Annotated in this window: 186 protein-coding genes, 3 tRNA genes and 2 pseudogenes (2 of these 191 only partly in view); 74 read left to right on the forward strand and 117 right to left on the reverse strand. The window is 41.6% G+C overall.

What is annotated here, in order from left to right; genetic code table 11:
• A protein-coding gene (locus BM176_RS06995; protein ID WP_090100965.1) for a SusD/RagB family nutrient-binding outer membrane lipoprotein crosses the window boundary here: on the forward strand, positions 1-1,064 show its 3' portion. It extends 328 nt beyond the left edge of the window; 1,064 of the gene's 1,392 nt are visible here — the last part of the coding sequence; its start codon lies off the left edge, out of view; the stop codon is at positions 1,062-1,064.
• A 101-nt stretch (positions 1,065-1,165) separates the two neighbouring features.
• On the opposite strand, the gene BM176_RS07000 is transcribed toward BM176_RS06995, so the two are convergent.
• Together BM176_RS07000 and mfd are read right to left on the reverse strand one after the other, a co-directional pair.
• Entirely contained in the window at positions 1,166-1,885 is a 720-nt protein-coding gene (locus BM176_RS07000) for an SIMPL domain-containing protein (RefSeq protein ID WP_090100967.1), read from the reverse strand.
• A gap of 280 nt (positions 1,886-2,165) precedes the next feature.
• A complete protein-coding gene (gene mfd, locus BM176_RS07005; protein WP_090100969.1) occupies positions 2,166-5,540 on the reverse strand; it encodes a transcription-repair coupling factor in 3,375 nt (1,124 codons plus the stop codon).
• Between the two features lie 73 nt (positions 5,541-5,613).
• On the opposite strand from mfd, the gene BM176_RS07010 reads away from it, so the two are divergent.
• A complete protein-coding gene (locus tag BM176_RS07010; RefSeq protein ID WP_090100971.1) occupies positions 5,614-6,339 on the forward strand; it encodes a ferredoxin--NADP reductase in 726 nt (241 codons plus the stop codon).
• A 390-nt stretch (positions 6,340-6,729) separates the two neighbouring features.
• Here BM176_RS07010 and BM176_RS07015 read toward each other — a convergent pair whose 3' ends face one another.
• The 5 genes from BM176_RS07015 to BM176_RS07035 are packed head-to-tail and all read right to left on the reverse strand — an operon-like array spanning position 6,730 to position 11,251.
• A complete protein-coding gene (locus tag BM176_RS07015; RefSeq protein WP_090100975.1) occupies positions 6,730-8,157 on the reverse strand; it encodes a glycine--tRNA ligase in 1,428 nt (475 codons plus the stop codon).
• Positions 8,158-8,200: 43 nt separating this feature from the next.
• Positions 8,201-9,151: a YihY/virulence factor BrkB family protein gene (locus tag BM176_RS07020; protein ID WP_090100977.1), complete on the reverse strand. Its 951-nt coding sequence runs from the start codon at positions 9,149-9,151 to the stop codon at positions 8,201-8,203.
• 29 nt (positions 9,152-9,180) lie between these two features.
• Entirely contained in the window at positions 9,181-9,507 is a 327-nt protein-coding gene (locus BM176_RS07025) for a nucleotide pyrophosphohydrolase (RefSeq protein ID WP_090100978.1), read from the reverse strand.
• Positions 9,504-9,956 (reverse strand): D-aminoacyl-tRNA deacylase, encoded by a 453-nt coding sequence (gene dtd, locus BM176_RS07030; protein ID WP_090100980.1) that lies wholly within the window; start codon positions 9,954-9,956, stop codon positions 9,504-9,506. Before dtd ends, BM176_RS07025 begins: the two co-directional genes overlap by 4 nt.
• 2 nt (positions 9,957-9,958) lie before the next feature.
• Positions 9,959-11,251 (reverse strand): hypothetical protein, encoded by a 1,293-nt coding sequence (locus BM176_RS07035; RefSeq protein ID WP_090100982.1) that lies wholly within the window; start codon positions 11,249-11,251, stop codon positions 9,959-9,961.
• An 80-nt stretch (positions 11,252-11,331) separates the two neighbouring features.
• Between BM176_RS07035 and arfB the strand changes: the two are divergent.
• From arfB to BM176_RS07050, 3 genes and pseudogenes are all read left to right on the forward strand, one after another.
• Positions 11,332-11,730 (forward strand): annotated as a pseudogene (arfB, locus tag BM176_RS07040) (alternative ribosome rescue aminoacyl-tRNA hydrolase ArfB); the annotation flags it as partial.
• 25 nt (positions 11,731-11,755) lie between these two features.
• On the forward strand, positions 11,756-13,291 hold the full coding sequence (locus BM176_RS07045) for a lipopolysaccharide biosynthesis protein (RefSeq protein WP_090100986.1): 1,536 nt from the start codon (positions 11,756-11,758) through the stop codon (positions 13,289-13,291).
• A 23-nt stretch (positions 13,292-13,314) separates the two neighbouring features.
• Positions 13,315-13,518, forward strand: a complete 204-nt coding sequence (locus tag BM176_RS07050; protein ID WP_090100988.1) for a DUF2281 domain-containing protein — start codon at positions 13,315-13,317, stop codon at positions 13,516-13,518.
• A 9-nt stretch (positions 13,519-13,527) separates the two neighbouring features.
• On the opposite strand, the gene BM176_RS07055 is transcribed toward BM176_RS07050, so the two are convergent.
• Positions 13,528-14,166, reverse strand: coding sequence for an MBL fold metallo-hydrolase (locus BM176_RS07055; RefSeq protein WP_090100990.1), 639 nt, complete (start codon positions 14,164-14,166; stop codon positions 13,528-13,530).
• Positions 14,167-14,222: 56 nt separating this feature from the next.
• Between BM176_RS07055 and BM176_RS07060 the strand changes: the two genes are divergently transcribed.
• Positions 14,223-17,603 (forward strand): TolB-like translocation protein, encoded by a 3,381-nt coding sequence (locus BM176_RS07060; RefSeq protein WP_090100992.1) that lies wholly within the window; start codon positions 14,223-14,225, stop codon positions 17,601-17,603.
• Positions 17,604-17,710: 107 nt separating this feature from the next.
• On the opposite strand, the gene BM176_RS07065 is transcribed toward BM176_RS07060, so the two are convergent.
• The 5 genes from BM176_RS07065 to BM176_RS07085 form a co-directional block, all read right to left on the reverse strand.
• The gene (locus tag BM176_RS07065) at positions 17,711-18,070 is read right to left on the reverse strand and encodes a diacylglycerol kinase family protein (RefSeq protein ID WP_255373454.1); all 360 of its coding nucleotides are present in this window, start codon (positions 18,068-18,070) and stop codon (positions 17,711-17,713) included.
• 18 nt (positions 18,071-18,088) lie between these two features.
• On the reverse strand, positions 18,089-19,447 hold the full coding sequence (creD, locus tag BM176_RS07070) for a cell envelope integrity protein CreD (protein WP_255373455.1): 1,359 nt from the start codon (positions 19,445-19,447) through the stop codon (positions 18,089-18,091).
• Positions 19,448-19,488: 41 nt separating this feature from the next.
• A complete protein-coding gene (locus tag BM176_RS07075; RefSeq protein ID WP_090100996.1) occupies positions 19,489-19,788 on the reverse strand; it encodes a winged helix-turn-helix domain-containing protein in 300 nt (99 codons plus the stop codon).
• A 26-nt stretch (positions 19,789-19,814) separates the two neighbouring features.
• A complete protein-coding gene (locus BM176_RS07080; RefSeq protein WP_090100999.1) occupies positions 19,815-20,459 on the reverse strand; it encodes a hypothetical protein in 645 nt (214 codons plus the stop codon).
• Between the two features lie 371 nt (positions 20,460-20,830).
• Positions 20,831-22,012, reverse strand: a complete 1,182-nt coding sequence (locus tag BM176_RS07085) for an aspartate aminotransferase family protein (protein ID WP_090101001.1) — start codon at positions 22,010-22,012, stop codon at positions 20,831-20,833.
• A gap of 74 nt (positions 22,013-22,086) precedes the next feature.
• Here BM176_RS07085 and BM176_RS07090 point away from each other — a divergent pair, with 74 nt between their 5' ends.
• The 3 genes from BM176_RS07090 to BM176_RS32405 are packed head-to-tail and all read left to right on the forward strand — an operon-like array spanning position 22,087 to position 22,975.
• Positions 22,087-22,605, forward strand: a complete 519-nt coding sequence (locus BM176_RS07090) for a gamma carbonic anhydrase family protein (RefSeq protein WP_090101002.1) — start codon at positions 22,087-22,089, stop codon at positions 22,603-22,605.
• 41 nt (positions 22,606-22,646) lie between these two features.
• Positions 22,647-22,802: a hypothetical protein gene (locus BM176_RS32400; RefSeq protein ID WP_177230319.1), complete on the forward strand. Its 156-nt coding sequence runs from the start codon at positions 22,647-22,649 to the stop codon at positions 22,800-22,802.
• Positions 22,803-22,822: 20 nt separating this feature from the next.
• Positions 22,823-22,975 (forward strand): hypothetical protein, encoded by a 153-nt coding sequence (locus BM176_RS32405; RefSeq protein WP_177230320.1) that lies wholly within the window; start codon positions 22,823-22,825, stop codon positions 22,973-22,975.
• Here BM176_RS32405 and rsgA read toward each other — a convergent pair.
• The 5 genes from rsgA to BM176_RS07115 all read right to left on the reverse strand — a co-directional run bounded on the left by rsgA (position 22,972) and on the right by BM176_RS07115 (position 28,060).
• Positions 22,972-23,907 (reverse strand): ribosome small subunit-dependent GTPase A, encoded by a 936-nt coding sequence (gene rsgA / locus BM176_RS07095; protein WP_090101004.1) that lies wholly within the window; start codon positions 23,905-23,907, stop codon positions 22,972-22,974. The two genes, BM176_RS32405 and rsgA, sit on opposite strands and share 4 nt — an antisense overlap.
• 201 nt (positions 23,908-24,108) lie before the next feature.
• Positions 24,109-25,119, reverse strand: a complete 1,011-nt coding sequence (locus tag BM176_RS07100; RefSeq protein WP_090101006.1) for a vWA domain-containing protein — start codon at positions 25,117-25,119, stop codon at positions 24,109-24,111.
• Between the two features lie 17 nt (positions 25,120-25,136).
• A complete protein-coding gene (locus BM176_RS07105) occupies positions 25,137-26,135 on the reverse strand; it encodes a hypothetical protein (protein ID WP_090101007.1) in 999 nt (332 codons plus the stop codon).
• 23 nt (positions 26,136-26,158) lie between these two features.
• Entirely contained in the window at positions 26,159-27,025 is an 867-nt protein-coding gene (locus BM176_RS07110; RefSeq protein WP_090101009.1) for a DUF58 domain-containing protein, read from the reverse strand.
• A gap of 33 nt (positions 27,026-27,058) precedes the next feature.
• Positions 27,059-28,060 (reverse strand): AAA family ATPase, encoded by a 1,002-nt coding sequence (locus BM176_RS07115; RefSeq protein WP_090101011.1) that lies wholly within the window; start codon positions 28,058-28,060, stop codon positions 27,059-27,061.
• 294 nt (positions 28,061-28,354) lie between these two features.
• Here BM176_RS07115 and BM176_RS07120 point away from each other — a divergent pair, with 294 nt between their 5' ends.
• From BM176_RS07120 to BM176_RS07135, 4 genes are all read left to right on the forward strand, one after another.
• A complete protein-coding gene (locus BM176_RS07120) occupies positions 28,355-28,696 on the forward strand; it encodes a hypothetical protein (protein ID WP_090101013.1) in 342 nt (113 codons plus the stop codon).
• Between the two features lie 25 nt (positions 28,697-28,721).
• Positions 28,722-29,378, forward strand: a complete 657-nt coding sequence (locus tag BM176_RS07125; protein WP_090101730.1) for a peptidylprolyl isomerase — start codon at positions 28,722-28,724, stop codon at positions 29,376-29,378.
• Between the two features lie 56 nt (positions 29,379-29,434).
• Positions 29,435-29,815, forward strand: coding sequence for a glycine cleavage system protein GcvH (gene gcvH, locus BM176_RS07130; protein ID WP_090101015.1), 381 nt, complete (start codon positions 29,435-29,437; stop codon positions 29,813-29,815).
• Positions 29,816-29,935: 120 nt separating this feature from the next.
• Complete coding sequence (locus tag BM176_RS07135) at positions 29,936-30,328, forward strand: VanZ family protein (protein ID WP_090101017.1); 393 nt, start codon at positions 29,936-29,938, stop codon at positions 30,326-30,328.
• Positions 30,329-30,633: 305 nt separating this feature from the next.
• Here BM176_RS07135 and BM176_RS07140 read toward each other — a convergent pair whose 3' ends face one another.
• Together BM176_RS07140 and prfA are read right to left on the reverse strand one after the other, a co-directional pair.
• Complete coding sequence (locus BM176_RS07140) at positions 30,634-31,320, reverse strand: YiaD family glycine zipper/OmpA-like lipoprotein (protein ID WP_090101019.1); 687 nt, start codon at positions 31,318-31,320, stop codon at positions 30,634-30,636.
• A 79-nt stretch (positions 31,321-31,399) separates the two neighbouring features.
• Positions 31,400-32,464 carry a peptide chain release factor 1 gene (gene prfA, locus BM176_RS07145; protein ID WP_090101021.1) on the reverse strand — a complete coding sequence of 355 codons (1,065 nt, stop codon included), beginning with the start codon at positions 32,462-32,464 and terminating at the stop codon, positions 31,400-31,402.
• Between the two features lie 87 nt (positions 32,465-32,551).
• On the opposite strand from prfA, the gene BM176_RS07150 reads away from it, so the two are divergent.
• Positions 32,552-33,697, forward strand: coding sequence for an amidohydrolase family protein (locus BM176_RS07150; RefSeq protein WP_177230321.1), 1,146 nt, complete (start codon positions 32,552-32,554; stop codon positions 33,695-33,697).
• A gap of 27 nt (positions 33,698-33,724) precedes the next feature.
• Complete coding sequence (locus tag BM176_RS07155; protein ID WP_090101025.1) at positions 33,725-34,816, forward strand: mechanosensitive ion channel family protein; 1,092 nt, start codon at positions 33,725-33,727, stop codon at positions 34,814-34,816.
• A gap of 53 nt (positions 34,817-34,869) precedes the next feature.
• Here BM176_RS07155 and BM176_RS07160 read toward each other — a convergent pair whose 3' ends face one another.
• The 3 genes from BM176_RS07160 to BM176_RS07170 all read right to left on the reverse strand — a co-directional run bounded on the left by BM176_RS07160 (position 34,870) and on the right by BM176_RS07170 (position 37,060).
• The gene (locus BM176_RS07160; protein WP_090101034.1) at positions 34,870-35,388 is read right to left on the reverse strand and encodes a thioredoxin family protein; all 519 of its coding nucleotides are present in this window, start codon (positions 35,386-35,388) and stop codon (positions 34,870-34,872) included.
• Positions 35,389-35,397: 9 nt separating this feature from the next.
• Positions 35,398-35,991 carry a MerR family transcriptional regulator gene (locus tag BM176_RS07165; RefSeq protein ID WP_255373456.1) on the reverse strand — a complete coding sequence of 198 codons (594 nt, stop codon included), beginning with the start codon at positions 35,989-35,991 and terminating at the stop codon, positions 35,398-35,400.
• Positions 35,992-36,088: 97 nt separating this feature from the next.
• Entirely contained in the window at positions 36,089-37,060 is a 972-nt protein-coding gene (locus BM176_RS07170; protein WP_090101036.1) for a M23 family metallopeptidase, read from the reverse strand.
• Between the two features lie 283 nt (positions 37,061-37,343).
• On the opposite strand from BM176_RS07170, the gene alaS reads away from it, so the two are divergent.
• Positions 37,344-39,962 (forward strand): alanine--tRNA ligase, encoded by a 2,619-nt coding sequence (gene alaS / locus BM176_RS07175; protein ID WP_090101038.1) that lies wholly within the window; start codon positions 37,344-37,346, stop codon positions 39,960-39,962.
• Between the two features lie 74 nt (positions 39,963-40,036).
• Here alaS and BM176_RS07180 read toward each other — a convergent pair whose 3' ends face one another.
• Positions 40,037-40,372 carry a hypothetical protein gene (locus BM176_RS07180; RefSeq protein WP_143097742.1) on the reverse strand — a complete coding sequence of 112 codons (336 nt, stop codon included), beginning with the start codon at positions 40,370-40,372 and terminating at the stop codon, positions 40,037-40,039.
• Positions 40,373-40,401: 29 nt separating this feature from the next.
• Positions 40,402-40,623: a hypothetical protein gene (locus BM176_RS07185; protein WP_090101042.1), complete on the reverse strand. Its 222-nt coding sequence runs from the start codon at positions 40,621-40,623 to the stop codon at positions 40,402-40,404.
• A 131-nt stretch (positions 40,624-40,754) separates the two neighbouring features.
• On the opposite strand from BM176_RS07185, the gene BM176_RS07190 reads away from it, so the two are divergent.
• Positions 40,755-41,795 (forward strand): PDZ domain-containing protein, encoded by a 1,041-nt coding sequence (locus tag BM176_RS07190; RefSeq protein WP_090101044.1) that lies wholly within the window; start codon positions 40,755-40,757, stop codon positions 41,793-41,795.
• A 123-nt stretch (positions 41,796-41,918) separates the two neighbouring features.
• On the opposite strand, the gene BM176_RS07195 is transcribed toward BM176_RS07190, so the two are convergent.
• The 3 genes from BM176_RS07195 to BM176_RS07205 form a co-directional block, all read right to left on the reverse strand.
• Positions 41,919-43,289 carry an aldehyde dehydrogenase gene (locus BM176_RS07195; RefSeq protein ID WP_090101046.1) on the reverse strand — a complete coding sequence of 457 codons (1,371 nt, stop codon included), beginning with the start codon at positions 43,287-43,289 and terminating at the stop codon, positions 41,919-41,921.
• 88 nt (positions 43,290-43,377) lie between these two features.
• A complete protein-coding gene (locus tag BM176_RS07200) occupies positions 43,378-44,709 on the reverse strand; it encodes a RagB/SusD family nutrient uptake outer membrane protein (protein WP_177230322.1) in 1,332 nt (443 codons plus the stop codon).
• 91 nt (positions 44,710-44,800) lie between these two features.
• Positions 44,801-47,878 carry a SusC/RagA family TonB-linked outer membrane protein gene (locus BM176_RS07205; RefSeq protein ID WP_177230323.1) on the reverse strand — a complete coding sequence of 1,026 codons (3,078 nt, stop codon included), beginning with the start codon at positions 47,876-47,878 and terminating at the stop codon, positions 44,801-44,803.
• 354 nt (positions 47,879-48,232) lie between these two features.
• Between BM176_RS07205 and gatB the strand changes: the two genes are divergently transcribed.
• Positions 48,233-49,687: an Asp-tRNA(Asn)/Glu-tRNA(Gln) amidotransferase subunit GatB gene (gene gatB / locus BM176_RS07210; protein ID WP_177230324.1), complete on the forward strand. Its 1,455-nt coding sequence runs from the start codon at positions 48,233-48,235 to the stop codon at positions 49,685-49,687.
• A gap of 17 nt (positions 49,688-49,704) precedes the next feature.
• Positions 49,705-50,868 carry a TlpA disulfide reductase family protein gene (locus tag BM176_RS07215; protein ID WP_090101054.1) on the forward strand — a complete coding sequence of 388 codons (1,164 nt, stop codon included), beginning with the start codon at positions 49,705-49,707 and terminating at the stop codon, positions 50,866-50,868.
• Positions 50,869-51,258: 390 nt separating this feature from the next.
• On the opposite strand, the gene BM176_RS07220 is transcribed toward BM176_RS07215, so the two are convergent.
• The 8 genes from BM176_RS07220 to BM176_RS07255 all read right to left on the reverse strand — a co-directional run bounded on the left by BM176_RS07220 (position 51,259) and on the right by BM176_RS07255 (position 70,187).
• Entirely contained in the window at positions 51,259-52,695 is a 1,437-nt protein-coding gene (locus BM176_RS07220) for a SusD/RagB family nutrient-binding outer membrane lipoprotein (RefSeq protein WP_255373457.1), read from the reverse strand.
• 18 nt (positions 52,696-52,713) lie between these two features.
• The gene (locus BM176_RS07225) at positions 52,714-55,950 is read right to left on the reverse strand and encodes a SusC/RagA family TonB-linked outer membrane protein (protein ID WP_090101056.1); all 3,237 of its coding nucleotides are present in this window, start codon (positions 55,948-55,950) and stop codon (positions 52,714-52,716) included.
• A 1,019-nt stretch (positions 55,951-56,969) separates the two neighbouring features.
• Positions 56,970-58,370 (reverse strand): SusD/RagB family nutrient-binding outer membrane lipoprotein, encoded by a 1,401-nt coding sequence (locus BM176_RS07230; RefSeq protein ID WP_090101058.1) that lies wholly within the window; start codon positions 58,368-58,370, stop codon positions 56,970-56,972.
• Positions 58,371-58,416: 46 nt separating this feature from the next.
• Positions 58,417-61,497 (reverse strand): SusC/RagA family TonB-linked outer membrane protein, encoded by a 3,081-nt coding sequence (locus BM176_RS07235; protein ID WP_090101060.1) that lies wholly within the window; start codon positions 61,495-61,497, stop codon positions 58,417-58,419.
• Positions 61,498-62,098: 601 nt separating this feature from the next.
• Positions 62,099-63,541, reverse strand: a complete 1,443-nt coding sequence (locus BM176_RS07240; RefSeq protein ID WP_218162157.1) for a RagB/SusD family nutrient uptake outer membrane protein — start codon at positions 63,539-63,541, stop codon at positions 62,099-62,101.
• A 15-nt stretch (positions 63,542-63,556) separates the two neighbouring features.
• A complete protein-coding gene (locus BM176_RS07245; RefSeq protein WP_090101063.1) occupies positions 63,557-66,562 on the reverse strand; it encodes a SusC/RagA family TonB-linked outer membrane protein in 3,006 nt (1,001 codons plus the stop codon).
• Positions 66,563-66,897: 335 nt separating this feature from the next.
• A complete protein-coding gene (locus BM176_RS07250) occupies positions 66,898-67,575 on the reverse strand; it encodes a LuxR C-terminal-related transcriptional regulator (protein WP_090101065.1) in 678 nt (225 codons plus the stop codon).
• 194 nt (positions 67,576-67,769) lie between these two features.
• Complete coding sequence (locus BM176_RS07255; RefSeq protein ID WP_090101066.1) at positions 67,770-70,187, reverse strand: efflux RND transporter permease subunit; 2,418 nt, start codon at positions 70,185-70,187, stop codon at positions 67,770-67,772.
• 118 nt (positions 70,188-70,305) lie between these two features.
• Here BM176_RS07255 and BM176_RS07260 point away from each other — a divergent pair, with 118 nt between their 5' ends.
• The gene (locus BM176_RS07260) at positions 70,306-72,522 is read left to right on the forward strand and encodes a type IX secretion system anionic LPS delivery protein PorZ (protein WP_090101068.1); all 2,217 of its coding nucleotides are present in this window, start codon (positions 70,306-70,308) and stop codon (positions 72,520-72,522) included.
• A 61-nt stretch (positions 72,523-72,583) separates the two neighbouring features.
• Positions 72,584-73,318, forward strand: coding sequence for a DNA repair protein RecO (gene recO / locus BM176_RS07265; RefSeq protein WP_090101081.1), 735 nt, complete (start codon positions 72,584-72,586; stop codon positions 73,316-73,318).
• Here recO and BM176_RS07270 read toward each other — a convergent pair whose 3' ends face one another.
• The 5 genes from BM176_RS07270 to rsfS form a co-directional block, all read right to left on the reverse strand.
• Positions 73,319-74,116, reverse strand: a complete 798-nt coding sequence (locus tag BM176_RS07270) for a UDP-2,3-diacylglucosamine diphosphatase (protein ID WP_255373458.1) — start codon at positions 74,114-74,116, stop codon at positions 73,319-73,321.
• Positions 74,117-74,132: 16 nt separating this feature from the next.
• Positions 74,133-74,567, reverse strand: coding sequence for a hypothetical protein (locus BM176_RS07275; protein WP_090101085.1), 435 nt, complete (start codon positions 74,565-74,567; stop codon positions 74,133-74,135).
• A gap of 86 nt (positions 74,568-74,653) precedes the next feature.
• Complete coding sequence (locus BM176_RS07280) at positions 74,654-75,289, reverse strand: LutC/YkgG family protein (protein WP_090101087.1); 636 nt, start codon at positions 75,287-75,289, stop codon at positions 74,654-74,656.
• A 6-nt stretch (positions 75,290-75,295) separates the two neighbouring features.
• On the reverse strand, positions 75,296-77,320 hold the full coding sequence (gene ftsH, locus BM176_RS07285) for an ATP-dependent zinc metalloprotease FtsH (protein ID WP_090101089.1): 2,025 nt from the start codon (positions 77,318-77,320) through the stop codon (positions 75,296-75,298).
• Between the two features lie 43 nt (positions 77,321-77,363).
• On the reverse strand, positions 77,364-77,723 hold the full coding sequence (gene rsfS / locus BM176_RS07290; protein WP_255373459.1) for a ribosome silencing factor: 360 nt from the start codon (positions 77,721-77,723) through the stop codon (positions 77,364-77,366).
• Positions 77,724-77,978: 255 nt separating this feature from the next.
• Between rsfS and BM176_RS07295 the strand changes: the two genes are divergently transcribed.
• Complete coding sequence (locus tag BM176_RS07295; protein ID WP_255373460.1) at positions 77,979-78,758, forward strand: biotin--[acetyl-CoA-carboxylase] ligase; 780 nt, start codon at positions 77,979-77,981, stop codon at positions 78,756-78,758.
• Between the two features lie 521 nt (positions 78,759-79,279).
• Positions 79,280-80,221 carry a helix-turn-helix domain-containing protein gene (locus tag BM176_RS07300; RefSeq protein ID WP_090101093.1) on the forward strand — a complete coding sequence of 314 codons (942 nt, stop codon included), beginning with the start codon at positions 79,280-79,282 and terminating at the stop codon, positions 80,219-80,221.
• A gap of 271 nt (positions 80,222-80,492) precedes the next feature.
• Here the strand turns inward: BM176_RS07300 and BM176_RS07305 are convergent, their stop codons facing one another.
• The 4 genes from BM176_RS07305 to BM176_RS07320 all read right to left on the reverse strand — a co-directional run bounded on the left by BM176_RS07305 (position 80,493) and on the right by BM176_RS07320 (position 83,133).
• On the reverse strand, positions 80,493-80,825 hold the full coding sequence (locus BM176_RS07305) for a translation initiation factor (protein WP_090101094.1): 333 nt from the start codon (positions 80,823-80,825) through the stop codon (positions 80,493-80,495).
• Positions 80,826-80,835: 10 nt separating this feature from the next.
• A complete protein-coding gene (locus tag BM176_RS07310) occupies positions 80,836-81,720 on the reverse strand; it encodes a diacylglycerol/lipid kinase family protein (protein ID WP_177230325.1) in 885 nt (294 codons plus the stop codon).
• 23 nt (positions 81,721-81,743) lie between these two features.
• Positions 81,744-82,589 (reverse strand): carboxylating nicotinate-nucleotide diphosphorylase, encoded by an 846-nt coding sequence (nadC, locus tag BM176_RS07315; RefSeq protein ID WP_090101098.1) that lies wholly within the window; start codon positions 82,587-82,589, stop codon positions 81,744-81,746.
• 124 nt (positions 82,590-82,713) lie between these two features.
• A complete protein-coding gene (locus BM176_RS07320) occupies positions 82,714-83,133 on the reverse strand; it encodes a DUF4783 domain-containing protein (protein WP_177230326.1) in 420 nt (139 codons plus the stop codon).
• A gap of 281 nt (positions 83,134-83,414) precedes the next feature.
• Here BM176_RS07320 and gpmI point away from each other — a divergent pair, with 281 nt between their 5' ends.
• From gpmI to uvrC, 3 genes are all read left to right on the forward strand, one after another.
• Complete coding sequence (gpmI, locus tag BM176_RS07325; protein ID WP_090101737.1) at positions 83,415-84,938, forward strand: 2,3-bisphosphoglycerate-independent phosphoglycerate mutase; 1,524 nt, start codon at positions 83,415-83,417, stop codon at positions 84,936-84,938.
• A 234-nt stretch (positions 84,939-85,172) separates the two neighbouring features.
• The gene (locus tag BM176_RS07330; protein ID WP_090101102.1) at positions 85,173-85,748 is read left to right on the forward strand and encodes a hypothetical protein; all 576 of its coding nucleotides are present in this window, start codon (positions 85,173-85,175) and stop codon (positions 85,746-85,748) included.
• Between the two features lie 8 nt (positions 85,749-85,756).
• Positions 85,757-87,565: an excinuclease ABC subunit UvrC gene (uvrC, locus tag BM176_RS07335; protein WP_090101103.1), complete on the forward strand. Its 1,809-nt coding sequence runs from the start codon at positions 85,757-85,759 to the stop codon at positions 87,563-87,565.
• Positions 87,566-87,867: 302 nt separating this feature from the next.
• On the opposite strand, the gene gldN is transcribed toward uvrC, so the two are convergent.
• From gldN to BM176_RS07370, 7 genes are all read right to left on the reverse strand, one after another.
• Entirely contained in the window at positions 87,868-88,893 is a 1,026-nt protein-coding gene (gene gldN / locus BM176_RS07340) for a type IX secretion system ring subunit PorN/GldN (RefSeq protein ID WP_090101105.1), read from the reverse strand.
• A gap of 11 nt (positions 88,894-88,904) precedes the next feature.
• Positions 88,905-90,443 carry a type IX secretion system motor protein PorM/GldM gene (gene gldM / locus BM176_RS07345; RefSeq protein WP_090101107.1) on the reverse strand — a complete coding sequence of 513 codons (1,539 nt, stop codon included), beginning with the start codon at positions 90,441-90,443 and terminating at the stop codon, positions 88,905-88,907.
• A 59-nt stretch (positions 90,444-90,502) separates the two neighbouring features.
• Positions 90,503-91,252 carry a type IX secretion system motor protein PorL/GldL gene (gene gldL, locus BM176_RS07350; protein WP_090101109.1) on the reverse strand — a complete coding sequence of 250 codons (750 nt, stop codon included), beginning with the start codon at positions 91,250-91,252 and terminating at the stop codon, positions 90,503-90,505.
• A gap of 249 nt (positions 91,253-91,501) precedes the next feature.
• Positions 91,502-92,782 (reverse strand): T9SS ring complex lipoprotein PorK/GldK, encoded by a 1,281-nt coding sequence (locus tag BM176_RS07355; RefSeq protein WP_090101739.1) that lies wholly within the window; start codon positions 92,780-92,782, stop codon positions 91,502-91,504.
• A gap of 477 nt (positions 92,783-93,259) precedes the next feature.
• The gene (locus tag BM176_RS07360) at positions 93,260-95,302 is read right to left on the reverse strand and encodes a thioredoxin domain-containing protein (RefSeq protein ID WP_090101110.1); all 2,043 of its coding nucleotides are present in this window, start codon (positions 95,300-95,302) and stop codon (positions 93,260-93,262) included.
• A gap of 136 nt (positions 95,303-95,438) precedes the next feature.
• Entirely contained in the window at positions 95,439-96,104 is a 666-nt protein-coding gene (locus tag BM176_RS07365; RefSeq protein WP_255373461.1) for a uroporphyrinogen-III synthase, read from the reverse strand.
• Positions 96,105-96,266: 162 nt separating this feature from the next.
• The gene (locus BM176_RS07370; protein WP_143097743.1) at positions 96,267-97,337 is read right to left on the reverse strand and encodes a DUF4271 domain-containing protein; all 1,071 of its coding nucleotides are present in this window, start codon (positions 97,335-97,337) and stop codon (positions 96,267-96,269) included.
• A gap of 88 nt (positions 97,338-97,425) precedes the next feature.
• Here BM176_RS07370 and hemW point away from each other — a divergent pair, with 88 nt between their 5' ends.
• The gene (hemW, locus tag BM176_RS07375) at positions 97,426-98,550 is read left to right on the forward strand and encodes a radical SAM family heme chaperone HemW (protein WP_090101116.1); all 1,125 of its coding nucleotides are present in this window, start codon (positions 97,426-97,428) and stop codon (positions 98,548-98,550) included.
• 400 nt (positions 98,551-98,950) lie between these two features.
• Here the strand turns inward: hemW and BM176_RS07380 are convergent, their stop codons facing one another.
• From BM176_RS07380 to BM176_RS07390, 3 genes are all read right to left on the reverse strand, one after another.
• Positions 98,951-100,132, reverse strand: a complete 1,182-nt coding sequence (locus tag BM176_RS07380; RefSeq protein ID WP_090101118.1) for an aldose epimerase family protein — start codon at positions 100,130-100,132, stop codon at positions 98,951-98,953.
• A 106-nt stretch (positions 100,133-100,238) separates the two neighbouring features.
• Positions 100,239-101,213, reverse strand: coding sequence for a deoxyhypusine synthase family protein (locus tag BM176_RS07385; RefSeq protein WP_090101120.1), 975 nt, complete (start codon positions 101,211-101,213; stop codon positions 100,239-100,241).
• Between the two features lie 226 nt (positions 101,214-101,439).
• A complete protein-coding gene (locus BM176_RS07390; protein ID WP_143097744.1) occupies positions 101,440-101,976 on the reverse strand; it encodes a hypothetical protein in 537 nt (178 codons plus the stop codon).
• 175 nt (positions 101,977-102,151) lie between these two features.
• Here BM176_RS07390 and BM176_RS07395 point away from each other — a divergent pair, with 175 nt between their 5' ends.
• The 6 genes from BM176_RS07395 to BM176_RS07420 all read left to right on the forward strand — a co-directional run bounded on the left by BM176_RS07395 (position 102,152) and on the right by BM176_RS07420 (position 107,202).
• Positions 102,152-102,739: an acyl carrier protein phosphodiesterase gene (locus BM176_RS07395; RefSeq protein ID WP_090101124.1), complete on the forward strand. Its 588-nt coding sequence runs from the start codon at positions 102,152-102,154 to the stop codon at positions 102,737-102,739.
• 49 nt (positions 102,740-102,788) lie between these two features.
• Complete coding sequence (locus BM176_RS07400) at positions 102,789-103,385, forward strand: DUF2911 domain-containing protein (RefSeq protein ID WP_090101126.1); 597 nt, start codon at positions 102,789-102,791, stop codon at positions 103,383-103,385.
• A gap of 424 nt (positions 103,386-103,809) precedes the next feature.
• Positions 103,810-104,949: a cystathionine gamma-synthase gene (locus BM176_RS07405; protein ID WP_090101128.1), complete on the forward strand. Its 1,140-nt coding sequence runs from the start codon at positions 103,810-103,812 to the stop codon at positions 104,947-104,949.
• Between the two features lie 121 nt (positions 104,950-105,070).
• Entirely contained in the window at positions 105,071-105,844 is a 774-nt protein-coding gene (locus BM176_RS07410) for a TIGR02757 family protein (protein WP_090101130.1), read from the forward strand.
• Positions 105,845-105,859: 15 nt separating this feature from the next.
• On the forward strand, positions 105,860-106,822 hold the full coding sequence (locus BM176_RS07415; RefSeq protein ID WP_143097745.1) for a DUF6263 family protein: 963 nt from the start codon (positions 105,860-105,862) through the stop codon (positions 106,820-106,822).
• Positions 106,823-106,872: 50 nt separating this feature from the next.
• Complete coding sequence (locus BM176_RS07420; RefSeq protein ID WP_090101134.1) at positions 106,873-107,202, forward strand: hypothetical protein; 330 nt, start codon at positions 106,873-106,875, stop codon at positions 107,200-107,202.
• Positions 107,203-107,216: 14 nt separating this feature from the next.
• Here BM176_RS07420 and BM176_RS07425 read toward each other — a convergent pair whose 3' ends face one another.
• The gene (locus tag BM176_RS07425) at positions 107,217-107,879 is read right to left on the reverse strand and encodes a sterol desaturase family protein (RefSeq protein WP_090101136.1); all 663 of its coding nucleotides are present in this window, start codon (positions 107,877-107,879) and stop codon (positions 107,217-107,219) included.
• A gap of 216 nt (positions 107,880-108,095) precedes the next feature.
• On the opposite strand from BM176_RS07425, the gene BM176_RS07430 reads away from it, so the two are divergent.
• Both BM176_RS07430 and BM176_RS07435 read left to right on the forward strand, forming a co-directional pair.
• Positions 108,096-109,103 (forward strand): fumarylacetoacetate hydrolase family protein, encoded by a 1,008-nt coding sequence (locus BM176_RS07430; RefSeq protein ID WP_090101138.1) that lies wholly within the window; start codon positions 108,096-108,098, stop codon positions 109,101-109,103.
• Positions 109,104-109,988 carry a flavin reductase family protein gene (locus tag BM176_RS07435; RefSeq protein ID WP_090101140.1) on the forward strand — a complete coding sequence of 295 codons (885 nt, stop codon included), beginning with the start codon at positions 109,104-109,106 and terminating at the stop codon, positions 109,986-109,988.
• Positions 109,989-110,152: 164 nt separating this feature from the next.
• Here BM176_RS07435 and BM176_RS07440 read toward each other — a convergent pair whose 3' ends face one another.
• Complete coding sequence (locus BM176_RS07440; protein ID WP_090101142.1) at positions 110,153-110,884, reverse strand: DUF4197 domain-containing protein; 732 nt, start codon at positions 110,882-110,884, stop codon at positions 110,153-110,155.
• A 111-nt stretch (positions 110,885-110,995) separates the two neighbouring features.
• Entirely contained in the window at positions 110,996-111,829 is an 834-nt protein-coding gene (locus tag BM176_RS07445; RefSeq protein ID WP_090101144.1) for a universal stress protein, read from the reverse strand.
• Positions 111,830-111,940: 111 nt separating this feature from the next.
• On the opposite strand from BM176_RS07445, the gene lysS reads away from it, so the two are divergent.
• Entirely contained in the window at positions 111,941-113,452 is a 1,512-nt protein-coding gene (gene lysS, locus BM176_RS07450; RefSeq protein WP_090101146.1) for a lysine--tRNA ligase, read from the forward strand.
• Positions 113,453-113,596: 144 nt separating this feature from the next.
• On the forward strand, positions 113,597-115,717 hold the full coding sequence (locus BM176_RS07455; protein WP_090101148.1) for a S9 family peptidase: 2,121 nt from the start codon (positions 113,597-113,599) through the stop codon (positions 115,715-115,717).
• A gap of 800 nt (positions 115,718-116,517) precedes the next feature.
• Here the strand turns inward: BM176_RS07455 and lptC are convergent.
• Positions 116,518-117,072 carry an LPS export ABC transporter periplasmic protein LptC gene (lptC, locus tag BM176_RS07460; RefSeq protein WP_090101150.1) on the reverse strand — a complete coding sequence of 185 codons (555 nt, stop codon included), beginning with the start codon at positions 117,070-117,072 and terminating at the stop codon, positions 116,518-116,520.
• 64 nt (positions 117,073-117,136) lie between these two features.
• On the reverse strand, positions 117,137-117,772 hold the full coding sequence (locus BM176_RS07465) for an LON peptidase substrate-binding domain-containing protein (RefSeq protein ID WP_090101152.1): 636 nt from the start codon (positions 117,770-117,772) through the stop codon (positions 117,137-117,139).
• A 122-nt stretch (positions 117,773-117,894) separates the two neighbouring features.
• Here BM176_RS07465 and BM176_RS07470 point away from each other — a divergent pair, with 122 nt between their 5' ends.
• The 3 genes from BM176_RS07470 to BM176_RS07480 are packed head-to-tail and all read left to right on the forward strand — an operon-like array spanning position 117,895 to position 120,934.
• A complete protein-coding gene (locus tag BM176_RS07470; protein WP_090101154.1) occupies positions 117,895-118,944 on the forward strand; it encodes a glycosyltransferase family 4 protein in 1,050 nt (349 codons plus the stop codon).
• Between the two features lie 26 nt (positions 118,945-118,970).
• Complete coding sequence (locus BM176_RS07475; protein WP_090101156.1) at positions 118,971-120,014, forward strand: glycosyltransferase family 4 protein; 1,044 nt, start codon at positions 118,971-118,973, stop codon at positions 120,012-120,014.
• Positions 120,015-120,022: 8 nt separating this feature from the next.
• Complete coding sequence (locus tag BM176_RS07480; RefSeq protein ID WP_090101158.1) at positions 120,023-120,934, forward strand: glycosyltransferase family 2 protein; 912 nt, start codon at positions 120,023-120,025, stop codon at positions 120,932-120,934.
• A gap of 5 nt (positions 120,935-120,939) precedes the next feature.
• On the opposite strand, the gene BM176_RS07485 is transcribed toward BM176_RS07480, so the two are convergent.
• Positions 120,940-121,815: a glycosyltransferase family protein gene (locus BM176_RS07485; RefSeq protein WP_090101160.1), complete on the reverse strand. Its 876-nt coding sequence runs from the start codon at positions 121,813-121,815 to the stop codon at positions 120,940-120,942.
• A gap of 65 nt (positions 121,816-121,880) precedes the next feature.
• Here BM176_RS07485 and meaB point away from each other — a divergent pair, with 65 nt between their 5' ends.
• On the forward strand, positions 121,881-122,780 hold the full coding sequence (meaB, locus tag BM176_RS07490; protein WP_090101162.1) for a methylmalonyl Co-A mutase-associated GTPase MeaB: 900 nt from the start codon (positions 121,881-121,883) through the stop codon (positions 122,778-122,780).
• Here meaB and BM176_RS07495 read toward each other — a convergent pair.
• Complete coding sequence (locus tag BM176_RS07495; protein WP_090101164.1) at positions 122,773-124,086, reverse strand: chloride channel protein; 1,314 nt, start codon at positions 124,084-124,086, stop codon at positions 122,773-122,775. The genes meaB and BM176_RS07495 overlap by 8 nt on opposite strands.
• Positions 124,087-124,472: 386 nt before the next feature.
• Between BM176_RS07495 and BM176_RS07500 the strand changes: the two genes are divergently transcribed.
• Positions 124,473-124,739: a DUF2024 family protein gene (locus BM176_RS07500; protein WP_255373462.1), complete on the forward strand. Its 267-nt coding sequence runs from the start codon at positions 124,473-124,475 to the stop codon at positions 124,737-124,739.
• 55 nt (positions 124,740-124,794) lie between these two features.
• On the opposite strand, the gene BM176_RS07505 is transcribed toward BM176_RS07500, so the two are convergent.
• The 15 genes from BM176_RS07505 to BM176_RS07575 form a co-directional block, all read right to left on the reverse strand.
• Entirely contained in the window at positions 124,795-125,010 is a 216-nt protein-coding gene (locus tag BM176_RS07505) for a hypothetical protein (protein ID WP_090101165.1), read from the reverse strand.
• An 18-nt stretch (positions 125,011-125,028) separates the two neighbouring features.
• Entirely contained in the window at positions 125,029-125,598 is a 570-nt protein-coding gene (locus tag BM176_RS07510) for a DUF420 domain-containing protein (RefSeq protein WP_090101167.1), read from the reverse strand.
• Between the two features lie 12 nt (positions 125,599-125,610).
• The gene (locus BM176_RS07515) at positions 125,611-126,300 is read right to left on the reverse strand and encodes an SCO family protein (protein ID WP_090101169.1); all 690 of its coding nucleotides are present in this window, start codon (positions 126,298-126,300) and stop codon (positions 125,611-125,613) included.
• A 116-nt stretch (positions 126,301-126,416) separates the two neighbouring features.
• Positions 126,417-126,818, reverse strand: a complete 402-nt coding sequence (locus BM176_RS07520; RefSeq protein ID WP_090101172.1) for a cytochrome C oxidase subunit IV family protein — start codon at positions 126,816-126,818, stop codon at positions 126,417-126,419.
• A 52-nt stretch (positions 126,819-126,870) separates the two neighbouring features.
• Positions 126,871-127,548: a cytochrome c oxidase subunit 3 gene (locus BM176_RS07525; protein ID WP_090101174.1), complete on the reverse strand. Its 678-nt coding sequence runs from the start codon at positions 127,546-127,548 to the stop codon at positions 126,871-126,873.
• A 31-nt stretch (positions 127,549-127,579) separates the two neighbouring features.
• Positions 127,580-128,143, reverse strand: coding sequence for a cytochrome c oxidase subunit 3 (locus BM176_RS07530; protein ID WP_090101176.1), 564 nt, complete (start codon positions 128,141-128,143; stop codon positions 127,580-127,582).
• A 28-nt stretch (positions 128,144-128,171) separates the two neighbouring features.
• Complete coding sequence (gene cyoE, locus BM176_RS07535) at positions 128,172-129,071, reverse strand: heme o synthase (RefSeq protein WP_090101178.1); 900 nt, start codon at positions 129,069-129,071, stop codon at positions 128,172-128,174.
• Between the two features lie 59 nt (positions 129,072-129,130).
• Entirely contained in the window at positions 129,131-130,963 is a 1,833-nt protein-coding gene (locus tag BM176_RS07540; RefSeq protein ID WP_090101180.1) for a cytochrome c oxidase subunit I, read from the reverse strand.
• Between the two features lie 104 nt (positions 130,964-131,067).
• A complete protein-coding gene (locus tag BM176_RS07545; protein ID WP_090101182.1) occupies positions 131,068-132,111 on the reverse strand; it encodes a cytochrome c oxidase subunit II in 1,044 nt (347 codons plus the stop codon).
• Between the two features lie 94 nt (positions 132,112-132,205).
• Positions 132,206-133,414 carry a quinol:cytochrome C oxidoreductase gene (locus tag BM176_RS07550; RefSeq protein WP_090101193.1) on the reverse strand — a complete coding sequence of 403 codons (1,209 nt, stop codon included), beginning with the start codon at positions 133,412-133,414 and terminating at the stop codon, positions 132,206-132,208.
• A 41-nt stretch (positions 133,415-133,455) separates the two neighbouring features.
• Positions 133,456-134,103 (reverse strand): c-type cytochrome, encoded by a 648-nt coding sequence (locus BM176_RS07555; RefSeq protein ID WP_090101195.1) that lies wholly within the window; start codon positions 134,101-134,103, stop codon positions 133,456-133,458.
• Between the two features lie 71 nt (positions 134,104-134,174).
• Positions 134,175-134,771 (reverse strand): DUF3341 domain-containing protein, encoded by a 597-nt coding sequence (locus BM176_RS07560; RefSeq protein ID WP_090101196.1) that lies wholly within the window; start codon positions 134,769-134,771, stop codon positions 134,175-134,177.
• A 69-nt stretch (positions 134,772-134,840) separates the two neighbouring features.
• Positions 134,841-136,319, reverse strand: a complete 1,479-nt coding sequence (gene nrfD, locus BM176_RS07565) for an NrfD/PsrC family molybdoenzyme membrane anchor subunit (protein ID WP_090101197.1) — start codon at positions 136,317-136,319, stop codon at positions 134,841-134,843.
• A gap of 122 nt (positions 136,320-136,441) precedes the next feature.
• Positions 136,442-139,513: a TAT-variant-translocated molybdopterin oxidoreductase gene (locus BM176_RS07570; RefSeq protein WP_090101198.1), complete on the reverse strand. Its 3,072-nt coding sequence runs from the start codon at positions 139,511-139,513 to the stop codon at positions 136,442-136,444.
• Between the two features lie 89 nt (positions 139,514-139,602).
• Positions 139,603-140,880, reverse strand: a complete 1,278-nt coding sequence (locus BM176_RS07575) for a c-type cytochrome (protein ID WP_255373463.1) — start codon at positions 140,878-140,880, stop codon at positions 139,603-139,605.
• Between the two features lie 480 nt (positions 140,881-141,360).
• Here BM176_RS07575 and purN point away from each other — a divergent pair, with 480 nt between their 5' ends.
• Positions 141,361-141,924 carry a phosphoribosylglycinamide formyltransferase gene (gene purN, locus BM176_RS07580; protein WP_090101202.1) on the forward strand — a complete coding sequence of 188 codons (564 nt, stop codon included), beginning with the start codon at positions 141,361-141,363 and terminating at the stop codon, positions 141,922-141,924.
• A gap of 95 nt (positions 141,925-142,019) precedes the next feature.
• Positions 142,020-142,682 carry a hypothetical protein gene (locus tag BM176_RS07585; protein ID WP_090101204.1) on the forward strand — a complete coding sequence of 221 codons (663 nt, stop codon included), beginning with the start codon at positions 142,020-142,022 and terminating at the stop codon, positions 142,680-142,682.
• 47 nt (positions 142,683-142,729) lie between these two features.
• Here BM176_RS07585 and BM176_RS07590 read toward each other — a convergent pair whose 3' ends face one another.
• Positions 142,730-145,228 (reverse strand): TonB-dependent receptor, encoded by a 2,499-nt coding sequence (locus BM176_RS07590; RefSeq protein ID WP_090101206.1) that lies wholly within the window; start codon positions 145,226-145,228, stop codon positions 142,730-142,732.
• Between the two features lie 265 nt (positions 145,229-145,493).
• Here BM176_RS07590 and BM176_RS07595 point away from each other — a divergent pair, with 265 nt between their 5' ends.
• Both BM176_RS07595 and BM176_RS07600 read left to right on the forward strand, forming a co-directional pair.
• Positions 145,494-146,120, forward strand: a complete 627-nt coding sequence (locus BM176_RS07595; protein ID WP_090101743.1) for an SCO family protein — start codon at positions 145,494-145,496, stop codon at positions 146,118-146,120.
• Positions 146,121-146,149: 29 nt separating this feature from the next.
• Positions 146,150-146,578, forward strand: a complete 429-nt coding sequence (locus BM176_RS07600; protein ID WP_090101208.1) for a Fur family transcriptional regulator — start codon at positions 146,150-146,152, stop codon at positions 146,576-146,578.
• Between the two features lie 165 nt (positions 146,579-146,743).
• Here BM176_RS07600 and BM176_RS07605 read toward each other — a convergent pair whose 3' ends face one another.
• The 3 genes from BM176_RS07605 to BM176_RS07615 all read right to left on the reverse strand — a co-directional run bounded on the left by BM176_RS07605 (position 146,744) and on the right by BM176_RS07615 (position 151,555).
• Positions 146,744-148,468 carry a M3 family oligoendopeptidase gene (locus BM176_RS07605; RefSeq protein WP_090101210.1) on the reverse strand — a complete coding sequence of 575 codons (1,725 nt, stop codon included), beginning with the start codon at positions 148,466-148,468 and terminating at the stop codon, positions 146,744-146,746.
• A 445-nt stretch (positions 148,469-148,913) separates the two neighbouring features.
• Positions 148,914-149,555 carry a DUF5606 family protein gene (locus tag BM176_RS07610; RefSeq protein ID WP_090101212.1) on the reverse strand — a complete coding sequence of 214 codons (642 nt, stop codon included), beginning with the start codon at positions 149,553-149,555 and terminating at the stop codon, positions 148,914-148,916.
• Positions 149,556-149,737: 182 nt separating this feature from the next.
• On the reverse strand, positions 149,738-151,555 hold the full coding sequence (locus BM176_RS07615; protein WP_090101214.1) for a lamin tail domain-containing protein: 1,818 nt from the start codon (positions 151,553-151,555) through the stop codon (positions 149,738-149,740).
• A 123-nt stretch (positions 151,556-151,678) separates the two neighbouring features.
• On the opposite strand from BM176_RS07615, the gene BM176_RS07620 reads away from it, so the two are divergent.
• Positions 151,679-152,668: an aspartate-semialdehyde dehydrogenase gene (locus BM176_RS07620; protein ID WP_090101216.1), complete on the forward strand. Its 990-nt coding sequence runs from the start codon at positions 151,679-151,681 to the stop codon at positions 152,666-152,668.
• Between the two features lie 304 nt (positions 152,669-152,972).
• Positions 152,973-153,224 carry a hypothetical protein gene (locus BM176_RS07625; RefSeq protein WP_012788212.1) on the forward strand — a complete coding sequence of 84 codons (252 nt, stop codon included), beginning with the start codon at positions 152,973-152,975 and terminating at the stop codon, positions 153,222-153,224.
• Positions 153,225-153,432: 208 nt separating this feature from the next.
• On the opposite strand, the gene BM176_RS07630 is transcribed toward BM176_RS07625, so the two are convergent.
• The 4 genes from BM176_RS07630 to uvrB form a co-directional block, all read right to left on the reverse strand.
• Entirely contained in the window at positions 153,433-154,101 is a 669-nt protein-coding gene (locus tag BM176_RS07630; protein ID WP_090101218.1) for a DUF2461 domain-containing protein, read from the reverse strand.
• A gap of 44 nt (positions 154,102-154,145) precedes the next feature.
• Positions 154,146-155,225 carry a porin gene (locus tag BM176_RS07635; RefSeq protein WP_090101220.1) on the reverse strand — a complete coding sequence of 360 codons (1,080 nt, stop codon included), beginning with the start codon at positions 155,223-155,225 and terminating at the stop codon, positions 154,146-154,148.
• A gap of 346 nt (positions 155,226-155,571) precedes the next feature.
• Positions 155,572-156,960 carry an ammonium transporter gene (locus BM176_RS07640; RefSeq protein ID WP_090101222.1) on the reverse strand — a complete coding sequence of 463 codons (1,389 nt, stop codon included), beginning with the start codon at positions 156,958-156,960 and terminating at the stop codon, positions 155,572-155,574.
• 440 nt (positions 156,961-157,400) lie between these two features.
• Positions 157,401-159,452 carry an excinuclease ABC subunit UvrB gene (uvrB, locus tag BM176_RS07645; protein WP_090101224.1) on the reverse strand — a complete coding sequence of 684 codons (2,052 nt, stop codon included), beginning with the start codon at positions 159,450-159,452 and terminating at the stop codon, positions 157,401-157,403.
• 161 nt (positions 159,453-159,613) lie between these two features.
• On the opposite strand from uvrB, the gene BM176_RS07650 reads away from it, so the two are divergent.
• Complete coding sequence (locus BM176_RS07650; RefSeq protein WP_090101226.1) at positions 159,614-160,411, forward strand: S1/P1 nuclease; 798 nt, start codon at positions 159,614-159,616, stop codon at positions 160,409-160,411.
• 186 nt (positions 160,412-160,597) lie between these two features.
• Here BM176_RS07650 and BM176_RS07655 read toward each other — a convergent pair whose 3' ends face one another.
• Entirely contained in the window at positions 160,598-161,521 is a 924-nt protein-coding gene (locus BM176_RS07655) for a PfkB family carbohydrate kinase (RefSeq protein WP_090101228.1), read from the reverse strand.
• A 263-nt stretch (positions 161,522-161,784) separates the two neighbouring features.
• On the opposite strand from BM176_RS07655, the gene BM176_RS07660 reads away from it, so the two are divergent.
• The 6 genes from BM176_RS07660 (at position 161,785) to BM176_RS07685 (ending at position 171,041) form a co-directional block, all read left to right on the forward strand.
• Positions 161,785-162,249, forward strand: coding sequence for a hypothetical protein (locus BM176_RS07660; RefSeq protein ID WP_090101230.1), 465 nt, complete (start codon positions 161,785-161,787; stop codon positions 162,247-162,249).
• Positions 162,250-163,131: 882 nt separating this feature from the next.
• Complete coding sequence (locus tag BM176_RS07665) at positions 163,132-165,711, forward strand: NACHT domain-containing protein (protein WP_090101232.1); 2,580 nt, start codon at positions 163,132-163,134, stop codon at positions 165,709-165,711.
• Between the two features lie 81 nt (positions 165,712-165,792).
• Positions 165,793-166,713: a transglutaminase-like domain-containing protein gene (locus tag BM176_RS07670; RefSeq protein WP_255373464.1), complete on the forward strand. Its 921-nt coding sequence runs from the start codon at positions 165,793-165,795 to the stop codon at positions 166,711-166,713.
• 140 nt (positions 166,714-166,853) lie between these two features.
• Positions 166,854-168,590, forward strand: coding sequence for a chloride channel protein (locus BM176_RS07675; protein ID WP_255373465.1), 1,737 nt, complete (start codon positions 166,854-166,856; stop codon positions 168,588-168,590).
• A gap of 21 nt (positions 168,591-168,611) precedes the next feature.
• Positions 168,612-169,157, forward strand: coding sequence for a glutathione-regulated potassium-efflux system oxidoreductase KefF (locus tag BM176_RS07680; RefSeq protein WP_090101238.1), 546 nt, complete (start codon positions 168,612-168,614; stop codon positions 169,155-169,157).
• Between the two features lie 9 nt (positions 169,158-169,166).
• Positions 169,167-171,041: a monovalent cation:proton antiporter-2 (CPA2) family protein gene (locus tag BM176_RS07685; RefSeq protein ID WP_090101240.1), complete on the forward strand. Its 1,875-nt coding sequence runs from the start codon at positions 169,167-169,169 to the stop codon at positions 171,039-171,041.
• Here BM176_RS07685 and BM176_RS07690 read toward each other — a convergent pair whose 3' ends face one another.
• From BM176_RS07690 to BM176_RS07720, 6 genes are all read right to left on the reverse strand, one after another.
• Positions 171,042-171,257, reverse strand: a complete 216-nt coding sequence (locus BM176_RS07690) for a hypothetical protein (RefSeq protein WP_090101242.1) — start codon at positions 171,255-171,257, stop codon at positions 171,042-171,044.
• A 64-nt stretch (positions 171,258-171,321) separates the two neighbouring features.
• Positions 171,322-171,561 carry a hypothetical protein gene (locus tag BM176_RS07695; protein ID WP_090101244.1) on the reverse strand — a complete coding sequence of 80 codons (240 nt, stop codon included), beginning with the start codon at positions 171,559-171,561 and terminating at the stop codon, positions 171,322-171,324.
• A 298-nt stretch (positions 171,562-171,859) separates the two neighbouring features.
• The gene (locus BM176_RS07705; RefSeq protein WP_090101248.1) at positions 171,860-173,443 is read right to left on the reverse strand and encodes a DHA2 family efflux MFS transporter permease subunit; all 1,584 of its coding nucleotides are present in this window, start codon (positions 173,441-173,443) and stop codon (positions 171,860-171,862) included.
• Positions 173,444-173,578: 135 nt separating this feature from the next.
• On the reverse strand, positions 173,579-174,697 hold the full coding sequence (locus BM176_RS07710; RefSeq protein ID WP_090101250.1) for an HlyD family secretion protein: 1,119 nt from the start codon (positions 174,695-174,697) through the stop codon (positions 173,579-173,581).
• Positions 174,698-174,744: 47 nt separating this feature from the next.
• Positions 174,745-176,115 (reverse strand): TolC family protein, encoded by a 1,371-nt coding sequence (locus BM176_RS07715; protein ID WP_090101252.1) that lies wholly within the window; start codon positions 176,113-176,115, stop codon positions 174,745-174,747.
• On the reverse strand, positions 176,105-176,728 hold the full coding sequence (locus BM176_RS07720) for a TetR/AcrR family transcriptional regulator (RefSeq protein ID WP_090101254.1): 624 nt from the start codon (positions 176,726-176,728) through the stop codon (positions 176,105-176,107). The genes BM176_RS07715 and BM176_RS07720 overlap by 11 nt, the downstream gene beginning before the upstream one ends.
• A gap of 1,898 nt (positions 176,729-178,626) precedes the next feature.
• On the opposite strand from BM176_RS07720, the gene BM176_RS07725 reads away from it, so the two are divergent.
• From BM176_RS07725 to BM176_RS07735, 3 genes are all read left to right on the forward strand, one after another.
• On the forward strand, positions 178,627-179,526 hold the full coding sequence (locus tag BM176_RS07725; RefSeq protein WP_090101256.1) for a carbohydrate kinase family protein: 900 nt from the start codon (positions 178,627-178,629) through the stop codon (positions 179,524-179,526).
• 95 nt (positions 179,527-179,621) lie between these two features.
• Positions 179,622-180,722 (forward strand): carbohydrate-binding family 9-like protein, encoded by a 1,101-nt coding sequence (locus BM176_RS07730; protein WP_090101258.1) that lies wholly within the window; start codon positions 179,622-179,624, stop codon positions 180,720-180,722.
• Position 180,723: 1 nt separating this feature from the next.
• Positions 180,724-181,809: a family 10 glycosylhydrolase gene (locus BM176_RS07735; RefSeq protein ID WP_090101260.1), complete on the forward strand. Its 1,086-nt coding sequence runs from the start codon at positions 180,724-180,726 to the stop codon at positions 181,807-181,809.
• 1,448 nt (positions 181,810-183,257) lie between these two features.
• Here the strand turns inward: BM176_RS07735 and BM176_RS07745 are convergent.
• From BM176_RS07745 to BM176_RS07765, 5 genes are all read right to left on the reverse strand, one after another.
• Positions 183,258-185,708: a glycoside hydrolase family 31 protein gene (locus BM176_RS07745; protein ID WP_090101264.1), complete on the reverse strand. Its 2,451-nt coding sequence runs from the start codon at positions 185,706-185,708 to the stop codon at positions 183,258-183,260.
• A gap of 51 nt (positions 185,709-185,759) precedes the next feature.
• Positions 185,760-187,307, reverse strand: a complete 1,548-nt coding sequence (locus BM176_RS07750) for a RagB/SusD family nutrient uptake outer membrane protein (protein ID WP_090101266.1) — start codon at positions 187,305-187,307, stop codon at positions 185,760-185,762.
• Positions 187,308-187,331: 24 nt separating this feature from the next.
• Entirely contained in the window at positions 187,332-190,292 is a 2,961-nt protein-coding gene (locus BM176_RS07755) for a SusC/RagA family TonB-linked outer membrane protein (RefSeq protein WP_090101268.1), read from the reverse strand.
• Between the two features lie 470 nt (positions 190,293-190,762).
• On the reverse strand, positions 190,763-192,367 hold the full coding sequence (locus tag BM176_RS07760; RefSeq protein WP_090101270.1) for a DUF6377 domain-containing protein: 1,605 nt from the start codon (positions 192,365-192,367) through the stop codon (positions 190,763-190,765).
• Positions 192,368-192,393: 26 nt separating this feature from the next.
• Positions 192,394-193,431 (reverse strand): helix-turn-helix transcriptional regulator, encoded by a 1,038-nt coding sequence (locus BM176_RS07765; protein WP_090101272.1) that lies wholly within the window; start codon positions 193,429-193,431, stop codon positions 192,394-192,396.
• Between the two features lie 77 nt (positions 193,432-193,508).
• On the opposite strand from BM176_RS07765, the gene BM176_RS07770 reads away from it, so the two are divergent.
• Complete coding sequence (locus BM176_RS07770; RefSeq protein WP_090101274.1) at positions 193,509-194,117, forward strand: hypothetical protein; 609 nt, start codon at positions 193,509-193,511, stop codon at positions 194,115-194,117.
• Here BM176_RS07770 and BM176_RS07775 read toward each other — a convergent pair whose 3' ends face one another.
• The 3 genes from BM176_RS07775 to BM176_RS07785 form a co-directional block, all read right to left on the reverse strand.
• A complete protein-coding gene (locus BM176_RS07775; RefSeq protein ID WP_090101276.1) occupies positions 194,118-194,828 on the reverse strand; it encodes a phytanoyl-CoA dioxygenase family protein in 711 nt (236 codons plus the stop codon). It abuts the gene before it with no gap.
• 80 nt (positions 194,829-194,908) lie between these two features.
• Positions 194,909-195,973, reverse strand: a complete 1,065-nt coding sequence (locus BM176_RS07780; RefSeq protein WP_090101278.1) for a DNA polymerase beta superfamily protein — start codon at positions 195,971-195,973, stop codon at positions 194,909-194,911.
• Positions 195,963-196,727, reverse strand: coding sequence for a nucleotidyltransferase domain-containing protein (locus tag BM176_RS07785; RefSeq protein WP_090101280.1), 765 nt, complete (start codon positions 196,725-196,727; stop codon positions 195,963-195,965). The genes BM176_RS07780 and BM176_RS07785 overlap by 11 nt, the downstream gene beginning before the upstream one ends.
• Before the next feature lie 481 nt (positions 196,728-197,208).
• Between BM176_RS07785 and BM176_RS07790 the strand changes: the two genes are divergently transcribed.
• From BM176_RS07790 to BM176_RS07810, 6 genes are all read left to right on the forward strand, one after another.
• Positions 197,209-197,281, forward strand: a tRNA-Ile gene (locus BM176_RS07790).
• 55 nt (positions 197,282-197,336) lie between these two features.
• Positions 197,337-197,409: transfer RNA gene (locus BM176_RS07795), tRNA-His, on the forward strand.
• Positions 197,410-197,437: 28 nt separating this feature from the next.
• The gene (locus BM176_RS32125; protein WP_143097746.1) at positions 197,438-197,617 is read left to right on the forward strand and encodes a hypothetical protein; all 180 of its coding nucleotides are present in this window, start codon (positions 197,438-197,440) and stop codon (positions 197,615-197,617) included.
• 46 nt (positions 197,618-197,663) lie between these two features.
• Entirely contained in the window at positions 197,664-198,170 is a 507-nt protein-coding gene (locus BM176_RS07800; RefSeq protein ID WP_143097747.1) for a hypothetical protein, read from the forward strand.
• 30 nt (positions 198,171-198,200) lie between these two features.
• A complete protein-coding gene (locus BM176_RS07805; protein ID WP_090101283.1) occupies positions 198,201-198,911 on the forward strand; it encodes a metallophosphoesterase in 711 nt (236 codons plus the stop codon).
• 133 nt (positions 198,912-199,044) lie between these two features.
• The gene (locus BM176_RS07810; RefSeq protein WP_090101285.1) at positions 199,045-199,245 is read left to right on the forward strand and encodes a hypothetical protein; all 201 of its coding nucleotides are present in this window, start codon (positions 199,045-199,047) and stop codon (positions 199,243-199,245) included.
• Between the two features lie 202 nt (positions 199,246-199,447).
• On the opposite strand, the gene BM176_RS07815 is transcribed toward BM176_RS07810, so the two are convergent.
• The 5 genes from BM176_RS07815 to hflX all read right to left on the reverse strand — a co-directional run bounded on the left by BM176_RS07815 (position 199,448) and on the right by hflX (position 203,388).
• Positions 199,448-199,786 (reverse strand): hypothetical protein, encoded by a 339-nt coding sequence (locus tag BM176_RS07815; RefSeq protein ID WP_090101287.1) that lies wholly within the window; start codon positions 199,784-199,786, stop codon positions 199,448-199,450.
• 232 nt (positions 199,787-200,018) lie between these two features.
• A tRNA-Asn gene (locus BM176_RS07820) sits at positions 200,019-200,092 on the reverse strand.
• A gap of 76 nt (positions 200,093-200,168) precedes the next feature.
• Positions 200,169-201,788 carry an ArnT family glycosyltransferase gene (locus BM176_RS07825; RefSeq protein ID WP_255373466.1) on the reverse strand — a complete coding sequence of 540 codons (1,620 nt, stop codon included), beginning with the start codon at positions 201,786-201,788 and terminating at the stop codon, positions 200,169-200,171.
• A gap of 71 nt (positions 201,789-201,859) precedes the next feature.
• Entirely contained in the window at positions 201,860-202,198 is a 339-nt protein-coding gene (locus tag BM176_RS07830) for a Rieske (2Fe-2S) protein (protein WP_090101289.1), read from the reverse strand.
• Positions 202,198-203,388, reverse strand: a complete 1,191-nt coding sequence (gene hflX, locus BM176_RS07835) for a GTPase HflX (RefSeq protein WP_090101291.1) — start codon at positions 203,386-203,388, stop codon at positions 202,198-202,200. The genes BM176_RS07830 and hflX overlap by 1 nt, the downstream gene beginning before the upstream one ends.
• 84 nt (positions 203,389-203,472) lie before the next feature.
• Between hflX and BM176_RS07840 the strand changes: the two genes are divergently transcribed.
• Complete coding sequence (locus BM176_RS07840; RefSeq protein WP_090101294.1) at positions 203,473-205,497, forward strand: S9 family peptidase; 2,025 nt, start codon at positions 203,473-203,475, stop codon at positions 205,495-205,497.
• Between the two features lie 71 nt (positions 205,498-205,568).
• A complete protein-coding gene (locus tag BM176_RS07845) occupies positions 205,569-206,348 on the forward strand; it encodes an enoyl-CoA hydratase-related protein (protein ID WP_090101296.1) in 780 nt (259 codons plus the stop codon).
• Between the two features lie 155 nt (positions 206,349-206,503).
• Here BM176_RS07845 and BM176_RS07850 read toward each other — a convergent pair whose 3' ends face one another.
• The 5 genes from BM176_RS07850 to gcvT all read right to left on the reverse strand — a co-directional run bounded on the left by BM176_RS07850 (position 206,504) and on the right by gcvT (position 213,818).
• Positions 206,504-207,202 (reverse strand): outer membrane beta-barrel protein, encoded by a 699-nt coding sequence (locus BM176_RS07850; RefSeq protein ID WP_090101298.1) that lies wholly within the window; start codon positions 207,200-207,202, stop codon positions 206,504-206,506.
• A 237-nt stretch (positions 207,203-207,439) separates the two neighbouring features.
• Positions 207,440-211,186 (reverse strand): DEAD/DEAH box helicase, encoded by a 3,747-nt coding sequence (locus tag BM176_RS07855; protein WP_090101300.1) that lies wholly within the window; start codon positions 211,184-211,186, stop codon positions 207,440-207,442.
• Positions 211,187-211,400: 214 nt separating this feature from the next.
• The gene (locus BM176_RS07860) at positions 211,401-212,123 is read right to left on the reverse strand and encodes a 2-phosphosulfolactate phosphatase (protein ID WP_090101302.1); all 723 of its coding nucleotides are present in this window, start codon (positions 212,121-212,123) and stop codon (positions 211,401-211,403) included.
• 69 nt (positions 212,124-212,192) lie between these two features.
• Positions 212,193-212,666, reverse strand: a complete 474-nt coding sequence (locus BM176_RS07865) for an SRPBCC family protein (protein ID WP_090101304.1) — start codon at positions 212,664-212,666, stop codon at positions 212,193-212,195.
• Positions 212,667-212,729: 63 nt separating this feature from the next.
• On the reverse strand, positions 212,730-213,818 hold the full coding sequence (gcvT, locus tag BM176_RS07870; RefSeq protein ID WP_090101306.1) for a glycine cleavage system aminomethyltransferase GcvT: 1,089 nt from the start codon (positions 213,816-213,818) through the stop codon (positions 212,730-212,732).
• A gap of 247 nt (positions 213,819-214,065) precedes the next feature.
• Between gcvT and BM176_RS07875 the strand changes: the two genes are divergently transcribed.
• The 6 genes from BM176_RS07875 (at position 214,066) to BM176_RS07900 (ending at position 221,026) form a co-directional block, all read left to right on the forward strand.
• Positions 214,066-215,685: a M20/M25/M40 family metallo-hydrolase gene (locus tag BM176_RS07875; RefSeq protein WP_143097748.1), complete on the forward strand. Its 1,620-nt coding sequence runs from the start codon at positions 214,066-214,068 to the stop codon at positions 215,683-215,685.
• A gap of 51 nt (positions 215,686-215,736) precedes the next feature.
• A complete protein-coding gene (locus BM176_RS07880; protein WP_090101310.1) occupies positions 215,737-216,132 on the forward strand; it encodes a hypothetical protein in 396 nt (131 codons plus the stop codon).
• A 21-nt stretch (positions 216,133-216,153) separates the two neighbouring features.
• The gene (locus BM176_RS07885) at positions 216,154-216,840 is read left to right on the forward strand and encodes an NUDIX hydrolase (RefSeq protein WP_090101312.1); all 687 of its coding nucleotides are present in this window, start codon (positions 216,154-216,156) and stop codon (positions 216,838-216,840) included.
• 205 nt (positions 216,841-217,045) lie between these two features.
• A complete protein-coding gene (locus BM176_RS07890) occupies positions 217,046-217,957 on the forward strand; it encodes a pantoate--beta-alanine ligase (protein ID WP_090101314.1) in 912 nt (303 codons plus the stop codon).
• An 11-nt stretch (positions 217,958-217,968) separates the two neighbouring features.
• Positions 217,969-219,384, forward strand: a complete 1,416-nt coding sequence (locus BM176_RS07895) for a nicotinate phosphoribosyltransferase (RefSeq protein ID WP_090101316.1) — start codon at positions 217,969-217,971, stop codon at positions 219,382-219,384.
• Between the two features lie 94 nt (positions 219,385-219,478).
• The gene (locus tag BM176_RS07900; RefSeq protein WP_090101318.1) at positions 219,479-221,026 is read left to right on the forward strand and encodes a class I SAM-dependent methyltransferase; all 1,548 of its coding nucleotides are present in this window, start codon (positions 219,479-219,481) and stop codon (positions 221,024-221,026) included.
• 271 nt (positions 221,027-221,297) lie between these two features.
• On the opposite strand, the pseudogene BM176_RS32875 reads toward BM176_RS07900, so the two are convergent.
• The 6 genes and pseudogenes from BM176_RS32875 to BM176_RS07930 all read right to left on the reverse strand — a co-directional run.
• Positions 221,298-221,939: pseudogene (locus tag BM176_RS32875) on the reverse strand (Abi family protein); the annotation flags it as partial.
• Positions 221,940-222,164: 225 nt separating this feature from the next.
• The gene (locus tag BM176_RS07910; RefSeq protein ID WP_090101322.1) at positions 222,165-225,344 is read right to left on the reverse strand and encodes an efflux RND transporter permease subunit; all 3,180 of its coding nucleotides are present in this window, start codon (positions 225,342-225,344) and stop codon (positions 222,165-222,167) included.
• A 6-nt stretch (positions 225,345-225,350) separates the two neighbouring features.
• On the reverse strand, positions 225,351-226,412 hold the full coding sequence (locus BM176_RS07915; RefSeq protein ID WP_090101324.1) for an efflux RND transporter periplasmic adaptor subunit: 1,062 nt from the start codon (positions 226,410-226,412) through the stop codon (positions 225,351-225,353).
• Positions 226,413-226,443: 31 nt separating this feature from the next.
• Positions 226,444-227,796: a TolC family protein gene (locus tag BM176_RS07920; protein WP_090101326.1), complete on the reverse strand. Its 1,353-nt coding sequence runs from the start codon at positions 227,794-227,796 to the stop codon at positions 226,444-226,446.
• A 49-nt stretch (positions 227,797-227,845) separates the two neighbouring features.
• A complete protein-coding gene (locus tag BM176_RS07925) occupies positions 227,846-228,460 on the reverse strand; it encodes a TetR/AcrR family transcriptional regulator (protein ID WP_090101328.1) in 615 nt (204 codons plus the stop codon).
• A 9-nt stretch (positions 228,461-228,469) separates the two neighbouring features.
• Entirely contained in the window at positions 228,470-229,078 is a 609-nt protein-coding gene (locus BM176_RS07930; protein ID WP_090101330.1) for a TetR/AcrR family transcriptional regulator, read from the reverse strand.
• Positions 229,079-229,731: 653 nt separating this feature from the next.
• Here BM176_RS07930 and BM176_RS07935 point away from each other — a divergent pair.
• Entirely contained in the window at positions 229,732-230,250 is a 519-nt protein-coding gene (locus tag BM176_RS07935; protein WP_090101332.1) for a hypothetical protein, read from the forward strand.
• A gap of 63 nt (positions 230,251-230,313) precedes the next feature.
• On the opposite strand, the gene BM176_RS07940 is transcribed toward BM176_RS07935, so the two are convergent.
• A protein-coding gene (locus BM176_RS07940; protein ID WP_090101334.1) for a pyridoxal phosphate-dependent aminotransferase crosses the window boundary here: on the reverse strand, positions 230,314-230,686 show its final stretch. Its footprint extends 887 nt past the window's final position; the window shows 373 of its 1,260 coding nt (coding positions 888-1,260); its start codon lies off the right edge, out of view; the stop codon is at positions 230,314-230,316.

Consider the following 230,686-nt stretch of genomic DNA (forward strand, 5'->3'; position numbering starts at 1 on the left):
CAGCTAATGGCAATGGGAAATATGCAGGCATCTCAAAGATATTAACCGCCTATACGCTGGGAAATGCTACAGACCTGTGGGGTGATATTCCTTACTCAGAAGCCTTTAATGGCACTGATAATACAACTCCTGTATACGACTCACAGGAAAGTATCTACAATACTATCCAGGCCTTACTGGACAGTGCTATTGTAGAAGTAAATGCAGGTACAGGTACCTCTCCTTCTACTGACGATTATTTTTACAGCGGAGATATGACCAAATGGGCGAAGATGGCATACACACTGAAAGCCCGCTATTATATGCATCTTACCAAAGCTCCAGGATATACAGCATCCGCACAGGCAACACTGGCACTGACGGCCTTAAGCAACGGTATGACCAGCAATAGCGATGATTGCTTTTTCCCTTATGCAGGCTCTTCTACCTCTTCAAATCCCTGGTATCTTCACTTTTTCAATACCTCTACTTTAGTATTATCATCACACTATATAGACTCCCTCAAAGCGTTCAGCGATCCACGCTTGCCCTACCTAGTAAGCAAAGCAGAAAATACAGGTTTATATAATGGTAATGATATCGGATCAGGTGCAGGTGATTTACTGGATTATTCTGTTGCAGGTAGTTTTTACGGCGGTATCGGTTCTAATGTATATGTACTGAATGCTGCAGAAGCCTTGTTCCTGAAAGCGGAAGCAACCTATATCACTTCGGGATATGCTGCAGCCCAACCCATTTACAAAGCTGCTGTTGCTGAAAATCTGCTGAAAGTTGGCATAGATACAACTTCTACCGCAGCACGAAATTATTTATCATCACGTGGTACATTAACAGCAGATAATGCAATGCGGCTCATCATAGAAGAAAAGAATGCAGCAAATTTCTTTTCAATGGAGAGTTATGTGGACTGGCGTCGTACCGGTTATCCTTCAATCAAATTGATCACCAACGATAATATAACAGCTATTCCCCGCAGGTTCCTTTATCCTTTAAATGAGATCACAGCAAATCCCCGGGCTATACAAAGCGCGAAACTTACTGATAAAGTATGGTGGGATAATTGATAAAACAAGTGTCTGTTCGTTATAATAAAAAAGAAGGTGCGTCAACGTATGGCGCACCTTCTTTTTTATTTATTATTAAATTATCCTCATCCGGGTTTCATTTATTTAATGAAAAACACCGCTCTTACTTCTGCTCTTACCTTGATCGTTTTAAAGTTAATATCGGGCATTACGTCAGCACCCTCCTGAGCTCTGGAACGGCCCAGGTAAGATGCATTAGCCATCATAGGCTGCACATCTGAATAATTGTCTGTATTGATCTCCTGCACTTCCAGCACACCATCTATCTTATCACCAATAGCATCCAGCATATACGTCGCCTTTGCTTTAGCAGCCTGTAATGCTTTCATCTTTACTTCTTTGCGATACTCCTCCATCTTACTATGGGAATAACTACTGATGTTTGCACTTTCGATTCCTTCGGCATCTACAGCACTGAGTATGCTATTGATTTTATCCAGCTTACTCAGTTTAAGACGGAATTGCTTACGGGCCATAAAATCCTCTACCTTCTTCTTTTTAATCCACCATTGTTCATAGTTATATCCAAATACATTTGTGATAGTAAGATCAGCTGGTGCAATTCCTGCATCCTGTACAGCCTTCTGTAATTGTTTTTCCAATACGCTGATCTCTACCTTTGCTGTTTTATTTTTGTATTCACGCAAAGCGATATCAAAGTATATTTCATCCGGAGTAATCTCCGTCTCTGCAGAACCTGTTACTTCTATTTTCTTTACAGGAGGCTTATTGTCTGTTTGTTGAGCCTGACTAAGCGTAGCTAAAAATAATCCTGTCAGCAGGAACATTACCTTTTTCATATTGATGTGTTTTATGTGTTTTAAATGTTATTATGCTACTATGATGCTGTTTCATTATCAGATTCCATAAATCAGTTAAAAATATTTTTATGGAATGCCAATGCCCAATACTTAATGATTATACAGATATAACGGTTATTCCATGAAACGGATATCTGGCAGTTATGTTACATAGATTTTCTATATAGTGTGTTTGGGGAGAGATTTCAATATTCCTGTTACCATCAAAAAGCCCGGCTCTGATTGAGCCGGGCTTATATTATCAGATTATTTTAAATCATTACTTTCTTGAATCCGTCATTCCTTTCAGGAAATCATACAGATCATTCATCGAACGGATATTATCTACTATCAGCATAAAATTTGTACCTACCTGTTTCAAACGTGCATTATTCACACGCGTCTGAATATAAGTAAGCATATGATTAAACGTAGCTGACTGGAAGAAAGGCGAATCCGGATTATTGATAAAATAACAACGCAGTTTTTCTTCTTTGAGCATCATTTTTATAAAGCCCAGTTGTATTGCCATCCATCGACAACGGATAGTTGTAAGCAGATCTTTTACCAGTTCAGGAACAGGTCCAAACCTATCCTGCAATGCTCTTTCAAAATCCTGCAGTTTACTTTCCAAAGTGATATTATCCAGTTCCTGGTAGAGGTTCAGACGCTCCTGAATACTTTCCACATAACTATCCGGGATCAGTATTTCAAGATCTGTATCGATAGTACAATCGCTTACATAATCTTTCTTCTCTTCCAGTTGCTCCTTGAATAATTCACGGAACTCATTTTGTTTTAATTCACGGATGGCTTCGTCCAGAATTTTCTGGTACATATCAAACCCTATCTCTGCCATAAAACCGCTCTGTTCTCCACCAAGCAGATTACCGGCACCACGTATATCCAGGTCACGCATTGCAATCTGGAAACCACTTCCCAGTTCACTATGTTGTTCCAGGGTTTGCAAACGTTTACGGCTATCTGAAGGAAGTGTATTGATAGGAGGTGCCAGCAGATAACAAAACGCTTTCTTATTACTGCGTCCTACACGTCCGCGCAACTGGTGCAGATCACTCAATCCAAAGTGATGTGCATTGTTGATGATGATGGTATTGGCATTGGGGATATCCACGCCGCTCTCTATGATATTAGTAGATACCAGTACATCATATTTCCGGTCGATAAAGTCCATGATCACTTCTTCCAACTGATGCCCTTCCATTTGTCCGTGCGCAGTAGCAATAGCCAGATCCGGACACAATCCGCGTATCAGGCTGGTCATTTCTCCCAGTCCTTTCACACGATTGTAAACGAAGTATACCTGTCCGCCACGTTCTATTTCATAATAGATCGCATCGCGGATCAGATCATGATCAAACACATGTACTTCTGTTTCTATCGGCTGACGGTTAGGTGGAGGTGTATTAATAACAGACAAGTCACGTGCCCCCATCAGGGAGAACTGTAATGTTCTCGGAATAGGCGTAGCCGTTAGTGTGAGTGTATCAACATTCAGTTTTATGTGCTTCAGTTTTTCTTTGGCAGTTACACCGAATTTCTGTTCCTCATCCACAATCAGCGCACCAAGGTCTTTGAACTTAACATCTTTACCCAGTAAGGCATGTGTGCCAATGATGATATCTATTTTCCCTTCTGCCAGCCGTTGTAAAGTATCTTTTTTCTCTTTAGATGATTTAAAGCGGTTGAGATAATCTACGGTGCAGGGGAAATCTTTTAGTCGTTCAGAGAATGTTTTATAATGCTGGAATGCAAGGATCGTAGTTGGCACCAGTACAGCAGCCTGCTTACCATCCACCAGTGATTTAAACGCAGCACGTACTGCTATTTCTGTTTTACCAAAGCCCACATCGCCACATACCAGCCGGTCCATAGGTGAAGGAGATTCCATATCTCTTTTCACATCTGCCGTAGCCTTGCTTTGATCCGGGGTATCTTCATACAGGAAGGATGCTTCCAGTTCTGTTTGCAGGTAAGTATCCGGAGAATGCGCAAAACCTTCTTCAGCTTTACGGGCAGCATACAGTTTGATAAGATCCTTCGCAATATCTTTTACCTGTGTTTTCGCCTTTTCTTTCAGCTTATCCCAGGCATCACTACCAAGTTTATTCACCTTTGGTTCTACACCTTCTTTACCGGTGTATTTGCTGATCTTATGCAGGGAGTTGATATTTACATATAACAGATCGCTGTTCTTGTAAATAATCCTGATGGCTTCCTGCATTTTACCGCCTACCTCTATCTTCTGCAAACCACTGTAAACGCCCACACCATGATCAATATGTGTTACAAAATCTCCGGCCTGCAGTTCTCTCAGCGTTTTAAGCGTGATCGCCTTATTTTTATTATACGCCTGCTTTACTTTGTATTTGTGATAACGCTGAAAAATCTGATGATCTGTATAACAAACAATTTTCAGCGTATGATCAATAAACCCGTGACTTACCGGTATTGGAATAGGATAAAAAGTAAACTCCGCTTTAAGGTCTTCAAAAATACTACGCAACCTTTCCAGTTGCTTGGCATTTTCAGCAAAAATGAATAGAGAATATTTTTTGTTGTTATGTCCGTCAAGATCTTTGATCAGCATTTCAAACTGCCGGTTAAAAACCGGTTGTTCCTGTGTTTCAAAGTTAATGGGCGTATATGGGCGATTGGTTTCTTCCCACCACTGCCTTTTGCCAAACACAATACAATGCCGCTGTAAAAGTTCGTGCATCAGTGGATGAGCCTTTACGAAGTCATTTTCTGACAGGTCCATCTTTTCATCATCATCAACTTTTACTTTCTGACCGGTTTGTAACCAGGCATCCAGTTTCTCTTCCAGCTGCAGGATCACATCCTGCACATATGCAGGATCTTTCATCCACACCACTGTATTAGCCGGCAAGAACTCCAGCAGGGAAGTTTTCTGATGATCAAGTCCGTGGGTATCCATATTGGCAATCAACGTAACCTGGGTCAGCTTACGTTCACTGAGCTGCGTTTCCGGATCAAACAGGCGGATGGAATCAATATCTTCTCCGAACAATTCAATACGGTAAGGCTTTTCGTTGCCAAAAGAATAAATATCAAGGATCCCCCCACGCAGGGCATACTGTCCTGGTTCATATACGAAGTCGGTGAAATGGAATCCCCAGCCTACCAGTTTCTCCAGCAGGCCATCTACTTTCAATACATCACCCACCTTCAGTTGCACCATGTTGGAGCTGAAAGCTACAGATGCAGATACCTTTTCCCATAATGCTTCGGGGTAAGTCACCAGGATCTTTTTATGAATACTGGAGCCGGAGAACTTCATCAGTGCTTCCGTACGTAACATGCTATGGCTTCCGTTCAGTTCGGTGAACTGCCCGGTTTTCTTAAAGGAATCCGGAAAGTAGAAGATATCCAGAGCCTGACTTAGTTGTTCCAGATCATTATGGAAATAAGCGGCTTCTTCTTTGTCGTTTAAAATAAACAGGTGATTGTAGGAAGCTGCAAGCTCCCATGTCCCTACTGCTGCAAAAGTAGTGGCACTGCCGGTCAAACCTGTTAGTTGGAAATACTGTGGACCAGACAAATTGATCCCTTTAACCAGCTGTTGCAGCCGGATATCACGCTGGTACAGATTTAAGACAGTCTGTATATTCATGAGGGAAGCAAAGGTACGAAGAAATCGAAAGCGGACTATTTTCGTTAAATTTAATGGAGAAATTCCACGCCCCATGCTAGAACAATGGTATAACGGTTACGTAACCCGCATTGTACAGGAGACTCCTAATACAAGACGGTTCTGGATAAAGATTCCGGAGAAAGACTGCTTTGACTTCAAGCCCGGTCAGTTTGTTACCCTCGATCTTCCCATTCATGAGAAGAAAAATAAACGCTGGCGAAGCTATTCCATCGCCTCTCCACCCAATGATACCAACGAAATAGAGCTGGTTATCGTACTCCTGCAGGGAGGTGCAGGCACTACCTATCTCTTTAATGAGGTAAAAGTAGGTAGCATGCTGGTACTAAAAGGGCCACTTGGTGTTTTTCTATTGCCCCAGCCGTTGGACAAGGAACTGTTCCTCATCTGCACAGGTACTGGTATTGCGCCTTTCCGTGCAATGACTCATCATATCCATACACATGGCATCCCGCATCAACCCATTCATCTTATATATGGCTGCCGGCAACAATGTGATTTGCTATATGCAGATGAAATGTGGCAACTGCAGAATCAAATGCCAGATTTTAAGTACTGGCCAACACTATCTCAGGAAGACGATTCCTGGCCACGTCACAAAGGATATGTACACCTCATTTATGAAGAAATACTGGCGTCGAACAGGCCACCAGCAACTTTCTATCTCTGCGGATGGAAAGAGATGATCTCTGAGGCTAAAGAACGGATCCTGGCATTAGGGTATGACAGACATGATATCCACCAGGAATCGTATGGATGATTTTAAAGTCCCTTCTGCAGGCCATTTAGTAGAAATAAAACCTATAATTGTTTAAGTGAATTCGGGGAGACATAATAGTGAGTCTATATATTGAACATACGTTGGACCTACATTGGAAATACATTGGAGAATCTTTGATCACGTATAGCTGTTCAAAGATTGTCCAACGTATGTCCAATGTATGAAGCAAATATCAACTCACTCCGAAGGCACTACTAATTTGTTATGAATAGCTATACACTTTGTATAGAGGCGGGAAAGAAGAGGGAGGCCATACATCCAGGCAGAAACCCAATAGGTAAGTTATTTCAGAAAGTAGCTGCATTACATATACTTTCAGAAAAAAAGCCCGGCTTCGAATGAAACCGGGCTTTCCTGAATAATATACTTTTAGCTGATAGCGTTCAGTACGATCTCCTTCACTTTAGCCAATGGAATTCTTTCCTGTTCCATGCTATCCCTGTGACGGATAGTTACCATGTTATCTTCTTTAGTCTGATGATCGATCGTTACGCAGAAAGGCGTACCGATAGCATCCTGACGGCGGTAACGTTTACCAATGCTATCCTTCTCTTCATAATAACAATGAAAAGATGATTTACATTGATCCATCAGTTCCTTAGCAATTTCCGGTAACCCATCTTTCTTAGTAAGTGGGAAAATAGCCAGTTTAATCGGAGATAACTTTGCAGGGAACTTCAACACAACACGACTATCTGGCTTCTCCGCTGTACTCAGATCCTGTTCTTCATAAGCATTACATACAGTCAGCAGGAACATACGATCCAGACCGATAGATGTTTCTATCACATAAGGAACATAGTTCTGATTGATCTCTGTATCAAAATACTGCAATTTCTTTTTGCTGTATTCCTGGTGCTGTTGCAGGTCAAAGTCGCCACGGGAATGGATACCTTCAACTTCTTTGAAACCGATCGGGAACTCAAATTCGATATCCACAGCAGCCTTTGCATAGTGCGCCAGTTTTACGTGATCGTGGAAGCGGTATTTATCGGAAGAAGTACCCAGGCTCAGGTGCCATTTCATACGTTCTTCTTTCCAGTAGGCATACCATTCATTCTCAGTACCAGGGCGGATAAAGAACTGCATTTCCATCTGCTCAAATTCACGCATACGGAAAATAAACTGCCGGGCTACGATCTCATTACGGAAGGCCTTACCTGTCTGCGCGATACCAAAAGGAATCTTCATGCGACCGGTTTTCTGCACATTCAGGAAGTTTACAAAAATACCCTGGGCGGTTTCCGGACGCAGGTAAATTTCGCTGGCTTCATCTGTAACACTACCCAACTGAGTGGAGAACATCAGGTTAAACTGACGGATTTCCGTCCAGTTCACCGTACCGCTCACCGCACACTTTATCTTATTTTCATCAATTAGCTGTTTCAGGCCGGCATAGTCGGCATCTTTTTCCAGGATCTCCATTTTAGACAACAATGCCGCACCTTCCGCCTCGGGTAATGTTGCAGCATGAGCCTCTATCAGGTGATCTACCCGGTAGCGCTTCTTGCTGTCTTTATTATCTATCATGGGATCGCTGAAACTGTCCACATGGCCGGACGCTTTCCAGGTAGTAGGGTGCATAAAGATGGCAGCATCTATCCCCACAATGTTTTCGTGCATCTGGGTCATGCTCTTCCACCAGTAGTCGCGGATGTTCTTCTTCAACTGTGCCCCGTATTGGCCATAATCATATACCGCACTTAATCCGTCGTAGATCTCACTGGACTGGAAAACGAAGCCATATTCTTTACAATGCGAAATAATCGCCTGGAATTTATTCTGATCTGTTGCCATAATTGCGCAAATATAATAAGCCTTTTCCGAATTAATTGGGCATCTAACTACGCTTATGCTCCGAATATCTTGGATGAAGGGGTTCTGTAGATTCAACCGGTACCTCTTTTACCCAAACAGCATAAGCATTTGGCTGGATTCTGGCGCCATGATATTCCGCATATACCTGGGTAAATTCTGCGCCGAAATAAAGAATAATAGCGGAATAATATACCCATAGTAATATGATTACGATAGAGCCCGCCGCCCCATAGGCAGAGCCTATTTTACTGGCACCCAGATAAAAACCTATGGCAAATTTGCCTATCATAAATAATATTGCCGTTGTAATAGCCCCTACGGTAACATCCTTCCATTTTACTTTGGCATCAGGAAGAACCTTAAATATGATGGCAAATAATAAGGTGATGATAAAAAATGTAAGTCCCAGGTTGATGACATATACCAGCACAAACGTCACGTCAGGAATTAAGTATGTAAGTTGCTTGCCAAATAATTCTATCAGACCATTCAGAACCAGTGACACCAGCAGGATAAATCCCAGGCTGATCACCATAGAAAAAGAAAGCAGGCGGTTAATAAGGATCTTAAGTAACCCATTCTTCGGCTTGGCTTTTAGCTGCCAGATAAAGTTGATGGAATCCTGAATCTCTCCAAATACCCCTGTAGCACCAAAAATCAGAGAAATTATCCCTACTACGGTAGCCCATGTGGAATCCCCGGAAAGGGTAGCATTTTTGATCATTTGCTGAATCTGTAATGCAGCATCATTTCCTACCAGCTTATTGATTTGTCCGTATACGCTTCCCTCTATCGCCTCCTTTCCAAGGAAAACCTGGAAAAGAGTAATAATCACTATCAGCATGGGCGCTATGGAAAAGATGGTATAATAGGATAATGCAGCACTTAGCTTCAATACCTTATCATCCATAAAATCGCTGGCAGTCATTCTCAAAATCTGCCAGTATTTTTTTATTTTACCAGGACGTTGCATATCATTGATTTAGCAAAAAATCTGCCTTTTTATTGCAGCTTCTTATTTTCCTTGTGCCTGGTGGCATCACGGATATTCTTCTTTTCAAAGTTCTTTTCCAACGCCTCTGTCATATCTATCCCTGTTTGATTGGCAATACAAAACAACACCCACAATACATCTGCCAACTCATCTGCCAGCTCTTTTTTCTCATCAGATGCTTTTGACGACTGATCCCCATATTTCCTGGCCATGATACGGGCCACTTCACCTACCTCTTCTGTTAAAATAGCCATATTGGTTAATTCGCTGAAATAACGAACACCGACTGTAGTAATCCAGCCATCTATTTTTTCCTGCGCTTCTTTTATTGTCATTCTTTATTTTTTGTATCAATGATGATGGTTACGGGGCCGTCGTTCAGCAGTTCTACTTTCATATCTGCACCAAAAATCCCCGCAGGAATCTCTTTTCCCATATCCAAACCCACTTGCACTATCATTTGTTCATATAACGGAATTGCTATATCAGGTTTACTGGCACGGATATAAGAAGGACGGTTTCCTTTTTTCGTAGCTGCATATAATGTAAACTGGCTTACCAGTAAAATGTTTCCATCTACCTCTTTTACCGATTGATTCATCACTCCCTGCACATCATTAAAAATGCGCAGGTTAGTGATCTTATTGCTTAACCAGGTAATATCTTCTGTAGTATCCGTATCTTCTATTCCCAGCAATACCAGCAGCCCGGTTTCAATACTGCCGGTAATATTATTATCTACTGTTACGGATGCTCTGGTAACACGTTGTATAACTGCCCGCATATTTATGCTTGATTTTCTTTTAACTGTATCATGTCCTCCATATCCAGTTCAGGATAAAATAACTCTAACAGAAAATAATAATACAGATAAATAAGTGAAAGATAAATAATAAAGTGTTCATTGATGGAATAAGCGATTGTGATAATATTTAATCCAACTACGATGTACACAAATGATTTACCTGAGGGCAACTTTACATACGCCCCTATCTTCAATAAGTACAAACAAGCCAGCACACCTATAGCTAATAATCTCAGGCCGGTAGGCACCACCAGCATATTATAGATATTATAGGCGGTGATAATGATGCCAATGGCAATCATCGCTTTCTTTGCATAATTTCTTTTTACACTGAAATAATCAACCGCATTATCAAAAAATATTTCATGTTTCTCACCGGAAAAAAAACAGATCACTACTGCGATAATATTCACACCGGGAACCAGATGCAGTAATAACATCCAGGGACTGTACTTCCCTATTGTAAGCGCTCTGCCGGTAATGATATTACGTAACAGCTGGGCTCCTGCATAAAGAAAGAAGATAGTAGCCAGCATAAACAGAAGGTTCAACCATGTAGGCTCCCCTGGCATTCTCTCCGCATCAAACAACACGGTTACACGTGTGCTCAGATCTCCGATGCAACCCATGTAGGCAAAATAACTGGCCATCCACATAAACAGGTATTCCCATTTATTGAACACCTGGATTTTGGAAGGGAGTTTTCCAAAAAAGGTGCGCCATTTAAAACCATTCTCTACCAGGAAAACGATCACATAATAACAGATCATTTTAAACCACAACAGGAGCAAAGAAGAAATAAGGAGAAAGAGCTCCTTACCAGCAGGAATAAGGCTACCAGTGAATAAGAAGCCACTGCTGAAAGGGTTTCCTGTTTTAGGCAGAAAATAAAAGATGAGAGCAGCAAGCACACCCGCACTGATCTTATTATCAGTTCCCATCAGGTGGAACCGGGTGATGATTGCCAGCAGATAAGCTGTAAAAACATTCAGATGTGCAAGCAATGCCCAGCTATCCGTGCCTTTTCCCGGTAAATAGACATCCATTAAATATTGTATTCCAAAGGAGAGGATAATCACAATAGCCATAATAGCAGTATCTTTCCATCTCTTCGCTATTATAAATTCCCATGTCAGAAAGCCCGTTAATCCAGCCAGTTTAATTGGCAGATCGAGGTAGTCCGGTAATTTAAGTAAAGTAAGTCCCCAGGTAAAAATGGCTAATATCAGGCTGGTTTTTAGTGCGCGTAACTGTATAGGTGTAAAGAATGTCATAGCCAAAGGGTTTATAGAATGTAGCGAATAATTTACCTTTATTAAATTACGATAATCAATCATAAGGAAAAGTTAATATAATGAGTATAGATCTTTCCCCGGAAATTAGTTTCAAAACCGCCCGCAGTGGCGGTAGCGGGGGGCAGAACGTGAACAAGGTGGAAACGATGGTAGAAGGTTATTTTAATGTGGAGGCATCTGCATTATTGACTGCCGAACAAAAAATCCTGGTACAGGAAAAACTTGCAAACCGTATAAATTCAGAAGGTCTTTTGCAGGTAAGATCTCAGGAAGAGCGTACCCAGCTGGGCAATAAGCAACTGGTAGTAAAAAAAATGAACGATCTTGTGCATAAGGCACTGATAAAACCAAGGAAGCGTATTGCCACCAGGCCATCAAAAGCAGTTAAAGAAAAACGACTTCAATTTAAAAAGCAGCTGTCTGAGAAAAAACAAGGCCGCAGGAAAGGGCTGGAATAATTAATTTTGGTTAAAAATCAGGGAATTGAGTATTAAATCATTAGCAGGTCAGACGGTATACTACGGTTTTAGTAACATAGCAAGTAAACTGCTTAGCTACTTTTTAACCCCCCTTTACCTGGAATTGATGACGCAGGCGGCTTATGGAGAGATGTCTACCGTATATTCCTACGTGCCCTTTATGAGCATCCTGCTCACTTATGGCATGGAAACGGCTTTCTTCCGCTTTGCCAAAAAGGAAAACAGCCAGTCAGTACTCAGCACTTCTACTATTTCGCTGCTTGTTACCACTATTATTATCAGCATATTACTTTTATTCCTGCGGGGGCCTATTATCAATTCCTACCTGGGAGACCTCGGAGGATTGAAAGGACATCCCGGTTTTTATACTTCTATTATTATGTTCATGGCATTTGATGCCCTGACAGCCGTTCCCTTTGCCCAGCTAAGACTGGAAAACAAACCAATGCGTTATGCATTCATCCGGCTTGCCGGTATTTTTGCAACCGTCGGCTTTAATGTCTTTTTCCTGGTACTGGTTCCTAAACTGCATGCCGCAGGATACAGCTGGTTTCCGGCAGTGAATGCAGACGATCAGGTGGGCTATATTTACCTGAGCAATATGCTGGGAAGCGGGGTCACATTCTTACTCTTCCTACCACAGTTACTACATATCAAATGGAACTTTGACAGTAAAATATGGAAGCAGATGATGAATTACGGACTTCCGTTAATCATCTTTGGTATGGCAGGTATGGTGAACGAAACCTTTGACCGTGCATGGTTCCTCCCGCAGTTCCTACCAGGGAATAATATGGAGGTAAAAAAACAACTGATCGGTATTTATGCCGCTAACTATAAACTGGCAATTCTGATCACCATGTTCATACAGGCTTTTAAGTTAGGGGCAGAGCCCTTTTTCTTTAAACAGGCAGAAGGGGTGAATCCTCAGAAAGTGTATGCCCGTATTATGAAGCTGTTTGTGGTGCTGCTTTGCTTGATGTTCCTGTTTGTAAGTCTTTACCTGAATGTGTGGAAAATTTTCCTGCGCAGACCCGTATACTATCCGGGCATGAAGATCGTACCGGTCCTCTTGCTGGCCAATATGTTCTTAGGAATTTATTATAACCTGACAATCTGGTTCAAACTCACAGACCGTACCCGTATGGGTGCTATCATTACCATCATCACTGCTGTAATGGCCTTTTTGCTGAACTGGTGGTGGATTCCCAGGATGGGCTACTTTGGTGCTGCACTGGCAACGATGGTATGTTACTTTATCCAGATGTCAATATGTTATGCACTGGGACAAAAATATTATCCTGTCCCTTACCACCTCCCAAGGATCATCACCTACATTATCACGGCAGTGCTCACTTACTACTGCTTTGATTTCCTGAACCGGAAACTGATTTCGCCGAATGATATCTATGCATTGAAACCACTTTCGCTGATAGTTGCCACCCTGTTTTTCGGAGCCTACATCTGGTTTATGCTGAAAATGGAGAAGAAAGAATTTGCCCGTTTACCGTTTATAGGAAAGTTTGTAAGCTGGATTTAAGTAAATTCGAAAAGGTGCTTTTAATGAATAATAATTTTATTGAAAAAATAAATCAGTTACCCCTTGATAAGCAGCAGGAAGTTGAAGATTTTGTCAACTTCCTCATAAGTAAATATCAAGCAGGTTCAACAAACATCAAAGCGGCTGAAAAACGCAAGTCTAACATGGGCTGGGCCAAGGGTAAAATATGGGTAACTGATGATTTTAATATCCAAAGGATCTGGTAAGAACTGGATCTAGTGCAAAAACGGATTATTCTTTTTCTCAAATCCTATGGTCGTTGATTGCCCATGGCCGGGATATACGATAACTTCATCCGGTAGTACGAACAATTTTTCCCGTATGCTGTTAATTAATGTCTGATGGCTGCCACCGGGCAAGTCTGTACGACCGATACTCTGGTAAAACAGTACATCGCCACCAATAAGAAGCTGCTGGCCGGCACAATAGAAACAAACACTTCCGGGTGAATGTCCTGGCGTTAACAACACTTCCAGTTCATCATCACCCAATTTTATCTTTTCACCGGCTTCCAGATAACGGATTGGCTCTGGGGATGGTTCAAACGGAACATTATACATTTTACCAATTTCAGGAGAACGATCCAATACAATTTTATCTAAAATATGCATTTCCAGCCCTACTCCATATGTTTTTGCAACCAGCCGGTTACCAAAAATATGATCCAGGTGGCAATGAGTATTTAGCAGACGGGTAACATTTAACCCTTCTTTTTCGATATATGTTAGTAATTCTTTTCGTTCTTCTTCAAAATAACAGCCCGGATCTATAATTATACAATCCTTTTTTTCGTTAATGACTAAATAGGTATTTTCCTGAAATGGATTAAAGGTCAAACATTGTATTTCAAGCATTGTTACCGATTTTTGCTAATTTTAATTAAGAACGCAATATTATCAATACTTTCTGTATGAACCGACTTATTACCAGGTTATTATTTACCGGTACCCTATTACTTGGCTCGTATCTTTCCCAGGCGCAGACCAACTCCGTGGAATTTGGACAGAACCGCATACAGCATAAGAACTTTAAATGGCGTTATTATCAAACCAGCCATTTTAATACTTATTTCAGCCAGAATGGGTTAGAGCTCGGTAAGTACGTGGCACAGGTTGCAGAAAAGGAACTACCCCAACTAGAACAGTTCATGGAATTCACATTCCGGCAGAAGGTAAATATTGTGGTCTATAACAGCTTCGGTGAAATGAAGCAATCCAATATTGGTATTGGCATCGATTGGCAGAATACCGGCGGCGTTACCAAGCTGGTGGGGAATAAGTTATTGGTATATTTTGATGGTGATCACGAACATCTGCGGCAACAGATCCGCCAGGGTATTGCCCGCGTAATGCTCGAAAGCCTGATTTTCGGAGAAGATATCGGGGAGTTTGCAGGAAACGCCGTATTAATAGATTTCCCAAAATGGTTCACGGATGGCTTTATTGCCTATGCAGCAGAAAACTGGAACGCCACACTGGATGATGAACTGAAAGATGCCCTGCAGTCTGGCAGATATACCTCTTTTAATTTCCTGGCTTATGAAAAACCACTCCTGGCCGGACACGCCTTCTGGTATTATATAGAAAGTAAATACGGAAAGGACGCAGTGCCTTACCTCATGTATATTTCCCGCATTAACCGCGGACTGAAAAAAGGATTTGAACAGGTATTGAGCCAGAAACCTAAAAATACATTGAAGGATTTCATGGTATACAATACTAAACGTTACCAGGATGATAACCGCAAACGTAAACAGGTTACCCGTGGCCGTACTGTAGTAGCACGTGAAATAAAGAAGTCCAACTTCTATCGTTTCCAGGCAAATCCAAAAGGTAATAACTATGCAGTTGTAGAATTTACCAAAGGTGTTTACAGAGTACAAATCCAGGTAGCTGATAACAAGCCAAAGGTATTACTCCGTAGTGGTGTAAGGATGCAGGAAAGTCAGCTGGACCCGAACTATCCTCTGCTGGCATGGAATCAGAAAGGTAACCGACTTGCTATCATCTACGAACACGAAGGCAAGACAAAACTCATGATCTACGATCTCATATCAAAAACGACCCTCCGTCAGGACCTTAATAAGTTCGACAGGGTAATAGATATGAAATACTTCTTTGAGTTTGATAATTCTCTGCTGCTGTCTGCTGTAAGAAACGGACATACTGATATTTATACTTACAGCATCACAAACAATAAAGTAGATCAGATCACCAATGATGTATACGACGATCTGGATCCCTCTTTCGTTGCCTTCCCTGGCAAAAGCGGAATCATCTACTCTTCCAACAGGCCATCACCTACCGCTAAAGGAAGTGATACCGTACTGCCTGGGGGACATTATAATGTATTCCTGATAGACAACTGGAATAAGAGCGCAGATAAACAGGTTTCACAGTTGACCGATATGAAATATGGTGATGCACGTTCGCCATTACAATATAATAATTCACACTTCACCTTTGTAAGTGACGTTAACGGTATCCGTAACCGTTATGCAGGTTTCTTTAAAACAGAAAGAGCGGGGGTGGATTCTCTCTTCTTTGTAGGATCTGAAATACTGCATAATCCTGAGAAAACTGAGCTGGATTCTGCCCTGGCAGATTATGGTGCAACCGAACCTGATTCAGTAATGGCGGTATCCATTACCAAGGATTCTACTTACACATTCCCGCTTACCAACTATCAATATGGTATTAAGGAATCAAGAGGAGCCGGTGACCAGAGTGAGGTATCACAGGTAATCCAGCAATTTGGTTTTAAACGTCTTTTCAAACTGAAAGTAGATACTGTTGCACTGCGTAAACGTAATGTCAATTCCCGTCCTACTACCTTCAGAGCACGCGAGATGCATGAGGACAGCATCCGTTTGGGATTACCAACTTATCACTCCAAACCTAAAGCAGATACTGCGAAGAAAGCAGATTTCTTCCAGAGTGAATTTGGCAGTGAACCTGTTGATAGTACAAGCAACGCTGCAGGTACCGCTACACAGATACCATTGTTCCAACCGGTTCTTAAATCAGCAAAACTGCTGCCTTATAAATTGAAGTTCTCGTCCGACTATCTTGTTCTTCAACTGGATAACTCCGTATTGATTAACCGCTACCAGCCGTTTACAGGAAGGCCAACAAGCCCGATACAATTGTCGGACCCGCTGAATGGTATGATCCGTATTGGTATCAGTGATCTGATGGAAGATTATAAATTTACCGGAGGATTCCGGGTACCTTCTTCTTTGGATGGTACGGAGTATTTCTTTTCATTCTCTTATCTGAAAAGGCGGTTTGATTATAAATTCACTTACTACCGTAAAGCAAATAAAAACTCCTATCTGGGAACAGATGAAAATGGTAACGTACTCTTTAGTTTACCCACTAAACTAAGGACGAACCTCTATCAACTGGATGTTCGTTATCCATTTGACGAAGCCAGAAGTCTTCGTTTGCAGGTAGGACTCCGTAACGATAAGTATATCTTCTCTTCTGTAGAGGAAACAACGTTAAAGGCACCGGACTTCCATGATACATATGCTTTACTCCGGTTGGAATATGTATATGACAATACAATAAATCCAGCTGTTAATATCTGGCATGGCACCCGCTATAAAATATATGGTGATATGAATTCGCAGATCGATGGTAATATGAATGAGTTATTGGGCACATCTGCGGCTAAAGGGAAGTTCACATATAATATGGGAATAGATATACGCCACTACGAATCTATTTTCCGCAACTTTATATGGGCTACCCGTTTCTCTGCAGATCTCTCCTGGGGCACACAGAAATTAATTTATTACCTGGGCGGTGTTGACAACTGGCTGAATCCTAAGATCAATACCAATACGCCAATAAATCTGAATGAGAGTTATGCATTCCAGACATTGTCAACTCCTTTACGTGGTTACAAACAGAATGCAAAGAATGGTAACAATGTAATGGTATTAAATACTGAATTACGTTTACCCGTATTTGCCACTTTCATGGACAGACCAATTAACTCTTCCATTATCCGGAACTTCCAGCTTACATCTTTTATAGACATAGGTACTGCATGGAATCAGAAACTGAGTTTTAAAGATGCGAACTATAGTTATTACACCGGCAGTGATGGTACAGTAACCGTGAAAATAAAAGAAGGATTCCTTGGGCCGTTTGTAGGGGGGTATGGTTTTGGTGCCCGCACCACACTCGCAGGTTACTTCATGCGTGTAGATGCTGGCTGGCCTGCGGTAGGTTTCTTCCGTGGTAAACCAATCTGGTACTTCGGAATGGGAGTAGACTTCTAAACAAAAAAGATAAAAAAAGAAGAGGCTGTATCAATACGATACAGCCTCTTCTTTTTTGGGGCCCTGGTGAACATTATGTTTCTTTTAAGCTACACCTGCTTCCATCTTCATCCTTTCAGCAAGGGGATAAATATGATACATCCTGTAATCAGGGCAATCAATGCAGCTACTAATACAGCACCTGCTGCTACATCCTTGATCCATTTTACCTGAGGATGATATTCCGGCGATACATGATCCATGATCTTTTCTATCACGGTGTTCAACATCTCTGTAATCCAAACAAGTCCTGTAACCAGCAACACTGCTATCCACTGAGCTCCTGATAATTTACACCAGCAGCCGGCAGCCACCACCACCACGGTAGCTGCCGCATGAATACGGGCATGTGGTTCACTTCGAAGAAAAGCAATAATGCCATCAATTGCAAACTTGAAACTCTTCAATCGTTGCTGCAGGTAATTCATGATCATTACATTTATAAACTACAATTCTCCCCACTTAATCTTACGACTAAAGTACATAACAACTGCCAGTATTATAAACAAACCAAGACTACCCATCAACAATGCCTGATCTTCAGATCTGATAATCACATAAATAAAGCCATACAGGATTAGCAGGATACCACCTATGCCAGCACCGGTGCGATAACTACGGAACACGCTAGCCGTATAAATCGTAACAAGACCCAATGTTAACAATGCAGAGATGCAATAAGCAATGCTAAAATTCAATTGTTCTGCCAGGGCAATCAGCAGGGTATAAAAAATACACAGAGCCAGCCCAATCAGTATATATTGTAATGGATGAACAGTGTAATGTTTTAACAGCTCAATAAAGTAGAATACAAGGAAAGTAAGACCGATAATAAGAATAGCATATTTCACAGCACGGGTAGATTGCTGGTATCCATCTACCGGCATAAATAATTTCACACCAAAATCAGCAGTATGCAGGTCATATTTCTTATCTGTCCAGCTCTGGGGAAAATTACGGTTCAGATGAGACACCTGCCAGGAAGCAGCAAATCCTTTTTTGTGTACGTTGTGCTGGTTGGGTAGGAAAGCTCCATCAAAACTGGGATGTGTCCAGTTTGAATTAAGTTCTACAACAGTAGATTTACCTACCGGAGAGAAGGAAACCTCACCGGAGCCCCTCAAGTCCAGATTAATTGAGAACGTGCCCCCGTTTAAACTGTCGTTCTCAAATGCCAGCGGTATTTTCGTTTGCATACCACTTGGTAAAAGTACATTAGTAACACCCGGATTGAAAATAAGTGTTTGCCCGTTCCATTGTACCTGCGCCTGGTTACCAATACCCCGCATATCAGTTACTCCCACAGCCAGGTAAGCATCTTTCAATAACAGGTTTTCCCTTGGAATATTCAGGCCGGCAACATCCAGTGCAGAGAATGAACCATTTATCTGCAGGTGAGAACTGTAAACTGCCACCTGATAAATACCACGTTTGCGGATTTCCGGAAGTAGTTCCCCGTTAATTTTTAGCTTATCAGGAAGGAACAAAGCAATGGATGTTTCGCCTGGTTTTGTTACATAAGGGATAACAATTACAGGTCCGGTAATGGTTTGTGCATCTCCCCATTTTGCACTTACTTCCCCGGTAGCCTCAGATTGCCGCCGTTCCCGCTCAGAGATTATGCTCATAATCATGGCAGTAGGAATTAGCAGCAGCAGTACAAGTATGCCAATTAAGATCGCTTTGATACCGTATGCATAACGTTTGAAAAATGGTTTATTATCGGTATCTGATGCAGGTTTCTGTGAAAAAGATGATTGTTCTTCCATGTTTTTGTTGCGGTTAGTTGTTTCTATGTTTATCATTTAAAAGTGCTTTGAATTTCAAAGTACAGGGACAAAAAAAATTACTCTATTGAACGGATCATGTTTTCGAGCGCTGCCAGGTGGCCTTTAAACGCTTTCTCACCAGCTTTGGTAATAGAATAGGTGGTATTGGTTTTACGGCCAACAAATCCTTTATGAACTTTCAGGTATCCGTTTTCTTCCAGAGTATTGAGGTGAGAAGCCAGGTTCCCGTCAGTTACTTCAAGCATCTGCTTTAAATCATTAAAACTGATTTCTTCATTCACCATCAGAATGCTCATTACACCCAACCGGATCCGGCTGTCAAATATTTTATTTAAGTTTCCTATGGGATTGTTCACAAGCTCTGCTTTACTTTTTCAATTGTTTACGCTGATGCCAATGATTGTCTTTCATACTTCCACCACATGATTGCACCATAAAAAATATGCAATACGCCAAAACCTACTGCCCAGAAAACAAGTCCCTTGCGCAGATAAAAAAGATTCAGGATACCCAGTATGATTTCCGCTATACCAAGGTAACGAATGTCTGATAAAGTATATTTACTTGCATTCACCAATGCAAGACCATAAAACACCAGGCAAGCCGGTGCTACCATTACTTCCAGATTATTATACAGCAGGCCGGCAATGAAAGCGCCTCCCGCACACATTGGAATCAGTGCATTGATTAATACGTTACGAGAAGTTACATCCCATATGGGCAGATGGTTACGTTTCGCACGACGCCAGGTAAAATAAATACCCCCAACCAACGCAAGTACCATAACGGAGAATCCTAGTACAATCAGCTTGATCCGCAATAAGTTAAACCCTTCCACATCAAAACGTCCGGTTGTATTCCAGTCTATATAGTAATTATGCAACCAGTTGTAGGAGATCCATGCACCGGTTAATGCGGCAACACCGGCAAAGATCCCGCTCAAACCACTAAGGGAGATAAAACGGCTGCTGCGTTCCATCATACGTTTGATATCGCTTAACGTTTCCAGGTGTTGCTGTTCAGTCATACTTAAAGTACTTTGTAAATCAAAGTTAGTGTTTTTACTTATTCTACAAAATAAATTTATTACTCAATTGTTGGCCTTGGCCAAAGGATTGGCAGGAAGTCTCTCTCCGGGCAACAAAAACATGAATCTCAATCTGAAGAAATTACCAGTTCCGGTTTGGCGTATTGAGCAGCTTCAGGTTACAGTTCTGAAAAGAGCCGCTATGAATACAGACTCTTTTCCTTTACTGTCTATTGTATATTATTAGCAGACTAATAAATGTTTACTACTCTACTTTTAAAATGAGTATCTATAGCTTCGAATCTTTAAGGGTTTTGAGATTTTGTGATTAAAGTTCCAGGTTTGTTCTTTTCAAAGAATTGAGTTTATCCCTAAACATTTGAAATAGCTTCCAGAATCAGATCACACGCCTGCTTTATTTCTGCTTCAGTAATAATTAACGGTGGTGCAATACGTAAACATTCAGGTGCAAACAGGAACCAGTCAGTAAGCATACCTTTATCAATACAATAATCTATTACTTTCTTATTCACAGCAAAACTCTCCATTTCTACCGCTATCATCAATCCCAGTGAACGTACTTCTTTAATAGCCGGATGCTGCAGATATTTGAGAAACAGTTGTTCTTTTGCTTTCACATTATTAATCAGATCTCCTTCCAGCAGTACCTTCATACCAGCCATACCCGCCGCACAGATCACTGGATGCCCTCCAAAAGTGGTCATATGTCCAAGTACGGGGTTATTGGTGAGTGTCCACATAATTTCCCGGTTAGCAATAAAAGCGCCCATAGGCATTCCTCCTCCCAAAGCCTTTCCCAGCAATAAGATATCCGGAATGATACCAAACTGCTCAAATGCCCACAGGGTACCATTACGCCCCAGTCCACACTGAATCTCATCCAGGATCAGCAATGTACCAGTAGAAGTACACTTTGCCCTCAATGCCTGCAACCATTCTTTTTGTGGTAAATGCACACCCGCTTCTGCCTGCACCGTTTCTGCCACTACACAGGCAGTCCGGGAGGTAATGCTTTCAATAGCATCAAAGTTGTTGTATTCCAGATGTTGGATATCGGGTAATAAGGGCCTGTAAGCATTTCGCCATGATTCATCTCCCATAATACTCATGGCCCCCTGTGTGGATCCGTGATAGCTGTTATTAAATGCGATAATCTCTGTTTTACCGGTATACCGTTTAGCCACTTTCATAGCACCTTCCACCGCTTCAGAACCTGAATTGGTAAAATATACACAGTCCAATGATGCTGGAAGATGTTGTGTAAGCAAGGTAGCAAATGCTACCTGTGGAGATTGTACCAGCTCCCCGTATACCAGGAGGTGCATATATTGCTCTGCCTGTTCTTTAATAGCCTTTACTACAGCAGGATGACAATGTCCCACATTACATACACTAATACCGGCAATCAGGTCCAGAATCTGTTTACCATCAGCATCCCACATATACATTCCTGAAGCCTTTACTATTTCCAATCCTAAAGGAGCGTCTGATAATTGTGCTACATGCCTTAAGAAAAGTTGTCTGTTATTCATACGTAGCAAAAATACGAAATTGATGTGCTGATGCGTATTATATAGATGTATTACATTTGCTGCAAAACAAATGTATGCCGTACATCTTACCAGTAAAGGGAATTCTGCCAGTAATGGGAAACGACTGTTTCGTTGCCCCTAATGCAACTATCGTAGGTGATGTTGTGATGGGAGATTCCTGTAGCATATGGTTCAATGCAGTAGTAAGAGGAGATGTGAACAGCATCCGGATGGGTAATAAAGTGAACGTGCAGGATGGTGCAGTTATTCACTGTACTTATCAGAAAACGAAAACAATCATTGGAAACAATGTATCCATTGGTCATAATGCCATTGTACACGGTTGTACTGTTGAAGATAATGTGCTGATAGGAATGGGAGCCATTGTAATGGATAATGTACATATAGGCAGTAATACCATTATTGCAGCAGGTGCAGTAGTATTGGAAAATACTCAGGTAGAAGCAGGAGCTATTTATGCCGGCGTACCTGCAAAAAAGGTAAAGAACATTAATGAATCACTGATCAACGGGGAAATTGACCGTATAGCGAACAATTACCTGATGTACTCAGGCTGGTTTAAGGAGGAGTAACATATTTTAATTAACTTGCATTTAAATATATCCTTATCCCTATGAAGAAGTTACTATTACTCATGGTGTCTGCCAGCATCCTTGCTGTAAGCTGTGCCTCTGAGCAAAAAGGTTGCCCCAGCAGCAATTATTACTCGAATAAAAATGTAAAGCAGAACAGGTCTTCCTCCCGGCAGATGAATGGCAGAGTATTTTAATTCTCTAATTATCAATCCCTATGCGTAAATTATTACTACTCTTGTTCGTAGTTGCATTAACAGGTATGGGCGCTTGTCGTGCAAGAAAAACTGGTTGTCCTACCCCTCGCCAGAACTGGGGAGCAGAAAAAGTACTTGATGAAATGGCTGGGAAATCAAGAAGAAAGAATTAATAAGATGTTTCTTCTATCGTTTCCAATATGGTAGCGTAACTGATATATCGCTCCATATTGATATCACCTGCCTCAGTAGCTGCTTTTACAGCACAGCCGGGTTCGTTGATATGCAAACAGTTATTGAATTGACAATCATTTAGATACGGCTGCATTTCAAGGAAATAATGCGACAATTCCGTTTTAGGGATATCTACCACTCCAAACTCACGAACTCCGGGAGTATCTATCAGCTTTCCGCCATTTGGAAGATCCTGCATTTCCGCATAAGTAGTTGTATGCAATCCTTTACCACTCCAACCGCTCACCGCTGTGGTACGAAGATCCAGGCCAGGTAACAGCCTGTTGATCAGAGATGACTTTCCCACACCGGAATGCCCGGACATAAGAGTTGTTTTATTCTCCATCATAGCTGCCAACTCATCCACTCCTTCTCCTGTAGTAGCCGAAACAAGGCATACGGTATACCCGATATCTTCATATACGGCTGCCAGTTCTGCAAACCTGTCTATTTCCTTTTCTTTATAAATATCCTTCTTGTTAAACACCAGTACCACCGGAATGTGATATGCCGCTGCCGTTACCAGGAAACGGTCCATGAACCCGTTGGAAGTACGCGGTTCTTTCAGCGTACAGATCAGCATGGCCTGATCCAGGTTAGACGCTACGATGTGTTTCTGGTTTTTACGGTGAGGAGAACTTCGTACAATATAGTTACGTCTTGCTCCTATTTCCGTGATCATAGCGTTCTTGGCGTTTGCATCGCCCTCTTCCACCACAATCTCTACAATATCACCCACAGCAATAGGATTGGTAGACGTGATATCTCCATCTCTTTTTAAAAGCCCCTTGATACGGGCCTGGAATATTTCCCCGGTTTCGGTTTTTGCTGTATACCAGCTACCGGTTGATCTGTATATAGTTGCTTGCAAATTCTCTTTTTAAAATGTGTGTAAAGGTAGGGAGAAAAAAGATAGTGGTAATCCCAGCTATGATTGTATCAGAATTCCTGTATACTTATATGCTGAAAGGCCTGTTCCTATAAGAATATATCATAGCAGATTTCAGATACTAAAAGGGGACGCATGATGATCATGCGCCCCCTTTTAGTATCTATTTAAACTATAAATATCTTATGGTAAACTTCTGAAAGCGGTATACCTCAACACTACTTCCAGCAGGATAAAGGCCAGCGCCAACATCGCCAATGGGAAGAAATGTTCTGCATAACGTTTATATGAAGTGATCTCTACCTTCGTTCTTTCCAGTTTATCAATTTCAGCATAAATATTTTCAAGGTCTTTATTATTCGTAGCCCTGAAATACTTACCTCCTGTTTCAGAAGAAATCTTTTTCATCAGGGGTTCATCCAGCTGCACATCCTGCATTTGCATTTGTATACTGCCATCCGGCATGGTCATAGGGAAAGGCGCTTTACCAATAGTACCCACACCGATGGTATATACTCTTATCTTGAATGCTTTACTTATTTCCAATGCTGTCAGCGGATCTATCAGTCCTGTATTGTTCACACCATCCGTAAGCAGGATGATCACCTTACTTTTTGCTTTGCTGCTCCGTAAACGGTCTACCGAAGTGGCCAGTCCCATCCCGATGGCAGTACCATCCTGTAACATACCGCTCTTCACAAGGTTGATCTGGTTTTTAAGTACCCCATGATCTGTAGTAATAGGGCATTGAGTAAAGCTCTCTCCGGAAAAGATAACCAGACCAATACGGTCACTGATACGGCGGTCCACAAAATCGATGGCTACATTCTTTGCTGCTTCCAGGCGATTAGGATGCAGGTCTTCTGCCAGCATACTTCCTGAAATGTCAATAGCCAGTGCAATGTCAATACCTTCACTTTCTATACTCTCAGATGTATTGCTGGTTTGTGGTCTTGCCAGTGCAACTACCAGTGCTGCAAAAGCGAGTAACCGTAAAGCAAGCAATACAGGACGTAACCGTACCTTCCAGGAAACGGGTAATCCTTTCAATCCCTGCAATGAAGACATTTCCATAGCCGGCTGTTTCCGCTGTTGCTTTGAGATATACCAGTATATCATCAACGGTATCAGTAACAGTAACCCGAAAAAAGCCGGGTAGGCAAACTCAATATGTTTCCAGATCGAAAAGTCCATCTAAATTTCTCTTTTTCTTAAGGCTGCTTGATTTCTTCTTTTCCTGCTTCCACACTGCCGGCTGCTTTTTCTACCGCCGGTTTAGTCCATTCCACTATTTCAATAGCCTGTTGCATAGCTGCTTCATGCTCATCCGGAGTAGGATGCAACTTCGCAAACTTGGCCAGGTCCGCAACGGTTAACAGGCTACGTAGCTTGTCACGTTGCTGGTTCAATATTGTAACAGGTTTAATATGCTGTAACAGTTCTTCACTGGTTTGTTCCAGCGCAGGAATGTTAAATTGCTGCTCAAAATAAGCACGCAGGATGTCTGTTAACCGGGTATAATACTGTTTAACATCTCCCTGTTGCCATAACTTTTCGCCCCTTAACTGCTGTAGTAGTTGTAATGCAGCATCGTAAGGAGCAATAAGAGGTACTACAGGTTTCACCACCTCTTTCTTAGGCTTACTCCTGAAATATACCCAAAGACCTATTCCGATAATAACTACGCTGATGCCTATGGCAAAGTACAACCAGTAATCCCAGAAATTCCAGCCTACACTTCTTACTGATTTAATCGGCTTAAAAGCTTTGGTAGTATCTACTGAAACCGTATTTACATCTACCCACAAGGTACTGGTGAAAGCAGAATCAGTACCGCCACCGGCATTCTGCACTACATCAAATCTGAATGCAGGGATATCCCAATGACCGGAATCAAAACTTGTAAGTATAATTGTCTGACTGAAGATCTTCGTATTATTATCTCCTGCAGTATCGGGCTTTGAACGGCTTACCACTTCAAAGTGACTGAAAGAATCCGGAACCTGAGGAAATACAACTGTTAATCCTCCCGGTTGTTCTACAGTAGCAGACAAGCGTAATTTTACCTGTTCGCCTATACGTATACTGCCGGAATCAGTGCTGGCAACTACGCGCACACTGGATTGCTGGGCCAGTGATGATATAGGAGATAAAACATATCCCAGCAATGCAAATAAAAAAATACTTTTTACAATAATCTGTTTACTCATGTTAATACTTGCTCAGCTTTAATCTAAACCCTGTTCAGGAAAAAGGTCTGTAATGCTTTTACATAATCTTCATCCGTGCGTATACTAATGAGCTCTGCACCACTTTTCGCAAATGAAGTACGGCAATACTGTACATGTTGCTGAAACTGCCGGGCATAATATTGCTGCACATCTTTATCAGACGAATCTACCCATTGGCGAGTACCTGTTTCAGCATCACTCATCTGGATCAAACCCACCGAAGGCAGTTCTTTATCACGCTGATCATAAATATGTACACCCACCATATCATGCTTCTTGGATGCAATATTCAATGCATCCTGGTAACTGCCTGTCAGGAAGTCACTTAGCAGGAATACGATCGCTTTCTTCTTGGTAGCATTATTGAAAAACCGGAGTGTTTCCCTGATATCAGTACCCTTACGTGTAGGTGTAAACGAAATCAACTCACGAATAATGAACAGGATATGTGATTTACCTTTTTTAGGTGGGATGTATTTCTCTACACCGTTGCTAAAAAAGATTACCCCAACTTTATCATTATTAGTAATAGCAGAAAAAGCGATTACGGCACACAGTTCTGTTATCAGGCTGCGTTTGTTCTGCTTTACGGTACCAAAGATGGAGCTATCGCTCACATCCACCATCAGCATCACCGTTTGTTCGCGTTCCTCCTCAAATACTTTTATAAAAGGATGGTTGAAGCGTGCCGTTACGTTCCAGTCAATATCTCTTACATCATCCCCGAACTGGTATTCCCTCACTTCACTGAATGACATACCACGACCTTTGAAGGCACTGTGATATTCACCAGAGAATATGTGGTTGGAGAGACCCTTAGTTTTGATCTCTATCTGCCGTACCTTTTTAAGTATTTCTGCGGTATCCACCAGTAATAGTTAAATGAGTGATAAATAATGTCTCTATGGTACTTCTACAGCGTTCAGGATCTCACTTAAGATGTTTTCGCTGGTGATGTTTTCAGCCTCTGCTTCATAGGTAAGTCCCACACGATGACGCATTACATCAAAGCAGATGCTGCGTATATCTTCTGGTATTACATATCCGCGACGTTTCATGAAAGCATGTGCTTTAGCAGCCAATGCCAGACTGATACTTGCCCTTGGAGATCCACCATAAGAAATCAATGGTTTCAGTTTCTGCAGTTTATAATCCTCAGGATTACGGGTAGCAAAAACGATATCAAGGATATAACGTTCGATTTTCTCGTCCATATATACTTCCCTTACCAACTTACGTGCTTCGAGAATATCCGCTGGTTTGATAACCGGATTGATCTTCTCCATTTTCTGCGGGTTCAGGTTCTGACGAATGATGTGCAGTTCTTCCTCTTTTGTAGGATAACCGATTACAACTTTCAGCATAAAACGGTCTACCTGGGCTTCAGGCAGGGTATAGGTACCTTCCTGTTCTATCGGGTTCTGGGTAGCCAGTACCAGGAACGGATCGTCCAGTTTAAAAGTAGTATCTCCGATAGTGATTTGTCTTTCCTGCATAGCTTCCAGCAGGGCACTCTGCACTTTGGCCGGGGCACGGTTGATCTCATCCGCCAGAATAAAGTTGGCGAAGATAGGACCGCGGCGTACCACAAACTCATTCTTTTGCTGGTTATAGATCATCGTACCCACCACGTCTGCAGGAAGCAGATCCGGAGTAAACTGGATACGGCTGAATTTACCATCGATGGCAGATGATAAAGATTTGATAGATAACGTCTTAGCCAAACCGGGCACCCCTTCCAGGAGCACGTGGCCCTGTGCCAGCAGGCCAATGAGAAGCCTGTCTACCATGTAGCGCTGGCCTACGATTACCTTACTTAATTCCAGGTTCAACAGATCAACAAATGCGCTGGCCTGGTGGATCTTTTCGTTCAGTTGACGGATATCAGACGATGTATTCTCCATGCTTATATATTATTTTCAAGTTAGCTAAAGTAAACATTCCCCCGGTAAAATCCTGCCTTATTTGGCATTTTTTGCCGTTAAAATGCTGTTAATTATCCAATTACGAATGACAATTTACAAGTTACTATCTGGCTATCAAACATCTGCGTCAATAAATCTTTTTCTTAAAATTCCAGATTTATACAGCCGTCCAAATTAATAAAGCCCTGTCACATTTATATCATCTTTTTTTATAACGTACATTTGCTCTCCTAACTCTTTGATAGGGAACTCATAACTAAAAATCTTCACAAGATGCAGGACGAATTCGCGCAGCAATGGAAGCGTTTGGAGGATATGCTTACTGAACGTTTTGGTAAAAAACCGAATATGGAGGCCATCCTCTTTTTAATAGGGATCCAGGAATTGGCCCATTTGAAAAAGAAATTCACTAAAGAACAAAAGCAGGACCTCATGCACGTGGCTACCTGTACATTATTAAGCCAGAGTGGCTATTATGAACGGGAAGGGTATGATCCCGATGGCTGGCCACACTTCAAAGAAGCTCAACCTGTTCCCAAAATGGGTATGATGGAGCAGGAAAGGTTTTTGCAGGAACATATCATCGCTTATTTTGATGACCTTGAGGGACTTTAACAAAGAACCCCGTAAAAGAATCTTCATGAAAAAACATTTACTCCTTTTACTCCTGCTGCTTACCACTACCATTGCAATGGCTAAACACCGTAAAGTGAAGCTGATCACGCCCTATGGCACCATGGTCATCCTCCTGTACGACCAAACTCCTCAGCATCGGGATAACTTTATCAAACTGGTAAAAGCACATTTTTATGATAGCACCCTGTTTCACCGTGTAATCAACACTTTTATGATCCAGGGCGGTGACCCCACCTCAAAAAATGCCCAACCTGGGACAATGCTGGGCAATGGAGAAAATGGCTATACAGTACCGGCAGAACTCCAGCTGGATCTGTTTCATGTAAAAGGTGTTCTGGCAGCCGCAAGGGATGATAATCCCGCCAAAGCCAGTTCAGGATGCCAGTTCTATATTGTTCAAGGTAAAAAGTGGACAGATGCAGAACTTGACAAACTGGAGAAAAACCGCCTGGGTAGAAAAATCCCTGTTGATCAGCGTAATCTCTACAAAACAGAAGGAGGAACACCCCAACTGGATCAGAATTATACCATTTTCGGTCACGTGATAAAAGGAATAGATGTAATTGATAAGATAGCAGCATTGGAAACAGATCAAAACGATCGTCCGTTAACCAATGTTCCTATGAAAATAAGGTTGATACACAGGTTCCTTTTCTTCTAACTCACAGATTGTAATTTGGAATTTCCTTACTTTTACCGCTCAAAATCAAACTTGCCATGAATTTTCCGTCAAATCTGCGTTACACCAAAGACCATGAATGGGTTTTATTAGAAGGGAACATAGCCACCATTGGTATTACAGAATTCGCACAACGTGAATTAGGAGATATCGTATTTGTAGATATTAATACCGTAGGAAAAGCATTAGACGCAGAAGAAGTATTTGGTACTGTAGAAGCAGTTAAAACAGTTTCTGATCTGTTTTTACCGGTAGCAGGTACCATTAATGAAATTAATCCTGCCCTGGATGGTTCTCCGGAACTGGTAAACCAGGAACCTTATGGTGGAGGATGGATGGTAAAAATGACCGTAAACAATCCTGCAGATGTGGACACATTGCTGGATGCAGCCGCTTACCAGGCATTGATTGGTGAGTAATCGCTACACTGAAAATATTAATAAAAGGTTAAAAAGGGTACTCCCGGTGAGGTTATAAGATTTTCAACAATCTTATAACCTTACCTTTATATATAGAACCAAACAGATGAAGAGCCAGTAATGAGGAATATAAAATTTTACCTGCCAGCCATAATTTGGATATTATTTGTACTTTTTCTTTGTACTATTCCCGGCAATGATTTGCCTACGTCTCCGATCTTTTCAAAGATCCACATGGACAAAATAGTGCATTTTGGTTTATTTGGATGTACGGTATTATTATTATGTATAGGCTTTTACCGCCAGCATGGACATATTTCTAAACTCGCTTATTCCCTCTTTGCTATATCTGCAGCCTTTTACGGCCTGGCAATAGAATATATCCAGAAATATATAGCTATCCAGCGCAGCTTTGATATGAGTGATGTAGCTGCGGATACCCTTGGCGCAGTAGCCGGAATCCTGGCCTTTAAACTGATCAGAAAGTGGTGGTTTAAACCTGAGGGTCAATAAAATCATTTCTTACAGGCTCCTTAATGGAGTCTTTTTTATTTTGCATTCTTATCTTCTTCCATTTTTGCCAATTTCTCATTTATCTTATCCAGGTAGAATATAATATTATTCACCTGGAACACCCAGCGAAAAATAAATACATACAGAGCTAATACGAGTACTATTAAGCCAAGTACACTATTATATTTTTATTTTTTATGTGATTATTGCTGTGTTTACATAATTATACTTATTTGAGGTTACAAATAATAAAGCCCTCTGGCAACAACCAAAGGGCTTTATTATATAAGGTAATTGAGAATTTCTTATTGACCTGATTCCTTCTTAGCATCAGATTTCATCTTGTCATTTGCAAAGATTGCAAACTCAACACGACGGTTCTTCGCTTTATTAGCATCAGAGTTATTTGGAGCTACCGGTTGTTTTGAACCATACCAGTAAGCCTGGATACGGTTAGCAGCAATACCCTGTGCTTTCAGATAGTTAGCTACAGCAGTTGCACGTCTTTCAGACAGTGCATTGTTGTAAGCATCTGTACCAGTAGTATCTGTATGACCTTCTACACGTACATAAGTATTGGTATATTCTGCCTTATTCAGAATTTGTGCAAGCTGCCTGATATTTCCCTGAGCAGTAGGAGTAAGATCAGACTTATCAAAACCGAATAATACACCAGAGTTGAAAGTAACGTTGATACCTTCACCCACACGTTCTACGGTAGCATTCGGTACTTCTGTTTTTATTTCCTGTGCCTGCTTATCCATTTTCTTACCAATGAGTACACCTGCAGTACCACCCACAGCAGCACCAATGATAGCTCCCAAAGCGGTATTACCGGCAGCACGGCCGATGATAGCACCGGTAGCGGCACCACCGCCAACACCTATTGCAGCGCCTTTTTTGGTATTATCCATACTCTGCCATGTCTTACAACTAAATAACATCGTTGCACACAGTACGATGGCTACTATAGGACTAATTCTTCTTTTCATCTTAATCTATTTTTATTAAAGGTCTTAGTTATACGAATTAATGATAATTACTGAGTGAGACAAATATGCTGCCAAGATTTTAGCTTCCCATTTTCATCTTCTCAACATTCTCTGCAAACTGTAATGCCTGGATCATTTCCTGGATCTCTCCATTCATAAATGCATCCAGGTTATAAAGGGTCATACCTATACGATGATCGGTTACCCTACCCTGTGGGTAATTATATGTGCGTATTTTGGCAGAGCGGTCGCCTGTAGATACCAGCGTTTTCCTGTGGGAGGCGATGGCTTCCTCATGTTTACGTACAGCAGCTTCATAAATACGGGAACGCAGCATTTTCATAGCAATATCCCTGTTGGAGTGCTGACTACGTCCTTCCTGGCACTCTACCACCACGCCAGTCGGAATATGCGTTAAACGTACGGCAGACTCCGTTTTATTTACGTGCTGTCCACCCGCACCTGATGAACGGAAGGTATCCATTTTGATATCCGCTTCCCGTACATCCACATCCACCTCATCCGCTTCCGGTAATATCGCAACGGTAGCCGCAGATGTATGCACACGACCCGCAGTTTCAGTTGCCGGCACACGCTGTACACGGTGTACGCCCGATTCAAACTTCATTGTGCCGTACACATCTTCTCCGTTCACTTCCACTACAACTTCCTTATATCCACCTGCACTACCGGGTGTTTCATTCATAATGCTAAAGCTCCATCCTTTGTTCTCAAAGTAACGCAGGTACATACGCAGCAGGTCACCAGCAAAAAGACTGGCCTCATCACCACCAGTACCACCCCTGATTTCCAGCATAGCGTTCTTTTCATCCTGGGGGTCTTTAGGGATCAGCAGGTTGCGGATCGTTTCTTCAATCGCCTCCTTCTGTTGACCCAGTTCCTCAGTTTCTTCTTTGGCAAGATCCCTCATTTCCTCATCACCACTTTCCAGCACTTCCTTATTGAAAGCGATACTGTCAAGCAATTTCATATAGCTATCGTATGCCTTCACGATCTTTTCCAGCTGCCGGTACTCCTTACTCAGCTTGCTGAATTGCTTATTATCCTTTACTATCTCCGGATTGGTCAATGCAAGAGATACCTGCTCAAACCGGCCTTTTATAGCTTCTAGTTTATCTATCATAATTATCTTTGATGGATGTTTAAGCAGTACGGCTACCTAAACAAGTTCGCAAAATTAACACCAATTAACATAATTCGTTACAAGTATATGGTTCAACTTGCTAAATTTAAAGGAACAGCACTGTTTACCGGCAAACAATTATTACCGGAAAGCATGGTACTCATCGTATCTGACAAGGGTGTGGTACTGGATATTGTGCATGAAACAGCTGCGGGAGATGACGTCCAACAAGTAAATGGTATACTTTGTCCGGGTTTCATTAATACACATTGCCACCTGGAATTGTCTCATATGGCAGGTGTGATACCCGAAGGTACTGGCTTACCAGCCTTTCTGACCAGCGTAATGGAGAAAAGGGGGCAGCAGGACCCTGCCGCCCAGGAACTTGCTATGGCCATAGCAGAAAAAGCCATGTGGGAGAGCGGGATCGCCGCCGTAGGTGATATTTGCAACGGTACAGCTTCCCTTCGGCAGAAAAAAGAATCCTCCTTATATTATCACTCATTTATAGAATGTATGGGTTTTGTGCCCACCTTTGCACAAAACCGTTATGAATTCAGCAAAGGGGTGCTGGAGCAGTTTCGCACCACCGGGTTGCCCTGTTCCATTGTTCCCCATGCTCCTTACTCTGTCAGTGCAGACCTTTTTGCTCTTCTGGCGGCTACACCGGATAATACACCTGTCAGCATCCATAACCAAGAATCTGCCGCAGAAAATATGCTTTACAAGGATAAAACAGGCGATTTCCTGCATTTTTACCAGCATTTCGGGATGGATACCTCAGCTTTTCAACCGACAGGAACTAACAGCCTGCCAGCATGGCTCCCCTGGTTCAAACACCTTCCGCTGATTCTTGTGCATAATACCTTTACACAGGAATCTGATCTCCAGTTCACAAAAGATAATGCACTGCAAACCTATTGGTGCCTTTGTCCGCAGGCAAATCTATACATAGAAAACTGCCTGCCCGATATCCCTCTGCTCCGTAGCAAGGGATGTACTATTACACTGGGAACAGACAGTCTGGCTTCCAATCACCAGCTTTCTATATGGCAGGAAATCCAGACCATCCGGAAACATTTTCCCGGCATCCCACTGGAAGAAATATTGCAGTGGGCTACTTTCAACGGCGCACAGGCACTGGGTATTACCGATCTTTACGGCAGCTTTGAAAAAGGGAAACGGCCAGGCGTAATACTAATAGATCATATAGAAAGTAAAAGGATTATATAATTTCGCAGTTCAGAATAACCATAGACAATGAATAATTTCTTAGACCAGATTATCTTTGGCAATCCAATCCAGAGCTATTTTATACTGGCAATCGTATTGCTGTTTGTATCCATGATCAAACGTTACCTTTCTCAGGGGATGGCAAACCTGCTGTTCAAAGAGATAAAACACTTTGCTCCGGATATCCGGCAGGAAGAGTTTTCACATCTCCTGTTAAAGCCACTGGAATATTTCCTGCTGCTGATCGCATTTATGATCACGGCAGATCATCTCAATTTTCCACCGGAACTCAATTTTAAAGTATATAACGGGTACACCTTAAAAAACATTCTTGATACAATCCTTGAGCTGACACTTACTGTATCCATCATCTGGATCATTCTACGGATGATCGATTTTATTTCTTTAATACTCAGCAAAGCAGCAGATATAGCCCACGACATCACAGATAACCAGTTCATCGTATTTTTCCGTGATTTCTTTAAAGCACTGGTATTCATTTTTGGTGCGGTGGCATTTATCCGGATCCTCTTTGGAGCAGTACTGGTGAATAAGATCATTGCGGGGCTTGGAATTGGTGCAGCTGCATTGGCATTGGCAGCAAAAGAGAGTATAGAAAACCTTATCGGGTCATTTATTATCTTCTTCGACAAACCCTTCCGTGTAGGCGACAATGTAAAAGTAGATACCTACCAAGGAAGTGTGGAAAAAATAGGATTACGCAGTACCCGCCTCCGTACAAGAGAAAAAACTTATGTAACTGTTCCGAATAAAAAAATGGTGGATAGTATCCTGGACAACCTTTCCCTGCGTACACAACAACGGGTTGATCTGCGCCTGGAAGTAGCCGGGGATACTCCTGCTGAAAACCTGATGAAGGTATTACAGGATATCAAAGATATTTTGAAAAGAAATGAGAAGATCCTGGAAGACTTTATAGTAAACCTCCACGACTTCACAAAAGACACCTACGTAATCCAGATCATTTACATGACTTATGTGATTGAAGGTGTACAATATAATGCGTTGCGCAGTGAGGTCAATATTGCTTTGGTAAAGGCCCTGGAAAACCGGGGAGCTAAATTATCCAGTACAAAAGTGGAGATCGTTGAGAGATAAAAAAAGCCTGTATCGTATTTTCGATACAGGCCCTTAAATAATTTACAAGTCTTTTAATCTTTGTCTTTCCTGTTTGCCTTCAGCAGAATCTTTGCTAATGCACTTTCCATTGTATCTTCTACATCTGCATTAATCCGGCCTATTTCCTTTCCTTCACGTAATACGATGAAAGTAGGCACCTTTTTAACTTTATAATCCTGTGGAGCATTGGTTTGTAATTTTTCATCTGCACCAAAGGTAGTAATCTGCTCATCGGGGCTACCACCCAATATAATCACTTTATATAAAGCAGGTAATAATTTACGACTGGCATCATCCCAGGTGCTTACTACCGCCACTACATTAAACTTACCACGATTATCCTTTACATAATTCAGCATATTGTCATTAGGCTGATATTTATTCACTCCGGAATAAAACCAGGCAAAGGCACTATCGTTCATCAGTGTCTTCATCTCAATCTTGCCTTTCAGTACTTTCCTTCCATTAGATGCTGTGCTGGTGGTGCTTTGTGCCCATGAGAGGGTAGACAATAAGAGGCCGCCTCCCAGTAATAATGATTTCAAACGCATAACTTTTTTTTATAATTGTTCCTTCAGTTCTGATAAAAACCCCTTCACCTTAAGCAAAGCTTGTACCATTTCGAAATTTCGGGCAGCAAGTTTTCTATCTTCTTTCAATTTCTGCTTGGCGCCTTCAATGGTGTACTTCCTTTCACGCAACAGGTGATAAATAAGTTTTAGATGGTGAATGTCTTCCTGGCGGAACAGACGATCACCCTTTCGGTTTTTTTTGGGCTGCAATATATCAAATTCATTCTCCCAATATCGAATCAGCGATGTATTTACTTTAAACATGGTAGCCACCTCGCTGATGGAATAGTATTGTTTGTCCAATGACACAGCATCCAGGGTCTTAATAAGATCTGGATCATCTGCCACTTCTTTCAGCGACTTACGCCCGCGTTTTTTCTGAGGCGGTTGAGAGGAGGTTACAGAAGTTCCTGTTACTGCAATGGGAGGAAGTGTGTCTGATGGTAATTGCACCTGGATCTTCACCCGCTGTTCTTCTACCACTACTTTAGGCGGTGGAATCACAGGCACCTTTTCTGCTGCCACTTCTGGCGCAGGTTGTGATGGCTCCGATGAAGAAAAAAGATCCAGCTGTTGCATCATAGCATTTATAATATGGCAAATATCAGTTATTTAGTCCTTGGAAAACAAACTATTATCCGCAAACCTGCAACTTTTATGCTACCAAATTACAAAATTTTTAGTCGAAAGACTGGTTACCCGATCGGGCAATTTTCAGCATCCTGTCAAACTCTTCGGGTGACAGGTCATTAAAGAAGAAATATACAGGATCAACCTTTTCCCCATTTTTACTCACTTCATAGTGACAGTGAGGACCCGTAGATTTACCGGTACTACCCACCCATCCAACAACATCTCCACGTTTTACAGTCTGTCCGCCTTTTACCTTAATGCGCAACATATGGCCATAAAGTGTTTTATATCCATACCCATGATTAATTAGTACATGGTTACCATATCCCACATCACTCATGCTGGCATCTTCCACCACACCATCACCGGTGGCATATATCGGAGTACCGCTGGGAGCTGCAAAGTCAAGCCCGGAATGATATTTTACTGTTTTGTAGATAGGATCGATACGATATCCAAATCCAGAAGCAATACGTTTCAGGTCTTTATTTGATACCGGTTGTATAGCAGGAATAGAAGCCAGCATCTTTTGCTTATTCTTAACCAGGTCATCAATTTTCTCATACGATTTTCCCTGCACAGAGATCCTGTGAATCAGTTCCTTTAACAGTACACCAGTACTAGCAATAATCTCACTGCTGGAAAAAGACTGCAACTGCGTCAGCTCTTCCTCTTTTTCATTTTTTCCCGCCCTGGTGCTATCCGGAATCGGAGATGCCTCAAATATTACCCGGTAAATCTCATTGTCACGATGCTCCAACTCAGATAACTGGGATTTCACCTCATTCATCCGGCCCTGCATAGCTTCATATTTCTCGCTCATGATCTCTACTTCCCGTCGCAAAGATTTTTCTTTGGGCGAATCCAGAACGCGATAAGAAATCGACAGGAAGATAAAACCTGTCACAATCGCCGCCGAAATAAACCCTAGAATACGAAGTACTTTTACCCGTAGTGAAACTACGAGTTTCTCATATTTAAGTGTTTGTGTATTATAAAAGTATTTAACCTTCTTCATGTACCGGGCTTATGCATTTAAGCAGAACTTCAACCTAACGTAAGTCCTTGTGTTTTATTTTTTCATAGGGTTAGACACATATGGATGAGGGCATATACACTTTTTCAATATTTTTGCACTCCTTTCCATCAAATGGGGAAGGTTTGCAAACCTAATGGAATTAGATTAAAAGGGCAATCTTTTGAATGTCAATTTTCTAAATACCATAAGTTGGCTTAAAATACAAATTAAAGTCATTTAGTTGACACAAAATTATAATACATATCAATTATTTCAAATATTTATGACTGCACCCGAGATTCGTCAGCAATTCCTGGACTTTTTTACATCCAAAGGTCACCACATCGTACCTTCTGCTCCCATCGTGGTTAAGAACGATCCTACCCTGCTATTCACAAACGCAGGTATGAACCAGTTTAAAGACTACTTCCTGGGAAACAGGGCACCAGCCTGGAAAAGGGTGGCAGATACACAAAAGTGCCTGCGTGTAAGCGGTAAACATAATGATTTGGAAGAAGTAGGGATCGATACCTACCACCATACCATGTTCGAAATGCTGGGTAACTGGAGCTTTGGCGACTATTTCAAAAAAGACGCTATTGCCTGGAGCTGGGAATTATTGACGGATATCTATAAGATCCCCAAAGATCGCCTCTATGTCACTGTATTTGAAGGAGATGCGAATGAAAACCTGCCCAAAGACGAAGAAGCATATAATTTCTGGAAACAACATATTGCAGAAGACAGAATCCTGCTAGGTAATAAAAAGGATAATTTCTGGGAAATGGGAGACACCGGTCCATGCGGTCCATGCTCAGAAATCCATGTAGACTGCCGCCCCGATACCGAAAGGGCACAAGTGGATGGTGCTAAACTGGTAAATGCAGATGATCCCCAGGTGATAGAAATCTGGAACAACGTATTTATGCAGTTCAACCGTCTGAAAGATAAAAGCCTGGAACCTCTCCCGGCTCAACATGTGGATACCGGAATGGGCTTTGAACGCCTGGTGAGGGTGATGCAGGGCAAATCCTCCAACTATGATACTGATGTGTTCTCCGGTACCATTCATAGTACTGAAAAACTGACCGGACATTTATATGGCCGTACAGATAGCAAACAGGATGTGGCTTTCCGCGTAATCGCAGATCATATCCGTGCTATCAGCTTCACCATTGCTGATGGGCAACTGCCTTCAAATACCGGTGCTGGTTATGTAATCCGCCGCATTCTCCGTCGTGCGGTAAGATACTATTTCTCATTTCTGGGCCAGAAAAAGCCCCTCCTTCACGAACTCGTGCCTGTGCTGGCTGAACAGTTTGCAACTGTATTCCCCGAATTGCTCCAACAGGCCGACTTTGTGAAAAAGGTAATATTTGAAGAGGAAAACAACTTCCTGCGTACCCTGGATAGCGGAATTCGCCGCCTGGAAGATATTATGAAAGCCAATGCAGCAAAGAAGACCATAGATGGACCGTCTGCCTTTGAACTGAATGACACTTATGGTTTTCCTTTCGACCTTACACAACTAATAGCAGGAGAAAATGGCTTTAGTGTGGATGAAGAAGGTTTTAAAGTAGCCTTAAAAGAGCAGAAAGATCGCTCCCGTGCAGCAACTGAGCTGGATATGGGCGACTGGACAGTACTCGATGATACTCCTGCAACCAAATTCATAGGATACGACCTGTTTGGAACTGAAACTCATGTTACCAAATACCGTAAAATCAAAGCTAAAGGCAAGGAACAATACCAACTGGTACTCGCCCAGACACCTTTTTATGCCGAAAGCGGCGGACAGGTAGGCGATACCGGTCTGCTCACTTTTAATGGAGAGTCTGTCACTGTAACTGATACAAAAAAAGAAAACGATCTGATCGTTCACTTTGTAGATAAACTACCTACTACCATAACCGGTACTGTCATAGCTGTTATTGACAGAGACAAGCGTCAGCACACTGCACTGAACCACTCAGCTACCCACCTTCTGCATGCCGCTCTGCGTCAGGTATTAGGTACGCACGTAGCACAGAAAGGTTCACTGGTAAATGCGTCCTACCTTCGTTTTGACTTTTCGCACTTCGCCAAAGTGACAGACGAAGAACTGGCTAAAATAGAAGATATCGTAAACGAAAAGATCCGCGCCAACATCCCCGTGATGATCAGGGAGCTTCCTAAAGAAGAAGCGATGAAACTTGGTGCAATGGCATTGTTTGGTGAAAAATATGGAGATGTAGTACGCGTGGTAGTCATGGACCCTGCATACTCTGTAGAGCTCTGCGGTGGTACCCATATTACCGCTACCGGAGAACTTGGTCTTTTCAAATTTACATCTGAGAGTGCTGTAGCAGCAGGTGTTCGCCGCATTGAAGCGGTTACGGGAAATAATGCGCTCTCCTTTGTGAATGATGAATTGCAGCAACTGAAAGAAGTTAAGGCAACACTCAAAAATCCTAAAGAACTGGTTAAAACAATAGAAACACTTTTATCAGATAAAGCTGCTTTAACAAAACAACTGGAACTGATTGAAAAAGATATACTGAAACAATTGTCTGCCAGTCTGAAAGAATATATAGAGCCTATCAATGGAATCAACTTCCTGGGTAAGATTGTAGATGTAAGGAATGCAGATGCGTTGAAACAGCTCTCTGCGAATCTGAAGAATGTAGTTGACAATCATGTATTGCTGTTGTTGGCAAACATTAGTGGTAAGGCTAGCGTTTCACTCATGATCTCAGATAACCTTGTAGCAGAAAAAGGGTTGGATGCCGCTAAAATCATCAAGGAACATGTTGCATCGCTCATCAAAGGCGGAGGAGGAGGTCAGAAATCCTTTGCTTCTGCCAGCGGACAGGAAGCCGGACAACTGGAACAGGTGATCTCTCAGGTGAAAGCAATGTTGTAATAAATCACTAAATAAAAAAGAGAGCGTATCACATATGGTACGCTCTCTTTTTTATTTATGTTGCTTCAGCATTATCATCTCCAGAAGAACCATTTCTTTTTCTTCCTAACTGGTATTGGCTCTGTTATTGTTGATTTGATCTCAGAATATATAGTTGTTACCGCCCCGGTTATATACTCCGGAGTACGTTTTACCGCATAAGCAACGACTTCAATATCTTTACCCAATGCGGAATAGCCAGGTAAAATATCACACTCATAGTTCTCTGGAACAGTACTATCACCTTTAATGACAGGTACTTTTTCTGCTGGTTTGCTGCTATCCTGTTCTATAATGGGCAATTCATTTCCAGCATGTGTTATTTCCGGGGTAGCTGCTATCAGCACTGTACTTATTAATACAGCAGGCAACAGCACATTTGATCGCTCATCCGCCACTACTAAATTCCTCTGTCAAGCTGTTCATTCACAAATCGTCCACATACCTCCTGCTTACTACTTTCTATTACTTCTATGATCTGACGGTCACTCAACAGGGAAAAGTCAATCACCTTCTTTTCACAGCTACTACAAAATCTGCCACCTGTAACAACTGCCATATCATCCCATAACTGCGCGCATGGAGCAGAGATTTGCAAATACATATGTGCTGTTTTTTTCATAGCCTTACTATATTACGATTTTTTCATAACTAACGACCCTTTTTTGTCATTTACTTTCCAGCTTCATCTATTTTAACTTTTCCTTTATATCTACCTCCTCTAAATTTGTATTAAACATAAAAGTACCAGTTATGAGCAAGCTACTGCAAACCCTTACGCTAGCAAGCATTATCTGCTTTGCTGTAAGCACAGCTTCATATGCCCAGGATAAAAAGGGCGATAAGCTGGGCGAATATGATGAAATCATCATTAAACGGAATAATAATAAGGATGGGAAAGTAACCATTGAAATTAAAGATGGGAACGTGCTGGTAGATGGCGAAAAAATGGATGCTTATAAAGATGGCGATATCTCTGTATATCGGCGCCGCATCAGACCTGTAGACGGAAACAACTTCAATTTCGGGCAGCATCACGGATTACAATTCTTTAATAACGACGATGATAATGAATACGATAATGGTGCAGATATGGCAATCGTTCCTGGCAAAGCTATACTGGGCGTTATTACAGAAAAGCTCGAAGCAGCCGGCGCTACAATAAAAGAAGTGGGCAAGGATACTCCGGCAGAAAAAGCAGGTCTCAAAGCAGGAGATATAATCACTCAGATAGATGCAGATAAAATCGCAGAACCAAAAGAATTGTTCGAAAAGATTGGCGCACATGAGCCGGGAGATAAAATAACCGTCACATATCTGCGCAATAAAAAGGAGAATAAAATCACCGTGGCGCTGGACGAACGAAAAGGAGTAGGAGCAATAGAACTCTTCCCTAATAATAACAGCCAGGATGGTCCGGATAACTTCTTCCGGAATATGCCACGTGGCGGTATGAACTTTGGCAATGGTCCTCATGGTTTTAACAATAACAACCGCAGTTTCAATGATGATAATGATGTGAAACTGGGCCTGTCTGTACAGGATACGGAAAATGGAGAAGGAGCACAGGTATTGGCAGTAGCCCAAGGTTCCGCTGCTGACAAAGCCGGTTTTAAAGAAAACGATATCATCACAGAACTAGCAGGAACTTCAGTTAATTCTGCCCGCGATGTTACCAATACCTATCGGGAAAATAAAAGTAAAGGAACATTAAGTGTACAGGTGAAAAGAGACGGCAAACAAAAGACGTTAGAGGTGCAGGTCCCCAGAAAGCTGCATAAAGCAGATCTGTAAATTCGGTCTTTCATATCCATTGAAAAAGCCCCTGCAAGTATTTCGCTTACAGGGGCTTTAGTTTTTTTAATTACACCGAAACCTTCCATTGCATTATTATGATTCCTTTATTGTGGTCGCCCCTTATTTCATCATTATTTTCATTATTGCAAGCTTGTTCTTATATGGAGGATATTTTGCCGGCACATCCAACCATGTCCCGGTTTTTATTATACTCTTAGCATGTGTGAATGTTTCAAAGCTGTACTTCCCATGATACCGTCCCATTCCACTATTTCCTACCCCGCCAAAAGGCAGTTCAGGATTGGTAAAATGTATCAATGTATTGTTAATACATCCTCCTCCAAAATGAAGTTGTTCAAGTAAGATTTTCTCTGTTTTGGTTCTCTTTGTAAACAGATATAAGGAAAGGGGATAGGGCTGTTGTCTGATCAGTCGCACTGCTTCTTCCAGTTTATTAAAGGTTATGATGGGCAATATAGGGCCAAAGATTTCCTCCTGCATAACAGGACTGTTCCAGTCTACATCATCAAGCAAAGCAGGTGCGATAAACAGATCCTTTTCATCCGTAACTCCCCCATGCAATAAACGGCCCTGTTCAAGATAGCTCTTCAGTACATTGAATCTTTTGGTATTGATAATCCTTCCATAATCAGGACTTTGAGCGGTATCTTCTCCCCAGAAACGTATAATAGCTTTCTTCATCGCTGCCACCAGTTTATCTTTTACCTGCTCATGCGCCAGTACATAGTCCGGAGCTATGCAGGTTTGCCCTGCATTCCAGTATTTACCCCAGATAATACGTTTGGCAGCCACACTGATATTCACTTTATCGTCTACAATGCAAGGCGATTTTCCGCCCAATTCCAGGGTAACAGGGGTTAGATGTGGAGCAGCCATTTCCAGGATCTTTTTGCCAACCGCAGTACTTCCTGTAAAGAATACATGATCAAATCGATATTGCATTGCTTCCGGAATCACCACGCTACCCTCTCCCTGTAATACGGCAATATAAGCAGGATCAAAGGTTTCCCGGATCAATGTTTCAATTACAACCGCAGTATGCGGCGCCAGTTCAGACGGTTTTAAAACAGCACAGTTTCCTCCGGCAATAGCACCCGCCAATGGAGCCATCAGCAGCTGAAAAGGATAATTCCACGGTGCAATAATCAGCGTAAGTCCGAGAGGGACACGGTATATTTTACTCTGACTGGGATATTGAGCTAGCGGACTGCTTACAGATTCTGCACGCATCCAGTGCTTCAGCCCACTTAGTATATCAGTTATCTCAGTATATATTAACCCTATCTCACCCGCAAATGCTTCTACAGGAGGCTTATGCAGATCAGCATATAAGGCCGACAGGATACGCTGTTCATACTTCTTAACGGCCTTTTTCAACAATTGGAGTTGCTCCTTACGAAAATCATAAGACAATGTAGCCCCGGAGGCAAAAAAATCCTGCTGTGTTTTGTAGATTTTCTCAATGCTCATATACCCTGAAGTTACTGAAAGTAAAAAGCAAAAAGTCGTCCGGATTGAATCACCGACGACTTTTTGCTTTTTATTTTTACTGTTTAATTTAATATCCATTATTCTGCTCCAGCAGCTTGTTCACATCTGTCTCTCTCTCAGGTATTGGCAGTACAAATTGATCATTATCATAAGCAAGTGAACCGATATTCAGCTTTAGCCGTTTTTTAGTCCAGAATTTATCGCCCTCAAAAGCCAGTTCGCGGTAACGTTCTGTTACAAAATCATCTCCGGTTACTGTTAACAATGTGGATGCACCAGAACGTTCACGTATGGTATTGATATCTTCCAGCGGAGTAGAACTTCCTATTTGTACACCCCCACGCAGGTTAGCCTCTCCACGGGTCAGGTATATTTCTGCAAGCCGCACAATTGGAACAACTTTGTATTTAGTGCTGTATTTAGTGGTATAAATACCCGACTTACCGGCGATACTACTCCCATTATAAAAGAACTTTCCACGTTCATCATCTCCTTCGTACAGATCCAGGTGAGCTACATTAACTTGTGCATCTCCACGTCCATCCGGATAAGCGTTATACATCGTAATGATACCATTATTTGCGACACCGGTATTACTCTGTTCTGTTTGCTGGATAGCAAAAATATCTTCGCTTGAATTGGAGGCATTGTTAAAAGCACCAGCATAGGAAGTAGTGAGTGAATATGGCCCCTTTTCTATAATCTCATTCGCAGCCGTTGCTGCCGCTGTGTATTTGGCCTCAGCCATGTATAACCGTGCAAGATAGGCATAGGCAGTATACTTGTTCGCCCGTGTACCGTTATCTTCAGGCAAACCATCAATCGCAGCTTTCAGGTCTGTTTCTATCTGTGTGTACATATCTTGCACAGTAGCTCTTGCTACATATGCCTTATCAATTTCTCCGGTGCTGATGATAGGATCTACGACAAGTGGTACAGTAAGATTTGTAGTGAGGTTACCATCAGAATAAGGTTTACCATAAAAGCCACTGAGCATGTAATAAATAATAGCACGGATACATTTTGCTTCAGCACCTACAGCAGCCTTATTATCATCAGCAACCAGATCCAGCTTACTCAATACAATATTGATTTTGTTAATAATTTCAAAACCATTTTGCCAGATCCCCTCTGCTATAATGGAAGTACGATTCTGCTGTCTGCTGGTAACAAGCTTGTAGTCTGCAAATGTACCTACAAAGCTTATATCATCTTCATTGGCAATCAGATCGGATATTAATTGATATTGCTCACCATAAGCTCTGTAATACTGCAGGCCGTCATATGTACCAAATAACAAAGCGGTTACATCTGCCTCCGTTTTTACCTGATCCGGAGAAATACTATCCTGGGGTTTTACATCCAGTTTCTTGTTGCAGGATACTAACAGTAACCCCATAAAGACAACTGTTAAAAATCTATATTTAGTGATAACGAATTTCATAATAAATGTTTTTGTGTAATCAATCTGCTGTTCAATTAATCAGTTATTAAAACTTCACATTTAAACCAAAAGTAAAAGTCCTGGCCTGAGGAATGGTATAGAAGTCTATACCACTACCAATGTTACTAATGCTATTGTCATTAGATCCTGTATTCACTTCCGGATCACTTATATATTTGGTTTTAGTCCACAGGTTATAACCTGCAACATACAATCTCGCGCTGCTGATATGTAATGCGCCCGCAATGGACTTAGGCAATGTATAACCTAACGTAACATTCTTCAGACGGATATAAGAACCGTCATACAACCAACGGGAAGATTCAATATTTCCATTACCATAAAAAGCAGATAAACGGGGAACATTCGTAACATCACCCGCTTTCTGCCATCTGCCCAGCAACTCGTGTGTCTGGTTATCAAAGCCGTTACCGAAACCGGATGCCTGGTAAATACCTGCTCTGTTATAAATATCGTTACCACTTACAAACATAAAGAACACATTCAGGTCTATTCCTTTATAGGAAACTGTATTGGTAAAACCACCAGTCCAGTCAGGATTACCCTGCCCTACAGTCGTTCTTGGAGCCGCACTATAATCATTGGTTGTTTTACCATCTGCATCATAATATAATGCATCTCCTGTTGCAGGATCTACACCAGCATATTTTACCAAATAGAAGGTACCAATTGGTTGTCCTTCCACAGCACGTTGCTCACCACCACCACTTTCAAAGATTTGTCCGCGGATATTTTTTACTTTATTCTTGTTATAAGCAAGATTCAGATTTGTTGTCCACACAAAATCTTTTGTACTGATGTTTCGGCTGCTCAGTGTAATTTCCACTCCTTTATTTTCCATATCTCCTGCATTTCTGAACACCTGTGCGAAACCTGAGCTATAGGGAACATTTGCAGCCAGTAACAGATCAGAAGTCTGTTTATTATAATAATCAACTTCACCGCTAATTCTGTTATCTAGTAAGCCGAACTCGATACCAGCATCAAATTGTGTAGTCTTTTCCCATTTCAGTGAGTCATTTCCTAAAACAGGAGGTCTGCTTGATCCATACCCTGGTAAAGTAGGATATTTAGTTACCACAAACTGTGTCAGAAACCTTCCGTTTCCAATTTCCGAGTTACCAGCCATTCCATAGCTGGCTTTTAATTTCAGATAATTCAATGTTTTATTTCCTTTCAGGAAATTTTCTTCGGAGATTAACCAACCGGCAGAAACAGCAGGAAACCAACCGTAATGACTTTGAGAACCAAAACGGGAAGATCCATCTGTACGGATGCTCGCAGACACCAGGTACTTATTATTAAAAGCGTAATTAGCACGCAGGAAATAAGAAAGGAAAGTGTATCGCTCATTGGTAGTTGAACCACCTGTAATAGTAGCCGCACCTGAAAGATCCGGAATAGCATCTGATGGATAGTTTTCTCCCTGAATAAATGCTCCTTTATTATCATTCTGCAGATAACTCATCCCCAATGTAGCTGTCAGTTTATGCAACTCCCCTATGCTAGGTGTAAATGTAAAATAGTTGTTGATGTTCAGGCTTACAGATTGTGCCGTAATAAAAGTTCCGTTGCCAACACCTCCGCCATCAGAACTCAGCTTGCCCAAAAATTCGTCCTCAGATAATGTTAACAGATCAGTCCCGATCTCTGAGCGGAAGGACAACGATGGTAGGAAATTATAATTCACATATGCATTACCGATAGTGTGAAAATTAACTTGTTTATCGAAATTGTATTGTGCATCATACAAGCCATTTGGATAAAGCGTATTATTATTTAGCTTTCCTGTGGAAGAATCAATCAATGGAGAAATAGGTACCTGTGCCACTATTTGTCCCGGAGTGGAAAAAGCATTATCATCAGAAACACGATCCAGCTGAGAGCGGGTGACTGCCATATTAAGTCCCAATGATAAACGGGAACTGGCAGTGTGATCCAGGTTTAACCGGCCACCATATTTTCTGAAACGGTTTACTTTTACAATAGCATCCTGGTCATTGTAAAAACCAGAAACAAAGAAACGCGTTTTATCATTTCCGCCAGTAGCAGAAAGGTTTATCTGCCTGCTTGAAGCATTCTTACGATACATTTCATCTTCCCAGTTAGTATTCACTTTCTGGTTCCGCCAGTCAGTACCCAATGAAAGAGGATCCAGCACATTATTATCAACGTATGCTACATAATCATTAATGGCATCCTGTTCGGTATCATAACCAGTATCCCCATTAGCGAAATCAATTTTCCCATCATTTGTAACTGCTTCATGGAGCAGGTCTACATACTGTTTGGCATTCAGAAATCCACGTTTTTTGGTAGGATTACTGATTCCCCAGCTAATATCCAGTGAGATCTGTGTTTTCTCAGACTGGCGCCCTCTCTTGGTAGTAATCAGGACCACCCCATTGGATGCACGTGCACCATATATAGCAGCTGCAGAAGCATCCTTCAATACTTCTACAGACTCAATATCATTTGGGTTTATATCTGCCAGTGGGTTAGTTGGCTCATTGTTGATATCAGACTGGCTGCCCGATGCCAGCGGTATTCCATCAACAACATACAATGGCTGGCTACTGGCTCCGATAGAAGAGGTACCACGTATACGGATTTTAATGCCCTGTCCCAGTTTACCACTGCCAGACTCGATTACTACGCCCGCTGCTTTACCCTGTAAAGCAGATTCAAAGCTGGGCGCCGGAAAGTTTTCAATTTCAGCAGCAGCAATTTTAGAAATACTTCCGGTCAGTTCCCGTTTAACCTGGGTACCATAACCTACAACTACTACTTCAGAAAGATCTCTATTACCGGAACCTAGAGATATATCAATGTTGGTACGGTTGCCAACAACAACTTCCTGATCTATATACCCAATAAAAGAAAAGACTAATGTATTAGCTCCGTCAGGAAGGGAAAGCTGATAAGTTCCATCGGCGGTAGAAACATTCCCCGTATTAGTTCCTTTAATTTTTACTGTAACGCCTGGTAATGGTGAGTTATCTTTTGCATCCTTAATGGTACCCTTTACAATCCTACCTTGTGAGTAAGAATGGTGGGGTAAAAGCAAAAGCATAATAGTTGCAAAAAGTAAAACTTTTCTCATAAATTTCATTTTGGTTTAATAAAACAATCAGGTAATTGAAAACGCATGACAATCAATGATATCATTACAGGGGATCAACAGTATAAAGCCCATGCTATATAAAATGTACGTTTGATACTACCAGTTAACGATTATTAGTTTACAATGTTTAGGTTCGAATATCTTCCTGTTTTGGATGGTTAACAGGAAATTGCATTTTGTGCCTCTCTACAGAAGAACACTAATTTTTTGTTAAAGTTTAAACCTGTTCGTAAAATTTATTGGATTTTCAATAATAATCAACCGCCAGAAGTAGCCGAATTCCCCTTTCTACCTTCCATTTTATATATTTGCGCTACTTAGCATTAGTATATTATGAGCGCAACCATAGATTTTGACAAATATGAAGTAGTGATAGGCCTGGAGGTGCATGCACAATTGCTTACGGAAAGTAAATTATTCTGTGGTGACAGTGCTGCTTTCGGCGGCGCTCCCAATACTCATATCAGTCCCATTACACTGGGCCATCCGGGGTCATTACCCCGCCTGAACCGCAAAGCAGTAGAATATGCTGTTCGCCTTGGTCTGGCTTGCGGATGTGGCATTGAGAGGAATAATTACTTTGCCCGCAAAAACTATTTTTATCCTGATCTTCCTAAAGGTTATCAGATTTCCCAGCATACAGCCCCCATCTGCATTGGCGGTATTGTTACAATACCCACTCCGGCCGGTGATAGGCAAATTCAACTAAACCGTATCCATTTGGAAGAAGATGCCGGAAAATCTATGCATGACCAGGACCCTTCTAACACAATGGTGGACTATAACCGCGCGGGTGTACCATTGGTAGAGATCGTTACCGAACCGGATCTGCATACCAGTGATGAAGTTTATGCTTTTCTGACCACCCTCCGAAGGTTGGTTCGTTGGCTCGACGTATGTGATGGTAACATGGAAGAAGGTAGTATGCGTTGTGATGCTAATATTTCCATCCGTCTGAAGGGAGAAAAAACGCTGGGGACCAAAGTGGAAGTAAAAAACCTGAACTCTATCCGTAACGTAAAGCGAGCGGTGGAAGGAGAAATAAAACGCCAGATCACCCTGGTAGAAACCGGAGGGGTAATAGTACAGGAAACCCGTAGCTTTGATGCAGGTAATGGTACATCTTTCTCCATGCGTTCAAAGGAAGAAGCCAATGATTATCGCTACTTCCCGGAGCCGGACCTTTCTCCATTCCATCTGAATGAAGAATATCTGGATACTATCCGCCAGGCGCTGCCCGAATTACCGGATGTACTTGTACATCAATATGTTAATAAATACGGTCTTTCAGATTATGATGCCCGTGTGGTTTGTGATGATAAACCTACTGCTGATTACTTCGAACAGGTAGTAAAAATCATCCCTAAACATAAAGCTGTGGCCAATTGGTTGCTGGGGCCGGTAAAGTCTACTCTGAATGAACAGGGCCTGTCCATGACGCAATTCCCCTTACCTCCGACCGCTCTGGCAGAACTGATCCAGCTGGTGGAAGAGGGCAAGGTAAGCTTCTCCATCGCGTCTTCCCGTATTTTCCCGGAATTGCTTCTTCAGCCTGCTACAACTCCACTCGATATTGCTATCCGTTTAAACCTCCTGCAGGACAATGACGCTGGTAGCATTGCACCTATTATTGATGAAGTGCTGGCTAAATACCCGGACAAAGTAGCAGAATTCCGGGCCGGTAAAAAAGGATTGTTGGGATTATTTGTAGGAGAAGTCATGAAACTATCCAAGGGAAAAGCTGACCCGAAAATTACGAACCAGCTCCTGGCAGAAAAATTAAAGTAACATCTAACTCAAATATTATGAAGAAACTGGCATTATACACAGCCATCGGTATTTTACTGGCTGGCTGCTCCCAATCCACCGAAAAAGGGGATTTTGAGATTAAGGCGCATATAGATAATGCCCCGCTGGGCACGGTATACCTGGAAGAACTGACCTTACAGGAAGCGAAGATAGTTGACACCGTCAATTTAAAAGATGCCAGTGGCAAGTTTACCTTGAAAGGTATAGTTCCTGAACAGGCATTATACCGGATCCGGTTTGGAGAGACCAACAAATTCATCCTTTTAGGCCTGGATGCAGGTACAATGGAGATAGAAGCAGATTTTAATCATCTGGAACAGGCGAAGATCCAAAATTCAGAAGCATCTGCAGAAATCCAGGGATTGCTGAATGAAGCAACAGCAAAAAACAAAGCTCTTACAATAGAAATGCAGACACTTGACAGCCTGCACCAGGTAAAAACACCGGATAGCATCCTGCAACCAAAAGTGGAAGCATTGCAGGCTAAAGAAAAAGAACTGGAACAATATTTACTGCATACGATCTCTGCGACCAAGTCTCCCGCAGTAGCTGTATTTGCCATGAGTATGGTGAATACCCAGACACTGCTTACTGATAAACAGGTAATCGAAGATGCGAAAAAACGTTTTCCTTCCAATACACTGGTTACCAGTCTTACCAGCAAGCTGGCAGAGGTTGAACAGAAGGCTGCTACACAACAAGGGGCTGGGGCCGGAGAGGATGAGTCTAATATGACGAATGTTAAAATAGGCCAGGAAGCCCCTGACTTTTCCCTACCAGATCCTTCCGGTAAAAAGATTAGCCTAACCTCTTTACGTGGCAAATATGTTTTGGTAGATTTCTGGGCAAGCTGGTGTAAACCATGCCGCATGGAAAACCCAAATGTTGTGAAAGCATATAACGAGTATAAGAACAAAAATTTCACCGTAATAGGCGTATCACTTGATAAGAAAAAAGAAGCCTGGCTGGATGCTGTAAAAACGGATGGACTTACCTGGAATCATGTAAGCGATTTACAGTTCTGGGAGTCTGCAGTAGTACCTTTATATGGTATCAACTCTATCCCTACTAATTTATTACTGGATCCTCAGGGCAAAGTAGTCGCTATCGGTTTAAGAGGAGAAGCACTGGAAGCAAAGCTGAAAGAATTACTGAAATAATTACTGTTTAAATACATTATAAACGGGCAGAGCAATTATACAGTGCTCTGCCCGTTTTTTTGCTAATGGGATAACATCATTTAGTAACCCTTATTCTGAACCATTTTAAGATTCATATCAATTTCCGTTTTAGGTATTGGCAATCCAACACAATCTAAGCCATATGCCTGTTCGGAAATACTGAAGTTTACAGGAATGCTTTTCCCTATGTATAAAAACTCAGATTTACACTGAGCTTAAAAGCAAATTCTATTGTACGTTCCAACAATACTGCAGCAATCAACTTTTTTTTAATAAGCAAAGCCACATGCAATAAAGCACTTATAATAAAACAAAGAAGGGACTCGTTTTGAACGAGTCCCTTCTTTGTTTTATTATAAGTGTTACTATTTAGTTAACATCCCACCAAACCTTATCTGTAACCAGTTTTGCACCAGGAAAATTAGGATTCCTGGTCAACTCTGTATTAGGATAAAGGAACCGAACAGGGAATGTACCAGCTGGGAGAGAAGATACTACAGGTGTCACAAAGAAAGTTGGATAACCTGTACGACGCCATTCTGTCCATGCTTCAAAACTCTGGTTGCAGCACATTGCAAAGTATTTCTGTACAATAATCGCTTCTATCTGTGCTGCTTTAGTAGCAGGAAATGCTGCTAACTGAGTTGTAATGTAAGTCCCGGGAGTTGCATTATATGCTTGAAAGCTGGCTGTTATACCTTCTTGATATAAAGTTGTGGCATCACCGGTCAACCATCCACGTGCAACCGCTTCAGCCTGCAGGAAATAACTTTCATATGAAGACATAAACTTTACCGGAGCCTGTGCTGATGCAGCAGTTAAAGGATCTGCACCCATTGCAGGAACAGGGGTGGAGGCTCCATTAGGATTTGTATCGTAACTTCCCTGAGGCATAGACTTTATTAGTCCACCGGTTAGCTGAAAATATGCAGTCACACGAGGATCATTCAGCGCGTTCATCTGGCTCACGACGGTTCGACTTGCTCTTAATTGTCTGTATTTGCCTAGTGCAACCAGTTCTGCATACAGTGGATTTTGGTTGCCACCAGTGCTGATATAAACGATGCTTGCATCTTCAGTCAGAAAATCAACGCCTGCCAATGCAGTAATACCTGCCTGTGCTGTCGCAGCATCAACTTCCGATAAACGGAGATAAGCCCTCAGTTTTAATGTATTTGCAAACTGTATCCATTTATCCATATCACCACCAAAGATCAGGTCTTCTGCTCCTGGTAAAAACTCAGATTCAGGATCAATCATTGTTTTTGCATTGTCTATGATAGCAAAAATACTATCGTATACTTCTTTTTGAGAATCATATTTAGGGCTGATATTATCATTCTCCCCTTTCAATGCATCTTTCAATGGAATATCACCAAAAGCATCTGTAAGTAACTGCAGGTCATATGCTTTTAATAACATAGCTATAGCCGCATACTGCTTGTATTTAGTTACATTTCTCTGATTGATGATAATTTGCAGATCTGCCATCGCATCAGCATACAATGTTTGCCATGGTCTGTCAAAATTTGAAGCCTGCAAAATATATTGTTCGATGGATTTAAATTGGGAATTCCCAAAGTTCTGCGTCCAGTATTGACTCCAGATACCGCCATACACCTGGTAATGGTTACCTAATACCAGGGCAATAGACGCCTGTGCAGAAGGAAGCAGGAGTTTAGGTTCTGCCGATTCAGACAAATTTGGATTATCATTTACATCCAGGAAATCTTTACAACCTGTGATTGTGAGAGACAGCACCGTCAGGAGACATATGGCTGACTTAATTATATTTCTTTTTATCATTTTTAAGCTCTTTAATCGTTAGAAAGTCACTCTTACATTGAAACCATAATTCCTTAAAGACGGCTGAGCTGTGAAGTCAAAACCCTGTTCGTTACCAGCACCACCAGAATTTACTTCAGGATCAGCAAACTTATTTGCTTTTGCAGTCCACAATGCCAGGTTATTACCAAACAGTCCTACTGTAAGGTCACCAAATGGAGTTCTGTTCAACAAGTGCTTAGGTAATCTGTAAGAAAGACTTGCCTCACGTAACCTGATATAAGAAGCATCGATAACATGCTGTCCTGAAGGAATACCTGCTGAAAAGTAAACCTGTTTGGAATAAGTAATGTCTGTATTAGGAACTAACTTACCAGTACCATCATCCACAACAGAATTAGGGAATGGGGCATCTGTACGGCCACCTTCAGCAGTTTCTAACGCAGTACCATTGAAGTCCATGATGTCTTTGGTACGGGAGTAAAACTCATTACCTTGTTTAGTATCAAACAATATGTTAAAGCTAAATCCTTTATAGCTTGCATTAGTACCCCATGATGCCTGGTATTTTGGATTGTAAGATCCGAGATAAACAGCATTCGGAGTCAAACTTGGCAATCCGGTATTTGCGTTTATAACCACATGTCCTGCTTCATCACGAAGCAGATCCTGTGCATAGAAAGTACCATAAGGTCTTCCTTTCGCAGCTACAATACTCATACCTCCAACACCACCAATTACCACCTGGTCTACACCACCTGCAATATCAACAACTGTGTTTTTGTTATGCGTGTAAGTACCATATAATTCCAGGGTAAAGCCCGATGCAGTACGAATAGGCATACCTCTGAGGGATAATTCAATACCTTTATTCTCGACAACACCAGTATTCAACACTTTGGCAGTAAAACCGGAAGATGGAGGAATGGGGACATTGAGAATCTGGTCCTTGGATTTATTATGATAATAAGAAAAATCCAATGACAATCTGTTATCCAGGAAACTCAGTTCTGTACCTACTTCAAATGCAGTTGTAATCTCTGGCTTCAAAGCAGCATTTCCAATCAGGTTGCCATAAGTGAAACCTGGAATAGAATTGAAAGGGAAAGTAACACTTCCAAAACCACTGGTAATATCTGTTTTACTAAAATAGGTTCTTAACAGGTAAGGATTTGCATCATTACCTACCTGTGCCCAGCTGGCACGTACTTTACCATAGTTCAGGATATGACTTAATCCTGAATTTTTAGTCAACTCTGTAAATACAAAAGCACCATTTACACTTGGATAGAAGAAAGAGTTACTTCCTGCAGGCAGTGTAGAAGACCAGTCATTTCTGGCAGTAGCTCCTACATATAACATATTCTTATAAGAGAGATTCAAATCAGCATATAAAGCCACCAGGCGACGAATAGTATGCTCATTGAAAGTATTTACAGGACCATCGCTATTATCCAGGTTATACCATCCTGGTATAACAATCCCATTAGCTGTATTAGTCTGAGTTTCTAATGTGTTAAATACACGCTGACGGATATTATTACCAACCATCAGGGATGCTTTGAAATCAGGTGTAAAATCTTTCTTTGCAGTTACCATCAGGTCATGAGTGATTTCACTCAAGTTATACTGGTCTTCTTCGTATTTACCATTCTGAATAACACGGTTATCAGTTGCGTCATACCATTTTCCAGGATCAGTTGCAGGAACATCATCTGCCGGAATAATGTCAAATTTGGGGTACATGTAACGGCGACGGTCAGAATAAACATCTGCTCCTAATCTTTCCAATACATCCAACCATTCAACTGGTTTGTAACCTACTGTAAAGTTTCCGCTCACCCTGTCTACATCATTAAGATTACGATAGTTTTTCAGGATGAAATAAGGACTGGTTGTATAAACACCATAATAACCATAAGTAGGATTACCATTGGCATCAACAGTATTACCATAACTGTTATATGGATTGTTCAGATCTCCCAGTTTGTCAATGGGAATATCACGGGCGGTCTGTAATACATTATCAAACACAGAACCCGGTCCCTGACCACCCTGGATTAAACGACTATTGACCTTATTGTAGTTTACAGATATGCCGGTATAAAACTTATTGCTTAACTGAGCAGTACCATTGAAACGGATACCGTACTTGTTATACTTATCGTAAGAACCTGGCATTACTCCATCAGAGTTCAGACTGTTTACAGATAAATAATAAGTAGTCTTATCTCCAGTACCGGAAAGTGACAGGTTATTATTGATTGCCTTACCTGTTTTAAAGAAGTTCTTAATGTTATCAGGTAACGCAGAATAAGGTTTTTCCTGTCTTACACCATTGATAGACTGACCCCATGGCTGTACCTTTCCGTCAAATTTAGGTCCCCAGCTCCAGTTTTCACGAGGATCATTTGTTTCTCCATCATAGCCCTGACCATAATCATTTTGCAGTTCTGGTAGCTTTACAACATTAGAGAAAGTAACAGCACTTGAGAAAGTAACTTCATTCTTTTTGCTACCCGCCAGCTTCTTACCGCTCTTTGTTGTGATAACCAAAGCTCCATTGGATGCACGTGATCCATACAACGCAGCAGCAGCAGGTCCTTTCAATACAGTTACAGACTCAATATCCTCAGGATTAATATCGTTACCACGGTTACCAAAGTCTATTGAACTACGACTATCTCCACCACCAATGATACTGGAGTTGTCAATTGGCACACCATCTACTACCATAAGCGCCTGGTTATTACCTCCAATAGAAGAACCTCCTCTTAGTACCACTCTGGAAGAACTTCCCGGAGCATTAGCACTTGTCGAGATATTCACACCGGCAACTTTACCTGCAAGTGCATTCAGAGGACTAGAACTCTGACCTTTGGTCAACTCTTCATTTTTTAAAGTTGGAGCTGAATAACCAAGAGAGCTTTTATCACGACGGATCGCGTTTGCAGTTACTACTGTTTCAGTCAGTTTAGTGACATCGGAATATAGTACCACATTATGTTTTGTACCAGTTCCAATCTTAACTTCCTGATCTTTCATACCTACAAACCTGATTACCAGAACAGATGCGTTTTCTGGAACCTGAAGAGTATACTCCCCATTCAAATTAGTCGTCGTACCATTTGAGGTACCTTTGACAACTACTGTAGCACCAATTACCGGACTTCCATCGTCAGACGATGTTACTATCCCTGTTATGGAACGATTTTGCGCAACCACCTGACCCACCAACAATAGAGCGGACAGGAGGAAAAATAGACTTTTCCTCATAAGCGTTTTTTGTTCTGATTTTTTATTACCTATTTAAATTGAATACAATTCTCAGGAGACCGACCACTGGTTCTGAAATCTTGTACTTCTGTTGACATACTTGATAATTTTACACATCCGTTTTCCTAAACGCAATCAACAAATAATGTTTGATTTCTTAAATGTGTACAGAGGTGAGAAGTTACTACAGCTATTTCTCATAAGCATTTCCCCCCTTATCTTGTGATTAACCAATCTCACACTTGAATAAATTTATTAGGAATAATATTCATTACACTACTTAACGTTCTCCACGTATAACGAGCGGTTAATGCCCAGTAGTAACCGTTGTTTTAGGGATTTGTTCTGGCATCACCTACCTCCAACAATAACTTGAGTCCAGGCGGAGTGAGTTATACCAATGGGACTGTAAATAGCAAACCTTTAAATTTTCCCTCAATGGTCTGATGAGCTAACTAGCAGTAGTACAGTTAGTAATAGAACAATCAGATAAAGCAAAAACCATTAACAGATCAATTACATTCTATGTAATTCTGTCAAATCCCAGAAATATAAAGGTTTAGATTAAACATACATCTAATAGATTTAAGCATAGCCATCTTCATTTAAATATTAAGATCAAATGAGCACAATATCTAGTTGTTGAATTAACACTACAACTATTAGATTTTGTTATAGCATATTGACCAATATCTTGAAATTCGGATTTCGATTTGGGTTCTTACTTTTAGATTTTGTCGCTTTTATAAAATTTGTCACCCTTACGTTATTGTTAAATATTCCTTAAAGTAAAGCTAAAATACGATATGTAACAATACATAGATATACAACTAAAGTATCATGATATAAAAATAATCCAAAAATCAATACTGGCGTGTTTTTTCGCGTATTAATTTTTTCAAATAAATATTTTCATAATGCAATAACGGTTATAATTATCGAGTAGGGCGCTCATGCCAGACGCACAAAAAAAGGGCTGCCTTAACCGGACAGCCCTTTCAATAATATCAGGATCAAAATTAGAGATCCCACCAAACCGGTGCAAAGATATCAGTTACGATAATCACGTTAGCAGCGTTATATCTCTTCTCATCCTGTACCGTAGGTAACCTTCTTGGAATAGCAGTTGCATGTTCTGCCACATTAGGCGTCAATGCTGGAATGTTGGTTCTGCGCCAATCAGACCATACTTCAACCTGTGTAAATAATGCCAGATATTTCTGGGTCATTATTTTCTCCAGGGTGATAGTTAATGCTGTTTCACTTGCATAAGCCAGTGTAAATGCAGCTGAAGGAGCAGCACCGGTTACCTTGGTTACACTTGCTGTAACAGCAGAATTGTATGCTGTAGCAGCATCTCCCGTGTTACCAGCTCTGAGGCTTGCTTCTGCTTTAATGAATAAAGCTTCCACATATGTTACCAATGGAACAGGAGCAGTGCTGCTGGCCAGGTAAGGACCTACATTTGAGGCATCAGTATTTTCAGAAGAAGGGATAGCTCCTGTATATGTGCCATCAGTTGCTTTGGTAGCATAGAAAGGCAGACGTGGATCGCTGTTCGTTTTCAGCAGGTTGATGAAGTATGCACCATCTCGCAGGTCATTTTCACGTGCAACAGCAAACGCAGCCCACTGGTTCTGTTCGTTAGTAGCAGTACCATATATAGCATTTGCATCACCCAGGTCTGTTACATGGCTTAAATCCGCCAGTGCCTCAGTAGCAGACCCGCTTGGATTTTTCTTGCTCAGGTGGTTTGCAAAACGAGCCTTCAGCAACCACGCAGTGTTTACCCATTTAGCTCTGATATCAGCTTCTTCAGATCCATCGGAACCAAAGATATAATCATCTTTACCTAAAGTATAAAGGTTCTCACCATCAGTACTATTCAGCGCAGTGATTGCTTCGTCCAATAAAGTCTGGATATAAGCGTATACTTCTTCCTGTGTTTCGTATTTAGGGGTAACATTACCATCGATCAGACCCATACCAGCTTCTTTAGCAGGTACATCACCCCATATATCGGTAGCAAGTCCTAAACCCATTGCTTTGATGATTTTCGCAACACCAGTATAATGTATATTCTTCTCTCCGTAATTAATTATGATGTCGTTTGCAGGCTGAATAACATTATTGTAAATGTTATTCCAGTCATTCGTATTATCACCTTCAAAGATGGAGTATTTATCTACAGCCAGTTGCTGGCTGGCAGTTCCACTCAATTGTTGGGTTAATATACCGGCAGTTCTAGATAATTGTCCTGTGTATGAACTATACAGGCCAAGTTCCGCAGCGGAGAGTACCAGTTGGGGAGTAGCTGTTGACGGGCTATTGGGATCCTTATCATAGCCTTCCACGAATTTACTGCAGCTTGAAGCAAGCAGTACAAAAGGTAATGAGAGTATTATGATTGTTTTCTTCATGACTAGGTCGTTAAAAGTTTTTTGTTATACCATTCTTTCACAGAGATCAGAATCCCAGTTTTACGCCAATTGCATAAGTTTTAGTACCTGGGTTGTTGAAATAATCAAACCCTGTAAGATTAGATCCTGCACCTGTTAAGCTGGTTTCAGGGTCTACACCAGGATAGTCGGTATGCAGCCACAGGTTACGTCCTGTAAAGATCAGCTCTACGAAATTCAGGATCTTGGTGTTTTTCATGTTATAACGATAGCTTAGAGAAACTTCACGTAAACGTACCCACGAACCATCATATACAGCATTCTCAGTAGCAGATCCTTTTCCCTGGTCGCCGTACATATTCTGGAAGTACGTTTTAGCATCTACGGCTTTGGTATTAGTAGTATATTTCCCATCAGTACCCAGTACAACGCCGTCAATCACATAAGTTCTTTCTCTGTCTGCAGTAATAGCAGTTTTACCGATAGAGGTCAGCCTTGAATAAGTACCTCCCCATATCTTACCACCTTGTCTGATATCAAGTAGTGCACCCAGTGTGAACCCTTTATAAGTGAACGTGTTTCTGATACCACCTGTCCAATCCGGGAATGGATTACCAATATTACCACGGGCAGCAGCAATAACAGGAATACCGTCAGCATCCACTACGATTTTACCACTGGCAGGATCTCTCTCCCATTTGGTAGCATATAATGCACCATAAGGCTTCCCAACGATTGCATAAGAACCAATAGAAGTGAATGCACTTTCAATATCAATTTCAGATACGCCATTAGCCAGTTTTAACACCTCATTTTTATTCTTGGAAAAGTTTAATTCAATGTTCCATCCAAACCCTTTTGATTTAATTACATCAGCAGATGCCAGTATTTCTATACCCTTGTTACGCATTTCGCCAGCATTGGCAAGAATTGCCTGGAATCCTGAAGAACCTGCGAGAGGAGTTGATACAAGGATATCTTTTGATAATTTATTATAATAAGTGAACTCTACATTGATGCGGTTCTTCAATAATTTCAAATCTACTCCAATTTCCTTTTCTACACTACGCTCAGGTTTCAATCCATTATTACCTAATATATTATTATAAGTGAATCCATTTCTGCCAAGGAAAGGAAATGAGTTACCATCTGTTGATCCATCAGCAAAAGTAGGTACAGCGTAGTTGGTTACAGTATTATAACGCTCGGGACTCTTACCACCACCTGCTACTGCAGCACGTAATTTACCATAAGAAATCACATCATTCTCTGGCAATACTTCAGTGAACACAAATGATGCACTTACTGAAGGGAAGAAGAAATTATTCTTAGCTGCACCAAAGGTAGAAGACCATTCGTTACGACCTGTTGTAGTCAGGAAAACCATGTTATTATAAGAGATCGATGCATCATAGAAAAATGCAGAAGATCTGTCGATTCCAGTTGATGCGTCTGTATATAGAACAGCTGCATTATTCAGATTATAATAATTAGGAATTGTTAACTGATTACCTCTTGAATACTGTGTCTGACCCTGATTCTGAGTAACGTTGCCACCCAGATTCAGTCTCGCAGAGATTTTATCATTGAAATCCTTATGAGCGCCTAAAATCAGATCAGAATAATAATCTTGATTCTTGATTGTATATTCTTCAATCTGACCCAGTTTATCATCAACAGAATAAGAACCAATTGCAAAAATCTGTTTCCTCGAATCAGTATAATAATCAACGCCTAAACGATAAGACGCATCCAACCATTTGGTAATATTGTAGGTAGCGTTGAAGTTACCGAGAATACGGTCAACATTATCATTGAACGGATTATTATATAATGACCAATAAGGGTTATCATAACCAGCAAAGTTCTTGCTAGAACCATCAGCATTCTGGTAATCGCTTAAGTTATAGTTTGCAGGAGCTCGCATCATTGCCAGCATAGGACCTGACAGGTTACTACCATTCTGTGCTTTCACACCTCTGGTATTTGTGTACTGAGCAGATACACCAACGGTGAATTTGTCAGTTACTTTGGAATCCGCATTGATACGAATAGTCGTTCTCTGTAGGTCTGTAGTACGAATAATCCCTTTCTGATCGGTACGACCCAGAGATAATCTGAAAGTGTTTTTTTCATTACCACCGATAACAGCTACGTTGTGGGTGTAAGTAGTTCCAGTCTGGAAGAAGTCTTTGTAATTATTGTACACTTTATCTCTACCCGTAATAGTACTGATAACAGGCCCCCAGCTGTTAGCAACACCTGTCTGAGAGACAGGCACACCACTTACGATGTTACCCTGTCCATATGTTGTTTGCTCATCAGGCAACTTGCTTACTTTATCGAAAGCGGCATTAAAGTCGTAAGTTACTTTTACTGCACCTGCACGGCCTCTTTTGGTTGTGTAGATGATCGCTCCGGAAGCAGCCCTTGCACCATATAATGCAGCAGCAGAAGGTCCTTTCAGTACAGTAACAGTAGCAATATCATCAGGGTTGATATCCAGTGCGCGATTAGAGTTGTTTACGCCTGACAAACCGGTATTGTAAACTGGATTTCTCTGAGAAGTAGCACTTGTTTCATTATCAATAGGTACTCCATCCACGATGATCAGTGGCTGGTTACTCATTTTGAAGGTAGCATTACCTCTGATAATTACTTTTGTAGAAGCACCAGGAGTACCACCAGAACCAATTACCTGAACACCTGCTACTTTAGAAGCCAGTGCTTCAATAACGTTTGTTTCATTTGATCTGGTCAGTTCATCACCGCCTAAGCTCTGTACACTATACCCCAGGGATTTTTTTTCCCTGGTAATACCCAATGCTGTTACCACTACTTCGCTCAATTGTTTGTTATCTGTAGATAACGTAATAGCAAAACTTGAATTGTTGCCTACTGCACGTTCCTGATTAGTATAACCTATAAAGGAAAATATAAGTGCGTTTTCCGGAGTGGCTTCAATTTTGTAGCTACCATCCGCGCTGGTTACGGTTCCCTTAGAAGTTCCCTTTACAATTACTGAAACTCCTGGCAGCGGAGAGCCATCCTTGGCGTCAGTTACCTTTCCCGTAATTGTTCGTGTTTGAGCATATGTGTGCAACACGCTCATGGCCACGAACAGCCATAGGAGTAAACCTTTCTTCATAAAAGATAATTGATTTGATAAACGATTTTGTTAACAATTGTCATAAGCAAAAAACAAATAAGATAAATATATTCGAACGCTATAAGCAGCGCGAACCATCATAAGCAAGTAGTAAACCAAATCCCGGAATAACTATATCCAATACAATGAAGGATATGTCTTCTCAGCTAGAAAAAAAGTTTTATCAACAGAAATTTATTCTTCGAATAAATAAAGAGTCAGTTAAATAAAACACACTAATAAAATTGTATTAATTAATTTCTCATAATCTTTAAGATCTTACAGAACAGAATATAGAAATGACTTTGGGTTGAGTCTTATTTATAAGACAACAGTCACCTCACTATCCCCCCTACAATATGTAAAAATTAATGATTGTCACCCTGTTAAGTTGCATCTTAGCTCTAAATTCCCTGGCGAGGGTCCTTAATAATAGATTCTGTTATCCAATAGTTTAGATTCCGTCAGTTTAGATTTTGTCGTTCTAAATGTTAAATAATTGTTGTAATTCTTCGCAATTTAATTAATAATACTCTAATCACCACATACAATTTTCATGTGATCTTTTGGAATTAAGTACTTCATTTTCACAAACGTTTAACTAATATCCCGGGTTTTGCTGTCCCTTTAAAGCCGGACTGAGATCAATTTCACGTTGAGGTATCGGTAATATTATCTTATCGGCACCAGCCTTCTTATCAGGATCGCCTGCACGCAAAGAATACCCTCTTCTTAAAAGATCCATTCTGCGATGCCCTTCAAAACAAAGTTCTTTACGCCGCTCATTTAATATAGCAGTAATAAGATCATCTCCACTGGTAAAAGTATTAATATTCCATGCGATCAGACCAGCCCTAACACGCAGGTTATTTATCAGGTCTATAGATTCCTGATTGATGCCATTTAATGAAACTAATGCTTCCGCACGATTAAGTACCATCTCTGTTACCCTTATCAGCGGGCCATTGTCCTTACCTGTTGTTACATTTGGGTATTTCAGACTAAAACGACTCACAACCCCGTTTGCATCCTTCCCAATATCACTCATTGCATAACGCAGATCACCAGGCTCCTGTCCGAATGCCTGAATCAGATCACTAGTAAAAGGACCTTCCCCCTTTCCGGCAATCCCCGCATCTGTTGGTCTGTAATAGCTGGACCAACTGCCTAAATTGGTACCTGTTTGTGCATTATCACTATCTGTGTTTTGAATAGAGAATACATCTTCTTTTGTATTTCCATCATAAAAACTATAATTAGGAGCCAAGGTATAATAAGTGGTTGCATCCAATACAGCTTTGGCATAAGTAGCTGCTTTATCCCATTCTCCACGGTACAGATATAATCTGGACAATAAAGCGTTAGCTGCCCCTTTCGTAGCCCGTCCTCTGGCTAATGCAGGGTCAGTAAATGTATCTGCAAGATCTGGCAATGCTTCCAGCAAATCCTTCTCTATTTGCTTATGTACTTCATTCACTGTTGACCTTCCCGGATATACAATCGTAGATCCGTCAAAAGAAGCAGTTACCAGCTGTACGCCTTGCCTTGCTCCATTTTCTACCTGGTAAGGTTGGCCAAACAGGTTCACCAACTGAAAATACAGGATAGCGCGCATAAACTTAGCCTCTGCTACATACATCCTGCGGTCACTTTCTGCAAAAAGCGGATCAACAATTCCTGGTACACGATCGATAACTGCATTAGCTCCCAGAATAGCATCATAATTAATACGCCATAATTCACTTACCAGATTGTTGCTCGTTGAAGTAGAAAAAGTATTGATCTCTGCCAGCAATGAATTACTGCCGGGATAATTAACATTATCGCTCATAAATTCGGCAATGAGCTGAGGTTGACCGCCAAATACTTCCAGTCGTTGGGAACGGCTGTATACCCCGTACAAAGCACTTAAGGCACTACTGCCAGAAATAAATACATCTCCGGTAGGAATACTCTGCTCCGGTTGCAGATCCAGTCGATCACTGCAGGAAAAAAAAACAGTAACAGTAAGCCCTGCGAGGAGGCATATAAATATATGTTTCATTGTTGTGTGCATGATTTAAAATACAAGGTTTACGCCTACTGTAATCGTTTTGGGCTGCGGAATCGTAAAATAGGATTCTCCTGCAACCAGTCCGAAAGAACCGTACCTGGAAACTTCAGGATCCGCTCCGCGAAACTCTTTTTTAGTAGCAGTCCATAAATTTTGTCCCAATACATATATTCGGGCACTGCTTAATACATGCGTACTGCTTATAAGTTTTTCCGGCAGATGATATCCTAGTGTTAATGTTTTTAAACGGAGATATGATCCATCAAATAGTTGTTCGGTCGATAATCCAGACTGTTTAAATTTACCACTTTGCCAGGATGTACTCGTTGCACTGGGTGCAAATGCCTTATCCCCCGGTTTCTTCCAGTACTGCAGCATATCTTTACTCAGATTTGTAGTACCTGTTATATCATCCAGGATCCGGAATTCTGATAAGAACAATTTATTACCATAAGAGAAGTAAAAATTAACCCCAAGATCAAAGTTTTTATACCGGAATGTGTTATTAAAACCTCCTGTTACTTTAGGGATAGCATTGCCTGCTATTACCCTGTCATTATCTGTAGGAGCAGTTGTTACAGTTCCATCTTTTGCATACCACTCCGGATCTCCTGTGGCAGAATTAATGCCCTTATATCTTATCAGGTAATAACTGTTTAATGAATAACCTTCTACTGCACGTTGTCCATTATTAGAACCAGCTACATAATTGCGACCTTCCTCATCTTTAAAAACAGGAGGCAGGGAGGTTACTTTATTTTTCAGAAATCCTGCAGTTAAAGAGGTGGTCCATTCAAAATTCCTTTTTTGGATAGCAACCCCAGTTATCTGCAGATCTACACCAGAGTTGCGCATTTTACCAACATTTATATTGGCAAACCCAAAGCCGGTTGTAGACGGATACGCTACAGATAGCAACAGGTCTTTTGTATTTTTATTATAATAATCAATGCTCAGTTGTACGCGGTTGCTAAGTACATTGGCCGTAAGACTAATATCCATTTGACTTGTTTCTTCCCAACTCAGATTTGCATTAGGAGCCTGAGTAGGCCTTAATCCTGGCTGACCGGCATAATTAGCACTGGTACCTCCGCTATATAATCCCAGATAAGTATAATTAGGTAGACCATCATTTCCTGTAACACCATAACTCGCTGTTAATTTCAGATAGTCGATAAAAGAGACCTCACGCATAAATTGCTCCTGTGATATTACCCAGCCACCTGAAACAGCCCAGAAATTACCATATCTCTTGTTACTACCAAACCTTGAAGAACCATCCCTGCGCAAGCTAACTTCAGCCAGATATTTATCCTGGTAACGATAGTTACCCCGGAAAATATACGATTCCAATGCCCACTCCTGGCCTGTGGCAGAAGTAGTAGTAGCAACAGCCGCAGATCCGGTATTCACAAGATTATCACTGATAAATCCAGTTCCACCTACTCTAATATCATCATAACGTGATGTTTCAAAACTATGTGCAGCCAGCAATTCCATATGATGATGCTGCGCAAAATTCCTTTCATAATGAAGACTATTCGTATTTACCCATTTATGATCCTGCCATAACGTACGTCCGGCAACACCGCCAGTTGTTACTTTTGTAGAGATCCGGTACCGTTCTTCTGTATTTAGCTGATCAATTCCCCAATCACTCTTTATCGATAGGCCATCAATTATATTTATGGTAGCATAAGCATTTCCTGTATTACGGCGGGTATAATATTTATTTGAGCTCAATCCTATTATTGCCAGAGCATTATTAGAGGGAGTTACATACTGTCCCAGAGAATCATATGCTGGTTTAAAAGGACTATTCATGGCTCCGGCTATATAAGGATTATTTGCATCAGATGTTTCAACAGGAATACGGTTCATATTGGTATAAGCTGTACTGAAATTAACACCAAAATGTACATTCTTATTCATAGTATGATCCAGATTTAGCCTACCGGTCAATTTCTTAAGATCATTCCCGATCACAAAACTTTCCTGGCTTAAATAACTTCCCCCTGCAAAAAACTTTGTTTTATCATTACCCCCACTGGCAGATAGTGAATAGTTACTTGTTTTCCCTGTTCTATTTACAGCATCTGTCCAGTCAAAACCCTTTGCAGGGAAGGCAACAGCCGGCTTGCCTGTAGCTTTGGTGATATAATCATTGTAAAATGTGCGGTATTCTTCCGCATTCATTACATCCAGTGTTTTCGTAGGTTTGATCCAGCCCGTATAATAATCCAGTTGCACCTTTGTTTTGTTAGCTGTTGTTCCACTCTTCGTTTTAATAAGTACCACACCATTAGATCCTCTTGACCCATATATAGCTGCTGCAGCGGCATCCTTTAATATAGTAATGGATTCAATATCGTTAGGGTTAATCTCCAACAGAGGATTCAATCCGGGAGTTACACTACTTCCCCCATGAGGAGTACTATAAGAACCGGAATTCATAGGTACATCATCTATCACAAATAATGGCTGCCCGTCTGCTGAAATTGAAGCAGCACCACGTATACGTAACAGAGCAGAGCCTCCCAACAGCCCGGAAGAATTCGTCATCTGCACACCTGCTGCCTGTCCCTGCAATAACTGCTGCGGGCCAATAGCTGGTATATTCTGAATAACATCTGACTTTAATACAGATACAGCCTCTGTGGTATAGCGCTGCTTCTGCTGTCCATATCCAACGATTACTACTTCAGAGAGTTTTGACTGGTCTACTTTGAGCCGTACATTCAAAGAAGTAACACCTGCTTCTACTTTCACCTGCTTATTAGCATATCCCAGCATGGAAAATACCACTTCCTGAGTACCGGCTACAGAAATGGAAAATGTCCCATCCTCTGTTGTCACAGCACGGGAAGTAGCGCCTTTAATAAATATTGTGACGCCAGGTAACGGAGTTCCGCTGCTATCTGAAGTAACTTTGCCAGTAAGCGTTCTTACCTGAGCTATCAATGGCAACATATAGATAACGGATAACAGATAGAGGAATACACCTTTTTTCATTAACGATTTTTTTATAGCAGGAAGTAGTGGCTTGTGTCTTCTACAATTACAGATAAATGTATTTAGTCATGCGCCTAAATACAAATTTTCCCCCGTGTCTTTATTGTTATTTGATTGATATATTGAAAAATGCAGGCACAATATATAAAAAATATTAAAAAGATATTGATATCATCAATTTTATAACACTGTAAGGAGATTGTCGGAAGAGAACTTTAAAGCGGGAGTTAGGGGTACAAAAAGGCAAGCGGTAGGATTACCGCTTGCGCGCTCATCAACCAAAATCTAAATCCGGGTATCCCAGATCTAAACAAAATTTTATTCAGAGAATAGTACTAAGAAAGGCTCAATGGCTGCGTCTGCAGTAATTCCAGTAGCGTTTCATAGATATCCTCATTCCTGTTGTTATACCGGAATTCGCATTCTTTAAGGTGCAGGTAAACCGTACTACGGTTAAGGCCCTTAAATTTTGCAAGACGATGTTTTGTGAGCCCCCAAAAAGCATCTACATCATCAGCCCTGGCAATGGTTCCTTCATTTTCCAGGTTATAGAGACGATACTGCCCCAGATCAGCCACATTGCTGAAACGGCGCATTCTCTCTGCCGGATGTTGCGTTTCCAGGATCGAACGGCTGCTTCTCACCGCAGAATGGATCATGGAACGGCTTACATCGGGTAATATCTCTGTATGTAACCTGTCAGATGCTCTGTAGATTCCAAATACCACCGGCTTGATATTAGTGCTGACTTCTGTTTTAACAGTAGTGATGGGCGGGTGTTGGATGGATGGGTCTGAGACCTGTGACCGGCTTTTTTGATCTGCGGGCAATAAGGATTCACAATGTCGGGCTATTTGCTGACGGATTTTTTTCAGATAACTATTTACAGTTACCCGACTTACCCCACTAATATTGGCAATCTGCGTGGCGGTAAGATCTTCGGCAAACAGCCGTAGTATCTCCTTAAATTTACGCTCAGATAAGTGAGCGCCCTTTAAGTATTTGTTTTTCATGAACTAATGAACTAAAAGAGGTTAGAATGGCATGATAAACCTCTCACTTTTTAATGGGTATGCAGGACCCTTTTATACAGACGGCGAAAACGGGGTATGAATGCCGCCCACTAGATTATTTGGGATTAATACAGAACGCTCAATACAATAATGTACTGAGCGTTCTACGTTTTATGTTATAATTCATGTGAATATTATTCGTTCTTGTCATCAAGCCCGAGCTTTGATATATCTACATCTTCCTCTTCATCTAATGCATTCCAGAGTTCTTTCTTTTGCGCCTTTTTGATCAATGTTTTTTCCATCCATAATAACATTGCAGGCAATATTGTCAGGTTGGTGATCATTGCCAACACAAGTGTTAGCGAGGTCAGCCATCCTAATGCTTTCGTACCTCCAAACTCCGAAAAGCTGAAGATCATAAATCCGGCAAAGAGAATCATCGAAGTATAAATAATACTGAGCCCTGTTTCATGGATCGTCTGTTTTACTGTGGCAGAAATGTCCAGGTTATTATTAGGTAACTCCTGTTTAAAGTTCACCAGGAACCGGATGGTTACATCTATCGCGATACCAAGCGCAACACTGAATACCAGTACCGTAGACGGCTTCAGTGCAATACCGGCCCACCCCATTACACCTGCTGTCACTGCCAGTGGTATCACATTGGGAATAATTGAGATGATAAGCATGCGCCATGAACGGAACAGGTACAACATACAGAAAATGATCAGTACAAATGCCAGCAGAATACTTTCTGTTAAACCGTTGATGATAAAGCGGCTACCTTCCAGGAAGATAACACTGGTACCGGTAAAAGTCACTTTATATTGTGCGGTGTCAAAGATCGCATTCACCTGAGGCCGTAGTGAATCCAGCAGAATGGGCAACTCACGGGAGCCAACATCCGCCATATTTACACTTACACGAGCCACTTGTCTGGTACTATCCATGAAAGAAGATACCAGCCTGCTGAATGTAGCAGCTTCCTTACTGGCATTGGCATCTCCACCTTTCATACGCAGGTAGGGCGCCAGGAAACCAATATCAAACTGGTTAGGAATACTGTAATTCGAACTGTCTCCATTATAATACGCCTGCTTTGCAAATTTAATCCCCTCTGCTACCGAAAGCGGACGGGCAAAATAAGCCTGTGCAGTGATCAGTTTAGACAATTCATCCAGCTTTTCCAATGTTTTGAGGTTTACTACCCCATTCTTTTTCTTTGTATCCACTGAGATCTCCAAAGGCATTACTCCTTTGAAGTTATGTTCGAAGAACTTCAGATCAGTGTACAGTTTGTCACTTTGGGGAATATCATCTAGCATATAAGCTTCAGACTTAAGACGTAACATCCCTGTTATAGCAACCAGCAATAATATTGCTGTGACAAAATACACCCATTTCCTGTAGGTAAATACCAATGCTGTGAGCCCGTTCAGTAAGGCACGGAAAAGAGGATTATCCAGGTAACTGGTATGTTTCGTCTTTGGCGCTGGCAGATAACTGAGCACCGATGGCAGGAAGATAAAAGAGATGAGGAAGATGAACATAATGTTCAATCCTGCTACCACTCCAAACTCGCGTAAAATAGAACTCTTGGTAAAACAGAATACACCAAAACCAATAGCAGCAGTAAGATTGGTAAACAAGGTAACAATACCCATTTTCTGGATCATATGCACCAGTGCTCGTGTCTTATTGCCATCCTTGGCATATTCTATATGATACTTATTCAGGAAATATACGCAGTTGGGAATACCGATTACAACGATTAATGGTGGGATCAGAGCTGTTAACAACGTGATCTTATATCCTAATAGCACAATCGTGGCAACAGACCATATTACACCGATTGCAACAACAATCATAGACATGAACACCGAACCAAAAGAGCGGAAGAACAGGAACAGGATCAGCGCTGTTAATACAAAAGACAATTTCAGGAACAGTTTTAACTCATCCGCTACCTTGGTTGCCATAATTGTACGTATCAGCGGTAAGCCGCTCATCCTTACAACTGTATGATGCTTTTCTCCAAATGCAGTGCCCAACGCCATGATATTCTTTACCACATTAATACGTTTGGACGTATTCATTACACCCTTGTTGATGTTCACCATCATCATATAAGCCCGGGTATCCTCATTATATAACAACCCCTTATAAAACGGAAGGGTATGAAATATAGCGGACAGACTGTCAAGTTCGGTCTGTTGAAACTGCTCTCCTTTAAAAAGTGGACCGGCAGTAAGCTTATGTGTACTGTCATTCTTTACAAGGTTAATAGCAAAAGGTACGCTTAGCACATTCTCAACATACTCTACCTTTTTCAGGTCTTTGTTCAGCTGTACATAGTCATGGAAAAAATCTGCTTTAAAAAAGTCATCAGTCTGTACACCTATCACCATCAGGTTGCCATCTTCTCCAAACAATTTTTTGAACTGCTGATAATCCTTGTATTTAAGGTTGTCAAGCGGTATAGATTTGTTGGCCTCATAGGATAATTCCACCTTGCTGGCATAATAAGCCATCACGGCAGTTCCGGCAAGCAATACTACCAGTAACGGTAACCGGAATTTTAGTACGAAACCTGCTAGGCGTTGCCACATAAGCATCGTTGTAGTTTAGTAAGGGCGTAAAGGTAATTAAAGTTGTCTAAAAAACAGGGCGGTTTGCTTATAGAACAGTAAGTGTCATAAAGTAATAACATATAACTATTTTTGATGCATGTACCGTTTCCTTACACTACTATTTATCTTTTTATACACTGGCATGCCATCACATGCACAAACGCCCCTGGGTCAGTGGCAGGAATACCTTCCCTGGTTACCAGCAGTAGCAGTTACTCTAAATACCGATAAAGTATTCTGCGCTACATCTGCAGGACTATTTTCCGTCACTACCGGCGAACAACAGGACATTACCCGTTACAGTAAAGTGAACGGACTCCATGATATTGGGATCAGTACAATAGGCAGTAATAATAACAGTGTACTAATTGCTTACCGTAACAGCAATCTCGACCTCTTACAAGGCAATAACATTTATAATATTCCGGACATTCAGCGTAAACAGATATCCGCAGATAAGTCCATCTTCCGGATCCTTTTCAGTAATAATAATGCTTATCTCTGTACAGGATTAGGCATAGTAGTGGTAAATACTTCTAAACCAGAAATCGCCGATACCTGGATTACCGGCAATAGCGGAGCATATACTCCCGTATATGCCCTTGCCATAAATAATAATTATTTCTATGCCGCCACCGCAGAGGGTATAAAGAAAGCACCTGTGGCCGGCAGTAACCTGGCGGACTTCAGGAACTGGACACCTGTACTACAGGGACTACAACCTGATACTGTCTGGCAGGTGATCCAGCTGGGTAACACCCTCATTTGTCAACAGGGAAAACAACTCTATAAACTGGAAAATGATACCTGGCAGCCCTGGTATACCGATGGTAATCCTATTACCAACCTCTCCGTGAACGACCAGCTGTTATTGGTTTGCGAAATGGGGAGCCCACGCATCGTAACTTTACAGATGGATGGCACCACTTCAGCTACATTACAGGACAAATACATTGAGGCTCCGCTGGCTACCGTAGCCAATGGACAGGAAACATGGATTGCTGATTCCCTTCAAGGGCTTATCCGATATAGCAATGGCCTGTTTACACCCATTGCGCCCAATGGTCCTGCCAGTATCATCACCGGCGATATGATCTTTGTCCGGCACACACTTTGGGCCGCGGCCGGTGGAGTGAATGACACCTGGAATGCAACCGGCAACAACAACGGATATTATACCTTTAATAAAGGGGAGTGGCAACAATTCCATCCTTCAGTAAAAGATCTGCTTACACTTACCTCAGCACCAGATGGAAACGGTGTCTATGCCGGTTCTTTTGGTAGTGGCCTTCTATATCTTGGTGCGGATGGGAGTTATATCAACTACACCAACGTGACCAACGTAAGCGGACTGGCAACAGATGCTTTGGGTAATCTCTGGGTGGCCGACTATGGAGCCAGCAGGAACCTCCTTGTGAAAAAACCGGATAACTCCTGGATTTCCTTCCGGAGTCCCTATGCACAAACGTACAACGCCATCAGCCAATTGGTGGCAGATGATTATGGACAAGTATGGATGGCATCCCCACAGGGCAATGGACTTTTTGTACTTAACTATGCCAATACCCTTGAAAATACTGCAGATGATCAGTGGCGACAGTTCCGGATGGGGGCTCAACAGGGTAATCTACCCTCCAATGATGTATACTGTCTTGCAAAAGATAAAAATGGCAGTATATGGGTGGGCACAGGTCGCGGGATTGCTATTATGAATTGTTCTCAGGAGGCTGCAACTGGCGCTTGTAATGCGTATCTGCCCATTATAAAGCAGGATGACTTTGCCGGGTACCTCTTTCAGGATGAACAGGTGAACACCATAGCGGTAGACGGTGCTAACAGGAAATGGGTGGGGACCCTCAACGGCGCATGGCTGGTAAGTGCAGACGGGGAAAGTATACTTGAACAGTTTAGCACAACGAATAGCCCGCTGCCAGGAAACCATATCTATAAAATTACAATAGACCCTCTTACAGGTGAAGTATATTTTGCTACAGAAAAAGGATTGATGTCCTGGCATGGCACTGCTACTGAAGGTACCACCATGCAAAAAGACTCAGTGCTGGTATTTCCTAACCCCGTGCCGCCGGCATATGGTGGCACTATAGCTATCCGTGGGCTGGCACAAAATGCACTTGTAAAAATTACAGATATCAGCGGCAGATTAGTGTTTCAAACAAGAGCGTTAGGTGGTCAGGCCACTTGGAATGGTGTGGATTATACTGGTCACCGGCCGCAGAGCGGTGTATACCTTGTGTTTGCCACCAGCGAAACAGAAGGAGAGCACATAGTCGCCAAAATTGTATTTATCAATTAAAGGGATATCCTGTTTGTAGCAATGCCATGTATTGTTTTATCTGTAGCTTTGGCTATCAATTATGTTACATAAAACACGCGGCATCGTATTAAGAACAATCAAATATGGCGATACTAGTGCCATTGTGAACATCTTTACAGAACTCTTCGGTGTACAGTCATACATGATAAATGGGGTAAGATCCTCAAAGCCGAAAGCAAAAGGCAATCTGTTGCAACCCGGTAATATATTAGATCTGATCGTTTACCATTATGAACAGAAAAGCATTCAACGTATTTCAGAATTTAAACTGGGTTACATTCCTGTATCCCTGAACATTAATGTAGTGAAGAGTACAGTGGCGCTCTATATGATAGAATTATTGCAGAAAAGCCTGCGGGAACCGGAACAACATTTGGAACTCTATTATTTTACAGAACAGGCACTGGAGACACTCGACAGAACCCCGTTAACAATAGCCGCCAACATCCCATTATATTTTACCCTAAAACTGGCAGAACATCTTGGCTTCCGGATCAATGGACGCTATTCCGAATACGCTCCCTACCTGGATTTACTGGAAGGTTCCTTTACAGATATGCCACCGCATCACACGAATTACCTTGACGCGGCCAATAGTGAACTAACCGATCGGTTATTCCAATGCTATGAATGGGAAAGCCTGGGGAATATTTCGATGAATAAAGATATCCGTAGGAAACTGTTGTATGCCTACCTGGATTTTTTCAAACTGCATCTACCAGACTTTACAGAATTACACTCACCGCCTATCTTACATGAGATTTTGGATGCCTGATTATTTATTGTATTTCAGTTCTGTATTCTTTCCATCAAATACAGCATAACTGAAGTAATTCAGCCAGTCGCCCAGGTTGATATAATGACTGTTGGGGCCCACCTCCAAATCCATTGGCAAATGCCTGTGTCCGTAAATGAAGTAATCGAAATGTGTGTGTTGTAAAATTTCTTTACTGTAGATAGCCAGCCACTCATTCTCCTCTCCCAGAAAATGTTCCAGTTCCATTCCTGTTGCAGCACGGCTTTTACGGCTGAAATAATTGGCCAATGCAATACCCCAGGAGGGATGTATCACGGAAAATAACCAACGGCATACCGGGTTACGGAATACTTTCTTCAGAAGTTTGTAGCCATGATCTCCGGGCCCAAGCCCATCGCCATGACCTATATAAAATTGTTTGTCATTTATACTATATGTCTGTGGCTCATGGTAAACAGGGATGTTCAGTTCTTCTTCAAAATACCCGTTCATCCACATATCATGGTTACCAATAAATACAGAGATTCCAATACCATTATCCCTCAGTTCTGCCAGTTTTCCCAACAAGCGGGTATATCCTTTGGGGATCACTTCTTTATACTCAAACCAAAAATCAAAAATATCACCTACCAGGAAGATATGATGTGCATCTTTAGCAGCTTCATGCAGCCATTGTACAATGCGCTTTTCTCTTTGCCTGCTGGTTTCGGCATTGGGCGCACCCAGGTGAAAATCTGATGCGAAATAAATACGTTTGTTTTCCGGAAGATGAATATGATGATGATGCATAAATCCTATACTACTTGCGCCCTGCAAAGATCAATAATTAATACTATTTAAATCCTGCTTCGCTAAAAGCAGTTTCAATATCCCCAAGATCGGCCTTTACAGGATCCCCGAAGCCTGTAAACAAGAAGATTTCCCAGGCATATTTAGGATGATTAAGATTGATGTATGAAGATTCTCCGTTTCGTCTGACAAACTGTAGTTGGGTGGCAGAAGTGGTGATAATTTTAATACCTTTTGATGCCAGAAACAAGCTATCAGCAGTAATCGTTGTTTTATTGAATGCCAAAATTCCAGGGAAATTCTTCTCCCCGAAATCGCTTTTCAAAGATTGCAGTTTGTCACCTGCCGGCCTGAAAATAACGGCACAGGGATCCTTTATTGCCAGGACATCACTGGCACCATTACTATTATTTGAAGGGGACTGTCCGCAGGACCCTAATACAAAAGCAGTAAAAATAAACAGGAACAACCTCCTCATAGCTGGTTGGAATAATATGATTATTAAAAAAACAGCGCATGATAGTAATCATGCGCTGCTCAAATATAGTAAACTAATAAAACGTTTTATTGATCTATCAGGAATACATACACTTCTTTAGGACCATGTATGCCTACTACCAGCGTTTTCTCAATATCTGCCGTCCGGCTTGGACCGGAAGCAAATGAAATAGCAGAAGGTAATTCTCCCTGGTACTTATCTTTCAGCCGGGCAATGGCATCTTTCAAATCAAACACCAACTGATGTGTATAAGCTATCACAATATGAACAGGCGTATATACTGGTAATGCTCTGCCGGAAGGCTGTGCCGCACTGAGTACAATAGTTCCTGTACGTGCCACCAGGCATTCGCAATCAGTAATAGCTGCCTGTGCTGTATGCATATCCCCTTTATTCATAAAAGGGAATTGCTTTAGCTGTAACTGTTGCATCAGAGAAGGTGTCTGGCAATACACATCATCCCATTCTTTACTGGTAACAAGTGCTAACAGGTTATCAGCCACTTCATTTTTACTGGTGCAGAATATAAATTTCCCCTGTAATTTGGCAAATTCCTCTGCAAACTTCATTTCCAGCCCGTCGTGCTCCTTTATAAAAACGGCACTGTTGCCCTCCGCATTAGGGAAGGGCAACTGTACCGATTGACTCAATGCATTTCTTACTTTCTTAAGAATATTTTCCTTGGCAGGAGATATCTTCATATCAGCTTACGCATTAGCGGGTGAAGGCGATGGATTGATGATATCCGAAGGATGTACACCATCAGTGCCCAGGCTTTCATTCGCCCTCTGATGTTCACGGTGAACATCCCAAGGACGTTTACCGATCAGTCTTTCCAGATCTGCCTGGTACAACACTTCTTTCTTCAACAATTCCTGTGCAAGTATTTTCACCTGGTCCAGCTTTTCTGTAAGCAGGTTTTTTGTTCTTATATAAGCCTTGTTGATCAGTAAACGAACTTCTTCGTCTATCAGTTTAGAAGTTTCCTCAGAGTAAGGTTTTGTAAATGCCTGATCACTGTTTGGATCATAAAAAGATACATTACCTACTTTATCGTTCATACCATATACAGTTACCATTGCATAAGCCATACGGGTGATTACCTGTAAGTCATTCTGCGCACCGGTAGATACTTTGCCAAATACCAGGTCTTCTACTGCACGGCCACCGAGAGTCATACAGATATCATCCAATAACTGCTCAGTATTGTAGAGATACTGTTCTTTAGGAAGATACTGTGCATATCCCAGAGCAGCAACACCACGTGGTACAATTGTAACTTTTACCAGTGGATTAGCATGTTCCAGGTGCCATCCGCAGATAGCATGACCAGCTTCATGATAAGCTATCACTTCTTTCTCTTCAGGAGAAATGATTTTGTTCTTCTTTTCCAAACCACCAATCACACGATCAATCGCATCATTGAAGTCATCCATCTCCACTTCCGTTTTGCCTTTACGTGCAGCAATCAATGCCGCTTCATTACATACATTGGCAATATCTGCTCCTGCAAATCCAGGTGTCATGGAAGCGAGCTTCTTAACGTCCAGAATCGGAGAAGTTTTAATTGGTTTCAGATGCACCTCAAAAATGGTTTCTCTTCCAGCCAGATCCGGTTTATCAATGGAGATCTGACGGTCAAAACGACCTGGACGCAGTAATGCACTGTCTAATACATCTGGACGGTTAGTTGCTGCCAGGATGATGATACCGCTATCTGTACCGAAACCATCCATTTCCACCAGTAACTGGTTCAGGGTGTTTTCACGTTCGTCATTGCTCATCATCACATTCTTACCCCTTGCACGGCCTATCGCATCAATTTCATCGATAAAGATGATACATGGAGCTTTTTCACGAGCCTGCTTGAAGAGGTCACGTACACGGCTTGCACCCACACCTACGAAAAGTTCCACAAAGTCAGAACCTGACATAGAGAAGAAGGGCACCTGCGCCTCTCCAGCCATTGCTTTGGCCAGTAAGGTTTTACCGGTACCCGGAGGGCCTACCAGCAAAGCACCTTTAGGGATTTTACCTCCCAGGGCCGTATATTTCTTTGGATTTTTCAGGAAATCTACTATTTCCATGACTTCCACTTTCGCTTCATCCAGACCGGCCACATCGCTGAACGTGATATTCACGCGGGTGCCCTTGTCAAATAATGTTGCTTTGGATTTGCCGATATTAAAGATGCCTCCAGGACCACCACTGCCACCGGCAGGACCACCCATTTTACGCATCAGTAATACCCACAGACCAATTAGTAATACTAACGGCAACAGCAGCTGAATGAATGGCTCAAACCATCCTTGTCTGTCTTCGTAGATCACCTTTACCTGGTCTTCCAGTGGTGTGTTAGCCTGAGCTTTGTCCATATCTGCTTTAAAGCTTTCCTCACTGCCTATACTGAAACGGAAATGCGGACCGGCATTTGGCGCGCCAAAACGGCCCTTTGCCACTTTATCAAATTTGGGCTCGTTCAGCCGCTCTTTCTTAATGTAAACCTCTACAGCCTTTTTATTCACCACCACGAGTTTATCTACATCTCCTGGCTTCAGGTAATCGAGTTGAAATTCCTGAAAACTTAGCTCTTTAGGCTGGGCTCCGAAATTAAAAAAGTTCATAGCCAGCAGGGCAACCCCTATAAAGGCATATACCCAGTATATATTGAACTTTGGTCCTTTCTTTGGCGATTTGTCTGACCCCTTGGTGAAGTTGTTGCCTCTTTCCATAATCTTACGCTCCTTTACGGATGTCGGTAATAGTTAAAAGTTATTAGTTATTCTCATTATGCTCCATTCGTTCTGCATCACTCCACATGTCTTCCAGGCTGTAAAACTGCCTGGTTTCGGGTTGGAATACATGCACTACAACATTCACATAATCTACAAGTATCCATTGTTGTGCGGTAAATCCTTCGTGTTTGTAAGGTTCCTCTCCCAAGTGCTCCTGTACCTGGTGCTCTACGTAGTCTGCTATAGCCCTAACCTGTGTATTGGAATTGGCCTCACATATAACAAAGAAATCAGCCACAGCTTCAGGAATCTGGCGCAGATCCAGGGAAACAATATTCTCTCCTTTTTTATCCTGGATAGCCTTGATGATGATGGAAAAAATCTCGCTTTCTCTACTCAAGCGCGTTGACGCTTTTTTTCTCGTACTCAGAACGGTTAAGGGTGCCAATAAAATCTCTTTTGGTTAAAAATAAACTTTAATTGTCAAAATTACTAAACAAGCGGCAAATAAACACCGGAATATACTATTGTTACAATACGCTCCAATACCCTTCCAATATTGAAGTTAAAGCCTGGTAACCATGCATTTGATGCCTCCTGCCTATTGTAATACCGATGACTGCTTTATGTTAAGGAAAAGATAAAATGATTTACTTTGCTTTTTTCAAAATATTTCAGAAAAGAATTCCCTGTGATCGGACAGCCATTTTACATTTTAGACAAAGTAGACAGCACCAATAACTATGCCATGGAGCAGGTCAATACCGGAACAATAACTTCCGGTACAGCCTGGTTCGCTATGGAACAAACAGCGGGAAAAGGGCAACGTGGTAAACAATGGCTCTCTCCGCCGGGTGAAAACATTATGTTGACCATCGCCCTGCAACCCGGAATGCTGCCACTTTCCAGACAATTTATGCTAAGCGTGGCAGTAGCCCTGGCAGCATACGATTGCTTCAAAAAGTATGCTGGTGATGAAACCGGTATCAAGTGGAGTAACGATATTTACTGGCGTGACAGAAAGGCAGGGGGTATCCTGATAGAAAATGTTCTGCGTGGCAATACATGGCAATATGCCATTGTTGGTATCGGATTGAACATCAATCAGACTACCTTTCCGGACCACCTGCCAAACCCTGTATCTCTGCGTCAGATAACAGGTAAAACCTGGGATGCCGTGGCATTGGCGAAAGAATTATGCACCTGCCTGCAGGAACGTATCCTGACACTACATCCGTCAAATTATACCAGCATGCTCAACACCTACAAAAGCCTGCTGTTCCGCTTCGAACAACCCGGCCTTTATCGTATGAATGGAGAATACTTTGAAGGAATTATCAGGAACGTACTGCCAGACGGACGCTTATGCCTGGAAAAAGATGGAATATTACTTGAATTGAACTTCGGAGAAATTGAATTTGTTATCACAAAGTAGAATATTTGTCAGCGTAGTAGAGGCTTATGCCTGGTAAAAGTCCAAAAGTGGGACATCTGTCCGGTTTTAAGATAGCCGAACAGATGTTTCCGGACTTATTTCAATAGTAACCGGGACCATAACAGAGGAGGACAGACCTGGAATTCAATAAAAGGGGAAGGAATAGAGAACGGATTACATGTTGTCATTACACTAAATATAGGTTTGGTAAATAGAAACATGTAATCCGTATATAATCTTGTATAGCTGCTATGCAGATAGTTGGTTTTATAGTTGATAAGCAGTTCATCAAAAAGCCTGTGATGAAAACAAGATTTTGGTTGATAAAGGTGAACTCAATTTGTGAAATCTTTGTTAATTTATCAAATTTAAAAATGCAACATTGATACAAATGGTGAATTGGCAGGCATATTTTGCTCATCTGTCGTCCGCCTACCATCTGTATATATTTATATCCGCACATCATTAAACCGAGAGTATAAGTAACAACTTAGCCCGGCTTTTTTACTAACTTTAACCGTATGGCCACCAATAATAATCGCAAAACTATTCAACGTGTGGGGCTGAAAAACATTGGTAACAATCTGCTTCAGGTAGCCGTAGAGGCTCCTGCTTCACCAAAAGTACCAGCCAAAAGTAGTTTTGCTGTACATTCACGTGCAACTAATCCCTGTAAAGAATATATCTCTGCCAGCAGACGTGATTATTACAAGATCTCCCTTATTACTAAAGGCCACGGAACCTTCACGTTAGGAGAACGTGAATATAAAATAACAGCGCCTACGCTGATCTTCATCAATCAGCTGGAAGTAAAAACCTGGCAGCCTGAAGGCCCACAGGACGGATACTATTGCATGTTTACAGAACATCTGTTCGAAATGCAGCGACACTACCGGGATGAGATCCTACATTATCCACTCTTCCAGATTGGGGCCAATGCAGCTCTGAAGTTAACAGAGGAGCAATGCCTTTATCTTCAGCAAATCTTTCAGCAACTAATGAAAGAACATAGTGACACATCCGCTTACAGACAGGAAGCAATTGTCATCTATCTGCAGTTACTCCTGCTGGAAGCTAAAAGGATTGGGGCGCCTGAAAATGATCATCAGCGTTCCTTAACCACCGCACAGTTACTGGCAGAACGGTTTACTGATGCACTGGAAAAACAGTTCCCCATCGCTTCAGAACAGGAACAGGTGCAGTTGAAAACCGCAGGTGAGTTCGCTCAGATGTTGAATGTACACCCTAATCACCTGAATGCTACCATTAAACGGGTAACTGGTCATACCACCAGCGAACATATCCGGCAAAGGATTCTGCTGGAGGCCAAACTCCTTTTACGGCATACTGACTGGCACATTGCAGCCATTGCCTGGTGCCTGGGTTTTGAGGAACCGGCTAATTTTACACATTTCTTTAAAAGCCAGACAGGGCATTCTCCGCACATTTTTCGTACACTATAAAAAGAAAGAGGGCTTACATCATCTTATATTTATATGATGGATATTTATTAAAGGACTACTCCCTTATTTGCGCAACTTCAGGATGCTTATGCACATCTATAGATGTGCTGATAAAGTGCGATTGCGAATGATCCATAAATACATCTGCCGTGATGATCAGGTGAAGTATAATCAATGAACCAATCTTTAATCTTATTCTAAAGTTAAATTAAGAACCTAAACAGGCAGATGTAGTGTATTTATGATCATTCACAATCCGGCATAAATTAATTTACTTCGCTTTATACCCCCATTCCTGCAACCACTTTATTATCTTATCCTTATAATCGCCCTGTATTAATATCTGCCCGTCTTTAGCACTACCACCTGTCCCACATTTTGTTTTCAATTCTTTTCCCAGTTTTTCAAGATCATCCGCCTTACCAATAAAACCATCTATCAATGTCACTACTTTTCCCGCACGTTTTTTAGTATCCAGCTTCACCCTTAACTGCTGATGTGAATTACCTAATGTATCTGTTTCTTCAGGCTCGGGACTATCAGTAGAATAATCAGGATTCGTTGAATATACAATGCCACCGGAATTACCTTTTTTCTTGGACATAGAAATTACTTTAAAATCGATTAACAATCACCTGCAATGCAGCAGGCGCTATACGGAAATTTACCTTTCCCCCGTCGCTCAACGGCACGGCATCACCATCTACCTGTAAATGTGCCAGCTCAGGGCTTGTCACAGTTATATTCTTCCCTTTGTAATGCTGCATATAACGCGTCTTATCTATTGTTCCTCTCAGCGAATAAAAGCCAATAGGCAGCAATCCGTAAAATGGAACAGGAGGTACCAGGCATACATCCAGATCACCGTCAAACACATTGGCATTCGGTGCCAGTTTAAACTCATAGCCAAACTGGTTCCCATTTGCTACGGTGAACAGGAAAGCCTGCTTTTCCATTTTTTGCCCATCAATATCGATCTGGTATAAGGGTCCTTTATACTTATTAAAACTTCCGATTACCAGTTTTGCATATCCCATTAGCCCTCTCTTCTGGGTATGCCTGAACTTATCGGCAATCAGTGCATCAAAGCCAACTCCTGCATTACTCAGGAACAAATGCTCATTCGCATATCCAACATCCATCGGACGGCGTCTACCATCTGCAATCAGTTCAAGAGCATAAGGCACCTTCATTGGTATTTTAAGTGCCCTTGCCAGGCCGTTCCCACTCCCCAGCGGGATAATGGCCAGTGCAGTATCAGTGCCTACCAGCCCCTGTGCAATTTCATTAATTGATCCGTCACCACCAACAGCCACTACCGTATCCACTCCCTGCTCTACCGCTTCCCTGGCAAGCACAGTGCCATGTCCCAGGTATGCTAAATGGGTGATCTCGACCGAGAATGCCTTGGGAGTTAAATATCGCCTGATAACTCCTTCCAGGCGTTTCTCTCTGTCTGTACCGGCTTTCCGGTTGATGATGAATAATATCTTTCTCAACGTTAGGGATTTCTTGTTAATAACTAAATAGCTTTTAGGCTCAGATCCAGGCTTACCGCATGGTGAATAACAGCTCCGACAGATACATAATCCACTCCTGTTTTTGCATATGCTTCCAACGTATCCAGATTAATACCTCCGGATGCTTCCGTTTCATAACGCCCGTCAATCAATGCAAGTGCTTCACTGAGCTGGGAAGGAGTGAAGTTGTCCAGCATTATCCGGTTGATCTGCCCCACAGCCAGCACCTCCTTCACATCTTCCAGGTTACGCATCTCTACTTCTATCTGCAAGGGTAAATTTTGTGATTGCAGGTAAGCCACTGTTTTATTCACAGCAGCAGTAATACCACCTGCAAAATCAATATGATTATCTTTCAGCATCACCATATCATACAATCCCATCCGATGGTTTACACCCCCTCCAATCCGGACCGCTTCCTTTTCCAGTAAACGAAAATTAGGAGTGGTCTTGCGGGTATCCAGCAAACGGGTATGATATCCTTTCAGTTTCTCTGTGTACTGATGTGTAAGTGTGGCAATCCCGCTCATTCGTTGCATACAGTTAAGCACTAACCGTTCTCCCATCAGTAAGGTATGTACGAAGGCTTCCACTTCAAATGCCACTTCTCCCGCTTTCATCACTTCTCCATCCTTTTTAAACGGCTCAAATATCGTAGAGGCATCCAGCTGCCGGAATATTTTCTCCGCTACTTCCATTCCGGCTAAAATCCCATTCTCTTTGATCATCAGGCGTGCCCTTCCTTTTGCTGTAGATGGGATACAGGCAAGTGTAGAATGATCTCCGCTACCAATATCCTCTGCCAGGGCGTTTTGTATAAGATTTGTAAGTGCTGATTCCTGTAACATACTACCGGTTTAAAATAACGAAAGTAACTTAAGTTCTGATTTACTGTATGAAGAATAGGTTATCTAAAATAAAAAAAGTCCGGAAGTTCCGGACTTTCAAAATATTGTTGTTAGCACGTTACTACTATTTGTTTTCAAAACGTAATTCATTCAGCACCATTGAACCACCCTTCTTCTGTAGAAAGAAAGAGGTACGAAAAGCCCCACCGGTAGTACCCATATTCCCAATTCCAAAACGGGAGCCACCACCACCTTCACCCTGGTGAATCAGTTCAAATGATTTTACCTGGTTCTTTGCAAAAAAATCTTTCAGGATAATCTCTGCCTGTGACTTGCTATATGAATTTGATTTGCCGGAAATATTAATTTCAACCGTATTATCTAGATAACGGGATAATCCGCTGACATCTCCTTGTTTAATTGAACTTACTACATCCTCAAATGGGCCTGCAGCAGTGGTTTTCATAGTAGCTGCCGACAGTGTAAATGCAGTAATAATGCCTCCAAACAACACCACCCCCAGCACATACATTAACTTTTTCATCGTCAGTATTTTATTAAGTAGTAAAGTTTTCATCATTAGAAGTGAAATGGGCTAAAACTATGCCAAAGTGCGGATTAGTATTTAAAATACAATCATCGTTGTATTGCACAGGCATTAATTAATGCAAATATATTAATATATAATTTTACAATAAAACCTAACTGAAATAAAAGTTCTCTCTGCATTTTAAATCCAGTATGTTTTTTGCTCCCATTTCAATAAGTTTGAGCCCGGAAGTAAGATTTACTTTCAGTCACTTCATAAAAATCTCAACCGGATATATGGAAAAGAAAAGAGCCATTCTCGTTATCATGGATGGATGGGGACAAGGACAGGTTCCTGCCGCAGATGCAATAGCACATTCAAAGACACCTTTTGTTAGCAGCCTGTATGGCAAATACCCACACAGTACACTCGTTACCTGCGGCGAACAGGTAGGCTTACCAGAAGGACAAATGGGTAATTCAGAAGTAGGACACCTCAATCTTGGAGCCGGTCGTATCGTATACCAGGAATTGCAGCGTATTAATGTAGCTGTCCGTTCAGGGGAACTGGCTGCAAATCCTGTATTGCAGGCTACCTTTAGCTATGTCAAAGAGAACGACAAGGCACTCCACCTGCTAGGACTGGTAAGTGATGGTGGTGTACACTCTCACATCAGCCACCTGAAAGCACTGACGCAGATAGCAAAGGAAAAAGGCATCACTAAAGTATTTATCCATGCCTTCACAGATGGACGTGATACCGATCCTAAAGGCGGACTGGAATATATGACAGATCTCGTTGAACATCTAAAACAAACCACTGGTGAAGTGGCCAGCGTTACAGGACGTTATTATGCAATGGACCGTGATAAACGCTGGGAACGTGTGAAGCTGGCTTATGATGCACTGGTACATGGTACCGGTACCCCTACACATGATGTTATCACTGCTATAAAAGCATCTTATGCAGAAGGTGTGACGGACGAGTTCATCAAACCGATTGTTGTTACCAATGAACAGCAGCAACCTATCGCTACTATCCAGAATGGGGATGCAGTACTGTGTTTCAACTTCCGCACAGATCGTTGCCGTGAAATTACGCAGGTACTTACCCAGCAGGCTTTCCCTGATTTTGGTATGCAGCCGCTGCAATTGAACTATACCACCATGACCGAGTATGATAAAACATACAAAGGCGTGCATGTGATCTTTGAGAACGATAATCTGGATAATACGCTGGGAGCGATACTGGAAGCAAATGACCGCACCCAGATCCGTATTGCAGAAACAGAGAAATATCCACACGTAACCTTCTTCTTTTCTGGCGGACGGGAAAAAGAATATGTGGGTGAACGCCGGTTAATTATCGCTTCTCCGAAAGTAGCTACTTATGACATGAAGCCGGAAATGAGTGCATTCGAAATCACAGATGCCATCGTTCCGGAAATAGAAAGTAAGTCGGCTGATTTCATCTGCCTCAACTTTGCAAATGCTGACATGGTAGGCCATACAGGCATCTGGGAAGCCGCTATCAAAGCGGTGGAAACAGTAGACACCTGCGTTTCCAGAGTAGTAACTGCGGCCCTGGAAAATGACTATACCGTGTTCCTGACAGCAGACCATGGCAATGCAGATTACATGATAAATAATGATGGTACTCCTAATACAGCTCACACTCTGAATCTGGTTCCCTACTTTGTTATAAGTAATGATTATAAGGGGACATTAAAACCAGGTAAACTGGGTGACGTTGCGCCTACAATCCTTACTATCATGGGCCTTCCTATCCCAAAGGAAATGACAGGAACCGTACTGATATAATAAAGTATATGTTATAAAAAAAGCTGTCCCGGCCTACCAGGACAGCTTTTTTTATAACATACAAGGAAGGTTTACACTTTATATTCTTCTTTCACTGTAACTATTACCTCAGTTCTTTCGTTTAACCTTTTTTTAGTGCTCTCGACAGATTTGCTCATGCATCAGATGCGCCGTTTTTACGGCGCATTATTTTTATCACAGAATGCATTACCTATTCTTCCCTAACTTTGCCAGATGGATGATCGTTTCTCTTGGATATTACCCATGGCAATCTTTGCCCTCACTTCCTGTGGCACCGGAGCTAATCAGCAGCAAACACCAGTCACCAGTTACAGGGATTTAAAAGGATACTTTAAGCAGGAACTTGCTTTTATCAGTCAGCATAAACCAGTACTTTATAAAACGGTTACCCTTAATAATCAGCGGGATAGTGTTACCATTAATGCCCCCGATTCGGCGCAATTACAAAATCTGCTGCAACCTTTCCTGGAAATAGATCTTAACAAACCTTCACTCAGGGATGCATACGATACCATCTCACTGGCAGATCAGTTTACCGGTAAACGTTCTCTCCTGTACAAAGCCAGGAATAAGATCACCCTTCCACAGGAGGTAATATTGAATATCAATAATACCCAGCAGATAGAAAATGTACAGCTTAATAAACATGTGCTGAATCTCATATATGAGTATCAGCAACATTTGGAGTACCAGCATAACAAACACATCCGTATCACCACCTGGCAGAAGATTGCATTTCTGCCATCTAAAGAACTGGATGTAAAAATTTTGCTCAGGTCTAATAACTGATCTAAAAAATGACAGCAGCAGAGTTTCAACTAATATCACATACCATACCCCTTCAAGCGGGTATCTATAAATACTACAATGAAAAGAATGAAATCTTATATGTAGGTAAAGCTAAAAGCCTGCGTAAAAGAGTAAGCTCTTATTTTGTAAAAAACCATGACAATTATAAAACACGTAAACTCGTTGAAACTATTCATCACATCGAGTTTACAATCGTAAACTCCGAACAGGATGCTTTTCTGCTGGAAAATTCCCTGATCAAACAGTTTCAGCCAAGATTCAATATAGATCTCAAAGATGATAAAACGTATCCTTATATAGTTATCAAACATGAATCCTTTCCACGGGTATTTCTTACACGTAACATCATAAAAGATGGCTCTGAATACCTGGGCCCCTTTACTTCCGTAGGGCGTGTCAGAGAATTGCTGGATATGATCCGTTATAACATTCCTTTGCGCACCTGCAATCTCAACCTTTCACCACAGAATGTGAACAAAGGCAAGTATAAAGTATGCCTGGAATACCATCTCGGTAATTGCAAAGGACCATGTGAAGGCCTGGAAACAGAAGAGGAATACCGTGAAGGATTGCAACAGGTAAAAAACATCTTAAGAGGAAATCTTACCCCCGTATTACAACAGTTCCGCGCACAGATGCAAGCGCATGCACTGAATATGGAATTCGAAAAAGCAGAAATACTGCGTAAGAAAATTGAGAGCCTGAATGCCTATCAGTCGAAGTCTGCCATAGTAAATACCCGTGTAGGAAATGTAGATGTGTTCTCCATCATTAGTGAAGGCAACCACGCTTATGTCAATTATTTACGTGTACTGAACGGGACTATTGCCGATACAAAAACAGTCACGCTGGAGAAAAAACTGGAGGAGGAGAACGAAGAAGTACTTACTTATGCTGTAGGGTATCTCCGTGATGCGTTTAATAGTCTGGCACCGGAAATAGTAGTCCCTTTTGACATGGAATATCCGGAACAGCAGATCACGATAACTGTTCCCAAAGGTGGCGATAAAAAGAAACTGCTGGAACTCTCAGAAAAAAATGTAAACTACTTTAAAGAGGAACTCTATAAAAGAAAGATTCTTCATCTGGAAGGTAAAACTGATATGGAGAAGAAGAAGGTGCTGTATCAGTTGCAGGCCGATCTTGAACTGCAACAATTACCAGTACATATTGAGTGTTTCGATAACTCCAACTTCCAGGGTAGTTATCCCGTTTCAGCCTGCGTAGTATTTAAAGACGGTATTGCATCCAGGAAAGACTACCGGCACTTCAATATTAAAACAGTAGTGGGTATTAATGACTTTGCCTCCATGAAGGAGGTGGTTTTCCGCCGCTACAGGCGATTGCTGGAAGAAAATCAACCGCTTCCCCAGCTGGTGATCATAGATGGAGGTAAAGGGCAGTTGGGATCAGCTATGGAGAGTATCCGGGAACTAGACCTGATAGGGAGTATGACAGTTGTGGGGTTGGCGAAGAATGAAGAAGAAATATTTTTCCCTGGAGATAAAGACAGTATCAAGTTGCCATATGATAGTGAAAGTCTCAAACTGATCCGCCGTGTGCGGGATGAAGTGCACCGTTTCGGGATCACCTTTCACCGGCAGAAGCGAAGTAAAGGCACGTTTAAAAATGAACTGGAGGAGATTAAGGGAATTGGGGAAAATACAGCTACACAACTGTTAAAAACATTCCGTTCCGTGAATAAGATCAAACAGCTGTCGGAAGAAGAGCTGGTTAAAGAAATAGGGAATGCCAAGGCCAAGCTGGTATATCAGCATTTTCACAACAAGGAATAAATCTCCCTTTACACATCCGGAGATAAGAGGAAGCATTACCAGTTCAACACCGGGCGCTACCGATAAAGCGTGATTTGTATTGGTCAGTAAATACCCCTTATCTGCCGTGATGCTTAGGTGAAGCATCATCAGGGATTCAATCTCTAATCTTATCCTAAAGCCAAATTAATAAACCAAACAGGCAGATACAGTGTATTTACTGATTAATATAAATAAAAACAACTCTCTCCGGTATAAATAAAGACGCCTTGCAGATGATCTGCAAGGCGTCTTTATTTATACTTTTATTTTATACGGTCAGATTAGTACTGCCACATATCCTGTTCTTTATTAAAGACTTTGTCTTTGATCGACTGGCCTTCCAGCAGACGCATGGTACCATCTTTAATATAATCCTTGATCTCACGGTTATATGTGTTATTCTCCTTGATAACGAAACTGGAGAAAAAGCGCATTTCGAAAAGATCTTCCCAGCTCATAGTAGCGGCATCATTATTCTGGTTGTATACATCGTATTTAGCCAGGATAGGACGCATATCAGGATAATATACCCAGAACAAAGGAATAGCGGCACGGAAAGAACCATCTTCGTTCATACGTGATACCATAGGAGCAATACCCAGGATACGTACTTTCAGAGCAGATGCTTCTTTATCGAACACCCAGATTTCCTTGATCTTGTACTGTACAACAGTGCGGGGATCAAATTCATCACGGGTAGTTACCATTTTCTCTTCTCCTGTTACAGGGTCGATACTACGCACGGTTTTTTCTTCACCGCTTAATTTCGTCTGGATTTCAGAGTAGGCAAGAGGAGTAGTAAAGCGGTCGTCGATAGGACTGAATGCTTCTACTTCTTTATTCTTCACTGAATTGATCAGGATATTTATGAACAGCTGGTTTACACCAGATTCATCCTCAATATTATACTGAAAAGGAAGGTTCATCTTTTCACGGATATCTATTACCTGCCAGATCTTTTTCTCCCAGAACTCATCGTCTGAGCGAATGTGATCGTAGGCAATGGGAATACGGTCCTTGATGAAGTTCTTTTCAGATATTCCATCGGTACGCAACGATTTGCGAGGCGTATCTACAGGGATACCTACACCATCCGGGCGCTGTGATTGTGCTGGAGGTGGGGGAGGCGGTGTAACGCTGTTACCTGTGGCAGGATTTACCAGCGAAGCATCCTGAGTTGCAGGTGCATCTGGAGCTTTCGCAGTATTCCGGCGTGTTGTACGACGTTGCGCATGGGTCTGAGTTGCCAGTAATACTACCAGCATCAGGGAACACCAACCAATTCTGTTGAGGATGACTGCTCGCATAAAAAATAATATTAGTTAATCTTGAAATTGATATTACTCATATCTCTAACCCTTCCATCCGGACCTTTCACACGTACGTTATCAAAGTACACCTGATCTCCTGGTCTCAGTGAACGGATAGCACCCATTACACTGTTAGGGAAATAAGCGGAGTTGGCTTCACCTTCAACATAATCCTTTCCTTTAGCGTCGATACCGATACGGTAGCTAACTACCTCATATCTTACACCATCAAAAAGGAAGTCTTCCAGGTCTGCACGTAAACCACCCTGTACTTTAAATTCCGCAGCTTTCATTGAAGGACCTCTGCTCATACCCACTTTCAGGATAGGGTCAGGAATGTACTTGATACGAAATTCTTTAGCGCCAAGTGTTTTTACTTTACCATCCAGATCTGCACTAACACTGATAGTTGCTTTACCTGGGCTGGATACAACTACTGAATATTGACCGGCTCCTGTTTTAGTCATTTTACCAGCAGAAATACCGGCAGAAACTTTTTCAGCAGGAACACCACCCGCAGATACGGAGATGGGATTCTGTAAACCGATGTACAGTACGTTCATCTTATCAGCAGAGATAGAAGTTGTTGAAGCTCCTACACTATAAGTTTCGCTGAAAGGATAACTTTCTGCTTCACCGTTTGGCTTTTTCAGTGTAACAGTACCAGAGATGGTCTTTTCACCGATACCTGAAACAGGCATTGTGTAAGTACCTAATCCTTCAGTAGCTGTAACGGAAGAACCGTTTACCACGATCTCAGGATTAACAGTGCTGCTGTAAGCACCCACTGCTATGCTGGCTGTTAAAGTCTGACCTTCCATCAGATTCTTTGAATTCAAAGAAACGAATGGTCTGATCTTGTCAAACTTAAAGTCATTTACACTGATCTGAGCTAACAGATCATCAATAATCAGTGACTCAGAGTTCTTGATGTCATTCTGGAATTTACTCAGAATGGTTACCGCTGCAATGGTTGGTACCATGTTAAAGTGATATTGAGTCCAGGTCTTGTTTTTAGGACCGTGCTCATCACCATTCGATTTACCAATTACTACATGCAGAGGTAATGTTTTTTCAAAGGTTGCTTTTGCTTTAGGATCAACGTAAGTCAGCAACTTAGCGCGAAGTTCTGTTAAACGTTTTTCCAGTTCAGGACCCTGTTTGCGGTTCTCCATTACACGGGTAGGAGCATCCAGGTTATCCTTACTTTTTACATCACCAAACTCGTTACGTCCACCACTTTCTCTGATAATTGTTTCTTTCAGCGTGTCGAGATAAACATACATTTCAGCAGAGAGCTTCTTTACCTGATCAGCCTTCTCTTTAAAAGGCGCAGCTTTCGCCGCATCTGCCGCCATTTGTTTTTCGAACTGCGCGTAAGTAATATTATTCTTATCGGTAATTGAACCGTTCGAAGTTATGATTGAGTTATTTACAATATTAAATGCGTTCAATATTTCAGCAGAGACGTTCAATGCCAGCATGGCCGTCAAGACCAGGTACATGATATTGATCATCTTCTGTCTGGGATCCTTAGGTAGTGCCATAGTTTGTTCTCAGATTTGAATGATTGTCTGTTTTTACATCAAAAACTATCAGCGTTACCTTATCTGGCGCTGTGCATAGCACTGAGCATGTTTCCGTAAACGGTGTTCAGGCTTGTCAGGTTTTGTGCCAGTTTAGAAATTTGATCCTGTGTTTTGCGCGCATCATCGACACTGCTAGTCATCGCCTGAGAAACAGTCAACAGATTTCCGTAGAAATTGTTCATTGCTTTCAGATGATTGTTAGTGTCTTGCAACTCTAATTCATAAATAGCATTCAGGGAAGCCAGATTTTTGGTCATACCCTGCATCTGCTCATGAAAGTTTCTTGTTGATTCAGAAGCACTGCTAAAAGAAGATACAGCAGCAGCAGCAGTAGTGTAAGCATGAGCTACGTTACCGATAGCGCTGGCAGCTTCTCTTGTTTTCTGTGTGTAGTCGCCGGTTGCAGCAACAACATCACTGATATCTCTCATTTTGTCTACTGTAGTACCTAATTTCTGAAAGTTCTCGCTTAGACGTTGCAGGCTTACAGGAGTAATGTCAGCTTGTTCCAGCATTTTGTCAAGGCCAGCTAAAGCAGGACTACCACCGGAAACAACAGTTACCTGTCCTTCACCGTGCTCTCCACCGCTATCCGGTACAAATGCATAAACAAAGAAGATAAGAGCTTCAGTACTTAAACCCACGATCAGGGCGATATCCGCGCCTGGCCAGTGTTGAAGTTTAAATAGCGCTCCGATAATTACTACAGACGCCGCAATACAAACAAAGAAATTCAGCCATTTCGATGTAGTAGGATTCATAGCCATAGGTCAAAATTTACTAGTTAAAGTGTTAAAGGTTAAATTGTTATGGAATAGTTCTTGCTCAACGATGAATTGCAGTTTAAGCTCAATGTACATCATACGGTCTCTCATCTTAACAATTTTATTATTTGTTAGATATCCACATGCCCGTCCCAAAGGCATTCCGGGAAACTATCCCTGGCACTTCGATCCTTCTGGCTGTTTTCTTACTCATCTTAATCCGTAATGGCTGTTACTTTCTTCTTCGTATACTTATCTGTGACCGAAATCATTCTTAGATCTGCTCAGGAAGGCAATCGTACATCTGAAACCGATATATGACTTAGCACTATCCTGGTATTCGTAAGACCGGGTACCTGTCTGAAGGAAATATCCTATATCTTTCCAGGAACCACCTCTTACTGATTTACGTTTCATTTTTGGAGCCGCATCATCTGGTATATCCATACGCAGATATGGATTCATATCAGAGGTAAAAGAATATGCATTTTCATAAAAGATATCCTGTGTCCACTCAGCAACGTTACCAGACATGTTGTACAAACCATAATCATTAGGCCAGTAAGCATCAGCCCTTACTGTGTAGAAACCACCATCTTCAGGATAGTTACCACGGCCAGGTTTAAAGTTAGCCAGCAAACAGCCTTTCTTATTTCTTATGTAATAACCACCCCATGGATAAGGAGTTTGTTCTCTGCCACCACGTGCTGCGTATTCCCATTGTGCTTCAGAAGGCAATTGGAATTTATCTTCTGTGAACAGGTTCTTAGACATACGGTAGTCTTCCCAGAACTTACTGCGCCACTCAGCAAAAGCATTTGCCTGATGCCAGGTTACACCTACTACAGGGTAATTGTCAAATGCCGGATGCCAGAAGTACATTCTCGTCATTGGCTCATTATAAGCGTAGGAGAAGTCTCTGATCCAACACAGTGTGTCCGGATAGATAGCTACATCCTTCTTTACAATGAACGTAGAACGTTTCTTACTAGCGTTCTCACGCTTCTTAGCTTGTTCCCAGTTGAAAGTTTCTGAATGATAAACCAGTTTATGCACATCAAATTCCTTCCGGCCGTATAAACGGTCTTCCGGTGCATAGGTCATACCTTCCAGTTTCTCTATGGTGGATTTATCCTTGTAATTAATCTTCTTCTTCCAGTCAATCACATCCTGCCCACCATCACTCTTAACATCGCCCAGTAAAATGTGAGCAATAGAATCTGTAACCCATTGAACAAACTGACGGTACTCATTGTTCGTTATTTCTGTAGCATCCATATAGAAACCAGAAATAGAAACAGATTTGTTACGTGCAGTGTACGCATAGTTCAAATCCTCATCGCTAGGCCCCATGTGAAAAGTACCCGAGGGCACATAAACCATTCCATAAGGTACAGGCGGGAAATACTTCGGTCTGGGACTAACTCCAATGAGTTGTCCTTGTGCATTTTTGGGGGTTTTACTACCACCGCAGCTGGCGAGCAGGCTAACCAGCAATACTGCTAACAGACCACTTGATAAATTAAGCTTCATAAGGGTAGCTTTCATTGAAAATCATTTATTTCGTAGGCGACATAGCTTTATTGGCCAGAATAACGCTATGGGTGTCGCTTTGTTTCTAAAAATGGCCGAAGGTCTTTCCGGACTGCCCGGTCTGACGGATAACCAACCAGCCATTCACACAAGCGCTCTAAAGCTTTAACTAATTATAACTTCAGAAATTACCGGTTATTTTACTCGTTGGTTTACTTAAAATATCATTCCCTATAGTTCAGGTGTTAATAATTCAAGTCAGCACGCTCCCTCAATTCACCTGCTCTGTTTTTACCTAAGATAACAAATGTAACGATTAATTTTAATCCGTAGTTAGTTTTCATCCAACTTTTTCATCTCCGAATGGAGAACCGTAACAATTAAATTAAACGTGCTTTTTAACATTTTATTATATCTTATTAGAATCATTTTTTTATGTTCTGCCAGTCAGATATGGTCATGCAAGATACATAATAATTATATTAAATTAAAAATTTCCTCTATATCACTTACCGGCTTAATACAATGGTAATCTTCACAAACATATATCCAGGTTCCTCCAGGTTGCTCCCGCTGCTCAAGCAAGGGGATTCCCTGCTTATCCTTTTCCGCTCCCAGCAACACTTTGAAGGGGACATAATGCCTGTTTACACCCTCCATTTTTGACCGGTAATCTGCTCCTACCACCGCGATCTCTTTCACACCCTTTACCCCTTGTAACATCAAGCCGGCCCATATACCAAACGAAGTAGGATATCTTACCACCGTTTGTGACTGTTCAAAGATCATTCTCATCGCCCGCTCCCCCCATTCACCTCTGTCATAAACGATAGAAAGGTACCAGAGGTTTGAAGCCATAACAACATTACCACTAGGGGTGGCACCATCATACACTTCCTTTTTCCGTACAATAACGTCCCCTTGCCCCGCTTCAGTATAATAAAAAAATAAATTTGTTTCATCCGAGAAGTTTTGCAGCACAAATGAGGTCATTTCTTCTGCTTTTTCCATCCAGCGGAACTCACCGGTCACTTCCTGTAATACTATTAAGGCACGTATTAAATAGGCATAATCGTCAAGAAACGCCGGATATTTAGCTTTTCCGGCTTTAAATGTATGATATAATCCCTGTTTATCAACCTGTTGCAGATTTTCGAGGCAGAAATTAGCTGCCTTCACTGCCATTTCCCGGTATGCTTCCACTCCAAGGGCGGCATATGCCCTGCAACACGAATGGATCATCAGGGCATTCCACCCCAGCAGAATCTTGTCATCCAGTCCCGGACGGATCCGCAAATCCCTCACAGCCATCAGCTTTTCCCGGCAAGAAGCAAGCTTACTACGTAACACATTCTCATCCAGCCCATTAGTTATTGCAAAAGCCGGAAGCGGTTGGGTGATCCACAAAATATTCTGCTCTTCCCAGTTTCCCTCATCGGTTACATCATAAAATTGACAGAAAACGGCGGAGTCTGCTCCTAATATATTATCTACTTCTTCCTTGCTCCATGTATAGAACTTTCCTTCCACTCCTTCAGAATCTGCATCCAATGCTGCATAAAAAGCACCTCCGGCGTCTGTGAGCTCCCTTTGTACAAAACCCAGTGTTTCCTGGATGGTTTGTGCATAAGTGGCATCGCCGGTAAGTTGGTAAGCTTCACATAACACATCCGTCAGTAACGCATTGTCATACAGCATCTTCTCAAAATGTGGGGCCAGCCAATGAGCATCAGTGCTGTAACGTGCAAACCCGCCTCCTAACTGATCATAGATCCCGCCCTGCAACATTTTATCCAGAGAAAGCAGAGCCTGCTCTAATGCGCCAGGCACTTTAAAACTGTGATGATACCGTAACAGATATTGTATAATAAAGGTGCCGGGGAACTTGGGGGCGTTACCAAATCCACCCCAGGTCTTATCGGCCTGCTGCATAATGTTCTGATATACAGTATCACATTGCTCCCTGGTAAATAATTCGTGATGCGGTATTTGCAGAAAAGGGGCGGCATTGGATCCAAACCGGGAAGACTGGGCAAGATGCTCAGTCATATTATCTGCCTGTGTTTCAATATCTTCCCTGCGCTCTTTGAATGCCTGGGACAATGCCAGCAATACATCCTTCCATGACGGACGGTTATAAGCTTTTACGGGGGGGAAATAGGTACCTCCGTAAAATGCATGTTTTCCCGGCGTCAGGAACACATTCAGTGGCCAGCCACCGGAACCCGTCATTGCCTGTACAGCATCCATGTATATATGGTCAAGGTCCGGACGCTCTTCCCTGTCTATCTTAATATTGATGAAATTTTCGTTCATGATACGGGCAGTTTCTGAATCTTCGAAACTCTCCCGCTCCATTACATGACACCAGTGGCAGGCGGCATAACCAATGCTCACCAGTATAGGCTTATCTTCCGATACGGCTCTCTGAAGTGCTTCGTCCCCCCATGGATACCAATCTACCGGGTTATGCGCATGCTGCATAAGGTAAGGACTGGTTTCATTCGCTAGTCTGTTCACAGTTATGGTTGTTAGGTCGTTGTAACGCTTTGTTTATCAAATATAAGAAGGGACAGCTAATGCTGTCCCCCTTAAATGAGTTATTTTATATTCTTCCGGATTATTTTTTGATGATCAGCGCCAAATAAGCCAGTTATTATTTCTTATTAATCATAGCCAGATACTGCTCTAGTGCAGCAGGCATAGACGTTGCCTGGGGAACGGGAGCTTTTAAATCAAGACGTAATCCTGCTTCTTCTACGGCGGCGGAAGTGGTGGGACCAAATGCGCCTATCCGTGTACCGTTCTGTTCAAACTCAGGTATATTTTCAAAAAGTGATTTTACCCCGTATGGACTAAAGAATACGATCATATCATACTCATTATCAGCCATAACAGCCTTTACATCGTTTGAAACAGTCTTGTAAAGGGTAGCGGTAGCATACTCACATTTATATGTTTTCAACCACTCCTCTATATCCTTTTTCTGGCTGTCAGAACTGGGGAACAGGAATTTTTCGTTATCACGATGCTTGTTCATTACCTCCAGCAGGCTTTTGGTAGAACCATCAGCCCCGTAGAACACCTTACGCTTGCGGTAAAGTATAAATTTCTGGAGATACAATGCAATTGCTTCAGTAATGCAAAAATACTTGCAATCCTGAGACACCTTGATCTTCATTTCTTCACAGATCCTGAAAAAATGGTCAACAGAATTACGGCTGGTAAAAATAACCGCCGTAAAATTCGGTATGTCAATCTTCTGTTTCCTGAAGTCTTTTGCGGACAGTCCCTCAACCCTTATAAACGGATGAAAATCCAATTTAACATTGAATTTTTTTGCTAGTTCAAAGTAAGGTGATTTTTCTGTTTCAGGTTTAGGTTGGGAAATTAGAATTGACTGAATCTGTTTTGTCTGCAAATCTTTTTTTGGCCCGCCTTTAATCATACTTTTTTTGCTCTTGTGTTAACAATAGGCAGTTTGTTAGTGACTTCCAGGACTACCAGTTAACCAGATCAGCAACACCTTAGTTATTATTAAAACCGGCGCTACTTCGAATGCGCAAAGGTAAAGAAAAAAATGTAATCTGCTGAAAGATAAGTATTGTTTTACCACTGAATAAGACCTGACATACCTGTATCCTACCAATACAACAATAAAAAATACCGAAATATACAGGAAAGCACGGGCTACATTCGGCTGGCAGAACGCCAGTATCACCAGAAAAGGCACCAGCAGTATACCTAAAACCTTATTAATCAGGTATAGAATAAAAATATATGAATCCGCCAGTTCAATACTGCCAAATAACCAGCCACAAAACCTCAGCATTACATATTTAACACTATAAACGATTGCTACCAGCAGAATTAACCCCGGTATCACCATCCATGCATTGCTGGTATTGGTAATATATTGCTGCCGGAACATCAGAAGATAGATATACAAAGCCAGACTGATCACAAAAAAGGCATTCAGCAGGAAATTAGGAAACGGCGATTGTGATAACTGATCTTTCAGCTGCCGCTGACTCAAAGTAGGATTCAGAAATGCCCGGAACAGATCTGAAAAATATTTCAGATAACTGAGACGTATAATCCCTAACAACAGTACAATTCCTCCCATCGTATACACCAGCCAGTCCAGATCCCTGTAATGCCGCAAAGGGTTCATATCTAAACGACTTGGCTTATTCTCCTTTAAATAAGCATTCTTCTTACCCAATTCCTTTAAGAAAACGTCATAATCTGTTTCCTTTGGTACAGACACAACAGGAGTTGCTGCCATAGTATCTGCCTGGGCAGGCCCGGCTACACTTTTAGGAAGAGCAGTTGTAACAGGCGGGCGCGACAGGCTATCCTTCGGAACTGCAGGAGTGGCAACTACCGGCGCTTTCTTCTTTACCGGAAGGGGATGCGCAGCAGTATCTCTTTGCGCACTTTGTACTGAGACAGGCACCGTTTGCTTTACTGGCAGCGGCTGTGCACCACTATCCGTTTGTGCCGCCAAACGTAAACAGGGTAAAATGAACAGGAACAATAACCACCTTCGCACCAGTAATATTTTTTAATGCTGTAATTTCGATGTTTGCAAAGATATAAAAATAGTCCACAGTCTCTGAACTATAGACTACTTAACAACAATGGCAGGTATTTATTTACATATTCCCTTTTGTAAGCAGGCATGTTACTATTGTAACTTTCACTTTTCTACCTCAAGGGGGCAACAATCCTCTCTGGTGCAGCAATTGTTGAAGGAAATGACCCTGCAAAAGGACTACCTGGCGGGACAACCCATCAGTAGTATCTATTTTGGAGGAGGCACCCCCAGCCTGCTGACAGCAGATGAATTACATCTGCTCATGGATCAGTTACATACCCTCTTTCATATAGAAAACAATGCGGAAATCACACTGGAGGCCAACCCGGATGATCTCACTCCTGCAAAGCTGAAAGAACTGGCGGCAACAGGCATCAACAGGCTGAGCATTGGGATCCAGTCCTTTCATGAAGCAGACCTTCAGTGGATGCACCGGGCACATAACAGCCAACAGGCACTGGCATGCATTCAGAATGCCCAACAATCAGGTTTTCATAACCTCTCTATAGATCTTATTTACGGAGGGCCCACCCTCTCTGACGAAGGTTGGGAGCAAAATGTACAACAGGCCATTGACCTCCAGGTAACACATCTTTCATGTTATGCCCTTACCGTAGAACCCGGTACGGCCCTGGATCAGTTCATCCGGAAAAAGAAAATGGCCGCAGTAGATAATGACAAAGCCGCCAGGCATTTTGAACAGCTTATGAAATGGACGGCCACTGCCGGCTATGAACATTACGAAATATCCAACTTTGCCAAACCCGGCTGGCATTCCCGGCATAACAGCAGCTACTGGCAGGGACAACACTACCTGGGACTTGGGCCATCTGCCCACTCTTTTAACAGGCATTCCCGTCAATGGAATATTGCAAACAATGCACTTTACATAAAAAGTCTTGAAGAGGGCACCGTACCCTTCGAACTGGAAGAACTAACGCCTGCCATGCAGTTGAACGAATATATTATGACTTCCTTACGCACTTCCGCAGGTTGCCACCTTTCAATCGTGCAGGAACTTTTTGGAGCAGACAAATGCCTGCAATTATTATCTAATGCGACTCCCTTTATCCAAAAGGGATGGATCCGGCGGGAAGCGGATATCCTGACATTAACCCGGGAAGGACGGCTTTTTGCAGACGGCATTGCTTCGGATCTCTTCTTCTGATAATCTTTTAATTCCTCTCCTTTTTACTATACAAAATGGAAGAATCAATGCTTTCGTAGTGAGTCTATATCTTGAAAATACATTTGACATACGTTGGACATTCTTTGAACACTTTACATGCGATCTAAGGGTGTCCAACGTATGTCCAACGTATGTTCAATGTATGATCAAACCTAGAAGTCATCCCGAACTCTCCCCAAAGACACTGGCAATTTGTACAAGTCCTGAATAACTATACTCTTTGTGACACAGATGAAGAGAAAATCCATTACATCCTGCCAAAATATTCTGTGTAAACTATTTCACAAATTAACTGGTCTGCAACGGAATAGATTTTCAGAAAAAAAGGCCGGCTCTTACAGAGCCGGCCCGAAAATATTTATAGTCTGAAATAAGTGAATTATTTCACACCAAATTTATACACGCAGGTATGTTTGTATGTTTCTCCTGGTTTCACTACTACAGTAGGGAAAGAAGCTTCGTTCGGAGAATTTGGAAAATGTTGTGTTTCCAGGCACAAAGCGCCACGATGCACATACGTTTTACCCCCTTTACCAGTATCAGTGCCATTCAGGAAATTACCACCATAGAACTGAACACCCGGTTCGGTAGTCCATACTTCCAGGTAACGGCCGCTTACAGGCTCCAGAACAGTAGCTGCGAGGGACAACTCATTACCCTTTTTGTTCAGCACATAGTTATGGTCATAACCATGACCGAATTGCAGTTGCTGAAATTCAGCGTTTACTCTTTCTCCGATAACAGTAGGTGTTGTAAAGTCCATTGGAGTACCCTTTACGGCTTCCAGTTTACCCGTAGGGATCAGTGTACTGTCTACTGGTGTGAACCTGTCTGCATTCAGGGTCAGAATATGATCATTGATATCTCCGTTACCGGCACCATGCAGGTTGAAGAAAGAATGGTTGGTAAGGTTTACTATTGTTGCTTTATCAGTAGTTGCCTCATAATTGATTTTAAGTTCGTTGCTGTCTGTCAGTTCGTAAGTGAGTGTCACATGCAGGTTGCCCGGATATCCTTCTTCACCATCTACTGAAAGGTAATGGAGTTTCAGGGTGTGATCATTGGGTTGCTCTGCATCCCAAACCACATCATTGAATCCTTTTTTACCGCCATGCAAATGGTTCACACCATTATTCACAGCCAGTGAATATTCTTTACCATCCAGTTTGAACTTACCTTTGGCAATACGGTTACCATAGCGGCCTACAATGCCACCATAGTACCTGTCTTTGGTAGTTACATATTTTGCAATGTTATCATAGCCCAACTCTACGTCGGCTAGTTGTCCCTGTTTATCAGGCGCGAGCAGACCCACTATTTTGGCACCATAGTTAGTAATTGCTGCTTGTACACCACCTTTACTTTTCAGGTAGTATAATTTAACAGGTTTACCATCTATGGTACTATCAAAGGGAGCCGCCGGGATCTGTGCCTCAATTGAAAGGCTGTCTTGATTGGTACTCATACTATCTACGGAATTATTTTTGGTTTTGGTACCAGACTGGCAGGCGCTTATACTTACAGCAGCTGCCACTGTTAATAGTGGAATAATGTTCTTCATATTTGGAAATTATAAGGGTACAATATACGCTTTTCAGAGAAACGAAAAAAGGAGAAAAGGCTGATTATCTGCCCTTTCTCCTTTTTCTTTCCACTTTCTGTGCGGCTTACCAGCCTAACAGGTAAGCAAATATTAATGGCGCTACGATAGTAGCATCAGACTCAACGATGAATTTGGGTGTAGTGATATCCAGTTTACCCCAGGTGATCTTCTCATTAGGCACTGCTCCGGAATAAGAACCGTAAGAAGTGGTAGAATCAGAGATCTGGCAGAAGTAGCTCCAGAAAGGCACATCATGCCATTCCAGATCCTGGTACATCATCGGTACAACACAGATAGGGAAATCTCCTGCAATACCACCACCAATCTGGAAGAAGCCTACTCCTTTACCCGCAGAATTGTTACGATACCAGTCAGCCAGCCATATCATATATTCGATACCGCTCTTCATTGTAGAAGGTTTCAACTCCCCTTTGATACAGTATGATGCAAAGATATTCCCCATGGTACTATCCTCCCATCCTGGCACTATAATAGGAATATTCCGTTCAGCAGCTGCTATCATCCAGCTGTTCTTAGGATCAATTTCATAATGTTCCTTCATTACACCACTCAGCAGCAGCTTATACATATATTCATGAGGGAAGTAACGTTCGCCTTTATCTTCTGCATCTTTCCATATTTTATGGATATGCTGCTGGATCCGACGGAATGCTTCTTCTTCCGGGATACAGGTATCTGTCACCCTGTTAAAGCCGTCCTGCAGCAGATCCCATTCTTCCTGGGGGCTCAGATCACGGTAATGGGGCACCCTTTTATAATGTGTATGTGCCACCAGGTTCATAATATCCTCTTCCAGGTTAGCACCTGTACAGGAAATAATGTCCACCTTTCCCTGGCGGATCATTTCTGCGAAGGAGATACCCAACTCGGCAGTACTCATCGCACCAGCCAGAGATACCAGCATCTTTCCACCTTCCAGCAAATGTGTTTCATATCCTTTGGCAGCATCCACCAATGCAGCAGCATTAAAGTGGCGGTAGTGGTGCTGGATAAACTGAGAAATAGGCCCTTTGTTCATGTCCGTTAAAAGTTTAAAATCCAAAACAGAGCGGCAAAGGTAAGGAATTTGATCAGTCTACAATTTATGAACCTTCTCTTACAGGAAGTTATATAAAAGATCATCTGAGAAACCTGCTATCATCTGTTTATGATGAATGAAGGGTTTGGGGATGTTATAAAAAAAAGATAGCCCATAATACCGGTGGTAATATGGACTATACTACAGAAAAAAAACAGAAGCCAGGTTACGCTTTTTTCATGGTCTGGTGTACGCTCAGTGTACCTGTGCTGGTTGCGCGGATTACTTTCCAGTTAGCAGCATCCTCCAGAGTAACATAATAAATAGTGTTACCATCTGCCTGGAATTCTACTACCCAGCGAATCTGTTCGTTCGGATAACGTTTAGCCAGTTTGTTTGCAACAGTCATTGGTAATTGATCTTCCTGGATATAACGGCGTGTAGCCAACAGGTTACCTTCACCGTCGAAGTAAGCTGTTACGCTATGTTCGCGCAGCGTAAATCTGGCCATAAAAGTTTTGTTGTCATCGCTGTACCACTTTACAGCAGAGGCTCCGGCAAACTCTTTGATCAATGCAGTTTTTAATTTACTGGATGCTTCCAGTTCTTTAGTTCCTGCAAATAATAATTGTGTGCTTAACAGTGCAGCAGTAAAAAATAACAGTGCTTTTTTCATCTTGCTGCTTAATTTTTCTCTGATTGAAATACCAGGTTTCATGGCGGAAACTTTTAAGTGTTTATAATATTGCAAATGTGCTTTCATGATTAAGTTGTGGTTAGGCTCTTTTAAACTAACCTTACATCATCAAAGACTACACTGCTAAAAATAAGTTGCATGAGAGTTAGAATTGTTTCAGATTTCTACGTTAAGTAATTGTTAAAGTGAATATCGAAGCGTGCTGAATTACTTTACCTTCATTTAACATTAATCACATTACATGAATTACCTGGCCCATGCATATCTCTCTTTTCATCATCCTGCACTTATTGTTGGTAATATGATTGCCGACTTTGTAAAAGGCAATCAATGGCAACAATATGAAGAAAGTATCCAACACGGCATCCGGATGCACAGGGCTATAGATACATTTACAGATCAGCATCCCGCTACACTTGCTGCCAGAGAATATTTTCAACCTTCATGTGGAAGGTATAGTGCGGTATTTATAGATATTGTATATGATCACTTCCTGGCAACAGACAAAACAATCTTTACAGATTCTTCGCTCGCTGACTTCTCTCAACAGGTATATCAGGTATTACAAAATCATCATAATAGTTTGCCTCCTTTATTCCAGCAGATGTTTCATTATATGAATGCGCAAAACTGGCTGTACAATTACAGGCAGAAAGAAGGTATCTATAAAAGCTTCAACGGCATTGTGCGTCGTGCTAAATATCTCGAAGTAACAGCCGATGCCCCCTTTGCTGTATTGGAAAATAATTATGATGAACTGGCTGCACATTACCGTGCGTTCTTTCCTGAAATAATAACCTATGTGAAAGACACATTCATTAGTACATAAACACTTTAAGTTGTAGGTTTGTTCCACTATTCTAACCAACTAGAGAACTATGAAGAAAATATTATTTACAGTACTGTTTATTACTGGTAGCATTGTAGTAAATGCACAAGACAAGAAATTACCACCACTGGATTCCAGCCCTATGGACATGGCATATTATCCTGTAATGTATCCTTATGTAGTAAGGGTGAAAGGAGATCCCGGCCAGCTAGTTGCCCGTGTTATATACAGCCGTCCGCAGAAGAAAGGAAGAAAGATCTTCGGAGATCTGGAACCATATGGAGAACTTTATCGCCTGGGAGCCAATGAAGCAACAGAAATTGAATTCTACCGTGCAGTAACAATCGGTGGCAAAAATATTCCCAAAGGACGATATACTATGTATTCTATCCCGAATGAAAAAACATGGACACTGATTATTAACCGTGATACAGATATCTGGGGGGCATTTAAATATGATAAGAGTAAAGATGTAGTGAGGACTGATCTGCCCGTAACCACACTGGATACACCGGTTGATCCTTTTACAATGGTATTTGAAAAGGCACCTTATGGTGCAAATCTCATTATTGCATGGGATATTGTAAGTATTACAGTACCTGTAAAATGGTCGGAGAAAGCAGTAATCGCAGAAAAGAAAAAATAAGGATAAAAAAATGTGCTGATGCGAAATGAAGTGAACATCTGCATCAGCACATTGGTTTAGTAAAGGTGGTAAGAATACCGCCCACGAATTTTAACCATATCCTATGAAAAACCTTTTCAAAAGTAACAGGAATAACTGCGGGAATACTACGGTATTGGCTCAAGTAGTAAAAATAGTTCGTGAGTGAGGCAAATTGTTGGGTGTAGTAACATTTAGCAGCCATTTATGACAAAAACATATGTGTTTCTACGTAGATCTACGATCAAACGGCTTGCGTAAAAATACTTATATTTAATTTCCATTATTCGTCCCATTATATATCTTTTCTTCTTCTATATAATATGCTACTGCCCGGATTCCCGGAATTAGTACCTTTGACGGATTCTACTTTAAAAAAATCATTCATTACTAAACACTTACAGGCATGAAGCTGGGAACTAAACTAATACACGCAGGCGTAGCACCCGACCCATCTACCGGGGCCATCATGACCCCCATTTTCCAAACATCCACCTACGTACAAAGTGCTCCAGGCCAGCATCAAGGCTATGAATACGCCCGTACCCAGAACCCTACCCGCGATGCATTACAGAATGCCCTTGCTGCTATAGAGAACGGTAAATTCGGCATCTCCTTTGGAAGCGGACTGGCAGCTACAGATGGTGTGATGAAATTACTGAATCCGGGAGATGAAGTCATTGCCTCCAATGATCTCTATGGTGGTACTTACCGTATCTTCACAAAAATATTTGAACGTTACGGTATCAAATTCCATTTCATTAACATGCAGGATGTGGAGAATGTACGGTCATATGTAAATGCTAACACGAAGCTGATATGGATAGAAACACCCACCAATCCCCTGCTTAACATTATTGATATAGCCGGTTGTGCAAAAATTGCCAAACAGCATAATATCCTCTTAGCCGTAGATAACACCTTTGCATCTCCCTATCTCCAGAATCCACTGGATCTGGGAGCAGACATTGTGGTACACTCTGCTACAAAATACCTGGGAGGCCATAGTGATGTAGTACATGGTGCTATTGTCGTGAATGAGGAAAAACTCGCTAAACAACTTTACTTTATCCAGAACAGTTGTGGTGCTGTACCCGGTCCACAGGACTGTTTCCTGGTACTCCGCGGATTGAAAACACTCCATGTTCGCATGCAGAGGCATTGTGAAAACGGAGCAGCAGTCGCTCATTTCCTGCGTCAGCATCCAAAAGTGGCCAAAGTATACTGGTGCGGATTTGAAGATCATCCTAATCATCATATTGCCAAACAGCAGATGCGCGGCTTTGGCGGCATGATCTCCTTCACTCTGAAAGACGATAGTCAGGAAGCAGCCTTTAAAGTACTAAGCAGTACTCATCTTTTTTCTCTGGCCGAATCTCTCGGTGGTGTGGAATCGCTCATTGGTCATCCAGCCAGCATGACGCATGCTTCTATTCCCCGCGAAGAGCGCATCAGCAATGGTTTGGTGGATTCTCTGATCCGCCTGAGTGTGGGGATAGAAGATGTTGAAGACCTGATAGCTGATCTGCAAAAGGCAATAGGGTAAGCCACGGCCGCGACATAGCCGCAGAGATTTTGTTATTTATTAAGCATCTTTGTTTACTTTCAATCTGCTATGTACCATTGACATATAATTTTATGTCCTGATCAAGAACCGAAACATCACCATGAAATTCCAGCAACTCAAGGCCTTTTTAGACTCCAAAGTGGAATACTATAACAATCCCGACTTCATTGAAGGAGATCCTGTTTGTATTCCTCATATGTTTAATGAATTGCAGGATATTGAAATTGCAGGGATATTTGCAGCGGTGCTGGCTTGGGGTAATCGCACTACCATTATTAATAAGTGCAGGGAACTGATGCAGTATATGGATAATGCTCCTTATGATTACATCAGGAATCATAAACCGAAAGACAGGATCAAACTCATGCAATTCTGTCATCGTACCTTTAATGGAGTAGACTTGCTATACTTTATTGAATTCCTGCAGCATTATTATTCCAATATCATCTCACTGGAATTTGCCTTCAGCGGACATATTACAGCACAGGATAAAACAGTGGAAAAAGCACTGATAGGATTTCATAAAACATTCTTTTCCCTGGAACATCCGGAAAGAACACGCAAGCATATCTCCACTCCGGAAAAGAACTCAGCCTGCAAACGGCTCAATATGTATTTACGATGGATGGTAAGAAATGATGAAAATGGCGTGGATTTTGGACTATGGAAGCACATTTTACCATCTCAGCTGGTATGTCCGGTGGATGTACATGTTTCAAGAGTCGGTACCAGACTGGGATTGATACCGGAAGCAAAGTCCGACTGGCGTACGGCACTGGATCTTACAGATAAGCTGCGCCAGCTTGATCCCGTGGATCCTGCCAAATATGACTTTGCCTTGTTCGGGTTGGGAGTAATTGAAAAATATGTATAATAAATTTATAGTGTAATGATGAAGCGATTTTTTGTGTCAATGGCAATAGGGTCCTCACTGACAATGTCAGCAATAGCCCAGGAGCAACCGGAACAGAGAGACTTTATAGATCTCAGCTACAACTTTCAGAATGGACAGCAATTCGAACTGAAACAGGAAAGTCGCAGTGAAACATATACCACTGTAGACGATGTAACGAATCGCGTAACACGCGATTTTAACAACACCATTGCCATTGAAGTAACAGAAACCAGCAGTGGTCGTGCTGTACTAACCCTTCGCTATAAAGAGTTGAAATTCAACTTCAATACCAGGAACCAGAATATCCTGGTAGATGCAAATACACCTAACGATAAGGAACCTTTCCAGGCAGCCCTCAAAAGCATTCTGGATCATCCTTTTACTGTAGATCTGCAGGCAACAGGCTTTATTAACAAGATTTCCGGCCTGGATGAGTTACTGGATAAAGCATCCGCTACCTTCACCAGCCTCAAAAAGGACGAACAGGAAGCCTACAAAAAACTAATGAAAGACCAGTTTGGTACCAACGCCTTCCGCTCGTGGCTGGAACAAGTACTCGTTATTTACCCGGCACGCAGTATCAAAACAGGTATGCGCTGGGAAGAAAACGTACCTATCCGCACGGGACTGGTTGGTAGCATTGATCTTTACTGGAACCTGCAGACATGGGATGCCAAAACCGCCAAAATAAACGGTACCGGTAAGATAAACACTAACAAAGTAGCCCCCTTCACCATCGAAGATGGTATAGAAGCTACCGCAGAAATTAACGGGGATATCATGACCAACTACCTCATCGACCGCACTTCCGGCCTGCCCAGCATCGCCAATCAGAATACGGAAATGAATGGTACATATACTTATCTGGCCAATAAAGCAAAGCGAATTAAGAAAGATATTAAAGTGCCGGTCAAGATTGTGACCAACGCTTCTTATAAGATTAAACGAATGAAATAATAAGTCAACAAAAAAGCTCCTTAAGGAGCTTTTTTGTTATAATAAAATGTATGGATTCTGTAATTTTTCAGGAAACCGCACTTCAGATCTCAGCTGATGCGGCACTCAGCATTCAGCCGGGTATTACTTACGACCAGCTGGAAGAAATGCTGGCACAAAGGCTGGAAGAGCTGATTAGTAACAACTTCCAGCTTTTTGTACTATTGCTATATAAGATAGATGTGGCAGAGAGTAAAGTACGTGCAGTACTTGAAGCGGACATCTCCCCAAGTGCATACCGCAAAATAGCCGCCTTGCTGATAGAACGGCAACAGCAAAAGATTATATCCCGTAAAGAATCCAAAAAACCTATAGACGATGATGATGAAGAGAAATGGTAAACGGGCTATTGATCCTATTTGTCAAACATTAATTCTCTTACTTTAGCTTTATCTTCTTTTTCCTTTTCCAGGTCAAAACTTGTTTTGAATACCCAGTCCCAGAAAGAAGAACTCACACCATAGCCTTTATCGTCCCCTTTATAATGATGAAGATGGTGGTTACGCCACAAGGACTTCATCATCTTCATTGGTGGGTTCCAGGCATGAATAGCGTAATGCATACTTCCATAAATAAGATACCCGAGCAGGAACCCCGGGAAAAACATAAACGTGATGTTATTCAATAAAAGATATTGTGCCCCAAATATCAGCGATGCCAGGATCAGACTGGGTACAGGCGGCATAAACAACCGTTGCTTATCACGCGGATATTCATGATGATTTCCATGAATTACATATACTATTCTTTGTAATCTTGGGTTTTCAGTGGTAAAGTGGAATAGGTAACGATGTATTACATATTCAAAAAGAGTCCAGCAAACCATTGCTCCCAGAAAAACAGTTGCGATAGTAAAAATCCCAAATCCCAGGGTTATGCGGCTGTAGTAAAGCATATAGCCAATAACTGGCAGGTACATTCCCCATATTACAATGGGGTGGGTTTTGGTGAGCATCTCCAGATAACTGCTTTCAAATAATCGCGCCTGTCCTTTATTCTTAATCTTATCAAACTTCATGACTTCCAGTTTTTATTTTAGTCAAATAGATTGAATAGCCCTTCACTTCTTCATTAAATCGTCAACGAATATATTCCACCAATATTATGCCGGTTTCTACCCCAAATGAGGCCGAATCGCACTCTTAACAATAACGTTAACAGAAAGTTACACGGCTGCAGATTAAAATATCATTTTACCTATATTTACAACTCATACAACCAGAACATTGACTTTATGAAATTAGTTACTTACCTCCGGGAAGAGAGTGATCAGCTGGCAATACTCATCGGCAACACTTTGTATAATACACAGGATCTGCATCCTAATCTGCCCGGTAACATGCAAATGTTTTTATTAATGTGGGATGATGTTATCGACATCGCGATGGAAGCAGATGCACAATTAAAAGCAGGAAATCATGTGGGCACTGCTACAGGTATTTCATACGATCGGGTACATGTAATTGCACCAGTACCCTTTCCGTCGTCTTGCCGTGATGGTTATGCATTCCGCCAACATGTTGCATCTGCCCGCCGTAATCGCCGGATAGAAATGATTCCTGAATTCGATCAGTATCCCATCTTTTATTTTACCAATCATAATGCCATCCAGGGTCCCGGTGAAGTTTACTGCATGCCTGATCATTTTGATAAACTGGATTTTGAACTGGAAGCGGCTGTTGTCATCTGCAAACCAGGACGTAATATCCCGGCAGCTGAAGCTGATGACTATATCGGAGGCTTTATGATCATGAACGATATGAGCGCCCGTACACTCCAAATGGAAGAAATGAAGCTGAATCTCGGCCCTGCAAAAGGAAAAGATTTCAGTACCGTAATAGGTCCCATGCTAGTTACTCCGGATGAACTGGAACACCTGCTTATACCAGCAAAACCAGGTCATACCGGTAAAAACTATAACCTGAAAATGACCTGCCGCGTAAATGGCATCCAGGTAAGTGAAGGGAATATGGGCGATATGGACTGGACCTTTGCAGAGATCATTGAACGCTGTGCATATGGTGCTAACATTCTCCCGGGAGATGTAATTGGCAGCGGTACTGTAGGTACCGGATGTTTCCTTGAACTGAACGGCACGGGTAAACTCAATGATCCTAATTATACAGAACAGTGGCTGCAACCTGGCGATGTAGTGGAAATGGAGATCGACGGACTGGGTACATTATCCAATACCATCATACAGGAAGAATCTGATTTTTCAATTCTCAAACTGAAGAAATAAATGCAGGTTATTCCCGGACAGGTAAAAACAGCAGAGCTGCACTCCTGGTTACAGAGCGCTATTGCACCACGGCCTATCTGTTTTGCCAGTACAATAGATCAGGATGGGCAACCTAATCTTTCTCCGTTCAGCTTCTTCAATATTTTTGGCAGTAATCCGCCTACACTTATATTTTCTCCGGCACGCCGTGTACGTGATAATACAATAAAACATACACTGGAAAATATCTACGCCACAAAGGAAGTTGTAATCAATGTAGTCAGTTATGCTATGGTACAGCAGACTTCTTTATCTAGCTGCGAGTATCCAAAAGGTATGAATGAATTTGAGAAGGCAGGCTTCACTCCACTACCTTCAGAAAAGATCAAGCCTTTTCGTGTAAAGGAGAGTCCTGTACAAATGGAGTGTATTGTAAGGCAGATCATAGAAACCGGGCAGGAGGGCGGCGCTGGTAACCTGGTGATCTGTGAACCTGTACTGATCCATATTAATGAGGAGATACTGAACAGCAAAGGAGGCATTGACCCACATAAGATAGACCTTGTAGCCCGCATGGGAGGCGATTACTATTGCCGTGCATCAGGCGATGCCATATTCGAGGTGGCAAAACCTAATACGGCATTAGGTATCGGCGTAGATGCGCTACCGGTAACTATCCGGAACAGTTCTATCCTTACAGGTAATAACCTGGGGCAACTAGCCAACGTACAGCAGCAACCGGTTATTGATCCTGCATTTGAAGATGCACACCTCCGGAATATCTTCCAGTATTACAGCATAACACCTGAAGAGATGGAAAAAGAATTACACAGGTATGCACAGAAGCTTCTGGAAAAAGAACAAGTGCAGGAAGCATGGCAGGTATTGCTGGCAGGAACACTGTAAATTTTATTTTTTGCAGAACACGGGCTCCGTTTATAGTAACCCGTTTGTCTACCCAAAAAATGACTCCGTTAGGAATCTCCTGTTCATAATAATTTTAACAGGAGCTCTTAACGGAGTCAAATTATATAATATAGCTTCTGATAGAGCTATAATCCCTCAATATCTTATTTACCAAATACCTTCTTCAGCAGATCGGTTGTTCTGGCAGCAGGATTAGCACGGATATTAGCTTCTTCCTTGGAAATCTGGTCGAATAGTGCATTAACAGCCATGCCGGTTACGTAATCCTGTAAATCAGGATTGATTTTATTAAAAGTGGTAGGCAGTTTGTTATAAGAAGTAACGATATCTCCATAATAACGGGTAGCACTTGTACTGTCCAGTGATCCCTTGATAACAGGAGAGAACGCGGCTTTTAGTTTATCCGTTGTTTTGCCCTTGAAGTATTCGGTAGCAGCATTCTTATCACCCTGAATAAGTTTCAGTGCATCAGTAATACTCATTTCTTTGATGGCATCTACAAAGATAGGAGCTGCATAACCCACTCCCTTTTCTGCAGCACGGTTAATAGACAGGATCGCTTTGTCCACCTGGCTGCCCAGTCCAATGCCACGAAGTGTATTACCTGCTTTCACCGCATCTGGCGGAAGTAACATTTTATATAATTCGTTCCCGAAAAATCCGTCTTTCTTATTTAATGTAGCAATACCGGCTGCCACTCCTTTTGCGAGTGCTTCTTTAATTGCATTGCCGGCATCCGTCTGTGTTACGCCACTGGCAGTGGTACCACCCGTTGCGCTGCTTACAGCCTTTCCTAACTGTTTCAATATCTGCGCCTGGGTTACGGGCAGAAAGGCAATTCCTGATAATAAGAGAAGTGATAATTTCTTATACATACACTCAATGTTGTGGTTTACATGCAAATTAGTAACAATATTTATACTACCAATCATTAAAAGATTAGAATCATTTGAAACGGGAAAGGTTTAACAAAGTTTAACACATTATCATTCATGAATCGCTAACATGGGAATATGGGTATGAAATGCCAGCTTAGCTGTCCTGCTCCGTCTGAACAACCCTTCAAACAAGCCATGTTTACGGGGAATAGTCAGGATCAGGTCGGCCTGGATCTTATCGGCAAATTCCATGATACCCTCCACAATGTTATCATGGTCAATAAAATGATATATTGGCTGATAGCCTTCCAGCAAGGTATCGAGTAGCAGGCTTTCAAGCGGTATATCTGCACCAAGTCCTTTGCCTTCCCTGTCAATATTCAGCACATGCAGTTCTGCGTGAAAGATATCCAGCAGTTTTTTAAGTGGCCCTATGGGAGTTGCTGTGCCTATCTTTTTGAAATCACAGGCAAACAGGATCTTATTAACTGGTTTAAAAGTACCTTTTCCGGGAACGATGAGCACCGGGAAGGTGGTATGTTTTATTACATCTATGGTGTTTGAGCCAATCAGGATTTCTTCCAGTTGCCCACCTCCTGTGATACCCATCACAATCATATCAGCCTGTTCTTCTCTCGCAATATCATTAATATTGGCTGCCAGCAGGTTGTTTTCAGCACGGATCTCCAGCACGGCGCCCGGAGGTACCAGGGCATTCAGGTCCTGCTTCATTTGGTGCAATCCCTCCAGACTGGCGGTTTTCAGTTCTTTAGGATCCACAACGGGAAGAGATGTGGGCAAATCGGGAATCGGTACTATCAGTTCATAAGCATGATATAACACGATGCGGGTAGTATCCAGTTGTCCTGCCAGTCCTAGTGCATAACGGGCCGCATTATAAGCTGTTGCTGAGAAATCTGTAGGTACAATTATCGTTTTCATCCGTTTAAGAATTTAGTGCTGGAAGAATGCCAACACCATATAGTAGAAAATTTGATGCCAATTCCCCCCTAAATCAGCTATTTTTGCACTCCATTATAGTAATAAGTACTCATGACACCACTATCTGAGCAAGAGATCATACGTAGGGAAAAAATGCTGGAGCTGGAAAAATTAGGGATAAATCCCTATCCGGCAGAGGAATATCCCGTGAATAATACTGCTGCCAATATCAAGGCACTTTATTCTGAAGAAACAAAAGACCAGTTTCAGGAAGTATGCCTGGCAGGTCGTATTATGAGCGTCAGGGATATGGGTAAAGCTGCTTTTGCAGTGATCCAGGACCATTCCGGCCGTATGCAGCTGTACATCCGTCGTGATGACATCTCAGACGGAGAAGACAAAACCATGTACGATACCGTTTGGAAAAAATTATTGGATATTAGTGATATTATCGGAATCAAAGGCTATGCTTTTATTACCAAAACAGGAGAACTGTCTGTACATGTAAAACAGCTGACTGTCCTCTCCAAAGCATTACGCCCGCTGCCGATTGTGAAAGAGAAAGAAGGTGAATCCTTTGATGCAGTTACTGATCCTGAATTTAAATACCGTCAGCGTTATGTTGACCTTATCATCAATCCGCAGGTAAAGGATGTGTTTATTAAACGCACCCGTATCATGCAGACCATCCGCGATTTCTATAATGAAATGGGCTACCTGGAAGTGGAAACACCTATCCTTCAACCTATTCCCGGAGGTGCTGCAGCACGGCCGTTTACCACGCATCACAATGCCCTGGACATTCCGCTTTATCTCCGCATAGCCAATGAGCTTTACCTGAAACGCCTTATTGTAGGCGGTTTTGAAGGTGTATACGAGTTTGCCAAAGACTTCCGTAATGAAGGAATGGACCGTACACACAATCCGGAATTTACCGTAATGGAAATGTATGCGGCTTACAAGGATTACGAATGGATGATGCGTACCACAGAAACCTTGCTGGAAAAGATTGCACTCGCATTACACGGCACCACACAGGTGCAGGTGGGCGACAAAGTAATCGACTTTAAAGCACCTTTCCGCAGGATAAGCCTCTATGACGCCATTAAGGAACATACTAATATCGATGTTACCAACATGGATGAAGCCGCACTCCGTGAAACCTGCAAAACACTGAATATCTCAGTAAGTCCGACTATCGGTAAAGGAAAACTCATTGATGAAATCTTTGGTGAAACAAGTGAACACCATTATGTGCAGCCTACTTTCATCATCGACTATCCTGTGGAAATGAGCCCGCTCACTAAAAAGCACCGTAGCAAAGCAGGACTGGTAGAACGTTTTGAACTTATGGTGAATGGTAAAGAACTAGCCAATGCATACAGTGAGCTGAACGATCCGATTGATCAGCGCCAGCGTTTCGAAGACCAGGTAGATCTGATGCAACGCGGTGATGATGAAGCCATGTATATAGATCATGACTTCCTTCGTGCTCTGGAATATGGTATGCCGCCTACTTCCGGGATCGGTATTGGTATCGACCGCCTTACCATGATCATGACTAACCAGCCGTCCATTCAGGATGTATTGTTCTTCCCGCAGATGAAACCGGAAAAAGCGTAGCTTTTCCTTTACAATAAAAACAAAAAAGTCTGGCTGCTTGCCGGACTTTTTTTATGCCCCTCCACGACTATCCGCTCATCCGTAATTACCTGCAGATCATTCCTAATTTATTATTTTCGTTTCCTATACAACAATATTTGAACTATGCGTATAAGTCATTATTTGTCAGTCTGTGTAACTGCAACAGGATTTTTCATATCCGGATTGCAGGCACAGGAGAAAAAAGACCTCACTTTCCAACAGATCTTCAAAGGAGAAGCCAGTGGACTTCTGCAGCCCTTACCCACCATCAGGGGATGGGCTGATGATACCCACTATATAGAAATGCGGACGGACGGTAAAGCCTGGAAAGTTGACGCCCAAACCGGCAATGCTATTCCCTATCAAAAAGCACCCGATGGTGCCAGTGTAGCCGTTGTACAAAACGATATCATTTACACCTCAGATGACGGTGTAAAAACACAATTGACACACGATACCACACAGGAAAGAAATCCAACCCTTTCCCCGGACGGTAAATATGTAGCCTTTACCCATGGCAATGATTTATACAGCATAGAGATAGCTACAAAAAAGCAAACCCGCTATACAACAGACGGAACAGACGTTATCTACAATGGCTGGGCTTCCTGGGTATACTACGAAGAAATCCTCGGCCGCCCATCAAAATACCGCGCATTCTGGTGGAGTCCGGACAGTAAGCACATTGCCTACATGCACTTCAACGACAGCAAAGTTCCTGTATTCCCTATTTACAGTGAAAAAGGTCAACACGGCTACCTGGAAAACACCCGTTACCCGGAAGCAGGAGATACCAATCCTGCCGTAAAAGTGGGCATAGTACCTGTTACAGGCGGCAATACTACCTGGGCAGATTTTAATGAGAATGATGATCAATATTTCGGTACCCCGGTATGGACACCCGAAGGACACCTCTGGGTGCAATGGATGAACAGGGGACAGGATAACCTTAAAATATATGATATCAACCTGGAAAACGGGGCTAAAAAAGAAATCTACGACGAAAAACAACCTACCTGGATCGATTGGTTTGATAGCATCGCTTTTCTGAGCAATGGCCAGGGTTTTATCCTGAAAAGTGATAAAAGTGGCTGGGCGCACCTTTACTGGTATAATATGGATGGCACATTGAAAAAGCAACTGACTTCAGGCAACTGGACTGTGAACGGTGTAGCCGCCATTGATAACAAACAGCAGGTAATTACTTTCACTGCCCGTAAAGAGGTATCTACCCGCACAGACCTTTACCAGGTGAATATGAAAAATGGAGCTGTTACCCGGCTCACCTTTGGTGATTATCTCCATAGTACAATGGTGAGCCCCTCCGGAGCCTATTTCATTTCCACCTACTCAAACCTGGCGACTCCTCCTATGATGGCCCTCCTGAATAATAAAGGCAAGGTGATAAAAGAACTGGGCAACAGCAAAGGCAGCCAGTACGACCAGTACAACCTGGCAGGCACAAAAATCCAGTATTACAAAACAAGAGACGGCCTGGACCTTCCCATGACCATCACCTTACCGCTGCATATGCAGCCAGGTAAAAAATACCCCGTACTGATCAGTATCTATGGCGGTCCTGATGCCGGCACAGTATACGATAGCTGGAAACCGGCCCTTTCCTCCCAATGGTGGGCAGAGAAAGGCGTGATCCAGGTAGCAATAGACAACCGCAGCTCCGGGCAACTGGGTAAAATGGGAATGAACTATATCCATCGTCAGCTGGGTAAACATGAAATCGAAGATTATATGGACGCGGCGGGTTGGTTACGCACTCAGCCCTGGGCTGATACCAGCAAGATCTGCATTACCGGAGGCAGCTTTGGCGGTTATATCACCTGTATGGCACTCTCCTACGGGGCAGATGTGTTTACGCATGGAATGGCCAATTATGCTGTTACTGACTGGCGGCTTTATGACAGCCACTACACAGAACGCTATATGGATACCCCTGCAGAGAATCCGGATGGGTATCATATAACCAGTCCAATTACTTATGCGGATCGCTATAAAGGTATGCTGAGGATCGTACACGGCACGATGGACGATAACGTACATATGCAGAACAGTATTCAATTTGTAGATAAACTGGAAAATCTGGGTAAACACTTTGAATTCATGGTTTATCCCGGTGAACGTCATGGTTGGAGAACAAGTATTAAGAACAGGCACAGCGATAATGAAATGTACCGCTTCATATACAGATATCTCCTGGAACAACCGTTCCCTGCAGAATTTGAGTAAGTATAATGGCTTTTAGCCGGCATGTCCTGTGGTTTGACAATAACAGTCAGATCACAGGACATTTTGCATTAAACAAAATAACAAGCAGACACAGGTATTTACCTTGATGATATATAAAGTGTTTTTGAAGATGTATTAGTGGGAAGGGGTTAAACCGGGAGTTCTGAAAATAGAAACGGGGCTGCAAGACTACAGCCCCGAAAAATTTTAACCATATCTTTATTGAAAAACCTATACCAAAGGTGCAGGTATTTTGAATACAGGCAATGTCCATTCTAGTGAATGATGTATTTTAGTTGGGGAACGTAATGAAAAAGAAGTTAAACGTTTGGTAATAAACAGGGGAAAGAGGAGTAAATGGGTGTGAAAGTGAGGTTTGTTTCTAATTATCAGTTCCTTAAGCGGGAAGTGTGTAATGGCCTGAAAAGTAGAAGGGCGGTAAGAATACCGCCCTTGTAATAATTTTAACCATATCCTATGAAAAACCTGAACCAAAGATATAGTACCTCATACTGGTTTTCCCTCCTGTTTCCGTGAACGCCATAAAATAGTTCGTAAAATGACCAATTTGGGCATGTCAGCCATTATATGTTGATTATTATAATATTAAATAAGTTTTAAATTGTTTTTTAACTGCATTTGAAGAGATGGGTCTTAAGTACTTAATAGCAGACGCTGCTAATGGCATGGTTATTGCATTTCTGTATAGACAAAATTTTAGGTTAAAAATAGGTTAAAGCGAAACGGCCCAACATTGCAAATGCAGTGTTGGGCCGTCTTCGTTATAATATATTACTAACTTATTGAGTCGTAGTACTATCCCTGATAATGAAGGGACCACTTGGATGCAGGATGGTATAGTTACTGAAATCCTGGTTGGATTCCAGACCGGTGCCATACAATGTGTCTGTTACCGTACTGATCCTTACTGCTTTATTAGAATAGAAGATTTCTTTCTTGGAATCCCAGTTCAGCTCTTCACAATCCAGCCGTTCTCCCTTTTTATTGATCACTACCACATGATCACGCAGATAGATGTTAGCATCATTCTCAAAGTATTTACCATAACGGGCGGTCAATGTACTTTCTACCTGCAGCGTATCATTGAAAAACAACACTTTTAACCCTTTATTAAACTCCACATATACAGGAGGTTGCATGTGTCTGAGCATCAGGGGAGCCGTCAGTTTGGCCTTTACCTTGCCCAGCTGGCTGTAAATAGATTCTATATCTTTTCCTTCTTCTACTGCTGCAGCCTGTTTATCCATCTTCAGGATGGCCTCCATATCATTTTCACAGGAAACGAATGCTAACAGGGAAAAGGCGAACGCTAAACGCGCTATTATCTTGTTCATATTTATCTTATACAGTCATTTCAGGGCCCAAATTTATGTAATCCCTGTAAAAAACAAGCCTTCCTTACAGATCACCGGCACTCAGGTTACGGAAATGCCCATTCAGCTTTACCCTGTCTTTTAGTTTTTCCATCTCAGCCATTAAAGGCAAGACCTTTAACAGATGACGCTTCAGATACTCCAACCGCTGCAATTCCTGGAACAGGTGCAGTACTTCGTACTCCTCCTCCAGGGAAAGCCCCGCATGATGTGCCAGATCGTAAGCGCTTAGCTCTTCATCAGGTTTCTTAAACCCTTTATTTACCTGTAACAAATGATGCAGTTCCCTTAAAGCATGCAATACCTGCGACTGAAGCCGTCCATTACTGCTGAACTGGTTATCAGGATAACTTACAATAGCACCTGAGTATAGTTTATCTGGTACATTTCCGATGATCTCCAGGATCCTGAATACCCTGGCTCCACGGGTAACTACATCCAGTTCTCCGCTTTCGTATTCTTTCTGTACATTTACCACTTCTACCAGCGTGCCATACTCTGCTACTTTTCTATCTATCACGGCAGGTATTCCAAAGGGTTTGTTTTCTTTTATACAATCCCTGATCAATTGCTTATATCGTGGCTCAAAAATATGCAGGTTCAGCTGTTCCTGTGGATAAACAACAATACCTAAAGGAAATATGGGAATAAAATTGGTCATACCTTCCTAAATTATAGAATAAGTTGTAATGAACGAAATATATATGGATGTTATCTATATTTGCGGCATTTAATTAATTGCTGTTGCATTACCTGCCAATCAGGTGCCAAAATTCAAGCCTTATGCATCAATTACTGCTGGACTGTGAAAAAATGAGGTATAGCCATACTGGGCTATTTGAATTTTGCAAACATCTGGGAAATGCCCTTATTCGCAACAAAGCAACAAATGAAGAAATAACTTTTTATCTACCTTCCCAACTTTCAGGATTCTTTGGCAAAAAGGAACAATACCTGGTTAACAGGCCTTTTCATAAGTTATGGATTCCTCCGCAGAAAAAGATAGATATCTGGCACACAACTTTTCAAACCTCAGGGTACATGCCCTTAGGGAGAAATATGAAACAGGTGCTGACTATTCATGACCTGAACCTGCTTCATGAAAAGAAATCTCCTAAAAAAGAAGAACGATACTTAAAAAAGATCCAGCGAAATATTGACAAAGCAGATCATATCGTAACCATTTCCCGCTTTACAATGGAAGATGTAAAACGACATCTTGACCTGAAGGATAAACCGACCAGTGTAGTAATGAACGGAAACAGCCTCGAAGCCTATCCCGAATTTGATAACCCGGTTTATCGTCCGGCAAAACCATTCCTGTTCGCCATTGGTAGTATAAATGAAAAAAAGAACTTTCATGTGCTCCCCTCCCTGCTCGTAAATAATGATTACGAGCTGATCATTGCAGGACCAGTTTTTGATGAAAATTATAAACAGAAGATCTTAACTGATGCACGGGCGCATGGTGTTCAGGACAGGGTTAAAATACTGGGAAGTATTAATGATACCGATAAATACTGGTACTTTGTTAACTGCCTCGGGTTTCTGTTTCCTTCCCTGGCAGAAGGCTTTGGGTTGCCTGTAGCAGAAGCAATGTCTCTCGGCAAACCAGTTTTCATTTCAGATAAGACCAGCCTCCCGGAAATAGGAGGAACGTATGCTTATTACTTTCATAATTTTGAACCAACTACAATGCAAAAGGTATTTATTGATGGCCTTCATCATTATCAGGTCAATAACATGGCAAATGCAATTAAAGCCCATTCTGATACATTAACATTCGATAAAACGGCACAGGGATACTTACAGGTTTATCGCAGTCTGTATTAAATTCAATTAATTATATCAGTTTCACGATGCATCTAATTGGTTTAGATTTTGAAAAGCTGAAATATCAGCACAACGGCCTTTACACATTCTGTCTGCAGCTTGGACACCGGCTTCTGCAACACACACGGGAAGATGAAAAGCTGTTATACTATCTGCCACAGAAATTCAACGAATTTACCGGCGACTTTAAAAAAGTACCTTACAAATGGTATCATCGTTACCTGTTCAATCCACCACAGATGGACGTATGGCATGCCGTACACCAGACAGGTAACGTTTGGCCACGTAACAAAGCAAAGAAAACAATACTGACCATCCACGATCTTAACTTCCTCTTTGACGATCGCAAGGGCACCGCTGAGAAAAACAGATTGCTGAAAGAGCTACAAAAACAGGTAGATGAAACGGATTGTGTGGTAGCTATTTCCAAGTTTACATTACAAACCATTCGTGAACATATCCAGGTACCGGACAATAAATGCAGGATCATTTATCAGGGATCAGAAGTAAAAGAATTTCCTGGTTTTGATGCTCCAGCTTACAGACCAGCAAAACCGTTCCTGTTCTCTATCGGCATGATCCTTTCCAAAAAGAATTTCCATGTGTTGCCGGCATTATTACAACACAACGACTATGAACTGATCATTGCAGGAAAACCACAGGGAGATTATATCAAAAAAATAGAAGAGGAAGCTGATGCAGCAGGAGTACGTGCCCGTGTTAAACTGTTAGGCACTATCCCGGACGAAGAGAAATACTGGTATTACAAAAATTGTAAAGCCTTCATGTTCCCTTCAATAGCAGAAGGTTTTGGTGCTCCTGTAGTAGAAGCGATGCACTTTGGAAAACCGGTATTCTTATCAGATAAAACCAGCTTGCCGGAGATAGGAGGAGATGCGGCTTATTACTTCCGCAACTTTGATAAAGCGTATATGCAAAAGACGTTTGAGGATGGAATCAAACACTTTGAACAACACAACCCGGTAGCCGCTGTACAGCAACATGCAAAATTATTTAGCTGGGATACTAACGCGAAGGAATATCTGAAATTATACAGAACAATGTATTAATAACACCTATGTCTGAACTACAAACAACACCGCTTGTATCCATCGTAATGGGAACCTACAACGGAACAAAATATCTGAAAGAACAACTGGACTCATTAATTCAGCAAACATATCCTAATATAGAGATCATTGCAGTAGATGATTGTAGTAAAGACGATACTATTGAAATACTAAAGCAATATTCTCTTCAACATAATAATATCCGCATATTTCAGAATACTTCAAATCTGGGTTTTGTTAAGAATTTTGAAAAAGGAGCTTCTCTGGCCACCGGAGCATATATCTCCTTTTGTGATCAGGATGATGTATGGGCGCCAGAAAAGACGACAGTATTAATGAATGCGATAGAAGATCATCCTATGATTTATTGTGATTCAGCATTGGTAGATCAGGATCTTCAGCCATTATGGAATCATTCCGATCTTAAAAAACTGGCTTCATTTGATAATTGCCTGTATTTCGCAACTGATAATTGTGTGGGAGGACATGCATTGATCATTAAAAAAGAAATCGCTCTGGCTGCAATGCCTTATCCTATAGAAATGGCGCACGATCTCTGGCTTGCATTTTTCACTACTTTTTATGGTAGTATCAAATATTATGATGTCCCTTTTGTTAAGTGGAGACAACATGGAAATAACTTTACTTCTTTAAAAACAAATAAGAAATCAAAACTGGAAGAAACGAGAAAGAGATTCCTTTTATTTCGTGACGCTTGTCCTCCGGCGTTCAGTAAAGAAAAAAAGGTGTTCGATCAATTGTATAGAAGCTATGAGAGCTATTCACCCGGGAATAACTTTTTGCGGATGTTCTTATTTTTTAAATACCAGAATTATCTGCTGGCTATGAAAAAGAGAAATTCCTACAGGAAGTTTTTGTTCTGTTTAAAGATGTTTTTTAAAATGCGGAATCATGTATAAGATTACTATCTGATGATCTTATAATTTCTGTAATCAAATAACCGCTTTCCTGTTTTCTTTTCTACCCAGTACAACAAACGGTCTTTAAAGGAAAATTTTTTCCGGCTGATATCATGTTCAAATTTCCAGTTCTTCTCATTAATGCGGGGCTGCATCGTTGCCGGATGTGTACCTGTAAAGGGCGCAAGGGAATCAACTACACCGTAATCAAATTGCTCAATTGCTACACGTTTCTTCATACGCTCCTCATCGCGGCCATGATATAGCTGGAATGAATTATTCAGTTTTCGGGCCTGTGCCTCCGGATCTTTCACCCATCCATAATGATAAATATCAGCAGGTATTGCTTTTACATGTAACTTTTCACCTTGCTTTCGAAAGCCCTGTGCATCACGGTAAGAAGAAATCTTTTTATCATTGCGGATTACACGGATCTCATTTTTATACCACGTGCGGGAATCACCTATGTAATCATAACTGCCAAAGAAATGTGTGTAGTTAAAGAGTAATCCTTCCACTTCAGGACGATCCTTATATTGCTGCATGGCACCTCTGATAGTATCGTAATCCTTTTCATGTACCACTTCATCTGCCTGGATATAAAAAGCCCAGTCAGCATCCGCACTTACATGTGCAAACGCTTTGTCAGTTTCTACTGCCAGGATACGCCCGCCTTCCTTCAGAGAATCATCCCATACAGAATGTGTGATTTTTATTTTAGGAGATTGGATAGACTGAATAAGTGCCAGCGTATCATCGTCAGAATTTCCTACACTCACAATCACTTCGTCGCATAAAGGAAGAATAGAGTTGATAGCTGCCACAACAGGATAATCGTACTTTACTGCATTCCTGACAAAAGTAAAACCGGATACTTTCATATAAAAGATATATTCGTTACGAAGATAGAAAATCAATTGATCATTCGTAATTCGTAATTTCGGTTATGCATTTTTCCCTTCTGCCCTTATTGTTGAATGGTGACATAAAAGCTCTGGCACGTTGTATTTCCCTCATAGAAAATGAGGCTACAAACTATGAGCAATTGCTGGAAAAATTACCGGCAACCAGTCATACTCAGGTAATAGGGATTACCGGGCCTCCGGGTGCAGGCAAAAGCACACTTGTAAATGAGCTGATCCAGTTACTCCTTGAACAGGGGAAGCGTATAGCCATCATTGCCATAGATCCCTCTTCACCATTCAATTACGGTGCCTTATTAGGCGACCGTATCCGTATGAGTCAGCACTTTAATAATCCACAGGTATTTATCCGTTCTATGGCAAGCCGGGGAGCGTTAGGTGGACTTAGTCCCAAGATTATAGAAGTCAGCGATCTTATTAAAGCTGCTGGTTTTGATTACCTGTTTATAGAAACAGTGGGAGTGGGACAAAGTGAAGTGGAGGTAGCCGGTATAGCAGATACTACCATCGTAGTGGTAGTGCCAGAGGCTGGCGATGAGATCCAGACAATGAAAGCCGGACTGATGGAAATTGCTAACATCTTTGTGGTGAATAAAGCAGACCATTCCAATGCGGACGAATTTGTGAAAAACCTCCGGCTGCTGGCACATACCCGTCAGCGGGATAATTGGGAAATACCTGTAATAAAAACTGTAGCCACGCAACAGGAAGGATTGCCTAAACTCATCGATGCCATTTCTATGCATCAACAACAGATCACAAACAACATTGAGAGGCATGCACAACTGCTCACAGAAAAAACATATCAGCTTATTCAGCGCCGGCGTATGAAGAATATTAACAGGAAAACGCTGCAACTGGAAATTCAGCAACAACTTACCGCAGGAACTTTCAATTTATACCGGTTCGTCAATACTATTTAATAGCCATTTCCCTGTTGATTCTCCTTTTGGATAACAGGAATGATACCAGGTAAGCTGCAGCACAGGCACATATCAATGGTAATAATGCATGCCGTTCATGTGTAGTTTCAAAGGCAAAGATGATAGCCGCCGGTAAAATCCTGAGGCCTCCTGCCAGCATAGCTGCCATTCCTATAAGTGCTGCTACGGAATAGTTCAGCGGTACGGTAGGCAAAATAAACTGCAGGATAAGCGTAATGAATAATCCGAAGGCTCCACCCATTAGCGCCAATGGGAGCATAGTTCCTCCGGGTGTCCCACTACCCAATGCTATAGACCAGGCGAAAAACTTTACGATGCCCACTATAAATAATAACTGCAATGTTACTCTACCCATTAGCAGGTCTTCGATATGCCAATAACCTGACCCCAGTATTTCGGGAGCAAAATAGCCTATCACACCAATAATAGCAGCCCCGATAAGTGGTCGCCACAGTTGCTGAACAGGTAGTTTGCCGAGAAGAAATGAGATGCCGGACAAGAACCGGGAAACAAGTACCGAAACTATTCCTATTATCAGTCCGGTAATAGTATATCCCAGCAATGCCGTAGCGGTAGCAGCAGGTACTTCAGGCATAGTAAATGCTGGAGAGGTTCCCCTGTACAGATAGTGAAAAAAAGCGCCGGTGGCCGCTGCAAGAATCAGCGGAAAGATGCTTGCCAGTGTAAACTCTACAAGTAATAATTCCAATGCCAGTACCAACGCGGCAATAGGGCTGCCAAATAAATAAGCGATGCCGGAAACAATCCCCGCTGCTGCCAGTATCCTTCTTTCAGGCTTAGTAGTATGCCACTTATATTGAGTGAAATTAGAGAATAAATAACTATTGGCAACAACCGCTCCTTCTACTCCCAAAGGCACACCGGTACCAATATAAATTGCGGAACATAATGGTTGTATCAGGTTACAAAGCCATTCCTTTCTCAACTTAGTGCTACAGTAACGAATCAGTAATGCTGCCAGCAATGCACCTGCAACAGGTATCCCTATCACCCATGCGCCTAACTCATGATCAGCCAGATCCAGATTCAGTTCATCTGCAGAAAGTTTACCAAAATAAGATACTCTTGTGATCACGTTTATTATTAATAAGAGACACTGTGCAAGAACAGCTGCTATTGCCGCTGCCAGCAATGACAAACATAATACACGCGAAGTATTTAAACGGACAACAGGTTCTTCCGTATAAGAGTCCTCTGATATGGTATTCACAGGATAGGCTACCGGGATGCTTCCACGGTTAAACGACTGATAAATGGCCTTCATTCGTTACTATTTGTAGTTAGTTCTCAATCTTGTTCTGCTACATTATTCACTTCATTACAGTAAAAATGCAATGTTATAAATCTATCAGTATCTTCCAAATCTCTGTATCGTGAATATTCTATAATTATCCAGTCGTATATGTTAATCGCAGGTTAAGTAAATAGGTTTTCATAGTTAAATTAGTTACAGTCGTAATTTGTTTGATACTGGAAATTAATAAATTTAATCTTCATTTATCTATATAAATCTTAGAAATCTGCGCTCGCAAACAAGATGTTAAATATTTCCACGTTCTGGTGACATACCTATATTTGCGAGTAAACCAACATATCGATTACCATAGGAATTCTTCACCATTATTCTATGGTTTATAAACCGGAATACCAATGATGGAAGTTGCAATTTTTGATACCTACGTAAAAATAAGGGCGGGCGGGTATATGCATTTTGACATCATCGTGTCTGCAGATACAAATTATGAACGGGTGCTCACCTTTGGCAATGATTATCTCAAATCCAAATCATTAGATATGCAATCTGTATCCTCTAGGGATTGTCGTTTTTGCCATCTTCAGGAAGTAATTCCGGTATGGGAAAAAAACATTCTTCAACAAGGATATCATATCTATGAAATGGAAGGATGCACCAGATAAAAAAAGATGGCCCCGTTTAGAACGGGGCCATCTTTTTTTATCTGGATAAGCTATGTTATTTTAAAGACTCTCGCGTACTTCTCCACCAGCGAAATCCCAGAATGCCTATAATAAGCAGTGGGGTTAATGCCAGGTAAAGAATTCCATTATTCAACCCCTTTGCAGGTCCTTCTCCCAGTTGCTGTGCCGTTTTGGTACAAAGAGAACACTGAGCCATCGCCTGAAAGCTACAAAATAGCACTACCACCAATATCTGCAGGATCTTTTTCATACTATAAAGTTAAGCACATTAATAATACGGTGATATCATGATATACACGATCACTCCTGTAACCGCTACATAAAACCAGATAGGCCATGTAAACCGGGCTATCTTTTTATGCCTCACAAAATCAGACTGGAATCCTCTCAATAAAGTGAATAATACCAGTGGCACAATAATGATGGCCAGTAATATATGCGACAGCAGTATAAAGTAATACAGATAAGCAGTACCACTTACCAATGCCTTCTCTGCAGCATCTACTACACCATCGTGGTTTGAATCACCATATTTCGTGCTCTCCGTGAAGAAGTGATAAGTAACATAAGACAGTAAGAAAACAGCAGACAACGCAACTGCTATCAGATTTGTAATCTTATGTGCTTTGATGTGCCCTCTTCTGATGAAATATAAACTTCCAAGCAGTAATATAGCTGTGGCAGAGTTTAATATCGCATGAAATAAGGGAAGGATGTTTACATTAAATCCCGCTTCCATATGCGGACGCGGTAAGTAAAAAAGTATCGCTACCAGCACTGGTATTGCTACCGAAATAATACCAATAGGAAGATTGAGACTTTTATTCCTGATATCCATAGCAGTAATTAACTATTCCTCTGTTCCCGAAAATAGCCGTTTTAATAATCCCGGCCTGTGTTTATCTTTCTCTAAATGCAATATTGCAATATCATTCGCACATTGACGGATGGCATTAGAATCCAACCCATCATAATACCCGCGAATGTGATGATCTTTGTCAAGTAATACCAGCTTTTCCGTATGAATGAAATCATCCGGTCCGCCATCACCCTGTGTTACACTTACAAAAACTTCATAACGCGCCCAGTCATAAATTTCCTTTTTGCTGCCGGTCACTAACCACCAGTTATCAGGATTGATGTTATGCTGATTACCATATGCTCTGAGGCGTTCGGAAGAATCTCTCTCTGGATCTACTGTAAGAGAAATAAGCTGAAGTAATGTGTCGTTCTTTACATATGCCTGCTGGATTTTTTCCAGATTACTCATCAGCTTAGGGCAGATGCTGGGGCAGGAAGTAAAGAAGAAATTTACAAGGATTACTTTGTTGGGAAGATCTTTCAGCTGTACCTTCTGGCCCTGCTGATTAATGAAAGTAAAATCCTTTACAGTATGAAATACTGTATCGTATTGCGGCTTACCATTTTTCACTATCGTATCCACACTTTCCGGAATGTAGTAACGTGGTATTGGCACAACATTCCTTCCGTAATGATCTACTATCAGGTAACCAGTTAATGGCACCAGTATAGCCAGCATTGCTCCTATAAGTCCTCTGCGTGAAATGGCCGTTAATTTAAATTGTCATATAAAATTTACGCTTTACAACATCCACAGGTGTGGAAGTATGTAAAGCGTAACAGATTTAAATATCCTTAGTGATGTGCTTCCTCATTCACTACATGCACAGCAGGTGCAGGTGTGCCAGGAGAAAGGTCTTTGCGCATTTTCTTCCATGAATCACCATCAGCCAGGAAGGCAATGATAAACCAGATGAACAACAGCAAAGGAACCAATATTGTCATAATCAGGTTCCTGATTTCATTACGTAAGTGCATGAATTCAGCAACGATAAAGAACGCCTTCAGTAAGGTTAAACCAATAAAGACAGAGTTCAATAATAATTTAGGAGGAATGCCTGTTTCAAGGTGCAGAAACGCCAGCCCCACTTCAAAAATGGTGATCGCTAATAATATCCAGAACGTTTTCCAGATACCTTTAGTAGAAGCATCGTGACCATGCTGCTCGTGTGCGACTCCTGTATGTGTATGTTCCATTAGTGTTACTTTTAAAAAATCCAGATTACAATAGCTTTCTCTTTACCACTGATCACAGCAGGTAGAAACAGGTGAATACAAATACCCATACCAGATCTACAAAGTGCCAGTACAGCCCTACTTTCTCTACCATTTCATAATGGCCTCTGTCTTCATAAGTACCTTTCAGTACGTTAGCAAGAATAATAATATTCAGGATAACACCAGAGGTTACGTGCAGACCGTGGAAACCGGTAATTGTAAAGAAGAAGTTAGTAAAGTTGGTTGAAGCAACAGTTCCATCTACGTTAGCGAATGGATTTCTACCCCACCATGCGCCTAATTCATGTAAGTGCATCCACTCCCATGCCTGGCAGCTTAAGAAGGCAGCACCACCAATGATAGTCCAGATCATCCATTTAACTACATCCTTTCTGTTTCTCTGATGACCGGCATGTACTGCCAATACCATTGTTACAGAACTCATGATCAGGATAAAGGTCATCAAACTCACAAATACCAGTGGCAAATGTGCTTCATGACTAACGAATGGAAAAGAATGGAACACCTCATTAGGGTCAGGCCAGGAAGTACTCATGAAGCGGATAGTACCGTATGAAATCAGTAATGCTCCAAAAGTAAAAGCATCTGACATCAGGAAGTACCACATCATCAACTTTCCGTAACTCAGGTTAAAAGGAGAATGCCCCCCGGACCACCATTTTTTCTGCGCTGTAACTGCTGTATCCATTGTTTGTTTTGTAATTATTTTTTAGAAAGTTTTATCTGGCAATACTCAGAAATATTAACAGGTAAATCCACAGTGCGTCCACAAAATGCCAGTATGTAGCGGCTACTTCTATGGGTACCGGACTATAAGTACGTATCCTTGTGCGAAATGCCCTGCCAAACATAATCAACAGTGCAACCACACCGCCTAATACGTGCAGCAAATGCACACTAACGATCACATAAATGAACGACACAGATGCTGGTCCGTTTAGTGGCAACCCCATTGCATTCATCTGCATAAAGCCTATCCACTGACATACCGCAAAAGCCACTCCCAATACTGCTGTTAATGTAATGAGCTGTTTATAACGCTGCATATGCCGGTTCTTAAACTGCTTTACCGCCATCTGAACTGTAAAACTACTGCTCAATATGATAGCAGTGGAGATCCAGAAGATAACCGGTAGCTGGAAAGTAAACCAGTTTGCCTGCGCCCGCTTTACAACATATGCACTCGTAAATCCTATGAACATCATGGTAATGCTACCCATAGCAATCCATAGGGAATATTTGTGTGGATGTATTTTGTTCCGTTGTACGCTCATCGCCTGCATCACTATGCTTAATTAATTTGAATAACTTTTAAACTTTGTCTGCCAATAATGCAAGCTGCATAACGGTCAGATAAATATAAGATCCGAACATCAGCTTACGTGCGGCAGGCACATCGCATTTCCTGTACAGGTTAACTGCCCTGTAAAAGAAAAACAACGTTACCAGGATCACAATTATAGCAGAAATATAACCTGTTATACCAAGCATGTAGGGGATTAACCCTGCAGGTATTAATAACAAAGTATATGCTACTGCCTGTAAAGCGATCAGCTTGTTCGGCTCTCCTGAAGCTGGCAACAGCTTGAATCCTGCCCTGGTATAATCCTTATGCCCTATCCAGGCAATAGCCCAGAAGTGAGGAAACTGCCAGAGGAACTGGATGGCAAATAAAGCCCATGCTCCTTCACCGAGTTCATTCGCACCTGCAGCCCAGCCAATTAATAAAGGCAAAGCGCCCGGAATAGCACCAACCAGTACGGCAAGTGAATTCCATTTCTTCCACGGAGTATATACAAAACCATATACTACCAGGGATAAAAGGCTCAACCCGGCACATAACCAGTTAAAACCCCAGGCCAGGATAGCCAGACCGGCAATACCAGTAACCACCGCAATAATAATACCCTCTGTTTCGGAAAGGCGGCCAGATGGTAATGGACGTACTGCTGTACGGGCCATCAGCTTATCTGTTTCCTTTTCAAGCAGCTGATTAATAGTATTGGCAGAACCGGATACCAGCAAACCACCAGCAAATAAAGTAAGAACTTTTATTAATGAAAACTCCACTCCAGGCACCAACAAATAACCCACCACACTCGAAAACACAATCATGAAGGTTAGATTAAACTTCATTAACTGAGAGTAATCTTTCACCTTGCTGGCTATTGCAAACGATGACGACAATTTTATGGAGTTTTCTCTTATCATTCTTTAGTACATATCCTTTTCTCAGAAATCCATTTCTATTCTAAGCAGGGAGGCATTAATTAATGCCCGCCTGCAGCTTCTTCGTCAGGAGATAATGGTACAGTCTGTGGTATGAAATCCTTACCATCTTTACTGTAGTCATATGGCCAACGGTATACTTCAGGAATCTCACCAGGCCAGTTACCGTGACCAGGATTGATTGGTGTAGTCCATTCCAGTGTAGTAGAATTCCAGGGATTGGTAGTAGTTAACTTTCTACCCTTGAAAATGCTATAGAAGAAATTGAATACAAACATCAGCTGTGCAGCGAATACAATGATCACCACAATACTGATGAAGTGGTTCAGATCACCAAACTGTTTGAAAGACTCCCAGTTAGAGTAATCATAATACCTTCTTGGCATACCAGCCATACCTTCGTAGTGCATTGGCCAGAAAATCAGGTAAGCTCCTATCAGAGTAATCCAGAAGTGAATGTATGACAAAGTATTATTCAGGAAACGTCCAAACATCTTAGGGAACCAGTGGTATACACCGGCAAATGTACCGAAGAAGGCAGACACACCCATTACTATATGGAAGTGCGCGATTACGAAGTAAGTATCGTGCAGGTGAATATCGATAGAAGAGTTACCTAACCAGATACCTGTTAAACCACCGGAAATGAATGTGCTCACAAAACCGATAGAGAACAACATACCAGGAGTGAAACGGATATTACCTTTCCAGATAGTAGTGATCCAGTTAAATACCTTGATAGCAGATGGTACCGCAATCAACAAGGTAAGTAATACGAAGAATGCACCGAGGAAAGGATTAAGACCTGTAACGAACATATGGTGCGCCCAAACCAGAAAGGCCAGGATAGCAATTGCAAACATAGAACCTACCATCGCCAGGTAACCAAAGATCGGCTTACGGGCATTTACTGCCAGGATCTCAGATACCATACCCATTGCAGGGAGGATGATGATGTACACCTCAGGGTGACCCAGGAACCAGAATAAGTGCTGGTAAAGGATTGCACTACCACCTTCGTTAGACAGTGCTTTACCTGCTACAAACAGTTCGCTCAGATAGAAGCTGGTGCCTGCATGACGATCAAACAGTAACAGGATAAAACCAGACAGCAATACAGGGAAAGAAAGTACACCTAATACCGCTGTAAAGAAGAAACTCCAGATAGTCAATGGCATCTTGGTCATGCTCATACCCTTGGTACGCATGTTCAGGATGGTGGAAATATAGTTCAGACCGCCCAGTAACTGAGACACAACAAACAGTGCCATACTGGTCAGCCACAAGTCCATACCTATTTTAGAACCGATAGAAGCATCTCCCAATGCGCTCAATGGAGGATAAGCCGTCCAGCCACCAGATGCTGGTCCTGTTTGTACGAACAGGGAAGTCATCATCACACAGCTAGCCATGAAGAAGAACCAGTAGCTCAGCATATTCATGAAAGGAGAAGCCATATCACGTGCACCTACCTGCAAAGGAATCAGCAGATTGGAGAATGTACCGCTCAACCCGGCTGTTAATACAAAGAACACCAATATGGTACCATGCATTGTTACCAGTGCATAGTAAGCCTCAGGTGAAATATGTCCACCCTTTGCCCAATGGCCAAGGATGCTTTCCAGCCAGGGGAAAGAAGTATCCGGGAAACCCAGTTGCAAACGAAACAGTACAGAGAAGAAAGCACCCACGATAGCCCAGAGAATACCGGTTATCAGAAATTGCTTGGCAATGGTTTTATGATCCATGCTGAAAACGTACTTCGAAATGAAGCCGCCTTCATGATGGTGCTCATGGTCGTCATGGCCATGACCGTGCGCTGCTGCGCCATGCATTACCTCCTGTTGACTGTGCAATGTTGCTTCGTTACTCATAATCGGTTCTGTTTATATAAAACTGACTTCGGGGAGTACCTTATCAGTTTGTCTTTAATTTTTTTAATGTCCTGCGTCTAAAGTTCCAACTGCCATTTACAAATTTAATGCTTCACAACATTAACTGCCACGGCTTTTTGAGTGCTGTCCGCAGCTGGTGCTGCTGGTGGCGTTGCACTTTCGTGAGCAAGACCAAATTGTGTTTTCTGTTTAGCAGCCCACGCATCAAACTCTGCCTGTGTTTCCACTATGATATTTGCTTTCATAGAATAGTGACCGGAACCACACATCTGATCGCAAGAGATTTCATAGACGAAATCAGGATTATCTTCCCTTTTCTTCATTTCTGCAGAAGTATACTTAGGTGTGAACCATAAAGTAGTAGGGATCCCTGGAACAGCATCCATCTTCATACGGAAGTGAGATAAACCAACATCATGGATAACATCACGGGAACCGATGATCAGCTTCACTGGTTTGTTTACTACCAGGTGCATTTCATTCACCATATAGTCATCCTTATTCAGTTGATCATCCCAATCCTGACCTACAGGATTAGTAGCTTCATTGATATTTTTGAAGAATTTACGTCCCAGCTGGCCATCTTTACCTGGGTAACGGATCAGCCAGTTAAATTGTTTACCTGTAATTTCCACAATCATAGCATCCTTTGGAGCTTCTGATGTAATGCGGAACCAGTGTCTTAAACCGATAGCAACCAGGATTGTAAGTGCAATAGCAGGTATTACAGTCCAGATCAACTCCAGTTTGTTGTTGTGTGGGAAGTAGAAAGCCTTCTGCCCTTCTTTTTCCTGGTATTTGAATGCGAACCAAAACAAAAGGATCTGTGTAATAACGAACACGATACCAGTTATTATCAGGGTCCACATGATCATGTTATCAATCCCTTCACCCTGCTCTGATGCTGCTCCTGAACCCATTTTACCTCTCAGTAATTCGTTACAGTAGTATACACCTATCAAGCCCAGCACAAGGAAAGAGATCATCAGAAAACCATTTACACGGTTAGACTGCTGACGCGCCTTCTTTTCTCCCTTCAATATGGACACATATTCGCTCGCCTTCGCAATCTGGAAGATGACTATGAATATGAGCACAACAACTAAGACTGCTAAATATCCTGACATTGCTATTTGAAATAATTAAGTTATCTAATGCTTTTCTTTTCTACTTGTATCACTCCCGGTTGTTTACACCGGGATATCCGTTCCTCGCTTATGATCAGGTATGGTGTACAATACTTTCTTTCAGATAAGGGTGATTCTTTGGTACTAACGCCGCTTTGGTAAGGTTGTTAGATACCAGGAATATGATCAGTCCCACAAAACCAAGTCCGATTCCAAATTCAAACCAAGGGAATACCAGGTGATGGTAAGTACCAGGTCCAACCATCTGCCAGAAATCCAGCCAGTGACCGAAGATAATTACAACAGCAATAAATACCATTGCAGAGTAGTTACGTTTGGTATCACGCTTCATCAGGAATAATAACGGTGTAATAAAGTTGATCAGAAGGTTCAGGAAGAAGATTGGTCTCCATTCACCCCATACACGTGGTTTGAAATAAACAATTTCCTCTGGCATATTTGCATACCATATCAGCATATATTGAGAGAACCACAGGTATGTCCAGAAAATGCTAAATGCAAAACAGAACTTACCGAGATCATGCAGATGCTCTTCGTTTACCATTGGCAGATAACCGTTACGTTTCAGGTAGATCACAAATAATGCAATCAGTGCTGCACCAGAAACCCAGGTACTTGCAAAAGTGTACCAGCTGTACATGGTAGAATACCAATGTGCATCGATACTCATCAGCCACATCCAGGGAGTAGTTGAACCAACGCTCAATACGAATACTACGAGGAAACCACCAGTCCATACGGTGTTTCTCCATACAATCTTTTTGCCGGTTGCTGCAGACAGATCCCAGCTATCTTCTTCGATAGACATCTTGCGAAGTTTCCAGGTGAAGAAACTCCAAAGACCTATTGTTATAATAGTAGCAGTAGTAAAGAATCCTTTACTCAGGAAAGGAGCTTTCCAGTTAAGAATGGGATCATGTTTAACATGCTCCGCATCCAGCCAATGATAAATATCTGTTTTTCCGGTAAATACCAGGATCATCAGGAGGATGAACAGGATACCACCCAATACAGGAACAGCCATTGAAATTGCTTCCGGTACGCGGCGGAAACCGATCTGCCATCCACCATGCGCCAGGGTTGTGGCAGCAATAAAGAATGTGCTCGCTAATACGATCAGCGTAAAGAATGTGCTGTTCTGCAGGAGACCAGCCCAGAAACGTGTAGAGCCTTGCTCTCCCTGAAATGCGAATAATCCGATCAACAAAGTCAGCAAGCCAATCCCCATTAACACGAAGCTGGTCGTTTTTAGTCTTGCCGGTACAACAAATTGGTCCTTCATTACTGTATATTAAAATACTTGATTGAATGCTATTTTACTCATTATTTAGCCTGTGCGCTATCTTTCGCAACAGCAACAGGTGCTTCTACAGCCACTTTAGTTGAATCACTGCCTGCAGCAGGAGCGGAGGCATTAGCACCACCATTCTGTACACTGCGGATATAAGCAGCAATCTTCCAGCGTTGTTCCCTGTCCAGCTGACTGGCGTAACTACCCATAACGTTAATACCATAGGTCATTACATGGAACAGTCTGCCTTCAGTATAGCTGGCTTTAGGGCCACTTGCAAGGTTAGCAGGTGCTGCTACGTAAGGGCCAGTACCATCTTTGTACAACGGACCATTACCATCCAGCTTTGAACCGTGACAAACGGCGCAATAAATATTGAATAAACGTTTCCCTTCCTCCAGGTCCACTTTTGTAAGAGTGAGCGGGTTTTTAACTGCATTAGCCAGGGCGGTATCTGCCGCTTTCAGATGGTAAGGCAGCAACTCTCCTCTCTTAACCGTGCCTTCTACTGGTTTCAGTGTAGACACGCGCTCGCTATAGAACTCGTATGCACGGGATTCAAACATATCCGGCATGTAATGTCTGCCGGGATTTCTGTTATTCTCTCCCCTGTTGCATGCCGATACCAAAGCTCCACTTACCAAAGCAGCTGCGATCAATATGTTGGAAGTCCTTTTCATCTGTATATTATAATTCAAGCTTATGTTCTATGTGCACCTCCTGTATAACAGGAAGCTTTTAAAATCTATGATTATGCGTTTACAGGCTCAGGCTGCTTGTTGTCGAACAGGCGGTCTTCGCGGTCGAAACGACCATACCACCATCCTGCTTCTACACGCTGTTCATTTACCTCCAGACCACCAATGCTAGTGAGGAACTTTTTCAGTTCAGCTGCATTTGTTTTGGCAGTTACTTCAATCGCCATTACAAACAGATCATCTGTCTGACGTGCGTGAAAAATGTGCTTTTTCACACCTGGAGCCAGTTGACACAGGTAACAGAAAGTCAGTACCATCCCAACAGCTGCAAACAATACAGTCAGCTCAAATGTGATAGGTATGAATGCCGGTAATGGAAAATGTGGTTTACCACCAATATTCATAGGCCAGTCTGATGTAAAGATCCAGCTCATGCAGGACAATGCTGTTGTTGTACCTGTAATACCATATACAAAGCCGGCGGTGTGCAGGCTTGTTTCCCGCAAACCCATTGCCTGATCAAGACCATGCACCGGAAATGGTGTATATACATCATGAATTTTGTAGCCCGCAGTCCGTACTTTTTTCACAGCCGGAAACAATACCGCCTCATCATCAAAACTTGCTACAACAAAATTTTTAACCGCCATATGTTTAAAAAATTCTTATTCTAAAAAACAAATTCCTGATTCCTCTATATAAATAATGCTTCCGCCTTATTATGAGTGATGTACCGGAGCTACATGCGGATCATGGTGATGATCGTCATCATGATGTAATCCCGCTTCAAACACCTCTGCAGACTGCTGCTCAAACTTCTCCATATCCTTTTTGTAGTTCTGACCGGAAGTTTTCAGTACAAACTTGATTTCCGCTACTGCAATAACAGGGAAGTATTTTGCAAACAGGAAGAAGCAGGTAAAGAATAATCCGAAAGTACCCATGTAGAAACCTACTTCTGGCCAGGATGGACGATAATAACCCCAGCTTGATGGCAGATAGTCACGGTACAATGAAGTACAGATGATTACAAAACGCTCAAACCACATACCGATATTCACAATGATAGACATTACGAAAGTTACCAGTACATTCCTTCTCATTTTGCGGAACCAGAATACCTGCGGAGTGATTACGTTACAGGTCATCATGATCCAGTAAGACCAACCCAGCGGACCGGCAGCACGGTATTTATAGAAAGTATCAAATTCGTAAGGAACAGCAGCGTACCATGCCATGAATAACTCAGTCAGGTAAGCGCAACCTACTACAGAACCAGTGAGTACAATTACCTTGTTCATTGCCTCCATGTGGCCCAGGGTAATGTATTCTTCAAGATGTAATACTTTACGTACAATGATCAGCAGTGTTTGTACCATCGCAAAACCGGAGAAGATCGCACCCGCTACGAAGTAGGGAGGGAAGATCGTTGTATGCCATCCGGGAATTACAGAGGTAGCAAAGTCAAAAGATACAATTGTATGTACAGAGAGTACCAGTGGAGTAGATAAACCTGCCAGTACTAATGACAGTGCTTCATGACGTTGCCAGTGCTTTGCAGAACCAGTCCAGCCGAAAGAAGCTACACCATATAATAACTTGCGCAGTTTGGTTTTAGCTCTGTCACGCACAGTGGCGAAGTCAGGAATTAAACCGGAATACCAGAACAGCAGAGATACTGTGAAGTAAGTAGAGATCGCAAACACGTCCCAGAGCAGGGGCGAGTTAAAGTTTACCCATAAAGGACCGCGGGTATTCGGATAAGGCAATACAAAGAACGCCATCCATACACGACCCATGTGGAAGATTGGAAACTGTCCGGCACACATAACCGCAAAAATGGTCATGGCTTCTGCCGCACGGTTAACCCCGGTACGCCATCCCTGACGGAACAGCAGGAGGATCGCAGAGATCAATGTACCAGCGTGACCGATACCTACCCACCATACGAAGTTGGTAATATCCCAACCCCAACCTATTGTTTTATTCAAATTCCACACACCTGTACCATAGTACACCTCCCAGGTAACGGAAAAAGCTCCGAACCCAAGCAGTAATAAGGAAATAAAAAAGCCTATGTACCACAATTTGCCTGGCTTCCCTTCAATGGGGCTGATGATGTCCTCTGTTACCTGGTGGTAATTCTTCACCCCATCAACTAATGGTTCTCTTAGTGTGGATTCGTACTTTAAATGCATAGTTGATTAAGCTTTTACCCCTAACCTGCACTTATTGTGCAGAATAAGGAGCTTTAATTGTTCTAGACTAAAACTTTATCTCTCTGTTAATCTTTCGTTTTCTTACAGTTAAACACTCTGCCTTATGCGTCGTGCTTTGCTGCTTCTTCATGATGACCTTCTGCCTTTGGCGCTGCATCTTTGTTTCTGATCTTAGCCAGGTAGTTGATAGAAGGTAACACATGCAGTTGCTCCAGTACGTAGTACATCCTGTCAGTCTGTTCTTCGTTACGTATTTTGGAGATGCGGCTTTCTTTATCGTTCACGTTACCGAATACGATAGCATCTGCAGAACAAGCCGTTTGACAGGCAGTTTTTGCTTCACCATCTTTCAGCGGACGACCAGCTTTCTTTGCAGTCAGCTTAGCATCCTGTAAACGCTGTACGCAGAAAGAACATTTTTCCATTACACCGCGGCTACGTACTACCACATCAGGGTTCAGTACCATACGGGTAAGGCTGTCGTTCATACCTGCTACATCATACAGATTGTTTTCAAAGCTGTCAGCACCATTCCAGTCTCTCCAGTTAAAGCGACGTACTTTGAAAGGACAGTTGTTGGCGCAATAACGTGTACCAATACAACGGTTATAAGCCATCTGGTTAATACCTTCAGAACTGTGGTTGGTAGCAGCTACCGGACAAACGTTCTCACATGGAGCGTTATCACAATGCTGACACAGCATAGGTTGGAATACTACTTCCGGATTGTTCTCGTCACCGCTGAAATAACGGTCGATACGGATCCAGTGCATTTCGTGTGCCTTGATTACCTGCTCTTTACCTACTACAGATACGTTATTTTCAGCCTGGCAGGCAATGGTACAAGCACCACAACCAAAACAGGTGTTCAGATCTATAGACATACCCCATTTGATACCAGGGTAGTGATGTACATCAGGATACAGCGTACCATCTTTGCGGAAATCAGCACCGTATTGTTTGAATTCCTCACGGTCTTCATTCACTTCCTTAGGGTTCTTGATGAACTCTTCCAGGGTGGTTTCTTTTACGATAGGACGACCTTCGTAGCTGTTATGTGTTTGTGTTACACCGATTTCATATGTATCGCCGGTAGCTTCAGGTACTGCATCAGTAGCAAAGTAATCGAAGGTCTGACCATTGAAACTTACCAGTGGATAAGCGTTTTTACCTACTCCACCAGCTGCTTTACCTGCATTCATGTTACGACCGTAACCAACTGCAATGGCGATTACTTCAGGATGAATACCAGGAAGAATCAGCAGCGGCAGGGAAATTTCCTTACCACCAGTTTTTATTTTCAGTACTTTCTTTTCTGCGTTGATCTCATAATCATCACCCAGCTCGGTGCCGAAAGAACTCTTAGCCAGTGTGTTTGAGATAACAGCGTAGTTGTCCCAGGTAGAACGGGTGATTGGATCAGGCATTTCCTGCAACCAAGGGTTGTTGGCTTCCTTACCGTTACCGATAGCTATCTTTTCGTACAGCACCAGTTCATACTTACCACCTTTCTTAGCACTATTAATTTTCGCAGCAGCTGCGTTTACATCACCGCTGAAAGTAGCACCGCCCAATGCTGCAGGGGTAGCAGGTTCTACCACGCCATCCTGTAACACTTTATCCCATGCTTCCTGACCACCCAATTTGGTGAGCCATTCTTCTTTCAGGAAATCTTCCCATGAAGTAGCATTACCACTCCATGCCAGTAAGGTGCTTTCAAATGCACGTGTTTTGAACAACGGTGCAATGGTAGGCTGTATAAAGCTGTAATATCCGGTCCGGCCTTCAGCATCTCCCCAGCTTTCCAGGAAGTGATGCGCAGGAGCCGCATATTTGCACAATTCAGAAGTTTCGTCTACACGGTCATTGAAAGTAACACTGAGCTTTGCTTTTTTGATACCTTCTGCAAAACTCTTTGCATCATAGTAATCATAAGCAGGATTCACACCATATAACATCACAGCACCAACGGCACCGGAGTTAAGGTCTTTCACCAGCTGCACCATATCACTATCAATACCCTGACGGTAGTTAGCAGTAGATGCCCAGTCAATAGTAGTACCATTAGCACCGGTCAGGTTGTTAATAGCATTTACAATGATCTGTACATTTACATCATTTGAGCCACTCACTACCAGTGCTTTGCCCTGGTTAGCTTTTAAAGCCTCGGCAGCTTTTTTGATACCTTCTGCCAAACGCTTGTCTGCAATAGCAGGTGCACTTACAGCACCACCCAGTGCATTAAGCAGAGCCAGTGCAACAGCACCGGTTTCAGAAGGTTTGTGTGTATATCTTTCATCCGCATTGGCACCCGTTAAGCTCATCATGCTCTCGAAGTGGAAATGTTTGCTCATTTCCGGCTTCTTCTCATCGATCTTACGGTTAGTACCATATTGTTTGGAATATTCTGTTGGGTTGATCCAGGTTCCCAGGAAGTCTGCACCAAGACTTACAATCACTTTTGCATTTTCAAAGTGGTAAGCTGGTAAAGTTCTTTTTCCGTAAGATGCTTCGTTAGCCAGTAACAGACCGGAATAAGATACCGCATCATAAGTTACGTGGCGGAAGCCTGGGTATTTGGCCTGGAAGCCGGCAATCACTTTCTTGGTAGAAGGACTGATAATAGTAGAAGTCAGTAATACAATGGGAGCACCACCTAAACCGGCCAGTGCAGAACCAACCTGTTTGTCAAGTTCAGCCCAGGTTGTTTCTGTTCCCTTAATAGTAGGGTAACGTAAACGCGCAGCATCATACAAACCTAATACAGCTGCCTGTACTCTTGCAGATGAAGCACCACCTGTTACGGAAGACAGATCATTACCATCTAATTTGATGGGACGTCCTTCACGGGTCTTAACAACCAATGGAACGTATTCTCCGTCTACAGCATATGTGGAAGCGTAATAGTTTGGTACACCGGGAGTAATTTCTTCCGGCTTATTTACATAAGGTATAGCTTTTCTAACAGGCGTTTCACAACTGGCGGCAATAGTAGCTGCCGCTGTAGTGAACCCCAGGTATTTAAGGAAATCCCGGCGAGGGGTAGTAGCATTCAGCAGGCCTTCACTCTCCTCAAAAGGTAGATCCTCTCTAAATTCGTTATTCACAGTCTCCTGATGTTCCTTGGTATTGTGCAACTCCTCCAAGCCTTTCCAATACTTTTTTTGCTCCATGTTATTTATACTAACGAGTTACGGATTATAATTTGTACAATGAAGTATGATGCAAGTAGCTTCCTTCCATCTTATCCCTCATCTATATATTAATAGTGACATTTCTGACATTCAGTACCACCAACCATTTCAACAGTAACACTGTCTATTTCATGGTTCTTCACCTGTTCGTGGAACTTCTCAAAAATGCTGTAGTATTTATTGTCTGCAAACTGCACTTTAGTAGTACGGTGACAGTTAACGCACCATCCCATTGACAGCTCAGCAAACTGATGTACTTCGTCCATTTCTGTAATGGCGCCGTGACAAGTCTGACATTGCTGTTTACCAGCTACTACGTGTTGAGAGTGATTGAAGTAAACGTGGTCCGGCAGGTTGTGAATCCTTGTCCACTCAATAGGTTTACCAGGTTTGGTATATTCCTTGGCTGTTACATCCCATCCTACATGATCGTATAATTTCTGGATCTCAGCAGTACCGTTCACCTTCTTACCCTCTGCAGTGTACAATGTAGGACCACTGTATTCATTGATCACTTTGTGACAGTTCATACAGATATTCTCAGAAGGAATCATCGCATGCTTACTCTTCTCAGCACCAGCGTGGCAATACAGACAGTTGATCTGGTTGATACCTGCGTGAACTTTGTGAGAATAGAAGATTGGTTGCTCTGGCATATAGTCCTTCTGACGTCCCAGACCGATCGCTCCATTTATAGTGAAGTAACCGCCAACGATGAACAACAATAATATTGCCAGTGCGATGTAAGCCTTGTTCTTGTAGAAAGGAACAGGTTCAGGAGTAGCGATACCTTCTTTATCAGCAGCAAGCTTGTTCAGGTTACTGTTGATCTGCATCAGAATCAGCGCTACAACGGCCAGGATCAGGGTAATGATACCAAACAGTAAACCGTTGCCACCTTCTTCTTCAGCAGTACCAGTAGTTGCTCCACCAGCTGCAGGAGTTGCAGGACCAGCAGCAACTGCTGTAGCTTCTTTACCGATGTAAGCCAATATATCATCAATATCCCCGTCAGAAAGAGCAGGGAACTGAGTCATTGGGGTCTTATTATACTCATTGAACAACGCATTTGCATACGCGTCACCAGAGGCTAATACCGAAGCAGAATTATGGATCCATTGGTGTAATAATTTCTTATCAACCCAACGTTCTTCCACACCTGCAAGAGCGGGACCAGTAAGTTTCTTATGTACATTATGGCAGGATGCGCAATTCTGCTGAAATAATGTTTTGCCTTTTGAAGGATCTGCTGCGGCCCTCGCGGAGAAGGATGCAATCATACCCACGCATAGGACAAGAACACTCACAAAATGCTTACGCATACGAATGGAAACACGACGATACACAGCCTATTTAGTTTAGATTTGACCTTAAGTTTCTTAAAAGTGCTCACAAAAATAAGACACAATGTTGACAATTTATCAACAATTATAAAAATTTCTTACTTGCTTCCCTCAATCCTTTTACCTATATAGAATGCGGGGAAACACATAACCATCAATATATTCTGTATGAAAAAAAACATGATAAATGTCATGTAAACACATCCATTCAGTAATGAGTTTTTGTTATTAATACATATATGATGTGTTTTTAATAAAAATCAGCTGCTTCTGAAGTCTTCCATATTGTCTAAATAACCTGTAGCTACCCGTAATGTTCAGAATGCTGTCGCTGTGGTGGGATATTAACAGAAATTTCACCTTTTAGGATAAAACATAACACAATATTTATCTCTCCTATATCATCTATGGTCTAATTTTGTCCATAGTGGTCAAAATCTAGACCGTTATGGTTAATTTCGCCTCTTGTCAATAATAAACACTTTGAAAAATATAGCCATTTTCGCTTCGGGTACAGGGAGTAATGCACAAAAAATCATCGACCATTTCAGAAACTCAGACAAAGCGCGGGTTACATTAATCGTTTGTAATAAACCCGGAGCTGGTGTATTACAGATTGCTGAACGCGAAGCGATCCCTTCTATATTAATAGAAAAAGAACTGTTCTTCCATAGTGACCATTATATAAAGTTATTGCAAGAGGCGGCTATTGATATGGTCGTGCTGGCTGGATTCCTCTGGAAAATACCGGCCAACCTTGTACATGCATTTCCTGATCATATTGTGAATATCCATCCAGCTTTACTTCCTAAATACGGAGGCAAAGGTATGTACGGTCACTTCGTTCATGAAGCTGTGATTAGTGCCGGGGATAAAGAGAGTGGTATTACTATTCATTATGTGAATGAAAAATATGATGATGGCGCACCTATTCTACAGGAGCGTTGTATCATCACTCCGGAAGATACTCCGGAAAGCCTTGCAGCTAAAGTCCTTATGCTGGAACACCAGTGGTACCCGGTAATTGTGGAACGATTATTGACCTGAAAAGGGACAAGTTTTTAGCTACAATAATGAGTTATAAGCTCTTAAAACAATTTCCTCACAAGCAAAATCCTTACAGTTAAATTGCAGACAATTGTATGAAAAAGCCACTGCTTGTTACATCTCTTCTGGTTATTAGCGGACTGGCAACTTTTGCCCAGGATAAAACATCTTTCCGCCCGTCCACTTTCATCAAGGTAAATCCAACCACCCTTATTAATGAACTGGACATTTACGTTCAACAGGAACTTACCCAGAAACTGAGCCTGGAGCTGGGAATAAGTGGTATCTATACTGATTATCCCGATTACGTTTTTGCAAAGAAAATAGACATTGGTCAGAAAAAACCGGATATCAGTACAGAACAGTTTGTAGATGCACGGGGCCTTGGCCTACGCGCTGGCCTTCGCTGGTACCTGTTTCCTCCAAAAGATGGATTATTCCACGCTGTAGGAACCTACTTTCAACCAATGCTCTTCTACAAAAAAGTATTTTATCCAAATGAAGAAGTGACTCTTAACAATACTAAATACAATGAATCTGGAGATAAGAGTGTTTACGGACTGCAATTACTGTTGGGGAGACAGATTCAGAAAGACAAATTAGTACTCGATCCATTTATTGGTATTGGAATACGGACCAAAGTTTACCGTTATCAGAACTTTGGTATGAATAACGGAACTGTGCAGGCTAATGACGGAAAGCTGGTAAGTATTCTGCCCACTTTACAGCTGGGAATCAAAATTGGCTTTAAAATGTAGTGCCGCGCCATAAGACGCAGCACTGTTTACCCTAATCTATGTATGCGTCAAAATGGTACTATTGCTTTCACACTAAAGTTCCTTCCGATATTATAAATACCGGAACGCCCGTTCGGCGATGCCGCATAATATTCAAAGTATTTTAACCTGTTCATATTCGCCTGGTAGGCTGTGTTAAACACATTATCCAGCTGCAGGAATAACTCACAAATAGTTTTACCTTCTTTACCGGTAAGCGTTGTACCGGCTCCCAGATTGAATAAAGTATACCCCGGTGTAAAGGTTTCAGTATGATCCACTCCGTAAAAATGCGATTGATCAGCAAGTGCATCCACTTCCGCTCTTCCATATATCTTTGAGAAGATCCCATAACTTCCATTCAACACAGCCCGCAATTCCGAACGTATATGCAATGGTGGAATGAATGGCAGATAACGGGCTTCATCCCCATTCTTTTTTATCAATGCATCATTTTTATTAAGCCCTTCAGTATAAGCCACACTATTATTCAGCGTTAACCATTTAATACTACGCGGATGCAGATTAATACTTACTTCCGCTCCATACAACTGTGCTTTTGATTGCTGATATTTATAAGTGGCATTCCCTGGAACAATTACCACTGGCTGTCCATTATTATCATACAACAACGATTGGTAAATGTAATTTTCTATCTGGTTATTGAACAGTTCTACACTGATATCCAGGTCTTTCAGATAAGCAAGGAAACCAATATCTTCCTGCAAACTAAACTCCGGCTTAAAGTTGCGGTTACCCAGATAAACAATATGCGCTCCCGGATCAAGACCATTAGAACCGATCTCAGTTATATTAGGTGCACGGTATCCTCTGGCAACATTTGCCTTCAGCAATACCCGCTCACTAATATTATAAGTCACACCTGCACTCCCTGATATCCCGCTGTATTGATGAGTAAATGAAGGGAACTGTAAGTGTGCTCCCGCTGTATCAGGTAGCAAAACCTTCTTCTCAAAACCATTGGACGCATTAGGCCCTACATAAAAATCATCCCAGTGGATATGCCGGTTGTCATATCTCAATCCCCCGGAAATATCCACTTTACCGAAAGATTTCTTTGCAAAGAAAAAGCCGCCTATATCAAACAGGTTATAGTCTGGGATGGGGAAATCTGTAGCATTTTTACTTTTATTTACCTGGTACATACCATTCACTCCAATGGTCGTTTCAATTCCCTGCCATACAGGAAAGTTATAACGAACATCATAATTAATGGTATTCAATACTACATCCAGTCCGGGCTGCGCAGGAACGGTAGGATGATTATATTCCTGCCTGATGCTCTGCTGAAAACCTAAGGTGGTATTTATTTCTCCTTCGCCCATCTTGAACCGGCTGTGGTTGTATACCCTGTAATGTTGTATATGCTGATGTAAAGGATTGATGGTGTATGAGTTTAATAAATTATCTGGTACAATGGGGCGATTCTTCAGATCATCTTCTGCCGCTTCATATATTTGTCGTGTAAACTTGCGGGTTAAAGAATCCCTGCTGCCATCTGGTATTTCCTGTTCATTATCATACATGGTAGCGCCCCATTGTGTATAGCCCCATGACTTATCCACACGTGCCATAGCGGAAAGGTTATATTCCCTGAAAGCAGTACCATATACCAGTCCGTCTACCTTATTACGATAATTATGCGCCATTTTCCCGGAAGCCCTGAATGCATATTTCCAGTCATTCTTCCGGTAGGATAATCCGATGGAAGAAGCCGCCATACCATTATTAGTATGATAATCTACCAGGAAACTTCCTTTTATTTTCCCTTCCTCACCTACAGGAATATCAGGGATCATATTAATTACTCCCGCCAATGCATCTGATCCATAAGTAAGGCTGGCGGGCCCTTTCACCACTTCTGCCCGGCCGATACCATATTGATCCACTTCAATGCCATGTTCATCTCCCCATTGCTGACCTTCCTGTCTTACCCCGTCATACAGCGTCAATACCCGGTTATAGCCCAGTCCCCGTATAAACGGTTTCGAAATATTTGGCCCCGTAGTCACGGCGCTAACACCTGGAATACCTTTTATGATCGCATCTATAATATTGTTATTCACATTCATGTTCATCTCCCTTTTCCCGATAGTTGCAATGGGGATAGGATTTTTCCGCACCACAGTGGCACGGGATACGCCTGTAACGACTACCTCGTTCAGCCTGGACAGATCTTCTTTCAGGCTAAAGTTCAGTGTCAGCGTTTGTCCGGGAGCAATAGTTGCCTTCACATGCTCCGTCTGGTAGCCCAACATGAACACCGTCAGCTCATATGTACCAGCAGAGACATCCTTAATAATAAATTCTCCGGATGCATTGGAAGTGGCTTCATTAGTACGCTTAACAATAAAGACGTTGGCAAATTCAACCGGCTGTCCGGCAGCAGTGATTTTTCCGCGGATTACACCCTGTTGACCAAACACCTTTCCTGAAAAGAAGAATAGAAAGCCGATTATACAGAAGCCCGGTATCGACCTCCGGACTAGAGTAGAAGTATCGTTCATTTAAATATCTTTTTTGCGAATGTATTTTCATTATTTCATTAATCAATAATTATTTTTTAGTCAAGCCTAAATATAATGTTACTTTTCTACTACTGGAAAGTGAATACAGGCTAATAATTATCTTTTGTAGAAACAATGTTGAGTTGATGAAGAACTCCCCATAATTGTGGAGTTCCCTACAAATATACACATTTATGCAACATTGATGCATAAATATAATTAGCTAATTGTGTACTACCTTTGTAAAGAATTAATGATTGGCGATATGTCTAAAAAGATCGTTTTCTATATAGTTTTCTTTGTGTTATTGGGTATAGCCTTCCTTGGCTACTCGGGATATGTTATTAAATCAGAACAGGGTACTTTTTTCGGCAAAGAAAAATTGCCTGTGCTGGGAACCAACGGGCACTTCATTGGCGGATTCTCTTTCATAAACCAGGAAGGACGTACAATTACCAATAATGATGTAAAAGGGAAAATTTATGTGGCAGAATATTTTTTCACCACGTGTACAGGTATTTGTCCTAAAATGAATGCCAACATGCAGAAAGTATATGCCATTTACAAAAATGTGCCAGATTTCCGCATCTTATCACATACTGTAGATCCTGAAAATGACAGTGTACCTGTATTGAAGAAATATGCTGCTTTACATGGAGCCGATCCGAAAAACTGGTGGTTCCTGACAGGTACGAAGAAAGAATTATACAGCCTTGCTCGGCAGGGATACCTGGTAGATGATGGTACCTATAGTGGTGATGAAGATTTTGTACATACCCAATGGTTTGCACTAGTGGATGGAGAAGGACGTGTAAGAGGATTGTATGAAGGCACCAAGCAACCTGATATCGATAAACTAATTTCCGATATTGATCGCCTGCTTAAAGAATAGTAAAATAATAATATCAGCATATAAGCATCATGGGCAACAAAACTAAAGCAAGTATTACAGATATGCTCAGAGCCAGTAATCTCAGCATAACCGATACGCGTGTGAAAATACTGGAACTGTTCATGGACAGCAATGGCGCACTGGAACATAGCAGTTTTGAGAAATTGGCCGGTCATAGTTTTGACAGGGTAACCGTTTATCGCACATTACAAACTTTCCTGGATAAGGGAATCATTCATAGCATTCCTACTACAGACACTTCTATACGTTACGCACTCTGCAAATCAGATTGTTCAGAACATGATCATCACGATCATCACATTCATTTCAAATGTGAGGAGTGTGGCAATACGATCTGCCTTGATGATACCAATATTCCGGAAATACATCTGCCAAAAGGATATGCAGCACACAATATAGATGTTGTGGTAAGCGGGGTCTGTAAACAGTGTAAATAATGTTATTCTTTAAAAAGCAAAAGCTCCGTACGGAGCTTTTGCTTTTTAAAGAATATTTTCGCGTTTATAACTACGTTAAAGAAAATGTTTCCTTTAAAGTAGTTGACCTCAGCTAAAAAAAATAAACCGAAGTACCTTTTTTAGCTGGCATCACAATTAAATATGTTAGCTGATCTTATCAATTTCCTGCTGAACAAAAGTAGCCAGTTCTTTTACGTATGCCGGTGAGAAGTCAAATCTGATACCAGCGGCCGCATACAACTCTGGCAAAGTACGTGTACTTCCCAGACTCAATGCTTTCACATAATTATCGAGGGCCTGTTGTTTATTCTCTTTATACTGCTTCCACATAGCAATAGCACCTAATTGTGCAATCCCGTATTCTATATAATAGAATGGAACTTCAAACAGGTGTAACTGCCGTTGCCAACTGATAGCACGATAGTTTTCCCATCCGGTCCAATCCACTACAGAAGTAGAGAAATCATTCAGGATGTTTACCCAGTTAGTAGTGCGTTCTTCTACCGTATGTTGCGGATGCTCATATACCCAATGCTGGAATTTATCTATGGTTGCAATCCATGGGAATATAGAGATGGAACGTTCCAGTTGTTGCAATTTGGCCCTGCGCAATTCTTCTGCATCCTTGAAATAAATGTCCCAGTGGTCCATTGTGAACAGCTCCATACTCATACTGGCCACTTCTGCTATTTCCATCGGGTATTCCTTAAATGCACTCAGTGGCAGGTGATGACTTAAAAAAGAATGTACCGCATGACCACCTTCGTGTACCATGGTTGTAAGGTCTTTCATTTGCCCCGCAGCATTCATGAAAATGAATGGAACACCTGTTTCAGCCAGCGGACAATTGTAACCACCGGGCGCTTTCCCTTTCCGGCTATCCAGATCCAGGCGACCCATTTGCTGCATTACACGCAGGCAGTTCCCAAAGAAGGGACCTAGTTTGTCAAAGGTTTCAATAGCCTTATTTACCAGCTCTTCGCCTGTATGGAAGGGTTCCAGTGGTTTTACACCAGCAGGTTCTGCTTCTGTATCCCAGGGCTTCAGCACTTCCAGTCCCAGTTTCTGGCGTTGCTTTTCCTGTAATGTTTTTACCAGTGGGATAATATGTTCTTTGATGGCGGCATGAAACTGAAAACAATCCTCTTTGGTGTAATCAAAGCGTTTCAGTTCTTCAAACTTATAATCGCGATAATTTGCAAATCCTGCATTTTTTGCGACCTGATCTCTTTTTTCAACCAGTTTAGTATAAAGATTGTCTAAAGTAGTTTTATCCTCCAAACGGCGGGCAGCATTTTTACCAAACACCTCTTCCCTTAATGCGCGATCGCTGCTTTCAAGGAATTTTGCAGCCTGCTGCAAAGTGTATTCCTGCCCGTTTACACTGATAGTCATTTTACCTGCAATGGCACCATATTGCTGAGACATCACACTCAATTCCGCTTGCAGGGGAACATTCTCTTCCCGGAATAATTTCACCTGGTTCCGGACACTACGCAGGTAGGTATTATATAATTCCTGGTCTAAATCCCTTAACCATTCAGAGGCCAGCAGTTTCTTATTCAGGGCATCTGAATAAGGTCTCAGTTTCGGCTCTATCTCCATACAAAAGTAGGTGAAGGCTTCTTCCAGTACTTTATCCGTGGTATCGCAGGTCATGCGGATCTGGCGCCAGCAGGCATCTTCACTTATTACAGCTTCAAGCTCACTGACATCTTTTAACCATTGTTCCAGCGCTGCTACATTGTCTACCGGTCTTTGCTGCAGTTCCTCAAAATAAGGCTGTAAGGCATCCCAGGTAGTGATTGTAAAATTCTCCGGCAATAAGGTCCGGGGCTGTTTCTCAATATTTGCGTCTAATGTCTTCATTATACTAAAATAAGAAATTATGAATCAATCAGGATGAATGAAAAGGGTCTGCCTCCACATTTTCTCCTATAATATGTTGTTAAAATTATGGGCACGTGACCCTTTACGGATAGATGCAGATAAATCCCAAGGTGGGTGAATAACTCCTATGGTCATTTCCTGATAAGCCCCTTAAAGGTTAGATAAAACTTAAACAATGCGGGTATTAAGCATATACAAAGCATATCTTTAGAAGTATGCTTCATTTATGCTTTATATATGCTTCACATATGCTTTATATATGCTTTATCTCTCTGTATATGAGCATGGCAGGGCCTTTCCAGCGATTTAAAAACACTGTTTTAAGGGTATTTTACAGCTATTTCGGACATGTTTAAATGCAAATGCCTGATGCACAACGCAAATCGCGTCAGGCATCAGGCATATACATTTAAATATCCTGCTACTATTCTTCTGTTTTCTTCTTCTTAACTACTTTCTTCTTTGGCTCTTCTTCAGCTACAGAAGCGTCTTCCTTTTTAGCTTTTGCTTTCTTAGGAGCTTTCTCTGCTGCGGCTTCACCTTCAGCTGCGGGAGCTTCTTCGTCCTTCGCGGCTTTTTTAGGTTTTGCTGCCTTCTTTGCTGCTTTTTCGCCAGTGGCTTCAGGTGCACCTACTTCAGCAACTTCCGCTACTGCTTCCAGCCCCTCTTCAGCTACTTCATCAAATCTCAGCAAATCATTTGCTTTAAGAACTACATACCACTTTACCATCTTCTTCATATCACTAACGTATACCCTCTCCTCATCGAAAGAAGGAAATACACTCTTGAAGTAAGTTTTGACAGCATTATTATCAGCTTTGGCATCTAGCGGGGCTGTTTTCGCTTCCTGATCCTGCATGGCTTTAAAAACCTCTGACAGATTCACATTCTCGCCTGTGGTAAATACTTCAATACTTTCCAACGGGGTAAAATTATGGACGCGTGAGCTCACAAACCGGGTGCTCTTGTCTTCCAGAGATCTTACGATAGCACCATCCTGTTTGCTGGCAATCAATTGAAACAAACCACCCAAACCGGTTACTGCAACTATTTCTCTATACTGCATGTTCAAATTTTTAGGAAGGCAAATATAAAAAATCGTTTTCATCCGACAAATTGATGATTTGCCCGAATTAGCTTATAATGAGGGATAAGGTCACTTATTCGATAATTAATTCAAAATGACCCAATTAAATAATTTATCATTTTTAATTGACACTGGCAACCAACATCTTTTGACAAAAGCAACTAGTTCATCCTTTTTGCCAACACCAATGGCAGTTTCCAGCGTTTTACCCGTCCTTCGAGGTTAAACATTTCTATAAAAACTATATATATACCAGTGGTTAGCGTCTTATTGGCTTCCCCTAATCCATCCCATATCATTTGTCCCTTCACTGCCAGTAAAATATTATGCTGCAAGTACCGTACCGGCCTTCCCGCAGCATCATAAATGGTAATATTAGCTACATAACCGGGTGAAGGTAGTTCATATCGAATTACAGTAACATCATCTGTTCCGTCATTGTCAGGAGAGAAAACTTCCGGAGTGATCGTGAGCTCCCCCGGTACTCCTGGTAACTGCAATCCCTGGGAGTTGGCAAAACCAGGAGTAGCAAAACCCGCCGTAGCTGCCGCTGAATGCCAGTTTTGCGGGTCCTGGGTGGGTAGCCCGGCATCCAGCCGTTCCAGTGATACTCCTTTAGTATGGTCTGCCAGTGCAAAATGCATCGAGTCAGTATAGTGAAACTCATCAACAACCTTTCCATCAGCCTTTGACAGCACAACCGTTCCTTCTTTATTAATAAGCGCCGGAAGGCTCATCTTATAAATATGTTCCGGCTGCTGACAATTATATTGTATACATAATGATCCCGGGTCTGTTGTAAAAGCAGCATAGCCACCTGGAAATAATAATATTTCCTGTTTACTAAGTATTGCGGGAGCATCTGTTTCACCGTTTGATTTTCTTTTAGTGAGGTATAGCTTATCCAAACTTACCGGCTGGGTTCCCCGATTATATAATTCAACAAATTCTGGTACTCCGCTGGCCGGATCATATAAAACTTCATTGATAACAAGATCATATATAGTATCCGCTTTATAATAAAGGAATGCCGTATCGAAAGATGTTATCATGTTTCCAGCCATGTCCCTGACACCTTTCACCTGAAGCCGGCAACTATCACCATTAGGGAAGGCACTATCCCAAAGCAGTTTTACACAATTGAGGGCACTGCTATCCTGCCAGATACGGGAAAGATGTCCACCAGTGCCCGTTATAAGGAAATGACCCTCCTGAGAAAGAGTATTGTTGTCCAGCGGCTCAGAGAAACAGATATTAAGCTCTCTATCGCCAATCAATTGTAATGACTGGAACCGGGGAGCAACGGTATCTTTAATCGTATCCCTTACCAGGGAAGCTATTTCTACATCATCAAGGAAATGCTTTTCAAAGAAAGAGGCTGTAGATTGCCTGACAGCAAATCCCATGTAACCGGAAGTTGCTAAAGCAGTATCCTTCACAGTCCCTTCCAACACATACTTTTTACCGGTACCACTTTCATCTGTCCATAAAGACCATTCATTTTCTCCATTACAGACCACTTTTACTTTCAGCAAACTTGATGAGTGATCTGTAAGCCCGTCCCTGCCGTCAATGATCATCACAGGGTTAGTGGCGGCCCCTTTCCGGTACAGGCATACCTCATCTTTAGTATTACCGATACGTACAAAGTAACCCTTTATACTGGCCGATGTAAGCTCAGCAATATTAGCCGTTAGATATACATCCACATAATTGAGGGAAGATGTATTAAAATCCAGCCGCATCCACCATTCCCAGCTACAGTTCCTGGCCAGGGAGGAAGGGGTGGAAAGATAAAAGCTGCTGCTGGCCTTCCGGGAATGGCTTTGTAAACGGCCTGCCTGTAGCTGCCAGGCGCTATCTGTGCCTTTCCAGACAGTAGCAGAGTCTATATGCGGATAACTAAAATGCTCCTGAATCTGAGCATATGAACTAACCACCTGCAGGAGCAGGCTGGCACAAACAATGGAAAATCGCATTTTTTAAAAATTTGGGTTGGGAAAGACCTGAAATTAGTGAATTTCTATGATTCTGTGCACTGCATTGAAAACCGCATTCGTTGTAGTAAATTTGCATTTCCAAAAATTTAAAATGTAAATACAATGAAAGTTGCCGTAGTAGGGGCTACCGGACTGGTAGGCACCAAAATGTTACAAGTGTTGACGGAAAGGAATTTTCCGGTTACAGAATTGATTCCCGTCGCTTCTGAGAAGTCTGTTGGTAAGGAAGTAACATTTAAGGGAAAGCCTTATAAGGTAGTAAATGCAGATACGGCTATTTCCATGAAACCGGATGTTGCTTTATTTTCTGCCGGGGGAAGTACTTCCCTGGAGTGGGCACCAAAATTTGCAGCTGCAGGTATTACAGTAATTGATAATTCATCTGCCTGGAGAATGGATCCTACCAAAAAACTGGTAGTACCTGAAATTAATGGTAAAACATTAACGCCGGAAGATAAGATTATTGCCAATCCAAATTGTTCTACTATTCAAATGGTGTTGGTGTTGAATCCATTACATCAGCAATACAAAATCAATAGGGTAGTTGTATCAACTTATCAATCGGTAACTGGAACCGGTGTAAAAGCGGTGGATCAGTTGATGAATGAACGGAAAGGTATAAACGGAGAGATGGCTTATGCTCATCCTATCGATTTAAATGTTATACCACAGATTGACGTTTTCCTCGATAACGGTTATACGAAGGAAGAAATGAAGATGGTGAAGGAGACAACAAAGATTATGGGTGATGACACTATTCGTGTTACAGCAACCACTGTAAGGATCCCTGTTATAGGTGGTCATAGTGAATCTGTAAACATTGCTTTTGATAAAGAGTTCGAACTGAAGGACATACGTAATATCCTTGAAAATACAGCAGGAGTAATAGTTGTAGATGATCCTGCAAACGCGAAATATCCGATGCCAAAAGATGCACATGAAAAGGATGAAGTGTTCGTTGGCCGTATCAGAAGGGATGAAACGCAGCCTAAAACATTGAATATGTGGATAGTTGCAGATAACCTGCGTAAGGGAGCTGCTACTAACGCCGTTCAGATAGCTGAATATCTGCATCAGCAAAAATGGATTTAGTTCTTTTTTGCTTGAAAAACAGCCAAATAAACCGGAAAAAAAAGTTTTCCGCTAACGTATACACGTTTTATTTTGAGTAATTAGGAGCAAGTACACGTGTACTTGCTCTTTTAGTATCGTTTTGAAGAGAAATTAGTATTACCCGACTAAAAATTACACAGAAGTAGTATTGCTTTATGACAGATAAAATCCAATTTTGTTATTAATAATCCTATGCCACTTACTTCTTCCAATAAAGTGAATTTTAAGAATGTAAGATGCTGAATGAACTAAATTTACAAATCCGTAAACACCCTTAAGTCCTATGAAAACCAACGCCAATCGTGAGCTGTTACTGATGCACAAGTTTACTGAAGAGTGGAGCACAAATTTTTCATCTCAGGTATCCCGCATCATGAACATTGTAGATCAGCATGATACACTGGACGGCATTATACCTATCATAGAGGTAGCCAACGTGTATAATCAACGTTTTGCGCATACTAAAACGGACAAAGAGAACCTGTTGAAGAACCGCAAAGCAAGACCTTTCGAATTTTTAATTCACAAAAACTAACCCGTAAAGATTGTTGAGCTGATGTCCTCATCTGCCGGGACGACCCTGCAGATGAGGTACCAGCCATTATGAATGCGAACATCCTGCAGTCAACCTGCACACTGTTTATCGCAATGGCGATACTTTCCATCTGAATAATATCTCTATAAATGTAAATTGGCCGTTCCTGCCGGGAACAGCCAACTATAAGGGACAATAAACAATAGCATTATTCTGCTACATCAATTGCCCTGTCAAGAAATTTGATAAAGGGTTGCATTACAGTAAATATCTTCAGAATCTCCCTAACCAATGCTGGTTGTATAGTAACATCATCTGAAATATGATGCCATACTGTAAAACTCTTCAGCTTCAGATAAGCAATAGCGGGATTATCAGGTAAATATCCCTGTGGAACCGTTTTAAGTGATTCACCTTCTATCTTACCAAAATAGCGGATAAACTCCTTATTGGAGATGATCTGCTGAAACTCCTCAAAATTATAATCGATCTCCTGTCTTACCTTTTTCAATACCGCAGCTTCAGGCATCCACATTCCACCACCAGCAAAACTATTACCTCCCGGCTCCAGGTGAAAATAATATCCCGGACGGGATGTTTTCCGGCCACCAGGCGCAAAAGCGGCTCCCATATTAGTCTTATAGGGCGTTTTGTCTTTGGAGAACCGCACATCCTTATAAATACGAAATGTACAGTCTTTTACCTGCAGGCCCACCAATACAGGGTCCTGCCTGAATAAACCATCCAGAATTTGTTGCACTACACTTTCGAAATCAGCCTTTGCATCCTGGTAATCCAGCTTATGCTCTTCAAACCAGGGTTTATTATTATTCTTGCTCAGTGCCTTCAAAAATTTCAACGTGGGGGGCTGTAACATGAAACTCCTTTTGCCCACAAAATATAAAAATTATTCTCCCATAGCTAAAAATGGTAAGTAGCGGCCAGTAATACATTAGGAGAAGTACCCACAGGAGCTCCATTACTCTTATTAAAGATATCCACTGAAGCTTTGTCTATCCTGAATTCGGGTACAATAGTCAGGTTTCCCACCTTATAATTAAAAGACAATGTTCCAGCCAGTACATTTCCTCCATTGGTACCGGCAAATGTTTTCAGAGCATCTTTGTCATCAAAATATTCTCCTCTTAAAGTAAGCCCGAACTTAGGTGTAAAATCAAGATTGACATATACTGCAGAACCCCACCATTTAGCGGATTGCGGGTCGGCCTCTTTATCACGGGTATGTTTGTAAGTACTTACTGTGCCATTATAGCCCAGGCCCAGTAAAGTATTCACCTGGTAGATAGCAACAAAATCGATCTGGTGGTTCTGAACCCCCAGGGTATCTCTTCCTTCCAGGTAGTTCAGATATAATTTTAAAGGAGCTGTAGTAGAAGAATATCCCAGCTGAGCGCCAATATATTTCTGATTACTCCATGAAGCAGATTTAAAATCTGTTGGATTAAAAAGCCCTACCATAGCAGTCCATGAGGTACTGATCGTAATATCTGCTTTTACCCCTGTATTAAAGAAGGGGCCATTAGTAAACATATAACTCATGCTGTAATTCCTGTTAAGATATGCATCCAGCAACTCATAACCCACATGCGTACCAAAGCTCCCCATACTAATTTTTAATTTATCAAGTACCTGATAACTAAGATATAATTGTTTGATAGCCAACTCCGCCGTCGCCGTTTTGTCAGTACTTTCATTATAAGAGAATTCTGCCGCACGCCTTCCAAATCCAAGATCAGCAACAATGCTTCCCTTTTTGAATTCATGCTCAGCTTTAAGAGAGATCATACCCAATTCAAAGCTGTTATGGGAGTTTGTAAAACTTGTCTTGTTATCCGTATTGTTGCCGTTAAAATTGTATTTATAATATACATCGGCAGAACCGGAGATCTTTACTAACGGGGGTTGCAAAGTATCTTTTGTTTGCGAATAGGCAACGAACATCTGGCAGGCCGCAAAAGCAGTCAGTAAAACATTTTTCATGCAATGGGAATTAGGTTGATAAAATGGTGTGCGTAATGTCTATCGTGGTAATCGTTTCTTTTAGTTTCGCCGGAAGATTAAAAAAGGAATAGCTAATAATTAACCGGGGAGGAAAATTTTATGTTAAACGAAATAAGAAATTGGTTGATAAAAATAGTTCTGGCTGATAAAATGCTACTCAATTAATTCTTTTCCCCTATTAACTATTAGCTGTTCTTTACTTTTTGGGTATCAAACTGATTGATAAATTTTCTTTTTTCTTTATTTATGATGTTTTACTAAGTTGACTGGGTGAGATTTGTAAACAGATAACACATCAGTCAACTTAGTAAAAGGAACCATCAAATTAGTTAATCATCTGCTCTTCTTTCAATGCACCATTATCATAAACGCTCATCATTGCAGGATGATAGTTTTCATTATGTTGAGTAACATCCAGACCCAGTACTTCTTCTTCGTCAGTTACACGTAATGGGTGGATTAAGTTAATCAATTTAAAGATTCCGTAGGAAACTGTGAAGCTGTAACCAACTACGATCAGTAATCCAAGGATCTGGTTTTTTAACAACTCAAAGTTGCCATACAACAGACCATCATTACCCAGGCTGTTTACTGCTTTGGTAGCAAATACACCAGTAAGTAACATCCCTACCATACCACCTACACCATGACAAGGGAATACATCCAGAGTGTCATCGATAGCAGTTTTGGATTTATAATGTACCACCAGGTTAGAAACGATAGCGGCCAGGAAACCAAGCATAATACTTTGTGGTATACCTACAAAACCGGCAGCAGGAGTGATAGCAACGAGACCAACTACAGCACCGATACAGAAACCAAGTGCAGAAGGTTTACGGCCACGGATTACATCGAAGAACACCCATGAAAGACCAGCGGCAGCAGATGCAGTATTTGTAGTTGCGAAAGCAGATGCAGCTAAACCATTGGCACCAAGTGCAGAACCAGCGTTGAAACCGAACCAGCCAAACCACAGCAAACCAGTACCCAGCAAAACGAAAGGTATGTTGGCAGGTTGCAATTCTTTCTTTTCAATATGATCTTTACGGCGTTTCAGTACCAGCGCACCAGCTAAAGCGGCGCATCCGGCAGAAATATGTACTACCGTACCACCGGCAAAGTCAAGTACACCCATTTTAGCCAGGATTCCATTCGGATGCCATGTCCAGTGTGCAATTGGTGCATATACCAATAAACTGAACAATACCATGAACAGGATATAAGAAGTAAAACGGATCCTTTCAGCAGTTGCACCTACTACCAGGGCAGGTGTTATAATTGCAAATTTCATCTGGAAAAGTGCAAACAATAATAAAGGAATGGTAAGACCACCAGACCATGGAGCACCGGAAGACACTCCTTTAAAGAACATAAAGGTTCTGGGATCACCTATCAAGCCATTTATAGAATCACCAAATGAAAGACTAAATCCAATTACGACCCACAATAAACTAATCACCCCTGTCGCAACAAAACTCTGCATCATTGTAGCGATTACATTTTTACGGTTTACCATACCACCATAAAAAAATGCTAAACCCGGAGTCATTAAAAATACCAGACTGGATGCTACCAGAATCCAGGCAATGTCACCAGAATTGTATTTTCCTTCAGGGTCAGCAAAAAGTGGAGCATTTGGGATGAATAACCCAATTATCGCAACCACAGCCAGGAAAATGAATGGCAAGTAGTCTTGAAATGATGTTTTCTTCATAGCTGTAGATTTTAAATTTCTTCAATAAAAGTATGAATGATATTCAAAACATCAAATAGAAGGTGCAAAAAATAGAAATGATTGAATAAATATAGGTTATTACGGGTCAAACATCAACTATATTAAAATTAATGATAATATCAATTATATTTTTTGGTAATATAAATACACAAAACGAAGGAGAGAAAGCTCTATAATTTATTGATAATCAATATTATAAAAGGGGTATTGGAGGTGGCTTAACATTTTTCTAACATTGGGGTGGCAGTCGCTACTACAATAAGCAGACTGATCCTCTAATCATTTATAAATTAAATAGATAGACATTATAAATAATTAGGTGAGTATCGAACTTGAATTAGATATTTATCAATATATTAGATATAATTACATCTGTTTTTTATGACTTGGATCATAAAAAACAGATGTAAACTGCGATATTATCGCTTCATTCCATCTAATTCCCGCTGCAATGCGAACATCTGATCTCTCAATCTGGCAGCTTCCATAAAATCCAGATCTCTTGCTGCCTTTTCCATATCCTTTTTCACTTTTCCGATAGTCTTCTCCAATTGTGGGATTGTTTTGGCAGAAGCCACCTGTTTGGCATAATCTACCGCATCCTCAGCAACCAGTTGCAATTCATCATGTACTGCTAATGGTGAGTTCTCATCAAACTGTTTGATTTCCAGAACAGATGTTTGCCCCATAATCTGTTCTTTGCTCTTAAGCACAGTTTTAGGAGTGATATTGTGCATTATATTATAAGCCATCTGCTTTTCGCGGCGACGGTTCGTTTCATCTATCGTGCGCTGCATACTATCTGTAATCTTATCTGCATAAAAGATCACGAGCCCATCCACGTTACGTGCCGCACGTCCTGCCGTCTGGGTCAGGGAACGTTCATCTCTCAGAAATCCCTCTTTATCAGCATCCAGTATAGCCACCAGGGTTACCTCAGGTAAATCCAGCCCTTCACGCAACAGGTTTACACCCACCAATACATTAATAGTCCCCAGCCGGAGCTCCCGCAGAATCTCTATCCTTTCCAGCGTGTCTACCTCAGAGTGAATGTACCGCGACTTAATATTAATACGGTGCAGGTACTTATCCATTTCCTCTGCCATTCGCTTAGTAAGTGTAGTAACCAACACACGCCCCCCATTTAATACACGTTTATCTATTTCATCCAGCAAGTCATCCACCTGATTTGCACTTGGCCGGATCTCTATCGGCGGTTCCAGCAATCCGGTAGGACGTACTACCTGCTCTACCACTACACCTTCCGTTTGCCTCAGCTCATATTCACCGGGCGTGGCGCTCACAAAAATTGTCTGATTAAGAATATTCTCAAATTCATAGAAGTTCAACGGGCGGTTATCTAACGCAGAAGGTAAGCGGAAACCAAAATCTACGAGTGTAAGCTTACGGGAACGGTCACCACCATACATTCCACCTATCTGTGGGATTGTTACGTGACTTTCATCAATCACCAACAGGAAATCCTTAGGGAAGTAGTCCAGCAGGCAGAAAGGCCGGGTACCAGGCGTACGCCTGTCCAGAAACCGGGAGTAATTCTCAATACCACTACAATAGCCCAGCTCCCGGATCATTTCAATATCATAATTCACCCGCTCAGAAAGTCGCTGTGCCTCCAGATGTTTCCCGATAGAACGGAAATATTCTACCTGCGCCAGCAACTCATCCTGAATTTCAAAAATGATCTGGTGCATCATATCCTTCGGGGCCAGATAGAGATTAGCCGGGAATATAGCCGCATTTTCCATTGTACCAATGCGTTTACCCGTTTCTATATCAAAACTTTCGATCTCCTCTATTTCATCTCCGAAAAAGGTAATACGATAAGCATAATCCACATAAGGGAGGTTGATATCAACTGTATCTCCCTTTACCCTGAAGTTTCCACGGTTAAAGTCGCCAGTAGTACGGGAGTAAAGAGAGTTGACCAGCCCGTGTAAGATTGTATTACGACCTATGGTCTGGCCTTTGAAAATACGGATGATCCCATTCTCATAATCAGTAGGATTACCCATACCATAAATACAGGACACACTGGCAACTACGATAATATCTCTTCTGCCTGACAGAAGATTTGTAGTTGCTCTCAATCGTAACTTATCCAGTTCCTCATTTATCGAAAGATCCTTCTCTATATAGGTATCACTAACAGGCATGTATGCTTCCGGCTGATAATAATCGTAATAAGAAACGAAATACTCTACTGCATTATCAGGGAAGAACTGTCGTAGCTCGCCATAAAGCTGCGCTACCAGTGTTTTATTATGGGTAAGTACCAACGTTGGTCGTTGTACTTTCTCTATCACATTAGCTACTGTAAATGTTTTACCGGAACCGGTTACCCCCAGCAAGGTCTGAAAGGGTACACCGTCCTGCAATCCTTCAGTCAGCTTATCTATTGCCTGTGGCTGATCGCCGGCAGGTGCATATGGTGAATGTATTTTGAATGGCATAATAAATCAGAATGTAGTGTAGTTTCTTCAGGTATCTCAAAATTACTAAACCTGCCAATAGATTCCACAGCAGGGTTCGTCATCAAATGTACAAATTATCAATTCCTCTTTTACAATTCAAAAATCTACCCCACCTTTATGCCCGATTAACCAACTCTGCTATGCTCAAAAAAACAGCCCTTTTTCTAGTGGTCATCTTATTACCATTATTTCCTTTAACTACTTTTGCGTGGGGCGTTACCGGCCACCGCATCGTGGCCGAAATTGCCAGCAGGCATCTTACTCCCCAGGCACGAAAAGCCGTTACTGCAATACTGGGGCGACAAAGTATGGCAATGGTAGCTAACTGGCCTGATTTTATCAAGTCGGATACCACCCACAAATATGACCATACTTCCTCCTGGCATTATTTGGATTTCCCACCGAATTCTACCAGGCAGCAGTTTGACGATCATATGCATACACAAACAGATGAGAACCTGTATATAGAAACTCAGGCCCTCATTAAAAAATTAAAAGATCCTGCCACTTCCAAAACAGATAAACAGTTTGCACTGACCTTTCTGATACATATGATCGGGGATATGCATCAGCCACTTCATGTTGGTCACGCAGATGATCAGGGAGGAAACAAAATATCAGTAACCTGGTTCGACAAGCCCACTAATTTACACAGGGTTTGGGATGAACACCTCATAGAATTCCAGCAACTCAGCTATACAGAATATACACAGGCATTGGATACTGCCTCCGTAACAGAGATCAGGCAATTACAAAGTGGTACTATCAGCGACTGGATGTTCGAATCCAATCAATTGTCGGATAAAATATACAAGCTCACAAAACCTGATTCAAAACTCAGCTATCGTTATAATTACTGGTTTCTGAAAGATATGAATGAACAGTTATTAAAAGGAGGATTAAGATTGGCAGCTTTGCTGAATGGTATCTATAAATAGAATTATTACAGAAAAGGTGTCAGGCTAACGGGGTTGCCTACATTAAATTATCTTTTTTGAGGGCTTGCATAAACTATCAAAATATAAGAGCCATAAAAAAGACTACCTGTTTCAATCAAAAGCTCTCAATAAAAAAGCCTGTATCATAAATACGATACAGGCTTTTTTATATTATTATGTAGGTAACTATACCAGGTCTATATCAAAGTTAACCAGCTGTACAAACTGTTCCAGACGACCATTGATATCATCCTGTGTAATCTCTCTTAAACGGCCTACACCAAATTTCTCCACACAGAAAGAAGCCATTGCAGAACCCACAATGATTGCTGTTTTCATATTTTCAAAAGAGATGTCTTTTGTTTTAGCCAGGTGGCCGATAAAACCTCCTGCAAAAGTATCTCCTGCTCCGGTTGGATCAAATACATCTTCAAGCGGCAGGGCAGGTGCAAAGAATACATGGTTCTCATGGAACAGTAATGCACCATGTTCTCCTTTCTTGATGATCAGGTAACGTGGTCCCATAGTCAGGATTTTGCGGGCAGCCTTCACAAGGGAAAACTCACCACTCAGCTGACGGGCTTCACCATCATTCACCAGCAATACATCTACTTCTTTAAGTACCTTTTTCAGATCGTCCATCGCAACTTCCATCCAGAAGTTCATGGTATCCAGTACGATCAGTTTAGGCCTCTTTTTCATTTGTTTTATTACATCCAGCTGTACCTGCGGACTGAGATTCCCCAATATCAGGAACTCACTACCCTGATAGCTCTCTGGTATAACAGGCTGGAAATCACCCAGTACATTCAGTTCTGTTACCAATGTATCACGGGTATTCATATCCATATGATACTTACCGGCCCAATAAAAAGATTTTTCATCCTTTTTAATCTGTACCCCCTGCAGGGCAACACCTTTTGCTGAAAGAGCATCCAGCTCTGCCTGTGGGAAATCACCACCAACAACAGATACCTGATTAATAGGCTTCACAAAATTAGATGCAGCCCATGCAATGAATGTGGCAGAGCCACCAATGATCCTACCAGATTTACCAAAAGGCGTTTCAATATCATCAAACGCCATAGAACCGACAACAGTGAGCGACATGCTTAATATATTTATTGAGTTTAGTTGTAATAAAACCTGCGCAAAGGTAATAATAATTAACTGTTATAATAAGTCGCACTTATTGCCTGAGATAAGCCACCAGCAAACACATATTATGAACAGTATAAATAAATTATATATTTCCTTCTATCCTGCTTGTAACATTTTATTACCATGCCCGTTTAATGGTTGCACCGGTGCTAAAAACTAAATAAACGGAAACCTATAATCGAATAATTTCAATTTTTATTTAAACGGAAACCATGCTTACAATTAAAAATTATGCTTCTAAACTAGGAGCAGTGGCCATTCTATTGGGTATTACTTTCGCAGCTTGTAAAGATGATGATGCACCAACTCTTTCTTTACGCAGCAAAGAATTCAAACTGATCAAAAGTATTGCTGATTCAACCCAGATTGGTACTGTAAAGCTTTCTGAAAATGCAGATAGCAGCATTAACCTTAGTCTTTCATTAACCAAGACTGTAAAAGACACTGTAAACAAAGTGTATCTTATCAAGGGAATTGCAACGGCAGCGTTAACAGATACTTTGTACAAAGGAGAACTGAAAGGCACCGGTGACGCTACAGCAGTGGAAATCTGGAAGAATGCAAAAACTATCAAGTACGACTCTGCATTGTTAATAACTGCTTTTGCTAAAGTACGGTTCAGTGCAACTAAAGACAGTGTTATTGCTGTTGGCAACATCTTTAAAGCAGCAAAATAATTTAAACTGGCATAAACACAGTTTGATGAAGTGCAATAATGGCCGGAATAAATCCGGCCATTATTATGTATGGTCCTTCGGTTATAGGATATGGATCCAACCCTGGGGTTGGATAACCAAGTTTAGGTTCTACGTATTCTTTTGCTATCATATAGTTTTTTGGAAGCCAGGTAATTCACCCAGGCTTATGCCTTCCCGTTATCAACTTCATATTATAAGCAAATTGCTTAGGAGTGGCATTAAAACATAGCAATCAATTAGCTTGGATTATAAGGGGTGTATGTTTAAGTAGTTTGTTTCTCACAATCATTTTTCCAGGAATTATGGTCGTTCATGCACTGGCAAGGGATATGAAACTTGATAATGAAGCCGCCGGATATGGCATTATTAGGAAATGAAGGTAAGCAGGCGGAGCCATATAGCGCTTTATCTTTTTATTCAATCTTTATCGACTGTTCAGGCTGTTCATTTTTGTATTAAGCCTATTCATTTTGTTCACATTTTAATTATAGAGAAAGTAATATCCCTTTTTCCGGTAAATGAAAGGTTAAGAAAAAAATTTATTCCTAATCACAGATTATTCTAAAAAAATGAGGTCCGGATTGATAAGAATATTAGCTAAACATCTAGTTAGCAGTACTAATCAGATGTAATAAATCATCATCTGACCTTAATTATTTGTTTTTTATTGATACCTGTATAAACCAGACTCTTATTAATAATCAAAGATTATTATATTCTGTTCATTTAAATATATCCTGTTCATCTTATTCATTTTTGAGGTGAGTAAAACTGAACTGAAATCAGCTTCGTAAGTTTATTCGTAAGTTTACTAAATGACACCAAAATTCATTAAACTTTAAAATCCATTATTGTCCCCATATGATAGATCTGTCCTATGACTTTATCATAACGTTACAGAAAGAAGTGTTACGCAAATTCGGCGCTGATTCTATCTTACCTGGAGATTGCAAACACCTTTCACAATCCATATTGAGTGAAACCACAAAGCTGGTTAGTGAAACCACTCTTAAAAGAGTATTCGGATTTGCTACAACCTTGCATAGCTTCTCCCGTTATACCTTAAATACTTTATCTCAATATTGTAGTTATAAAGACTGGGAAGATTTTCAGTCACGACACTTTCATCAATTACATCTTGAAACAGAAGGCGTAACCCCTCTGATAGACGATAGTAAATGGACGGAACTGCAAAACAAAGCCAATGCGGTATCTCATTATACCATCCTTACACTCAAGAACCGCTCAGGCATTCCATTTTCATTTACTATCCCAAGATCGCACTGCTTTGCACATATTGAACGTTTTCTCGGAAGCGATTATGCTGCTACTGCATTCATTGCACCTTCCGGCTGGGGTAAATCTATTACACTTGTACATCTGGCAGAACATTTCTGGTTCAGCAAAGAGGCTAAATATAAACAGGATATCTGCTGGTTTATTCATGCACATGCCGCAGGTAGCCTGCTTCTCAGGGGTTTCTCTCTTGCATCCTGGCTGGATAACCAGTTAAACCTGGGAAATGGGGAAAACTTCCGCGAATACTTTGCCACACACTTTGATAAAAAAGGAGGCCGGCTTATCCTGATTATTGATGGATTCGACGAGATCTCTATGACAGGCGATAAAATAAAACTCTTATATACTAAACTGGAAGAATTTGTTTATTCAAATGACAGGTTCCCCTGGGTAAAAGTGATTCTTTCCATTCGCAGCAGTACCTGGTCTGAGGTTTTCCAGCACTCATTACAATACCCTGCCTTCAGGCGTTACTGGTATCTTGGCCCCGATATGGATGAGGAAACCAATATCAACCTGCCCTCTCTTACAGAACAGGAAGTAAAATCCATTTTGTATAATCATCATCTGGATCCCGCTACCGTACGGGCTTTTAGTGAGCATTTCCTTCAAAAACTACGGTATCCATATTATCTCCAGTTGTTTTGCGAGATGAATATCGGCACGGAACAGGCCTTTGTGGATGAGAACCTGAGCCTGTTCGAAATGATCTCAAAATTTGTTCAATTAAGGGTGTTCCATTCTCAGAGCAATACATTTAAAATAAAAATCATTGAGAAACTTTTACAATTGCTGGATTTTGGAAAAGCCGGCCAATATACAAACAAACAACTACTGCTGAATAAAAATGCAGACCTGTTCCCTGCATATAAAGAATTACTGACAGATAATATCCTGGTAGAAGAGAACCTTAGCCAGGAAATTATGTTCACCGTAAATGTGCGCTTTGCGCATAACTCACTCCTGGAGTATTTCACAGCCATGTATTTTATCCAGGAATCGAACATGATAGTGGATCCCGCTATGCTGCAGCTCGTATATCAACGGATCCCGGCTGCTTCCTACCGGGTGGGCGTTTTTAAATGGCTGATCCGCTATGCTATCAATAATGATCAGACGGACAGCATCCATAACATGTTTTACCTGTCCCTTACCAACACGGAAAAATCATACCTGTTGGAATATCTGGCCGTATATTATCAAAAGGAGGGAAATAAAGAGTTTCTGCTGAAATCCATTTTCCCCCAGGGTTATTTCCGTAAACATCCGTTAAATAGGTTCCTTAACGATAATTTTGTACACTTCAGCAAAAAGAATGTGCTAACCGCATTGCAGGAACTGGCCGAATTACCGGAAGACAAAATAAAAATCCGCAGTATTCTTTTCATAATGGCATTACTGCGACTGGATGCAGAACAATGCGAGCAGGAATTAAATAATATTAAAAGATTAATGAGCCATGAACAGATGGAAGATGAACTATGGGTTACCCCACATGAACTCTACCTGTTCATTTATGAATACCTGAAATTTGGTATCGTCAACGAAAACATAAAAGATAAAATCTATAATTATCCCAGGTATCTTAATGGTACTACCAGGCATTCTCCTTCCGCATCAATGGAAATGGTATTACGGCTGATGGGCTTTGCATTCATACTAAAGCAGGATTATACGCACACATTGAATTATACGAAACGTATCTTCGAATGCTACCCATTACTTGTATACCAGAAAACAGATCCGCTGCGGCTATCTCTTCTTTGCTGGCAGGCATATGCACACATGGAACAGGGCAACTTTGCTGCGGCAAAAAAAATATCCGCACATGCAGAACTCCTGATCAGGAAATATTCCTTTGATTTCTTAAACGGGCGACACCTGGAAGTACTCCAGAAGCTGATACAGGCACATATCTATTTTCATGAGAATGAACTAAATAAAGCTATACGTATAACAGAAATAGCCATAGATATCTCTCAGAAAATGGACTTTAAATTATTTATCCTGATGGGATATCAACTGCTGAGCAAAATATATCCGCTGTTACGGCTCGAAAAACTACAGAATCAATCTCAACAACAGATTACACTTATCAATAAAAGTACCTCTTTCCGGCAGATCAATAATCTGTGGGTGTAAAAAGGGTACGTTCGGCTAAAACAAGTTATCTATCACGGGCACTCTGCTTCCATTTTCTTTATCTGGCATAATTTTGCGTTATTGCATACCATAATGGCCATAGATGAAAGCAAATACAGTTCCTTCCAGCACTTTCTGCTCAACCTCCTGAGCCTGTTAACAATCATTCCGCTGGCGCCTTACATGAACAGGTATATACCTCCGCTTGTAGCAGAAGGATGGCACCTGGACATGTTTGTAGCGGTACTACTTGCTTTCCTGCTCACCCGCTTATTATTATGGATCTTTAAACCACTTATAATACCTGCATTTGCATTGGTATTTGGTATCTTATGTTTTAATTACTTCGCGGATAACTACTCTTTCAATAATGTATTGAATGATTATAAAGGGATGGTACAGGGTAACTGGGGTGCAAAAAATAATAAACAACTGGATATCCTCAGCCTTTATCCTCATCGCGTGGAAAGTTACCGCGACAAAACTGTAAGAGGCATCCGTGATAAAGTGAATTATAAAGATTCCCTGGTACGAAATTTTTCAGTGGCACACTCTGTTACAGATTTCGACGAATACTTTCCTAAATATGGGAAAGTGTCACGCTACCTTGCTCTCTTCCATTATATAAACAGGAATTTTAAATATGTCCCGGATACCCGCCGTGATGAATATTTTGCTACTCCACAGGAAACTATTCAAAACGGACTGGGAGGTGATTGTGATGATCATTCCATCCTCATGGCTTCATGTTTACAGTCTATTGGCGCCCGTTGCCGTATTGTGCTGATCCAGGGCCATGCTTATCCGGAACTTTACTGTGGTAATAAAGAAGATTTTGAAGTAATAAAGCAGGCTATCGTAACTTTATTTCCCCAGCCACCAATTAAAGAGTTCCATTATCACGAAATGAAGGGTGAATACTGGATCAATCTGGACTATACCGCACGTCATCCCGGTGGTCCATATATGAATGATAAGGTCTATTCATTAATCGAATTATGACTTGAAGAAAGCCGCAAATGAGCCAATATAAGAACATAAAAAAATACCATAGTTTCTTCAGATTCAAACGAGATTTTGAGAGATATAGCCTGAAGCGTGTAAGAAGCTATGAGATAATTATCCACTGGCTGCATAAAAAAATGAGCAGGAACCAATTCCTGATCCTGTCTGGTATTATAGTAGGCTGTGCCGCCGGACTGGCAGGCGTGGTATTGAAAATGTTAGTGCACTACATTCACTACTTTATCACTTACAGGGTTCATTTCAGTACTCAGGTGATCTTCTACGCTTTATTTCCTTTTCTTGGCATTGTACTCACCACCATAGTAGTAATAGCATTTTTTAAAGGACAATCCCGTAAGGGTATTCCTGTAATCTTGCATGAGATTGCCCAAAATTCCAGCCTTATCCCACCTGTGAAAATGTATTCTCAGATTCTGCAAAGTGCAATTACCGTGGGGCTGGGAGGTTCTGCAGGGCTCGAAAGCCCTATAGCCGTAACCGGCGCAGCCGTTGGTTCTAACTATGCCCGTAACTATCAGCTGGGATACAAAGAACGGACGCTGCTACTGGCAGCCGGTGCTACTGCAGGTATAGCGGCAGCTTTCAATGCTCCCATTGCAGGAGTGATGTTTGCTTTTGAAATCCTGCTTACAGGTGTAGTGTTCTCAGATTTTATGCCATTGATCCTTGCTTCTGTATGTGGCAGTTTGTTGTCAAAGATCATTTTACAGGAAGATGTGCTGTTTCATTTTGAATCACGGCAACCCTTCAATTATTATAACGTACCCTTCTATATAGTATTGGGCCTGTTATGTGCTCTGTACGCACGTTATTTTGTAGTAGTATCACAACGCATTGAACACTTTTTTGCAAAGCTCCAATGGTCTGCTCTGAAAAAAGCTATTTTCGGAGGAGTTATTGTATCCTTTTTATGTGTGCTGCTCCCTCCCCTGTTCGGAGAAGGATATACAAGTGTAAAACTCCTTGCTGTAGGTAACTCCGGCGATATTATACAGAACAGCTTCTTTCAGTATTTACCCTCCCAAACCTGGATGGTTTTAATATTTACAGGTTGTGTGTGCCTGCTGAAAGTATTTGCCACTTCATTTACTGTATATGGTGGTGGTAATGGAGGAAATTTTGCGCCCTCTCTCTTTGCAGGTGGATTTTTAGGGTATTTCTTTTCCATGATTTGTGTTGCATGTGGCTTTACACATGTTCCGCTGACAAACCTGGTAATTGTGGGAATGGCAGGTGTGATGAGTGGCGTGATGTATGCACCATTAACAGCCATCTTCCTGATTGCGGAATCCAGTTCCGGTTACGATCTTTTCATTCCATTGATGATCGTATCTACTATCTCTTTTCTGATAGCCAAATGGTTTTCGCCCATCTCTCCGGATCTCAAGCACCTGGCAGATGAGGGCAAGATCTTTACACGTGCACATGATAAAAATATTCTGTCACTATTGAAGATCGAAAATTTTGTAGAAGATACTATTCAAAAAATTGATAGTGGTGCCAACCTGCGTATATTGATAGAGTTAGTCAAACAAGGTAATCATAACATCATTGCGGTAGTAAATGCAGAAGACAGACTGGATGGACTCATAACGCTGGAAGATATACGTCCTATTATGTTTAATCCTGCATTGTATGACAGCGTTACGGTGAAACAACTGATGAAGCCTCCTGCGGCAGTGATTAGCCTGAAAGATAACATAGCGGAAGTGATTAGCCGGTTTGATGAAACACATGCATGGGATCTCCCTGTTATCAGTAATAATAAGCTGGTAGGCTTCATTTCAAAATCAAGTATTCTTAATCAATACAGGTTGCTGTTACAGGAATACTCAGAAGATACTGAAAAATAAATAACTCACGAAAGATCTGTTGTGTCTAAAATTCTAATATTATTCGCGCATCCGGCACTTGAAAAATCAAGGGTACAATCGCAGCTACTAGCGGCGTTACGTGGCTTACAGGGCGTTACTCTTCACGATCTCTATGAAGTATATCCTGACCTCAATATAGATGTCAGGCACGAACAGTCTTTGCTTCTGCAACATGATATTATTCTGTTCCAACATCCCTTTTACTGGTACAGTGCACCTGCGATAGTAAAACAATGGCAGGACCTCGTACTGGAACATGGATGGGCATATGGTTCCTCCGGAACCGCATTGCGTGGTAAACGGATGGGGAATGTTATTACTGCCGGAGGGCCGGAAACTACTTACAGCAAAGAAGGCTGGCATCATCATACAATAGCAGACTTTTTACTGCCTTTTGAACAAACAGCCATTCTTTGCAATATGCAATACATTCCTCCATTTACTATTTACGGTACACACCGCCTTACACCATCACTCATTCAGGAACAGGCTGTAGCCTACAGGCAAATGCTGGAACAACTTAGAGATGAACAAACCAGGATATAATTAATTTCTATGGAACATTCTTACTTCTTTATAGCAATGATATACCTGGCGGCAGCGGTCGTTTTTATACCCATAGCCAGGAAATTAGGATTAGGCTCAGTATTGGGCTATTTGCTGGCGGGTATGGTAATCGGACCTTCCCTGCTGGGATTTATAGGACAGGAAGGACAGGACATTATGCACTTTGCAGAATTTGGCGTAGTCATGATGTTGTTCCTGATTGGTCTTGAACTGGAACCTTCTTTACTATGGAACATGCGTGCGCCGATTCTTGGGCTGGGTGGATTACAGGTACTAATCACTACCGCGGTAATCACAGGATGTGCATTGTTGCTTGGTCAACCATTGAATGTATCACTGGCAATAGGAATGACTCTCTCACTTTCATCCACTGCCATTGTACTGCAAAGTCTGAAAGAGAAAGGTATATTATCATCTGCCGCCGGACAAAGCGCCTTTTCAGTACTGCTATTCCAGGATATCGCAGTGATCCCTATGCTGGCAATATTTCCTCTGCTGGCGGGGACAAGTACAACACACTCAAACGGACATTCTCTTCGCGATAACCTTCCCGCCTGGATGCAAACATTTGTAGTGCTGGGGGCAGTAGTGGTAATCATAGTAGCTGGCCGTTATCTCATAAAACCATTGTTACGAATTGTTGCCCGTGCCCGCGTGCGGGAATTATTCACAGCTTTTGCTTTATTGCTGGTGGTTTCTATTTCTGTCCTGATGTCAGTGGTAGGATTAAGCCCTGCATTAGGTGCATTTCTGGGAGGTGTAGTATTAGCCAATAGTGAGTATCGCCATGAACTGGAAAGTGACGTAGAGCCTTTTAAAGGGCTATTGCTGGGCTTATTCTTTATGGCTGTGGGAGCCTCTATAGATTTTAAATTGATTCTGTCTATGCCCTGGGTCATTCTGGGACTGGTAATAGCATTGATGGCTTTGAAAAGTATCATCTTACTTGTGCTGGGCAGAATATTCAGGATCAGTATAGAACAGAATCTTTTATTTGGAATGAGCTTGTCACAGGTAGGAGAGTTTGCATTTGTATTGTTATCCTTCACGTTCCAATATAATATACTGCCACAAGGTACAGTCAGTATTTTGACGGCAGTAGTTGCCATAAGTATGGCGATTACACCGTTACTTATGATGCTGTATGAACGATTGATACAACCACGTTTTAATGTAACAGACAAGAATACACGAGAACCGGATGAAATTCATTTACAGGAAAAACATCCTGTAATCATTGCCGGCTTTGGCCGCTTTGGTAATATTGTAGGCCGGTTCCTGCGCGTGAATGGTATCCGCGCTACCATATTAGATCTCGATACCGACCGCGTTGATACGCTGCAGAACCTCGGTGTAAAAGTTTATTATGGAGATGCTTCCCGGCAGGATTTACTCGAAGCTGCCGGTGCAATGGATGCAAAGATCATCATTGTGGCTATGGACACCGTAGAGCAAACGCTGGAAGTAGTAAAGGTGGTACGCAAGCATTTCCCTCATTTGCAAATGCTGGTAAAAGCAGAGAATATACCGGATACATATGAACTCATGGATCTTGGCGTACTACACATCTACAGGGAAACACTTGATACTTCCCTTCGCATGGGTGCAGATGCGTTAAACATGCTTGGGGTGAGAGCTTACCATGCACATCGTATAGCAGGCACCTTCCGTAAGCAGGAGGAGAAAGCACTCAAGGGACTTTCTGCTATCAGGAACGATAAGAAATTGTATATAAATACCGTGAAAGAGCGTATCGAAGAACTGGAAAAACTGATGGCAAACGATAAGATTACCAGGTGGAATTCTCCCGCACAAGGCTGGGATGAAAGTTCATTGATCAATGAAGCTAATGGGGAGCAGTAATCACTGATTAACTGCTTCCACTATTCTGCGGGCTATTTCTTCCAACAGGCCCGGTTCTGTACCATGCGTATTGGAATGATGAATATCTCCAATCGCACGTAAATATCCCTCTTCATCTTCTTCAAAGGTAATCTCATGTTCTTCTACTGTTACCTTAAAAGTTGCTTTGTATTGTTGCATATGGGGGTGCACCTCAAGAATGTGTGCCTTATCCATATATTCAAATTTTAATATAAAATTCTCCACCTTTTTATTTTAATGAGTTGGATTAATGTGCTCTTCAATTTGCATCCACCTGAGCATCAATACCTCTGTTTCTTATTTTCTCTTTCTCTTCTCTTGATAACTGATGAATGAACAACAGTGAGAAAGAGGCAACTGCGCTGATAATAAGAATATATCCTATAAAACCAAGTGTATGAAATAACCGGAACCATGCCCAGTCGTTGGTTACAGCATATTGCGCCAGAATAGCGAATAAAGTACCTATTGTTGCAAATGCAAGTGCAATTCTCTTCATAAAGAGTAATTTTTTGGAGTCTCCTCGTTTTAATTATTTATTTGTTCTGTCCGTTCTTATGATTTCTGGTTACTCGTATGCTGATTAGGGGCAAACCGAATGCCATGGGATTACATACTGCAAAGGTAGTATCCTTGAGAGTTTCTTTATAGATATTTTTCCACATTTTCTTTAAATGTGGAAAAATGTGCATAATTGGGTGCCCTTTTTTAAACATGAAAAAGCCGGAATAGGAATATTCCGGCTCATTACCTAAACCTACAACTGTTACACTGTTAGTAACATATCTTTAATATTTTTAGTGCATAGCACTTGCATCAAGTTTTCCTTTTTGTTTGCTTGTTTTAACCAACAGCATTAATGGTATACAGATAAGGAATAATACCCCTAAATACAGGAATACTTCCATATAAGACATTACCACTGCTTGCTTTCCAATGCTAAAGTCCATTGCCTTGTAAGCACTTCCCAATGCCGCTTTCGAATCCATCCCTTTACTGGCAAAACTATGAGCCATTCCGTTGATGCGGTTTATTACATCAGGATTATTCGTATCCAGTTTACTTACCAGATCAGATCGATGAGATTCATTACGTCGTGCGATGAATGTTGTGATCAATGCCACCCCAAAAGAACCTCCCAACTGTCGCATCATACCGGTAAAGGCGGCACCTTCTCCTATCTGTTGCCCTTTCAGGGTTGATAACGAAAGTGCTGTAATAGGAATGAACAACATACCCATACCTATCCCACGCATTATCAGCATCCAGAAGAATGCATCAGCACCTGTATCCGGTGTTATTATTTTATATCCCCAGAAGCTATACACGAAGAACAATAACATTCCGAATGCGATCAGATACGGCTGCGGAACTCCTTTCTCCAGGAGCTTACCAATGATCGGCATCATAAATGCCGTAGTAAGCGCTGCAGGAATCATCAGCATACCGGACTGAGTTGCTGTCCAGCCCAATGTACTTTGTGTATACAACGGAATAATAAATGTAGATCCATATAAGCCGAAACCCAGTAGGAAAGACAATAATGTACCTACTCTCAGATTACCATTCCCCAGCACTCTGAGATTTACAATCGGATTTTTATATACCAGTTCTCTCCAGATAAAGAAGAAGAAACCAAGTACGGTAGTGATCCCCAATAATAATATGGTAGAATCATTAAACCAGTCATCTTCCTGTCCTCTTTCCAGTACATACTGCAGGGAGCCAACGCTTACAGCCAGGAAAATAATACCCAACCAGTCAATTTCACTTGCCGATTTTTTCTCTCCATATTTAGGACTACGCACAAACTGTAATGTGAGCAGTGTTGCAATTACACCAATAGGAATATTAATGTAGAAGATGTAAGGCCATGAGAAGTTATCTACGATATAACCACCTAAGGGAGGTCCCAGTGTAGGACCAATGATCACACCCAAACCATAGATTGCCTGTGCCATACCACGCTTTTCTGGAGGATAGCTTTCTGTAATAATAGTTTGAGATGTTACCAGCAGTGCTCCACCGCCAAGTCCCTGTATAAAGCGGAATAACACAAGTTCCCACATGGCGGAAGCGTTACCGCATAAAAAGGAAGATACTGTAAAGATGATAATAGAAACCGCAAAATAATTGCGTCTTCCGAATTGCTGTGCCAACCAGCTGGTCATGGGCACAATGATCACGTTACCTATAGCGTAAGCAGTGATCACCCATCCTATCTCACTTAAAGTAGCACCCATGTTACCGCGCATATCATTTAATGCAACGTTTACAATAGTGGTATCTACTATCTCCAGCAATGCGCAAAAAATGGCAGTAATTGTAATGATCACCCTACGGGCACCATACTCTACTAATGAATTTTGTTGCAGTTCCATCCCATTATTCAATTATGTGTGTAAAAATCAATTAACGAATGTTCAATTACGAATTACGATGTGCGAAGAATAAATCCAGTCTGAGAGTAGTACCAATCCGTAATTCGTAATTGATCATTCGTAACCGATTATAATTTAGTCAAGGTGAACATCAACCACCACATTCATACCAGCACGAAGCTGTTTCACTTCAGGTTGTTTATCGGGATTCACAAATTCAATCTTCACAGGCAGACGCTGTACCACTTTCACGAAGTTTCCGGAAGCGTTATCAGGAGGCAGTAAAGCGAAGCGGGCACCGGTAGCAGGAGAGAAAGAGGTAATCTTTGCTTCCAGTTCTTTACCGGGGAATGCATCCACATGCACCCCTACTTTCTGACCTAATTTCATTTTATCCAGCTGAGTTTCCTTGAAGTTGGCAACTACCCATATATCGCTTGATAATACTACGCTGAACAATGACTGACCAGCCTGTACTAACTGACCAGGCTGTACGTATGTTTTAGATACTTCTCCATCTTCCGGAGCAGTGATCACTGCATAACTCAGTACTAGTTTAGCATTGTCAATTTCAGCCTGACGTTCTTTGATAATAGCTTTGGCTGCATTGATCTGCTCTGCAGTAGCATTGCTCTGTGTAGCTACAGCAGAAGTCTGACGGGAAGCCACGTTCTTCTGTTGTGTCAATACATCCAGCTGGCGTTCTGCAGTTTGTTTTGTTGCCAATGCCTGCTCGTATTGCTGTTGTGTAATTGAATGATCTTTGATCAGGTTGTTATAACGTTCGTAATCCTGATTTGCACGCCATACATTTACTTTAGCCGCCTCTATCTGTGCACTTACTGTTGAAATATTTGCTTCTGAAGAAGAGATATTAGAACGGGCTGAATTTGAATTGGCAACTGCCACCGCTACATTTGCTTGAGCAGCAGCCAGTGCGGCTTCTGCCTGTTCCAGCTTTATCTGCAGATCTCTGTCGTCAAGGATGATCAGGGTATCCCCTTTTTTCACACGTTGGTTATCTCTTACACGTACTTCTTTCACATAGCCTGTAACCCTTGGAATAACCGGGCTTACATTAGCTTCAATCTGCGCATTATCAGTTTCTTCATGGTGTTGTGCGTGAATGTATTTGGAGATGCCAAAAGTACCACCACCTATAACGAGGATAGCCAATACGATGATGAAACGGAAGTTTTTTTTCTTAGGCGCTTCCTGCGAATTATGTGTAGCGGTAGTTGATTTCGTTTCCATATAGTGTATATATGATTGTTAGACTGTTACTATTGATTAATTTGTTTCTATTTACCAGATTCAACCGGGCCTGATTCATTCAGAACACCAGCTGTTTCAAGCAGCTTTGTATAAGCAACCATTGCATCTGCTTTTGCAAAAGCACGGTTCAGTTTAGCCTGTACATTGGCCACATCAGCTTCCAGCAGATCGGTGGTAGTAGCCAGGTTATTTTCCTGTTTGTTCTTTACGATCTTATAATTCTCTTCCGATTGATCTATTGCCCGTTGATACATATCTATCTTCTTCTGGTTCACCAGGTAATCCTGATAAGCCTTGTTAACAGAGATATGAATATTATCTGCCAGCATCTGCTCGTTCACTTTTACTTCCTGCAGCTGCACTTTTGCTTCTGCTACTTTTGCACTGTTCTTCCAGAGAGAAGAAGCAGAATATTTTACACCGATACCAGCATTCAAAGCGTTGGTTACTGTTACAACATTTGGAATAGTCAGTGCTACATAACCACCGGTAAAAGCTACTGAAGGATAGTAAGCTCCTTTAGCGGCCCTGATACCAGCGTTTGCAGCTTTTTCACGGGCATCGAGCGCTGCGGCATCTTTTCGGTTCTGCAATGCCAGTTGTTCCCATTCCGCCACGGCTTTGCTACCAGCTGGTAAAGGCTGATCAAAAGCATTCATATCGATTTCCAGCTGAGTACCGTCTGCTAATCCCAGGAGTAAATTCATACTGATGTTTGCCAGCTTCAAATTACTTTCTGCTTCCAGAAGTGATACTTCTACATTTGATTCCTGAAGCTGTGCTTTTAAGAGATCATTACGGGCCATGATACCATTCTTTTCAAGGTTAGAAAAGTCGGCCACCCGCTGCTGCTGCTGTTTCAGATTTTCCTGAACAAGTGCAACTGCCTGTTGTGATTTATACAGGTTGCTGTATGCATCCACAGTGTTCTTTATAATTGCTTCACGATCTTTATCAGCGTCAAGTTTTGCTGCTTCTGCCAGATAATGGGCAGATGCTTTCTGACTTTGAATAATGAACCCTGAGAAAATGGGCACCGATACAGAGGCCATAGCATAGGCCACCTGGTTCACCTTTGGAGTAGAACCTCCACTGCCAGAGCTATCACTATTCAACTTCAGTTTCAGATCCACGTTGGGCTCATTAATTCTTAAGTAGGATGCTGATACATTTACATCCGGCAGTTGCTGATTGTTGGCTGTTTTAACAGACGCAAGCGCTGCATCTATTTTCGCCTGACTGAGTTTTAATTCTTTGCTGTTCTGAATACTAAGCGTTATGGCCTCTTTCAGAGAAAGGGTTTTCTTGTCCTGTGCCCGGCTGCCTGAGTATGATAATATCAGTAATACGCCTGCCGTCAGGGACCATAAACGCCTGTATGTACTATTAAGCTTCATGGAGTAGAATGGCTTTAAACAATTTTTTTAAATAGGTGCTTATATGTATAATTAAGTGTTGTTGCAATTGCTCGTCAGAGAGATCTTCCAAACCAGCCAAACGCTGAAAGTGATGCTTGGTCGACATTACATGATTGATTGTACCAATAAGTGTGCTCACCATCATCATGGTATCTACCTCATTAAATACCCCGGCTTTGTGTCCTTCATTAATGAAGCCTCTGATCACATCATATACTTCTTTCTTGTTTTGATGGATGAGATCATTCACATTAATATCTGTCTGAATCTGCGCCCGCATCATGATCAAATGAAAACAGGGATTGTTCATCACTCTGTTAACATATGTATCAACCAAACGATCAAAACGATCAATAAATGACTTTGATGAATCGTGTAAGATATCTGCCAATTGTAATTTCCAGCTATAGATCCGTTTGATAAAAATAGCCTCAATCAACTTTTCCTTAGATCCGAAATAGTAAGATATCATTGCTATGTTAACATCCGCCTCATGTGCAATATCCCTGACAGAGGTTCCATGGAACCCCTGAGAGGCAAACAGCTTTTCTGCCGCATCCAGGATTGATATTTGCTTTTGATTGTATTCCATATACAACAATTGTATTATGGGTGCAAAGTTAAACAAACATTTAATTTAATCAAACGATCGTTTAAATTATTTGGAATTAAATACATTTTTAAGCTGATTTTAAGGCTTTTAGGAAGAAGGACAACCGAGTGGACTAAATGATTATCAGCAGGTTAGCCAACATTTTGTTAAAATAAAAATATTTTGAGCTGGCTTGAGCAAGGACAGAAATAAGCTAAATGGAGAAAATCACCGATCTCAAATAATATTTTCAGGTGATATTACCAAACAATCGCATGTTATAAATTGGACAGGTAATCGATTACAATGAAAAATGAACAAAAAGATAAATGAAGAATCATAATGAACAAACTGGAATCATTCTATCTCAACTTTTCATTTTATTTTTGATCTGTCAAAATAGTTGTTCACCCTTTACCTGGTTGTTTCATATGAAACGATTATTTGTTAACCATTTTACAAACAACATTATGTCTTCAGTTAATCACATGCAAAATCTATTATCAAAGGATCAAATATCACATGAGCACATCCTTTTCAATGGATAATCATTTCTGAATAAAATCAGCACAAAACTTATTCCAATTTGCTCCGGAAATTCCGGTCCTGACCATTTCGTGTTTACAAATGACAGGAATCATCCATTGTTTGTTCATAGGACGTTGCATAATGTCCGGTGCTGATTTTTTTCTTCTTCATTTAGGTTGACTTTTAACGCCATGAGCGCTTTCCAGCGCTTAGGCCCTTTTATGTAACGATCAGATTGATTGATGATGTGGGCTGATTGATTGGAGATGTGGGTACTGGAGTTGCGGATTATTTAATTATTAAGGGGTGAATACAGGTGCGATTAAGAATGTAGAAGTTGGAAGCATATCAGGTGATTCCAGATATACTCAGCTGTTTTTAAATATGCTGACGAGTTCGAATTAAATCAGATGAATCCTGATATGCTCAGATGCTTTTAAATGTGCAGACGAGTTTGAATCTAATCAGATGATTCCTGATATGCTCAGATGCTTTCAAATATGCAGACGAGTTCGAAATCAAATCAGATGATTCCTGATATGCTCAGATGCTTTCAAATATGCAGACGAGTTCGAAATCAAATCAGATGATTCCTGATATGCTCAGATGCTTTTAAATGTGCAGACGAATTCGAATCAATGATTCCAGATCATATGTCAAACGATTTTAAGGAAACTTTTTGCCGAAATCATTAACCCGGAATGCTTTCCAGTCTTCCGGCTTCTCTAAAGACAAGTAAGTAACAAACTAGAAATATAATATCCCGGGATGTTATCCAACATCCCGGTTTTTTTCCTCAAAGCCTATTTCAAATAGTTGTAAATCAGTAAATTTGTGAAGTAGCTTATATAATGGTTTTCTGACTGGTTGTAATGGCTTTCATCTCCTTCCCAGCCTCTTCGTTTACCATCTTTTCTATAATAAGCTTTAGGGTCGATTTTTTGTGCCACAAAGTGTAATAGCGATTCAGGACTAATATAAGTTACTAGTGTCTTCGGGGAGAGTTCGGAGTGACTTCTGGGTTTGGACGTAGGTAGAACACACCTTGAACACAGGTTGATCGGGGTTAGATCGGTTAATACCGTCCAACCACTGTTCAACGTATGTTCTACCCCCAATGCAAATAACCACTCTCCCTGAACTCTCCTAAATTATTATAGCTTGATTTGAAAGCCCGCCTAATATGATTTTTGTCTGAATTTAAGGACTTTCATACCCGTTTGTGAACCCCGTTATTCCGGCAAATTTCAGGATAGCCTCTACGATTTAAAGACTTTCATACTCATTTGTGAACCCCGTTCATGTAGGTTCTATTGTATCAGGTTTGAATCTCTTCTATTTAGGCTAAATTAGCATTCTATATTTTGCGTATGAAAACATATAAAGTAGTCTGCTTTGGAGAATTACTCTGGGATATATTACCAGATAAAACATTACCTGGTGGTGCACCTATGAACGTTGCTTATCATCTTCACCGGTTATCAATAACAACTACATTAATATCCAGTCTTGGAAATGATGATCATGGCAGAAAACTGCTGGATATCCTGAAACATTACGAACTTAACACAGATTATATACAGACAGATGAACAACACGAAACCGGTAAAGTGTACGCCCATGCTGCAGGTAATAATGAAATGAAATATGATATCGTACAGCCGGTGGCATGGGACTATATAAAAGTTGCACCAGGACAACAGGAGCTGATGCAGCAATCAGATAATGGATATCTTGTATTTGGCAGCCTTGCTGCCAGGAATAATGATACACGGAAAACATTACTGACTTTACTAACCTTAATGGACAGCGACCGCACCTTTGTATTGGACATTAATTTACGCCCTCCTCATTATGACAAAAAAATAGTAGGTCTCCTGTTACAACATTGCAACATATTAAAGATTAATGAAGCAGAACTGGAACTTTTGGGAGAATGGTATCAGTTGCCGAAAAACCTGGAAGAGAGGCTGAAGGCCCTCAGTAACTTCTTCGTTATTCCAACAATCATTACCACCCTGGGGGATAAAGGAGCTGTACTATTGCAACAGGATAGTTTTTATCAGCACCCCGGATACGCAATAAAAGTAGCAGATACCATTGGTAGTGGAGATGCTTTCCTTGCCGGTTTCTTATATAGCACAATCAACAATCGCCTTCCGGAAGACGCACTGGCTTTTGCCTGTGCAATGGGGGCACTTATCGCTACCTATCATGGCGGTTGCCCCGATTACCAGGTAGCGGAAATTGCAGCACTGATGAATGCATAAAACTCATCAATAATTAAAATTCGTAGTTCATCAATACTTTCAACCATTCATTGAAAAAATATAACTCTTTGGGTTAGCTTTTTTATATTTATACCATGTCTCAACTTATTCGTCATGTGCTTACTGCATTGGGAGTAGTATGTCTATCCCAGGCTAATGCTCAGCTCAAGCCTGCTTACATAGCGCCCAGGCAATATCACTGTTATCAAACGCTTACTCCCATTAAGCTGGATGGGAAACCGGATGAAAAGGCCTGGCAACAAACGGCCTGGAGTGATGATTTTACCGATATTGAAGGTGATAAACAACCAGAACCGCCCATGCGCACACGGTTGAAAATGCTATGGGATAGTCGGTATCTCTACATTTTCGCTGAATTAGAGGATGAAAATATATGGGCGACCCTGCATCAGCATGATACCATCATCTTCCAGGATAATGACTTTGAAATATTTGTAGATCCTGATGGAGACACCCATGAATACTTCGAAATAGAAATCAATCCACATAATACAATAATGGATCTCTTTATGCCCAGGCCTTACCGCATAGGCGGTGATGCCCTCATGAACTGGGACACAAAAGGTATGCTTACTGCAGTACATATTGATGGTACACTCAACAAACCAGGTGATAAAGACAAAAAGTGGACGGTAGAAATGGCCATTCCTTTCAGCGCATTTGGTTTCTACAATCAAAGAACAGCAGGCCCAAAAGACAGCTCATCCTGGCGTATTAACTTCTCCCGTGTAGAATGGGATGCGGATATCGTGAACGGTCAATATGTTAAACGTCGTAATAAAGCTACGGGCAAACCATTACCTGAACATAACTGGGTATGGTCTCCACAGGGTATTATCAATATGCATGCACCTGAAAAATGGGGGTATCTCTTTTTTGTAAAACAACCCGCCGGCAGTCCGGATATTGCATTACCACTACCTGCTATGGAACAGGCCAAAGAGTACCTTTGGCAGATTTATTATAAGCAACATGAATATATACGTGAGCATGGCCGCTATGCATCTACACTTGCAGCCTTAGGCTTACCCGACGAAACTGTTAAAGAAAACGGGTTAACATATTCATTGCAACTGGAAAGTATTTCCAATCAGTTTACAGCTACCATACGCGCTGAAAACGGGAATGAAAGCTGCTCTATCAACCAGGAAGGAAAAATATCTCAAAAGCATTAACATGAATAAACGTAATTTCCTGAAATCAGTAGGATTGGGAGGTCTGGCCATCATGCAGCCAACAATACCTACATTGGCATTGAAAGCAAAATCAGTATCCGGACCAACTGGCACTGTCAGGCATCGCGTATGGATCAATCCAAACGAAAAAGATACTGTTCAGGATCTGTTGAAACTATATACCTCTTATAAAAAAGCAGGCATTGGTGATATCTTTTTCGAAGCAGACAGTGAGAAACATTTTAAAGCAGCAAAAGATAGTGGTCTGAAAGCACATCGCTGGATCTGGACAATGAACCGTGGCGAAAAGGAATTACTGGCAAGTCATCCCGAATGGTATGCCAAAAACCGCAAAGGAGAATCATGTGCCACGCATCCTCCATATGTAAATTATTACCGCTGGTTATGTCCAAGCAAGCCAGAGGTAATCAACTATCTGAAAGAACAGGCAGAAGCGGTACTTTCAAAAGATTACGTAGACGGGCTTCATCTGGACTATGTAAGATATTGCGATGTAATACTACCTGTGAATCTGTGGAGCAACTACAACATCGATCAATCAAAGGAATTACCTGAGTATGATTTCTGCTATTGTGATACCTGCAGGGAAAAGTACAAAGCCCTCAAGGGAAAAGATCCACTGGAAATCGAACATCCGGATCAAAGTCCTTCCTGGAGAAAATTCAGGTATGACCGCATCACCAATGTCGTTACTAACCTTGCAGCAGTAGCAAAACAACATAAGAAGCCAATATCTGCAGCTGTATTTCCAACACCGGAAATAGCTAAACGTATTGTACGGCAGGATTGGACTAATTGGCCGCTCAACGCTGTTTGTCCAATGATTTACCATGGTTTTTACAGAGAAGATGTTTCCTGGATAGGAGATGCTGTGGCTGAAGGAGTAAGAGGATTGGATGGCCGTTTCCCTTTGTATGCCGGTCTGTATCTTTCTGATTTCAATGGCAATATGGCTGATCTGGAAAAAGGAGTAAGATTGTCAATACAGAATGGTGCTGCCGGGGTATCCCTCTTTGGAGGAGTAACGCCGGAAGTGTTACAGACTTTGCAAAAAGCGGGTAGCTAATAATACATTTATTAAAATTTTGCCTGGAGGATTGAGCATGTAATGCGCAGGTTCTCCAGGCATTTTTATTGTTTCTTAGAAAGGGTTCAGGCACTAAGAATAGTGCCTGCTCATTTATATGTGTTCATTAACTAAGAAAGCCTCCTTAACGAAAAATGCGTTCAGGTTATCCTTGCTACTTACAATTGTAATCATTCATGAAGTAGAAATTCCAGGCACTAAGAATAGCGCCCGTTTATTTATGTATAACCATTAACCGATGAAGCTCTGTTAACCATAAAATATTTTTCAGATTATCCCTTCCGATCTTATTCACAAAAGGAAAAATTCAGGCACCAGGACTAGTGCCTGTTTATTTACAATCGTATGCTCGATAACCCATATCATTTAATAAGAATTTATAATCCCTCAATTTTCATTTATGTTTATAGATATTGGAAACCGTTCCTTAAGATCTAATTAACCAAAGAAAAATTATCAGCCCCATAGATGATATTTACAAAGGCTACTAACTGATAAAGAATAAATGCCAGGTACTAGAAATAGTACCCGGATTGCCATATTGAAATATTAACCCTAATCTATGTAGCCTAATTGCTTAATTCGTTAACACCAGCATGCGGACTTTAAATGTTTCATCCCTTTACCATTATCATTAAAAGTTTCAGAAACCAGAAATACTTTCCGGTTACGAATCTTTAGACGTTTATGAGTAACGATTCTACCAGACAGCACGAATTTGATCACCAGAAACATTACTGATAATAAGCACCCGGAAACCAAGAATGGTTTCCGGTTAACTCCTAAGAACAATTCCAAAACCACGCATAATAATTTAACATTCGCACATACAGGAACAGGCTTTAATAAGAAGGTTGATCTTCCTACATTGCCTCACATCAATGCGCATAATTATCTGTTATATCAAGACAATAAAAGGCCGGGAACCAGGAAAAGTTCCCGGATCTGCATTGATTTTATAACCCCTGTGTTAACGAAAAAATATTGTTTTCAGAGACAGACTGTCGCCATCACACCATACATATTACTGGTGTGTTAAATAATAATTGTGTAAATAATAATTACAACAACCGGCCTACTCTAATAAAGTCTTTGGATAATTTATAACTGTAAGTTTATTTTTCATTTCGTATAGGTTTAGGTCAACAAACAAAAATGACCTTAGTGTTTAAAAAAATCGATTACAATAGATCAACAACAATTCAAAAGTAAAATATAGTTTTCATGTAGCCCTATACCATTCTGTTCATTTTCATTTCTTCAAAACCATTTTGTTCAGTGCAGATTCGTTGCAGTATTATTTATTAAAGAATCTCATAAAAAAAGATCTGGTCATTCCTGTACTTCAGAAATGACCAGATCTGTTAATAATGCTTATTCCCGGTGGAGACAAACCAATACTGCCTCCAACCGGGCAATAAGCTGCATCAAAATTCCACCACAATCCTATCCGCACTATTTTTTATGTCCAATGTATGTACCTGACATCTGTCAGGCGTTGCATACCCACCCTGTGGATCGAAACGGGAAATAGGTGTGAGGAAATTAATGCCTGAAGATTGTAATGCCTGTACAGCACCATTCACTTTTAATTGTTGCAAGGATGCAAAACCATGTAATACCAGCTTAATATTATTGAACCTGGAAGTGTAAGAACCCTCTGCTTTTTCAAGCGTAAGCTGATGATCATACCGGATAGTACGCTTGTAAAACCCACCTTTCTCATAGTTGTAACTCTCTCCATCATCTTCATAATAGACTATTGAATTGGCAATGTCTCCTTTGTATACATGCAGGAATAATGTATCAGCCGGCTTTTCGGCAGTAGATTGAATCAACGTTTGCATAGGAATAATACTACCTCCTTTTACAAACACCGGCATTTTTTGCAGACTTAGTGGAAAGATCTTTTTCTGACCACCTGCCTGCAATTCATCTGTATACAGATTATACCAGTTGCCTGTTGGGAAATAGATCTCTCCAAAGTCTTTCGTACTCTCAAAAGGTGCTATCAGAAATGCTTTCCCAAACAGGAACTGATTCTGGTAATGAGGATCATATATATTCGCATCATGAGTATAATCAATCGCCAGAGAACGCATTACAGGCATCCCATTTTGTGAGGCTTCATAAAATGTGCTATAGATATATGGTAATAACCGGTAACGCAGATTAATATAATTTCTGGTAATCTCCAGTACCTCTTCTCCAAATGCCCAGGGTTCAGCTGATTTTGTATTTACACCAGTATGATTTCTGAAATATGGGATAAAAGCACCCAGTTGCATCCAGCGTGCGTAAAGCCCTACTGAAGGATTGCCTGTGAAACCTCCTATATCCATACCTGTAAATGCTACCCCACTAAGGCCCAGACTATTCAAGAGCCTTACCCCAGCCAGCATATGATCATCTTCTGCCCGGTTGTCTCCAGTCCAGATAGCTGTATAACGTTGTAATCCTGCATACCCGGCACGCGTTAATATGAACGGTCTTTTACCCGTCAGTGAACGGGCACCTTCATAGCTGGCTCTTGTCATTTCCAGTCCATATACATTATGCGCCTGCTGGTGTGTGGTAGCATGACCATCAAAATCGAACAGAACATTATTAGGCATCTTCTGCCCCCAGGTGGCAATTTCATTCATATCATTCCAATATCCTGATACGCCATTATCCACATAACTTTTCATTTGTGTCTTCCACCAGTTACGTCCCTTCTCACTTGTAAAGTCTGCGAAATGACACCAGCCTGGCCAAACCTGGCCAGTGTATAATTGTCCGTCAGCATACTTTAAAAATACATTTTCTTTTACGCCATCTTCATATGCGGCATATCCTTTCTCCACTTTAATACCAGGATCATTGATCACAGTAATTTTAAAACCCATCTTTGATAGCTGTGCATTCATAGCAGCCGGATCTGGAAAGCGTTCTTTATTCCATGTGAACAGTTTATACGCATCCATGTAATGAATGTCCAACGTAATACCATCTGCCGGAATTTTCTTTTCTCTCAATGTTTCTGCAATACGTAACACTTCTTTATCCGGATAATAACTGTATCTGTTCTGCTGATATCCCAGGCTCCAGAGCGGAGGCATATGCATACGTCCGGTTAATCCCGTATATGCATCAATGATACCTGCAATCGCAGGGGCATAAATAAAATAATAATTCATCTCCCCATCTCTTGCTCCAAAAGAAGAGAAGCGGTTATTGCTGGCTCCAAAGTTGAAGTCACTCTGATAAGTGTTATCAAAGAAAATTCCGTAGTTAAGTCCGTGATGCACACCTATATAAAATGGGATAGTACTGTACAACGGATCCTGATCTGCCCTGTATCCAAATACATCAGAATTCCAGTTGGTATATGCGCTTCCGGAACGATCCAGGTTACCATTTTTTTCTCCCAAACCAATAAACCGTTCTCCTTCCTGTAATTTCTTATAGGAGGTCACTTCATTACCTACCCATGAAGTGGTTAATCCTTTTTCATCTTCATTGATAAGGGAGCCTTCCCGGGTATAAAAAGCAATGGAGAAAGGCCTTTTCGTAATTCGTGTCTGCAAAGAATCTGTAATAATGATAATATTCCCTGCATCTTCTTTTATGCTAGCTTTTACAGCTACAGGTTTTTCAATAACAGCATACGAGAAATCATCCACCGGTTTTTCATGGGTAATTCTCACTCTTATTACACCTGCGCTATATACTGTGATCTCTGCAAATGCGGCAGTAGTAGTGATCTTCACCTCTCCACTACCAATATGAACACTTTTAACATCTCCTACATTCACTACGCTTTTTTGCGCAAAGCTGCCTCTACCGCATAATAGCCCATAGATGACTATTATAGCAGTCAATATTTTTCTACTCATAAATAATAATTATAACTCCGGCCAGTCATGGTACCGGCCGGAGCTGCTTAATTAATACCCAGGATTCTGTGTTAGATTTTTGTTAACAGCCAGATCACTTGTAGGTATTGGGAATAACAGATATCTAGGATTGTCAGAAGGTTTCAGCTGCCAGGTATCGAGGAATTTACCGAACCTGATCAGGTCTTCCCGGCGCCAGCCTTCCCAGTAAAGTTCACGACCTCTTTCATCAATTAGTTTATCCAGATCGATACTTGCCCAGGTAGTTGCACCACGGGTTACACGCAGATTATTCACGATCAGCAATGCACCAGCTGCATCTGAAGTACGCAATAATGCCTCTGCTTTCATTAGCAAGACATCTGCATAACGTAAGAAGACATAATCGTTCTGAGCGTTATTGCTACTTTTGGTTTCTTTTGATGTCATATCCGGTGGATATTTTACCACACGGATTCCTGTAACTTCAAGTGTTGCAGCATCCGTTTCCTGTAAATTCACTTCCCTTGTAAAAATCAGCAAATGCCCTTTTCTGTCTTCCAATGTTTTTCCTCCAGCGCCAAATTGCTGACCTACCAGGAATCCAACTTTTAAGCCGGTTACATCTGTAACACCGGTAAAACTACCACCTCTGCGGGTATCTGTTGCTTCAAATTTATCGTAGAAATCGGATATAGTAGTATACCCGTTCCAGCCACTTGGGTCCTGGTTGTAATGCAGGGTAGGGGCCCAATGACAAAACACAGCGTTACCACTTCTAACGGTACTTAATCCAGGACCATTCTGCTGTGTAAAGATATTTTCTTTAGACACTGCATCATTGTTATAGGAAAAGTTGTTAAAGTAATTTGCGGTGAGACTATACTTACCACTGGCTGTAATTTCATCTGCAAGTGTTATCACCTTTTGCATATCAGCCGCATCAAATGTGGGCGTTTCTCTGTTCAGGAAAGCTCCTTTGTTCAGATAACATTTCATTAGTAAAGCCTTTGCTGCATTCTTATTAGCGGTATAAGCTGGTACATCATCTCGCAGATCGGGCGTGATAGCTGTCAGTTCGCTGATAATATAATCTATAGCTTCCGCAGCAGTAAACACTTTGGGAGCATTCAGCAATGTATCACCAGGTGCCCGGAAAGGAACCTGTCCCCATCCATCCAGTACAGTAAACATGGCATATGCTCTGATGAAACGTGCTTCTGCAGCCTGTTCTGCTGTAGGCTGGAAACTTAATACGTTGGTTGCAAGGAATTGTAATTGCAATATATTGGAAAACGTATTTCCAATAAATGTATGGTCTGATGTCCAGTTATGGAGTTTCAGAGAACGCCATACACCATTATCATCCCAGTCACCGCCACGTGTAGGGGCAACTGCTTCATCGGCAGTCATTTCCTGCAAAGCCCAGTAGTTTGACTGGTCCTGGTACGGCAACTGTAAACCATCGTAAGCAGATTTCAAAAGTGCAGATACCTGGATAACAGAGTCTGCCTGTGAACGTGTGAGCGTGGAACCTAGTTTCTCATTCAGCTTTGTGCAGGATGCCAGTCCACTTCCTATCACAAAAGAATATATGACGAATGCTTTATTAAAACGCATAAAAGTAGTTTTTAGATCGGTGAATTATAAAGAGAAGTTGATACCTGCCAGGAAACTCCGGGCAGTAGGATAAGGAGAGTACTCAATACCAAAAGAGGTAACACCATTAATACTCTTATCTGTATTCACTTCCGGATCAAACCCTGAGTACTTCGTAATGATAAACAGGTTTTGTCCTGTTACATAAATAGAAGCACCCTTGATCACCTTTCCAATATTTCCGATATTATAACTGATAGTGGCATTATCCATTTTCAGGAAGTCGCCTTTTTCCAGGTAACGGCTGGATACAGTGATAGGATTAGACAGGGCTTCTTCAGTGCCCACCAGGTTGGCTGTAATATTTCTTGAACCAAGGTTTCCAATTGGCAATACGGTATTGGCAGTATTGTTATATACATTAAACCCATATGCACCATGCATATTCACACCCAATGTCCATTGTTTATAATTAAAGGAAGTAACGATACCAAGCATGGTTGTAGGATTAGGGTTGCCAATGAAATACTGGCTGTTACCATTATCAGCATATTTACCCTGTCCCTTATCATCAAAGCCGAGGAATTCTCTTACATAAAAAGAGTTCAACGGTTTGCCATTAGCAAGTCTTTGTGCATAAGCATTTGATACGCCCTGTCCACTGATAGAACCTGTTAATACCGGAGGTCCGTCATAATTTTTGAGTTCATTATTCAGGAAAGTAGCGTTTACTCCTAAATTCCAGGTAAAGTCTTTCCTGGCGATCACGTCTCCACGTAATACAACTTCCACTCCCTTATTGATAACATTTGCCGGCAGGTTGATCCAGTAATTGGATGCTGGTGCTGGCTGAATGGTAGGGAAATTAAAGAGCAGGTTTGTTGTATTCTTGCGGAAATAATCCAGACTACCGTATAACCGGCCACCGAAGAAGGTATAATCAATACCCGCGTTCAGTTGTTTGGAACTTTCCCATTTCAGATTAGGGTTAGCTACATTGCTCAGGCTTGCACCTCCGTTTGAATTGAGGGTATATTGCTCCTGCGCAGCACCTGCGGGAAACTCCTGATTACCGGTAAGTCCCCAGCCAACACGCAATGCCAGTTGATTGATTGTCTTATTACCCTTCAGGAAATTTTCATTGCTGATATTCCACTTTGCTGCAAAGGAAGGGAAATAACCATATTTGTTATTTGCACCGAACTTGCTGGAACCATCTGCCCTTAAAGTAGCAGTCAGCAGGTACTTATCAAGAAAATTCAGATTGCCCCTTCCGAAATAAGACTGTAACTCTGATTTTGGATTCCGGAAAGAGGAAAGGAAAGTATTTGTCTGAGAAGGATTCTGTAATATATCAGTGTACTTCAGCTGATCTGTAGTGAATCCCAATCCGCCAAGAGCTCTACCCTTGTAGTCAAATCTCTGGTATTCATATCCCACTACTGCACTCAGGTATAAGGCTGTTGTAACCTGCTTGTTATAGTTCAGGGTATGTGTATATAATTGAGAAGTGAGGGTGTTATTACCATAATAAGCCTGACCATTACCAAATACCTGGTCAATATTTATGAAAGATGCAACCTGTGTTTCTCTTTCACCAACCTGATGGTTAATACTGTAAGTAAAACGGTATTCCAGGTCTTTGGTGATCTTGTAAAAAGGTGAAATGCTACCAAGGATACTATTGATGTTTACATTGTCATCATAGGCTGCAGACATAGCTTCCGGATTGATAGCAGAACCTACACCCAGGATATTAAAAGAGCCATCAGCTTTGTGAAGTGCCAGCGTGGGGTTCCATTGCAATGCCTGCCCTACCAGACTACCAGTAAAGCCCGCATCGTTGGTAATAGGGGCGATCTGTTCTGTAGTATGTGCAGCTTGAATAGCATAGTCAATGCCTAATTTTTTACTTTCCAGGAATTTAAACTGTCCGTTCAGATTCACTGTATATTTCTTTAATCCTGTTTTCTTTACGATACCCTGCTGATCCAGTAAACCAAAAGAAGCTCTGTACACACTATTTTCACTCCCTCCGCTAATACCCACATTCATGTTCTGGGTAGTACCAGTGCGAAGAATACTTTCCAATCCATCTGAACTGGAGCCCTCATCTCCACTGGTAAGATTGTAATGTTTCAGTGCATTTCTGTAACCATTGGCATCCAGTACATCCAGTTTTTTCATGATCTTGCTTACTCCAGCAGAATAAGATACATCAAGGCGGGGAGCGCCTACCTGTCCTCTTTTGGTGGTAATGATCACAACGCCATTGGCACCTCTTGCACCGTAAATAGCAGTAGCAGACGCATCTTTCAATACGTCCATCGATTGAATGTCGAATGAGTTGATAAAATTAAGCGGGTTGGCATCCGGTGTCTGACCTAGGCCGTTTGCATTTACTGATGGTTTGGCAGTACGCCCATCCAATGGCATCCCGTCTACTACGTACAGCGGCTGATTACCGGTCCTCACAGAGGAGTTACCCCTGATCCTTACGGTAGTAGCACCACCTGGCGCTCCACTGTTATTTACAACCATCAGGCCGGCTACTTTACCCTGGATCAACTGATCGGGGGCAGTAACAATGCCCTTATTAAAATCGGCGGACTTAATAGAAACAACGGAGCCGGTCAGATCCTTTTTACGGGCTGTACCGTAACCTACTACTACCACATCCGTCAATGTGGTACTTTCTAATTTCAATGAAACAGCAACCTCTGTTTTGCCAGAAATGGGTACCTCCTGTTTTACATAACCTATGTAGGAAACAATGAGGGTAGTGGCATTAGCTGGTATATTCAATTTAAAAGTACCATCTACACCTGTTGAAGTACCTATACTGGTACCCTTGATTTGAACGGTGGCGCCAGGAACAGCAGCGCCGCTTTCATCCGTTACCTTACCGGTAAAGGGTGTTGTTTGCGCCTGAGTACTGGCCATACCTGCCAGGAGCAGTAGAAGCGAGCATAACAGACACATCTTGCGGAATAGAAGATTCGTCATAGAGCAGTTTTTATTGGTTTGTGGAATATTGATGCCTGAAGGGAACAGATTCAGAACCGGCAGAATAATCTTGCCGCTCCAAACGTGGAATAAATCTTTTAATGGGTCTCTATCTAATATCTACTGACCCTGTTTACACTTTGCTTTAACAGAAGATTTATCAATAATCGAAAGTTTGTGAACTGTGCTTTCATAACTGAAATATTAATCAACGTGGTGGCATTTACGATGCCTAATGATTCTGGATTGCAACAACTTATATGACAAGTGAATGATTGTTGCCACTAATGGGTCAAAGTAAATCAGCTTTAAACTAGTTAACAATTTATATGGTCAATATATAGAAAATATTGGCTTGAAAAGGGCTTTATAAGCAAATAATACATTGATTATCAATCACAATAGTTCATATTAATACATTTAACATATAACGTTAATACCAGCAACTCTTAACATTAATATACGTTCGTTTACATCGCTTTTATATCCATCAGGCGTTCTTCAAATTCTTCCTTGGGAATGATTGCCTTATTCTTGATCTTGGTTTTATAGGTATAAATAGTGTTGATCGAATATTCTAAGATTTGAGCAATTTTTACATTGTCACTGATTCCAATTCTGATAAGAGCAAAAATCCGGAGATCAGTATTCAGCAATTCATTATCCTTGAGTTTAATCTGATCTTCTTCCCGGAAAAAAGAATTAAACACACTTACAAAATTTGGGAAGATCTTTAGGAAGATTCTATCGAAATTACGGAACAATTCTTCACGTTCCTTCTTTAAGTCGATATTATTTACAAGATATTTCACTTCTGCATACCTATTATCGGTTAATTTCTGATCAGCCAGCTTCTTAAACTTCTTTATTTTATCGAGATAAGCAGAATTTACCTGGAAACAATAGCCGATATATTCCTCCTTGATCGTATTTGCCTCCATCAGCTTGTCATTAATTTCCTGTTGCAGGGCATGAGCATCTGTAATTACTTTTTGCGCCGTCTGCAATTTTTTATACTGCCTTAAAATAATCACAGCCAACCATACCAGCACTAATAAAAGGAGGGTGACAATAGCCGCGTATACAAACAGTAGTTTCTTCTGCCCTTCTACCGTATTGATCTTTTCACTTTCTATAATCGGCAGGATAGCGCTTACCTGCACTTTCCGGAGACGGGCACCATAAAAGGAGGCATCGGCAACGGCGTATTCAATATAGCGTGAAGCATGTTTTACGTCCTGGTCTTTAAATAACAAGCCCGCCAGTATAAACATTGCGGTCGTTTCTTTGGTACTGGAAGTGATATCCGCAATAGCTGCGATTGCCATCAGGCTAATTGCACTATCCTTTTTGCCAGTACGGATGTAGATATTCCCGAGAGAAGAGGTAGCAATGGCCACCTGATGCATGGTAAGATCTTTATGGGCTACTGTAAGGGTATAAAAATACCTGGCGCTATCCATATTCCCCTTCTTCTGATACATCAAACCATAGTTGTAATCATAATTGAATGAGTGTGGTTTAAAAAGTATCAGGGCAGAATCCATATAATTATTCCCCTGCTTGGTATAGGCTGGTGCAAAATACTGATCACTGCTATAGTCAGACAGGTCATAATAGTATCTGCCCTTTAAAGTATAATATTCTGCCTTTATGGTATCCGGTAAGGCGGCGACATCAATAGTGGCCAGGTAATCGCCCGTTTCTTTGAACATACCTGATGAGAGCAGGACGAACCCCAATTTGATCCCCGCATAATTGATTCTTGCCGGATCATTCATTTGCCGGGCAAGCGCCTGCAATTGTTGTGCGTAAGCAAAAGCCGAATCATATTTAAAAACCTTGTACTGCTCATACAATTGTTGGCAGAGCGTATACTGTTCCTGTAATGACAAGTGGGCATTTGGGTATAAAGCCTTTCTTAATATATCAATCTGTCTGATTTTTTCAGCATCAAAGACAGGAGCCTTTTCAATTGCGCGGTTCAATTGATTCAACAAACTATCATTCCCCGACCGGGCATAAACACTCCCTGCAACTAATAGTAACAACAACCAGATATACTTACACTTCATTAGTTCATTTTTGTGGAATCAGCTGATCATGGAGTTTGGAAGTCTCCGTTCTCACTATTATAATTATATGCTCCCTGCTTTAGCTTCTTATAGATTCTTTTCCGCAACATCTCGGGCGACAATACCCGCATACCTTCTGCATAACCCAATATTTCTCTTTCCAGCTCAAAATTCACCTGCACTTTCAGATTGATAATAATTCCATCCCCCGACCTTTCAATAACTTCCTGGGAATGGTGCATCGGTTTAGTCATTATGTAAGGCGCATGTTCGTTACTTACAAACACCTTTACATTATTAGGCCGCAGAGATCGTCCTACCGTAACACCTATCACATCTCTGTAATATTCTGACGGGGTGATCTCATCATTCTCAATATATGATGTATTATCCACTATTTCCAGTTGCCCAATCCTGTCCAGAGCCAACGTCAGGATTTGAAGACCTTCTCCTTTAACTCCTACTGCAAACCAGCGATTTTTATATTCTTTAAGCCACCATACATGAAAAACAAAGGATGCTTCCTCCCTGGCCTTGAATGACTGGTAAGTCATGAGTACTGCCTTTTGCTGTATGATAGACTGATAAAGCATTTCAAGATGTTCCAATCCTTTCAGACGGTCATTCTTTTCAAAATCAATCACTGACGGGGAATGATGTGCGGCAGCATACACGTGGTCTTCCAGTTTTTGCACCACCTCATTTAAACTACTGAAATGAGAGAAGCCTTTGAACTGTTTCAATACTTCAACCGCTTCATTCATACGTCCAAGATCCTGCTCATTTAGCGGAATGTTTGTGATACTATAAGTGGCATCCTCATAGGTATAATATTTTTTACTTACAACAATGATTGGCGCGTTATACCCCAATTTGTCACTCCGCATAAGCTGGATATCGGACTGTACGGAACGCCGGCTGATTCCTTTATCAATCCCTTCATAGTCATACAAGGCATCAGAAACCGCATCTATCAGGTTCTCCAGCGTCCACTTTCTGCGACGGTTCCTAAGGCAGGCATCAATCGTTTTGTAACGGATCAAGGCATTTTTGTTGGCGGGCATTCATGAATTTTTCAAAAAATAGGAAAAAAAATCTGTTGCGCAAAAAATCTGCGCACTTGCTTTGACCCATTTAAAAAATGAATTTAAAACCACGGATTTCAGGGATTTCCCAACCCGGTAAACAGGCTTACATTTATAACATGCTCAAATATGGCATTATTGCATTTTTCGTTGTGCTGACATTTGCTATCGGCGTCTACTTCTTTCTTGCCTACAGGCTCGATACTATTATAGTATATGACAGGGAAGCAGCCTATATCAATGTTGGCAATCATCTTTCCGTAAAGCCGGAATTCATGATCAACAAAAATAAGGAGTTACGGGTGTTCCTTGACTTTCAGAATGTACATGAAACTGCTATGATCCAGCATCTGAATGTAAAGATCAGCTCCTCCCGGAAAGAATCGCCGTTGTTATCAGTCTCTACAAATATCAACGACAATAACGCCTACGCACTTACATTTCCTCAGTTGCCAGAAAGTTGTAAACTGGTACACCCGGTATACCCATCCTCTTCGGGAACAATTACATTTGCATTTGATACACATAATATCAGCAGCAGTAACTACTTTGTTACAATTGAGGGTAGCATCCTTACCAATCCTAATCAACCACCTACTTCTTTCAGTAAGGAAATAGATATAGAAAAAGAAACTGTATTGAGTGAGAGAACCAGGTTGTTTTAACTACATGGCTTCAGACCAGCATAACGGAGCCGGTAGTTGCTGATTACTGAATTCTAAATGCACAACCCTTCTTTTATGATTATTATTTGTTCGGCTTGATGCATGTAATAGCAATGGCCGCATTATCATGACCCCTCCTTTTAGAACATTACAGACTACTTCCGATTCTACCCTCCAGTCTATCGTTTCTGCGCGGTAAATCCCCTTCCTGTGTGATCCGGGTATTATTCTAAGTGCACCATTGTTTTCATCAGTATCATCAAGATGAATCCTGATGGTAAAATTATTTTCCAGGATAGATAAGGGTGGTTGCACAGCATATTGGTTTTGCTTAACTGACCAAGGGCCATAACCTGCTACCTCCGTTTTCTGATTAACAGATATTGTCAGATCCTGATGATAAGCCACAAACCAGTTAGAGTCTCCAGGCTTATCAAAATAAATAGATTTTACAACGCCATAACCATCTCCGAAAAGTTGTGCAATGATCTCCCACAACTTCCGGTTAAGGGTTAAAGTTGCTGCTGCTGGTATTTCCTTGAGAAACTGACGGATTGCAAAAAGATCTTTTGTTTTACGGAAAGTTTCTTTTGTACTGTCTGCCTGTTGAATAACATTGATCAGATGTTCTGTTTCTTCTTCAGTAAAAACGTTATTGATTACCGTGAATCCAATTTTTTCGATCTCCTCTTTGTTATTGATAACGTCCATGTGTCGAAATATTCCTGATTAAGAATTCAGTCTCTCATAAAAATAATAAATTATTGTGGACCATTTATCCTGATGGAGCTCTAATAAAACCCTTCTCTTATCTGTATCAATATTTCCTCCGCTCTTTTTGCATCTGGCAAATCAGGGAGATCTGACCGCAGGTATAGTTCCTCTATTCGTTCCAGCTTTTCTGCTACCATTTTCAACAGGTCTTCATATTCAAACTCACCACGCCTGATGCTTAATAGAAAATCTCTATCGCTTCTCTGCACAATTACTTTATGCTCCGCTGCAATTTCTTCCGCCATACTTAATAATCGAAAAGTATGCATCATATTTTTTGCATCATAGTTCTTTCCATGGGAAAGGGTATTCTGATACCTGTCTTCATTCCGTTTCTTTACCCATTCCCAATATTCAAAGTATTCCTTACAGTATACAGAATAACCGTCTTTGTTGAAATTCATTACTGCCAGGGGAGCAATATCCCTCGGTATTGAACTAAGCTGTACATCGTTCGCATTTATACCCGATATAATACCTTTCAATTTTTCATTCCCTCCAATCTGTTCCTGGTGATATAGCAAGTATACATCCTTAAAATGTGGCAGATTTGTTAGTCCGCAATCTTCCTGTAAATAGGCACGCTGAATTAGCCACTGTTGAAGAGGAACACTGCCATTCCCTTCAACTACAAAGCAAAAATCAAGTACTGTTTTCTTTTCCTCATCTACGGGTCGGTGGATTTTTTTATTCAGTCCTTTTGCTTTTTTAACCTGTGTGGCTGCATAACCTGCAAAAGTATCTTTACATAGTTTAGAGAGAAAATCTGCAGGCCGGATAAGTGACATTAAAGGATGACGGAAGAGTACACTTTCTTCAGGCGTACCAAGGAGTTCCAGGATGTTAGGGTTATTCTTACTCAGCAGATCTATAAATCTGGCAATTTCAAAATATACCTCATCATTAGTTTCGTTGGATAATTGTGGAGCCACACTCAATCCATATAGTTCCTTTTGAGGTAACACAAAAATGCCTTTTATATCCGTATCTGATGCTGGCAGATGTAACTGTTGTGCCCTGCTGCCACTAATACATTTTAGCAGAAGATGTTGAGGTTCGGCAATTAATTGCTCAAAGGTCATTGCTGCTTATATATTTTCTGAATAATAGATCTAACTCCTGCGTATCGTTTTGCAATGCCGGTCTGTCTTTTGATTGTTCCTGACAGTAAGCCAATGTAGTTGCAATCCATTCCTGCAATAATAAAACAGGTGTAATTGTTCCCTTTTCATCCGCTACCTTTTTCTTTTCCAGCAGATCATCGATAACTGTATGCCACTGCTCATCTGTAACAAGTGTTCTCAGTTGATCAAATTCCATTGGTGGTACGGTGCGTTTTTCTATGATCCACAGTGCAGCAAGCAGGGGTCTTAATGCATAGAAGTACTTTTTCATCTTTATCATTTCTCCCTGCAGATCATTTTCAAACGTATTTCTTGCCATGGAAATATAATGATGACACCCGGCACGACTCGAAAAATAGGAAGAAGCCAGGCTAAAGAACTCTTCCTTAAATCCACCATATTCTTTGTAGATAACTGGCGATTGCAACCACTCATAAAGTGGTGCATTTGATTTCAGGAATAATTGCAGCGCCTTTCGTATATCCCATCCGCTAATATCCAGCACTTCATTAACAGGTATCTCAATAACATCTTTTCTTTCCCTGATACTAAGGTAATCTGCAGCTGGCCGGGCATAAATAAAACGGACATCATAATCACTGTCTGGCGATGCAAATCCCCAGGCCCGGCTTCCTGACTCACAGGCGTACAATATTTTTACCTGCTGTTCCTTCTCAATAGATAACAACTTGTCTATTATTACACTATTCATAAATAATCCTATTACTATTGAACAAAATATAAAAATTTGAATTTTTATCTCCATAAAATTTGTTAATATCAAAAAAATAGTGTCACCTTTGCATCGTTAAAATAAGCATAAGAACAAATGAAACGCATAAACGTACATATACATCTGATCAGTTGTTTTAGCCTGGTAATGGGCGAAATAAGCTGCGGGGTAAGTTATGCGATAGAATAAGTTTAAATAAACGAATTCAATATAACATAAGCCCTGCAAGAAATTGCGGGGCTTTTCATTTTTAAAACAATTGAACATTTGAGTATACAATTCCAAAACATACCATTCGAAATAATGCCTGATATACAATTATCATGCATAAGCCATACGTATGCAATCAATGAAGTGCATATGAATTATCAACGACCTTTTTATACCTGGCCATAAGTAAAATTATGAGCTCTGAATATAAGCCCGGTCGTTTATCACGACCGGGCTTTTTTATTTTCATTGGCCTGTAGCTCAATGGTGAGAGCATCTGCCTTATACGCAGCAGGTTACTGGTTCGAATCCAGTCAGGCCAACGATTTACGGAATAGTGAAACTGATTATGACGATCTGATTCCGGTAACCAATATGGTGTTTGTAGTTTAAGGGTAAAACAACCGAATGTGAATCGGTAGTTGAGGGTTCGAATCCCCCAAACACCCCATAAAATAATTCATCTAAAAATTAATGATATGCACTACATGTACGATCAGATTTCGAATAAAATTATTGCAGATGCAGGAACATATTCCAGTTCTATATGTGCATCTGTACCAACAAGAGTAAACTGGGTGATCCCTCTTGTTGATACAGATTACCGGCTAATAGAAACTGTTGGTAAGCATTTACCGGCATTGCAGTTATCTGGATAGCTATAATGCACCCTTTACAATTTTATAATTATCTAAATCGAAACCTTTGAAAATCTCAATGGGCCATAAGCAGGCAGTAGAAAAAATTAAAGTATGGTATTTAACCCGGTTGAGGGTTACTGAGCGTAATGTTAGAGGTACTGAACCCTTTACACTCTTCTACAAGATGACACAAAAAAAGCAGGAGAAAATCACAGAAAAGATCAACCTGCATCCATTAGAAATACCTGTATTATTATTCACTATCCGTGCTGGTGAATATATCATAAATACTTCTGAAAGGTTTGTGAAGATCACTCCCACAAAACATGAATCAGTTTACTATGATGAATTTGAAAGCTTTATATACTATAGTCCCTTACGTTGGGAGGAGGAACCCCACAAATCAAAAGAAAAGAAATCTCAGCTGGCAAAACCGAAACTATACATTGAACTGGGGCTTAAAAAAACATCCAAAGAAATTATCATCTGGAAAATTCCAAAGGGAGATGACCTCCACTCATTTTGGAATGTCACCAGATCGGCAGATACAATTCGAATAGAGTCAACGTAAAATTTATAATAATAAATAAATCTTTTTAAAATGATAATGATAGGTGATTTACATGGAGAGCACTTGAATGTTTTAAATAAGATTCTCCAGCTCGAAATAACCAATACTCCCTTTATACAAGTAGGGGATTTCGGATTAGGGTTTCATGATCTTCATCGCGATATTAAAACTCTTGCAGAACTCAATAAATTCTTTGAGATGCATAACAATACACTTTATATCATCCGGGGAAATCACGATAATCCTTTCTTCTGGAATCACCGGCATGAGTTACAGTTTAAGCATATAGTGCTTGTACAGGATTATGAAAAAATAACTATTGAAGATCAGAAAATACTATTCATTGGTGGTGGTATTTCTATCGACCGGAAAAACAGGACACCTGGTAAAGATTACTGGGCTGATGAAGAATTTGTATTTAACCAGGAATTACTAAACAATGCTTGCACTACAGGAATTGATATGGTAGTTACACATATTGCTCCTGACAAAGCATGGCCTTACACCTTTACGCCTGTTGTAAATCACTATGCAAGCAGGGAACCAAATTTAAAAGCTGCATTACATCAGGAGCGCAGCAATATGACGATGGTTTATGAGCAGGTAAAGCTAGCTGGTTGTAAGCAATGGTATTACGGGCATTATCATCAATCTAAAATAGAAGAAAAAGAAGGTCTGTTGTTCCAGTGTCTGGATATTAATGAAATGCACCGGCCTTCAATCCGTGCTGTTTCTGATTAAAGATTCTAATTTGAGGCATAGAGAAATATGTATTCCGGGTTTCTTTCCAGAAATCCGGTTATTTTTCTCAAAATATTATACACTCTTGGGCAATGTTAAAAATTTGGTTAACTTCTGTAAATAAAAGAAATATATGACACGCGTTAATCTTGCGAATGATAAAGGGCAGAGAGCTGCGGTGCTAATTCCACGGAAGAAATGGAACGATCTACAAAAAGATTTAAAGGTATTGGGGCTTCTGTCGGATTTAAAAAAATCATTTCAAGAAATGGAGCTTCATAGTAAAGGCAAATTGAAAAGTCCTACGGCTAAGCAATTGTTATCCCAATTATAGTCATTACTTATGTAGTTAGTTTTCCTTCTCTCTCTGAAATTCTTCATTAATTATTTAACCACGAATTACGAATAGTAATTCTTTTCCAAAGATTCTTAAGACTTCATCCCCTCTCACTAAAAATATACTTATATACTCAGCCTGTTCCCCCTTTCAGAGAAATAACTGGAAAAAATAATTTGGGGCTACTAAAACCAGTGTCTTACTCCATTTCGTTGCTCTGAAGTGTCAAAGAGAACTTATTCCCCATGTTAATTTTCACACTCTTTCCCTTCATCCACCTTTTAATGTCCTCATTGTCTGAAAGCACCTGGAATAAATCCCGTGCAATAGCAGAGCCTGCGAGATCATTCGTAACACGTCCATTAATGATTTCGAGATTAAAGCTATAACCGGATTTCTCCCTGTTGCCTATAGCTTCAAATTCTCCCTTACTCATTTCAAAAACCTGGTCTCCTGCAATTGATCTTTTTAATAAGATCTTAATAACAGAAATAAACTTTCCCCAAAATGGTAAATACTTTCCTACCTCGTTACCCATAATTTATTTTTCTTCTGATAATGTATAGCTACGTGACCTAATTAATGAACAAATCCTCTCTTAAAAAAAAGCCTTGACGAAGTGTTTCTGATTGTTTACAAACGTTGGTTGATAGTTTATGTCTTAAGCGGCCTTGTACTTTCCGGATGGATAATCAACTTGTGCTGATTACAAAAATACTCCTATTAAATGAAAAAGGGTTTTAACGTCAGACGTTAAAACCCTTTTTTTGCTCCCCCTTCTGGACTTGAACCAGAGACCCTCTGATTAACAGTCAGATGCTCTAACCAACTGAGCTAAGGAGGAGTGTTTTCCCGTTTCGGGATTGCAAAAATAGACAATTTTTCATTTCTGCAAAATCTATTCGCAAAAAATTTTCAATCTACTTTAAAATAGTTGGTGGCACCTTATCCACAAATATTATCAAACGCTCTTCCACAGCGGATTTCCTTGTAACATGATTTACAAAAGGAAGATCTAATTTTGTTACCGGAAAATGTGAAAATGATTGTATTACCCTGCAAGGATGTCCCTGCAACACCAAAGAATCTCTATACTCAGGTGTGGTAAAAAGTAAAACCGACTGATCAGTTCCGATGTTATCATATCGTTCCAATGGTGCATCCAGGTAAAACGTCGTCGCATAAGAATTCCATTTATAAAATCCTATGGGCTGTCCTTTCAGTTCCCGGTTTGCATAAAAAGCAGCAGAACTTCCACTTTGATACTGCAACACATCCGGATAAAACATTCCATTTAAAAAGATATTTAACGCCAAGCTGGCAAGACAGGTACGGAAAAATACCTGCGATTGTCCCTTTAAAGGAAGCCATATAAACAGTATCACAACTATCACAATTAACCCCACCGCCAGATAATTAATTGCGGGCTGATATAATGCCCACAATCCAATAATAGCGACTCCCATTATACTGATGATCACATATTGGGTGATCCTGAAGAATTTCAGCTTTTTAAGCGATAAAATATATTGGGCGGTGAGAATAGCAAAAAATGGGAAGATGATATTCAGATAATGTGGTAACTGGAAGCTGGAAAGAGAGAACAATACAAAAGTTGCCAGCGATCCGCTGATAGTGTAAAACTCCCGGCGATCTTTCCGCATAAAAGCGATCACAGCCGCATATAAGAATATCGACCACGGTAAAAACGCCCACAACACAGTATGAAAGAAAAAGAAAGGATCCCCTTGTCCTTTGATAGGGCCCGTATTCATAAACCGGCCAAACTGGCTATCCCAAAAAAAGAACCGGATACCAGATACTCCTGTATGTCCGAAGACTATCTTTTCAGGATGCAAATCGAACTGCAGGTACAAAGCATATAACTCCGGTAATATGAAGATCCCGATCAGTACGGTTACCAAAAGCCATCTCAAATGAAATAATTCCCGCCATTGACGGGTAAAAACATATTGCCCGGCAATGGCACAGCCAATAGGCACCAACGCGAACGGGCCTTTTGTCATAACAGCACATGCCGCAAATAAAGCTCCCAATACTAAATGAATTCCTTGCCTGCGATATAAATGGTAAACACTGGCGATGATAAGCCCGGTGAGATAAGGCTCTGCACGTACATCATTGCTGGATATTACCAGATGCTCTGCGGTGAGTAGTATACATACTGCCCAGCGGGCTACCTGCTCGCCATATAAAGCGTAGGCAAACCGGTAGGTATAGATCACACCCACCATTAAAAAGAGGAGGGCAGGGAGTTTATAGGCTACAGTAGTAAAGCCCAGCAGGTTAAAGGAGATGGCCATCATCCAGAAGGGAAAATGAGGCTTATCCAGCCAGTCATGCCCATCTGCAAACAGATTCCAATAGTCATGATGCTGTACCATATATTTCGCAATGCCGGCATATAAAGCGCCGTCAGGCTCCATAATGGTAACAGGTAACCCAGTTATATGCATGAATACGAGCAACCCGATAATGACCTGGCTAACCCGTTTTTCTGAGAAGGAGGAAGATGACATGTGCAAAAATTACTGCACAGCGGCCACTTGCACAAAAATACATGTGCTCTTAATAGAAAATTAACACGGCACTACCACCCGAACAGTCCGCTTTTCTCCAAACCGATATATACACCATCTTCCCGATGTTCTACGGGGTAAGTTTTCAGGAAAAACCCTTCCCCACTTGAATTATAGCCATTCTTTACACTAAACCGGTACCGGTGCAGAGGGCATACCACATTCCCTGAATCGTCTATAAATCCATCTGCCATGATACCACTGGCATGCGGGCACTTATACGCGAATGCATATAAACTGCCCTCATAGCGGGTACAACAAACCTTTTTCCCATGCACATCCAGTATAATGATTTCCTGGTTTTCCATGGGCAGATCTTCCACCCGGTGCCAATTGTATTGCTTTACCATTAATAAAAATATTCTGACTTGTAAGGGTAACGCTCCCGGTATAAGTTCATTACCTTATCCATAATGGTTTTACGTAATTCGTCGATATTCTTCTTTTCCAGAGCAGAAATAAACACACAGTTTCCCTGTGAACGACCTTCCCAGTTAGTTTTCATCTGAGTAAGAATGTCCTGCTTTATATCATCGGCCAGCCATTTGTCGAACGTATTCTGTTCATACAGATCCATCTTATTAAAGATCATGATGGTGGGCTTGTCAAATGCTTTCAGCTCGTTCAGGGTGCGGTTTACAACTTCTACCTGATCTTCATACTGCGGATGGGAAATATCTACCACATGCAGCAGGATATCACTTTCGCGTACTTCATCCAGCGTAGATTTAAAACTCTCTACAAGATGATGGGGTAATTTGCGGATAAATCCTACGGTATCACTCAGCAGGAAAGGCGTCTGGTCAAACACTACTTTACGGGTGGTGGTATCCAGGGTTGCAAACAGCTTATTCTCTGCAAACACCTCACTCTTACTCAGCATATTCATAATGGTGCTCTTTCCCACATTGGTATATCCTACCAGGGCCACACGAATATATTCTCCACGATCCTTCCGCTGGGTAAGTGACTGCTTATCGATTTCTGCCAAACGTTTGCGTAACAATCCAATCTTATCCTTGATGATACGACGGTCTGTTTCTATTTCCGTTTCACCCGGTCCACGACTTCCAATACCCCCTCCCTGTCTTTCCAGGTGACTCCACATCCCCTTTAATCGCGGTAGAATGTACTGGTACTGTGCCAGCTCCACCTGCACCTTTGCCTGCGCAGTTCTGGCGCGACGGGCAAAAATATCCAGGATCAGGTCACTACGGTCTATCACCTTTATATTCAGCACCTTTTCTATATTAGCAATCTGGGAGCCAGACAACTCATCATCAAATATCACCAGTGTGATATTCCGCCCGATAGTGAAATCTCTTATTTCTTCCAGTTTACCCTTACCCACAAAAGTAGCTCTGTCGGGCCGTGCCATCTTCTGTGTAAAGCGTTTTATAATAGGAGCTCCTGCTGTTTCCGCCAGGAATACCAGCTCGTCCAGGTACTCCTGTACCTGTCGCTCTGTTTGTTCCTTGGTTATCAAGCCCACTATCACCGCTCTCTCTTCCTGTTGTACAGCCTGTTTTTTCTCAATCAAAGTTTCTGATAATTTTTTACAAAGGTAGCAAATTAGATGCTGACACTATTTTCCCTACATTTATTCCTCCAAACAAAATCTAATATGCTTAAATCTATATTGTTAACATCACTATTTATAACAACTATGGCTACGGCTCAGCAGAAAATGACGCCTGAGCAACTCTGGCAACTAGGCAGGGTAAGCGGGGAAACAATTACAACAGATGGGAAAACAGTCGTGTATGGCGTTTCGCAATACAACATTGCTGAAAACAAAAGTGAAAAGAACCTTTATGCCATTCCGTTAACCGGCGGTACTGCGCAGCAGATCACAAAAGAACCTGGCGGCGAAGGCGATGTGGCCGCACTTCCCGGTCAGAAGATCGGCTACTCCTTAAAAGGACAATGGTGGGAAATGAATGCAGATGGTACCGGCGCTGTACAATTGACAAATGTAGAAGGAGGATTACAAAATATCCGCCTGTCGCCGGATAGTAAATATATTCTCTTCTCAAAAGACGTGAAGATCAAAAAGGTGAGTGGTGCCGACCATTATCCGGATCTTCCAAAATCAAATGTACAGATCTACGATAACCTCAACTACCGCCACTGGGATGCCTGGGAAGATGGTAATTTCCAGCACGTGTTTTATGCAACCTACAACAACGGACAAGTTGGCACTCCTGTAGATATCATGGAAGGGGAAGCTTTTGATGCCCCTCAAATGCCTTTTGGCGGCACAGAAGATATGATCTGGAGCCCTGACAGTAAAAGCATTATCTACGTTTCTAAAAAGAAATTCGGTAAGGAATATGCTATAAGCACCAACACCGACATTTACGAATACAATCTCGACACACACACTACCAATAAACTTTCTGAAGGGGCAGGTTATGATCTGGGTCCGGCTTTTAGTCCAGATGGTAAGTACCTGGCATGGCAAAGCATGGCAAGAGATGGTTTTGAGGCAGATAAAAACGATATCATTATCCTGAACCGTGCTACCGGCACACGTACCAATCTTACGAAAGACTGGGATGGTACTGTTTCTTCTCTCAATTGGAGCAAAGATGGGAAATCTATTTTCTTCCTGGCAGTTGTAAAAGGAACGGAACAAATCCTTGAAATAACATTGCAGAAAGATATAGCTGCTACAACAGCGAAGCACATACGCCAGGTGACAGAAGGCGATTTTGATATCAGTGCTATCCTTGGACAAACAGGAAATACACTGGTTGTATCCCGTATGGATATCAATCATGCATCAGAACTATATACCGTTACATTGCCTAAAGGTACCATGCAGCCGCTGACGACTGTCAACAAAGCGACCTATGATAAAACAGGCATGTGTAAAGTGGAAAAACGCTGGATCAAAACTACCGACGGTAAAGACATGCTTAGCTGGGTGATCTTTCCGCCAGACTTCGATCCTGCTAAAAAATATCCTACACTGCTGTATTGCCAGGGAGGCCCTCAGGCAGCACTATCACAATTTTATTCCTATCGCTGGAACTTCCAGTTGATAGCTTCCCAGGGATATATCGTGGTAGCTCCAAACCGTCGCGGTATGCCCGGACATGGTGTGGAATGGAATGCTTCCATCAGTAAGGATTGGGGAGGACAACCTATCCGTGATTACCTGAGTGCGATTGATGCTGTTAGCCAGGAACCTTATGTTGATAAAAGCCGGCTGGGTGCTGTAGGTGCCAGCTATGGCGGGTATTCCGTATATATGCTGGCTGGTGTGCATAACAACCGCTTCAAAACCTTTATCGCACATGATGGTCTTTTCGACTTGAAAAGTTGGTATGGCACAACTGAAGAACTATGGTTTGCCAACTGGGATATAGGCGCTTACTGGGATCCAGCTAACGCGAAGATGTACAAAGAATTTAACCCCAGCGAATATGCCAGCAAATGGAATACTCCTATTATGGTTATCCAGGGCGGGATCGATTTCCGGGTGGGTATAGAACAAGGATTACAAGCCTTTCAACTGGCACAGTTAAAGGGCCTCAAAAGTAAACTGCTCTATTTCCCCGAAGAAAACCATTGGGTTCTTAAGGCGCAGAATGCGCTGGTATGGCAACGCGAGTTCTTTAAATGGCTAAATGAAACATTATAAATAATTCACCAGTCAGACTAAGCATATTTCAGAAACATGCTTAGTCTGACCATTTACCCCCAATCAATTCCATGTATTCCACCATCTTACACCAGATCAACAACGGCGTCGCCACTATTACGCTCAATCGCCCCGATGTCTACAACGCATTTAATGATCCGCAAAGTTATGAGCTCCAGGATGCCCTGAAACAGGCAGAAAAAGATCCTGCTGTGAGAGTCGTAGTACTCACCGGTGCAGGAAAAGCATTCTGCAGCGGGCAAGATCTTAAAGCCTCTATGGATGCTGGTCAGCGAAATCTGAGCGAATCGCTGCACAAAAGATATAATCCTATTATCAGGGCTATCCGCAATATGCCCAAACCGGTTATCTGTAAACTCAATGGGGTAGCAGCCGGCGCCGGCTGTTCATTGGCACTGGCCTGCGATATCATCATTGCAAGCGAAACAGCATCTATGATTGAGATCTTCATCAATATAGCTCTCGTGCTAGATTCAGGATCTTCTTATTTCCTGCCGCGTACCGTTGGCTACCACAGGGCATTTGAACTGGCCACCAAAGCCACAAAATTATCTGCAACAGAGGCACAACAACTTGGACTGATAAACAAAGTAGTAAAGCCTGAAGAACTTGACAGTACTGTACAGGCAGAAGCTACATTTTATGCAAATGCCCCTACTAAAGCGATTGCGCTGCTCAAAAAAATGCTGACCAAAGGCATGACAGAGAACCTGGATACGGTATTGGATTATGAGGCCTATTGCCAGGAAATAGCAGGGAAAACAGCAGATAATGTTGAAGGAATAAATGCATTCATTGAGAAACGAACACCTGTTTTTAAAGGACAATAATTTTCAGAGCAGCCTTTTAGAAGTTGGTCTTAAAGCTTTTAGTAGGTTCCAATATAAAACGGCCCAATGCCTTTAAATTTTTCAATGGCTTACTTATATAAAAAGAGCGGCCCGGGAAATATCCTGGGCCGCTCTTTTTATATAAGTAAGTTATATTACAGACCACTGAAAGAAATACCAATAGTATATGGCTTGATATCGTAAGTACCACTCTCTTTAAACATGGTGGTAAGTGCATATGTACCATAAAGGGAAAAATTACCATAACCTACCCTTGCTGTACCAGCAAAACGCCAGGTATTAAACAGGCTTTTGTTAGCTTCCTTCTCAATATGTTTGGAACCATTAACCGTAGCAACTGAACGTGTATGTACATTCACCAGGTTACCTATCTTAATACCCAATCCTACTTTAAAACCCTTATTTGCATTTTCCGGTACCTGGCGGTAACGAATTTCCAAAGGGATTTCAAGGTAGTTCATCGCTAATTTGAATTTCTTGTAAGAAGTAGTTGACTCAAAATCCGGCGATGATGAAACCTTTGTCAGATCAATCATCTGATCCTTCAGATAGATATTACTTGAACTTACACCTAATCCTGCCGCAAGACTGAAATTAGTGTTCTTCAATGGTATATCGTACATAAACGCGAGGTTAAATTCGCGGTTAAAACCAGAGTTGATATCACTGGCTCCTGTACCGTTCAAACCAACATAACCCAGCTGAATCACCAAAAAGTCCTTGGAATGTTGAGTAGCTCCCATAGCTTTGTTTGCAACCACATTTTTTGCGTCCTGTGCAAAAATACTATAAGAAGCAAGCAGCATTCCCAGCGTAAAGAATATTTTCTTCATGTTTAAGTATAAAGTCTTGAAAAAGAATATTAGGCAAATTTAATGGAATAGGAATAAAATAAAGGGTTAAAATATTGCAAAAATCTTATTTCCCCCTCCATCTATCTGTAGATACTAGTTTATTATCTCCGTTTAACCATATTAATACAATTAAAGAACGATTTTGCTATAAGCCATAGATAGCACTTTAACGGCACAGGTATTTTACCAGAAAGCTGTCAGAATCCAACCCTGATCCTAACTAAACAGGTATAATACATCTTCCTTGGTCAGCTTCTTCACAAAACCACTGTCATCAGCAATAATTTCCTTTACAAGTGATTTCTTCCGTTCCTGCAGTTCCAGGATCTTTTCTTCCACCGTGTCTTTACAAATCATGCGGTAAGCGAAGATGTTCTTCGTTTGCCCAATACGGTGTGTACGGTCAATGGCCTGTTGTTCTACGGCAGGATTCCACCACGGATCTACGATATATACATAATCTGCAGCTGTAAGGTTCAAGCCCACACCACCGGCTTTCAGAGAAATCAGGAATACCCTGCACTCATCATTATTCTGGAAGTTCTGAATAGCTTTTTCCCTATCAGTAGCAGAAGTACTACCATCAAAATATTCAAATTCTATCTTCAGATGCTGCAGTTTCTCACGGATAAGCCCCAGCATACCCAGGAACTGCGAAAAGACCAGCACTTTATGATTGCTGATATTTTCAGACATTTCACGGGTAAGCTCATGCAGCTTCACAGAATGGTTCGGATACTTCTCTGTATCATTCAGGATAGCCGGTGAATCACAGATCTGCCGCAACTTCATCAACCCTTGCAGGATTGTTAACTGAGAACGTTCCATTCCCTGATCCTCAATTACACCCAGGATCTTGGAGCGGTACGAATTACGGTAAGCATCATAAATATGGCGCTGTTCAGCGTCCATTTCACAGAAAATAACCGTTTCTATCTTCTCTGGCAGATCTTTCGCTACCTGCTCTTTGGTACGCCTTAGTATAAAAGGATAGATCAGTTTACGCAGATGATCCTTACGTTCTTCATCCTGGAACTTGTCGATAGGAGTGGCAAACTCATTTCGGAAGAAGTCTACACTGCCCAGCATTCCGGGATTCAGGAAGTTCATCTGTGCATATATATCAAATGTATTATTCTGCATGGGGGTACCACTCAACGCCAGCTTATTGCGGGTGTTCAGTAGTTGCGCTGCTTTTGTCACCTTGCTCTGCGGATTCTTGATAGCCTGCGATTCATCAAGCACTACATAATCCAGCGGCATCTTCATCAAAGTGGTGATATCACTCCGCAAAGTACCATAGGTGGTGATCAGGATATCAAATTGCTGCAGGTCTTCTGCGGTTTTCATTCGCGCAGGACCATGATGAATATGATACCTCATTGATGGAGTGAACTTCTTGATTTCATTCTCCCAGTTATAGATCAGTGTAGTAGGGCAAACAACCAGCGCAAGACATTTATCGTCATGCTTGTTCTTATAATGCTGGATAAATGTAAGTGCCTGGATCGTTTTACCCAAACCCATATCATCTGCCAGGATTCCACCCCATTTCACCTCATCCAGGTAGTTGAGCCACTGGAAACCACTTTCCTGGTATGGACGCAGGGTGGCATGCATATTATGCGGCAGGTCAATATTGCGGATTTCATCAAACTGCAATAGTTTCCGGCGCTTTTGCTCCAGTTCCATCAGGATAGTTTCATCATCAATGAACTCGAACAATTCATCGATCACGCTGAAATTATACTTACTCAGTTTCAGCGCACCTTTCTCCTTTTCATCTCCGATCTTAAATAAGAGAGAGTATTTTTTCAGCCATTCTTCGGGCAGTAAACCCAATGAACCATCTGCCAGCTGTACATAATTCTGTTTGCTGGCCAGGGCGGCTTTGATATCCCGGATGCTTACCTTCTGATCCCCGTACACGACTTCTATCTTCGCATCAAACCAGTCAATTCCTGAACTGATCTGCAGATTGGTAACCGGCTTATGTCCACTGAATTTGAAATTCTTCAACTGATCAAACCCGAATACGCGCACATCCATTTCCTTCAATGCATCAAAGAACAGGAAGAACCAGTTATTCTTCAGTGCTTCTTTTGCCCGCAGGAAAAAGTAATTATGCGTATTGGGCTGTGAAAAATTAGTATGTAAGGTGCTGAGTTTCTCTACAAATTCCCGCTCCGCAGATTTATTCCGGTGGATGATCAGCACTTTATTACCTTCCTGCACAGTTATCCGGGCATCACTGTTCCAGTCTACTTCCTGTCCGTGATAAGCAAAGCCAGGTTGGATAATAAATGTTTCTCCTACTTCGCGCAGGAAAACCCTGTACTCAGGTATCACATCATCCACTTCTGCCAACAGCGAATTATCAAACTGGATATTATATTGTTTACTTAATGGTAACAGGTAATCCTGCAGATAAGTGCCCCATTCGCCGGCCGGAATACGGACACGTCCGTTTTCACGGAACAGTTCCACATGCAGGGCATCCTGTGGATTTTCGAACAGGTATAATACTTGTCCTTTCAGGAACAGCAGAGGACTTTCCCACTCATTATCAGCCACATTCACCATTTCACCTTCGATGGAAACATGGCAGGTGATCTCTACAAAATCCGGAGAGGAATGTGTTTTAAAGATGGGCTGCAACCTTTCTCCGGCTAACTGAACAGGCAGCAGACTCTTTGTTTTAAAGGGCTGCCGGTTAGGCAGGAAAAACAACAACCCATGTGCAGCAATCTGCGGAAACAGTTTTGCCAGCTTGGGATGCAGGTATTCCAGCATCAGTTCCTTTGTCTCAGTAGGGAGTGTTGATTCATGCTCATCATGTGTAATATTCTCCCATATGCCCGCAAAAGGAGAATTTTTACTGAGGAATTTGCTCACTTCCATTCCCTGCACCTTACGAATAGGGGTAATCAGGTCACGGTCTATTTCTTTATACTGATAAAAATCTACGTACTTGGTAAGATCCAGTTTGTTTACAAGAGATACAAACCCTGTTTGATCATCATTCACCTCCCCGCTCACCAGGTCTATTCTGAAAAATGGATATAAAGATTCATTACCATTAAACACAATGCCCACCCGCTGTGTGATCACTACGGCCACATCAGGCGGGGGAGGTGCTACCGGCGGCCGGTTACCCGCACCCAAACCATCCACTCTTTTTATACTTGAATCCAGTACCCGCAGGAAAGGCTTCCCTTCCAGGTAGGAAAATGTGAATTTCCCTTCCAGATTATCTTCCAGGGAGTATCCATATAATGCCAGTAACTTATTCTTTTCCTTATCCCAGTTCCGTAGAGTATCAAAATAATACGGGCCTTGCTTATTCAGCAGGTGCAGGAACAGGGCTGTTTTATGTTTGCAGAGCGCATGCTCTGTTTCATCACAGGTACAGTGGGTATCAAAATGACGTTCCTCATTCCGTTGCAGGATAATAGGGAACTCTGCACCATCCAGTTTTAATAAAGCCTCTACCTTCTCATCTTTGGCAGAAGTAATTTTGAATGCCCTGGCTGGTTTTGCAATCTTTTCGGCCTCTTCAAAGATCTCGTTGTTGGTGAGCAGTTTCAGCGCCTTAATATCTATGAACTTCATTTTTACCAGCGTATGCTGCTGGTTATATTTGGTTTCATAACTATCAAAATGATTTTTATCCAGCATCTCCTGCAACTGAAACATGGCAGCGGCCTCATGCCTGCAGATATCTCCCAGGTTATAAGGACACTGGCATCGCACATTCATCGAGCCTGTATCATGATATTTATGGATGGAAACACGATAGTAATTGGCATGTGTATCGCTCTTAACGCGGAATGTAGCTGATTTCAAAACAGGGTCCGCTTCTATCAGTTCTACACCGCCAGCTGCATATATACGCTTCCCCCTCCGGATCACCTCATCGGTTCCGTTATTATAAACATATTTGAGCAACTGGGGCAGCGACATAGTTTAAAATCTGCCTACTTTTTTGCCAGCAGGGTTAAAAAACTAAAATATTTAGCAGCTGGTGAAAAGGCAATTCACAAAAGTAAGCAGAAAAATCCTAAAAAGCTAAAGCCAGAGGTATCGCGAAGAACGTTATCTTTAAGGGTTTATCTGTACACTATCCTAATAGTGTTCCCTTATGCTGTTAGCGTGCAGCCATTACCTGTGGAGCGATTTAGCCTATTACCAGCTCTCCGTTATTAAAGATTGGTAATACATTAGCGCCATCAGGTGTGAGGCAGTAACGGATGTCATTTTCCAGTCCGTAGTTGGCCAGGCGTTTAAAGTGAGAAGCCTGTGTCATCACACCATAAAGATCTCCTTTGGCCGCATTATAAGCAGACTCCGCCATAATAGCTGAATCGCAGTTTACCGAAAAATGTTCCCGGATCCGGCTAACTACAGCACCGGCAAAGAGGGTATCCTCCATATTTACGCGATCCTTCCATGCAGCGCAGCCAAGGATCACCGGTTGCTTTTGAGCTACCAGGTAGTCGCATACAGCTGAAATATTAGGAAAGGAACCTGTAACAATCTGGATGGCATCTTTGGCCATATGCAGCAGTTTGGTGCCGTTTGTAGTGGTTAGCACCAGCGTCTGGTCCTGGATAAACTCCCGCGGATATTCAAAAGGGGAGTTGCCATGTAATAATCCTTCAGCAATTCTGCCATCACGCTCACCGGCTGTAATGGCTCCCAGTTGCTTCCCGATATTCACACACTCGGCTACCGACGATACCGGTATTACCTTAGTTGCCCCATTGTACAAAACTGTACAGATTGTAGAAGTGGCCCGCAACACATCAATGATTACCACAATACAATTCTTCACATCATACAAATGCAATAAAGCCGGCGATAAGCACACCTCCAATGAGGGTTTCTGTTGTTCTGTCATTCTCTGAATTTGCAATTACAGCAAATCAATCACAAATTAGTAATATCTGTAATTGATCTGCTGTAGCTGTTAATCTAATATCACTCTCCACTTTTCACTCTCCGCATATTCCTTAATCACATTATTTCGCATCTGCAACAGGCGGGTCATATACCGTTGAAGGTAAAACCGTTCAATCAGTTTGCCCAGCCGGCCGTATGGAGTACCAAACTCCATGATATCAATCGCTACTGTGCCGTTCCCAATCTCCTTAAAATGGTGCTCATGTTTCATATAGGTAAAGTCTCCTTCCACCATTTCATCGCAGAAATACTCTTTATGACGCATTTCCGTGATACGGGTAGTCAGTTGCCTTACCTTTCCCAGGTGTTTGGCACGCCAGGTAACCGTTTCATCCAACTCTATCAGTCCATTTGTTCGGCCCTTTATAGCTTCCTCCTGCAAATGCAGCATACTGCGCTTATGCAGGGTAATACTCCGGCTCAGGTCAAAAACCCTGTCCATCGGAGCATGAATTAAAGTAGTTACATGAATTGTAGGCATAGCGGATATGGTTTTTCAGCAAATAAAGCTAACGATTATCCCTCCTTTTTTAGTATGTTCTTATTAACTTAGAAAAGGAACTTTTACTACTTTGGCTTTCAACAACTTATCTCTCACAGCAATAAATATTTCACTGTCCTGTGCAGAAAAGGCTGTATTCACATAACCCAAACCTACCGCTTTTTGAAGAGATGGCGACTGTGTTCCTGATGTTACACGGCCAATTACCTGCCCTGCAGCATCCTTGATTTCATAATCATGACGGGGAATCCCCTTGTCTACCATTTCAAAACCTACCAGCTTCTGTTTAAGGCCCGCAGCCTTCTGTTGTTCAAAAATACTACGGGAAGTAAAGTCCTTAGTAAATTTGGTGATCCATCCCAGTCCAGCTTCCAGCGGGGAAGTATTATCGTCAATATCATTACCGTACAAACAGAAACCCATTTCCAGCCGCAAAGTATCACGGGCACCCAGACCGATAGCCTTCAGTCCTTTAGGTCCGCCTGTTTCAAAAATAGCATCCCAGATCTTATCTGCAGCACCATCCTTATCTTCAAAATAAATCTCAATACCTCCGGCACCTGTATAACCAGTTGCGCTGATCAGTACATTGTGTACTCCTGCAAAAATACCTTTTGCAAAAGTATAATACTTCAGGTTTACCAGTTCTATATCTGTTAACGGCTGCAGAATACTGGAAGCATTAGGGCCCTGTATAGCCAGCAGACATGTTTTCTCAGAAATGTTGTGCATTTCCACCCCTTTGGTATTAAATTGGCTGATCCAGTTCCAGTCCTTCTCAATATTACTGGCATTTACTACCAGCATATATACCTTGTTCTCCTCTATACAATACACCAGCAGATCATCTACAATACCGCCCTTTTCATTAGGCAAACAGCTGTACTGTGCTTTACCGGCCGTCAGTTTGGAAGCATCATTGCTGGTAACGCGCTGGATCAGGTCCAGTGCATTTTCCCCTTTTAGTATAAACTCACCCATGTGGCTTACATCAAAAACTCCAGCATTATTACGTACTGCCTGGTGTTCGTCATTAATGCCGGTATAGGAAATTGGCATATTGTAGCCCGCAAAAGCAGCCATTTTAGCGCCCAGCGCTATGTGTTTGTTTGTAAAAGGTGTGTTCTTCATAAATAACTAATGATCGGTTCTTGTTTTGGGTACGTTTAAAGTTTAGGTTTTGATTTTGCCCGGCAAAAATAGGCTGATTTTCTAAATTCAGCCTTAAATCATGATTTTGGTTCAATAATTGCCTTCGAGTTCATAGTCAATAATCCAGAGTACCTGACAATAAATTACATTTGCTTTGAACTTCAAGGCTTAACACCTGTTCTTGTTTATTTGACAACCGTCAACAGGCTCCTAAAAAACAACAACTGTGAAGCACAACATTTGGCTATTAGCACTCTTATTGCCCTTTACACTAGTAAACGCCCAAAAAAAGGCCGATCGAAAAACACTGGGAAACCTTCAGGCCAGCATCTCTTACCTAGCCAGTGACGGGCTGGAAGGTCGCCTCACCGGTACCAAAGGCGAACAACTGGCTGCAACATATATTGCGGAACAGATGAAACAGGCCGGACTAAGCCCTAAAGGTAATGACGGATACCTGCAAACCTTCCCCGTTAGCGAAAGCAGAATCATAGGAGATAAAAGCCTCCTGACAATGAACATCTCCAGTCTTACCCCCGGCGAAGAATTTATTCCCCTCCCTTTCAGTGCAGAAAAAAGTGCTAAAGGTGATGTAATCCGGGACGTAAATGAACCAGACAATATATGGCTCGTGAATGTGAAAGAATTTGAAGTACAGCCACATGCAGAGCCGATAGAGGTATACCGGCAGTATGCACGCGAAGCCGCTAAAGCCAGTGCTACAGGAGTCGTTTTTTATAACGGCACAGAAACCCCGGACGAAGTGAAAAAATGGCTTTCTTCTTCCAGCAAGCCACTTACGATACCCGTGGTATGGGTAAATAAAGATGTGAGTAAAACAATTTTGAAAGCAGAAGATCTTCATATCAATATCCGCGTGGCATTTAGTGCGACTAAACGTACCGGCACTAACGTAGTGGGATATATAGATAATAAAGCCCCCAATACCATAGTAATAGGTGCACACTTTGACCATCTAGGTCATGGAGAAGATCATAATTCTCTGGCCCCAAACGAAAAAGCTATTTTCAATGGTGCTGATGATAATGCCAGCGGTACTGCGGCCCTGCTGGAACTGGCACGGCAGCTGAAAGGCTCCCGCTTTAGTAAGAACAACTTCCTGTTTGTAGCTTTCTCCGGTGAAGAACTGGGCCTCTTTGGTTCCAAATACTTCACAGAACATAGTGCCATAGATCCTGCCACATTCAATTACATGATCAATATGGACATGATAGGACGCCTGGATAGCTCAAAAGGCCTGCAGATAGGAGGTATCGGGACTTCTCCTTCCTGGTCGGCACTAATGCAGCAAACAGCACCGGAAGGAGTTCATCTTACTTACGATTCATCCGGCACTGGTCCATCTGACCATACTTCCTTTTACCGTAAAAATATCCCGGTATTGTTCTTCTTTACAGGCACCCATACTGATTATCACAAACCTACAGACGATCCGGAAAAGATCAATTATGATGGGGAATTACGGGTGATCAAGATGGTATATAACATTGTAGGGAAAACCAACGATATGCCCAAACTGATATTCACAAAAACACGTGAATTACAGACTGGCATCAGCTCCAATCCACGATTTACAGTAACACTCGGCATCATGCCGGATTATACTTATCAGAAAACAGGTGTTAGGGTAGACGCAGTGTCTGATGGTAAAACTGCACAGAAAGCAGGATTGATCACCAACGATGTGATTGTACAACTGGGCCCCGTAGCTGTTTCCAACCTGGAAGATTATATGAAGGCTCTTTCTTCCTTTAAAAAAGGGGATTCAACTACCGTTAAGATCAGAAGAGGCGAGACCGAAAAGGTATTTAATATCCGGTTTTAAGAGGCACAGCACTTTTTTTAATATCTTGCATCTCCATAACATAAATTTACCATGCGTTGCATCCTCATTTTATTAACAGCCGCCCTGCTTTTTTCGTGTACTCAGTCACGTGATAGTAAGAACAGGGCAGCCTATGATATCATTACAGAAAAGTGCTACGTGATCCGGAATGTAAAACCGGTTAGCGGAGATCCGCTGGTAGATTCTGTAATGCAACGCAGCGCTGCAATAGTGAATTATCTTGAACGTCATGGCTTCAGTAAACACATAGCTGCGAAAGACAGTCTGCTGTTTCACCGTACCAATGCACAGGAAGTAGTAATAGAATTACCTGCTCCGCAGGATGTATGGCAAGCAAATACAATCATTGTATTTGATCCTGAGAAAAACCCACTCTTTGTAAATCTGCATAAAGACACTACACAGGTAGAACATTATATAAAATAAGCAGCAATTACCAATCTGAACTTGGAACCAAAACAAAACATACGACTTTGTGTAGATGCTGTAGTATTCGGCTACACAGCAAAAGAAAGTATCTCAGTACTGCTCATCAAACGTACTATTCCACCCTTTATGCACCGCTGGGCACTCCCGGGAGGATTTGTGCTGGATGGTGAGACACTGGAAGAAGCCGTAACCAGGGAACTACATACCGAGGCTGGTGTGCATATCAATTACCTGGAACAGCTGTATACTTTTGGCCGTCCCGAACGCGATCCGCGCGGTAGGGTCGTGTCTGTTGCTTATTTCGGACTGGTAAATCCTACCAACTTCAAATTAGCTGCCAGTTCAGATGCAGAAGATGCCCGCTGGTTTGATATCAAAAAACTGCCGGATCTCGCTTTCGATCATTCAGATGTAGTGGCCACTGCTGTAAAACGCCTGCGTAACAAAATAAGATATGAGCCTATAGGCTTCGAACTCCTGGACCAGAAATTCCCCATTTCAGACCTGGAAAAATTATACGAAACCATCTTAGACCGCCCGATTGACCGACGCAATTTCCAGAAAAAAATGAATCACTTAGGTATTCTCATGGGTCATAACGAGAAACAAAAACATCCCTCTGCAGGTAGGCCGGCAAAACTCTATAGCTTTAATGAAGAACAATATATCAAACTGAAACAGGAAGGAATTATCTTCGAAATATAGACTCCAACACCACTGTTTCAAATATTTTATTTTTCTACAAACATGAGGCTCCAAAAGGAATCCATCCTCATTGGATGTGTCTTTTAGGCTCCCCGTATACTTTGGCATTAGGGTCAATTTTCTTCATTTGTGTAAATATTACAAGATTTATTTTGCTCATGTGTTATAACTTATATACATTTGTGTCATAAGTACGCAAACTACTATGATCACGAACAAACCAACAGCAGTAATTATAGCACGGTTTCAGACACCGGCCCTGCATGAGGGACATCTCTCCCTTATCAGACAGGTAAAACAAAAGCATAACCGGCTAATCATTGTTCTAGGTGTAAGCCCGGTGAAAGGCAGCCGCAAAAATCCATTGGACTATTACACCCGCGAAAGAATGTTGAAGCAACTCTTTTCAGATGTCATCATATTACCTCTCAGCGATCAGGCTATAGACAAAATATGGTCAAAGAAACTCGATGATCTGCTTTCAAATAATTTCCCACAGGAAACATTTGTATTGTACGGCAGCCGCGATAGTTTCATTCCATCCTATACCGGCAGGTTTCAGACAGAAGCACTCCCTCCTGTACAGGACTTCAATGCTACTGCGCAACGGGAAGCAATCTCCGATAAAGTATTTGATACCGAAGAATTTCGCGCCGGTGTGATCTACAATACATACAATCTCTTCCCTAAAGTATATCCAACGGTAGATATCGCACTGTTCCGTCAGCAACGCAAACAATTACTTCTTGGTCGTAAGCCCAATGAACTGTCATGGCGATTGCCAGGTGGCTTTGCAGATCCCACCGATGATAGTTTTGAAATGGCTGCCCGCCGCGAACTCCGGGAAGAATGCGGAGAAATAGAAGCAGGCCCTATGCAATTTGAATTATCGATGCTGGTAGACGACTGGCGCTATCGTCCGGAGGTAGATAAGATTATCACAACTCTCTTCAGCACAGATCTCGTGTTTGGAGAACCTGTTGCGGCAGACGATCTCGCGGCCATGCGCTGGGTAGATGTGAACAACATTCCCCAATTGATAACACAGGGAGAAATAGTAAGCACGCATATCCCACTACTGAAAAAATTAGCTGAAAAATATTCTACAAACGATTAAAATAAGGAATCATGACAAAGGAAAACATCATTCTCTTAGCCGACGCCTACAAATACTCTCACCACAAACTCTACATACCCGGAACTGAATATATCTATTCCTACCTGGAAAGCCGTGGCGGTAAATTTGAAGAAACAGTTTTCTACGGATTACAGTACCTCCTGATGGAATATCTGCAGGGGGCCGTTATTACCAAAGAAAAAATTGATGAGGCAGAAGCGACCTTACTGGAAGTATTTGACCGCAACGATATCTTCGACCGCAGCAAATTCGAATACATTATAGAAAAACACGGGGGCCGTTTACCAGTACGTATCAGAGCTGTACCGGAAGGAACCGTAACATCCATACGCAATGTGCTGATGACGATTGAGAATACAGATCCTGCCTGTTTCTGGCTTACCAATTTCCTGGAAACACTTCTGATGCAAGTATGGTATCCCTGCACCGTAGCTACACTTTCAAGAGAAATAAAAAAGGTAGTGCAGCATTATTATACTGAAACTGCCAGTCCTGAGGCCTTTGCTGGGATCGACTTTGTACTGAATGACTTTGGCTTTCGCGGAGCCAGTTCAGTGGAAGGTGCAGGACTAGGCGGCAGCGCTCATCTGATCAACTTTGCTGGTAGCGATACCCTTATCGGATCTACTTACGCTAAACGTTATTATAATGCACCGGTAGCTCCGGGATTATCTATCCCTGCTACAGAACACTCTATTGTTACTCTGCTCGGTGAAAAAGGAGAACTGGAAATATTCCGTCATATTCTGAATACATTTCCCACCGGTACTATCGCATGTGTATCCGATTCTTACAATATCCTCCGCGCCTGCGAAGAATATTGGGGTACTGAGCTGAAAGAACAAATCCTCAGTCGTAAAGGAACGCTGGTAATACGCCCCGATAGCGGTGATGCTGTACAGACACTCCTGAGAATGTTCGACATCCTCATGCAGAAATTCGGTTTTACAGTCAACGAAAAAGGGTACAAAGTTTTACCTCCGCAGGTAAGAGTTATCCAGGGAGATGGAATCAGTTACTCTTCTATTCCTACCATTTATGCGGCTTTACAGAAAGCCGGAATCAGTGCAGAGAACCTGGCATTGGGGATGGGCGGAGCCTTACTGCAACGCGTTAATCGTGACACACAGGAATTCGCGCTTAAATGTTCTTATGCCCAGGTAAATGGCAAAGAAATCAACGTACAGAAAAATCCGCTGGAACTTGATGCTAATGGTAACACACGTATTTCTTTCAAGAAATCAAAATATGGTAAACAAAAGCTGGTAAGAGAAAACGGTATCTTCAAATCATACTCCGTAAATGAAGCCCCACAATTGCCCGACGAACTGGTAACTGTTTTCGAAAACGGCGAAATCAAACAACAATATACTTTTGACGAGATAAAGAAACGAGCTTTAATCTGATTCATCACCATCATTTGTCCCCCTCTTTGTATGCTGTCTCCGGCCTTCCGGAAGACAGCATCTTTTTTTACGATACGATTTGTATTTTACAGGCATGTTTATATTAATTCCTGGCCGACATCATCTACTTACTGATTTCCAGTTCAAATATCTTAACAGGCTCGTACAACGCAGTATGGAAGGAGAGCCGGATATCCAGGGCACAGCCTTGCCGCAAACAGCTATCACAGCCATTATATTTGCCGTTACCTCCTCTAATCACCTGGGTACAAAACGTAATCCTGTCCCGTTTTATCTCCGGGCCATGACCATTCAGGAATTTTCCAGCTACCTTGATGTACCTGTTTTTGTATATGGGATTGATGACGTAGGTATCATTCCCAACTTTGCCGGATATACGGTTAAAACAATCCGTCACAATAGCGAAGGGCTACATCAGTTAACGCCGGAAAATACAGTAGTGATCTGCTCCACACCGGTAAAAGATATGTATACGGAACAAGGCTATCGCGTGCTTCCAGCCGAATGGGATATTACTGCCAACAAGTACACACAACCATTACCCTGGGATATCGTACAACTGATCGTAAAGGCCGATAACTGGAAGAAAGATCAACAGATCCTTGATCTCATGCATCCCGCTGCTTTTAAAATCTGGAATCAATATAATATCGGAGAGAAAGTACGGCACATCCTGAAAGATCCTATTATAGGGGCAGATGGTGATCTCACTGCCACACGTGATTACAATGCATACGTTCATCAGATGGATGAGATTGCTGCTCTCAAATACCAGGAAACAGCGCCTTATATCAATCCCGGTAAAATAGGGGATATCGGCTGCGCTGCGGGTTCCTGGATAAAAATAGGCAGTGAGGATGAACGCCTGCATGAATGTGACTTTTACGGAGTAGAGGTATCCCGTCACCTGTTCGACATCTGCCTGCAACGTAAACATAATGGGGACTTTGCCAATCCGTCCGTATTCTTTTCCCAGAAGAATGCAGTGACAAGTCTGGTATTCGATGCGGGTAGTATGAATACGATTCACACGTCTTCACTTACACACGAAATAGAATCTTATGGCAGCCGGGCGGACCTGCTGGAATTTATTAATAATCGCTACCAGGAACTGGCACCGGGAGGTGTATGGATTAACCGGGATGTAGTAGGGCCGGACAACAAAGAAGAGATTGTTTTATTATGGCTGAATGATACTGACGGAGAAAATTCTTCAACAGATCTTGAGCTACTTTCTACCCGCGCATTATTCACCCGTTTTGCGCAGGACTTCCGTCATCATGAAGGATATCAACTGCCCTATGAATGGGTAACCATTGATGGTGAAACTTATTGCCGGTTAAGTATGCAGGATGCCTGCGAGTTTCTGTTTACAAAAGATTATAAAGATAACTGGTTGAGTGAGATGCATGAAACATTCTGCTTCTGGAATTTTGCTGACTGGCAACAGGCATTAGAAACAGCAGGCTTCCGTGTAGATAAATTATCTAAGCCTTATCGTAATGAGTGGATTGTACAGAACCGTTTGGAAGGGAAGACGAAGTTGTTCCGTCAATCAGATGGAGGTTTGGAAGTGATTCCTTTTCCGGTATCACATATGTTGATGCTGGCGCGGAAATAATCTGCCAGAGATCTTCTGTTTCCCAACCAGGAACAAAGCCCATTCGATTGAGATCAATACTGGGGTATCTGCCCACTAATCTTTTAAGTTTAGCATTAAAATTATTGTCAGGATTAGCAGTCTGTAAAAGGTAGCACACAACACATAATTGATAATATAAATGCTGGTTTAACTGGCCAGCAACAGGAGGAACATTTTTTATCCAAGGCAATTTTGGGTCGCACATTTCCTTTGGTGGAAAATTGAATACACGATAACAAACTCTTGAATGATGGGCACAAAAATTCCTTAACGCAGATACAACCTGCATCCAGCTCTGGAGCCATGCATCTGCTGGAAGTCTATAAATTTTTGCGATGCGTCTTTTTTCAGGTATGTCTTTATGAATGTTACCATAAATTTTGGATAATGTGCCTAAAGAAAGTACCTGCATTGTCTTCCAGGCCGGTGGATGTTCAGCTTTCCCATATTTTCGGTCATGATGTTTTACAAAATCTTCTTTAGATCTGTCCAACTCAATATTTATAGTTTCTATAGTAGTATTCAATGTGTCTTCACTAAACACAAGCGTAGGATCTGAGAACCAGGTTGGGCCATGGTTTCCTGACATTTCATTAACCATTACAGATCGAAAAGATACTTCTATACGTTCTATTGCATCCAGCAATAAAAATCTTAACTCCCGGTCAAAATTATATAACTCCATTATTTGTTCTAATGTAGTTCCAGGAATAAAAGTATGCTCCACCGGATCATTTTGAAAAACCTGCCAATATCCAGCTAAGCGATAATATCCTATGTGTTGAAGAAATTGGGATATATCAACTGGGTTATTAATAATTAAACCCCGCCCCTGCAAAAGGGCAATTTGATCTTCAATGGACGTAGATAGTTTGGTATAAGGAGTAACCATAAAAAAATGCCCCGCCTGGGTGCGCTGTTCTTAAGGGAAGCGTGGCGGGTACTGTCATAATAAAGTTAGAGAGAAATTATAAAATAAAAAAATAAAATTTGCTTTTAAATCAGAATAAATAAACCCATAACCATTTGATTATCAAAATGATAAAGCCGGAGTAGGAATACTCCGGCTATTTACCTAAACCTACAACTGTTACACTGTTAGAGTAACGAATATCTTTTAGTTTAAAGCTGCTTCTTTAATTTCTGCCACTGAAGGAGCCGTCATTTTCTGACGGATCATACGTTTGGTAGAGGGTTTGTTCATACCCAAACGTCTCATCGCGCTATCCACAATTCTATACACCACGGGTACTATGATCAGAGTCAGGAACATGGAGCTTGTCAGACCGCCAATGATTACCCATGCAAGACCATTCTTGATAGCAGATACACCACCGGTTGCCAGCGCAATTGGTAACATACCGATCACCATTGCAATTGTCGTCATCAGGATTGGACGGAGACGTGCATGATTCGCGTGAATCAGTGCTTCATTGGTACTCTGCCCCTGCTCCTTCATCTGGTTGGTAAAATCGACCAGGATGATCGCATTCTTCGCCACAAGCCCTATCAACATAATCATACCTAAGATGCTGAAGATATTAAGGGTATTGTTGGTAAGTGCAAGTGCCAGTAAGGCACCGATAATCGCCAAAGGAATAGAGAACAATACTACCAGCGGATAGATATAGTTATCATACAACGCTACCATGATCAGGTATACCATTACAATAGAGATCAGCAATGCTACTCCCAGCGTACCAAACGAATCTCCCTGATTTTCTGCATCACCCGCCCAGAGGTAACTGATACCTGTCGGCCTGGGAAGTGATTCCAGTTTAGTCGCAAATTCTGCCTGTACAGTACCACTTGGACGACCAACTACCAGTGACTTCACAGACACCGATGTATTCTTATCCCTTCTTTCCAGTTTACTTGGACCGGAACCCTGCGTGATAGCCGCAAACTGTGACAGCTTAATTAACTGTCCTTTGTTATTCAAAAAATCTATATTGGATACATCTTCCAGATTCTTCCTGTTAAAGTCGTCGAACCGGATGTTCATATCATATTCATAATCTCCCTGTCTGAATTTTATCTTGGAATCATCGGCAGTACCATTGAATGCAGTCTGCATAGTTCCGCCTACGCCTTCCAGCGTAAGTCCCAGCGCGGACATTTTATCACGGTCTACCTGCACATTGATTTCCGGATTACCATCTTCTACAGATAACTTCACATCACTTGTACCATCGATAGTCGTTAATAAAGCCATCGCCTTTTTGGCATAGGCCATTACACTATCCAGTTCAGTACCCATCACCACTAGTTCTACAGGTGCAGTCTGTGCCGTACCCATGATACTCACATCCATTGTTTTCACCTTCACGCCCGGCAAAACTTTACGGAGTTCTTCTTTTATTTTGGCCCCATAAATATCTGATCCGTCCAAACGTTCTTTAGGATCTACCAGCATTACTGTGATTTCTGATTTGTATGCAGTCGATTGAGATGCACCAAAACCATCTTCACTGGTTTGTCCTACGGTAGTGATTAAACGTACAATTTCTTTTTTGGTAGCAAGGTATTTCTCTGCTGTACGGGTAGCCTGATTAGTTTGTTCTACAGACGCATCCTTCGGCATTTCCAATACAACGATAAACTGTCCGCGGTCACCATTAGGAATGAACTCTCCACCAATATATCCTTTACCCACCAGCATGAAAGACAGGAACAATAAGCCTACTGCTGCTATCAGCGTAATCGCTTTATGGTTTAGTGCCCATTTCAGAATGCCCGTCATCCAGTCTGTAAATTTGGACAGTTGCTTTTCAAACCACAGGATGAACTTTTCAAAAAGGTTCTTACCAGTAATGTGTTCAAGCTTTCCGAATCTTGATGATAGTAATGGAACGATCATAAAAGAGGAAAGCAGACTAAGCATGGTAGAGATCATCACCACTACGCAGAACTGGCGTAGGATCATTGATACCAGTCCATCTGTCAGGGAGATAGGCAGGAACACCACCACAATTACAAGTGTAATAGAGGTAACGGTAAAGCCTATTTCTTTTACCCCATCAAATGCCGCACGTACTCTGTTCTTACCCATTTCCATGTGACGGTAAATATTCTCCAGTACCACGATCGCATCATCCACAAGGATACCTACCACCAGGGATAAACCCAACAGGGACATCAGGTTCAGCGAGTAACCCATCAGTTTCATACCAATGAAAGTTGCTATCAGTGATGCCGGTATAGAGATCATTACGAAGATCGCATTACGAATACTGTGCAGGAATAATAACATTACCAGGGCAACGAGTACAATCGCAATAATGAGGTCATGGATTACAGAATCTGCAGACTCCAGTGTAAAGTCGGAAGAGTCATTCGCAATAAATATTTTCAGTTTGCTGGCAGTATAATCTTTTTCGATGCCGGCAATCGCTTTCTTCATTTCCTCACTCACTGTTACGGCATTGGCATCGTTCTGCTTCTGCACCTGCAAGGCGATAGAACTCACACCATCCAGGCGGGCGATACGCTCAACATCTTTCTGACCATCCTGCACATCCGCCACATCTTTCAGGCGAATCTGTGTTCCATCGTCAGTAGTAGTCAGTACGAGATTGCGCAGTTGGTCTACATTTTTATATTTACCAGCCAAACGAATCAGCATCTGCTGATCTAATGTTTTTACTTTACCGGTAGGGAAGTCTATGTTGGCATTGGTGATAGTCTGACGCAGCTGTACAATAGACAGCTTATATGCATCCAGCTTTTTAGGATCGATATTGATCTGGATCTCACGTTCCTGTCCACCAATCAGCGTTACCTGCGCAACACCCGCTATACGGGATAACAGCGGCTGTATTTTTTTATCTACCAGATCATAAAATGTTTTGCTATCCATATTGGCGGTAGCAGACAAAGTCATAATAGGTAAGTCTTCCAGAGAGAACTTTGTTAAGGATGGAGCCTTTGCATCCTCAGGCAAATCAGACAGTACGGAATTTACCTTACGCTGGGCATCCTGCAAAGCGAGATCCACATTCGAACCACTATTCAATTCTATCGTTACAGTAGATAAACTTTCGGAGGATTTGGAAATGATCTTTTTGATCTTCTCCATGGATGCAACGGCATCTTCAATCTTTTTGGTAATGGTACTCTCTACCTCTTTAGGAGAAGCACCGGGATATACTGTAGCAATTGTTACTATAGGTGATGCAAACTTTGGCAGCAACTCATAGTTCAGCGATTTGTAGCTTATGTACCCCATCAGGGTAAGGACGGTAAATACCACTACCACTATGGTCGGCCGCTTTATGGATATTTCAGTGATCTTCATAGTTGATTATTTTTGCGCTATTACTTTAGCACCATCTATCAGATTAATCTGTCCGCTGGTAATAACTGTTTCTCCTTCATTCAATCCTTCCCTTATTTCCACTCTGTCGCCAAAGATCCTGCCTGCTATTACTTTACGCAGCTTAGCAGTATTATTCTCCATTACATATATCTGGTTGCTGTTTACACCGCCCACAAAAGCGGTACGTGCCACCATGATAGCTGCCATTGCTTTAGGAAGATCAAAATGTGCAGTACCAAACATACCGGCTCTCAGTTGTTTTCCACTGATATTGGCTACTTCCATTTCTATAGGATAGTTCAGTGTATTGTCTCCTTTCGCAGCAATGAAAGTGATCTTTCCTTCATAAGTAATTTCAGGGAATACGTTGGTTGTTACATTTACTTTATCGCCTACTTTCAGATTCACTACCTGTATTTCAGGTACAGACACAGCAAGTTTTAAACGGGATACATCCACAATATCAAACATCTTGTTACCAAGAGAGAGGTAAGCTCCCTGTTCTATATATTTTTTATTGATAACCCCCTGTATTGGAGCTTTGATATAAGTATCGCTAACGCGGCGGCTGGCAGCATTATATTTTGATAATGCCAGTTCATATTGCAGTTTGGCATCATCTACCTGTTTACGTGTAACCCCTCCTGTTTGAAAAGCACTTTCATATCTCTCTTTATCCACTCTCAGTTGTTCCAGGTTAGTTTTAGCAGATTGCAGATCTGTGCCCAGTATTTCACCATCCACATATGCAAGGATCTGTCCCTGCTTTACCACACTGCCCTCATCTACCATCAGTCTGTTGATACGTCCGGCAATCTCTGCCAGATAAGTCAGTTCACGTACCGGTGTAAAATTACCATTGGCCAGGAAGCCTTGTGAGAAATCGGATTTTGTCACTTTTTCTACCAATACGGGTACATCACCCGCATTACTTTGTTTTACGAATTCCGTTTTAGCTTCGTTGGCTTTTTTATTGGCGCCCAGTTTCCACATGATCAGAACAACCGCTGCTATTGTGACTAAGCTCCAGATAATAATTTTTTTCATATAGTTCAAGTATGATTTTTAGAGATGTTGGTTAATTCAGAAGGCTTTTAAGATTACCGTTGGATTTAATAATATCAAGTTCTGCCAGTTTGTATTGCAGCAAGGCTTCGTTGTAATTATTCTGTGCTTCTGTCAGCGATGTTTCAGCATCCAGCAAGTCTGTAAGATTTGCCAGTCCCAGCTTATAATTATTCTGTGTAGAATTATATACTTCGTTGGCCAGCTCCACATTCTCTTTCTGTGCTTGTATAGTAGTCAGGTTATTCTGTACCTGCAGTTTTGCATTTTCAAATTGTGTGCTCAGTGCAAGGGCTGTTTCTTCTTTCTGTTTATTCAGTTCTTTCAACGTCACGCTTGCCTGGCTAACCCTGGAGCGTCGCGCAAAACCATCAAAGATTGGAATCTTTAAAGTGAGGTTTACGGAAGCCATATCATACCAGCTGGCGGTAGAGCTGCCCTTCATAAAGTCAAATTTATTACTGATCCCATTATAGGAATAGTTACCACCTAAAGACAGAGAAGGATAATATTCTGCTTTATAGGCTTTCTTCTGAAACTCTTGCAGTTCTTCCTGTTTCTTCAGCAGCCGGTATTCGATTCTGTTGTCCAGGTTCACACCACCAAAGTCCATCGCAGATACTGCTTTGCTTTCTATCTCTTTAAAGGAGGTATGTGGTAAATCAACCTTAGTTGCCATTGTCATACCCATTTGCTGTTTCAGCTGGTTTAACTGCACCAGGTACTGGTTCTCAGCCTGTGTACGTTGCGTTTTAAAGTTAGTGAGGTTTACACGCATACGGTCCAGATCTATTTTCCTTGCCAGTCCGCTTTCTACCTGCGATGAAGTAGTATTTACCAGTTTACTGATCTTGTCGATATCAGCATCCAGTACTATCATTTTTTCGCGGGACACCAATGCATTGTAATATACCTGTGTAACATTATAAATCACCGTTTCTTCACTCTGTGCAGATTGCATCCGGTAATATTCTTCTCCCGCTTTCGCAGCTTTTAAACCGGTAAATACGGATTGATCATATACAGCCTGTGTCACAGTACCAGATGCCACAATATTATGTGTAGTACCTGCTTCCAGCAATACTGTTTTACCAGGTTCTCCAGTAAGTTCGCCGGGAACGGCCAGTACCTGTTTCTTTATGTTGTTGGTATATTGTCCGGTAGCGTTTACCTGTGGCAGTGCTCTTGATCTTACTTCGCTGGTTTTAAAACGACCCATATCTTCTTCCAGACGGACGCGTGCCAGCTGCTGGTTATTTGTGAGTGCATATTTCAGGCACTCCTGCAGTGACAGTTCCGATTGGGCATAGGTTGTATATCCCCCTATTCCCACTAAGAGAATAAGCGTTAGCATAGTCCTTTTCATCCGTATGATCTTTGTTTGTTTTTTAGTTGGCGGATAGTGTATTTAGTCCTTAATTTTCTTCTTTAAGTTGTAGATAATCAGCAGCAATTTTACGTCCTTTCAGTGTTGTGATACCCAGTATAAAATGTTGAATCAGTTGCGTCATTACCTCATGCATATCATACGCTGTTACGGGATACTGAGCGGGATCGAATACCGCTTCCATCTGTAGTTGACGCATGCGTGCCATTATTCCTATTTTAAGATCGCTACGATACAGTCCTTCATTCATTCCACGTTGTAGATTTTCCGAAATAAATCCCAGTACATAATCCCGTTTAAATGTTTCTACGGCTTTCCAGATTTCCGGATGGTATTTCTGTATTTCGTAAAGCATTACCGGGTTCACTGTTTTACCTACCAGTTCAATGTACCCGAGTTCCTTGGTTAATTCTTCAATAGCATTGGCAGAGTGCTGACGAAAGTCTTTGAATTGCTCCATGTGACCATTCAGTAAAAAACTCATTCCTTCATGTACCAGGTCTTCTTTGTCTCTAAAATGTTCATATACCGTCTTTTTCGACACGCCGCAATCTCTCGATATATCAAACATTGTAACGCTCTTAATTCCATACATCCTGAACATCCGTAGTGCTGTTTCCAATATCCGTTCCCTGACTGACATGACTCCTGTTTAACGATACTTTAATCCCTTCACAAATATTTCCGTCAGCAGCTTCTGCTGTGCTAAAATCATTTCTAAATGCTCTGCTTCTATATCTGTATTAATCTGAAAACAATCTACTGCAGCAAACCGTAATCCGAACATGGCCTGGTTATAAAGCTCTGCCAGCTGCTTAGGATTATCAACTGCAAATTCTCCTATTTTTACCCCGTACTCTATTATTCTGGCGAGCAGCGCATCTTCACGATTCTTTACCTCTTTAATCATCCGTTGTGTTCCCTCACTGTTATCATTTAATATCTTGAATAATTCCAGCCGGCAATAACGTTCAAGGAACTGACGCTTTACCTCTAAAATATTCAGGAGGGTTTGTTCAGCAGAAATTATATTCTCCCCTTCTGCTTCCTGTTCCGAAATAAAGATTTCTCCTATCTTCTCAAGCACCGCAAAGTGCAATCCCTTCTTATCCGGGAAATAATAATATAAAGATGCCTTTGAGCAATGCAAGTCGTCAGCTATCTCATTCATAGTCGTCTTAGACGCGCTATAGTGAGTAAACCGCTTCAAAGCCGCCTCCAGGATCTTATCCCTCATCTCATCTTTGGTTTCAGCGTGCATTTAACTTTTTGACTTTTTTAGTTTGTAAGTCAAATGTACAGCCTTTTCTGAGAATAGTGAAATAAGTTGACCATTTAACAATTGATTAACTTTTCGAACGAAAAAGTCAGGAAGTAAGATGAGGCATTGTTTCTGATACCGAAGAATTACATAAACGGTTTAGAATCACAGAATTATTAGTACTGAAAGCCGTGGTTAACTGCTTGAAGACAGTAGTCTAATATTAGTATAAACGGTTTATAACTGTAATATATCCCTTATATAAGCCTTATCTTTATAGATAAGGCTTATATAAGGCTAAAATAAGACTATAATAAGGCTTATATAAGAGTTATATACCTTCTAATGCACTACTATAAGGCTTTTAGAGTAGTTATTAGTATGAGGTTTAAATATACTCCACATAAAGGAAGGCACACTATCAACAATTTATAAATAGGGAATTATAAGAAGATGTTGGAAATGGGAGATTTTCCGACTAAAATATGCTTAAATGAAGGGAATTAAGAGTCGCGTAAAAGCGGCTTTTTTCATAGAAACACTATACGGCGATATTCCCCAGTTTAACAGATAGATTTCGGAGTTATATCGCAAATACACAAAATTGGCAGGATAGGGCATCCCTTTTGCCTTATCTAGGTAAATATCAATCTATGAAAAAGTTAATGTTCATCTTTATTGCCGTAATTGGTTTTACAATTACGACCAAAGCACAGGTAAACGTTAGTATCAACATAGGCACTCAGCCAGCATGGGGACCTACAGGATATGATTATGTAGATTATTATTACCTGCCGGATATCGAATCATATTATTATGTACCAGGCCAGGTATACATATACAAATATGGCAACTCCTGGCGCAGATCAAGAACACTGCCTGCCAGCTATGGACACTTCGATGTTTATAATTGTCATAAGGTGGTGATCAATGGGGTAAACAAACCTTACCTGCATCATGCAAAATACAGACAGGAATATGTAGTATATAAAGGCAAACATGATCAGATACCTATCCGTGACAGCAGAGAAGAAAAATACTTTCAAAACAGATATCATCCTCAGCATGATCAGTGGAAGAAAGACCATCCGGGGAAGTATAAGGGAGACAACAGAGGCAAGAACAAAGGTTACAAGGGAGACAAAGGAAACAAGCATGGTGATAAACACTAAAATAATGATAAAGCCGTTCGGGGAAATCCCTGAACGGCTTTATCATTATTTAGCTTGCCATAATTATTTCAGCTTTTCCAGCGCAGCTTTCAGTTGCGCAATCATAGCAGGGATCTCCTCTTTCACACAAGTACCTACGCTCAGGCGATACCAGGGTGAATTCTTAGCCGAACCAAAAGCATAAAACGGAACCAGGCCGAGTTTAGCTTCATTCAGGATATAAGAAGTAACCGCTGCCTGATCTTCCAGGAGTTTACCTTCAGCAGTCGTTTTACCAACGAGATCTATTTTTAAAGTAAGGTAGATGGCTGCCTGTGGTGCAATTGCTTCTACAGGATGGCCAGCCTTTTTGAGGCTGTCAAATCCTTCAAAAATGCCCTGCAGTCTTTCTTCTACTTCTGCTTTAAAACTCTTCAGGTAAGCATTCACTTCGCCT

This window comes from Chitinophaga sp. CF118, from assembly GCF_900112615.1.
Taxonomy (GTDB): Bacteria; Bacteroidota; Bacteroidia; order Chitinophagales; family Chitinophagaceae; genus Chitinophaga.

What these genes read in the sequence shown, in the direction of transcription:
- BM176_RS07000 (WP_090100967.1), bottom strand. Translation starts at nt 1,885, where the DNA reads ATGAAAAAGGTAATGTTCCTGCTGACAGGATTATTTTTAGCTACGCTT.
- mfd (WP_090100969.1), bottom strand. Translation starts at nt 5,540, where the DNA reads ATGAATATACAGACTGTCTTAAATCTGTACCAGCGTGATATCCGGCTG.
- BM176_RS07010 (WP_090100971.1), top strand. Translation starts at nt 5,614, where the DNA reads ATGCTAGAACAATGGTATAACGGTTACGTAACCCGCATTGTACAGGAG.
- BM176_RS07015 (WP_090100975.1), bottom strand. Translation starts at nt 8,157, where the DNA reads ATGGCAACAGATCAGAATAAATTCCAGGCGATTATTTCGCATTGTAAA.
- BM176_RS07020 (WP_090100977.1), bottom strand. Translation starts at nt 9,151, where the DNA reads ATGCAACGTCCTGGTAAAATAAAAAAATACTGGCAGATTTTGAGAATG.
- BM176_RS07025 (WP_090100978.1), bottom strand. Translation starts at nt 9,507, where the DNA reads ATGACAATAAAAGAAGCGCAGGAAAAAATAGATGGCTGGATTACTACA.
- dtd (WP_090100980.1), bottom strand. Translation starts at nt 9,956, where the DNA reads ATGCGGGCAGTTATACAACGTGTTACCAGAGCATCCGTAACAGTAGAT.
- BM176_RS07035 (WP_090100982.1), bottom strand. Translation starts at nt 11,251, where the DNA reads ATGACATTCTTTACACCTATACAGTTACGCGCACTAAAAACCAGCCTG.
- BM176_RS07050 (WP_090100988.1), top strand. Translation starts at nt 13,315, where the DNA reads ATGAATAATAATTTTATTGAAAAAATAAATCAGTTACCCCTTGATAAG.
- BM176_RS07055 (WP_090100990.1), bottom strand. Translation starts at nt 14,166, where the DNA reads ATGCTTGAAATACAATGTTTGACCTTTAATCCATTTCAGGAAAATACC.
- BM176_RS07060 (WP_090100992.1), top strand. Translation starts at nt 14,223, where the DNA reads ATGAACCGACTTATTACCAGGTTATTATTTACCGGTACCCTATTACTT.
- BM176_RS07065 (WP_255373454.1), bottom strand. Translation starts at nt 18,070, where the DNA reads ATGAATTACCTGCAGCAACGATTGAAGAGTTTCAAGTTTGCAATTGAT.
- creD (WP_255373455.1), bottom strand. Translation starts at nt 19,447, where the DNA reads ATGATAAACATAGAAACAACTAACCGCAACAAAAACATGGAAGAACAA.
- BM176_RS07080 (WP_090100999.1), bottom strand. Translation starts at nt 20,459, where the DNA reads ATGACTGAACAGCAACACCTGGAAACGTTAAGCGATATCAAACGTATG.
- BM176_RS07085 (WP_090101001.1), bottom strand. Translation starts at nt 22,012, where the DNA reads ATGAATAACAGACAACTTTTCTTAAGGCATGTAGCACAATTATCAGAC.
- BM176_RS07090 (WP_090101002.1), top strand. Translation starts at nt 22,087, where the DNA reads ATGCCGTACATCTTACCAGTAAAGGGAATTCTGCCAGTAATGGGAAAC.
- BM176_RS32400 (WP_177230319.1), top strand. Translation starts at nt 22,647, where the DNA reads ATGAAGAAGTTACTATTACTCATGGTGTCTGCCAGCATCCTTGCTGTA.
- BM176_RS32405 (WP_177230320.1), top strand. Translation starts at nt 22,823, where the DNA reads ATGCGTAAATTATTACTACTCTTGTTCGTAGTTGCATTAACAGGTATG.
- BM176_RS07100 (WP_090101006.1), bottom strand. Translation starts at nt 25,119, where the DNA reads ATGGACTTTTCGATCTGGAAACATATTGAGTTTGCCTACCCGGCTTTT.
- BM176_RS07105 (WP_090101007.1), bottom strand. Translation starts at nt 26,135, where the DNA reads ATGAGTAAACAGATTATTGTAAAAAGTATTTTTTTATTTGCATTGCTG.
- BM176_RS07115 (WP_090101011.1), bottom strand. Translation starts at nt 28,060, where the DNA reads ATGGAGAATACATCGTCTGATATCCGTCAACTGAACGAAAAGATCCAC.
- BM176_RS07120 (WP_090101013.1), top strand. Translation starts at nt 28,355, where the DNA reads ATGCAGGACGAATTCGCGCAGCAATGGAAGCGTTTGGAGGATATGCTT.
- BM176_RS07125 (WP_090101730.1), top strand. Translation starts at nt 28,722, where the DNA reads ATGAAAAAACATTTACTCCTTTTACTCCTGCTGCTTACCACTACCATT.
- gcvH (WP_090101015.1), top strand. Translation starts at nt 29,435, where the DNA reads ATGAATTTTCCGTCAAATCTGCGTTACACCAAAGACCATGAATGGGTT.
- BM176_RS07135 (WP_090101017.1), top strand. Translation starts at nt 29,936, where the DNA reads ATGAGGAATATAAAATTTTACCTGCCAGCCATAATTTGGATATTATTT.
- BM176_RS07140 (WP_090101019.1), bottom strand. Translation starts at nt 31,320, where the DNA reads ATGAAAAGAAGAATTAGTCCTATAGTAGCCATCGTACTGTGTGCAACG.
- prfA (WP_090101021.1), bottom strand. Translation starts at nt 32,464, where the DNA reads ATGATAGATAAACTAGAAGCTATAAAAGGCCGGTTTGAGCAGGTATCT.
- BM176_RS07150 (WP_177230321.1), top strand. Translation starts at nt 32,552, where the DNA reads ATGGTTCAACTTGCTAAATTTAAAGGAACAGCACTGTTTACCGGCAAA.
- BM176_RS07155 (WP_090101025.1), top strand. Translation starts at nt 33,725, where the DNA reads ATGAATAATTTCTTAGACCAGATTATCTTTGGCAATCCAATCCAGAGC.
- BM176_RS07160 (WP_090101034.1), bottom strand. Translation starts at nt 35,388, where the DNA reads ATGCGTTTGAAATCATTATTACTGGGAGGCGGCCTCTTATTGTCTACC.
- BM176_RS07165 (WP_255373456.1), bottom strand. Translation starts at nt 35,991, where the DNA reads ATGATGCAACAGCTGGATCTTTTTTCTTCATCGGAGCCATCACAACCT.
- BM176_RS07170 (WP_090101036.1), bottom strand. Translation starts at nt 37,060, where the DNA reads ATGAAGAAGGTTAAATACTTTTATAATACACAAACACTTAAATATGAG.
- alaS (WP_090101038.1), top strand. Translation starts at nt 37,344, where the DNA reads ATGACTGCACCCGAGATTCGTCAGCAATTCCTGGACTTTTTTACATCC.
- BM176_RS07185 (WP_090101042.1), bottom strand. Translation starts at nt 40,623, where the DNA reads ATGAAAAAAACAGCACATATGTATTTGCAAATCTCTGCTCCATGCGCG.
- BM176_RS07190 (WP_090101044.1), top strand. Translation starts at nt 40,755, where the DNA reads ATGAGCAAGCTACTGCAAACCCTTACGCTAGCAAGCATTATCTGCTTT.
- BM176_RS07195 (WP_090101046.1), bottom strand. Translation starts at nt 43,289, where the DNA reads ATGAGCATTGAGAAAATCTACAAAACACAGCAGGATTTTTTTGCCTCC.
- BM176_RS07200 (WP_177230322.1), bottom strand. Translation starts at nt 44,709, where the DNA reads ATGGGGTTACTGTTAGTATCCTGCAACAAGAAACTGGATGTAAAACCC.
- BM176_RS07205 (WP_177230323.1), bottom strand. Translation starts at nt 47,878, where the DNA reads ATGAGAAAAGTTTTACTTTTTGCAACTATTATGCTTTTGCTTTTACCC.
- gatB (WP_177230324.1), top strand. Translation starts at nt 48,233, where the DNA reads ATGAGCGCAACCATAGATTTTGACAAATATGAAGTAGTGATAGGCCTG.
- BM176_RS07215 (WP_090101054.1), top strand. Translation starts at nt 49,705, where the DNA reads ATGAAGAAACTGGCATTATACACAGCCATCGGTATTTTACTGGCTGGC.
- BM176_RS07220 (WP_255373457.1), bottom strand. Translation starts at nt 52,695, where the DNA reads ATGATAAAAAGAAATATAATTAAGTCAGCCATATGTCTCCTGACGGTG.
- BM176_RS07225 (WP_090101056.1), bottom strand. Translation starts at nt 55,950, where the DNA reads ATGAGGAAAAGTCTATTTTTCCTCCTGTCCGCTCTATTGTTGGTGGGT.
- BM176_RS07230 (WP_090101058.1), bottom strand. Translation starts at nt 58,370, where the DNA reads ATGAAGAAAACAATCATAATACTCTCATTACCTTTTGTACTGCTTGCT.
- BM176_RS07235 (WP_090101060.1), bottom strand. Translation starts at nt 61,497, where the DNA reads ATGAAGAAAGGTTTACTCCTATGGCTGTTCGTGGCCATGAGCGTGTTG.
- BM176_RS07240 (WP_218162157.1), bottom strand. Translation starts at nt 63,541, where the DNA reads ATGAAACATATATTTATATGCCTCCTCGCAGGGCTTACTGTTACTGTT.
- BM176_RS07245 (WP_090101063.1), bottom strand. Translation starts at nt 66,562, where the DNA reads ATGAAAAAAGGTGTATTCCTCTATCTGTTATCCGTTATCTATATGTTG.
- BM176_RS07250 (WP_090101065.1), bottom strand. Translation starts at nt 67,575, where the DNA reads ATGAAAAACAAATACTTAAAGGGCGCTCACTTATCTGAGCGTAAATTT.
- BM176_RS07255 (WP_090101066.1), bottom strand. Translation starts at nt 70,187, where the DNA reads ATGTGGCAACGCCTAGCAGGTTTCGTACTAAAATTCCGGTTACCGTTA.
- BM176_RS07260 (WP_090101068.1), top strand. Translation starts at nt 70,306, where the DNA reads ATGTACCGTTTCCTTACACTACTATTTATCTTTTTATACACTGGCATG.
- recO (WP_090101081.1), top strand. Translation starts at nt 72,584, where the DNA reads ATGTTACATAAAACACGCGGCATCGTATTAAGAACAATCAAATATGGC.
- BM176_RS07275 (WP_090101085.1), bottom strand. Translation starts at nt 74,567, where the DNA reads ATGAGGAGGTTGTTCCTGTTTATTTTTACTGCTTTTGTATTAGGGTCC.
- BM176_RS07280 (WP_090101087.1), bottom strand. Translation starts at nt 75,289, where the DNA reads ATGAAGATATCTCCTGCCAAGGAAAATATTCTTAAGAAAGTAAGAAAT.
- ftsH (WP_090101089.1), bottom strand. Translation starts at nt 77,320, where the DNA reads ATGGAAAGAGGCAACAACTTCACCAAGGGGTCAGACAAATCGCCAAAG.
- BM176_RS07300 (WP_090101093.1), top strand. Translation starts at nt 79,280, where the DNA reads ATGGCCACCAATAATAATCGCAAAACTATTCAACGTGTGGGGCTGAAA.
- BM176_RS07305 (WP_090101094.1), bottom strand. Translation starts at nt 80,825, where the DNA reads ATGTCCAAGAAAAAAGGTAATTCCGGTGGCATTGTATATTCAACGAAT.
- nadC (WP_090101098.1), bottom strand. Translation starts at nt 82,589, where the DNA reads ATGTTACAGGAATCAGCACTTACAAATCTTATACAAAACGCCCTGGCA.
- BM176_RS07320 (WP_177230326.1), bottom strand. Translation starts at nt 83,133, where the DNA reads ATGAAAAAGTTAATGTATGTGCTGGGGGTGGTGTTGTTTGGAGGCATT.
- gpmI (WP_090101737.1), top strand. Translation starts at nt 83,415, where the DNA reads ATGGAAAAGAAAAGAGCCATTCTCGTTATCATGGATGGATGGGGACAA.
- BM176_RS07330 (WP_090101102.1), top strand. Translation starts at nt 85,173, where the DNA reads ATGGATGATCGTTTCTCTTGGATATTACCCATGGCAATCTTTGCCCTC.
- uvrC (WP_090101103.1), top strand. Translation starts at nt 85,757, where the DNA reads ATGACAGCAGCAGAGTTTCAACTAATATCACATACCATACCCCTTCAA.
- gldN (WP_090101105.1), bottom strand. Translation starts at nt 88,893, where the DNA reads ATGCGAGCAGTCATCCTCAACAGAATTGGTTGGTGTTCCCTGATGCTG.
- gldM (WP_090101107.1), bottom strand. Translation starts at nt 90,443, where the DNA reads ATGGCACTACCTAAGGATCCCAGACAGAAGATGATCAATATCATGTAC.
- gldL (WP_090101109.1), bottom strand. Translation starts at nt 91,252, where the DNA reads ATGGCTATGAATCCTACTACATCGAAATGGCTGAATTTCTTTGTTTGT.
- BM176_RS07355 (WP_090101739.1), bottom strand. Translation starts at nt 92,782, where the DNA reads ATGAAGCTTAATTTATCAAGTGGTCTGTTAGCAGTATTGCTGGTTAGC.
- hemW (WP_090101116.1), top strand. Translation starts at nt 97,426, where the DNA reads ATGGCAGGTATTTATTTACATATTCCCTTTTGTAAGCAGGCATGTTAC.
- BM176_RS07380 (WP_090101118.1), bottom strand. Translation starts at nt 100,132, where the DNA reads ATGAAGAACATTATTCCACTATTAACAGTGGCAGCTGCTGTAAGTATA.
- BM176_RS07385 (WP_090101120.1), bottom strand. Translation starts at nt 101,213, where the DNA reads ATGAACAAAGGGCCTATTTCTCAGTTTATCCAGCACCACTACCGCCAC.
- BM176_RS07390 (WP_143097744.1), bottom strand. Translation starts at nt 101,976, where the DNA reads ATGAAAGCACATTTGCAATATTATAAACACTTAAAAGTTTCCGCCATG.
- BM176_RS07395 (WP_090101124.1), top strand. Translation starts at nt 102,152, where the DNA reads ATGAATTACCTGGCCCATGCATATCTCTCTTTTCATCATCCTGCACTT.
- BM176_RS07400 (WP_090101126.1), top strand. Translation starts at nt 102,789, where the DNA reads ATGAAGAAAATATTATTTACAGTACTGTTTATTACTGGTAGCATTGTA.
- BM176_RS07405 (WP_090101128.1), top strand. Translation starts at nt 103,810, where the DNA reads ATGAAGCTGGGAACTAAACTAATACACGCAGGCGTAGCACCCGACCCA.
- BM176_RS07410 (WP_090101130.1), top strand. Translation starts at nt 105,071, where the DNA reads ATGAAATTCCAGCAACTCAAGGCCTTTTTAGACTCCAAAGTGGAATAC.
- BM176_RS07415 (WP_143097745.1), top strand. Translation starts at nt 105,860, where the DNA reads ATGATGAAGCGATTTTTTGTGTCAATGGCAATAGGGTCCTCACTGACA.
- BM176_RS07420 (WP_090101134.1), top strand. Translation starts at nt 106,873, where the DNA reads ATGGATTCTGTAATTTTTCAGGAAACCGCACTTCAGATCTCAGCTGAT.
- BM176_RS07425 (WP_090101136.1), bottom strand. Translation starts at nt 107,879, where the DNA reads ATGAAGTTTGATAAGATTAAGAATAAAGGACAGGCGCGATTATTTGAA.
- BM176_RS07430 (WP_090101138.1), top strand. Translation starts at nt 108,096, where the DNA reads ATGAAATTAGTTACTTACCTCCGGGAAGAGAGTGATCAGCTGGCAATA.
- BM176_RS07435 (WP_090101140.1), top strand. Translation starts at nt 109,104, where the DNA reads ATGCAGGTTATTCCCGGACAGGTAAAAACAGCAGAGCTGCACTCCTGG.
- BM176_RS07440 (WP_090101142.1), bottom strand. Translation starts at nt 110,884, where the DNA reads ATGTATAAGAAATTATCACTTCTCTTATTATCAGGAATTGCCTTTCTG.
- BM176_RS07445 (WP_090101144.1), bottom strand. Translation starts at nt 111,829, where the DNA reads ATGAAAACGATAATTGTACCTACAGATTTCTCAGCAACAGCTTATAAT.
- lysS (WP_090101146.1), top strand. Translation starts at nt 111,941, where the DNA reads ATGACACCACTATCTGAGCAAGAGATCATACGTAGGGAAAAAATGCTG.
- BM176_RS07455 (WP_090101148.1), top strand. Translation starts at nt 113,597, where the DNA reads ATGCGTATAAGTCATTATTTGTCAGTCTGTGTAACTGCAACAGGATTT.
- lptC (WP_090101150.1), bottom strand. Translation starts at nt 117,072, where the DNA reads ATGAACAAGATAATAGCGCGTTTAGCGTTCGCCTTTTCCCTGTTAGCA.
- BM176_RS07465 (WP_090101152.1), bottom strand. Translation starts at nt 117,772, where the DNA reads ATGACCAATTTTATTCCCATATTTCCTTTAGGTATTGTTGTTTATCCA.
- BM176_RS07470 (WP_090101154.1), top strand. Translation starts at nt 117,895, where the DNA reads ATGCATCAATTACTGCTGGACTGTGAAAAAATGAGGTATAGCCATACT.
- BM176_RS07475 (WP_090101156.1), top strand. Translation starts at nt 118,971, where the DNA reads ATGCATCTAATTGGTTTAGATTTTGAAAAGCTGAAATATCAGCACAAC.
- BM176_RS07480 (WP_090101158.1), top strand. Translation starts at nt 120,023, where the DNA reads ATGTCTGAACTACAAACAACACCGCTTGTATCCATCGTAATGGGAACC.
- BM176_RS07485 (WP_090101160.1), bottom strand. Translation starts at nt 121,815, where the DNA reads ATGAAAGTATCCGGTTTTACTTTTGTCAGGAATGCAGTAAAGTACGAT.
- meaB (WP_090101162.1), top strand. Translation starts at nt 121,881, where the DNA reads ATGCATTTTTCCCTTCTGCCCTTATTGTTGAATGGTGACATAAAAGCT.
- BM176_RS07495 (WP_090101164.1), bottom strand. Translation starts at nt 124,086, where the DNA reads ATGAAGGCCATTTATCAGTCGTTTAACCGTGGAAGCATCCCGGTAGCC.
- BM176_RS07500 (WP_255373462.1), top strand. Translation starts at nt 124,473, where the DNA reads ATGATGGAAGTTGCAATTTTTGATACCTACGTAAAAATAAGGGCGGGC.
- BM176_RS07505 (WP_090101165.1), bottom strand. Translation starts at nt 125,010, where the DNA reads ATGAAAAAGATCCTGCAGATATTGGTGGTAGTGCTATTTTGTAGCTTT.
- BM176_RS07510 (WP_090101167.1), bottom strand. Translation starts at nt 125,598, where the DNA reads ATGGATATCAGGAATAAAAGTCTCAATCTTCCTATTGGTATTATTTCG.
- BM176_RS07515 (WP_090101169.1), bottom strand. Translation starts at nt 126,300, where the DNA reads ATGCTGGCTATACTGGTGCCATTAACTGGTTACCTGATAGTAGATCAT.
- BM176_RS07520 (WP_090101172.1), bottom strand. Translation starts at nt 126,818, where the DNA reads ATGGAACATACACATACAGGAGTCGCACACGAGCAGCATGGTCACGAT.
- BM176_RS07525 (WP_090101174.1), bottom strand. Translation starts at nt 127,548, where the DNA reads ATGGATACAGCAGTTACAGCGCAGAAAAAATGGTGGTCCGGGGGGCAT.
- BM176_RS07530 (WP_090101176.1), bottom strand. Translation starts at nt 128,143, where the DNA reads ATGCAGGCGATGAGCGTACAACGGAACAAAATACATCCACACAAATAT.
- cyoE (WP_090101178.1), bottom strand. Translation starts at nt 129,071, where the DNA reads ATGATAAGAGAAAACTCCATAAAATTGTCGTCATCGTTTGCAATAGCC.
- BM176_RS07540 (WP_090101180.1), bottom strand. Translation starts at nt 130,963, where the DNA reads ATGAGTAACGAAGCAACATTGCACAGTCAACAGGAGGTAATGCATGGC.
- BM176_RS07545 (WP_090101182.1), bottom strand. Translation starts at nt 132,111, where the DNA reads ATGTCAGGATATTTAGCAGTCTTAGTTGTTGTGCTCATATTCATAGTC.
- BM176_RS07550 (WP_090101193.1), bottom strand. Translation starts at nt 133,414, where the DNA reads ATGAAGGACCAATTTGTTGTACCGGCAAGACTAAAAACGACCAGCTTC.
- BM176_RS07555 (WP_090101195.1), bottom strand. Translation starts at nt 134,103, where the DNA reads ATGAAAAGGACTTCCAACATATTGATCGCAGCTGCTTTGGTAAGTGGA.
- BM176_RS07560 (WP_090101196.1), bottom strand. Translation starts at nt 134,771, where the DNA reads ATGGCGGTTAAAAATTTTGTTGTAGCAAGTTTTGATGATGAGGCGGTA.
- nrfD (WP_090101197.1), bottom strand. Translation starts at nt 136,319, where the DNA reads ATGCATTTAAAGTACGAATCCACACTAAGAGAACCATTAGTTGATGGG.
- BM176_RS07570 (WP_090101198.1), bottom strand. Translation starts at nt 139,513, where the DNA reads ATGGAGCAAAAAAAGTATTGGAAAGGCTTGGAGGAGTTGCACAATACC.
- BM176_RS07585 (WP_090101204.1), top strand. Translation starts at nt 142,020, where the DNA reads ATGAAAAAGCCACTGCTTGTTACATCTCTTCTGGTTATTAGCGGACTG.
- BM176_RS07590 (WP_090101206.1), bottom strand. Translation starts at nt 145,228, where the DNA reads ATGAACGATACTTCTACTCTAGTCCGGAGGTCGATACCGGGCTTCTGT.
- BM176_RS07595 (WP_090101743.1), top strand. Translation starts at nt 145,494, where the DNA reads ATGTCTAAAAAGATCGTTTTCTATATAGTTTTCTTTGTGTTATTGGGT.
- BM176_RS07600 (WP_090101208.1), top strand. Translation starts at nt 146,150, where the DNA reads ATGGGCAACAAAACTAAAGCAAGTATTACAGATATGCTCAGAGCCAGT.
- BM176_RS07605 (WP_090101210.1), bottom strand. Translation starts at nt 148,468, where the DNA reads ATGAAGACATTAGACGCAAATATTGAGAAACAGCCCCGGACCTTATTG.
- BM176_RS07610 (WP_090101212.1), bottom strand. Translation starts at nt 149,555, where the DNA reads ATGCAGTATAGAGAAATAGTTGCAGTAACCGGTTTGGGTGGTTTGTTT.
- BM176_RS07615 (WP_090101214.1), bottom strand. Translation starts at nt 151,555, where the DNA reads ATGCGATTTTCCATTGTTTGTGCCAGCCTGCTCCTGCAGGTGGTTAGT.
- BM176_RS07620 (WP_090101216.1), top strand. Translation starts at nt 151,679, where the DNA reads ATGAAAGTTGCCGTAGTAGGGGCTACCGGACTGGTAGGCACCAAAATG.
- BM176_RS07625 (WP_012788212.1), top strand. Translation starts at nt 152,973, where the DNA reads ATGAAAACCAACGCCAATCGTGAGCTGTTACTGATGCACAAGTTTACT.
- BM176_RS07630 (WP_090101218.1), bottom strand. Translation starts at nt 154,101, where the DNA reads ATGTTACAGCCCCCCACGTTGAAATTTTTGAAGGCACTGAGCAAGAAT.
- BM176_RS07635 (WP_090101220.1), bottom strand. Translation starts at nt 155,225, where the DNA reads ATGAAAAATGTTTTACTGACTGCTTTTGCGGCCTGCCAGATGTTCGTT.
- BM176_RS07640 (WP_090101222.1), bottom strand. Translation starts at nt 156,960, where the DNA reads ATGAAGAAAACATCATTTCAAGACTACTTGCCATTCATTTTCCTGGCT.
- uvrB (WP_090101224.1), bottom strand. Translation starts at nt 159,452, where the DNA reads ATGCCATTCAAAATACATTCACCATATGCACCTGCCGGCGATCAGCCA.
- BM176_RS07650 (WP_090101226.1), top strand. Translation starts at nt 159,614, where the DNA reads ATGCTCAAAAAAACAGCCCTTTTTCTAGTGGTCATCTTATTACCATTA.
- BM176_RS07655 (WP_090101228.1), bottom strand. Translation starts at nt 161,521, where the DNA reads ATGTCGCTCACTGTTGTCGGTTCTATGGCGTTTGATGATATTGAAACG.
- BM176_RS07660 (WP_090101230.1), top strand. Translation starts at nt 161,785, where the DNA reads ATGCTTACAATTAAAAATTATGCTTCTAAACTAGGAGCAGTGGCCATT.
- BM176_RS07665 (WP_090101232.1), top strand. Translation starts at nt 163,132, where the DNA reads ATGATAGATCTGTCCTATGACTTTATCATAACGTTACAGAAAGAAGTG.
- BM176_RS07675 (WP_255373465.1), top strand. Translation starts at nt 166,854, where the DNA reads ATGAGCAGGAACCAATTCCTGATCCTGTCTGGTATTATAGTAGGCTGT.
- BM176_RS07685 (WP_090101240.1), top strand. Translation starts at nt 169,167, where the DNA reads ATGGAACATTCTTACTTCTTTATAGCAATGATATACCTGGCGGCAGCG.
- BM176_RS07690 (WP_090101242.1), bottom strand. Translation starts at nt 171,257, where the DNA reads ATGGATAAGGCACACATTCTTGAGGTGCACCCCCATATGCAACAATAC.
- BM176_RS07695 (WP_090101244.1), bottom strand. Translation starts at nt 171,561, where the DNA reads ATGAAGAGAATTGCACTTGCATTTGCAACAATAGGTACTTTATTCGCT.
- BM176_RS07705 (WP_090101248.1), bottom strand. Translation starts at nt 173,443, where the DNA reads ATGGAACTGCAACAAAATTCATTAGTAGAGTATGGTGCCCGTAGGGTG.
- BM176_RS07710 (WP_090101250.1), bottom strand. Translation starts at nt 174,697, where the DNA reads ATGGAAACGAAATCAACTACCGCTACACATAATTCGCAGGAAGCGCCT.
- BM176_RS07715 (WP_090101252.1), bottom strand. Translation starts at nt 176,115, where the DNA reads ATGAAGCTTAATAGTACATACAGGCGTTTATGGTCCCTGACGGCAGGC.
- BM176_RS07720 (WP_090101254.1), bottom strand. Translation starts at nt 176,728, where the DNA reads ATGGAATACAATCAAAAGCAAATATCAATCCTGGATGCGGCAGAAAAG.
- BM176_RS07725 (WP_090101256.1), top strand. Translation starts at nt 178,627, where the DNA reads ATGAAAACATATAAAGTAGTCTGCTTTGGAGAATTACTCTGGGATATA.
- BM176_RS07730 (WP_090101258.1), top strand. Translation starts at nt 179,622, where the DNA reads ATGTCTCAACTTATTCGTCATGTGCTTACTGCATTGGGAGTAGTATGT.
- BM176_RS07735 (WP_090101260.1), top strand. Translation starts at nt 180,724, where the DNA reads ATGAATAAACGTAATTTCCTGAAATCAGTAGGATTGGGAGGTCTGGCC.
- BM176_RS07745 (WP_090101264.1), bottom strand. Translation starts at nt 185,708, where the DNA reads ATGAGTAGAAAAATATTGACTGCTATAATAGTCATCTATGGGCTATTA.
- BM176_RS07750 (WP_090101266.1), bottom strand. Translation starts at nt 187,307, where the DNA reads ATGCGTTTTAATAAAGCATTCGTCATATATTCTTTTGTGATAGGAAGT.
- BM176_RS07755 (WP_090101268.1), bottom strand. Translation starts at nt 190,292, where the DNA reads ATGACGAATCTTCTATTCCGCAAGATGTGTCTGTTATGCTCGCTTCTA.
- BM176_RS07760 (WP_090101270.1), bottom strand. Translation starts at nt 192,367, where the DNA reads ATGAAGTGTAAGTATATCTGGTTGTTGTTACTATTAGTTGCAGGGAGT.
- BM176_RS07765 (WP_090101272.1), bottom strand. Translation starts at nt 193,431, where the DNA reads ATGCCCGCCAACAAAAATGCCTTGATCCGTTACAAAACGATTGATGCC.
- BM176_RS07770 (WP_090101274.1), top strand. Translation starts at nt 193,509, where the DNA reads ATGAATTTAAAACCACGGATTTCAGGGATTTCCCAACCCGGTAAACAG.
- BM176_RS07775 (WP_090101276.1), bottom strand. Translation starts at nt 194,828, where the DNA reads ATGGACGTTATCAATAACAAAGAGGAGATCGAAAAAATTGGATTCACG.
- BM176_RS07780 (WP_090101278.1), bottom strand. Translation starts at nt 195,973, where the DNA reads ATGACCTTTGAGCAATTAATTGCCGAACCTCAACATCTTCTGCTAAAA.
- BM176_RS07785 (WP_090101280.1), bottom strand. Translation starts at nt 196,727, where the DNA reads ATGAATAGTGTAATAATAGACAAGTTGTTATCTATTGAGAAGGAACAG.
- BM176_RS32125 (WP_143097746.1), top strand. Translation starts at nt 197,438, where the DNA reads ATGCACTACATGTACGATCAGATTTCGAATAAAATTATTGCAGATGCA.
- BM176_RS07805 (WP_090101283.1), top strand. Translation starts at nt 198,201, where the DNA reads ATGATAATGATAGGTGATTTACATGGAGAGCACTTGAATGTTTTAAAT.
- BM176_RS07810 (WP_090101285.1), top strand. Translation starts at nt 199,045, where the DNA reads ATGACACGCGTTAATCTTGCGAATGATAAAGGGCAGAGAGCTGCGGTG.
- BM176_RS07815 (WP_090101287.1), bottom strand. Translation starts at nt 199,786, where the DNA reads ATGGGTAACGAGGTAGGAAAGTATTTACCATTTTGGGGAAAGTTTATT.
- BM176_RS07825 (WP_255373466.1), bottom strand. Translation starts at nt 201,788, where the DNA reads ATGTCATCTTCCTCCTTCTCAGAAAAACGGGTTAGCCAGGTCATTATC.
- BM176_RS07830 (WP_090101289.1), bottom strand. Translation starts at nt 202,198, where the DNA reads ATGGTAAAGCAATACAATTGGCACCGGGTGGAAGATCTGCCCATGGAA.
- BM176_RS07840 (WP_090101294.1), top strand. Translation starts at nt 203,473, where the DNA reads ATGCTTAAATCTATATTGTTAACATCACTATTTATAACAACTATGGCT.
- BM176_RS07845 (WP_090101296.1), top strand. Translation starts at nt 205,569, where the DNA reads ATGTATTCCACCATCTTACACCAGATCAACAACGGCGTCGCCACTATT.
- BM176_RS07850 (WP_090101298.1), bottom strand. Translation starts at nt 207,202, where the DNA reads ATGAAGAAAATATTCTTTACGCTGGGAATGCTGCTTGCTTCTTATAGT.
- BM176_RS07855 (WP_090101300.1), bottom strand. Translation starts at nt 211,186, where the DNA reads ATGTCGCTGCCCCAGTTGCTCAAATATGTTTATAATAACGGAACCGAT.
- BM176_RS07860 (WP_090101302.1), bottom strand. Translation starts at nt 212,123, where the DNA reads ATGACAGAACAACAGAAACCCTCATTGGAGGTGTGCTTATCGCCGGCT.
- BM176_RS07865 (WP_090101304.1), bottom strand. Translation starts at nt 212,666, where the DNA reads ATGCCTACAATTCATGTAACTACTTTAATTCATGCTCCGATGGACAGG.
- gcvT (WP_090101306.1), bottom strand. Translation starts at nt 213,818, where the DNA reads ATGAAGAACACACCTTTTACAAACAAACACATAGCGCTGGGCGCTAAA.
- BM176_RS07880 (WP_090101310.1), top strand. Translation starts at nt 215,737, where the DNA reads ATGCGTTGCATCCTCATTTTATTAACAGCCGCCCTGCTTTTTTCGTGT.
- BM176_RS07890 (WP_090101314.1), top strand. Translation starts at nt 217,046, where the DNA reads ATGATCACGAACAAACCAACAGCAGTAATTATAGCACGGTTTCAGACA.
- BM176_RS07895 (WP_090101316.1), top strand. Translation starts at nt 217,969, where the DNA reads ATGACAAAGGAAAACATCATTCTCTTAGCCGACGCCTACAAATACTCT.
- BM176_RS07900 (WP_090101318.1), top strand. Translation starts at nt 219,479, where the DNA reads ATGTTTATATTAATTCCTGGCCGACATCATCTACTTACTGATTTCCAG.
- BM176_RS07910 (WP_090101322.1), bottom strand. Translation starts at nt 225,344, where the DNA reads ATGAAGATCACTGAAATATCCATAAAGCGGCCGACCATAGTGGTAGTG.
- BM176_RS07915 (WP_090101324.1), bottom strand. Translation starts at nt 226,412, where the DNA reads ATGAAAAAAATTATTATCTGGAGCTTAGTCACAATAGCAGCGGTTGTT.
- BM176_RS07920 (WP_090101326.1), bottom strand. Translation starts at nt 227,796, where the DNA reads ATGAAAAGGACTATGCTAACGCTTATTCTCTTAGTGGGAATAGGGGGA.
- BM176_RS07925 (WP_090101328.1), bottom strand. Translation starts at nt 228,460, where the DNA reads ATGTCAGTCAGGGAACGGATATTGGAAACAGCACTACGGATGTTCAGG.
- BM176_RS07930 (WP_090101330.1), bottom strand. Translation starts at nt 229,078, where the DNA reads ATGCACGCTGAAACCAAAGATGAGATGAGGGATAAGATCCTGGAGGCG.
- BM176_RS07935 (WP_090101332.1), top strand. Translation starts at nt 229,732, where the DNA reads ATGAAAAAGTTAATGTTCATCTTTATTGCCGTAATTGGTTTTACAATT.